This window comes from Pantoea sp. X-Soil-TKNS-1207 (assembly GCF_059730485.1).
In genome coordinates, this window is the sequence record NZ_AP035958.1 from 3,152,584 (window position 1) to 3,383,269 (window position 230,686).

214 protein-coding genes, 7 tRNA genes, 3 rRNA genes, 1 other RNA gene, 1 pseudogene and 1 other annotated feature (2 of these 227 running past the window's edge) are annotated in these 230,686 nt (G+C 55.9%); of the genes and pseudogenes, 81 read left to right on the forward strand and 145 right to left on the reverse strand.

Translation table 11 applies throughout. The annotated features are described in order from the left end of the window. The 3 genes from narQ to acrD all read left to right on the forward strand — a co-directional run. Window positions 1-230 carry the final stretch of a nitrate/nitrite two-component system sensor histidine kinase NarQ gene (narQ, locus tag AC6I8V_RS14700; RefSeq protein WP_497842989.1) on the forward strand. It extends 1,459 nt beyond the left edge of the window, so the window shows 230 of its 1,689 coding nt (coding positions 1,460-1,689); its start codon lies beyond the left edge, outside the window; the stop codon is at window positions 228-230. 39 nt (window positions 231-269) lie between these two features. Further along, window positions 270-902 carry a response regulator gene (locus tag AC6I8V_RS14705; protein ID WP_497842990.1) on the forward strand — a complete coding sequence of 211 codons (633 nt, stop codon included), beginning with the start codon at window positions 270-272 and terminating at the stop codon, window positions 900-902. A gap of 196 nt (window positions 903-1,098) precedes the next feature. Next, window positions 1,099-4,215, forward strand: a complete 3,117-nt coding sequence (gene acrD, locus AC6I8V_RS14710; protein ID WP_497842991.1) for a multidrug efflux RND transporter permease AcrD — start codon at window positions 1,099-1,101, stop codon at window positions 4,213-4,215. Window positions 4,216-4,318: 103 nt separating this feature from the next. Here acrD and ypfM read toward each other — a convergent pair whose 3' ends face one another. Together ypfM and katG are read right to left on the reverse strand one after the other, a co-directional pair. Next, a complete protein-coding gene (gene ypfM / locus AC6I8V_RS14715; protein WP_139810981.1) occupies window positions 4,319-4,378 on the reverse strand; it encodes a protein YpfM in 60 nt (19 codons plus the stop codon). Between the two features lie 338 nt (window positions 4,379-4,716). Next, window positions 4,717-6,876, reverse strand: coding sequence for a catalase/peroxidase HPI (gene katG, locus AC6I8V_RS14720; protein WP_497842992.1), 2,160 nt, complete (start codon window positions 6,874-6,876; stop codon window positions 4,717-4,719). A gap of 250 nt (window positions 6,877-7,126) precedes the next feature. On the opposite strand from katG, the gene AC6I8V_RS14725 reads away from it, so the two are divergent. From AC6I8V_RS14725 to AC6I8V_RS14735, 3 genes are read left to right on the forward strand one after another with little or no spacing between them, the layout of a single operon-like run. Then, entirely contained in the window at window positions 7,127-7,486 is a 360-nt protein-coding gene (locus AC6I8V_RS14725) for an ArsC family reductase (protein WP_497842993.1), read from the forward strand. A 1-nt stretch (window position 7,487) separates the two neighbouring features. Beyond that, window positions 7,488-8,615, forward strand: a complete 1,128-nt coding sequence (gene dapE, locus AC6I8V_RS14730) for a succinyl-diaminopimelate desuccinylase (protein WP_497842994.1) — start codon at window positions 7,488-7,490, stop codon at window positions 8,613-8,615. A gap of 22 nt (window positions 8,616-8,637) precedes the next feature. Beyond that, complete coding sequence (locus AC6I8V_RS14735; RefSeq protein ID WP_497842995.1) at window positions 8,638-8,826, forward strand: YpfN family protein; 189 nt, start codon at window positions 8,638-8,640, stop codon at window positions 8,824-8,826. Window positions 8,827-8,927: 101 nt separating this feature from the next. On the opposite strand, the gene ypfH is transcribed toward AC6I8V_RS14735, so the two are convergent. From ypfH to dapA, 6 genes are all read right to left on the reverse strand, one after another. Next, a complete protein-coding gene (gene ypfH / locus AC6I8V_RS14740; RefSeq protein WP_497842996.1) occupies window positions 8,928-9,626 on the reverse strand; it encodes an esterase in 699 nt (232 codons plus the stop codon). A gap of 73 nt (window positions 9,627-9,699) precedes the next feature. Beyond that, entirely contained in the window at window positions 9,700-11,655 is a 1,956-nt protein-coding gene (locus AC6I8V_RS14745) for a tRNA(Met) cytidine acetyltransferase TmcA (RefSeq protein WP_497842997.1), read from the reverse strand. Continuing rightward, window positions 11,652-12,518 carry a KPN_02809 family neutral zinc metallopeptidase gene (ypfJ, locus tag AC6I8V_RS14750; protein ID WP_497842998.1) on the reverse strand — a complete coding sequence of 289 codons (867 nt, stop codon included), beginning with the start codon at window positions 12,516-12,518 and terminating at the stop codon, window positions 11,652-11,654. Before ypfJ ends, AC6I8V_RS14745 begins: the two co-directional genes overlap by 4 nt. A 247-nt stretch (window positions 12,519-12,765) precedes the next feature. Further along, entirely contained in the window at window positions 12,766-13,479 is a 714-nt protein-coding gene (purC, locus tag AC6I8V_RS14755; RefSeq protein ID WP_013510031.1) for a phosphoribosylaminoimidazolesuccinocarboxamide synthase, read from the reverse strand. A 143-nt stretch (window positions 13,480-13,622) separates the two neighbouring features. After that, window positions 13,623-14,654 carry an outer membrane protein assembly factor BamC gene (bamC, locus tag AC6I8V_RS14760; protein WP_497842999.1) on the reverse strand — a complete coding sequence of 344 codons (1,032 nt, stop codon included), beginning with the start codon at window positions 14,652-14,654 and terminating at the stop codon, window positions 13,623-13,625. 13 nt (window positions 14,655-14,667) lie between these two features. Continuing rightward, the gene (dapA, locus tag AC6I8V_RS14765) at window positions 14,668-15,546 is read right to left on the reverse strand and encodes a 4-hydroxy-tetrahydrodipicolinate synthase (protein ID WP_084876263.1); all 879 of its coding nucleotides are present in this window, start codon (window positions 15,544-15,546) and stop codon (window positions 14,668-14,670) included. A gap of 143 nt (window positions 15,547-15,689) precedes the next feature. Here dapA and AC6I8V_RS14770 point away from each other — a divergent pair, with 143 nt between their 5' ends. Together AC6I8V_RS14770 and bcp are read left to right on the forward strand one after the other, a co-directional pair. After that, entirely contained in the window at window positions 15,690-16,256 is a 567-nt protein-coding gene (locus AC6I8V_RS14770) for a glycine cleavage system transcriptional repressor (protein ID WP_497843000.1), read from the forward strand. A 153-nt stretch (window positions 16,257-16,409) separates the two neighbouring features. Beyond that, window positions 16,410-16,877: a thioredoxin-dependent thiol peroxidase gene (gene bcp / locus AC6I8V_RS14775; RefSeq protein ID WP_497843001.1), complete on the forward strand. Its 468-nt coding sequence runs from the start codon at window positions 16,410-16,412 to the stop codon at window positions 16,875-16,877. Window positions 16,878-16,913: 36 nt separating this feature from the next. Here bcp and AC6I8V_RS14780 read toward each other — a convergent pair whose 3' ends face one another. The 10 genes from AC6I8V_RS14780 to AC6I8V_RS14825 form a co-directional block, all read right to left on the reverse strand. Then, a complete protein-coding gene (locus AC6I8V_RS14780; protein WP_497843002.1) occupies window positions 16,914-17,972 on the reverse strand; it encodes an AI-2E family transporter in 1,059 nt (352 codons plus the stop codon). A gap of 69 nt (window positions 17,973-18,041) precedes the next feature. Beyond that, a complete protein-coding gene (locus tag AC6I8V_RS14785; protein WP_497843003.1) occupies window positions 18,042-19,634 on the reverse strand; it encodes a sensor domain-containing diguanylate cyclase in 1,593 nt (530 codons plus the stop codon). A 169-nt stretch (window positions 19,635-19,803) separates the two neighbouring features. Further along, on the reverse strand, window positions 19,804-20,622 hold the full coding sequence (locus AC6I8V_RS14790; protein ID WP_497845846.1) for a phosphodiesterase: 819 nt from the start codon (window positions 20,620-20,622) through the stop codon (window positions 19,804-19,806). Window positions 20,623-20,644: 22 nt separating this feature from the next. Further along, window positions 20,645-21,634 (reverse strand): ABC transporter ATP-binding protein, encoded by a 990-nt coding sequence (locus AC6I8V_RS14795; RefSeq protein ID WP_497843004.1) that lies wholly within the window; start codon window positions 21,632-21,634, stop codon window positions 20,645-20,647. Beyond that, window positions 21,631-22,443 carry an ABC transporter permease gene (locus tag AC6I8V_RS14800; RefSeq protein ID WP_497843005.1) on the reverse strand — a complete coding sequence of 271 codons (813 nt, stop codon included), beginning with the start codon at window positions 22,441-22,443 and terminating at the stop codon, window positions 21,631-21,633. The genes AC6I8V_RS14795 and AC6I8V_RS14800 overlap by 4 nt, the downstream gene beginning before the upstream one ends. After that, window positions 22,440-23,306: an ABC transporter permease gene (locus AC6I8V_RS14805; RefSeq protein WP_497843006.1), complete on the reverse strand. Its 867-nt coding sequence runs from the start codon at window positions 23,304-23,306 to the stop codon at window positions 22,440-22,442. The genes AC6I8V_RS14800 and AC6I8V_RS14805 overlap by 4 nt, the downstream gene beginning before the upstream one ends. Then, a complete protein-coding gene (locus tag AC6I8V_RS14810) occupies window positions 23,306-24,328 on the reverse strand; it encodes an ABC transporter substrate-binding protein (protein ID WP_497843007.1) in 1,023 nt (340 codons plus the stop codon). The genes AC6I8V_RS14805 and AC6I8V_RS14810 overlap by 1 nt, the downstream gene beginning before the upstream one ends. Next, a complete protein-coding gene (locus AC6I8V_RS14815) occupies window positions 24,325-25,335 on the reverse strand; it encodes a LacI family DNA-binding transcriptional regulator (protein ID WP_497843008.1) in 1,011 nt (336 codons plus the stop codon). The genes AC6I8V_RS14810 and AC6I8V_RS14815 overlap by 4 nt, the downstream gene beginning before the upstream one ends. A gap of 126 nt (window positions 25,336-25,461) precedes the next feature. Further along, window positions 25,462-26,070, reverse strand: coding sequence for a DsrE family protein (locus AC6I8V_RS14820; protein ID WP_497843009.1), 609 nt, complete (start codon window positions 26,068-26,070; stop codon window positions 25,462-25,464). 33 nt (window positions 26,071-26,103) lie between these two features. Continuing rightward, a complete protein-coding gene (locus tag AC6I8V_RS14825; RefSeq protein WP_497843010.1) occupies window positions 26,104-26,709 on the reverse strand; it encodes a DsrE family protein in 606 nt (201 codons plus the stop codon). Between the two features lie 642 nt (window positions 26,710-27,351). Here AC6I8V_RS14825 and bepA point away from each other — a divergent pair. Then, window positions 27,352-28,821: a beta-barrel assembly-enhancing protease gene (gene bepA / locus AC6I8V_RS14830; RefSeq protein WP_497843011.1), complete on the forward strand. Its 1,470-nt coding sequence runs from the start codon at window positions 27,352-27,354 to the stop codon at window positions 28,819-28,821. Window positions 28,822-28,823: 2 nt separating this feature from the next. Then, window positions 28,824-29,171, forward strand: a complete 348-nt coding sequence (arsC, locus tag AC6I8V_RS14835; RefSeq protein WP_497843012.1) for an arsenate reductase (glutaredoxin) — start codon at window positions 28,824-28,826, stop codon at window positions 29,169-29,171. On the opposite strand, the gene hda is transcribed toward arsC, so the two are convergent. The 3 genes from hda to upp form a co-directional block, all read right to left on the reverse strand. Next, window positions 29,168-29,869, reverse strand: coding sequence for a DnaA inactivator Hda (gene hda / locus AC6I8V_RS14840; protein ID WP_497845847.1), 702 nt, complete (start codon window positions 29,867-29,869; stop codon window positions 29,168-29,170). The two genes, arsC and hda, sit on opposite strands and share 4 nt — an antisense overlap. A gap of 93 nt (window positions 29,870-29,962) precedes the next feature. Beyond that, window positions 29,963-31,246 carry a uracil permease gene (uraA, locus tag AC6I8V_RS14845; RefSeq protein ID WP_497845848.1) on the reverse strand — a complete coding sequence of 428 codons (1,284 nt, stop codon included), beginning with the start codon at window positions 31,244-31,246 and terminating at the stop codon, window positions 29,963-29,965. Window positions 31,247-31,316: 70 nt separating this feature from the next. Then, the gene (gene upp / locus AC6I8V_RS14850) at window positions 31,317-31,943 is read right to left on the reverse strand and encodes a uracil phosphoribosyltransferase (protein WP_497843013.1); all 627 of its coding nucleotides are present in this window, start codon (window positions 31,941-31,943) and stop codon (window positions 31,317-31,319) included. Window positions 31,944-32,184: 241 nt separating this feature from the next. Between upp and purM the strand changes: the two genes are divergently transcribed. Then, window positions 32,185-33,225, forward strand: a complete 1,041-nt coding sequence (gene purM / locus AC6I8V_RS14855) for a phosphoribosylformylglycinamidine cyclo-ligase (protein ID WP_497843014.1) — start codon at window positions 32,185-32,187, stop codon at window positions 33,223-33,225. Further along, entirely contained in the window at window positions 33,222-33,860 is a 639-nt protein-coding gene (purN, locus tag AC6I8V_RS14860; protein ID WP_497843015.1) for a phosphoribosylglycinamide formyltransferase, read from the forward strand. Before purM ends, purN begins: the two co-directional genes overlap by 4 nt. 69 nt (window positions 33,861-33,929) lie before the next feature. On the opposite strand, the gene pstB is transcribed toward purN, so the two are convergent. Genes pstB through AC6I8V_RS14875 form a run of 3 tightly spaced genes read right to left on the reverse strand, consistent with a single transcriptional unit; the run spans window position 33,930 to window position 38,398 of the window. Further along, entirely contained in the window at window positions 33,930-34,697 is a 768-nt protein-coding gene (gene pstB, locus AC6I8V_RS14865; RefSeq protein WP_497843016.1) for a phosphate ABC transporter ATP-binding protein PstB, read from the reverse strand. A 12-nt stretch (window positions 34,698-34,709) separates the two neighbouring features. After that, complete coding sequence (gene pstA / locus AC6I8V_RS14870) at window positions 34,710-36,308, reverse strand: phosphate ABC transporter permease PstA (protein ID WP_497843017.1); 1,599 nt, start codon at window positions 36,306-36,308, stop codon at window positions 34,710-34,712. Then, window positions 36,305-38,398: an ABC transporter permease subunit gene (locus tag AC6I8V_RS14875; protein ID WP_497843018.1), complete on the reverse strand. Its 2,094-nt coding sequence runs from the start codon at window positions 38,396-38,398 to the stop codon at window positions 36,305-36,307. Before AC6I8V_RS14875 ends, pstA begins: the two co-directional genes overlap by 4 nt. A 181-nt stretch (window positions 38,399-38,579) precedes the next feature. Between AC6I8V_RS14875 and ppk1 the strand changes: the two genes are divergently transcribed. The 6 genes from ppk1 (at window position 38,580) to AC6I8V_RS14905 (ending at window position 44,910) form a co-directional block, all read left to right on the forward strand. Next, a complete protein-coding gene (gene ppk1 / locus AC6I8V_RS14880) occupies window positions 38,580-40,640 on the forward strand; it encodes a polyphosphate kinase 1 (RefSeq protein WP_497843019.1) in 2,061 nt (686 codons plus the stop codon). Between the two features lie 5 nt (window positions 40,641-40,645). Further along, window positions 40,646-42,169, forward strand: a complete 1,524-nt coding sequence (gene ppx / locus AC6I8V_RS14885) for an exopolyphosphatase (protein ID WP_497843020.1) — start codon at window positions 40,646-40,648, stop codon at window positions 42,167-42,169. A gap of 30 nt (window positions 42,170-42,199) precedes the next feature. Next, complete coding sequence (tehB, locus tag AC6I8V_RS14890; protein WP_497845849.1) at window positions 42,200-42,799, forward strand: tellurite resistance methyltransferase TehB; 600 nt, start codon at window positions 42,200-42,202, stop codon at window positions 42,797-42,799. A 125-nt stretch (window positions 42,800-42,924) separates the two neighbouring features. Beyond that, the gene (locus AC6I8V_RS14895) at window positions 42,925-43,110 is read left to right on the forward strand and encodes a YfgG family protein (RefSeq protein ID WP_497843021.1); all 186 of its coding nucleotides are present in this window, start codon (window positions 42,925-42,927) and stop codon (window positions 43,108-43,110) included. Window positions 43,111-43,230: 120 nt separating this feature from the next. Then, window positions 43,231-44,664, forward strand: a complete 1,434-nt coding sequence (gene mgtE / locus AC6I8V_RS14900; protein WP_497843022.1) for a magnesium transporter — start codon at window positions 43,231-43,233, stop codon at window positions 44,662-44,664. Between the two features lie 66 nt (window positions 44,665-44,730). After that, window positions 44,731-44,910 carry a GDFGVC terminal motif YodC-like protein gene (locus AC6I8V_RS14905; protein ID WP_497843023.1) on the forward strand — a complete coding sequence of 60 codons (180 nt, stop codon included), beginning with the start codon at window positions 44,731-44,733 and terminating at the stop codon, window positions 44,908-44,910. Window positions 44,911-44,926: 16 nt separating this feature from the next. Here the strand turns inward: AC6I8V_RS14905 and AC6I8V_RS14910 are convergent, their stop codons facing one another. The 6 genes from AC6I8V_RS14910 to guaB form a co-directional block, all read right to left on the reverse strand. Next, window positions 44,927-45,709, reverse strand: a complete 783-nt coding sequence (locus tag AC6I8V_RS14910) for a DUF3750 domain-containing protein (protein ID WP_497843024.1) — start codon at window positions 45,707-45,709, stop codon at window positions 44,927-44,929. 114 nt (window positions 45,710-45,823) lie between these two features. After that, window positions 45,824-46,651, reverse strand: a complete 828-nt coding sequence (locus AC6I8V_RS14915) for a hypothetical protein (RefSeq protein WP_497843025.1) — start codon at window positions 46,649-46,651, stop codon at window positions 45,824-45,826. 26 nt (window positions 46,652-46,677) lie between these two features. Beyond that, window positions 46,678-47,607 carry a fatty acid desaturase family protein gene (locus AC6I8V_RS14920; protein ID WP_497843026.1) on the reverse strand — a complete coding sequence of 310 codons (930 nt, stop codon included), beginning with the start codon at window positions 47,605-47,607 and terminating at the stop codon, window positions 46,678-46,680. A gap of 12 nt (window positions 47,608-47,619) precedes the next feature. Further along, on the reverse strand, window positions 47,620-48,324 hold the full coding sequence (locus AC6I8V_RS14925; RefSeq protein ID WP_497843027.1) for a class I SAM-dependent methyltransferase: 705 nt from the start codon (window positions 48,322-48,324) through the stop codon (window positions 47,620-47,622). Between the two features lie 251 nt (window positions 48,325-48,575). Continuing rightward, window positions 48,576-50,156 (reverse strand): glutamine-hydrolyzing GMP synthase, encoded by a 1,581-nt coding sequence (guaA, locus tag AC6I8V_RS14930; RefSeq protein WP_497843028.1) that lies wholly within the window; start codon window positions 50,154-50,156, stop codon window positions 48,576-48,578. A 71-nt stretch (window positions 50,157-50,227) separates the two neighbouring features. Then, window positions 50,228-51,694: an IMP dehydrogenase gene (gene guaB / locus AC6I8V_RS14935; protein ID WP_497843029.1), complete on the reverse strand. Its 1,467-nt coding sequence runs from the start codon at window positions 51,692-51,694 to the stop codon at window positions 50,228-50,230. A gap of 170 nt (window positions 51,695-51,864) precedes the next feature. Here guaB and xseA point away from each other — a divergent pair, with 170 nt between their 5' ends. From xseA to AC6I8V_RS14950, 3 genes are all read left to right on the forward strand, one after another. Further along, window positions 51,865-53,238, forward strand: a complete 1,374-nt coding sequence (gene xseA / locus AC6I8V_RS14940) for an exodeoxyribonuclease VII large subunit (RefSeq protein WP_497843030.1) — start codon at window positions 51,865-51,867, stop codon at window positions 53,236-53,238. Window positions 53,239-53,358: 120 nt separating this feature from the next. Next, a complete protein-coding gene (locus tag AC6I8V_RS14945; protein ID WP_497843031.1) occupies window positions 53,359-54,372 on the forward strand; it encodes a M4 family metallopeptidase in 1,014 nt (337 codons plus the stop codon). Then, window positions 54,369-54,704 carry a protealysin inhibitor emfourin gene (locus AC6I8V_RS14950; RefSeq protein WP_497843032.1) on the forward strand — a complete coding sequence of 112 codons (336 nt, stop codon included), beginning with the start codon at window positions 54,369-54,371 and terminating at the stop codon, window positions 54,702-54,704. The genes AC6I8V_RS14945 and AC6I8V_RS14950 overlap by 4 nt, the downstream gene beginning before the upstream one ends. Window positions 54,705-54,774: 70 nt before the next feature. Here the strand turns inward: AC6I8V_RS14950 and AC6I8V_RS14955 are convergent, their stop codons facing one another. The 11 genes from AC6I8V_RS14955 to ndk form a co-directional block, all read right to left on the reverse strand. Continuing rightward, complete coding sequence (locus AC6I8V_RS14955; protein ID WP_497843033.1) at window positions 54,775-57,204, reverse strand: glucose/quinate/shikimate family membrane-bound PQQ-dependent dehydrogenase; 2,430 nt, start codon at window positions 57,202-57,204, stop codon at window positions 54,775-54,777. Window positions 57,205-57,677: 473 nt separating this feature from the next. After that, window positions 57,678-57,914 carry a zinc ribbon domain-containing protein gene (locus AC6I8V_RS14960; protein WP_497843034.1) on the reverse strand — a complete coding sequence of 79 codons (237 nt, stop codon included), beginning with the start codon at window positions 57,912-57,914 and terminating at the stop codon, window positions 57,678-57,680. A 63-nt stretch (window positions 57,915-57,977) separates the two neighbouring features. Further along, window positions 57,978-59,468: a ribosome biogenesis GTPase Der gene (gene der / locus AC6I8V_RS14965; protein ID WP_497843035.1), complete on the reverse strand. Its 1,491-nt coding sequence runs from the start codon at window positions 59,466-59,468 to the stop codon at window positions 57,978-57,980. Window positions 59,469-59,645: 177 nt separating this feature from the next. Continuing rightward, window positions 59,646-60,827 carry an outer membrane protein assembly factor BamB gene (gene bamB, locus AC6I8V_RS14970; protein WP_497843036.1) on the reverse strand — a complete coding sequence of 394 codons (1,182 nt, stop codon included), beginning with the start codon at window positions 60,825-60,827 and terminating at the stop codon, window positions 59,646-59,648. Between the two features lie 19 nt (window positions 60,828-60,846). Next, a complete protein-coding gene (locus tag AC6I8V_RS14975; protein ID WP_497843037.1) occupies window positions 60,847-61,464 on the reverse strand; it encodes a YfgM family protein in 618 nt (205 codons plus the stop codon). 39 nt (window positions 61,465-61,503) lie between these two features. Beyond that, window positions 61,504-62,778, reverse strand: a complete 1,275-nt coding sequence (hisS, locus tag AC6I8V_RS14980; protein ID WP_497843038.1) for a histidine--tRNA ligase — start codon at window positions 62,776-62,778, stop codon at window positions 61,504-61,506. Window positions 62,779-62,884: 106 nt separating this feature from the next. Next, window positions 62,885-64,006, reverse strand: a complete 1,122-nt coding sequence (gene ispG / locus AC6I8V_RS14985) for a flavodoxin-dependent (E)-4-hydroxy-3-methylbut-2-enyl-diphosphate synthase (RefSeq protein ID WP_497843039.1) — start codon at window positions 64,004-64,006, stop codon at window positions 62,885-62,887. Between the two features lie 38 nt (window positions 64,007-64,044). Beyond that, window positions 64,045-65,085 (reverse strand): cytoskeleton protein RodZ, encoded by a 1,041-nt coding sequence (rodZ, locus tag AC6I8V_RS14990; protein ID WP_497843040.1) that lies wholly within the window; start codon window positions 65,083-65,085, stop codon window positions 64,045-64,047. Then, a complete protein-coding gene (gene pilW / locus AC6I8V_RS14995) occupies window positions 65,075-65,809 on the reverse strand; it encodes a type IV pilus biogenesis/stability protein PilW (RefSeq protein WP_497843041.1) in 735 nt (244 codons plus the stop codon). The genes rodZ and pilW overlap by 11 nt, the downstream gene beginning before the upstream one ends. A 78-nt stretch (window positions 65,810-65,887) precedes the next feature. Further along, window positions 65,888-67,057: a dual-specificity RNA methyltransferase RlmN gene (rlmN, locus tag AC6I8V_RS15000; RefSeq protein WP_497843042.1), complete on the reverse strand. Its 1,170-nt coding sequence runs from the start codon at window positions 67,055-67,057 to the stop codon at window positions 65,888-65,890. A 178-nt stretch (window positions 67,058-67,235) separates the two neighbouring features. Beyond that, entirely contained in the window at window positions 67,236-67,667 is a 432-nt protein-coding gene (gene ndk, locus AC6I8V_RS15005) for a nucleoside-diphosphate kinase (RefSeq protein ID WP_007884899.1), read from the reverse strand. Window positions 67,668-67,921: 254 nt separating this feature from the next. Here ndk and sseA point away from each other — a divergent pair, with 254 nt between their 5' ends. After that, window positions 67,922-68,764, forward strand: a complete 843-nt coding sequence (gene sseA / locus AC6I8V_RS15010; RefSeq protein ID WP_497843043.1) for a 3-mercaptopyruvate sulfurtransferase — start codon at window positions 67,922-67,924, stop codon at window positions 68,762-68,764. Window positions 68,765-68,812: 48 nt separating this feature from the next. Here the strand turns inward: sseA and sseB are convergent, their stop codons facing one another. The 5 genes from sseB to trmJ all read right to left on the reverse strand — a co-directional run bounded on the left by sseB (window position 68,813) and on the right by trmJ (window position 73,626). After that, the gene (sseB, locus tag AC6I8V_RS15015; protein WP_497843044.1) at window positions 68,813-69,580 is read right to left on the reverse strand and encodes an enhanced serine sensitivity protein SseB; all 768 of its coding nucleotides are present in this window, start codon (window positions 69,578-69,580) and stop codon (window positions 68,813-68,815) included. 53 nt (window positions 69,581-69,633) lie between these two features. Next, window positions 69,634-70,920 (reverse strand): aminopeptidase PepB, encoded by a 1,287-nt coding sequence (gene pepB, locus AC6I8V_RS15020; RefSeq protein ID WP_497843045.1) that lies wholly within the window; start codon window positions 70,918-70,920, stop codon window positions 69,634-69,636. Between the two features lie 69 nt (window positions 70,921-70,989). Further along, window positions 70,990-72,162, reverse strand: coding sequence for an IscS subfamily cysteine desulfurase (locus tag AC6I8V_RS15025; RefSeq protein ID WP_497843046.1), 1,173 nt, complete (start codon window positions 72,160-72,162; stop codon window positions 70,990-70,992). Window positions 72,163-72,251: 89 nt separating this feature from the next. Next, window positions 72,252-72,749, reverse strand: coding sequence for a Fe-S cluster assembly transcriptional regulator IscR (gene iscR / locus AC6I8V_RS15030; RefSeq protein ID WP_497843047.1), 498 nt, complete (start codon window positions 72,747-72,749; stop codon window positions 72,252-72,254). Between the two features lie 133 nt (window positions 72,750-72,882). Beyond that, window positions 72,883-73,626, reverse strand: coding sequence for a tRNA (cytosine(32)/uridine(32)-2'-O)-methyltransferase TrmJ (gene trmJ, locus AC6I8V_RS15035; protein ID WP_497843048.1), 744 nt, complete (start codon window positions 73,624-73,626; stop codon window positions 72,883-72,885). A gap of 118 nt (window positions 73,627-73,744) precedes the next feature. Here trmJ and suhB point away from each other — a divergent pair, with 118 nt between their 5' ends. Next, window positions 73,745-74,548 (forward strand): inositol-1-monophosphatase, encoded by an 804-nt coding sequence (gene suhB / locus AC6I8V_RS15040; RefSeq protein ID WP_497843049.1) that lies wholly within the window; start codon window positions 73,745-73,747, stop codon window positions 74,546-74,548. 51 nt (window positions 74,549-74,599) lie between these two features. Here the strand turns inward: suhB and AC6I8V_RS15045 are convergent, their stop codons facing one another. Together AC6I8V_RS15045 and AC6I8V_RS15050 are read right to left on the reverse strand one after the other, a co-directional pair. Then, window positions 74,600-75,580: a nickel/cobalt transporter gene (locus AC6I8V_RS15045; protein WP_497843050.1), complete on the reverse strand. Its 981-nt coding sequence runs from the start codon at window positions 75,578-75,580 to the stop codon at window positions 74,600-74,602. After that, on the reverse strand, window positions 75,571-76,197 hold the full coding sequence (locus tag AC6I8V_RS15050; protein ID WP_497843051.1) for a DUF1007 family protein: 627 nt from the start codon (window positions 76,195-76,197) through the stop codon (window positions 75,571-75,573). Before AC6I8V_RS15050 ends, AC6I8V_RS15045 begins: the two co-directional genes overlap by 10 nt. A gap of 157 nt (window positions 76,198-76,354) precedes the next feature. On the opposite strand from AC6I8V_RS15050, the gene csiE reads away from it, so the two are divergent. Beyond that, a complete protein-coding gene (gene csiE, locus AC6I8V_RS15055; RefSeq protein WP_497843052.1) occupies window positions 76,355-77,623 on the forward strand; it encodes a stationary phase inducible protein CsiE in 1,269 nt (422 codons plus the stop codon). On the opposite strand, the gene AC6I8V_RS15060 is transcribed toward csiE, so the two are convergent. The 4 genes from AC6I8V_RS15060 to AC6I8V_RS15075 form a co-directional block, all read right to left on the reverse strand. Continuing rightward, on the reverse strand, window positions 77,620-78,756 hold the full coding sequence (locus AC6I8V_RS15060; RefSeq protein WP_497843053.1) for a 3-phenylpropionate MFS transporter: 1,137 nt from the start codon (window positions 78,754-78,756) through the stop codon (window positions 77,620-77,622). The two genes, csiE and AC6I8V_RS15060, sit on opposite strands and share 4 nt — an antisense overlap. A gap of 125 nt (window positions 78,757-78,881) precedes the next feature. Continuing rightward, complete coding sequence (locus AC6I8V_RS15065) at window positions 78,882-79,646, reverse strand: SDR family NAD(P)-dependent oxidoreductase (protein WP_497843054.1); 765 nt, start codon at window positions 79,644-79,646, stop codon at window positions 78,882-78,884. A 17-nt stretch (window positions 79,647-79,663) separates the two neighbouring features. After that, window positions 79,664-80,359 carry a creatininase family protein gene (locus tag AC6I8V_RS15070; protein ID WP_497843055.1) on the reverse strand — a complete coding sequence of 232 codons (696 nt, stop codon included), beginning with the start codon at window positions 80,357-80,359 and terminating at the stop codon, window positions 79,664-79,666. Continuing rightward, window positions 80,346-81,341, reverse strand: coding sequence for a GntR family transcriptional regulator (locus AC6I8V_RS15075; RefSeq protein WP_497843056.1), 996 nt, complete (start codon window positions 81,339-81,341; stop codon window positions 80,346-80,348). Before AC6I8V_RS15075 ends, AC6I8V_RS15070 begins: the two co-directional genes overlap by 14 nt. 307 nt (window positions 81,342-81,648) lie before the next feature. Here AC6I8V_RS15075 and AC6I8V_RS15080 point away from each other — a divergent pair, with 307 nt between their 5' ends. The 5 genes from AC6I8V_RS15080 (at window position 81,649) to AC6I8V_RS15100 (ending at window position 87,117) form a co-directional block, all read left to right on the forward strand. Continuing rightward, window positions 81,649-83,232 (forward strand): ABC transporter substrate-binding protein, encoded by a 1,584-nt coding sequence (locus tag AC6I8V_RS15080; RefSeq protein ID WP_497843057.1) that lies wholly within the window; start codon window positions 81,649-81,651, stop codon window positions 83,230-83,232. A gap of 78 nt (window positions 83,233-83,310) precedes the next feature. Next, complete coding sequence (locus AC6I8V_RS15085) at window positions 83,311-84,249, forward strand: ABC transporter permease (RefSeq protein WP_497843058.1); 939 nt, start codon at window positions 83,311-83,313, stop codon at window positions 84,247-84,249. Beyond that, entirely contained in the window at window positions 84,246-85,097 is an 852-nt protein-coding gene (locus AC6I8V_RS15090; protein ID WP_497843059.1) for an ABC transporter permease, read from the forward strand. Before AC6I8V_RS15085 ends, AC6I8V_RS15090 begins: the two co-directional genes overlap by 4 nt. A gap of 19 nt (window positions 85,098-85,116) precedes the next feature. Then, window positions 85,117-86,112 (forward strand): ABC transporter ATP-binding protein, encoded by a 996-nt coding sequence (locus tag AC6I8V_RS15095; RefSeq protein WP_497843060.1) that lies wholly within the window; start codon window positions 85,117-85,119, stop codon window positions 86,110-86,112. Further along, window positions 86,113-87,117, forward strand: a complete 1,005-nt coding sequence (locus tag AC6I8V_RS15100; protein WP_497843061.1) for an ABC transporter ATP-binding protein — start codon at window positions 86,113-86,115, stop codon at window positions 87,115-87,117. Between the two features lie 265 nt (window positions 87,118-87,382). Here AC6I8V_RS15100 and AC6I8V_RS15105 read toward each other — a convergent pair whose 3' ends face one another. The 3 genes from AC6I8V_RS15105 to glyA form a co-directional block, all read right to left on the reverse strand. Beyond that, on the reverse strand, window positions 87,383-87,973 hold the full coding sequence (locus AC6I8V_RS15105) for a hypothetical protein (RefSeq protein ID WP_497843062.1): 591 nt from the start codon (window positions 87,971-87,973) through the stop codon (window positions 87,383-87,385). Window positions 87,974-88,222: 249 nt separating this feature from the next. Further along, window positions 88,223-88,864, reverse strand: a complete 642-nt coding sequence (locus tag AC6I8V_RS15110) for a helix-turn-helix transcriptional regulator (protein ID WP_497843063.1) — start codon at window positions 88,862-88,864, stop codon at window positions 88,223-88,225. Between the two features lie 488 nt (window positions 88,865-89,352). Beyond that, window positions 89,353-90,606, reverse strand: coding sequence for a serine hydroxymethyltransferase (glyA, locus tag AC6I8V_RS15115; RefSeq protein ID WP_497843064.1), 1,254 nt, complete (start codon window positions 90,604-90,606; stop codon window positions 89,353-89,355). Between the two features lie 338 nt (window positions 90,607-90,944). Here glyA and hmpA point away from each other — a divergent pair, with 338 nt between their 5' ends. Then, window positions 90,945-92,129: an NO-inducible flavohemoprotein gene (hmpA, locus tag AC6I8V_RS15120; protein WP_497843065.1), complete on the forward strand. Its 1,185-nt coding sequence runs from the start codon at window positions 90,945-90,947 to the stop codon at window positions 92,127-92,129. 56 nt (window positions 92,130-92,185) lie between these two features. On the opposite strand, the gene glnB is transcribed toward hmpA, so the two are convergent. The 5 genes from glnB to purL form a co-directional block, all read right to left on the reverse strand. Next, a complete protein-coding gene (gene glnB / locus AC6I8V_RS15125) occupies window positions 92,186-92,524 on the reverse strand; it encodes a nitrogen regulatory protein P-II (protein WP_007886217.1) in 339 nt (112 codons plus the stop codon). A 143-nt stretch (window positions 92,525-92,667) separates the two neighbouring features. Next, entirely contained in the window at window positions 92,668-93,999 is a 1,332-nt protein-coding gene (gene glrR / locus AC6I8V_RS15130; RefSeq protein ID WP_497843066.1) for a two-component system response regulator GlrR, read from the reverse strand. Further along, entirely contained in the window at window positions 93,999-94,673 is a 675-nt protein-coding gene (qseG, locus tag AC6I8V_RS15135; protein ID WP_497843067.1) for a two-component system QseEF-associated lipoprotein QseG, read from the reverse strand. Before qseG ends, glrR begins: the two co-directional genes overlap by 1 nt. A 3-nt stretch (window positions 94,674-94,676) precedes the next feature. After that, complete coding sequence (locus AC6I8V_RS15140; RefSeq protein WP_497843068.1) at window positions 94,677-96,104, reverse strand: sensor histidine kinase; 1,428 nt, start codon at window positions 96,102-96,104, stop codon at window positions 94,677-94,679. Window positions 96,105-96,898: 794 nt separating this feature from the next. Beyond that, window positions 96,899-100,789 carry a phosphoribosylformylglycinamidine synthase gene (purL, locus tag AC6I8V_RS15145; protein WP_497843069.1) on the reverse strand — a complete coding sequence of 1,297 codons (3,891 nt, stop codon included), beginning with the start codon at window positions 100,787-100,789 and terminating at the stop codon, window positions 96,899-96,901. A 269-nt stretch (window positions 100,790-101,058) separates the two neighbouring features. Here purL and mltF point away from each other — a divergent pair, with 269 nt between their 5' ends. Then, on the forward strand, window positions 101,059-102,519 hold the full coding sequence (mltF, locus tag AC6I8V_RS15150) for a membrane-bound lytic murein transglycosylase MltF (RefSeq protein WP_497843070.1): 1,461 nt from the start codon (window positions 101,059-101,061) through the stop codon (window positions 102,517-102,519). Here mltF and tadA read toward each other — a convergent pair. Both tadA and yfhb read right to left on the reverse strand, forming a co-directional pair. Continuing rightward, window positions 102,516-103,013 carry a tRNA adenosine(34) deaminase TadA gene (tadA, locus tag AC6I8V_RS15155; protein ID WP_497843071.1) on the reverse strand — a complete coding sequence of 166 codons (498 nt, stop codon included), beginning with the start codon at window positions 103,011-103,013 and terminating at the stop codon, window positions 102,516-102,518. The two genes, mltF and tadA, sit on opposite strands and share 4 nt — an antisense overlap. 52 nt (window positions 103,014-103,065) lie before the next feature. Further along, window positions 103,066-103,704 (reverse strand): phosphatidylglycerophosphatase C, encoded by a 639-nt coding sequence (yfhb, locus tag AC6I8V_RS15160; protein ID WP_497843072.1) that lies wholly within the window; start codon window positions 103,702-103,704, stop codon window positions 103,066-103,068. 206 nt (window positions 103,705-103,910) lie between these two features. Here yfhb and AC6I8V_RS15165 point away from each other — a divergent pair, with 206 nt between their 5' ends. Continuing rightward, window positions 103,911-104,750: a MurR/RpiR family transcriptional regulator gene (locus tag AC6I8V_RS15165; protein ID WP_497843073.1), complete on the forward strand. Its 840-nt coding sequence runs from the start codon at window positions 103,911-103,913 to the stop codon at window positions 104,748-104,750. A 36-nt stretch (window positions 104,751-104,786) separates the two neighbouring features. Here the strand turns inward: AC6I8V_RS15165 and AC6I8V_RS15170 are convergent, their stop codons facing one another. Beyond that, window positions 104,787-104,954 (reverse strand): hypothetical protein, encoded by a 168-nt coding sequence (locus AC6I8V_RS15170; RefSeq protein ID WP_497843074.1) that lies wholly within the window; start codon window positions 104,952-104,954, stop codon window positions 104,787-104,789. Beyond that, window positions 104,951-105,810, reverse strand: a pseudogene (locus AC6I8V_RS15175) (glycosyltransferase family 2 protein). The gene AC6I8V_RS15170 and the pseudogene AC6I8V_RS15175 overlap by 4 nt, the downstream one beginning before the upstream one ends. A 273-nt stretch (window positions 105,811-106,083) precedes the next feature. Here AC6I8V_RS15175 and AC6I8V_RS15180 point away from each other — a divergent pair. Further along, window positions 106,084-106,332, forward strand: a complete 249-nt coding sequence (locus AC6I8V_RS15180; RefSeq protein WP_497843075.1) for a YfhL family 4Fe-4S dicluster ferredoxin — start codon at window positions 106,084-106,086, stop codon at window positions 106,330-106,332. On the opposite strand, the gene acpS is transcribed toward AC6I8V_RS15180, so the two are convergent. From acpS to rpoE, 11 genes are all read right to left on the reverse strand, one after another. After that, window positions 106,329-106,709: a holo-ACP synthase gene (acpS, locus tag AC6I8V_RS15185; RefSeq protein ID WP_497843076.1), complete on the reverse strand. Its 381-nt coding sequence runs from the start codon at window positions 106,707-106,709 to the stop codon at window positions 106,329-106,331. The two genes, AC6I8V_RS15180 and acpS, sit on opposite strands and share 4 nt — an antisense overlap. Continuing rightward, entirely contained in the window at window positions 106,709-107,440 is a 732-nt protein-coding gene (gene pdxJ / locus AC6I8V_RS15190; protein WP_497843077.1) for a pyridoxine 5'-phosphate synthase, read from the reverse strand. Before pdxJ ends, acpS begins: the two co-directional genes overlap by 1 nt. Before the next feature lie 70 nt (window positions 107,441-107,510). Then, the gene (gene recO, locus AC6I8V_RS15195; RefSeq protein WP_497843078.1) at window positions 107,511-108,239 is read right to left on the reverse strand and encodes a DNA repair protein RecO; all 729 of its coding nucleotides are present in this window, start codon (window positions 108,237-108,239) and stop codon (window positions 107,511-107,513) included. A gap of 3 nt (window positions 108,240-108,242) precedes the next feature. Next, window positions 108,243-109,148, reverse strand: a complete 906-nt coding sequence (era, locus tag AC6I8V_RS15200; RefSeq protein WP_497843079.1) for a GTPase Era — start codon at window positions 109,146-109,148, stop codon at window positions 108,243-108,245. 45 nt (window positions 109,149-109,193) lie between these two features. After that, the gene (gene rnc, locus AC6I8V_RS15205) at window positions 109,194-109,874 is read right to left on the reverse strand and encodes a ribonuclease III (RefSeq protein WP_013510124.1); all 681 of its coding nucleotides are present in this window, start codon (window positions 109,872-109,874) and stop codon (window positions 109,194-109,196) included. A gap of 132 nt (window positions 109,875-110,006) precedes the next feature. Then, window positions 110,007-110,978: a signal peptidase I gene (gene lepB, locus AC6I8V_RS15210; RefSeq protein WP_497843080.1), complete on the reverse strand. Its 972-nt coding sequence runs from the start codon at window positions 110,976-110,978 to the stop codon at window positions 110,007-110,009. 9 nt (window positions 110,979-110,987) lie between these two features. After that, window positions 110,988-112,787: a translation elongation factor 4 gene (gene lepA / locus AC6I8V_RS15215; RefSeq protein ID WP_497843081.1), complete on the reverse strand. Its 1,800-nt coding sequence runs from the start codon at window positions 112,785-112,787 to the stop codon at window positions 110,988-110,990. A 218-nt stretch (window positions 112,788-113,005) separates the two neighbouring features. Beyond that, the gene (gene rseC, locus AC6I8V_RS15220) at window positions 113,006-113,470 is read right to left on the reverse strand and encodes a SoxR-reducing system protein RseC (protein WP_497843082.1); all 465 of its coding nucleotides are present in this window, start codon (window positions 113,468-113,470) and stop codon (window positions 113,006-113,008) included. Beyond that, entirely contained in the window at window positions 113,467-114,423 is a 957-nt protein-coding gene (rseB, locus tag AC6I8V_RS15225; RefSeq protein ID WP_497843083.1) for a sigma-E factor regulatory protein RseB, read from the reverse strand. Before rseB ends, rseC begins: the two co-directional genes overlap by 4 nt. Continuing rightward, window positions 114,423-115,079, reverse strand: coding sequence for an anti-sigma-E factor RseA (rseA, locus tag AC6I8V_RS15230; RefSeq protein ID WP_497843084.1), 657 nt, complete (start codon window positions 115,077-115,079; stop codon window positions 114,423-114,425). The genes rseB and rseA overlap by 1 nt, the downstream gene beginning before the upstream one ends. A gap of 27 nt (window positions 115,080-115,106) precedes the next feature. Beyond that, window positions 115,107-115,685, reverse strand: coding sequence for an RNA polymerase sigma factor RpoE (rpoE, locus tag AC6I8V_RS15235; protein ID WP_010617748.1), 579 nt, complete (start codon window positions 115,683-115,685; stop codon window positions 115,107-115,109). A gap of 444 nt (window positions 115,686-116,129) precedes the next feature. Between rpoE and nadB the strand changes: the two genes are divergently transcribed. Continuing rightward, window positions 116,130-117,749, forward strand: a complete 1,620-nt coding sequence (gene nadB, locus AC6I8V_RS15240) for an L-aspartate oxidase (RefSeq protein ID WP_497845850.1) — start codon at window positions 116,130-116,132, stop codon at window positions 117,747-117,749. Here the strand turns inward: nadB and trmN are convergent. Further along, the gene (trmN, locus tag AC6I8V_RS15245; protein WP_497843085.1) at window positions 117,734-118,483 is read right to left on the reverse strand and encodes a tRNA(1)(Val) (adenine(37)-N(6))-methyltransferase TrmN; all 750 of its coding nucleotides are present in this window, start codon (window positions 118,481-118,483) and stop codon (window positions 117,734-117,736) included. The two genes, nadB and trmN, sit on opposite strands and share 16 nt — an antisense overlap. 157 nt (window positions 118,484-118,640) lie before the next feature. On the opposite strand from trmN, the gene srmB reads away from it, so the two are divergent. Further along, complete coding sequence (srmB, locus tag AC6I8V_RS15250; protein ID WP_497843086.1) at window positions 118,641-119,969, forward strand: ATP-dependent RNA helicase SrmB; 1,329 nt, start codon at window positions 118,641-118,643, stop codon at window positions 119,967-119,969. 208 nt (window positions 119,970-120,177) lie between these two features. Here srmB and grcA read toward each other — a convergent pair whose 3' ends face one another. Then, window positions 120,178-120,561, reverse strand: coding sequence for an autonomous glycyl radical cofactor GrcA (gene grcA, locus AC6I8V_RS15255; protein WP_497843087.1), 384 nt, complete (start codon window positions 120,559-120,561; stop codon window positions 120,178-120,180). A gap of 268 nt (window positions 120,562-120,829) precedes the next feature. Here grcA and ung point away from each other — a divergent pair, with 268 nt between their 5' ends. After that, complete coding sequence (ung, locus tag AC6I8V_RS15260) at window positions 120,830-121,507, forward strand: uracil-DNA glycosylase (RefSeq protein WP_497845851.1); 678 nt, start codon at window positions 120,830-120,832, stop codon at window positions 121,505-121,507. Between the two features lie 45 nt (window positions 121,508-121,552). On the opposite strand, the gene grpE is transcribed toward ung, so the two are convergent. Continuing rightward, window positions 121,553-122,131: a nucleotide exchange factor GrpE gene (gene grpE, locus AC6I8V_RS15265; RefSeq protein WP_497843088.1), complete on the reverse strand. Its 579-nt coding sequence runs from the start codon at window positions 122,129-122,131 to the stop codon at window positions 121,553-121,555. Window positions 122,132-122,253: 122 nt separating this feature from the next. Between grpE and nadK the strand changes: the two genes are divergently transcribed. From nadK to bamE, 3 genes are all read left to right on the forward strand, one after another. Beyond that, window positions 122,254-123,132 (forward strand): NAD(+) kinase, encoded by an 879-nt coding sequence (gene nadK, locus AC6I8V_RS15270; protein ID WP_497843089.1) that lies wholly within the window; start codon window positions 122,254-122,256, stop codon window positions 123,130-123,132. Window positions 123,133-123,217: 85 nt separating this feature from the next. After that, window positions 123,218-124,879 carry a DNA repair protein RecN gene (gene recN, locus AC6I8V_RS15275; RefSeq protein WP_497843090.1) on the forward strand — a complete coding sequence of 554 codons (1,662 nt, stop codon included), beginning with the start codon at window positions 123,218-123,220 and terminating at the stop codon, window positions 124,877-124,879. Between the two features lie 189 nt (window positions 124,880-125,068). After that, window positions 125,069-125,416, forward strand: coding sequence for an outer membrane protein assembly factor BamE (gene bamE, locus AC6I8V_RS15280; protein WP_497843091.1), 348 nt, complete (start codon window positions 125,069-125,071; stop codon window positions 125,414-125,416). 53 nt (window positions 125,417-125,469) lie between these two features. Here the strand turns inward: bamE and AC6I8V_RS15285 are convergent, their stop codons facing one another. Then, window positions 125,470-125,760, reverse strand: a complete 291-nt coding sequence (locus AC6I8V_RS15285; RefSeq protein WP_497843092.1) for an RnfH family protein — start codon at window positions 125,758-125,760, stop codon at window positions 125,470-125,472. Further along, window positions 125,753-126,187, reverse strand: coding sequence for a type II toxin-antitoxin system RatA family toxin (locus AC6I8V_RS15290; protein WP_497843093.1), 435 nt, complete (start codon window positions 126,185-126,187; stop codon window positions 125,753-125,755). Before AC6I8V_RS15290 ends, AC6I8V_RS15285 begins: the two co-directional genes overlap by 8 nt. A gap of 159 nt (window positions 126,188-126,346) precedes the next feature. Here AC6I8V_RS15290 and smpB point away from each other — a divergent pair, with 159 nt between their 5' ends. From smpB to AC6I8V_RS15315, 5 genes are all read left to right on the forward strand, one after another. Beyond that, complete coding sequence (gene smpB, locus AC6I8V_RS15295; RefSeq protein WP_497843094.1) at window positions 126,347-126,829, forward strand: SsrA-binding protein SmpB; 483 nt, start codon at window positions 126,347-126,349, stop codon at window positions 126,827-126,829. 43 nt (window positions 126,830-126,872) lie between these two features. Next, window positions 126,873-127,236: a transfer-messenger RNA gene (ssrA, locus tag AC6I8V_RS15300) on the forward strand. A 225-nt stretch (window positions 127,237-127,461) separates the two neighbouring features. Further along, window positions 127,462-127,650 (forward strand): YegP family protein, encoded by a 189-nt coding sequence (locus AC6I8V_RS15305; RefSeq protein ID WP_497843095.1) that lies wholly within the window; start codon window positions 127,462-127,464, stop codon window positions 127,648-127,650. A gap of 177 nt (window positions 127,651-127,827) precedes the next feature. Continuing rightward, entirely contained in the window at window positions 127,828-128,184 is a 357-nt protein-coding gene (locus AC6I8V_RS15310) for a KPN_00521 family repetitive protein (RefSeq protein WP_497843096.1), read from the forward strand. A 125-nt stretch (window positions 128,185-128,309) separates the two neighbouring features. Continuing rightward, window positions 128,310-128,966, forward strand: coding sequence for an epoxyqueuosine reductase QueH (locus tag AC6I8V_RS15315; protein WP_497843097.1), 657 nt, complete (start codon window positions 128,310-128,312; stop codon window positions 128,964-128,966). Between the two features lie 173 nt (window positions 128,967-129,139). Here the strand turns inward: AC6I8V_RS15315 and mgtA are convergent, their stop codons facing one another. Further along, window positions 129,140-131,863, reverse strand: coding sequence for a magnesium-translocating P-type ATPase (mgtA, locus tag AC6I8V_RS15320; protein WP_497843098.1), 2,724 nt, complete (start codon window positions 131,861-131,863; stop codon window positions 129,140-129,142). 338 nt (window positions 131,864-132,201) lie between these two features. After that, a complete protein-coding gene (locus AC6I8V_RS15325; protein ID WP_497843099.1) occupies window positions 132,202-132,570 on the reverse strand; it encodes a hypothetical protein in 369 nt (122 codons plus the stop codon). A 50-nt stretch (window positions 132,571-132,620) separates the two neighbouring features. Between AC6I8V_RS15325 and AC6I8V_RS15330 the strand changes: the two genes are divergently transcribed. From AC6I8V_RS15330 to AC6I8V_RS15350, 5 genes are read left to right on the forward strand one after another with little or no spacing between them, the layout of a single operon-like run. Next, window positions 132,621-134,189, forward strand: coding sequence for an ABC transporter substrate-binding protein (locus tag AC6I8V_RS15330; protein WP_497843100.1), 1,569 nt, complete (start codon window positions 132,621-132,623; stop codon window positions 134,187-134,189). Continuing rightward, window positions 134,189-135,241 carry an ABC transporter permease gene (locus AC6I8V_RS15335; RefSeq protein ID WP_497843101.1) on the forward strand — a complete coding sequence of 351 codons (1,053 nt, stop codon included), beginning with the start codon at window positions 134,189-134,191 and terminating at the stop codon, window positions 135,239-135,241. The genes AC6I8V_RS15330 and AC6I8V_RS15335 overlap by 1 nt, the downstream gene beginning before the upstream one ends. Further along, window positions 135,238-136,095 (forward strand): ABC transporter permease, encoded by an 858-nt coding sequence (locus tag AC6I8V_RS15340; RefSeq protein WP_497843102.1) that lies wholly within the window; start codon window positions 135,238-135,240, stop codon window positions 136,093-136,095. Before AC6I8V_RS15335 ends, AC6I8V_RS15340 begins: the two co-directional genes overlap by 4 nt. Next, entirely contained in the window at window positions 136,085-136,918 is an 834-nt protein-coding gene (locus tag AC6I8V_RS15345) for an ABC transporter ATP-binding protein (protein ID WP_497843103.1), read from the forward strand. Before AC6I8V_RS15340 ends, AC6I8V_RS15345 begins: the two co-directional genes overlap by 11 nt. Continuing rightward, a complete protein-coding gene (locus AC6I8V_RS15350) occupies window positions 136,911-137,582 on the forward strand; it encodes an ABC transporter ATP-binding protein (RefSeq protein ID WP_497843104.1) in 672 nt (223 codons plus the stop codon). The genes AC6I8V_RS15345 and AC6I8V_RS15350 overlap by 8 nt, the downstream gene beginning before the upstream one ends. 57 nt (window positions 137,583-137,639) lie before the next feature. On the opposite strand, the gene AC6I8V_RS15355 is transcribed toward AC6I8V_RS15350, so the two are convergent. The 3 genes from AC6I8V_RS15355 to AC6I8V_RS15365 are packed head-to-tail and all read right to left on the reverse strand — an operon-like array spanning window position 137,640 to window position 140,251. Further along, complete coding sequence (locus tag AC6I8V_RS15355; protein WP_497843105.1) at window positions 137,640-138,425, reverse strand: ABC transporter ATP-binding protein; 786 nt, start codon at window positions 138,423-138,425, stop codon at window positions 137,640-137,642. Continuing rightward, on the reverse strand, window positions 138,422-139,270 hold the full coding sequence (locus tag AC6I8V_RS15360) for an ABC transporter permease (protein WP_497843106.1): 849 nt from the start codon (window positions 139,268-139,270) through the stop codon (window positions 138,422-138,424). The genes AC6I8V_RS15355 and AC6I8V_RS15360 overlap by 4 nt, the downstream gene beginning before the upstream one ends. A gap of 21 nt (window positions 139,271-139,291) precedes the next feature. Further along, complete coding sequence (locus tag AC6I8V_RS15365; RefSeq protein ID WP_497843107.1) at window positions 139,292-140,251, reverse strand: ABC transporter substrate-binding protein; 960 nt, start codon at window positions 140,249-140,251, stop codon at window positions 139,292-139,294. Between the two features lie 239 nt (window positions 140,252-140,490). Here AC6I8V_RS15365 and speG point away from each other — a divergent pair, with 239 nt between their 5' ends. Beyond that, window positions 140,491-141,036, forward strand: coding sequence for a spermidine N1-acetyltransferase (gene speG / locus AC6I8V_RS15370; RefSeq protein ID WP_497843108.1), 546 nt, complete (start codon window positions 140,491-140,493; stop codon window positions 141,034-141,036). 79 nt (window positions 141,037-141,115) lie between these two features. Here the strand turns inward: speG and AC6I8V_RS15375 are convergent, their stop codons facing one another. The 4 genes from AC6I8V_RS15375 to AC6I8V_RS15390 all read right to left on the reverse strand — a co-directional run bounded on the left by AC6I8V_RS15375 (window position 141,116) and on the right by AC6I8V_RS15390 (window position 144,443). Then, the gene (locus tag AC6I8V_RS15375; protein ID WP_497843109.1) at window positions 141,116-141,535 is read right to left on the reverse strand and encodes a peptidase associated/transthyretin-like domain-containing protein; all 420 of its coding nucleotides are present in this window, start codon (window positions 141,533-141,535) and stop codon (window positions 141,116-141,118) included. A 96-nt stretch (window positions 141,536-141,631) separates the two neighbouring features. Continuing rightward, entirely contained in the window at window positions 141,632-142,567 is a 936-nt protein-coding gene (mmuM, locus tag AC6I8V_RS15380; RefSeq protein WP_497843110.1) for a homocysteine S-methyltransferase, read from the reverse strand. Beyond that, window positions 142,557-143,972 (reverse strand): S-methylmethionine permease, encoded by a 1,416-nt coding sequence (gene mmuP, locus AC6I8V_RS15385; RefSeq protein ID WP_497843111.1) that lies wholly within the window; start codon window positions 143,970-143,972, stop codon window positions 142,557-142,559. Before mmuP ends, mmuM begins: the two co-directional genes overlap by 11 nt. 132 nt (window positions 143,973-144,104) lie before the next feature. Beyond that, entirely contained in the window at window positions 144,105-144,443 is a 339-nt protein-coding gene (locus AC6I8V_RS15390) for a DUF2002 family protein (protein WP_497843112.1), read from the reverse strand. Window positions 144,444-144,592: 149 nt separating this feature from the next. On the opposite strand from AC6I8V_RS15390, the gene AC6I8V_RS15395 reads away from it, so the two are divergent. The 12 genes from AC6I8V_RS15395 to emrB all read left to right on the forward strand — a co-directional run bounded on the left by AC6I8V_RS15395 (window position 144,593) and on the right by emrB (window position 157,856). Further along, a complete protein-coding gene (locus AC6I8V_RS15395) occupies window positions 144,593-144,907 on the forward strand; it encodes a DUF883 family protein (protein WP_497843113.1) in 315 nt (104 codons plus the stop codon). 334 nt (window positions 144,908-145,241) lie between these two features. Next, window positions 145,242-145,484: a redoxin NrdH gene (locus tag AC6I8V_RS15400; RefSeq protein WP_497843114.1), complete on the forward strand. Its 243-nt coding sequence runs from the start codon at window positions 145,242-145,244 to the stop codon at window positions 145,482-145,484. Window positions 145,485-145,488: 4 nt separating this feature from the next. Next, complete coding sequence (gene nrdI, locus AC6I8V_RS15405; protein WP_497843115.1) at window positions 145,489-145,923, forward strand: class Ib ribonucleoside-diphosphate reductase assembly flavoprotein NrdI; 435 nt, start codon at window positions 145,489-145,491, stop codon at window positions 145,921-145,923. Next, window positions 145,872-148,010, forward strand: coding sequence for a class 1b ribonucleoside-diphosphate reductase subunit alpha (gene nrdE / locus AC6I8V_RS15410; RefSeq protein WP_497843116.1), 2,139 nt, complete (start codon window positions 145,872-145,874; stop codon window positions 148,008-148,010). The genes nrdI and nrdE overlap by 52 nt, the downstream gene beginning before the upstream one ends. Before the next feature lie 8 nt (window positions 148,011-148,018). Then, window positions 148,019-148,978 carry a class 1b ribonucleoside-diphosphate reductase subunit beta gene (gene nrdF / locus AC6I8V_RS15415; RefSeq protein WP_497843117.1) on the forward strand — a complete coding sequence of 320 codons (960 nt, stop codon included), beginning with the start codon at window positions 148,019-148,021 and terminating at the stop codon, window positions 148,976-148,978. Between the two features lie 393 nt (window positions 148,979-149,371). Continuing rightward, window positions 149,372-150,565, forward strand: coding sequence for a glycine betaine/L-proline ABC transporter ATP-binding protein ProV (gene proV, locus AC6I8V_RS15420; protein ID WP_497843118.1), 1,194 nt, complete (start codon window positions 149,372-149,374; stop codon window positions 150,563-150,565). After that, window positions 150,562-151,680 (forward strand): glycine betaine/L-proline ABC transporter permease ProW, encoded by a 1,119-nt coding sequence (gene proW, locus AC6I8V_RS15425; protein WP_497843119.1) that lies wholly within the window; start codon window positions 150,562-150,564, stop codon window positions 151,678-151,680. The genes proV and proW overlap by 4 nt, the downstream gene beginning before the upstream one ends. A 64-nt stretch (window positions 151,681-151,744) precedes the next feature. Then, entirely contained in the window at window positions 151,745-152,740 is a 996-nt protein-coding gene (gene proX / locus AC6I8V_RS15430) for a glycine betaine/L-proline ABC transporter substrate-binding protein ProX (RefSeq protein WP_497843120.1), read from the forward strand. Between the two features lie 202 nt (window positions 152,741-152,942). Continuing rightward, entirely contained in the window at window positions 152,943-154,121 is a 1,179-nt protein-coding gene (locus AC6I8V_RS15435; RefSeq protein WP_497843121.1) for an MFS transporter, read from the forward strand. Between the two features lie 328 nt (window positions 154,122-154,449). Beyond that, on the forward strand, window positions 154,450-154,980 hold the full coding sequence (gene mprA / locus AC6I8V_RS15440; RefSeq protein ID WP_013510181.1) for a transcriptional repressor MprA: 531 nt from the start codon (window positions 154,450-154,452) through the stop codon (window positions 154,978-154,980). A gap of 150 nt (window positions 154,981-155,130) precedes the next feature. After that, window positions 155,131-156,303, forward strand: a complete 1,173-nt coding sequence (gene emrA / locus AC6I8V_RS15445) for a multidrug efflux MFS transporter periplasmic adaptor subunit EmrA (RefSeq protein ID WP_497843122.1) — start codon at window positions 155,131-155,133, stop codon at window positions 156,301-156,303. Window positions 156,304-156,320: 17 nt separating this feature from the next. Next, the gene (gene emrB, locus AC6I8V_RS15450; RefSeq protein WP_497843123.1) at window positions 156,321-157,856 is read left to right on the forward strand and encodes a multidrug efflux MFS transporter permease subunit EmrB; all 1,536 of its coding nucleotides are present in this window, start codon (window positions 156,321-156,323) and stop codon (window positions 157,854-157,856) included. A gap of 38 nt (window positions 157,857-157,894) precedes the next feature. Here the strand turns inward: emrB and AC6I8V_RS15455 are convergent, their stop codons facing one another. After that, the gene (locus AC6I8V_RS15455) at window positions 157,895-159,100 is read right to left on the reverse strand and encodes a tRNA/rRNA methyltransferase (protein WP_497843124.1); all 1,206 of its coding nucleotides are present in this window, start codon (window positions 159,098-159,100) and stop codon (window positions 157,895-157,897) included. Between the two features lie 155 nt (window positions 159,101-159,255). Here AC6I8V_RS15455 and trxC point away from each other — a divergent pair, with 155 nt between their 5' ends. The 5 genes from trxC to AC6I8V_RS15480 all read left to right on the forward strand — a co-directional run bounded on the left by trxC (window position 159,256) and on the right by AC6I8V_RS15480 (window position 165,004). Next, window positions 159,256-159,675: a thioredoxin TrxC gene (gene trxC, locus AC6I8V_RS15460; RefSeq protein WP_497843125.1), complete on the forward strand. Its 420-nt coding sequence runs from the start codon at window positions 159,256-159,258 to the stop codon at window positions 159,673-159,675. 88 nt (window positions 159,676-159,763) lie between these two features. Beyond that, window positions 159,764-160,456, forward strand: coding sequence for a tRNA-uridine aminocarboxypropyltransferase (locus tag AC6I8V_RS15465; protein WP_497843126.1), 693 nt, complete (start codon window positions 159,764-159,766; stop codon window positions 160,454-160,456). 90 nt (window positions 160,457-160,546) lie between these two features. After that, entirely contained in the window at window positions 160,547-163,204 is a 2,658-nt protein-coding gene (locus AC6I8V_RS15470) for a bifunctional acetate--CoA ligase family protein/GNAT family N-acetyltransferase (RefSeq protein WP_497843127.1), read from the forward strand. A 117-nt stretch (window positions 163,205-163,321) separates the two neighbouring features. Beyond that, on the forward strand, window positions 163,322-164,677 hold the full coding sequence (pssA, locus tag AC6I8V_RS15475) for a CDP-diacylglycerol--serine O-phosphatidyltransferase (RefSeq protein WP_497843128.1): 1,356 nt from the start codon (window positions 163,322-163,324) through the stop codon (window positions 164,675-164,677). A 6-nt stretch (window positions 164,678-164,683) separates the two neighbouring features. After that, window positions 164,684-165,004 carry a YfiM family lipoprotein gene (locus AC6I8V_RS15480; RefSeq protein ID WP_497843129.1) on the forward strand — a complete coding sequence of 107 codons (321 nt, stop codon included), beginning with the start codon at window positions 164,684-164,686 and terminating at the stop codon, window positions 165,002-165,004. On the opposite strand, the gene AC6I8V_RS15485 is transcribed toward AC6I8V_RS15480, so the two are convergent. The 9 genes from AC6I8V_RS15485 to rluD form a co-directional block, all read right to left on the reverse strand. Continuing rightward, window positions 165,005-166,309: an MFS family transporter gene (locus tag AC6I8V_RS15485; protein ID WP_497843130.1), complete on the reverse strand. Its 1,305-nt coding sequence runs from the start codon at window positions 166,307-166,309 to the stop codon at window positions 165,005-165,007. It lies immediately after the preceding gene. A gap of 265 nt (window positions 166,310-166,574) precedes the next feature. After that, window positions 166,575-166,690: ribosomal RNA gene (gene rrf / locus AC6I8V_RS15490) — 5S ribosomal RNA — on the reverse strand. 103 nt (window positions 166,691-166,793) lie between these two features. Continuing rightward, window positions 166,794-169,698: ribosomal RNA gene (locus AC6I8V_RS15495) — 23S ribosomal RNA — on the reverse strand. Between the two features lie 197 nt (window positions 169,699-169,895). Continuing rightward, window positions 169,896-169,971: transfer RNA gene (locus AC6I8V_RS15500), tRNA-Ala, on the reverse strand. Between the two features lie 149 nt (window positions 169,972-170,120). Continuing rightward, window positions 170,121-170,197, reverse strand: a tRNA-Ile gene (locus AC6I8V_RS15505). 73 nt (window positions 170,198-170,270) lie between these two features. Continuing rightward, window positions 170,271-171,812 (reverse strand): 16S ribosomal RNA (locus AC6I8V_RS15510). Together the 16S, 23S and 5S rRNA genes with 2 tRNA genes alongside form the textbook arrangement of a ribosomal RNA operon. Window positions 171,813-172,257: 445 nt before the next feature. Continuing rightward, window positions 172,258-174,831: an ATP-dependent chaperone ClpB gene (gene clpB / locus AC6I8V_RS15515; RefSeq protein ID WP_497843131.1), complete on the reverse strand. Its 2,574-nt coding sequence runs from the start codon at window positions 174,829-174,831 to the stop codon at window positions 172,258-172,260. Between the two features lie 125 nt (window positions 174,832-174,956). Next, window positions 174,957-175,685 (reverse strand): purine nucleoside phosphorylase YfiH, encoded by a 729-nt coding sequence (gene yfiH, locus AC6I8V_RS15520; RefSeq protein WP_497843132.1) that lies wholly within the window; start codon window positions 175,683-175,685, stop codon window positions 174,957-174,959. Further along, complete coding sequence (gene rluD, locus AC6I8V_RS15525; RefSeq protein ID WP_497843133.1) at window positions 175,682-176,662, reverse strand: 23S rRNA pseudouridine(1911/1915/1917) synthase RluD; 981 nt, start codon at window positions 176,660-176,662, stop codon at window positions 175,682-175,684. Before rluD ends, yfiH begins: the two co-directional genes overlap by 4 nt. Before the next feature lie 130 nt (window positions 176,663-176,792). Between rluD and bamD the strand changes: the two genes are divergently transcribed. The 4 genes from bamD (at window position 176,793) to pheA (ending at window position 179,528) form a co-directional block, all read left to right on the forward strand. Next, entirely contained in the window at window positions 176,793-177,524 is a 732-nt protein-coding gene (gene bamD / locus AC6I8V_RS15530; protein ID WP_497843134.1) for an outer membrane protein assembly factor BamD, read from the forward strand. A gap of 268 nt (window positions 177,525-177,792) precedes the next feature. Beyond that, the gene (gene raiA, locus AC6I8V_RS15535; protein WP_497845852.1) at window positions 177,793-178,119 is read left to right on the forward strand and encodes a ribosome-associated translation inhibitor RaiA; all 327 of its coding nucleotides are present in this window, start codon (window positions 177,793-177,795) and stop codon (window positions 178,117-178,119) included. A 98-nt stretch (window positions 178,120-178,217) separates the two neighbouring features. Further along, window positions 178,218-178,342: a sequence feature (Phe leader region), on the forward strand. Then, the gene (gene pheL, locus AC6I8V_RS15540) at window positions 178,219-178,266 is read left to right on the forward strand and encodes a pheA operon leader peptide PheL (protein WP_100703679.1); all 48 of its coding nucleotides are present in this window, start codon (window positions 178,219-178,221) and stop codon (window positions 178,264-178,266) included. It overlaps the preceding feature by 48 nt. 22 nt (window positions 178,343-178,364) lie before the next feature. Continuing rightward, the gene (pheA, locus tag AC6I8V_RS15545) at window positions 178,365-179,528 is read left to right on the forward strand and encodes a bifunctional chorismate mutase/prephenate dehydratase (protein ID WP_497843135.1); all 1,164 of its coding nucleotides are present in this window, start codon (window positions 178,365-178,367) and stop codon (window positions 179,526-179,528) included. A 33-nt stretch (window positions 179,529-179,561) separates the two neighbouring features. On the opposite strand, the gene tyrA is transcribed toward pheA, so the two are convergent. Further along, window positions 179,562-180,683: a bifunctional chorismate mutase/prephenate dehydrogenase gene (gene tyrA / locus AC6I8V_RS15550; RefSeq protein ID WP_497843136.1), complete on the reverse strand. Its 1,122-nt coding sequence runs from the start codon at window positions 180,681-180,683 to the stop codon at window positions 179,562-179,564. A 6-nt stretch (window positions 180,684-180,689) separates the two neighbouring features. Next, window positions 180,690-181,769: a 3-deoxy-7-phosphoheptulonate synthase gene (locus tag AC6I8V_RS15555; protein WP_497843137.1), complete on the reverse strand. Its 1,080-nt coding sequence runs from the start codon at window positions 181,767-181,769 to the stop codon at window positions 180,690-180,692. 300 nt (window positions 181,770-182,069) lie between these two features. Here AC6I8V_RS15555 and AC6I8V_RS15560 point away from each other — a divergent pair, with 300 nt between their 5' ends. Next, window positions 182,070-182,591: a GNAT family N-acetyltransferase gene (locus tag AC6I8V_RS15560; RefSeq protein WP_497843138.1), complete on the forward strand. Its 522-nt coding sequence runs from the start codon at window positions 182,070-182,072 to the stop codon at window positions 182,589-182,591. A gap of 67 nt (window positions 182,592-182,658) precedes the next feature. Here the strand turns inward: AC6I8V_RS15560 and rplS are convergent, their stop codons facing one another. The 5 genes from rplS to ffh form a co-directional block, all read right to left on the reverse strand. Continuing rightward, window positions 182,659-183,006: a 50S ribosomal protein L19 gene (gene rplS / locus AC6I8V_RS15565; protein WP_084876440.1), complete on the reverse strand. Its 348-nt coding sequence runs from the start codon at window positions 183,004-183,006 to the stop codon at window positions 182,659-182,661. Between the two features lie 43 nt (window positions 183,007-183,049). Continuing rightward, window positions 183,050-183,814 carry a tRNA (guanosine(37)-N1)-methyltransferase TrmD gene (gene trmD, locus AC6I8V_RS15570; RefSeq protein ID WP_497843139.1) on the reverse strand — a complete coding sequence of 255 codons (765 nt, stop codon included), beginning with the start codon at window positions 183,812-183,814 and terminating at the stop codon, window positions 183,050-183,052. A 35-nt stretch (window positions 183,815-183,849) separates the two neighbouring features. Next, a complete protein-coding gene (gene rimM / locus AC6I8V_RS15575; RefSeq protein ID WP_497843140.1) occupies window positions 183,850-184,398 on the reverse strand; it encodes a ribosome maturation factor RimM in 549 nt (182 codons plus the stop codon). A gap of 18 nt (window positions 184,399-184,416) precedes the next feature. Further along, entirely contained in the window at window positions 184,417-184,665 is a 249-nt protein-coding gene (gene rpsP, locus AC6I8V_RS15580) for a 30S ribosomal protein S16 (RefSeq protein WP_013510204.1), read from the reverse strand. 143 nt (window positions 184,666-184,808) lie between these two features. Beyond that, window positions 184,809-186,170 carry a signal recognition particle protein gene (gene ffh / locus AC6I8V_RS15585; RefSeq protein ID WP_497843141.1) on the reverse strand — a complete coding sequence of 454 codons (1,362 nt, stop codon included), beginning with the start codon at window positions 186,168-186,170 and terminating at the stop codon, window positions 184,809-184,811. A gap of 166 nt (window positions 186,171-186,336) precedes the next feature. Between ffh and AC6I8V_RS15590 the strand changes: the two genes are divergently transcribed. Together AC6I8V_RS15590 and AC6I8V_RS15595 are read left to right on the forward strand one after the other, a co-directional pair. Further along, window positions 186,337-187,137: a cytochrome C assembly family protein gene (locus AC6I8V_RS15590; RefSeq protein WP_497843142.1), complete on the forward strand. Its 801-nt coding sequence runs from the start codon at window positions 186,337-186,339 to the stop codon at window positions 187,135-187,137. Window positions 187,138-187,150: 13 nt separating this feature from the next. Continuing rightward, a complete protein-coding gene (locus tag AC6I8V_RS15595) occupies window positions 187,151-188,437 on the forward strand; it encodes an HlyC/CorC family transporter (RefSeq protein WP_497843143.1) in 1,287 nt (428 codons plus the stop codon). Window positions 188,438-188,496: 59 nt separating this feature from the next. Here AC6I8V_RS15595 and luxS read toward each other — a convergent pair whose 3' ends face one another. The 15 genes from luxS to tam form a co-directional block, all read right to left on the reverse strand. Further along, complete coding sequence (gene luxS, locus AC6I8V_RS15600) at window positions 188,497-189,012, reverse strand: S-ribosylhomocysteine lyase (RefSeq protein ID WP_497843144.1); 516 nt, start codon at window positions 189,010-189,012, stop codon at window positions 188,497-188,499. Between the two features lie 149 nt (window positions 189,013-189,161). Beyond that, window positions 189,162-190,766, reverse strand: a complete 1,605-nt coding sequence (gene gshA, locus AC6I8V_RS15605) for a glutamate--cysteine ligase (protein WP_497843145.1) — start codon at window positions 190,764-190,766, stop codon at window positions 189,162-189,164. Window positions 190,767-190,797: 31 nt separating this feature from the next. Further along, window positions 190,798-191,226 carry a YqaA family protein gene (locus tag AC6I8V_RS15610; RefSeq protein WP_497843146.1) on the reverse strand — a complete coding sequence of 143 codons (429 nt, stop codon included), beginning with the start codon at window positions 191,224-191,226 and terminating at the stop codon, window positions 190,798-190,800. Beyond that, on the reverse strand, window positions 191,223-191,789 hold the full coding sequence (gene yqaB / locus AC6I8V_RS15615; RefSeq protein ID WP_497843147.1) for a fructose-1-phosphate/6-phosphogluconate phosphatase: 567 nt from the start codon (window positions 191,787-191,789) through the stop codon (window positions 191,223-191,225). The genes AC6I8V_RS15610 and yqaB overlap by 4 nt, the downstream gene beginning before the upstream one ends. Window positions 191,790-191,997: 208 nt before the next feature. Further along, window positions 191,998-192,074: transfer RNA gene (locus AC6I8V_RS15620), tRNA-Arg, on the reverse strand. A gap of 44 nt (window positions 192,075-192,118) precedes the next feature. After that, window positions 192,119-192,195, reverse strand: a tRNA-Arg gene (locus tag AC6I8V_RS15625). Between the two features lie 58 nt (window positions 192,196-192,253). Further along, window positions 192,254-192,330 (reverse strand) — tRNA-Arg (locus AC6I8V_RS15630). Window positions 192,331-192,416: 86 nt separating this feature from the next. Further along, a tRNA-Arg gene (locus AC6I8V_RS15635) sits at window positions 192,417-192,493 on the reverse strand. A 9-nt stretch (window positions 192,494-192,502) separates the two neighbouring features. Beyond that, a tRNA-Ser gene (locus tag AC6I8V_RS15640) sits at window positions 192,503-192,595 on the reverse strand. Between the two features lie 285 nt (window positions 192,596-192,880). Then, window positions 192,881-193,066 (reverse strand): carbon storage regulator CsrA, encoded by a 186-nt coding sequence (gene csrA, locus AC6I8V_RS15645; protein ID WP_013510212.1) that lies wholly within the window; start codon window positions 193,064-193,066, stop codon window positions 192,881-192,883. A 248-nt stretch (window positions 193,067-193,314) separates the two neighbouring features. Continuing rightward, on the reverse strand, window positions 193,315-195,945 hold the full coding sequence (alaS, locus tag AC6I8V_RS15650; protein ID WP_497843148.1) for an alanine--tRNA ligase: 2,631 nt from the start codon (window positions 195,943-195,945) through the stop codon (window positions 193,315-193,317). A 135-nt stretch (window positions 195,946-196,080) separates the two neighbouring features. Then, complete coding sequence (locus AC6I8V_RS15655) at window positions 196,081-196,593, reverse strand: regulatory protein RecX (protein ID WP_497843149.1); 513 nt, start codon at window positions 196,591-196,593, stop codon at window positions 196,081-196,083. Between the two features lie 107 nt (window positions 196,594-196,700). Further along, on the reverse strand, window positions 196,701-197,783 hold the full coding sequence (recA, locus tag AC6I8V_RS15660) for a recombinase RecA (RefSeq protein WP_497843150.1): 1,083 nt from the start codon (window positions 197,781-197,783) through the stop codon (window positions 196,701-196,703). A gap of 96 nt (window positions 197,784-197,879) precedes the next feature. Beyond that, window positions 197,880-198,374 (reverse strand): nicotinamide-nucleotide amidase, encoded by a 495-nt coding sequence (pncC, locus tag AC6I8V_RS15665; RefSeq protein WP_497843151.1) that lies wholly within the window; start codon window positions 198,372-198,374, stop codon window positions 197,880-197,882. Between the two features lie 112 nt (window positions 198,375-198,486). Continuing rightward, window positions 198,487-199,263, reverse strand: a complete 777-nt coding sequence (gene tam / locus AC6I8V_RS15670) for a trans-aconitate 2-methyltransferase (protein ID WP_497843152.1) — start codon at window positions 199,261-199,263, stop codon at window positions 198,487-198,489. Between the two features lie 166 nt (window positions 199,264-199,429). On the opposite strand from tam, the gene AC6I8V_RS15675 reads away from it, so the two are divergent. After that, window positions 199,430-200,317 carry a dihydrodipicolinate synthase family protein gene (locus tag AC6I8V_RS15675; protein ID WP_497843153.1) on the forward strand — a complete coding sequence of 296 codons (888 nt, stop codon included), beginning with the start codon at window positions 199,430-199,432 and terminating at the stop codon, window positions 200,315-200,317. A gap of 35 nt (window positions 200,318-200,352) precedes the next feature. Here the strand turns inward: AC6I8V_RS15675 and AC6I8V_RS15680 are convergent, their stop codons facing one another. Both AC6I8V_RS15680 and mltB read right to left on the reverse strand, forming a co-directional pair. Then, window positions 200,353-200,691 (reverse strand): zinc ribbon domain-containing protein YjdM, encoded by a 339-nt coding sequence (locus tag AC6I8V_RS15680; protein ID WP_497843154.1) that lies wholly within the window; start codon window positions 200,689-200,691, stop codon window positions 200,353-200,355. A gap of 86 nt (window positions 200,692-200,777) precedes the next feature. Beyond that, the gene (gene mltB / locus AC6I8V_RS15685) at window positions 200,778-201,860 is read right to left on the reverse strand and encodes a lytic murein transglycosylase B (protein ID WP_497843155.1); all 1,083 of its coding nucleotides are present in this window, start codon (window positions 201,858-201,860) and stop codon (window positions 200,778-200,780) included. 187 nt (window positions 201,861-202,047) lie between these two features. Here mltB and AC6I8V_RS15690 point away from each other — a divergent pair, with 187 nt between their 5' ends. After that, a complete protein-coding gene (locus AC6I8V_RS15690) occupies window positions 202,048-202,188 on the forward strand; it encodes a hypothetical protein (RefSeq protein ID WP_497843156.1) in 141 nt (46 codons plus the stop codon). Window positions 202,189-202,224: 36 nt separating this feature from the next. Continuing rightward, window positions 202,225-204,768: a DNA mismatch repair protein MutS gene (gene mutS, locus AC6I8V_RS15695; RefSeq protein WP_497845853.1), complete on the forward strand. Its 2,544-nt coding sequence runs from the start codon at window positions 202,225-202,227 to the stop codon at window positions 204,766-204,768. Between the two features lie 70 nt (window positions 204,769-204,838). On the opposite strand, the gene rpoS is transcribed toward mutS, so the two are convergent. The 13 genes from rpoS to cysG all read right to left on the reverse strand — a co-directional run bounded on the left by rpoS (window position 204,839) and on the right by cysG (window position 215,991). Continuing rightward, window positions 204,839-205,831, reverse strand: coding sequence for an RNA polymerase sigma factor RpoS (rpoS, locus tag AC6I8V_RS15700; protein WP_313376082.1), 993 nt, complete (start codon window positions 205,829-205,831; stop codon window positions 204,839-204,841). A gap of 50 nt (window positions 205,832-205,881) precedes the next feature. Then, window positions 205,882-206,982, reverse strand: coding sequence for a murein hydrolase activator NlpD (nlpD, locus tag AC6I8V_RS15705; RefSeq protein ID WP_497843157.1), 1,101 nt, complete (start codon window positions 206,980-206,982; stop codon window positions 205,882-205,884). A gap of 163 nt (window positions 206,983-207,145) precedes the next feature. Next, window positions 207,146-207,772, reverse strand: coding sequence for a protein-L-isoaspartate(D-aspartate) O-methyltransferase (locus AC6I8V_RS15710; protein WP_497843158.1), 627 nt, complete (start codon window positions 207,770-207,772; stop codon window positions 207,146-207,148). Then, window positions 207,766-208,527: a 5'/3'-nucleotidase SurE gene (gene surE, locus AC6I8V_RS15715; RefSeq protein ID WP_497843159.1), complete on the reverse strand. Its 762-nt coding sequence runs from the start codon at window positions 208,525-208,527 to the stop codon at window positions 207,766-207,768. Before surE ends, AC6I8V_RS15710 begins: the two co-directional genes overlap by 7 nt. Next, entirely contained in the window at window positions 208,508-209,551 is a 1,044-nt protein-coding gene (truD, locus tag AC6I8V_RS15720; RefSeq protein ID WP_497843160.1) for a tRNA pseudouridine(13) synthase TruD, read from the reverse strand. The genes surE and truD overlap by 20 nt, the downstream gene beginning before the upstream one ends. After that, on the reverse strand, window positions 209,548-210,030 hold the full coding sequence (gene ispF / locus AC6I8V_RS15725; protein WP_497845854.1) for a 2-C-methyl-D-erythritol 2,4-cyclodiphosphate synthase: 483 nt from the start codon (window positions 210,028-210,030) through the stop codon (window positions 209,548-209,550). Before ispF ends, truD begins: the two co-directional genes overlap by 4 nt. Beyond that, entirely contained in the window at window positions 210,030-210,746 is a 717-nt protein-coding gene (ispD, locus tag AC6I8V_RS15730; protein ID WP_497843161.1) for a 2-C-methyl-D-erythritol 4-phosphate cytidylyltransferase, read from the reverse strand. The genes ispF and ispD overlap by 1 nt, the downstream gene beginning before the upstream one ends. Window positions 210,747-210,749: 3 nt before the next feature. Beyond that, complete coding sequence (ftsB, locus tag AC6I8V_RS15735; protein ID WP_013510229.1) at window positions 210,750-211,067, reverse strand: cell division protein FtsB; 318 nt, start codon at window positions 211,065-211,067, stop codon at window positions 210,750-210,752. Window positions 211,068-211,239: 172 nt separating this feature from the next. Beyond that, entirely contained in the window at window positions 211,240-211,560 is a 321-nt protein-coding gene (locus tag AC6I8V_RS15740; RefSeq protein ID WP_497843162.1) for a DUF3561 family protein, read from the reverse strand. Between the two features lie 54 nt (window positions 211,561-211,614). Next, window positions 211,615-212,220, reverse strand: coding sequence for an adenylyl-sulfate kinase (cysC, locus tag AC6I8V_RS15745; protein WP_497843163.1), 606 nt, complete (start codon window positions 212,218-212,220; stop codon window positions 211,615-211,617). Next, window positions 212,220-213,647 carry a sulfate adenylyltransferase subunit CysN gene (gene cysN / locus AC6I8V_RS15750; protein WP_497843164.1) on the reverse strand — a complete coding sequence of 476 codons (1,428 nt, stop codon included), beginning with the start codon at window positions 213,645-213,647 and terminating at the stop codon, window positions 212,220-212,222. The genes cysC and cysN overlap by 1 nt, the downstream gene beginning before the upstream one ends. Before the next feature lie 10 nt (window positions 213,648-213,657). Then, on the reverse strand, window positions 213,658-214,566 hold the full coding sequence (gene cysD, locus AC6I8V_RS15755; RefSeq protein ID WP_497843165.1) for a sulfate adenylyltransferase subunit CysD: 909 nt from the start codon (window positions 214,564-214,566) through the stop codon (window positions 213,658-213,660). 9 nt (window positions 214,567-214,575) lie between these two features. Then, window positions 214,576-215,991: a siroheme synthase CysG gene (gene cysG, locus AC6I8V_RS15760; RefSeq protein ID WP_497843166.1), complete on the reverse strand. Its 1,416-nt coding sequence runs from the start codon at window positions 215,989-215,991 to the stop codon at window positions 214,576-214,578. Window positions 215,992-216,238: 247 nt separating this feature from the next. Between cysG and AC6I8V_RS15765 the strand changes: the two genes are divergently transcribed. Next, complete coding sequence (locus AC6I8V_RS15765; RefSeq protein ID WP_497843167.1) at window positions 216,239-217,258, forward strand: aminopeptidase; 1,020 nt, start codon at window positions 216,239-216,241, stop codon at window positions 217,256-217,258. A gap of 9 nt (window positions 217,259-217,267) precedes the next feature. Next, on the forward strand, window positions 217,268-217,552 hold the full coding sequence (locus tag AC6I8V_RS15770; RefSeq protein ID WP_497843168.1) for a YciI family protein: 285 nt from the start codon (window positions 217,268-217,270) through the stop codon (window positions 217,550-217,552). Window positions 217,553-217,620: 68 nt separating this feature from the next. Here AC6I8V_RS15770 and AC6I8V_RS15775 read toward each other — a convergent pair whose 3' ends face one another. From AC6I8V_RS15775 to cysJ, 3 genes are read right to left on the reverse strand one after another with little or no spacing between them, the layout of a single operon-like run. After that, window positions 217,621-218,355, reverse strand: a complete 735-nt coding sequence (locus tag AC6I8V_RS15775) for a phosphoadenylyl-sulfate reductase (protein ID WP_497843169.1) — start codon at window positions 218,353-218,355, stop codon at window positions 217,621-217,623. Further along, window positions 218,352-220,076 carry an assimilatory sulfite reductase (NADPH) hemoprotein subunit gene (gene cysI / locus AC6I8V_RS15780; RefSeq protein ID WP_497843170.1) on the reverse strand — a complete coding sequence of 575 codons (1,725 nt, stop codon included), beginning with the start codon at window positions 220,074-220,076 and terminating at the stop codon, window positions 218,352-218,354. The genes AC6I8V_RS15775 and cysI overlap by 4 nt, the downstream gene beginning before the upstream one ends. Next, on the reverse strand, window positions 220,076-221,881 hold the full coding sequence (cysJ, locus tag AC6I8V_RS15785) for an NADPH-dependent assimilatory sulfite reductase flavoprotein subunit (protein ID WP_497843171.1): 1,806 nt from the start codon (window positions 221,879-221,881) through the stop codon (window positions 220,076-220,078). The genes cysI and cysJ overlap by 1 nt, the downstream gene beginning before the upstream one ends. A gap of 296 nt (window positions 221,882-222,177) precedes the next feature. Here cysJ and queD point away from each other — a divergent pair, with 296 nt between their 5' ends. Both queD and AC6I8V_RS15795 read left to right on the forward strand, forming a co-directional pair. Further along, on the forward strand, window positions 222,178-222,537 hold the full coding sequence (gene queD / locus AC6I8V_RS15790) for a 6-carboxytetrahydropterin synthase QueD (RefSeq protein WP_497843172.1): 360 nt from the start codon (window positions 222,178-222,180) through the stop codon (window positions 222,535-222,537). A 132-nt stretch (window positions 222,538-222,669) separates the two neighbouring features. Next, window positions 222,670-223,269 carry an inorganic diphosphatase gene (locus tag AC6I8V_RS15795; RefSeq protein ID WP_497843173.1) on the forward strand — a complete coding sequence of 200 codons (600 nt, stop codon included), beginning with the start codon at window positions 222,670-222,672 and terminating at the stop codon, window positions 223,267-223,269. A gap of 99 nt (window positions 223,270-223,368) precedes the next feature. On the opposite strand, the gene queE is transcribed toward AC6I8V_RS15795, so the two are convergent. From queE to rlmD, 6 genes are all read right to left on the reverse strand, one after another. Continuing rightward, complete coding sequence (queE, locus tag AC6I8V_RS15800; RefSeq protein ID WP_497843174.1) at window positions 223,369-224,040, reverse strand: 7-carboxy-7-deazaguanine synthase QueE; 672 nt, start codon at window positions 224,038-224,040, stop codon at window positions 223,369-223,371. Window positions 224,041-224,187: 147 nt separating this feature from the next. After that, on the reverse strand, window positions 224,188-225,486 hold the full coding sequence (gene eno / locus AC6I8V_RS15805) for a phosphopyruvate hydratase (protein WP_497843175.1): 1,299 nt from the start codon (window positions 225,484-225,486) through the stop codon (window positions 224,188-224,190). A gap of 75 nt (window positions 225,487-225,561) precedes the next feature. Then, on the reverse strand, window positions 225,562-227,199 hold the full coding sequence (pyrG, locus tag AC6I8V_RS15810; RefSeq protein ID WP_497843176.1) for a glutamine hydrolyzing CTP synthase: 1,638 nt from the start codon (window positions 227,197-227,199) through the stop codon (window positions 225,562-225,564). Between the two features lie 253 nt (window positions 227,200-227,452). Beyond that, window positions 227,453-228,244 carry a nucleoside triphosphate pyrophosphohydrolase gene (gene mazG, locus AC6I8V_RS15815; protein ID WP_497843177.1) on the reverse strand — a complete coding sequence of 264 codons (792 nt, stop codon included), beginning with the start codon at window positions 228,242-228,244 and terminating at the stop codon, window positions 227,453-227,455. Window positions 228,245-228,360: 116 nt separating this feature from the next. Further along, on the reverse strand, window positions 228,361-230,595 hold the full coding sequence (relA, locus tag AC6I8V_RS15820) for a GTP diphosphokinase (RefSeq protein WP_497843178.1): 2,235 nt from the start codon (window positions 230,593-230,595) through the stop codon (window positions 228,361-228,363). Between the two features lie 32 nt (window positions 230,596-230,627). Continuing rightward, window positions 230,628-230,686: the end of a 23S rRNA (uracil(1939)-C(5))-methyltransferase RlmD gene (rlmD, locus tag AC6I8V_RS15825; RefSeq protein WP_497843179.1), read on the reverse strand. The gene runs 1,258 nt beyond the window's last position; only the last 59 of its 1,317 coding nucleotides appear in the window; its start codon lies beyond the right edge, outside the window — the gene reads right to left on this strand; it ends in the stop codon at window positions 230,628-230,630.

Consider the following 230,686-nt stretch of genomic DNA (forward strand, 5'->3'; position numbering starts at 1 on the left):
AACAGATTCGCATCTGCTATCAGCGTGTTGCTGATGAAGACCATCTGCTGATCATCGAAGACGATGGCAGCGGCATCCGCAGTGTTGAAGAACCGCCCGGCCACTATGGTCTGACGATCATGGCAGAACGCGCCGCGCGCCTGTCTGGCACGCTGCTGATAACCCCGCAGGAACGTGGCACGCGCGTCACTTTGCGTTTCCCGCCGCGCCCGGCGCACCTGCTGGAATAACGCAATATCCTAATCAATGGACTGTTTACTGGAGAGAATATGGACCAGCCAACCCTGACAATCATGATAGTGGATGACCACCCACTGATGCGCCGCGGCATCCGCCAGCTGCTGGCGCTTGAGCCGCAGCTGCATGTGGTCGCCGAAGCCAATAATGGTACTGAAGCGCTGGCCGAGGCCCGCCGCCTGGCGCCGGATGTCATCCTGCTCGATCTCAATATGAAAGGGATGTCCGGGCTGGATACGCTGAAGGCCTTGCGCAATGAGGGGATCGCCGCGCGCATTCTGGTGCTGACGGTGTCGGACGCGCGCAACGATGTCTATGCGATGATCGATGCCGGTGCCGACGGCTATTTACTCAAGGACAGCGAGCCGGAGCTGCTGCTGCAACAGATTTTGCTGTGCGCCAAAGGTGAAAACGTTTTCAGCGCAACGGTAGCCGACTACCTTGCCTTTCGCCCGCAGAGCGCCAATCCATTCCGCCAGCTCACCGAACGTGAACTGGATGTGTTGCAGGAAGTGGCGCGTGGGTTGTCGAATAAAGAGATTGCTGCCACCCTGCATATCTCGGAAGAAACCGTGAAAGTTCATATCCGTAATCTGCTGCGTAAGCTTGAGGTACGTTCACGCGTGGCCGCCACCGTGCTGTGGCTGGAACACCGTAACGTCTAGCACATCACATCATACCGTCGGGACATTTACACTTTCTCCATAATTTCTCCACGATTCTCTAATTTGCGCCGCGTAGAGTAAGCTACGGCAGGAGATGTCCCGAGATAGCGTTTCCACTCCGCCAGCGTGAAACCGCGATGGGTTCACGCTTCTGATAATAAAAGTAAAAAATACGCAGCTGAGGAGTGTCGGTTCCATGTCGAATTTTTTTATCGACCGCCCCATTTTTGCCTGGGTTCTGGCGATTCTACTTTGCTTATGCGGCACACTGGCGATCATCTCGCTGCCGATTGAGCAATATCCCGACCTCGCGCCGCCTAACGTGCGCATCACCGCCAACTACCCCGGTGCCTCAGCGGAAACGCTGGAAAACACCGTCACCCAGGTTATCGAACAGAATATGACGGGCCTCGATAACCTGATGTATATGTCCTCCAACAGCAGCAACACCGGTCAGGCACAAATCACCCTCACCTTCACCGCTGGCACCGACCCGGACGAAGCACGCCAGCAGGTGCAGAATCAGCTACAAACTGCCCTGCGGCAATTGCCCGCAGCGGTACAGTCACAGGGCGTAACGGTTAATAAAACCGGTGACAGCAACATTTTGATGATTGCGTTTGTCTCTACCGACGGAAGTATGGACAAACAGGATATTTCAGATTATGTCGCCAGTAACATTGAGGATCCGCTCAGCCGTATCGATGGTGTGGGTGAAGTCGATGCCTACGGTTCGCAATATTCCATGCGTATCTGGCTCGATCCGAACAAACTGAACGCTTACGCGCTGACCACCGATGATGTGGTGACCGCCATTGAATCGCAGAACGCGCAGGTGGCTGTCGGCCAGTTGGGCGGATTACCTTCGGTGGAGAAGCAGTCGCTCAATGCCACGGTCAACGCCCAGTCGATGCTGCAAACCCCGGAACAGTTCAAAGCCATTACGCTGAAAACGAATCCCGATGGTTCCGTGGTGACGGTGGGTGATGTCGCGGATGTGACGATGGGTGCCGAGAAATACGACTATCTCAGCCGCTACAATGGCCAGGCCGCGTCGGGCCTTGGTATCAAGCTGGCCTCCGGCGCCAACGAAATGAACACCGACAAACTGGTGCGCGCCCGCGTTGCCGAGTTGTCGCAATACTTCCCGCACGGTCTGGAAGCGAAAATCGCCTACGAAACCACCCCCTTCGTCAAAGCGTCTATCACCGATGTGGTGAAAACGCTGCTCGAAGCGATCCTGCTGGTGTTCCTGGTGATGTATCTGTTTATGCAGAACTTCCGGGCGACGCTGATCCCGACCATCGCGGTGCCGGTGGTGCTGCTCGGTACTTTTGCGGTGTTGTATGCCTGCGGCTACAGCATCAATACCCTCACCATGTTTGCTACCGTGCTGGCGATTGGTCTGCTGGTGGATGACGCCATCGTGGTGGTGGAAAACGTCGAACGTCTGATGAGTGAGGAGGGACTCTCGCCGCGCGCCGCCACACGTAAATCGATGGGACAGATTCAGGGTGCGCTGGTCGGCATCGCGCTGGTACTTTCGGCGGTATTTGTGCCCATGGCCTTTTTCGGCGGTACCGTCGGCGCGATTTACCGCCAGTTCTCCATTACCATCGTCTCCGCAATGATACTGTCGGTGCTGGTGGCGTTGATCCTCACGCCTGCGCTCTGCGCCACGCTGCTTAAGCCGCTGGAGCAAGGCCAGCATCATGGCCGTCGCGGCTTTTTTGGCTGGTTTAACCGCCATTTCAACGCCAACGCGGAGCGCTATGAACGTGGCGTCGCGCGTATTCTGGTCAATAGCGGCCGCTGGATGCTGCTCTATCTGGCGATTATTGGCGTGATGGCGTTTATGTTTATCCACCTGCCAACCTCGTTCCTGCCGCAGGAGGATCGCGGCGTCTTCCTGACGCAGGTGCAGCTCCCGGCCGGTTCCACATTGCAGCAAACCTCGAATGTGGTGGCTAAGGTGGAAAAATATTATATGACGGCCGAGAAAGATAATGTGCTGTCGGTGTTTTCCACCATCGGTGCTGGTCCTGGCGGTAACGGTCAGAACGTGGCGCGTATGTTTATCCGCCTGAAGGCCTGGGAGGATCGTCCGGGAGCCGATCGTACCTCCTTTGCCATCATCGACCGCGCCACTAAGGCCTTCCGTAAAATCAGAGAAGCCAACGTTATCGCCAGCAGCCCGCCTGCGATTACCGGTCTTGGCAGCTCCTCCGGTTTTGACCTCGAATTGCAGGACCATGGCGGGATTGGTCATACGTCATTGATGGCAATGCGCGATAAATTACTGGACGAAGCGGCGCACGATCCGGCGTTATCACGCGTCCGTCATAACGGTCTGGACGATAGCCCGCAGTTGCAGATTGACGTTGACCAGCGCAAAGCGCAGGCGCTGGGGGTTTCGATGGATACCATCAATGACACCCTGACCACGGCCTGGGGTTCAACCTATGTGAATGACTTTATCGACCGGGGGCGCATCAAGAAAGTTTATGTGCAGGCCGCGCCGGAATTCCGCATGTTGCCAGGCGACATCAACAAATGGTTTGTGCGCAACAGCAGCGGCACCATGGTGCCTTTCTCGGCCTTCGCCACCAGCCGCTGGGAAGTGGGTTCGCCACGACTGGAGCGTTATAACGGCTACTCTTCGCTGGAGATCGTTGGTGAAGCGGCGAACGGCGTCAGTAGCGGTACGGCTATGGATGCGATGGAAAAACTGGTCAGCCAGCTGCCTTTGGGCATCGGCTTCCAGTGGACCGGTGCCTCGTATCAGGAACGTCTCTCCGGCTCGCAGGCGCCAGCGTTATATGCCATCTCGCTGCTGGTGGTGTTCCTGAGTCTGGCGGCATTGTATGAGAGCTGGTCGATTCCGTTCTCGGTGATGCTGGTGGTACCGCTCGGCGTGGTGGGTGCGCTGCTCGCCACCTGGCTGCGCGGGCTGGAAAACGATGTTTATTTCCAGGTGGGCTTACTGACGGTCATTGGCCTGTCGGCCAAGAACGCCATCCTGATCGTGGAGTTCGCTAACGAGATCAACAGCAAAGGCCGTGAGCTGATCGATGCCACGCTGGAAGCTTCCCGCCAGCGTCTGCGCCCGATCCTGATGACGTCGCTGGCGTTTATCTTCGGCGTGTTGCCGATGGCCATCAGCGCGGGTGCCGGTTCCGGCAGCCAGCACGCCGTCGGTACTGGCGTGATGGGGGGAATGATCTCCGCCACCGTGCTGGCCATCTTCTTTGTTCCGCTGTTCTTTGTGCTGGTGCGTCGTCGCTTCCCGCTGAAAGAGAAGCCACACGATTAACCGTTAAGGTAAAAAAAGGCAGCCGGGTTAGTGGCTGCCTTTTTTATTTGCTTTGGTAAGAATCACAGCAAGTTGGGGATTGCCCTGCTTTTCCTTCTGCGTGCTACTTGCGTAACATCGCGTCAATGAATTCTTTCCAATTCCCCAGTTCGGTGTCGACCATAATACCCTCTCTTATTGTGCTGGCGATTTTACGCCGTTTTTTTCTGCAGGTGAATACGCTTCCACCTGTTATCACTATCGGCAAAAGAGGGAAAAAGCATCAATTTGTTTAAATTGCGTACTGACGCACACTTCAGCAACCCGTTAACGAAACAAGGAAAAAGTGCCAAAGGTGACGCGTAGCACATTTTACCGCTTAGGATAAATCTGATCATGCTTATGATGCGGCGGGCAATTATTCCGAACGTTAATGAAACCGTTTACTGGTACTAAAGGCGGAGAGGAAGAGGCAGGAAAAGCAACTTCCGGGGAGGCTCCCCCGGAAGTCAGGTGGGACAATCAGAAACGGTCGAGATTCATCACTTTGGTCCAGGCGGCCACAAAGTCATGCACGAACTTCGCCTGGCCGTCGCTGCTGGCGTAGACTTCCGCCAGCGCGCGCAGGATGGCGTTTGAACCGAACACCAGGTCAGCACGGGTGGCGCTGAACTTAACCTCGCCGCTGCTGCGGTCGCGTCCTTCGTACAGCCCTTGCGCCTGATCGACGGCTTTCCATTCGTGGCGCATATCGAGCAGATTGACGAAGAAGTCATTGCTCAGTACGCCCACCCGGTCGGTAAACACGCCGTGTTCGCTGCCATCAAAGTTGGCACCCAGCACGCGCAGTCCTCCCACCAGCACGGTCATTTCCGGGGCGGTTAAGGTCAGCTGTTGCGCTTTGTCGATCAGCTGCGTCTCTGCCGTCTGCGTGGTGCCCGGACGCTGATAGTTGCGGAAACCGTCATAACCCGGCTCCAGCAAGGCAAACGCCTCGGCATCGGTCTGCTCCTGAATGGCATCCACGCGTCCCGCCCTGAACGGCACATTAACCGCTACATTGGCAGCCCGCGCAGCCTGTTCAACGCCCACCACGCCTGCCAGCACAATCACATCGGCCAGCGAGGCTTTGCCCGACGCCTGTTGAATCGCCTGCAACTTCGCCAGTGGCGACAGCACGCTGGCATTCACATCCCAGCCATTCTGCGGCACGAGCGCCAGACGGGCGCCGTTGGCACCGCCACGTTTGTCACCGCCACGGAAGGTTGATGCCGAAGCCCAGGCCACCGAAACCAGCTCGCCTGGCGTCAGGCCAGCATCGGCAATCGCCGCTTTCAGGTTTTCGATATCGGCGGCGGTCGGGTTGTGCGACGGTGCTGGCAACGGGTCCTGCCAGATCAGGGCTTCTTTCGGCACTTCCGGCCCTAAGTAGCGGGCAATCGGCCCCATATCGCGGTGGGTCAGCTTGAACCACGCGCGGGCAAAGGCTTCATTAAACGCCTGCGGATTGTTGAGGAAACGACGCGAGATTTTCTCGAATTCCGGGTCAAAACGCAGCGTCAGGTCAGTCACCAGCATGGTGGGTTTGCGTTTTTTCGCCGGGTCGAACGGGTCAGGAATGATTTCCGCGGCATCAACCGCTTCGTACTGGATCGCGCCTGCCGGGCTATGGGTTTTCACCCACTCATATTTGAACAGGTTCTCGAAGAAGTAGTTGCTCCACTGGGTTGGCGTTTGCGACCACACCACTTCCAGTCCGGAGGTGATGGCATCTGCGCCGACGCCGCTGTTGTAGCTGCTTTGCCAGCCGAAGCCCTGCGCCTCCAGCCCCGCGGCTTCCGGTTCTGCGCCCACATGGCTGGCAGCACCGGCACCGTGGGTTTTACCCAGCGTATGACCACCGGCAATCAGCGCGACGGTTTCTTCATCGTCCATACCCATATTGCCAAAGGTGGCACGGATGGCCGGTGCGGCAGAAGCCGGATCGCCGCTGGCGTTCGGACCTTCCGGGTTGACGTAAATCAGCCCCATTTCGGTCGCGGAGAGCGGATTTTTCGCCAGCGCTTCAGGATGGCGATGCGCCAGCCAGGTTTTCTCGTCGCCCCAGTTCACATCCTGATCCGGTTCCCAGACATCTTCACGTCCGGCGCCAAAACCAAAGGTGCGGAAACCGGCATTTTCCAGCGCGACGTTACCGGCGAGGATATAGAGATCCGCCCAGGAAATTTTCTGACCATATTTCTGTTTGACTGGCCACAGCAGGCGGCGGGCCTTATCCAGGCTGACGTTGTCCGGCCAGGAGTTAAGCGGAGAAAAACGCTGCTGACCGCGACCGGAACCACCACGACCATCGGTCATACGGTAGGTTCCCGCGCTGTGCCAGGCCATACGAATGAACAGGCCAGCATAGCTGCCCCAGTCGGCTGGCCACCAGGGTTGCGAGTCGGTAAGCAGCGCTTTCAGATCGGTTTTCAGGGCATAGTAGTCGAGCTGGCTGAACGCTTCGCGATAGTTGAAGTTTTCACCGAGGGGATTCGAACGATTGGAGTGCTGATTCAGTAAATCCACGCGCAGGTGGTTAGGCCACCAGTCGCGGTTATTGGTACCGCCACCCGCCGCCGGTAATACCGCTTCCTGATGAAAAGGGCATTTGGCTGGGGTTGTTTCGTTTGAATTGCTCATGTTGCTCTCCGCTTTTTTAATTTGCGACTAGATTAAAACACCTCAATTGATAGGTAATACTCGTTTAGATCAAACGATTTGATAGTTATTATCTTTTCATCGGGTCAGGCAACGCGGGATCGCCCTAAATGCTGCTATTAACCCCGCTGGCAACCTTGTTACAATTCCCGCCCGGCCTGGTATCTGTGCTCTGACCGGGCAGCGGCTGACCACGCAATCCATCTTTACGCTAAAAGAGTAGCCAAATACTATGTTCCAGCTCTACGGCATTAAAAATTGTGACACCATTAAAAAAGCCCGCCGATATTTAGAGGATTCCGGCATTGCTTATCGCTTCCATGATTACCGCGTAGATGGCGTGGATGACGCGTTGTTGCAATCGTTTATCGATCGACTGGGTTACGAGCCGCTGCTCAATACGCGCGGTACCACCTGGCGCAAGTTGCCGGAAGCGGAACGCGCAGCGGTGCAGGATGCCGACAGCGCCAAAGCCATCATGCTGGCTCAGCCTGCGGTGATTAAGCGTCCGGTATTAGCGGCAGCGAATGGTGACCTGCTGGTCGGCTTTAATGAATCCCTTTATCACGCGTTTATCCAGGAGAAGTCATAACATGTTCTGTCCGGTTATTGAGCTGGCTCAGCAGCTGATTCGCCGCCCTTCCCTCAGCCCGGATGATGCGGGTTGTCAGGCGCTGCTGATTGCCCGACTGGAGGCCATTGGCTTCAGCGTAGAGCCGATGAACATTGGCGACACGCAGAACTTCTGGGCAACGCGCGGCCAGGGCGAAACCCTGGCGTTTGCTGGTCACACCGACGTGGTGCCGCCGGGCGATGCCAACCGCTGGATCAACCCGCCGTTCGAACCCACGATTCGCGATGGCATGTTGTTTGGTCGTGGCGCCGCGGATATGAAAGGCTCGCTGGCGGCGATGGTAGTGGCGGCGGAACGCTTTGTTGCAGCGCATCCCAGCCATAAGGGTCGCCTGGCGTTTCTCATCACCTCCGACGAAGAAGCCAGCGCCGCCAACGGGACGGTAAAAGTGGTGGAGCGCCTGATGGCGCGGAATGAACGTCTGGATTACTGCCTGGTTGGCGAACCGTCCAGCACCGAAGTGGTGGGAGATGTGGTGAAAAATGGTCGTCGCGGTTCAATCACCGCGAACCTGACCATTCACGGCGTGCAGGGCCATGTCGCCTATCCGCACCTCGCCGATAACCCGGTGCACCGCGCAATGCCAGCCTTAAATGAGCTGGTGGCGACCGAGTGGGATCAGGGCAATGAATACTTCCCCCCGACCAGTATGCAGATTGCCAACGTGCAGGCGGGTACCGGCAGCAACAACGTTATTCCCGGCGAATTTTTCGTGCAGTTCAATTTCCGCTTTAGCACCGAGCTGACCGACCAGATGATTCGCGAGCGCGTCGCTGCGCTGCTGGATCGCCATCAGTTGCGCTACACCCTGGAGTGGAAACTTTCCGGCCAGCCGTTCCTCACCTCACGCGGTAAACTGGTGGATGCCGTGGTAAATGCTGTGGCGCACTATAATGAAATCAAGCCGCAACTGCTGACCACGGGCGGCACCTCCGACGGACGCTTTATTGCCCGCATGGGGGCGCAGGTGGTGGAACTGGGTCCGGTGAATGCCACCATTCATAAAATCAATGAATGCGTGAAGGCGTCAGATTTGCAGATGCTGAGTCGCATGTATCAGCGCATTATGGAACAGCTGATCGCCTGACAGCACGCATAAGGAGCAGGCAATGGAATGGTTGAAAGAGTATTGGTGGGTCCTTGTGATCGTTCTGATGGTGGGAGTTCTGATGAACGTCTACAAAGATCTGAAGCGTATCGATCACAAAAAATTTATGGCCAACAAGCCGGATTTGCCGCCGCATCGCGACTTTAATGATAAGTGGGATGATGACGACAACTGGCCGAAGAAAAAATAATTTCTGCGGCCGTCTGCCTCTGCCCGGTGCGCATAAATGCGCACCCTACACGTAGGGTCGCCATTTATGGCGACCGTTTTGCTACGCGCACCCTGCAATGTTTACACCATCATCACCACATCATCATCGCCCGGTTTGGCACCGCTGAGCGCTTCGTCGAAATAGCGGCGCGGCACGGTATAACGCAGATGATTGAGCGCCAGCTGCATACCGCGATCGTCAATCGCATGAGGCAGATCCTCAACGATATCCAGCGTCACATCCCCACCCAGCGCGGTTAAACGTTGCGCCGCTTCTTCGGCGTGATGCATCGGGATCTGATCGTCATACTCGCCGTGAATCAGATGGATGGTGGTGCGGGTGCTGGCGCGCTCCGGCAGCGTCACGTAGCGCCCGCTAAATGCCACCACTCGCCCGGCCAGATCCGGCTGCGCTTTCACCCCTTCCAGCACCATGGTGCTGCCCTGCGAGAACCCCACCAGCGCCGTGGCATCCGGTCGTACCCCGCTTTGCTGCTGCCAGTGACGCACTGATTCAACAAACTCCGGCAGCGCCGCATTAACGCCCTGCTGTTCGGAGCGATCGTGCGCCGGAATTTCGGCGAACCATTTACGGCCCTGAGGAACGTTGCCCGGCAACGGGGCGCCAACCGCCACCACCTGCGCTTCCGGGAAGGCTTTCGCGAACCAGCTGCCAATTTGCGCCATTGAGTCTGGATTATCGTTCACCCCGTGGTACAGCAGAAACAGCTGAGCGGGATCGGTGTCTGGTTGTTGAACAATCACATAATGTAGTGCCATAAGATCCTCCTGCCATCACTATACGCCGCTGCTGACGCAGTGATATTGGGAAAATTTGAACGAGATAATGGATTTATTGCAACGAAGCAGGCTGTTCATCGAATTGACTTAGCGCCTCAGCAACCTCGCTGCGCAGCTGCGCAATCAGCGCTTTACGCCCGCTGATCCCGGCCTGTTGCGCCACCTGGTTCAGCGGTTGTTTTTGTCTAAGTATGGCGTACAGCAGCGGCAGCGACAGTTCCGGCTGTCGCACCAGCCGTTGCAGGGCAGGCAGACTCGCCTCATACGGGCGCTGCGCCCAGGCGAAACCGGCCAGCAGCGCCAGGTCATCGAGGTTGAGGTGTTGAGCGTCCTCATTCGCCAGCGGCATATCCAGATCGATGATCTGTTGCAGCCACGGCCAGTCACGAGCCAGCCGCTGCGCCGCCCGCTGCTGCAACGCTTCTGCCGCAGGCGTCAACGCCAGCATCGCCATTGCCGCGTAACAACCGCTGCTGGCTTCCCGCTGCGAACCGATGCGTACCAGGGTGAAGCCGCAACGCTGCCAGAAACGCCACAGCGTCCCGGTATAGCCAAAACTGACCGAGAGATAATCGCAGCCCTCCGACTGCTGGCGCGCGGCGGCCACCAGCGCCGAGCCTGTGCCGCGCTGACGCTGTGCCGCCATCACCGCGATGCGGCTGATGCGTCGCGAACGCAGCGTCGCGGCTTGCGGGAAGCCCGCATGGGCCGCCAGCGATTGCGCCACCAGATTGCCGCGTGGACGGCGTTCGCCCGCCCACACCGACCACGCCAGATCCTCATCCAGCCCGCCCTCATCCACCAGCCACAATGCGCCCTGCACCCGGTCCGGCGTACCGGCCAGCCAGAAATGCATACCCGGCGCATCCATCATGCGCCGTAAATCGAGCGGCGAAGTTCGATAGTGGGCGCTGGCTAACAGGCGATAACCTGCCGCCAGCGCCTCTGGATGCTGCGCGGGCGAGGCGGCAAATAAGCTGATCTCCGACGCTGCCGCCGTCTCCTGCGCATCCTCAAACAGCAAGGCGTGGCTCAGCCAGCTTTCCAGCGGGTCCTGCGGCGACCAGCGCAGCGGTTCATCCAGTGCGAAGTGATGCACTTCAGGCAGGCTGGCGCAGAAGCGCAGCATAAAACCGCGTCCGGTGCCTTCATAACCCTGCACCGTGGTGGTCAGCAACACGCGCGGAAAACGCGCCACCAGCTGTGACAACAGCGGCGCGGGAATGGCCGCTGCCTCATCAATAATCAGCCATTGCGCATCAGGAGGCGTAGCGAGCGCCAGCAGCGCGTCCGGGGCGATAAACCGAAAATGTTCTCCGGCAAAGTTTGCCAGCACTGCTGTGGAAACTTTGGCCGGTGCGGTCACCAGGCAGTGACGATTTTGCTGTGCCAGCATCCCGGCCAGCGCCGACTTACCGCGCCCGCGCGCCGCAGTGATCACCGCCACCCCGGCGGGCATGGTCAGCAGCTGTTGCAGGATCGCCTGTTGCTGCTGAGGCGCCTGGCAGTGCCAGTCGGGCAGCGTGAGGGTTGCCGGTTCACGGGCCGGATGGTGTTCACGCAGCAGCAGGATGCTGGCATCGTTCAGCATCAGCTGTTGCAGTCGGCGGGTAAACCAGGGCGTGGCGATCGGTTGCGCGACATCCGCCCAGCGCAGGCTATCGACATCTGGCCGGGCGGCCCAGTCATGCCAGGGTGGCGTGAGTAATAACAGCCAGCTGCCCGCTTTGAGCGTGCCCGCCAGCGCGGCAAAGGCTTCGGCATGAAAGCCGGCGCGCGCATCGAAAATCGCATGATGGAATTCGCGTCCCAGCAGGGTACGCAGCGCCGCTGGGGCACAGGAGTGAGGGGACAGATCGGTCGCATCGCTGAGGGTCAGCCAGTCTCCCGGCAAGGTTGCGCGCCATGCAGTCGCCTGCTGACGCGCCCAGTCACTGCCGCCGCTGATCACCGCCAGACGGCGGATGCCTGCCCGCTGCATCGCCGCGCTGATATCAGGCAGATTCATCCGTTAGCGGCGAAGGTGTTGCATTGCCCTGGGTTACCGCTGTCGAAACCGCGTTTGAACCAGGTGTAACGCTGCTGTGAGGTGCCGTGGGTAAAGCTATCCGGCACCACCCGTCCCTGGCTTTTCTGTTGCAGGCGGTCATCGCCAATCGCTTGCGCGGCATTCAGCGCCTGCTGCAAATCCCCCACTTCGAGGATGTTTTGCTGCTGCATATAGTAGCCCCAGACACCGGCAAAGCAGTCTGCCTGCAACTCCATCTTCACCGAAAGCTGATTGATCTGCGTCTGGCTGGCGCCCTGCTGCATCTGGCGCACCTTAGGTTCAATACCCAGCAGTTTCTGCACATGATGGCCCACTTCATGGGCGATGACATAGCCCTGGGCAAAATCACCGCCCGCGCCAAGTTTGGTTTTCATCTCATCGTAAAACGACAGATCGATATACACGGTTTGATCCGTTGGGCAGTAGAACGGTCCCATCACCGACTGACCGGTACCGCAACGGGTTTGGGTAACCCCGCGATACATCACCAGCTTCGGCGGCACATATTGTTTGCCCATCTGCTGGAATAGCTTGTCCCAGGTATCTTCGGTGGTGGCAAGGATCACTTTAGTGAATTTCGCCGCTTCATCCTGGGCAGGCGTCACATGGCGCTGCTGCTGCGTGGTCGACGTCAGGCTGCTGTTGCCTTCCAGCAAGGCTGTCAGGTCATATCCGTAATAACCGGCGACGGCCACGATGATCAACAGAATGATGCCGCCTTTACCGCGCGGCAGGCGAATTTGCCGTCCGCCGCCATAGCCTGGCGATTGATCGCGTCGATCTTCCACATTGTCGCTTTCGCGACGCCCTTGCCAGCGCATGGCCTGCTCCTGTTTTCTTCATTATCGGCTTTGCATGATTTTAGTTGGCGGCAGGGGGAAGTACCAGCGTTGCGGTGCAGGGGTGAGAGAGCAGGTCGCCATAAATGGCGGCGGGGGCATGTATCAAAACGGTCGCCATAAATGGCGACCCTACAGCAGTTGTAGGGTCGGGATTCATCCCGACCGTGCCAATAATTGCACGAAACAAGATGACGGGATTCATCCCGACCATGCTAATTACGGCAAATTAGTCGAGTTTCACACCCAGACGGTGCGCCACTTCTTCGTACGCTTCGATCAGGCCACCCAGGCTCTGACGGAAACGGTCTTTGTCCATTTTGTCCATGGTCTCTTTGTCCCACAGACGTGCGCCGTCTGGCGAAAACTCATCGCCCAGCACCACTTCACCTTTGAACAGGCCAAACTCCAGCTTGAAGTCCACCAGGATCAGACCGGCGTCATCAAACATTTTGCTCAGCACGTCGTTGGCTTTGTAGGTCAGCTCGCGCATACGCGCCAGATTCTCTTTACTCACCCAGCCAAAGGTTTCGCAGTAAGATTCGTTGACCATTGGGTCGTGTTTGGCGTCATCTTTCAGGAAGAGATCAAACAGCGGTGGATTGAGCAGCATACCCTCTTCCACGCCCAGACGTTTTACCAGTGATCCTGCCGCACGGTTGCGCACCACGCACTCCACCGGCACCATCTCCAGCTTTTTCACCAGCGCTTCGTTATCCGACAGCAGCGCTTCCATCTGGGTCGGAATGCCCGCTTCCTGCAATTTGGTCATGATGAAATGGTTGAACTTGTTGTTCACCATCCCTTTGCGATCAAACTGCTCGATTCGTGCACCGTCTCCTGCTGACGTATCGTTGCGGAATTCAAGTACCAGCAGATCCGGATTGTCGGTGCTGTATACGGTTTTCGCTTTACCGCGATACAACTCAGCTCGCTTTTGCATCTTGTTAACTCCAAACATGAAAGAACCCGTATTCGCAGCGGTTGTCCGCTGCGGCGCTGGTAATACGCAATCGTTTACCTCGCCGGGCGCTATTATGCCAAAAACTCAAAAAAAAGGCCGGATATTCTCCGGCCTGAGGCAATTTATTTGTTCAGTGCGCCCTGCATCACCGCCACCAGCGCATCATTCTGCGACTGGGTCAGCACATGACCTTTAGGATCAATGAACTGCAGACTGCTGCGGTTGTCGAGATCGCCGACCTGCAATTTGTAATCGCCGTTCGGTAAGCCCGGATCTTTCGCACCGATATCATCCCACGCGCCGCTGCCCGGCTGCTTGTAGGTGACGTTCAGGCTACCCTGCGAGCGGTTGCTGTCGGTCACTTCCATGCCTGCGCGTTTCAGCGCAGCTGGCAGACGCTGCCAGGTCAGGTTAAACGGCGAGCGCAGAATCAACAGCGGCAGACCGGTATCATCGGCACCACTCTGCACCGCAATCTGGCCTACGCCACGACCAGCGGCCGCATCCTGCGCAGCGCTATCGATCTTATCCAGACCGGTACTGATGTCGTTCAGCATCTGCGCGGTATAACGCTGGATTTGCACCGGCGCGGTTACGGTTTTGCCCTGCTGTTGCAGTTCCAGCAGACGTACCGTCAGCACCTGTTGGTAGCTCTGGTTCTGCACGCTGATCTGGTAACGACCACGGTACTGGTTGTCTTCATCCGCACGGTTCCACTGCACCCAATCCGTGGTCAGCTGCTGGGCAGCATCGTCACGCTGGGCAATCGGGAATTTGTACGACTGCGCCACGTTAACCACCTGAGACCAGATGGAACCACGGCTGCTTTCGATCGCCAGCACGCCGGTATTACCGGTGAACTGCGCGCGCGTACCGTTCATCAGTGCCAGCGGCTGGGCTGGCGGACGGATATCCAGCTCTTTGCCGACTGCGCCTTTAGCGACTGTGTGCGGTACATCATAATCACCATTCTGCAAAGGCAGAATCATGCCCGCCGGGGCTTTTAAATCATGCAGTTCAGGCGCCTGCAGGTAAGATTCATCACCGCTGACCTGGCGCTTATAACGCTGATCGCTGGAACAAGCTGACAGCAGCACCAGGGTGGAAAGGCCCACCACCGTTGCCAGCGTCGAGCGCTTAACTGAATAACTCATTGATTCTCCCTAATTATCGCAGACCCGCTTTGATCAGTGCCTGCGCCGTTTTAGCCTGACCAGCTTCGGTCAGCGGCGTCATTGGCAAACGCAGCGTGTCATCCGCGATTAATCCTAGCTGTTTCGCGGCCCATTTCACCGGGATAGGATTCGGTTCACAGAAAAGCGTCTGGTGCAGGTGCATCAGACGCTGATTCAGGCGACGCGCTTCGGCGAAGTTGCCCTGCTGCGCCAGTGCGCATAGTTCAACCATTTCACGTGCCGCAATGTTGGCCGTGACCGAAATAACGCCTTTGCCGCCCAGTTGCATGAAGTCAAGCGCAGTGCCGTCATCGCCACTCACCAGGATGAATTCATCATCAACCAGCTCTTGGATCTGACTAACACGAGATAAGTTCCCGGTTGCCTCTTTGATTCCGATAATATTTTTGATTTCGGCCAGACGGGCAACGGTTTCCGGCAGCATGTCGCAACCAGTACGTGAAGGTACGTTGTAGAGCATCTGCGGCAGATCGGTGCTTTCCGCAATCGCTTTAAAGTGCTGGAACAGTCCTTCCTGAGTCGGACGGTTGTAGTAAGGCGTCACCGTCAGGCAGCCGACTACGCCGGTGCCGGTAAAGCGTTTAGTGAGAGAAATCCCCTCAGCGGTGGCGTTAGCGCCGGTTCCGGCAATCACCGGAATGCGGCCATCGGCCAGTTCGAGGGTCATCATCACCACTTCGCCATGTTCTTCATGGCTAAGGGTGGCAGATTCGCCGGTGGTGCCAACAGAAACAATCGCCGCGGTGCCGCTGGCGACATGATAATCAATCAGTTTTTTCAAACTCGCGCGGCAGACATTGCCTTTGTCATTCATTGGCGTAACGAGCGCAACAATACTTCCGGTGAACATGGGCGATCCCCTCGACAAACAAGTGCTTCATGGTACGTTTTACGTTGAGGGAAAAGCAAGCGAGCCAAGCCATTCCGGCGCTTGTCAGCAGTTTTTTTTATGTTTACCTTATGGTTATTAGCGAACACACAGGAAATGCCATTTTGTCGCAGCCACAGCCTCACCATCTGGTGATCACCGCATTGGGCGTTGATCGTCCGGGTATCGTGAATACCATCACCCGCCATGTCAGCAGCTGCGGCTGCAATATTGAAGACAGCCGTCTGGCGATGCTCGGTGACGAATTCACCTTTATTATGCTGCTCTCCGGAAGCTGGAATGCCATTACCCTGATTGAATCCACCCTGCCGATGAAAGGCGCAGAGCTGGAATTGCTGATTGTGATGAAGCGCACCAACGCGCGCGCCACACCGCCGATGCCCGCCACCGTCTGGGTACAGGTTGAAGTGCCGGACTCACCGCATATCATTGAACGCTTTACAGATTTATTCGATAAACATCAGATGAATATCGCCGAGCTGGTGTCCCGCATTCAACCGGCGCAGGCTGGCGTACCGCCCACGCTGTATATTCAGATGACCGCGCACAGCCCGGCCAGTGCGGAAGGTGCCAGCATCGAACCGGCGTTTAATCAGCTGTGCCGGGAACTGCATGCGCAGGGTACCATTCGTTTGTATAGCGTCCCGGATGATGTCACCAGCGTCTCCTGAGGGCACTGATCCGACTTCCGGGTTATTTCGCCACACACTCTGCCTTTTTGGGTAAACAGTGTGCTGAAATAACCCTGAAGGTAAACTCCACCTGGCACTTTTGGCCCTGATGGTGTATTACCCACAGCATGAAGAAAAAAATGGAGAGTTGTGATGAATCCACTGAAAGCCGGTGACACCGCACCGAAATTTAGCTTGCCCGATCAGGATGGCGAACAAGTAAATTTGGCCGACTTCCAGGGACAGCGCGTTCTGGTCTATTTCTATCCGAAAGCCATGACGCCGGGCTGCACCGTACAGGCCTGCGGCCTGCGCGACAACATGGATGAATTGAAAAAAGTGGGCGTGGAAGTGCTGGGCATCAGCACTGACAAGTCTGAAAAGCTATCGCGCTTTGCTGAAAAAGAGCTGCTGAACTTTACGCTGCTGTCTGATGAAGATCATCAGGTCTGCGAACAGTTTGGCGTCTGGGGTGAAAAATCCTTTATGGGTAAAACCTATGACGGCATTCACCGCATCAGCTTCCTGATTGATGGTAACGGCAAGGTGGAGAAGGTGTTCGACGACTTCAAAACGTCTAACCACCACGACATCGTGCTGGATTATCTGCAATCTGCCTGATAGTGACGGGTGCGCACTGCGCGCCCGTTATTCGCGTTAACCAATCAGCGTCTCTTCCGGCCAGGCGTGCACCACCGCTTTGATCAGGGTCGCCAGCGGAATCGCGAAGAATACGCCCCAGAAGCCCCACAACCCGCCGAAAATCACCACCGATAAGATAATCACCAGCGGATGCAGATTGACCGCTTCCGAGAACAGAATCGGCACCAGCACGTTGCCATCCAGCCCCTGAACCACCAGATAAACGATAAACATGGTCCAGAAATCGCTGCCCAGTCCCCACTGGAACATTCCCACGCCAATCACCGGGATAGTCACCAGCATCGCGCCGATGTAGGGGATCAGCACCGAGATACCCACCAGCACCGCCAGCAGCAATGCGTAGTTAAGGCCGAGCAGCAGAAACGCCAGCCAGCTCACCACGCCCACCGCCACCATCTCCAGCACTTTGCCGCGAATGTAGTTGGTGATTTGCTGATTCATCTCCTGCCACACCACGCCCGCCAGCCCGCGATTGCGCGGCAGCACGCGACGCACGGCATTAAGCATCTGCTCTTTGTCCTTCAGCAGGAAGAACACCATCAGCGGCACCAGCACCAGATAGATCATCAGCGTCATCAGGCCGACCAGCGACGCCAGCGAATACTTCACCAGCGACTCACCCAATCCGGTCAGACGGCTGCGCAGGTTCTCAACGATGATATCGATGATACCGGCATCCACCAGCGCCGGATAACGACGCGGCAGCCCGGCGGCATACAGATAAAGTTTGTTGAGCATATTGGGCAGGTCGCGGGTGAGGTTGATGCCCTGCTGCCACGCCACCGGCGCGACAATCAGCACCATCACCAGCAGGATACCGGCGAACAGCACCAGCACGATGCTGGTTGCCCAGGTGCGGCCGCACCCGGCGCGTTGCAGACGCACCGTCGGCCACTCCAGCAGGTAAGCCAGCACCACCGCAACCAGCAGCGGGGCCAGCAGGCCGCTAAAGAAGAAGAGGATGCAGAACGCCGCCAGCAGGATAGCCACCAGGCCAATTGCCTGCGGATCGCTAAAGCGACGTCTGTACCATTGAATGAGTAAAGCCAGCATACCTTTCCTTCCCTGAGGTCAAACGGGATGACGATTGTACTGAATTTCCCGCTGATGAACAGGGCAGGTTTAGCGTGTGATGCTGCTGACCAGGGCATCCTGCCCGACAATCATCACGCAGTTGCGCCCGGCATTTTTTGCCTGATACAGCGCAGCATCCGCCTGCTTCAGCGCCAGTTCCTGCGCACCGTTGTCCGGCAGCCAGCAGGCGATACCCACCGAGATGGTGATATTCCCCACCGTCTCAATCCTGCCTTCGGCAATGCTTATGCGGACCCGCTCGGCAATGACGCGCGCTTCTTCAGCAGAGGTGGCCGGCAGCAGCATCAGAAACTCTTCGCCGCCGTTACGGCACACCACGTCAGTCTGCCGCGCGCTGCTGCTCAGGGTTTTCGCCACCTGTTTGATCACCTCGTCACCAATGTCGTGACCGAAGTTATCGTTGACCCGTTTAAAGTGATCGATATCCAGCGCCAGCACCGCAAACGGCTGCCGCATGGCGAGGAAATAATCCAGCACCGCGCTGAGGCCGCGCCGGTTAAGCAGATTGGTCATCGGATCGGTCTGCACTTCAGATTTCAGTCGACCGATTTTGTCCTGCACCAGGCCGATGCCGGTCAGCATCGCGCGTTTGACCTGCGCCGCTTCAAAGTACCAGGCACGGATGCCGCCAATCTCGCCGGACACGCTTTGGGTATCCATCTGGCTGGCTTTACGCGCCAGCTGCCACAGCGGCAGGGCAATCAGGCGAGACAGAATCACCGCCACCAGCAAGGTTAACAGCGCAAACGGCACCGAGTTTTTCAGCACTTTCAACAGCAGCCCGGAGAGCGGCGCCAGAGTGACGTCGGTGGGTTTTAGCGCCACCACCATCCAGCCGGTGGTCGGCACAATGGCGTAACCGGCCAGTTTGTCGGTGCCCTCTTCCGTTACCTGCAACGAACCGTTTTTCCGATCCTCACGCTGGCGATCGCTGATAATGCCCGGCACGCTTTTACCAATCAGCTGGCTATTCTGGTGATACAGCACCTGATTGTTGCGATCCAGCACGTAGACATGGGTGCCATCACGATAAAATTGCTCGCCCAGCAGCGCATTCAGAATGCTTTTCTTTTTCAGATAGATGGTGCCGCCGACATAGCCAAGGTAGCGTCCCTGACTGCTCCAGATCGGCCAGGAGACAAACACAATCAGGTTATTGGCGGCGGAAATGGTGGGTTTACTCACCATCGGCTGACGTTGCGCCAGCGCTTCGCGTGAGGCCTGGCTGGTAAGCTGCATCCCTTTCAGCATCAGCGATTCCGGCGAAATGGCTTTGACGATGCCTTCGCTGTCTACCACGGCCACCGAGTTAAAGCTGCTGGTCTGCTCGCGCAGGCGATTCACTTCCTGCTGCGCCAGATCGTTGTTGTCAAAATCTTTGCCCAGCTGAGTTGCGCTGTAGTGCAGCTGCGATTGAGCCAGCTGAAAAAAGACTTCGGTGGTGGCCGCCAGTTTAGTGGCGTAGGCGCGATTGGCTTCGAGCGTGCTCTCGATCAGGACCATACGTTGTACGCGCCATGTGGCGTACAGGGCGTTGGCAAGCGTGATAACAATACTGGTGATCGCCAGCAGCGTGATCAGCGTGCGCAGATCGGTTTTTGGCCGCATACGCATTAACATAGCGTGGCCGCCATGAAGGTTCTGTTCATAATTCGTGTGCCTGACAATATTGTTATAGTTGGACGTACTTACCCTGGTGAGGTAACAGCAGATTGTACACCCACAACCCAATTTGAGCACGAAGCAACCTGTCGGCACACGTAAAGTTTTGCGTTTATCTGGCGCTAATTTAATCAATCAACCCATTAGCATCATAAAAAGGAAACGGACCTGGATAATCGCCAATCGCGCACAGATGGGTGGTCATCCCCTGCTGCGGATGCCAGCGGTGCAGCAGAAAACCGGGCGGCTCCAGCACAAAATTGGCTGGTCCATTTTCAGACAAATCAAAGGCGACCTGATGCGATACGCCCGGCGCGGTGCAGGCCAGGGTACCGGCGAATCGCGTCTGAATGGTACGATGCAGATGGCCGCTGAGTACGCGTTCCACCTGCGGATGCTGGCGAATCACCGCCGCCAGCGCGTGCGGATTGCGCAGCGGCTGCTTATCCATATGGCCGATGCCGGTGATAAACGGCGGATGGTGCAGCAGCACCAGCGTCGGCAGGTGCGGCGCGTGATGCAGCTGTTCATCCAGCCACGCCAGCTGCGCTTCATCGACATATCCCCACGGCTGATGCGGCACGCTGGAATCGAGCGCCAGCAGCTGCAAGCCCCTGATGTGGGTCTGCCAGTGCAGGGTTTCACCGCGTTGCAGATAGGCGTGATCCGGGAACGCAGCGCGCAGCGCCTGGCGATCGTCATGGTTGCCCGGCATCAGCAGATACGGCAGCTGCAAATGCGTCAACGCCTGGCGCAGGGTTTGATACTCCTCCGCCAGACCAAAATCGACCAGATCGCCGGTGATCACCACCACATCGGGCCGTGGTTGCAGCCGGTTCAGCGTCGCAATCACCCGCAGCAACGCCGCCTGGGTATCCACTTTTTTATATGACAGGCGACCCTGCGCCTTGATATGTAAATCGCTGATTTGCGCAATCAGCGTCATTGCTTCAGACAATCTTTATTCCTCAGGAAGCAGAAAATTGTAGGGCGGCGTCCTGCGCCAGCGACCAGCTCACCGGTTGTCCGGCGTGCCAGGCTTCACGCGCATGGCGATCCACCTGAATTGGAGCCGCAAGGCCGATATCAATCATCAGCCGCTGCGACGCGCCGAGAAAGGTGCTGGCGACGATAAAACCCTGACGCGAATAGCGGCTGTCGCTGGCGAGCAGCACATCTTCCGGGCGGCAAAAACGGTGCGGATTTCCGCGCTCATCGACATCAACACAGTTAATCGCCCCGACAAAATCGGCGACAAACTTTGACGCCGGATGCTGGTAAATACGCTGTGGCGTATCGATTTGCACCAGACGCCCCTGTTCCATCACCGCGATACGATCGCCAAGCGCCATCGCTTCCTGCTGATCGTGGGTGACGTAGACTGCGGTGATCGCCAGCTGCTTAAGCAGCGCGCCAATCTCCAGCCGCAGGCGATCACGCAGGCGCGCATCGAGCGCCGCCAGCGGTTCGTCGAACAGCAGCACTTTAGGACGCGCCGCCAGCGCACGGGCCAGTGCCACTCGCTGCTTTTGCCCACCGGAAAGTTTGTCGATGCTGCGCTGCGCCAGCGCGGTGAGGTCCACCAGCGCCAGCATCTCGCGCACCCGCGCTTCTCGCTCGGCACGCGGTACGCCCTGCACTTTCAGGCCGTAGGCGACGTTGTCCGCCACGTTAAGATTGGGGAACAGCGCGTAGTTCTGGAACACCATCCCGACGTTACGTTTCTCAATCGGCAGATCGGTGACGTTGCGTCCGTCGAACCACACTTCGCCCCCGGCATCACAGCGTTCGAGGCCGCTGATAATGCGCAGCGTGGTGGTTTTCCCGCAGCCGGAGGGACCCAGCAGCACCAGGGTCTCTCCGGCATTCACCGTCAGTTCCAGCGGATGCAACGCCAGATGGTGATGAAAGCGACGCGAGCAGTTGTGAAGCTGAACGGTTACGGCAGCGTTGTTCATGCCGGCTCCTTGTTTTGGCGCGCAACCGCGCGGTTGAGCCACTGATTGACGGCGTTAAGCAGCAGCAACAGCGGCAAAATCATCAGGATAAAAATCAGGGTGTAGGCCGATCCCACTTCCAGCCGCATCGAGGCATAGCTATCGGCCAACCCCACCGGCAGGGTTTTGGTCAGCGGCGTGTGCAGCATCCAGGTGATATTGAATTCACCCACCGACAGGGTGATGACCATAAAGGCACCGGCCAGAATGCCGTTGCGGCAGTTGGGCACCACCACGGTAAAGAAACGCTGCCAGAAGCCAGCACCGAGGCTGGCGGAGGCCTCTTCCAGGCGTGGCATATCCACCGCCTGCATCACCGCCAGCACCGGCCGCATCATAAACGGCAGGGTAAACAGTACGTGACCGATCAGGATAAACAGCCAGCTGTCGCGCAGGGCGGAGAACTGGCCATATAACAGAATGATGCCAAGCGCCGTCGCCAGGCCGGGCAGCGCCACCGGCAGCATCAGACACTCTTCAATCCGCGCCGCCCAACGTCCCGGCGCTTTCAGCAAGCCCCAGGCAGCCGGTACGCCAATCACCAGCGTCACCAGCAGGCAGCACAGCGCAATCAGCAGCGACAGCCAGAAGGTAGCGGCGTACATCTGCCACACCTGCTCTACCCACTTCAGCGTCAGACCGCTGCGCAGGCCGATAAAATAGTTGTTGGTCACGCCCGCCAGCATCGACAGCACCACCGGCACGATCATAAACAGCGCGGTTAACGTGGTGACCAACAGTTGCAGGGTAAAGAGTCCACGACGTGTCATGCCGCCTCCTGATTCGCACGCTGCGCCAGACGGCGTGTCAGCGCCAGCGCCAGCCAGGCCACGCCGCCCATCACCACTGACAGCGCAGCGGCGGTCGCGAAGTTGGCGTAGTTGGTAAACTCGCCATAAATAGTCAGCGGCAGCACCGCCAAATCAGTGCCGAGGGTAAACGCGGTGCCAAACGCCCCCATGCTGGTGGCAAAACATAAAGCGCCGGTGGAGAGCAGCGCCGGTTGCAGACCGGGGACAATCACATCCCAGATGATGCGCCACTGGCTGGCCCCGAGCGAACGGGCCGCTTCTTCCAGCGAACGGTCGAGCTTTTCACTCGCCGCCACCAGCGTGACGATGGCGCGTGGCAGCGAAAAATAGAGATAGCCGATAAACAGCCCGATAAGCGAATAGGCCAGCGTCCAGCGCTGATGCACCAGGCTCATACTGATCTGCGCCAGTAAGCCCTGCCGCCCCGCCAGCATCACCACCAGGAAACCCACCACCACGCCAGGAAAGGCCAGCGGAAAGGTCAGCAACGCCAGCAAAGTGCCGCGACCGGCAAAACGCTGACGCGCAAGAAAACAACCGACAATGGCGGCGATCACCAGCGTTGCCAGCGTCACCGCCAGCGACAGCAGCACGGTATTGCCCAGGCTCAGCAGATATTGCGGCTGACTGATCACCGTCCAGTAACCGCTGTGCTGCGTGGTGCGGTCCGCCTGCATACCGATTTGCAGCAACCGGGCAAACGGCAGCAACCAGAAAGCACAAAAGAACAGCAGCGCGGGCAGCGTCAGCCACAGCCAGCGGCTGCCGGGCCGCTTACGCGTCTGGCGGCGCGTGGCCGCCAGGGTGTCAGACATCGACATTAATGGATCTCACTCAGATAACGGGCGGAGAAACCTTTCTGCGCATCCGCCATCTGTTGGTAATCAACGGTGCGCGCACGGGCGTAATCGCTGTCCGGCAGGAAGTATTTTTTCGCCTCCGGCGACATAGCGGCGGTACGCACCGGACGCAGGAAGGCGTTGGCCCAGATCGCCTGCCCTTTGTCCGACAGCACGTAATCAATCACTTTTTTGCCGTTGGCTTCATGCGGCGCGTTCTTCACCAGGCTGATGACATACGGCACCGTCACCGTGCCCTCCTGCGGGATAACAAAGGCGACGTTGGCATGGTCTTTATATTTGGCGCGATAGGCGTTGAAGTCGTAGTCGAGCAGAATCGGGATCTCGCCGGAAATCAGACGCGCGTAAGCAGTCTGCTTCGGCACAATCGGCTGATTCGCCTGCAATTTTTTGAACCAGTTCAGGCCCGGCGTGAAGTCGTGCAGATTGCCGCCCATCGCCTGGTTGACTGCCACCGCCGCCACGTAGCCGACAAAAGCGCTGGCCGGGTCGAGATAGCCGATCATGCCTTTATATTCCGGCTTCAGCAGGTCATTCCAGGAGTGCGGAATCGGCGCGCCGCCCAGTGCATCAACGTTCACCATAAAGCCCATGGTGCCGGAGTGCAGCGCCACCCATTTACCGTTCGGGTCTTTCATTCCGGCCGGGATCTCATCCCAGTGCTGCGGTTTATAGCTGGCGATGACCCCGGCGCTGTCCGCCTGGATGCCAAAACTGACGCCGTAATAAACCACATCTGCCACCGGATTGCCCTGCTCCGCCACCAGCTGCGCCAGCGCCTGACCGGAGTTTTTGTTGTCCTGCGGCACCTGAATGCCGGTGTCTTTGGCGATGGCCTTAAGCTGGGTGCCCCAGTCGGCCCACTCCGGCGGACAGTTGTAACAGATGGCGTTATCCGCCGCCTGTGTCAGTCCGCTAATCAGCGAACCCACAGTCAGGGCTATCGCCCCGGCAATAATTTTTACTTTTTTATGGAGTTTCATGATGGTTCCCTGGTGGTGGCTTGAAACGAAGAATGCGGTGCAGCCACGCTTTCGCCCGGCCGCAGTCGATGCGCCAGCACACGGGTACCGCGGCTGGCCTGTTGTAAAAGCATATCGATGGCGCAGGCACCCAGCAGATCGCCAGGCTGAGCCACGCTCGCCAGTGACGGGGCGATTTGTTCACCGATATCGGTGCCATCAAAGCCCATCACCGAAAGCTGCTGCGGGATACGCACCCCGGCACGATGCGCCGCGCCAATCAGGCTGATCGCCAGCAAATCGTTGGTGCAAATCACCGCAGTCAGCGCCGATGCGCCCTGCAACTGTGGTCGCAGCAAGGCAAAGTCAGAATGGGTATGGCTGGGCATTTCAATAACCGGCAGCGCGGCCTGCTGCATGGCGTCGCAGTAGCCTTGATAACGCAGGCGGGCGCGATCGGATTGCAGCATCGGCCCGGCAATCATGCCGATGTGTCGATGCCCGAGTTGCAGCAGATAATCAGTGGCTTCACGCATGGCCTGGCGGTTATCCACGCACACCGCAGGCCAGTCGCTGTGCTGCGGCACGTTATGCGCCAGCACAAAGGGCATCTGCGCTGCGGCCAGGGTATTAAGTACTGCGCTGTTATCCGCATCGGCCACCGTCAGCACCAGACCGGCGACGCGCTGGCGCAGCATATGTTCGACAATCGCCGCTTCGCGCTCCGGCTGGTAATCGCTGGTGGCGACCAGCAGGCCAAAACCGGCGTGGCGCGCCTGACGCTCCATCGCCTGAAGCTGACGTGAGAAAATCGGGTTGAGTAAGGAAGGCAGCAGCACGCCCAGGGTCGTCGAGCTTTGCGTACGCAGCTGGCGCGCAATATGGTTTGGGCGAAAACCGAGTTGCTCCGAGGCCGCCAGCACCTTCGTTAAGGTATCCGGCCGCAGCAGATGGGGATCAGAGAAGGCACGGGCCGCCGTCGCGCGCGAGACGCCAGCCAGCTTTGCCACACTCAGTAAATCGGACATGTTCGCCTCGTTGGTTGCTAATGAGATCGATCTCATTGGCGCTTAACTTAACGGCGAACTGTGACAGCCACATCGCGGCCAGATGACAACAGGATGACAGCAGCGCGAACTGCTGTCGGCAGGGAATTACAGCATCAGGAAGGCATAGCCTTCGTTTTGCAGGGTGGCGACGGTGGTGCCGCTGGAGAGCGTATGGGTGACCATCGGATCGATCCATTCACGTTCCAGCTGATGAAACGCCACCGACTGATCGCAGATGGAGACCTTCACCCCGGCCTTTTCCAGTTCTCCGATCAGCTTCAGATTAGGGTTATCCACGCCGTAGGCCTTGCGGAACTGCTCATTATTCAGCGCGGCAGGCACCGCATCGCTATTAATCGAGACGACGAATTTCAGCTGATCGAGCGGCACACCCGCGGCGTAATAGAGGTTAGTCACGCGCGCCACGCGCTCCAGCCCGAGGTTCGGTTGCCGGATATCGCCTTCGCTGCGGTTAATCTGAAACACGATTTTATTGCTCAGGCCCGGCGTGCTGGCCGGGTTGTAAGCCGGGGTGTTCACAAAATGGATCTTGCCGTAGCCGTCGATAGCCGGGGTGCTCCAGAAATCGGCCGGTTCAGTTTTCTTATCCGCAAACCTGTCGCTGACTTTATCGACAAGATCGGGAAGCTGGAGCACGTTGCCGCCAACAAAACCGGCCAGTGCCGCAACAACAATATATGTAGCTGGACGCATCTCACCTCTCCTCAACTATCACCAGAATGCCTGTTACATTTGCAGCCACGCATAGCCCTGATTTTCCAGCGTCGACACCGTGGTCGGGCTGGAAAGCGCATGGATGACCGATTTGTCGATCCAGTCATTGGGATAGTGATGGAACGCCACTGACTGATCGCACACCGAGACCTTCACCCCCTGCTGATTCAGCTCAGCAATCAACGGCAGATTGGGGTTGTCTGTGCCGTAAAATTTTTTGAAATGCGCGTTATCCAGCATCGCCGGGGTCGCATCCCCGGTGACGGAGACCACAAAGTGCAGCTGGTCAGCCGGGATGCCTGAGGCGATATACAGATTAACCACCCGCGCGACGCGCTCCAGCCCAAGGTTAGGCCGGGCAATATCCCCTTCATTTTTCGTCAGCTGAAACACAATCTTGTTGCTCAGCCCGGCGACCGGCTTGAACGCGGCATCCGCTTCGTAGTGAATTTTGCCGTAGCCCTCAATGCCTGGCGTGCTCCAGAAGCCTTCAGGGTCACTCGGCGGTGAAGAAAAATGGCTGGCAACGCGCTGATAAAGGTCGTCGCTTTTGCTGACCACCGCACCGACAAAACCACCCAAAATCGCAATCAGGGCATACGAGACAACAGAACGCATAGGAACTCTCCGGGGATGCACTGCGCTTAAATTCACAGTCCGTTTGAATAAAGTCCTTTATCTATACCACAGCGGAAGGAGGGCAAAAGCCGTGGGATTTCAGGGTGCATGGCGTTTTAATTGCAGAAAAAATAATTAGGCAGGCTAATTGAATAACAGCGTTGATGGAGGCCAGCGCGGGAGTTGAAAAATGGCTGGACAGAAGTTTACCGCCGCAGCGAAGTTGTCATGACAATTTTCAGCGTTAAAATATGACCATCCTATTTTGCAGTGCGCTGCTTAACGTTGTGAGTCACGATAAAATGCGTCAATGGATAAAACGGGCCAGTTCCGCTTCTGCGGCGTTATTTTTCAGAGTAAACCTGGAAAAGTTCATGCCAACATCAATTATTTTGAGTAACTTTACCTATCTTTAATTTCAGCCCGGCAAAAATCGTCGATGCAGGAGACCTTTGCCTTATTCAAAATTTTGCTGTTTTGCCCACCGGCGTCCGGCAACATTTTGCATTTATCCCCAGTGCCTGCCCGCTTGCTTGTCCTGTCAGTGTGGTTAAGATAAAGAGCCTGCATTGATGGAAAATATGCAGAACATTTGCACCACCTACCTGTCCAATTTCAGGTCACTTTCTACAGGATCATGGCATGTTTAACCGGTTGAAGAAATCAGTGCTGGCGGCCCTCATTCCTGCGCTGCTTCTCACGCCTGCGCTAAGCGTCAGGGCTGACGTGAGCGATGATTCCCTGCCCGATATGGGCACCACGGCGGGTGCGACGCTTTCCATTAATCAGGAACTGCAAATTGGCGATTTTTATGTGCGCCAGCTGCGTGCCAGCGCTCCGCTGATTAACGATCCCTTGCTGAATCAATACATCAACCAGCTCGGGCAGCGTCTGGTGGCTCATGCCAATTCCGTGCGCACCCCGTTTCATTTCTACCTGATTCAGAATGACGAGCTAAACGCCTTTGCCTTCTTCGGCGGCAACGTGGTGTTGCACTCCTCGCTGTTTCGCTTTACCGATAATGAAAGCCAGCTGGCGTCGGTGATGGCGCACGAAATCTCCCACGTCACTCAGCGCCATCTGGCGCGCGCGATGGAAGAACAGAAACGCAATGCTCCGCTTACCTGGGTGGGTGCGCTGGGTTCGATTCTGCTGGCGATTGCCAATCCACAGGCCGGTATGGCCGGACTGATGGGCACCCTCGCCGGGACGCAGCAGGGGATGATCAGTTTTACCCAAAGCAATGAACAGGAAGCCGACCGCATCGGCATTCAGGTGTTGCAGCGCGCCGGGTTTGATCCGCAGGCGATGCCCAATTTCCTGCAAAAGCTGGCGGATCAGAGCCGCTTCTCATCCAAGCCGCCGGAAATTCTGCTGACCCACCCGTTGCCCGATAGCCGTCTGGCCGATGCGCGCAACCGCGCTAACCAGATGCGTCCGGTGGTGGTGCAGTCATCCCAGGATTACTACATGGCGAAGGTTCGCTCGCTCGGCATGTATGCCACCGGCCAGAATCAACTGACCGATGATCTGCTGGATCAATTCGCCAAAGGCAACACCCGCGAGCAGCAGGCATCGCAGTACGGTAAAGCGGTGCAGTTTTTACAGGCGAAAAGTTTTGCTAACGCGAAAAAAATCATCGCGCCCCTGCTGGCGAAACAGCCGGATAACGTCTGGTTTCTCGATATCATGACCGACATCGATATTGGCCTGAATCAGCCGCAACAGGCCATCACGCTGCTGAGCAGCGCCAAAGGCAGTAGCAGCAACCCGGTGATTCAGCTCAACCTGGCGAACGCCTACGTGGAAGCCAAACAACCCGCCAATGCCAGCCGGGTTCTCTATCGTTATACCTTCTCGCATCCGGATGATCCGAACGGCTGGGATTTGCTGGCGCAGGCATCGGCGGCGCAGGGGCTGCGTGATGAGGAGCTGTCGGCACGCGCGGAAGGCCTGGCGCTGAACGGCCAGATGGATCAGGCGATCACCACGCTGAGCAGCGCCAGCGCCCAGGTGCCGCTCGGCAGCCTGAAACAGGCGCGTTATGATGCGCGCATCGATCAATTCCGTGAACTGCAAAAACGCTTCCGTCAGTATCAAAAAGGATCTTAATCATGGTGACCATTTATCATAATCCCCGTTGCAGCAAGAGTCGCGCAACCCTGGCGCTGCTGCAACAGCAGGGAGTGCAGCCGGACGTGGTGCTGTATCTGGAGACACCGCCTGACGTGGCGACGCTGAAAACGCTACTGAAACAGCTCGGCATGAGCAGCGCGCGTGAACTGATGCGGCGGAAAGAGGAGCTGTATAAAACGCTGGATTTAGCCAACCCGGCGCTGACCGAGGCCGCGTTATTACAGGCGATGGTCGACAATCCCAAACTGATCGAACGTCCGATTGTGATTAATGGGCAACAGGCGCGGCTGGGCCGCCCGCCGGAAGCGGTGCTGGAGATTGTTTAAAGCCCCAGCGCTTCCTTGACGAACGGAATGGTGAGTTTGCGTTGCGCGCTGATCGAGGCGCGATCGAGCCGATCCAGCGTATCAAACAGGGTCCGCATCTCACGGTCGAGGCGTTTCAGCAGGAAGCGCCCGACATCTTCCGGCAGCTCAAAACCGCGCAGGCCGGCACGCAGCTGCATCGCCTGCAATTTGTCTTCATCCGACAGCGGTTGTAAGCGGTAGATCTGGCCCCAGTCGAGGCGCGACGCCAGATCCGGCAGTCCCAGATTCAGTTGCCGCGGCGGACGATCGCCGGTGATCAGCAGGCGGGTTTTGCCGATTTCCAGAATGCGGTTGTAGAGATCAAAGATCGCCATCTCCCACTCCGCCTCTCCGGCAATGCATTCAATATTATCGATGCACACCAGCGCCAGATGCTCCATGCCTTCCAGCACTTCCGGCACGAACCAGGTACGTTTATCCAGCGGCACATAGCCCACGGCTTCACCGCGCGCCGACATCTCGGCGCAGGCCGCGTGCAGCAGATGGCTGCGGCCGCCGCCTTCGCGTGACCAGAAATAAAGATAGCTGCCGTGTTGCTGGACCAGCGCGCCCTGTAGCGCGGCTAAAAGGGACGGATTTTCCCCCGGCCAGAAACTGGCGAAGGTTTCGTCATCAGGTAAGTAAAGTGGCAATGAAAGCTGTGCCGGCGTGTTCAGAAGCACCTCAGCGTATGAACGGGCAGAAAACCGGGCAAGTCTATCACGATCCTTGCCGGAGATGAACCGGGCTTCCCTGCCCGGCTAACGCGCTTAGGATTCGCGTTGCTCTTCGGCATCCAGCACCACTTCTTCCGGCCGTAACAGGCTGATTACGCGGAAGATCAGGCTGAGCGCCACACCGACGATGGTCGCCAGCGCCATGCCTTTCAGCTCGGCGGCGCCGATATGCACTTTGGCGCCGCTGACGCCGATGATCAGGATCACCGAGGTGAGGATCAGATTCTGCGCTTTGTTGTAATCCACTTTAGATTCAATCAGTACGCGGATACCCGAGGCGCCAATCACGCCGTACAGCAGCAGCGACACGCCGCCCATCACCGGCACCGGGATCGCCTGAATGGCCGCGGCCAGCTTGCCGACGCAGGAGAGCAGGATCGCCAGAATCGCCGCACCGCCAATCACCCAGGTGCTGTAGACGCGGGTAATCGCCATCACGCCGATGTTCTCGCCGTAGGTGGTGTTCGGCGTGGAGCCGAAGAATCCGGAGATCATGGTCGAGAGGCCGTTAGCGAACATCGAGCGATGCAGGCCCGGATCGCGGATCAGATCTTTCTTGACGATATTCGCCGTCACCACCAGGTGACCAACGTGCTCGGCGATCACCACCAGCGCCGCTGGCAGGATGGTCAGCATCGCCGCCCATTCGAAGCGCGGGGTGTAGAAAGTCGGCAGCGCGAACCACGGGGCATTGACCACCGAGCTCCAGTTGACGATACCCATAAAGGAAGAGAGCGCGTAGCCCACCAGTACGCCGATCAGAATCGGGATAATGGCGAAGAAACCGCGGAACAGTACCGAACCGAACACGGTAACGCCCAGCGTGACCATAGAAATAAAGATGGTGGTGCTATCCGGTGAGGTGCCGTCAGCCGGCAGCAGACCCGCCATATTGGCTGCCACACCCGCCAGCTCCAGACCGATCACCGCCACAATCGCGCCCATCGCCGCAGGCGGGAACATCACGTCCAGCCAGCCGGTACCGGCTTTTTTCACAATCAGCGCCACAACGCAGAACAGAAAACCGCAGAGGATAAAGCCACCCAGCGCCACTTCATAACCGAGCGGCAGCAGCAATAACACCGGCGAAATAAAAGCAAAGCTCGAGCCGAGATAGGCCGGGATTTTGCCTTTACAGATAAACAGATACAGCAGGGTGCCGACGCCGTTAAACAGCAGCACCGTGGCCGGGTTGATATGGAACAGAATCGGTACCAGTACGGTGGCACCAAACATCGCGAACAGATGCTGCAAGCTGAGTGGAATGGTTTTGAGCAGCGGCGGTCGTTCGTTAACGCCGATGGCGCGACGAGTCATCATTTATCCCCTTGAGTTGTGTTGTGCTTTTTTGCCAAAAAAAAGCCGACTCTCTGGCCGGCTGCTTTATTTATTTTGTTCCGAAAATCTTATCGCCGGCATCGCCGAGGCCAGGAATAATGTATCCCTTCTCGTTCAGCCCTTTGTCGATGGATGCGGTGTACAGCTCAACGTCCGGATGCGCTTTCTCCAGGGCGGCAATGCCTTCCGGCGCTGCCACCAGCACCAGCACCTTGATACTGGTGCAACCGGCTTTTTTCAGCAGGTCGATGGTGGCGATCATGGAACCGCCGGTCGCCAGCATCGGATCAACCACCAGCGCCATGCGTTCTTCAATGTTCGAGACCAGCTTCTGGAAGTACGGTACCGGCTCCAGCGTCTCTTCATCACGATAGACGCCCACCACGCTGATGCGCGCGCTCGGGACGTGCTCCAGCACCCCTTCCATCATGCCGAGACCGGCACGCAGAATCGGCACCACGGTAATTTTTTTACCTTTGATTTGTTCGATTTCTACCGGGCCATTCCAGCCTTCGATAGTGACGCGTTCGGTTGCCAGGTCGGCCGTGGCTTCATAAGTCAGCAGACTTCCCACTTCCGAGGCCAGCTCGCGGAACCGCTTGGTGCTGACATCATGCTCACGCATCAGACCCAGTTTATGTTTGACCAGCGGGTGTTTGACTTCCACGATCTTCATGAGTGTTCTCCCGGAATTGAGTTGAGCGAAAAAAAAATCGCGGGATTATACCGCCTTTTTTCCGCTGCGCCATATGTCATTGGTCAATACAACGCGCTGCTGGCGCTGAGATTAAGGATTGGCTAAAAACCGGTACTGTGCAAAGGCGGCGTGAGATGGGACTCGCAAACGTTTGCCTGCGCTGGTAGAATTGCGGCGCTTTATTTTAACCACCAACCGCAACTCGCGTGGGGATTCCGCAGTGACCGACAAGACCTCTCTCAGCTACAAAGACGCCGGTGTTGATATTGATGCTGGTAACGCTCTGGTTGACCGCATTAAAGGCGTAGTGAAAAAGACCCGCCGCCCGGAAGTTATGGGTGGACTGGGCGGCTTTGGCGCGCTTTGTGCGCTGCCGCAGAAATACCGCGAGCCAGTGCTGGTCTCCGGCACCGACGGCGTCGGCACCAAGCTGCGTCTGGCGATGGATCTTAAGCGCCACGACAGCATCGGCATCGACCTGGTAGCGATGTGCGTGAACGATCTGGTGGTACAAGGCGCGGAGCCGCTGTTCTTCCTCGATTACTACGCCACCGGCAAACTGGATGTGGAAACCGCTTCTGCGGTGATCACCGGTATCGCCGAAGGTTGTCTGCAATCCGGTTGTGCGCTGGTGGGCGGTGAAACCGCTGAGATGCCAGGCATGTACCACGGCGAAGATTACGACGTGGCCGGTTTCTGCGTTGGCGTGGTGGAAAAATCAGAGATCATTGACGGTTCGAAAGTGCAGGATGGCGACGTGCTGATCGCGCTGGGTTCCAGCGGCCCGCACTCGAACGGTTACTCACTGGTGCGTAAGATCCTCGAAGTGAGCCAGACCAACCCGGAAAGCAAACAGCTGGAAGGCAAATCGCTCGCCGATCATCTGCTGGCGCCGACCCGTATCTACGTGAAAAACATCCTCAGCCTGATTGAACAGGTTGATGTACACGCCATTGCTCACCTCACCGGTGGCGGTTTCTGGGAAAACATTCCGCGCGTACTGCCGGATAACACTCAGGCCGTTCTGGAAGAGAGCAGCTGGCAGTGGCCAGCGGTGTTCAACTGGCTGCAACAGGCCGGTAACGTCAGCCGTCACGAAATGTACCGCACCTTCAACTGTGGCGTGGGCATGGTGATTGCGCTGAGCGCAGCGGAAGCAGACAAAGCGGTACAGCTGATGACTGACGCAGGCGAGCAGGCGTGGAAAATCGGTGTGATTAAAGCGTCTGACTCTGATGAGCGTGTGGTCATCAATCCATGAAAAAACTGGTTGTACTGATCTCCGGCAACGGCAGCAATCTTCAGTCCATCCTTGACGCCTGCGCAAGCGGGCGTATTAACGGCAGCGTCGCTGCCGTTTTCAGTAATAAGGCGGCTGCGCTGGGCTTAGCCCGTGCGCAGGAAGCCGGTGTGCCAGCCCATGCGCTGGCCGCCAGCGAATTTGCCGACCGTGAAGCCTTTGATCGCCAGCTGATGCAGGAGATTGATGCTTACGCGCCGGATCTGGTGGTGCTGGCGGGTTATATGCGCATTCTCAGCAGTGCGTTTGTCGCCCATTATCACGATCGCCTGGTCAACATCCACCCTTCCCTGCTGCCGAAATATCCCGGCCTGCATACCCATCGTCAGGCGCTGCAAAACGGCGACCAGGAGCACGGCACCTCGGTGCATTTTGTGACCGACGAGCTGGATGGCGGTCCGATTGTGTTGCAGGCGCGCGTCCCGGTGTTTTCTGACGACACCGAAGAGGACGTCACCGCCCGCGTGCAACATCAGGAACATGCGATTTATCCGCTGGTGATTAGCTGGTTTGTTGAAGGTCGTTTGCAGATGCGTGCAGGCGCTGCCTGGCTGGATGGTCAGCCGCTGCCGCCGCAGGGCTATGCGCACGATTGATTGAATTCTGGCAGGATTCGTAGCAGCGCGGTTTTTAAAACGGTGCGCATTTATGCGCACCGGACCAATTTAGCCAAATCTCCCGGTAATATACTCTTCCGTCCGCCGCGCCTTCGGCGAGGTAAAGATGCGATCCGTCTCATCAAATTCTACCAGCTGCCCGTTATGCATAAACGCGGTGTAATCTGACACGCGCGCCGCCTGCTGCATGTTGTGGGTCACCAGCACCAGCGTAAAATGCTGCTTTAGCGTGGTCATCAACTCTTCAATCACCAGCGTCGAGATCGGGTCCAGCGCCGAGGTCGGCTCATCCAGCAGCAACACTTCCGGCTCAATGGCGATGGCGCGCGCAATCACCAGCCGCTGCTGCTGGCCGGTGGAGAGCGTCAGGGCATTTTGTCCCAGCTGATCTTTCACCTCGCTCCACAAAGCGGCAGCGCGCAAAGCGCGTTCGCAGGCTTCATTCAACACCCGACGATCGCGTACGCCCTGCAAGCGCAGGCCGTAGACCACGTTTTCATAGATCGATTTGGGAAACGGGTTCGGGCGCTGAAATACCATGCCAATGCGGCGACGTAGCGCCGCCAGATCCTGCCCCGGATGCATAATCGCGTGATCGCCCAACAGGATCTCGCCTTCCACCCGGCAGCGATCGATCACATCGTTCATGCGATTAAAGCAGCGCAGCAGCGTCGATTTGCCGCAGCCGGACGGGCCGATCAGCGCCGTGATGCGATTTTTCGGCACCTGAAAAACAATGTTGTTCAGCGCCTGGCGTTCGCCATACCACAGCGAAAGCTGATTAACCTGGAGGGCGATGTCGTAATCGGGCGTCATGTGTAAAACCTTTTAGTGCGTCATTAGCCGGTAACGCTCGCGCAGGCGATGGCGCAGGGCCATCGCCAGCAGGTTGAGCGACAGGATGATCACCACCAGCAACAAGGCGGTGGCGTAAACCAGCGGTCGATCAGCGTCGATATTCGGGCTTTGAAACGCCAGATCGTAAATCTGAAAACCGAGGTGCATAAATTTGCGGTCAAGATGCAGGTAAGGGAACACCGCATCAACGGGCAGCTCCGGCACCATTTTCACCACCCCGACCAGCATCAGCGGCGCGGTTTCGCCGGCGGCACGCGCCACCGCCAGAATCAGGCCAGTGAGCATTGCCGGTACCGCCAGCGGCAGCACCACGCGCCACAGGGTTTCCGCCTGAGTCGCCCCCAGCGCCAGCGACCCCTGGCGCAGACTGTCCGGGATGCGTGACAACCCTTCCTCGGTGGCGACAATCACCACCGGCAGCGTCAACAGCGCCAGCGTCAGCGCCGCCCACAGCAAGCCCGGCGTGCCGAACGTGGGATTGGGCAAGGCGCGGGCGTAAAATAGCTGGTCGATGGTGCCGCCAATCAGCCAGACAAAAAAGCCGAGGCCAAAAACGCCATAGACAATCGATGGCACGCCAGCCAGATTCACCACCGCGATGCGTACCAGTCGGGTCAGCGCGTTGCGTCCGGCATATTCATGCAGCCACAGCGCGGCGATCACGCCCAGCGGCATCACGATCACCGACATCAGCAACACCATCAACACCGTGCCAAAAATCGCCGGGAATGCGCCGCTTTCGCTCTGCCCCGCCGCCGGAGAATCGCTGACAAACTGCCAGACCTGGCTGAAGAAATGATGCAGTTTCTGGCCGAGGCTCATGTTATTTGGATACCAGGCGGCGACAATCTGCGCCAGCGGAATCAGATGATCCTGCCCCTCCACATCGCGCAGCACCAGCGTATCGCGGCGGCTTTCACTTTGCAGCTGCGCCAGCTGCGTCCCCAGCGCGCTAAAGCGGCGTTGCAGGGCGGCGCTGTTGGCATCAAATTCCGACTGGCGCCGCAGACTGAACTGCCCGTTACGCTGCTGTTCTTCCGCCTGCTGCTCCAGGCTTTCCAGCTGCGCATTCAGCCGCGCCATCTCGATACGGCGGATCTGGCTGGCCTGGCGCAGCTGGTCATGCACCTGCGCCAGCCGCTGATGCAGCAGCGCATCGCGATCGCGCGCCGTCAGCACCTCATTGTCTTCACGCAGCTCGATAAACCAGCCATAGGCGTTGCCGCCGCTGCGACGTTGCAGCACCATCACATCCTTTGGCTGACGGGTTTTTGCCTGCGTCAGGCTATCGATAACGCGAAAATCAGGCGGCGCAAAGTCGCGGTTGCCGGTTTTCACTACATAACGCCAGCCGCTGCCATGCGGTTCACGGCGCAGGGTTTCGCCCAGCACCATCACCGGCTGGCCGTCGGGCGGCTGAAACTGATATTGATCGACCGCCTGCGGCCAGAAAGCGCGTATCCCCTGCCATGCCAGCAGGCCAATCAGCAGGGTAAATGCCAGCAAACAGACGGCAACGGCACCGGCGGTCAGCCAGCGCCAGCGATCATTTTGGCGCATTGCGTTCATCCCTGTCCCTCATGCTGGCTGTAACGCTGGCGCAGGCGCTGACGGATAACCTCCGCCACCGTGTTAATTACCAGGGTAAAAATCAGCAGGATCAGCGCGCTCAGGAACAAAATACGATAGTGGGCGCTGCCCGCCGCGGCTTCCGGCATCTCAATAGCGATATTGGCTGACAGCGCACGCAATCCGGCGAACAACCCGCCTTCGCTTACCGGCGTGTTGCCGGTTGCCATCAGTACGATCATGGTTTCGCCCAACGCACGACCAAAGCCAATCATCAGGGCGGCGAAGATACCCGCCGAGGCGCCGGGCAGCACCACGCGCGTCAGGGTTTGCCACGGCGTGGCCCCTAGCGCCAGCGAACCCTGGCCGAGGGATACCGGCACGCTGAACAACGCGTCTTCGGATAAGGTAAAAATCAGCGGCACCAGCGCGAAACCCATCGCCAGCGCGGCCACCAGCAGGTTGCGCTGTTCGTAATGGGCGAGGCGTTCGCCCATATCCGGCCAGCAATGGGTTGGCAGCCACAGCGTCAGCAGCGTGACCACCAGCAGAATCGGCAACAGCAGCAGCACCTCATAGCCCGGCTGACGCCAGCGCACCGGCAGACGCGGGCTGAGCAGCCCGCACAGCAGCAGCGTGGCCGCCAGCACCAGCGGCAGCAGCAATACGCCAATCAACGCGTTGCTGATATGCGGCGCCAGCCATACCCCGGCAATCAACCCGATGACCACGCTCGGCAGCGCCCCCATCATCTCAATCCCCGGTTTCACCCAGCGACGCAGGCCTGGCGTCATAAACCAGGCGGTGTACATCGCCGCCGCCAGCGCCAGCGGCGTGGCGAACAGCAGCGCCAGGCTGGCAGCTTTCAGCGTGCCGATCACCATCGGCATCAGGCTGAACTTGGCCTGATAGCTGTCGCCCGCGGCAGTGGATTGCCAGACCCAGTCCGGCCGCGGATAGTTTTCATACCAGATTTTCTGCCACAGATTGCGCCAGCTGACATCCGGCCAGGGCGCGTCGAGGTGCAGGCGCTGCCACTCTCCGGCGCGCTCAACCACCAGCGTGTCGCCACCCGGGGAGAATGCCGCCGCCTGAATGCCGGGAGCGAGTTTACGCGTGGCGATCGGTCCCGGCTGCTTACTGGCGAACAGGCTGATCTCGCCCTGCGCATTGGCGGTGGCGAACACCCGGCGATTGGGTTCGGTCACCAGCAGCGTCGCTGCCGCACTGGCGGTAAAGGTGTGGATCTCCTGCAAACGCGGCCCCTGCGCACCGGTGATGGCAAACCACTGGCTGACGCCGCGCGCATCCTGAATCAGCAGCGTGCGTCCTCCCGCCAGCAAATGCAGGCTGTGCGGACGCTGAGTCAGGGTTTGTGTTTCCCGCAACTGCGCGCCGTCGGCGCTGATTTGCCAGACGCGCAGCAGACGACCTTCGCTGGTATACAGCAGGCCGCCGTCGGGGGAGAGTAACAAGTGATCGGCGTGCTGCTGCGATAACGCTATCTGGCGGACAGTGCGGGACTTATCCAGCGTCAGCAGGATAATACCGGCTGCGGTTTGCGCGGCAATGCGCCATTGATTGTCGCCAGCGGTCGCCAGCGCCATCTGCGACACCGCGCCCTGGGGAAGATGCAGCGGGCGATCGCCGAGCGGAAAACGCCATTCGCCGCTGCCGTTGCTGATGATCGGCTGCATCAGCAGCAGATCCCCCTGCATATTCAGCAGCAGGCTGGTGTGGTCGGCGCTCTGCACCACCGCATCCGGTTTGCCGTTGAGCGCCAGCGCGGGTTCCGCGGGCTGCCCATCCAGCGGAATAAAGCGGGCTTCGTTCCGGCTGACGCGCCAGCCGAGATTGCCATCGCTACCCAGCGCCAGCACCGGTGCCTTGTCCCACAGCTGCTGACTGGCAACCACCTGCATACCTGGCGTGCTGAAAAGCGGCAGCACCACCCAGATCAACCAGAAAAATAGCAGTAACATCAGCACCAGAATCCCCACGCCGCAGGCGGTGACAACGCGCTTTACCCACCGGTCAATGGCGCGGCGGCGGCGATCGCTAAAATGGACGGGAATTCTTGTTATGCTCATGCAGATAAGGGCTACTTGCGAAAATAAAGCGCTATGTTGCCCGTAGCTGGTTGATAAGACAACCGTTGGCGTTGGACAAGCCTGCCATACTCTCGCCATAATGGTGACGGACACTGAGCGAAACAGCGCAAAAGCGCCTTTCGCCGGACACCTCGTCCAGCAACAGCATCACGGAGTCAGAATGGGTCAGGATAAGCTGTATATAGAAAAAGAATTAAGCTGGTTATCGTTCAACGAACGCGTGTTACAGGAAGCAGCGGACAAAAGTAATCCGCTCATTGAGCGTATGCGCTTCCTCGGCATCTATTCGAACAACCTTGATGAGTTCTATAAAGTTCGCTTTGCCGATTTAAAACGCCGCATTCTGATTGGTGAAGAACAGGGTTCTGCCAGCTTACCGCGCCATTTGCTGAAGAAAATCCAGCTGCGGGTACTGAAATCCGATCAGGAATTTGATGCCCTGTATAACGATTTGCTGCTGGAGATGGCGCGTAATCAGATCTTCCTGATCAACGAACGTCAGTTGTCGCCCAATCAGCAGGTATGGCTGCGCTACTACTTTAAGCATCAGCTGCGCCAGCACATCACCCCAATCCTGCTCAATCACGACACCGATTTAATTGAATTTCTGAAAGACGATTACACCTATCTGGCGGTGGAGATTATCCGCGGGGATGACAAGCGTTATGCGCTGCTGGAGATCCCGTCGGATAAAGTGCCGCGTTTTGTCAATCTGCCGGCAGAATCCCCGCGCCGTCGCAAGCCGATGATTCTGCTGGACAATATTCTGCGTTATTGCCTCGACGACATCTTTAAAGGCTTCTTTGATTACGATGCGCTGAATGCCTACTCGATGAAGATGACGCGCGATGCCGAGTACGATCTGGTTACCGAGATGGAATCGAGCCTGCTGGAACTGATGTCCTCCAGCCTGAAACAGCGTCTCAATGCCGAGCCAGTGCGCTTTGTTTACCAGCGTGATATGCCCGATACCATGGTGGAGCTGCTGCGCCATAAACTCTCCATCTCCAACTACGATTCGGTGGTGCCGGGCGGCCGTTATCACAACTTCAAAGATTTCATCGGTTTCCCGAACGTCGGCAAAAGCAACCTGGTTAATCGCCCGCTGCCGCAGATCCGCCACGGCGGCTTTGAGGGCTTCCGTAACGGCTTTGATGCGATTCGTAATCGGGACGTGCTGCTTTATTACCCGTACCACACCTTTGAACACGTACTGGAGCTGCTGCGTCAGGCGTCGTTTGACCCGAACGTGCTGGCGATCAAAATCAACATTTACCGCGTGGCGAAGAACTCCCGCATCATTGATGCGATGATTCACGCCGCCTATAACGGTAAGAAAGTGACGGTGGTGGTAGAGTTGCAGGCGCGCTTCGATGAAGAAGCCAACATCCACTGGGCGAAACGTCTGACCGAAGCGGGCGTGCACGTTATCTTCTCTGCGCCAGGTCTGAAAATTCACGCCAAACTGTTCCTGATTTCCCGCCGTGAAGGTTCGGAGATTGTGCGCTACGCGCATATCGGTACCGGAAACTTTAACGAGAAGACCGCGCGCATTTATACTGACTATTCATTGCTGACCGCAGATGCGCGAATCACCAACGAAGTGCGTCGGGTGTTTAACTTTATTGAGAACCCCTATCGCCCGGTGAGTTTCGACCATCTTATGGTGTCGCCGCAAAACTCGCGCAGTATGCTTTATCAGTTGATTGATAAAGAGATTGCCAACGCACAGCAGGGAATTCCAGCGGGCATTACGCTGAAAATCAACAACCTGGTGGATAACGGTCTGGTCGATCGGTTGTACACTGCGTCATCGGCGGGGGTAAAAGTGAATCTGCTGGTGCGCGGCATGTGCTCGCTGATCCCGGATTTACCTGGCATCAGCGAAAATATTCGCGTGATTAGCATCGTTGACCGCTACCTTGAACATGACCGCGTCTATATTTTCGAAAACGGCGGCGATCATAAAGTGTTCCTCTCCTCTGCGGACTGGATGACACGCAATATCGATTACCGTATTGAAGTGGCAGTGTCGATTCTGGATCCGCGGCTGAAACAGCGCATCCTGGATATCATCGCCATCCTGTTTAGCGATACGGTGAAAGCCCGCATCGTAGACAAAGAGCTGAGTAACCGTTATGTGCCGCGCGGCAACCGCAAGAAAGTGCGTTCGCAGCTGGCGATCTACGATTACATCAAGAAACTGGAACAACCTGAATAATTCCTATGCCAATTTCCCATAAGAGTACGCCTAAGCCTCAGGAGTTTGCGGCCATCGACCTTGGCTCCAACAGTTTCCACATGGTCATTGCCCGTGTGGTAGATGGCGCGATGCAGGTGCTGGGGCGACTCAAGCAGCGTGTGCATCTGGCCGATGGGCTGGATGCCAGAAATTGCCTGAGCGAAGAGGCAATCCAGCGCGGGCTGAGCTGCCTGGCGCTGTTTGCCGAGCGCTTACAGGGGTTCAGCCCGGCGAATGTCACTATCGTCGGGACCCATACGCTGCGTCAGGCGATCAACGCGGAAGAGTTTTTGCAACGCGCGGCGGATGTCATCCCCTACCCGATTGAAGTGATATCCGGGAATGAGGAAGCGCGTCTGATCTTTATGGGCGTGGAACATACTCAGCCAGAGAAAGGCCGCAAGCTGGTGATCGACATTGGCGGCGGTTCGACGGAACTGGTGATCGGCGAGGATTTCGAACCACAACTGGTGGAAAGCCGCCGGATGGGTTGCGTCAGCTTCGCCCAGCTCTATTTCCCGAAAGGCGAAATCTCGCCGGAGAACTTCCGTCGTGCGCGTCTGGCGGCGGCACAAAAGCTGGAAACCCTGGCATGGCAGTATCGTCTGCACGGCTGGCAATATGCGCTGGGGGCGTCCGGCACCATCAAAGCCGCCTGTGAAGTGCTGCTGGCGATGGGTGAGAAAGAGAAGCTGATTACCCCGGAGCGACTGGACCAGCTTTACAGCGAAGTGATTAAGCATAAATCTTTCGCCGCATTAAGCCTGCCGGGTCTGTCTGAGGAGCGCAAGGCGGTGTTTGTGCCTGGCCTGGCGATTCTTTGCGGCGTATTTGATGCGCTGGCGATTCGCGAGCTGCGCCTGTCTGACGGCGCGCTGCGTGAAGGCGTGCTGTACGAAATGGAAGGCCGTTTCCGCCATCAGGATATCCGCAGTCGCACGGCGCAAAGCCTGGCGAATCACTACGCCATCGACAACGATCAGGCACGCCGCGTGCTGGAAACCACCGAGCAGCTGTATCTGCAATGGCGCGATCAGAATCCGAAGCTGGCAAATCCGCAGCTGGCGGCGCTGCTGAAATGGGCGGCGACGCTGCACGAAGTCGGGTTGACCATCAACCACAGCGGGATGCAGCGCCACTCCGCCTATATCCTGCAAAACACCAACATGCCGGGTTTTAATCAGGATCAACAGATGCTGCTGGCGATGCTGGTACGCTTCCACCGTAAGGCGGTGAAGGTGGATGAGATGCCACGCTTTACCTTGTTTAAGAAGAAGCAATTCCTGCCGCTGGTCTTCCTGCTGCGTCTCGGCACCCTGCTGAATAATCAACGCCAGGCCACCACGCGCCCGGATGCGCTGAAGCTGAGCACCGATGACGGCCACTGGACGCTGACCTTCCCGACTGGCTACTTCAGCCAGAATACGCTGGTGCAGCTGGATCTGGAGCGCGAGCAAAGCTACTGGAACGAAGTGACCGGCTGGAATCTGATTTTGCAAGAGGAGTAAACGCGGGCTGAGCGCCCGTGCAAATCAATGATGACCGATCGTCCTGATAATTATTTCGCGGAAAAATATGGCCTGACGCCACCGCATTCGGAAGTGCTGGAAGCGCTGCCCAAACTCACGCCCGGTAAGGCGCTGGATTTGGGCTGTGGGCAGGGCCGCAACAGCCTGTTCCTCAATCAGCACGGGTTTGATGTCACCGGCTGGGACAGCAACCCGCAGAGTCTGGCGCGTCTTCAGCAGATTATCGCTGAGGAGCAGTTGCAAAATATTCGCGCGGAAGCCTGCGACCTGAACCAGGTGCGTTTTAACGGCGATTACCAGCTGGTGCTCTCGACGGTGGTGATGATGTTTCTGCAACCGCAGACCATCCCACAGTTGATAGCCGATATGCAGGCCAGCACGCTGAAATATGGCTATAACCTGATCGTCGCGGCAATGCATACCGACGATTATCCTAACCCGCTCAATTTCCCGTTCACCTTCCAGTCCGGCGAGTTAAGCAACTACTATCGCAACTGGCATATCGTGAAATATAACGAGCATGTCGGTGAGCTGCATCGCCGCGATGAGCATGGCCAGCGCATTCGCTGCCGCTTCGCCACGCTGCTGGCACAAAAAGCCAGTTACTAAGCCAGGCCGCTACGGCGGCCGCTTTAACCTTTTCTGCTCATTTTTCACACAGCGATTGATTTAACGATCTAAGTATGACTAAATGTTGCAACCGCCCGACAGGGTATCAACAGGAACCACCCCGCGTGAATAACGCTTTCCCCGCACGAAGACGTCCCAAAACCGGCAGTATGACGCGCATTGTTTTGCTGATCAGTTTCTTTATTTTGGTTGGTCGTCTGATTTTCACCATTCCTGGTGCCATTGAGCATCATCAGCAAAAGAAAACCGTCCCTGAGCCGGTGACACAAAGCACTGACGATACGCGTTAAGGAATTTGCGGATCGCGGCTTCTTCAACATTATCCGTTGCGATAATGCTACTTGTTACGGCCTGTTTACCCGTAACCCGCTACACTTCGACCTGACATTTACAGACACAAGGGACGCGTTATGTCTGCTTTGCATGCGCAACAACTGACTGAAACCCGCCATCGCATTCTCAACCTGCTGCTCTCTCAACACGATCTGGTGGATGTTCTGCTGGATAAATCGGTTGATCTGTCAGCCAGTGAGCTGAAGGAGATTAACGGCTGGCGTCAGCAGCTGGAGAGCGATCTGCAAATGCTCCATGCGGCGGATTTGGCCGATATCCTCGAAGCGCTTCCGCAGGAGGAGCGCCAGGCGCTGTGGCGTTTAGTCCCCTGTGAACAACGCGGCCGGGTGCTGGTTGAAGCCTCGGAAACCGTCTGGGCCAGCCTTACCGAAGGGATGAGCGATCGCGAGATTCTGCGCGCCATCCAGCCACTGGATGTTGACGACCAGGCCTATCTGGCACGCTATCTGCCACGCGATCTCACCGGCCGACTGTTAACCACGCTGGATCCCAGCCAGCGCGCGCATGTGCTCAGCGTGGTGGATTTCGACCGCGATCGCGTGGGCCGCATCATGGATTTCAATATCCTGACGGTCCGCGCCGATGTCACGCTGGCGACGGTACAACGCTTTCTGCGTCAGCGTAAAACCATGCCGGACGGCACCGACAAGTTGTTTATCACCGATAAAAGCAATCAATTGCTGGGCGAGCTGCCGCTCACCACTATTCTGCTCAATCCCCCCGAGGCGCGGGTAGAGGCAGTAATGAATGCCAGGCCCACCACTTTCCAGCTCAACGATAAAGCCGAAGACGCCGCAGGCGCCTTTGAGCGTTATAACCTGATTTCTGCCGCCGTTACCGACGCCAAAGGTAAGCTGATTGGCCGCGTGATCGTTGAAGACGTGATTGACCTCGTCAACGAAGAGAATGAGAGCAACATCCGTAAAATGGGCGGCATCAGCCAGGAAGAGGATGTGTTCGCGCCGGTTCGCAAAGCGGTGAGCAAGCGCTGGACATGGCTGGCGATCAACCTGTGCACCGCGTTTGTCGCCTCGCGCGTTATCGGCCTGTTTGAAGAGACCATTTCGCAGCTGGTGGCGCTCGCCACCCTGATGCCGATTGTCGCCGGGATCGGCGGCAATACCGGCAATCAAACCATTACCATGATTGTGCGCGCGCTGGCCCTGCATCAGGTTGAACCGGGCAACTTTTCGTTTCTGATCCTGCGTGAACTCGGCGTCGCCCTGCTCAATGGCGTGTTCTGGGGCGGCATTATGGGCGGTGTGACCTGGATGATGTACGACAACCTGGCGCTCGGCGGCGTGATGATGCTGGCGATGGTGCTAAATCTGTTGCTGGCCGCGCTGATGGGCGTGCTGATCCCGCTGGTCATGACCAAACTGAAGCGCGATCCCGCCGTCGGCTCCAGCGTGCTGATTACCGCCATTACCGATACCGGCGGTTTTTTTATCTTTCTCGGACTCGCCACGCTGTTTTTGCTGCATCATTAACTTTCGCATAACCTGAGTCTGGCCGCTAAAATCAGCCGATACCATTAATCGAACGGGAGCAGTGGAATGTTTAACGTGGATGATTTCGTGCAGTCGAAAACCGGTGGTCCAAAGATGTTAGTGCTGCGGGTAGAAGGCGATACCCTGTGGTGCGCGCGCGTGGATGATGCTGCAAAGAAAGAGATTCAGGTAAAGGCTGACAGCGTCAATCTTTACCACGAAGACGGTGACTTCGGCGTGTGCTGATAGCCTCGCCGGGTGCTTAACCCGGCGGATTATCCTGTTGCAGATTGTCGCTGCCCAGGCCGCCAATAAACGGCAGCCGCAGCCGCAGCGGCGAAAAACTCAGCCCCATACTCAGGCCCAGCACGTTCAGTTCAAATCCCTCTTCCGCCCCCAGGGTGACACCCGCCACGCCGAGGATCGACACCTGAATCCCCCGCCCTGACGGTGGCAAGCCGATCGGACGCCACAACGGACGATAATCTTTGCCCAGCGCGTTCGCCGGTAAATCCAGTTTCAGCGCTGGCACTTCACGACCAATATGAGCGAGGAAGGTGTTGCTGTTTGGCCCAGGCCAGGCGTGATAGGTCTCAGGCCACGGGTAGGATTTAATTGCCGCTTCAATCTGCGGAATCATCGCCTGCGCTTCCGCTCCGCGATGATCGACCAGCAACCTTGGCCGTGCGCCGTACCAGTAACCATCCGGCAGATTCGCGTTGTGCCGCACCTTGTCGCCGCTGCCCCAGCTGATCACCTCGTAGCGGTGATAATGCGTTTCGCCAGCGCGTTTAAAGATGATCCACGGATGCACCGCCACCGCGCCCTTCCAGCCGTAAGTCGGTGCGGCATACACCTGCACAATGGCTTCGGCGGCATAGCGCTGCGGATCCGGTGCAATACCCGCGGAATCACGTCGTGCCGACCACCAGCCGCCGCTTTCGTTGCTTAGCTCGCCGTTGCGTGTGGCCTGCGCCAGACTGGCACACAGCGACAGCAGGATGATGGCAACCACAAACAGGGAAAATGCCTTAAAGGTGAGCATAGCGATATCCGAAGAGAGCGTGGCAGGATGCTGAATTCTTGTTCAGAAATTGCATCCTCTGGCATTCGCGGTCTGAAGTCAATGCATCGCGCGTGCCACGCCTGCCAGACAGCGCTACGTTTTCGGGGTCAGCTTTAAGAAACGCATCATGCAGGGCCGCCGCTCGGAGGTAAAAAGCAGACGATTGTCATCAGTCATATCGCGCAGTTCTGGCAGATGGCTGGTTGCACGGTCGATACGTTCAACCCTTTCGATGCTAAAGAGCGGGTCCGCATTGCGCAGCAACGCGCTATATTTGGTCAGAAAATCATCCACCCAGTTATGAACTTCGATAATGATGGTGCAGTGTTTAAGTTTTTCTAAGAAAGCGGCGCTCAGCAATTCAAATTCAAATCCTTCGATATCGATTAATACCAGCGCACGCTGCAACTCTGCCGCTGATAATGACGCCAGGCTTTGTTCATTCGCTTCACCCAGGATTTGCACACTGCCCGGCGCGTGATTGCGTTGCCAGTTCGCCAGAATCGTTTCCCGGCCTTTTTCTGACTGCTCAAAACAGATGCAGCGTTTAATTTTTTTCGATACCAGCATCCCGATGGCGTAATAACCATCCGCAGCGCCAATATCGATAAAATGAGAAAAGTGATCTTCGGGCAGCGCGTCAATGTAGTCCAGCAACTCCTTTTCATACAGCCCAAGACACTGAGAACCTAAATCGAGTTTGCCCCACCAGGTTTCCCGATTTAAACGCATCCCGTTAAACGGACCATATTTCACCCGGCCATCGACCGAATCAAACACCTCCAGAGAGATTCTCTCCTGCCTTTCACGCACCGTCTCTTGTTGCCACAAGGCACGCTGTTCGGCGGTGGCCTGTTCCGCTCTGGCGATCATCGGTGCGAAATAGTGTTTTTCCGCCGCGATAAGTTCTTCAATATTCATTTCACTCTCCAGATAAGCCGGGGCCGTTATTCACACGCCAGTTTCTGCTGTTCACGCGCAACTTCATCCCAGAAGGTGCTAAACAGATAACCCACCCCAACCTCTTCAAATTTCACACCCGACGCTTTTAATAATCGATTCAGTTCAGGCAAATGATAATAAGGAATGCCGGGCATAATGTGATGTTCACAATGGTAATTCATATTGGAATATAAAAACGCCAGCCACATCGGCAGCTTTATGGTGCGGGAATGCCCTAATGGCCCGATATCTTTTTGTTCTTCAAGACCAAGATGTTGCGCCTGCGCCAGCATACGATTAGGCAGCTGACAGGAAAACTGCGCGATAAACCAGGCCAGCACCACCACCGCGCTTTGCGTAGCGAGATAAATCGCCAGATAAATAATCATATTCAGCGCAATCACTTCGATGGCGGCCCGCTGAATATTCGCTCTGATCGTAGCAAACGACGCCGGAATAATACCCACGGCATTTTTAATGGTATAAGTCACCTTACGCCACATAAAGGTGTAATCGAAAAGGGCATAGCGAATAATATTTGCCCGGCTCCAGTTCTGAAAACTGTGCCCTTCCTCATCATCATCACTGAAGGTTTTACTGTGATGGCGCATATGGCTGGCTTCGAAAAATGCCCGATTATTGAATGTCACCGCCGCGGAAAAGCGAAACAATAACTGGTTGGCGCGCTTTGAGGAAAATACGCGTTTGTGAAACAGCTCATGGGCATAACCGGCATAACCCCAGAAGCTATGGACAAAACCGAGCAGCAAAATAGTCAAAACCAGCAACAGAAAATGCTGCTGCGTTTTGAATAACAAAAATATCAGGAACAACTCAATTGCAAGGCGCAGGGCGACATGAGCAGTGGCGATCCAGTTATTGGTCGCTGACAACGCCCGCAGAGTGCTTTTATCAATCACGTCGGTAATGCGCATGGTTTTCTCCGCTTAAAATCCCACAAAGGAAAATGCGCACAACGAGTTTTTCACATGGAATATTTTAAGATCATCGCGGGTATGCAGATAGTCTGTGACATCACTGTGAATACCGGACGCATAATCATGCCAGATCACCACGCCTTTGCTGACGGCCTGCAAAGCGTTTTCCGTGTCGCTTTTAATAATATCGAAGGCGTGTCCGCCATCGACAAACACATAATCCAGTTCGCCGAATGTCTGGAGGAAATTAACCTGGGTGGAGTCTTTTTTGATCAGGTGAACTCTGGCGCGCTGCTCGGTGGTTAAATTTTCCAGATACACGGCGCCTTCAATCGATTGCGTGTGACGCAGGAAATCATCGTTCACATCGCCATCGGTTAAGATCTTGTCGCTGTCGAACTGGGTTTCCAGGCAGGCATCATCGGGCAAATCGAGCGAATAGAGAGTGGCCGTGCTGTTCATCGCCAGCACCGTGGTGGAATAGCCGAGGTAAGTACCCACTTCGAGCAGCTTTTTCGGCAGGGTGATTTTCAGCAGGCTCAGCAGGACAATCTGATCCACCAGCGTAATGCTGCCAATTTCTACCGGCGGGAAAAGCGTGGAGATTTTCTCATCATCGGAACAGGCGTTTTTCAGGTTTAGCAGATCTTTTAACTTTATCTCGTTGATACCGCTGCTGTAACCGGACAAAAAATCAATAACTGAACTGTTCACACCCCTCTCCTTTCACCTTAGGTCATCATCCTGCGCACCAGGATTCAGCCGCGTCTGGCTGGCATCGAGGGACAGAAGCACATTTTCGCTATATTAACGTTGCGACGGGAGAGACCGTGGGGTAAATAGCCGCCTGTTTTGGGGACAATTCAGGTGATTGGCGAGGATCAGAAAAAGTGGCAGGGAAAGGCGCGGAGCATCTGAAGCGAGAGCAGCAAGCCACACCGGGTGGCTTGCTGAAGGGGACTGACTTATTCCCACTCAATCGTCGCTGGCGGCTTACCAGAGATATCGTAAACCACGCGGGAAATGCCGTTCACTTCGTTGATGATGCGGTTGGACACGCGGCCGAGGAAATCGTACGGCAGGTGCGCCCAATGCGCGGTCATAAAGTCGATGGTTTCCACCGCACGCAGCGAAACTACCCAGTCATATTTACGGCCATCGCCCATCACGCCCACTGAACGCACTGGCAGGAATACGGTGAACGCCTGGCTGACTTTGTTGTAGAGATCCGCTTTATGCAGTTCTTCGATGAAGATGGCATCCGCACGACGCAGCAGGTCGCAGTACTCTTTCTTCACTTCGCCCAGCACGCGAACACCCAGGCCCGGACCCGGGAACGGGTGACGGTAGAGCATAGCGTACGGCAGACCGAGTTCCAGACCGATTTTGCGCACTTCGTCTTTGAACAGCTCTTTCAGCGGTTCCACCAGACCCAGCTTCATCTCTTTCGGCAGACCGCCCACGTTGTGGTGCGACTTGATCACATGCGCTTTGCCGGTGGCAGAGGCCGCTGATTCGATCACGTCCGGGTAGATGGTGCCCTGTGCCAGCCATTTAACGTCGGTCAGCTTGCTTGCTTCTTCGTCGAACACTTCAACGAATACGCGGCCGATGATTTTACGTTTCGCTTCCGGATCGTTTTCACCAGCCAGCGCGTCAAGGAAGCGCCCTTCTGCCGCCACATGGACGATGTTCAGACCGAAGTGGTCACCAAACATCTCCAGCACCTGATCCGCTTCGTTAAGACGCAGCAGGCCGTTATCGACGAATACGCAGGTCAGACTGTCGCCAATCGCACGGTGCAGCAGCATTGCGGTCACGGAGGAGTCCACGCCGCCCGACAGGCCGAGGATCACTTTGTCGTTGCCAACCTGCACGCGGATACGCTCAATCGCGTCTTCGATGATTTTCGCCGGGGTCCACAGCGCTTCACAGCCGCAGATATCACGCACAAAGCGCTCCAGCATACGCAGACCCTGACGGGTGTGAGTCACTTCCGGGTGGAACTGCACGCCGTAGAAACGCTTCTCTTCGTTCGCCATGATGGCAAACGGACAGGTTTCGGTGCTGGCAACGGTAACGAAGTCAGACGGGATCGCCGTCACTTTGTCGCCGTGGCTCATCCACACGTCCAGCAGCGGTTTGCCCGCGTCGCTGATGGCATCTTCGATGTCACGAACCAGCGCGCTCGGGGTTTTCACTTCAACCTGCGCGTAACCAAACTCACGCTCAGTCGAACCTTCAACCTTACCACCCAGCTGCATAGCCATGGTCTGCATACCGTAGCACACGCCCAGCACCGGCACGCCAGCGTTGAAGACGTATTCCGGCGCACGCGGGCTGTTCAGCTCAGTGGTGCTTTCCGGACCGCCAGAAAGGATGATGCCGTTCGGGTTGAACTGACGAATTTGCTCTTCGGTGACATCCCACGCCCAGAGTTCGCAGTAGACGCCCAGCTCACGCACGCGGCGCGCGACCAGTTGCGTATACTGAGAACCAAAATCGAGGATCAAAATGCGATGTTTATGAATATTTTCAGTCGTCATTGCGGCGTTTCCATGGGATGGACTTAATAATAAAAGCGCCCGGCTTAAGCCGGGCGGTAAATCTTACGGGATTATGAACCCATGCGGTAGTTCGGCGACTCTTTCGTGATGGTCACGTCATGCACATGGCTTTCAGAGATACCCGCGCCGCTGATGCGCACAAACTCCGCTTTGGTACGCAGTTCGTCGATGGTGCCGCAACCGGTCAGACCCATACAGGAGCGCAGGCCGCCCATCTGCTGGTGTACGATCTCTTTCAGACGGCCTTTGTAGGCAACGCGACCTTCGATACCTTCCGGTACCAGTTTGTCAGCGGCGTTATCGCTCTGGAAGTAACGGTCTGAGGAGCCTTTAGACATCGCGCCCAGTGAACCCATACCACGGTAGGATTTGAACGAACGGCCCTGATACAGCTCGATTTCGCCCGGAGATTCTTCCGTACCCGCCAGCATCGAACCCACCATCACCGCCGCCGCACCGGCTGCGATCGCTTTCGCGATGTCGCCAGAGAAACGGATACCGCCATCAGCGATAACCGGAATGCCGGTGCCTTCCAGCGCTTCAACCGCGTCGGACACGGCGGTGATCTGCGGAACGCCCACGCCAGTGACGATACGGGTCGTACAGATGGAGCCAGGGCCGATACCCACTTTAACCGCGCTCACACCCGCCTCTGCCAGCGCCAGGGCGCCAGCACCGGTAGCAACGTTGCCGCCGATGATTTCGAGGTCAGGGTATTTAGCACGGGTTTCACGGATACGCTGCAACACGCCTTCAGAGTGACCGTGAGAGGAGTCGATCAGCAGAACGTCAACGCCAGCGGCCACCAGCGCATCTACGCGCTCTTCGTTGCCCGCACCGGCACCTACCGCAGCACCGACGCGCAGACGACCCTGTGCATCTTTACAGGCGTTAGGTTTACGTTCCGCTTTCTGGAAATCTTTAACGGTGATCATGCCGAGCAGATGGAAGCTGTCGTCCACCACCAGCGCTTTCTCAACGCGTTTTTCGTGCATTTTCTGCAGAACCACGTCGCGCGCTTCGCCTTCTTTCACCGTAACCAGACGCTCTTTCGGCGTCATCACCGCAGAGACCGGCTGGCTCAGATCGGTAACGAAACGCACGTCACGACCGGTGATGATGCCCACCAGCTCGTTATCCGCGTTGACTACCGGGTAACCGGCAAAGCCGTTACGCTCGGTCAGGGCTTTGACATCTGCCAGCGGCGAGGTTGGCAGCACGGTTTGCGGATCGGTAACGACGCCACTTTCATGTTTCTTCACCTTGCGAACTTCTTCCGCCTGGCGCTCGATCGACATGTTTTTGTGGATAAAGCCCAGACCGCCTTCCTGTGCCAGGGCAATCGCCAGACCAGCTTCGGTCACGGTGTCCATAGCAGCGGAGAGCATAGGGATGTTCAGACGAATGTTTTTCGTCAGTTGAGTGCTGAGATCGGCCGTGTTAGGCAGAACGGTAGAATGAGCAGGAACGAGCAGAACGTCGTCGAATGTGAGTGCTTCTTTAGCGATTCTTAGCATGGCAATATCTCAACCTGGGGGTGAATGAGAACAGATAAAATATTGCCGCGGCATTATACAGGCCGAAATCGGTTGCCTCCAGTGTTTTTTCAGAAAAAGTCTTGATCCTCTGGTTCAGCCATGTAGTATCGGTTGATTAACCCTCTGATTTAATATTTGATCTCCATCACATGTCGCTGCCACCAACCGCCAATATTTTTACCGTTAGCCGCCTGAATACCACGGTGCGCCAACTGCTGGAAAATGAAATGGGCCTGGTCTGGCTCAGCGCGGAGATCTCCAACTTCACGCAACCGGCTTCCGGCCACTGGTACTTCACGCTGAAGGATGATGGCGCGCAGGTACGCTGTGCCATGTTCCGCAACAGCAACCGTCGCGTCGCGTTTCGTCCGCAGCATGGTCAGCAGGTTTTGGTGCGTGCCAGCATCACCCTGTACGAACCGCGCGGCGACTATCAGCTGATTATCGAAAGTATGCATCCGGCGGGCGAAGGCCTGCTGCAACAGCAGTTTGAGCAGCTGAAAACACGGCTGGCGGCGGAAGGCCTGTTTGACGCGCAATTCAAGCAGCCGTTGCCGGACCCGGCGCGTCAGGTTGGTGTAATCACCTCAGCCACCGGTGCCGCGCTGCACGACGTGCTGCGCGTGCTCCATCGTCGCGACCCTTCGCTGCCGGTGGTGATCTATCCCACGGCGGTACAGGGCGTGGATGCCCCGGCGGCGATTGTGCGCGCCATCGAGCTGGCAAACCAGCGTGACGAATGCGACGTGCTGATTGTCGGCCGTGGCGGCGGTTCGTTAGAGGATTTGTGGAGCTTCAACGATGAGCGCGTGGCGCGCGCCATTTTTGCCAGCCGCCTGCCGATTGTCAGCGCCGTGGGGCATGAAACCGATGTCACCATCGCCGATTTTGTTGCCGACCTGCGTGCGCCCACCCCCTCCGCCGCCGCTGAACTGGTCAGCCGGAATCAGCTGGAGCTGCTGCGGCGTTTGCAGTCTCAGCAGCAACGGCTGGAAATGGCGATGGATTACTATCTGGCGCAGCAGCAACGCGTTTTCACCCGTATTCAGCACCGCCTGCAACAGCAGCACCCACAGCTGCGTCTGGCGCGTCAGCAGACCGCTCTGCTGCAATTACAGCGTCGGCTGGGTGATGCACTGGATCAGCGGATGCGCGCCGCCAGTCGCCAGCAGGAGCGTCTGGTGCAGCGTTTAAACGCACAGCAGCCACAGCAACGCATTCTGCGTGCGCAGCAGCAGCTGGAACGCTGGAACTATCGCCTGCAACAAGGCATGGAAAAGCAGCTCAATCAGCATCGTCAACGTTTTGGCACCCTGGCGGCCCAGCTGGAGGGCGTCAGCCCGCTGGCGACCCTGGCACGCGGCTTTAGCGTGACTACCGATACCACCGGCCATGTGGTGAAGAAAATGGCGCAGCTGAGCAAAGGCGATGTGCTGCGTACCCGGCTGGATGATGGCTGGGTGGAGAGTGAGGTCACGGCGCTCAAGCCGCAAAAAACCGCCGCCCGCAAGACGCGCACATAATCACCCCGGCCTGGCCGGCATCAATGCCGACCCTATGTTTATCGGGTCGGGTGCGAATTCATTCTCAACGCAATCGAACTATACTTTTTGGCACAGTCATTATTCGCCAGGGAGTCTGGTATGTCTTTTAACGTGATCCCTCCTTACATCCTGCGCAATATCATCGCCAACGGTTCTGGCCCGCAGCAGGACTATGCCCGTCGTACCCTCACCCACGTTCAGCACCTGATGGCTGAACATAACCACAGCGCGCCACCCGCGACCACCTCAACCCCAGGCCAGGTGGTGCGCGCCATTTACGATGCCGAACATACGCAAAATCTGCCGGGAACGCTGATCCGCACGGAAGGCCAGCCCGACAATGGTGACGTGGCCGCCGAAGAAGCCTGGAACTACCTCGGCATCACCTACGATTTTTACTGGCAGGTCTACAAACGCAATTCGCTGGATAACAAAGGACTGAAGCTGGACGGCAGCGTGCACTATGGCCAGGAGTACCAGAACGCCTTCTGGAACGGTCAGCAGATGGTGTTTGGCGACGGCGATGGCGAGATTTTCAATCGCTTTACTATCGCCATTGATGTCGTGGCGCATGAGCTAACCCACGGCGTGACGGAGAGCGAAGCCGGGCTGGTTTACTTCGCCCAATCCGGGGCGCTGAATGAGTCGATATCCGATGTATTTGGTTCGCTGGTGAAGCAATTTAACCGCCAGCAGACCGCAGATCAGGCTGACTGGATTATCGGCGAAGGCTTGCTGGCTGCCGGGATCAAGGGCAAAGGATTGCGATCGATGTCCGCCCCTGGCACCGCCTACGACGATCCGATGCTCGGCAAAGATCCACAGCCTGCCGATATGGCACATTACATCGATACCCGCGACGATAACGGCGGCGTGCATCTCAACTCCGGCATTCCCAACCGGGCGTTTTACCTCGCTGCCAAAGCGCTGGGCGGCTTTGCCTGGGAGCTGGCGGGTCAGGCATGGTATGACACGCTGTGTGACAAGACGCTGCCGCAGGATGCCGATTTCAGCACCTTTGCCCGCTTTACCGTGCAGCACGCCAGCAAACGCTTTAACCGTTCGGTGGCGGATGCGATCGCGTCCGCGTGGCAGCAGGTAGGTGTGACGTGAACATCCCCGAACTGACCGATGACGCGATTATCGAACTGGCGCGCGAAGGCGGTCTGGCATTTATTCCCCGGCTGCAAACGCAACGGCGTTTCACGCTGGCGCAGTTGCCTGCACCGCAGAAGCAGCGGGTGTGTGAAGTGCTGGAACAGGCGATGCCGTTGGGGGAACCGGAAGATCAGGCGCCGAATATCGGTCGAGGCGATCAACGCTATTTTCGCATTCAAATCAGCTATGCCACCCACCATGAGGCCGGGACGATCGTCATCCTGATCCCCGAGCAGGTGGCCCCACCCGCGCTGGAAGCCCTGTGGCGTGACGGCGAACAGGCATAAAAAAAGGACCGGCGATGTCGGTCCTTTTTTCGTTTAACCGGCCAGCAGGCACTGGCCGTTGTTGTGATCGTTACGGCAGCGCGTACGCAATCACATAATCACCACGATCCGGAGACTGACGCGCACCGCCTGCGGAGATCAGGATGTACTGTTTGCCAGTTTTCGGAGAAACGTAGCTGATTGGGCCACCCTGGCTACCCACTGGCAGACGGGCTTTCCATACTTCTTTACCGCTTGAGCTGTCGAACGCACGCAGGTAGTAATCCTGAGTACCGGCGAAGAACACCAGGCCGCCCTGCGTCGCCAAAGAACCACCCAGCGTCGGCATACCAATTGGCATCTGCGCGTGCATCTTAATACCGAACGGACCGGTATCCTGCACTGTACCTACCGGCACCTGCCAGACAATCTTACGGGTCTTCATATCAATCGCGGACATGGTACCGAACGGCGGAGCCTGGCACGGAATACCCAGCGGTGACATAAAGCGGTTTTTGTTTACTGCGTACGGCGTGCCTTTCAGCGGTACCGCACCCATACCGGTGTTGACCGATTCGCCACCGTTGCTGGCTGCCGCTTTGGTGGTGTCCTGCGGAACCATCTGCACCCACAGGCCCAGACGCATATCGTTGACGAACATGTACTGGTTGTTCGGGTCAAACGAGATGCTGCCCCAGTTCATACCACCCAGTGAACCTGGGAAGCTGAGGGAGACATCGGTATCCGGCACGGTGAACAGGCCGTTGTAACGCATTGATTTGAAGCTGATACGACATACCAGCTGGTCAAACGGCGTCGCGCCCCACATGTCAGACTCTTTCAGGGTCTGGTTGCCGATATTCGGCATTTCAACCGAGTGCGGCTGGGTCAGGGTGTACTGCTCGTTCGGGATGTGGCCCTGCGGCATCGGCTGCTCTTCAACCTTAGTCAAAGGCTTGCCGGTCAGGCGATCCAGCACCCAAATCATGCCGGTTTTAGCACCGATGACGACCGCCGGTTTGGTGGTGCCATCCTTCATCGGGAAGTCTACCAGGCTCGGCTGCATCGGCAGGTCGAAGTCCCACAGATCGTTATGCACGGTCTGATAAACCCACTTCTCTTTACCGGTGGTGGCATCCAGCGCCAGTACGGCTGCGCCGTATTTGTGATCCAGACGGGTACGGTTCGCACCCCACAGGTCAACAGACGGGCTACCCATCGGCAGGAACACGGTGTTCATTGCCGGATCGTAGGACATCGGCGCCCAGGAGTTCGGGGTACTACGGGTGTAGTCTTTGCCCGGCATCAGTACCGCATTCGGGTCCACGCTGCCTGGGTCAAACGCCCAGCGCATCTGGCCAGTGATAACGTCGAAACCACGCAGCACGCCGCCAGGCATGTCGGTCTGTACGTTATCCGCAACACGACCACCCACCACGACGGTGGTGCCCGCCATCGCCGGTGCCGACGTCAGCTGATACTGCGGGTCCGGCGCTTTGCCGAGGCCTGCTTTCAGATCAACTTCGCCGTGGTTGCCGAAGTTGTCGCAAAGTTCACCGTTGTCGGCGTTGATAGCAATCAGACGCGCATCGATGGTGTTCATCAGGAGACGACGCTGACAGGTGTCACCAGCGGCCAGCGTTACCGGTGTTACCGGCGTGGAGCCAGGCTGAGACGGCTGAGTCAGCGGTTTGGTTGCGTCAAAATACGCCAGACCACGGCAGCGGTTCCACACCTGAGACTGGGCGTTGATTTCACGTTTCCAGATCTGCTTGCCGGTATCCGCCGCAACGGCGATCACGTTGTTATGCGGTGTACACAGGTAGAGAGTGTTGCCAACCTGCAGCGGGGTTTCCTGATCTTCCGCACCGTTGCCGCCAGGGCTGATCGGAATGTCGCCGGTGTGGAACGTCCAGGCCACTTTCAGGTCTTTAACGTTATCACGGGTGATCTGATCCAGTGCTACGAAGCGGTTACCGCCTGGGGTGTTGCCGTAGTTGTCCCAGTCTTTCTGCTGCTTCGCTTTATCCACCGGAATCAGCGGCAGCTCTTTACCTTCAAAGGCCACGGTCGGGTGCGGCTGGAACATCTGAACAAACGCCGCCACCATACCCACGGCAATCACCGCAGAGAGCGCATAAGAGACTTTAGCCAGTGAGCTTTTGCCTTCTGCCTTACGCAGTGCTGGCCAGGTCAGGAAGGCCAGCAGCATCAGACCGGCAGGCACCATCAGACGCGAAATCAGGGGCCAGAAATCCCAGCCTGCATCAGCCAGCGCCCAAATCAGCGTACCGACGAATACCAGGATAAACAGCGTGACGGCTGAGGATTTACGACGGAAGAATTGGATCGCTGACAGCAACATCACGATACCGGCGATGAGGAAGTACCAGCTGCCGCCAAGGGAGACCAGCTTACCGCCGCCGATCGCGAAGAACAGGCCAACGGCCAACAGGACCAGTCCGAACAATACAGACCAGATGCTCAACCCTTTGCAGGGGCGAGCGGAATTTTCTGCCATAACACAAACTCTCCTGAAAAAATAAAGCGTTGGTGCCGGGCATTGGGTGTCGCCCAGTCACAGATATCCTGCTGCGCCTGTAGCAGGAATCGTTTCGTTTACGTCTTTATTTTAGAACTATTGGTACGGGTGCAATGCCCGTGTTGCAGTGCCTGTGAGGAAGGACACAGCGAAACGCTGCCAGACTCACCACAAGGCGGCAGAATTGTACCACCTGGTACGTTAAGAAGTGAATATGCATAACGCAGGAGTTACTGGCTAATAGCATTTTTGCTACAAATCCAGTCGTAACTTATTAAAAATTATGAAAGCGGAAATGGGTTTTTTGGGGTGACTGGCGTAGCGGCCGTGTGGAACCGCCGCAGCGCGGGTGCTGTGGTTCGCCTATGACGGGAAGATGCAGGGCTATGACTGCACGTTTTTATCGCGCAAGGTCAGCGAAGGAGATCAAAACCGCGCGATAAATCGCGTCGCTACAAGGGGGACGCGTTTGCCACATCCGGTATAAACTCCACACGCTTTTTCGAAATCAGGCCATCGCCCTGCTGACAGAAATAATCCACCACACCGCAGGCTTTCAGCACCTGTAACGGCTGGTGACAGGTCGGGCATAAGGCAATTTGCGCGTAATGGCTGCCGCAGTTTGGGCAGTCGAAGCCGTCAGCGTTGTGAGTGAGTGGTTGCTGACAGGACGGACATTCGGCGTTCATGATTTCTCCTGCGCCACCGGGTCGATGGCAAAAAAAATGAGGGCCGCAATGGCCCTCATCCTGTTAACGCTTGTTCTTTTTCAGATGCGAAATCAGACGTTTACGTTTACGCTGCTGCGTCGGTGTCAGCAGGTTACGTTTACCCGCAAACGGGTTATCGCCTTCTTTAAACTGAATACGAATCGGCGTACCCATCACGTTCAGCGAACGGCGGAAGTAGTTCATCAGATAACGTTTGTATGAATCCGGCAGATCCTTCACCTGATTACCGTGGATCACCACAATCGGCGGGTTGTAACCACCGGCGTGCGCATATTTCAGCTTCACGCGACGACCACGTACCAACGGTGGCTGATGATCTTCGGCCGCCATATTCATGATGCGCGTCAGCATCGAGGTGTTCACACGTTTGGTGGAACAGTCGTAGGCTTCCGTCACCGATTCAAACAGGTTGCCTACACCGCTGCCGTGCAGCGCGGAGATGAAGTGCACACGCGCGAAGTCGATAAAGCCGAGACGGAAATCCAGCGTCTCTTTCACTTCATCTTTGATCTCCTGCGTCAGTCCATCCCACTTGTTGACCACGATCACCAGCGAACGACCGCTATTGAGGATAAAGCCTAACAGCGACAGATCCTGGTCGGAGATACCGGCACGGGCATCAATCACCAGCATCACCACGTTAGCGTCTTCAATCGCCTGCAACGTTTTGATCACCGAGAATTTCTCCACGGTGTCGGTGATTTTGCCACGCTTACGTACCCCGGCGGTGTCGATCAGAATATATTCACGATCGTCGCGCTCCATCGGGATGTAGATGCTGTCACGCGTGGTGCCAGGCATGTCGTACACCACCACGCGGTCTTCACCGAGGATACGGTTAGTGAGCGTTGACTTACCAACGTTAGGACGTCCAACAATCGCCAGTTTGATCGGCAGGCCGGTTGGATCGAACTCCTCTTCTTCCTCGCCTTCCAGCGCTTCGCCGTTTTCTTCAGCCGCTAACGCCGCCCAGTAGGCTTCGTTTTCGTCTTCCTCGGTGACTTCCTGCGGGTCGATCTCTTCCATCCACGGCAGCAGCGCGGTTTCCAGCAGGGTCGTTACCCCACGGCCGTGCGACGCAGCAATGGCATGGATCTCACCCAGACCGAGCGAGTAGAAGTCCAGCACCGCCGCTTCCGGATCGAGACCGTCGGTTTTATTCGCCACCAGGAAAGTCGCTTTTTGACGCGAACGCAGGTGATTGGCGATCTGCTGATCGGCTGGCATCACGCCCGCACGGGCATCCACCATGAACAGCACCACATCCGCTTCTTCAATCGCCAGCAGCGACTGCTCCGCCATGCGGTTTTCCACACCTTCTTCGGTGCCATCAATACCGCCGGTATCGATAACAATAAATTCGCGCCCTTCCACTTCGGCGCGACCATATTTGCGATCGCGAGTCAGTCCAGGAAAATCCGCTACCAGCGCATCACGAGTGCGCGTTAAACGGTTAAACAGCGTAGATTTTCCCACATTGGGACGCCCAACCAGCGCGACCACAGGTACCATAACACTTGCCTCAGTTTTTAAAATTGAATCGCCCGAATGGCGTGATTATAACGACATTTGCCGGAAGGCGTCAGGCTGAAGGCGCTAAGGATACCATGCCTGACTAAAAACGAAACGGCCCCTGACGAATCAGGAGCCGTTGCAGCAACGGGCTTCGCAGCCCGTAAAGCTGAACCATTAACGCGTAATGGCGTAAACCTCACCGCCTTTCGCCTGGATCAGCAGCTTGTCGCCCGCGACGACCGGTTCGGTCTGGAAGCCGGAGCTGTCAAGTTTCTGCTGTGCCACAAAGCGGCCATCCAGCGTGTTGATCCAGTGAACATAGCCTTCGCTATCGCCGACGACCAGGTAGCCATCGAACAGCACCGGCGAAGTCAGGTTGCGATGCAGCAACTCGCTTTGACGCCAGATAGCAACACCGCCGTCAGCATTCAGCGCATCAACGCGGTCATCCTGATCGACCAGATAAATACGACCGCCATCGACGATCAGATTTTTCACGCCGCCAATTTCGCGTTTCCACAGAATCTGACCAGAACGCAGTTCCAGAGCGGTCAGGTTGCCGTTGTAGGCCAGCGCGTAAACCACACCATTCACCACCACCGGCGTGGTATCGACGTCATTCAGACGATCGATCTCCGTTGCACCGCTCGGCTGCGAAATACGCTGCTGCCAGATGATCTGGCCCTGGTTCATGATCACCGCGCTGACGCGACCATTGTCGCCGCCGACGATCGCGCCGCCAAAGGCAACGGTCGGGGCCGATTCACCGCGCAGGGACAGCGCCGGCATATCGAGGTTGACGCTCCATTTAGACGCGCCGCTGTTCTGATCCAGACCCTGCAACATGCCGTTGCTGGTGTGAATCAGTACCAGGCCATCGCTCACCACCGGACGCGACAACGCTTCACCGGCCACTTTGGTCTGCCAGGCGATGCTGCCATCGCTGGTGTTCAGCGCATAAACCTGACCACGCTCGCTGCCGATAAAGATGCGGTCGCCGTTAACGGTGACGCCGCCAGACAGCAGTGCGGAGATGTTTTTCGAGAAGAAGCCGGTCTTCTCAGAGAGGTCCACTTTCCATTTTTCTTTACCGTTGCTGGCATCCAGGGCTTTTACCACGCCAAAACGGTCAGCCGCATAGACGACGCCGTCCTGCCAGGCCGGATGCAGATTCGAGTAGAAGTCACCTACGCCATCACCCACGGATGTGCTCCACGCGGTCTGCGGCGTAAACTGGTTTTCTACCTTCGGCAGCGGGGCCATTTTCACTACATCTTCTTCGCCGCTGAACAGCGAGCAACCGCTGAGCAGAGTGACTGAAATCAGCCCTGGCAGCAGGTATTTACGTAATTCCATGTGCGCTCTCTTGACTGGCTTAACTTAAGTTATTCATCTTCATCTGCAGCATTTGCTTCAGTGCCGGGGAGGCTTGCGACTCCGCACCTTTGCTCCAGGCATCACGCGCGCCCTGCTTGTCGCCTTTGCTCAGCAGTGCTTCACCACGAATGTCCGCTACGATAGCTGTCCAGCCATCACCCTTAACATTGTTGAGGGTAGAAAGTGCGGCATCGGCCTGATTTTGTTGCAGTTGAATGCGTGCCAGACGCAGGTTAATCACCGCCTGCAGGTTGGCATCTTTGGTGTCTTTCAGCCCGCTTTGCAGCAGAGCGATAGCTTTATCCAGCTGATTGGTATCAACGTACTGTTTCGCCAGATCCAGTGACGCCAGCGCACCATAGGTGTTGTTGTTTTCACCGGCAAAACTGGCCACGGCTTCCAGCGTCTGCGGCTTATCGGCCTGCATCGCACTGGTCAGCTGCTGATACTGCGCTGAGGCAGCTTTGTCAGCACCGGTTTCATGGCTGGCCCACCAGCGCCAACCGCCCAGTGCCGCGATACCGATGACAACGCCTACCGCCAGTGCTTTGCCATTGTTGGCAATAAAGCGGCGCAGCGCATCAACCTGTTCGTTTTCGTTGCTGTAAACTTCCACGCAATCCCTCTCTTTAAAATGGCTGTTGCGATGTCACGCTTACTGCAACAGCGTGCGCAACGTCGCGGCGGCTTCACTCTGGGCCAGCGTCTGCTGATCACCGGTACGCAGGTCTTTAATCACCACCTGACCGGTTTTCACTTCATCTTCGCCCAGCACCAGCGCAATGCGCGCGCCCCACTTGTCTGCACGGGCAAACTGCTTCTTGAAGTTGCCGCCGCCGAAGTTGGTCATCAGCTTCAGTTGCGGTTCAGCATCACGCAGTTTTTCCGCCAGCTGCATCGCGGCGGACTGAACGCCCTGCCCCGAAGCGATAACATAGACATCAACAATGCGCGTCGGTTCAAATTCCGGATTGACGGCCTGCACCAGCAGCACCAGACGCTCCATACCCATCGCAAAACCGACCGCCGGGGTTGCACGTCCACCCAGCTGTTCAACCAGACCATCGTAACGACCACCGCCGCAGACGGTGCCCTGTGAGCCGAGTGCGCTGGTCACCCACTCAAACACGGTACGGTTGTAGTAATCGAGGCCACGCACCAGACGCTGATTGATGCGGTACTTAATGCCCGCGTCGTCCAGCAGGGCACACAAGCCGCTGAAGTGCGCACGCGAGTCTTCATCGAGGAAGTCGCCGAGGGTGGGGGCATCATTCAGCAGCTGCTGCACATCGGCATTTTTGCTATCCAGCACGCGCAACGGATTGGTGTACATGCGGCGTTTACAATCTTCGTCCAGCACCTCTTTATGCTGTTCAAGGAAGGCAACCAGCGCATCGCGGTAGTTCGCACGCGCTTCCAGCGAACCGATAGAGTTGAGTTCCAGCTGGACGTGATCGGCGATGCCCAGCGCTTTCCACCAGCGCGCGGTCATCATGATCAGCTCAGCGTCAACGTCCGGTCCCTGCAAGCCAAAGACTTCGGCGCCCATCTGGTGGAACTGGCGATAACGACCTTTCTGCGGACGCTCGTAACGGAACATCGGTCCCATGTACCACAGACGCTGCTCCTGGTTGTAGAGCAGACCATGTTCGATACCGGCGCGCACGCAGCCCGCAGTGCCTTCCGGACGCAGCGTCAGGCTTTCGCCATTGCGATCCTCGAAGGTGTACATCTCTTTTTCAACCACGTCGGTGACTTCACCAATCGCGCGGCTGAACAGCGGGGTCTGCTCAACGATCGGCAGGCGGATTTCACTGTAACCATAGCTGGCCAGCACCTGCTTGAGCGTGCCTTCGATACGTTGCCAGATCGCGGTATCCGCAGGCAGGTAATCGTTCATCCCGCGAATCGCTTGAATATTCTTCGCCACGTTAGAATCTCTTAAGACAAAAAAACCTGTCCGGCATCATACCTTATGAGGATGAAACCGCACAGGTTCAATCACAAACTGGCGCGCATCGACGGCGCGCCTTCCCTTATTTTTCCAGCTGCTGCACGTTGATGCGGCGGCTTTCATCCAGCATTGAGGCTTTGGCGCGAATACGCGCTTCCAGCTGGTCGATCATGTCATGGTTATCGAGACGATCGCGCTGACGCACGCCATCTTCGTAGAAACCGCTTTTCTTGTTGCCGCCGGTGACGCCCAGCGTCGAGACCGTGGCTTCGCCCGGTCCGTTCACCACACAACCAATGATGGAGATATCCATCGGCGTGATGATGTCTTCCAGACGTTCTTCCAGCGCGTTCACCGTGCCGATTACGTCAAACTCCTGACGTGAGCAGGTCGGGCAGGCGATAAAGTTGATGCCGCGCGAACGAATGCGCAGGGATTTGAGGATGTCGTAACCGACTTTAACCTCTTCAACCGGGTCAGCCGCCAGCGAAATACGCAGCGTATCGCCGATCCCTTCTGACAGCAGCAAACCCAAACCAATGGCGGATTTCACTGCGCCCGCGCGAGCGCCGCCCGCTTCGGTGATACCGAGATGCAGCGGCTGATCGATGGCTTTCGCCAGCAGACGATAGGATTCAACGGCAAGGAACACGTCAGAGGCTTTGACGCTGACTTTGAACTGATCAAAGTTGAGACGATCGAGGTGATCCACATGGCGCATGGCCGATTCCAGCAGCGCCTGCGGCGTTGGCTCGCCATACTTTTCCTGCAGATCTTTTTCCAGCGAACCGGCGTTAACGCCGATGCGGATCGGGATATTGTATTCGCGCGCGCAATCCACCACCTGGCGGATACGTTCGTTATTGCCGATGTTGCCGGGGTTAATACGCAGGCAATCAACGCCATACTCAGCGACTTTCAGCGCAATACGGTAGTCAAAGTGAATATCCGCGACCAGCGGCACATTGACGCGTTGCTTAATCAGTTTAAAGGCTTCTGCCGCATCCATGGTCGGCACCGACACGCGGACGATATCGACACCCACGCGCTCCAGCGCTTTGATCTGATTGACCGTAGCTTCAACATCCGTGGTGCGGGTGTTGGTCATAGACTGAACGGCAATAGGCGCACCGTCGCCGACTGGCACCTTGCCGACGTAAATCCGCGTTGATTTGCGACGGATAATGGGTGCTTCGTTATGCATATTCTCTCTCCACAATTACCCGAAAAGCGAGACGCGCGTTATTGCGCGCCCACCGTCAGACGAGCAACCTGGTTATTACGGATAAAACGACTTAAATCAACGGGCTGATTCTGATATTGCACCTCTACAGCGGATGGCGCACCAATTTTCAGATGATACGGAGCCTTACCAGACAGGCTGAGCTTACCACCGCTACGTTGCAATCCGCTGAACAGCTTTTTGCCGGAAGCATCGGTCACTTCCAGCCAGCAGTCGGCTTTAAAGTTCATCACCAGCGCATTAGCATCGCTGGCCGCCTGGCTCACGCCTGCGCTACCGGTAGGCAGCTGGCCAGCAACGCTGTTGGCCGGCGCTGGCGAGGTCGGCGCCGGCGGCGCGGTATCAACCGGAGCCTGGCTCGGAGCGACCACGGCGTTGTTGTCGCTGCTCTGCGCCGCTGGTGCGCTGCCGTTTGCCGCAGGGGCATTGCTGGCAGCGGCCGGGGCGCTGGTATCATTGTTCGGCGTGGCTACCGCACCGGCGCCGTTATCAATCGGCGTACCGGCGGCGCTGTCGGCAGCAGCGGAATTATCGCTGCCGCTGTTGTCGCCCAGCGGAATTGACTGGCTGTTGTCACCATTATTGCTGCCGTTCTGGTCAGCCATGGAGACCAGGTCTTCCTGAGAGGCTTTATGGTTCTGCCACCACCAGGCACCGGTCAGACCGATCACGACAAAAATCACCAGCCAGGTGAAGATCATCAACCAGCCATCGCGTTTCTTGCGGCGTTTACCCAACGAGAAGCTCTGCATCGGCTCGATTTTAGCCGCGCGTACCGGTGCCTGCTTCGCCATCATCGGCAGCAGATCGTCTTCCGGCACATGCACCAGTCGTGCATAGGATCGAATGTAACCGCGCAGGAAAGTTGAGGCTAAATCAGCAGGCGACTTGTCCTCTTCAATATCGCGTACGGTCGAAAGTTTCAGGCACAGGCGTTCAGCGACGTTTTGCTGGGTCAGCCCCATCTGCTCACGGGCCAGACGCAGGCGTTCACCTGTGGAATGTACTGCAGATTTCTCTTGAGTGGCTTCAGTATTCATTAGCTAAATAACGCTGGTACTGTATCGATTGTGGAAAACTTCGCGCCAACCGGTCGCCATAACGTGTAACGTCAGCAGCGTTTCCCTGTTGCGCGGCGAAACGTATCTGTAACCATAAACTGTCTGCGCTGGCAGGCAGCCGGTGGTAATAAACCGCTAAGAGCAACGAAACCTTGCTCCAGGCTTGCTGGTCAAATTGCCTTTCCGCTTCCTCAAGCAGTTGCTTACCCTGCTCCGGGGCGTTATCGAGCGCGTTGATCAATTGCGTGCGCGCGGCGGCATAATCTTCAGCTTGCAGGTAACAATAGCCCGAAAACAGCAATGCATCCTGACGGGCATCGGGTTCCTGCGCATCAACCGCCAGCTTAAACTGTTGATGCGCTTCGCCATACTGCCTTAAACCGCAAAGAAACGCACCGTAATTGTTAGCGACGTAACCGTTGGCCGGAGCCAGTTGCTGCGCGCGCTGGTAGTACCAACGCGTTTGCGCAATATTCTGTTGCGCCTGGGCCACGCGTGCAAGCGCCAGCGGGACACGATAATCCTTCGGTGCAGCCTGTTGTGCCCGCAGCAAATTACGCTGCGCGGACGGAAAATCTTTCGCCGCCAGATAGTGTAATCCCAGTTGCAGACGAATATCTGCCGCCCCCTGGCGCGCTGGCTGACTGACACAACCGGTTACAACAAAGCCAGCCAGCACTACTCCGGGTAATCCTTTACGCATCGTCTCTTCTCCCTGAATCCTTCAGGCGGCAGAGACTGACACGAGTCACGCCCGGTGAACATCACCAGGCGCTGGCTTTCAGAGCGCCTTCACAGAGATCGGCTCACCCGCCATTTTTTTACGCATGGTACGTTTGGTACGATCAATAACATCACCGGCCAGCTGACCACAGGCGGCGTCGATATCATCACCACGCGTTTTACGTACGATGGTGGTAAAACCATACTCCATCAGCACTTTAGAGAAGCGATCGACACGGCTGTTGGAGCTGCGGCCATAAGGCGCGCCCGGGAAGGGGTTCCACGGAATCAGGTTGATTTTGCACGGCGTGTCTTTAAGCAACTCGGCCAGCTGATGCGCGTCATCGGTGCTGTCATTGACGTGGTCCAGCAGCACGTACTCAATGGTAACGCGCCCCTGGTTCGCGTTCGACTTCGACAGGTAGCGTTTCACCGCCCCGAGGAAGGTTTCGATATTGTATTTCTTGTTGATCGGCACGATGTCATCGCGCAGCTTGTCATTCGGCGCATGAAGCGAGATCGCCAATGCGACGTCAATCATATCGCCCAGCTTGTCGAGCGCCGGAACGACGCCCGACGTTGACAGCGTGACGCGACGTTTTGACAGACCAAAGCCGAAGTCATCCAGCATGATCTCCATCGCCGGGACGACGTTGTTCAGGTTAAGCAGCGGCTCGCCCATGCCCATCATCACCACGTTGGTGATCGGACGCTGGCCGGTGACTTTAGCAGCGCCGATGATTTTGGCGGCGCGCCATACCTGGCCGATAATTTCAGAGACGCGCAGGTTGCGGTTAAAGCCCTGCTGCGCCGTCGAACAGAATTTGCATTCCAGTGCACACCCCACCTGGGACGAGACGCACAGCGTGGCGCGGTCATCTTCCGGGATATACACGGTCTCCACCAGTTGATCGCCAACGCGAATCGCCCACTTGATGGTGCCATCGCTGGAGCGTTTCTCTTCCGCCACTTCCGGCGCGCGAATTTCAGCTAACTGCATCAGCTTGCCGCGCAGCACTTTGTTGATATCGGTCATCTGCTCGAAATCATCGCAGCAGTAGTGATACATCCACTTCATCACCTGATCGGCGCGAAACGGCTTTTCACCAAGCGAAAGAAAGAATTCACGCATCTGCTGACGGTTCAGATCCAGCAGGTTAATTTTTTCGTTTTTCGGGGAGACAACCACGGGGGAAGCGGACGACGGCGTCACAATCTGTTCGGACATAATGTTCTCTGGCCTCGTTGTTACACGTTATGGCTCTGGTTAAGAATAGGAAAAAAACAGCGCCCTCGCTGAGCGAGGCTCAACAAGGGCGCATAATTGTACTACATCTGCGGCATGATGCCAGGGGGAACCCTTTTACACCCGGTGAAAAGGTGTAAATGTTCCGCCAACGTTCACCTTAGCGGGTGCGCGGGCAGACTTCGTTCTCAGCGAAGAAGTACGCGATTTCACGGGCAGCAGATTCGGCAGAGTCTGAACCGTGAGTGGCGTTTTCGGTGAAGCTGTCAGCGTAGTCAGCACGCAGAGTACCAGCCAGTGCGTTATCCGGGTTGGTTGCACCCATCAGGTCACGGTGACGCTGAACGGCGTTTTCGCCTTCCAGCACAGAAACCACAACCGGACCAGAGGTCATGAATTCAACCAGACCATCGAAGAACGGACGACCTTTGTGCTCCGCGTAAAAGCCTTCAGCCTGCTCTTTGGTCAGGTGCAGCATTTTTGCGCCAACGATTTTGAAGCCCGCGCTTTCAAAACGGTTGTAGATAGCACCAATCACGTTCTTAGCGACGGCGTTTGGTTTAACGATTGAGAAAGTACGTTCGATTGCCATGTTGACCTCTATTTAGCATCCTGAAGAAACCGGGAACCGGCCCGGTAAGAAAACGCGCCGATTATAGGGACATCGTCGGGCGTTGCCTATTGGCGATCGTAGGAATTATTGAAAATAATTGATTTCTGTCGGGGCAGACACGCAAAAAATATGCAATAGCCCACGCAACACCGTAACTTTCTCCTTAGTTGCCCTTGAGATGGCTTGCACATTCCCGGACACTGAGTTTTTCCCGATGATGAGAAGAGGTTGCTATGACAGCTCCCCTGTTTGTGTCCGCTGACTGGTTAAAAGAACATTGCACCGAGGAAACCTTGCAGGTGCTGGATGCCCGTATGCTCCCCCCCGGCCAGGAAGCCGTGCGTGATATCCAGGCGGAGTATCTGGCGGGCCATCTGCCCGACGCCCCTTTCTTTAATATCGAAGCGCTGTCCGATCACACCAGCCCTTACCCGCATATGATGCCGCGCGCCGAAGCCTTTGCCGTGGCGATGCGTGAGTTGGGCGTCAGCAAAGATAAACATCTGGTGGTGTATGACGAAGGCAACCTGTTCTCCGCGCCGCGCGCCTGGTGGATGCTGCGTGCCTTTGGTTGTACCCGTGTTTCGATTCTGGCGGATGGCCTGGCGGGCTGGAAAGCCGCCGGTTATGCGCTGGCGACCGGGCCGGTCAGTCTGCCGGAAGGGGAGTTCGAAGCGGAGTATGACAGCGCGCAGGTCAGACGCCTGACCGATGTGCTGCTGATCAGCCATGAAGGCGGCGAGCAGATTGTCGATGCCCGCGCGGCCAACCGTTTTAATGCCGAGGTGGATGAACCCCGTCCAGGCTTGCTGCGTGGGCATATCCCCAACAGCCTCAACGTGCCGTGGAACAATCTGGTGGTGAATGGTGCCCTGAAACCCGAGGCGGAACTGCGTGCGGAGTTTGATAAAGCGGGCCTGAAACTGGACCAGCCGATCATTGCCAGCTGTGGGTCCGGTGTAACGGCGGTGGTGGTGATTCTGGCACTGACCGCGCTCGGGGTGCGCAATGTCACGCTGTACGATGGCTCCTGGGGCGAATGGGGCAGCCGCGACGATTTGCCGATCGAAAAATAAGGGTATCGACCAGGTCGCCATAAATGGCGACCCTACAGTTTTTCAGGGTCAGATAATGCGCTGGCTGCCTTTGAAGTCACGCAGGAAACTGCCCCAGCGACGTTCGTAAAACGGCGTGATGTGGGCGGTGAAGAAATGGCTGACGCCATGCTCGCCGCTCACCACTTCACAAAGATCAATCGGCGCATCCTCGGTGAGCGTATCGGTCGCCACGCTACCCGCCGCCTGAATAATCTCTTCAATATCGCTATCCGCCTCGATGCCAATCAGCAGATTCGGCTCTTCGTCAGCCTGCTCGCGAATGCTGGCAACATAGGCGCGACGCACCTGTTTGTATTTAGCAAACAGCTGGGTCAGTGAATCGATCATCTGCGCGGGCGGTTCAGCCACTTTAGACAGCAGCAACGCATGGCCGCCCTCCAGCACCGTTTGCTGGCTGAGCGCACTGCCCTCTTCTCCCAGCAGATGCGCAATCTCACCGGGTGAAAACTCTTTCCCAGCCGGTAATTTCGGGTTGAGAAACAGCGTTTCCCCCAGCGTCATTTCAAACAGCGTACGCACCGGCAAACGCAGGTAAGGCTGTTCATCCTTGATCGCTTCGCTCATCGCCTGTTCAGAGGTGAAAAACGGGATGACGCTGCCGCCCTCCTCCTTTTCCCAATGCAGCAGATCGACAGGCGTGGTGGCATCAAACTGTTGCGCGCTGCTCTCGCCCGGTACCCAGACATCCGCTTCCAGCAACAGTTGAAAAAACTCCGGACGGTGCGCAGGCTCAGTGGCGGCCAGCTTCAGCACCTCTTCAAGACGGTTACTCATGATTGGTTTTTCCAAAAAAAAAGACGGCAGGTTTGCGCCTGCCGTCTGCGGGATTATTTCAGTAACAGATTTGCGATGGTGCGCACACCAAGGCCGGTTGCGCCTGCGGACCACTGATCCACCGCGCTTTTACGGTAGGTTGCCGAGCAGTCGATATGCAGCCAGCCCTGCTGGTACTTGCTGACGAAATGCGACAGGAACGCTGCTGCGCTGCTGGCGCCCGCTGCGTGTGCCGGGCTGGCGATGTTATTCAGATCGGCAAAATTCGACGGCAGATGGCTGCGGTGGAACTCCGCCAGCGGCAAACGCCAGAAGGCTTCGTTTTCACCGGCCGCGCTGCCCAGCAGCGATTGCGCCAGCACGTCGTCAAAGGTAAACAGCGCATGGTAATCGTTGCCGAGTGCGGTTTTTGCCGCGCCGGTCAGCGTTGCCGCATCAATCAGCAGCTCAGGATTCTGCTCGCTGGCATCGATCAGGCCATCCGCCAGCACCAGACGCCCTTCCGCATCGGTGTTCATCACTTCAACGGTTTTACCGTTGCGGTAGCGAATGATATCGCCGAGACGGAATGCATTGCCGCTGACCATGTTGTCGGCACAGCACAGATACAGCTTCACGCGCTTATTCAGACCGCGGGAAATCGCCAGCGCCAGCGCGCCGGTCAGCGTGGCCGCGCCACCCATATCGGACTTCATGGAATCCATAAAGCTGCTCTGCTTCAGGCTGTAACCGCCGGTATCAAAGGTGATGCCTTTGCCGACCAGACAGGCATAAACCGGGGTGGTATCCGTGCCGCCAGGATTGTAATCCAGCGCCAGCAGCACCGGGGCGCGGCTCGAACCACGGCCCACGGTATGAATGCCGAGGTAGCCCTGCTCGCGCAGATCGTCACCTTTGGTGATGCGATAGCTCACCGCATCGCCGCCAACGTCAGCGATCAAATCGATCGCGCTGTGCGCCAGCTGTTCCGGGCTAAGATCTTCCGCCGGTAAGTTGATGGTATCGCGCACCCAGTCAACGATCTTCAGACGGCGATCGAACTCGTTTTGCTCGCTGTCGCTGAGGGCGGGCCAGTCAACCTGACGCTGCCCTTTCGGGCCGCGATAGCCCTGCCAGAATGCCCAGCATTTCTCCAGATCCCAGCCTTCGCCGCTTAAGGCAACGTGGCGAATGCCCTGACCATCAAGTTTGCGCGCGGCGCGCTGAATGCTCATCAGCGTATCCGCGCCGGTGAGGTGAACGGTCATGCCACTGTCATTGCTGCTCAGCAACGCTTTTTCACCCCAGCGCGCATCGGCGGCCTGAGAGCTGAGCGTAATTGTCATCGGTTGTGTTGTCATCGCGTGGCTCCGTATGCATGAGTTATCACATTCCGCCACACCGGCGGAATGGTACTGTTTAACAAAGATTTAGCGTGGATTTGCCGCAGGCATCAGCGCCCGCAAACGGGTTACCGCTTTGTTGACCAGCTCGATGGCGAAATCAATTTCCTCGTCGGTGGTGAAGCGTCCGAGCGAAAAACGCAGCGAGCTGTGTGCCAGCTCCGGTTCAACGCCCATGGCGCGCAGCACATACGAGGGTTCGATACTGGCCGAGGTACAGGCTGAACCGGACGACAGCGCCAGATCTTTCAGCGCCATAATCAGCGATTCACCTTCAACGTGGGCAAAACTGATATTGAGGATATTCGGCGCGCCCTGGGTCAGCGAGCCGTTGAGCTTCACATCGCTCAGCGCGCTGATGCCCTGCCACAGACGCTGACGCAGCGCGGCAAGGCGCGCCATTTCGCTGCTCATCTCTTCACGCGCGATGCGATAGGCTTCGCCCATGCCGACAATCTGGTGCACGGGCAAGGTCCCGGAACGCATACCGCGTTCGTGGCCGCCGCCGTGCATTTGCGCGTCAATCTGCAAACGCGGTTTGCGCCGCACCCACAAAGCGCCAATGCCTTTCGGGCCGTAGATTTTGTGCGCCGAGAAGGACATCAGATCCACCGGTAAGGTGCTGACATCCAGCGGCAATTTGCCGACGCTCTGCGTGGCATCAACGTGGAACAGAATGTCGCGTGCACGGCACAAGGCACCGAGAGCGGCAATATCCTGCACCACGCCGGTTTCATTGTTGACGTGCATCAGCGAGACCAGCACGGTGTCATCGCGCAATGCCGCCTGCAACATCTCCGGCGTGACGATGCCATCATGACCGGGTTGCAAATAAGTGACGTCAAAGCCTTCGCGCTCCAGCTGCTGGCAGCTATCGAGCACCGCTTTGTGTTCGGTCTGGCTGGTGATGATGTGTTTGCCGCGCGCCTGATGTGACTGGGCCGCGCCTTTGATGGCTAAGTTATCGGCTTCGGTTGCGCCAGAGGTAAAGACGATTTCACGCGGATCGGCGTTGACCAGTTCGGCAACCTGATTACGTGCCACGTCAACGGCTTCTTCAGCCTGCCAGCCAAAACGGTGAGAACGGGAAGCGGGGTTACCGAAAGTGCCATCCAGGGTGAGAAACTGCATCATTCTGGCGGCGACACGCGGATCCGCTGGCGTGGTGGCCGCGTAATCCAGGTAGATCGGTAATTTCATTGCGCTAAAGCTCCGTATAAAAAATCATACGTCTTTATAGCATGATTCGGCCTCGCCTGCGTTAACAGGAAAGGCCGAAGGAGAGCGGATCAGGCACGCAGGTTAACGTTGATGGTTTCCTGCACGCGGTGGTTCTGGAAGCGACGATTATCGATGGCATTTTGACGGTCGGCCACATCAAGAATCTCCTGATTGTTGACCAGTTCCGCCAGGGTGATGTTGTTGAGGAATTCGCTGATGCGTTCGCTCAGATCACGCCACAGGACGTGAGTCAGGCAACGCTCGCCGCCCTGGCAGCCTTCTTTGCCCTGGCATTTGGTGGCATCAACGGATTCGTCAACCGCGGTGATAACCGCGCCCACAGCAATCGCGCCAGAGTCTTTACCTAACAGATAACCGCCGCCCGGACCACGAACGCTGGCAACCAGACCGTGCTTACGCAGACGCGAGAATAACTGCTCCAGATAGGAGAGCGAAATGCCCTGACGCTCAGAAATGTCAGCCAGCGGTACCGGCCCCTCATGCGAATGCAGGGCAACGTCCAGCATAGCGGTAACGGCATAACGTCCTTTGGATGTCAGTCTCATAGCATACAACCTCGTAAGCGTCCGTCGGGTATCGGCGGGTATCTGATTAATGAGCGCTAGTCTGACATTCCTGAGTAAATCGGTCAACTATTTAACCGACTAATTTACTCAACTATTTAACTGAGTGTTTTACTCAACTATCACCCTCACTACCTTTGCGCTTTTCGAACGACGCCAGCATTCCGCGCAGGATATTCAGCTCATCGCGTTCCGGGCGCGCACGGGTATAGAGGCGGCGCAGCTTGCTCATCACCTGCCCCGGATTGCCTTCACGGATAAAGCCGCTGTTAAGCATCATCTGTTCCATATGCAGATAGAAACGCTCCAGATCGTCCACCAGCGGATAGGGAGACTCTTCGAACTGCGGCTGCGGTGTGGCTTTTTGCTGGGCATCCAGCCACGCCATACGCACTTCATAAGCGATGATCTGAACTGCCATCGCCAGGTTGAGCGAGCTGTATTCCGGGTTCGCCTGGATCGCGACGTGATAGTGGCACTTTTGCAGTTCTTCGTTGGTCAGGCCAACGCGCTCGCGACCAAATACCAGCGCCACCGGCGCCTGCTGGCCCTCTTCCACGCTTTTGATGCCGCATTCGCGCGAATCCAGCATCGGCCACGGCAGCGAGCGTGAACGCGCACTGGTACCGACCACCAGACTGCACCCGGCAATCGCCTCATCCATCGTGTCGACAATCTGCGCGTTGCCAATGACATCGCTGGCACCCGCTGCCAGCGAAATCGCCTGGGAATCCGGCTTCACCAGCGGATTGACCAGATAAAGGTTGCTTAAACCCATGGTTTTCATAGCACGGGCCACGGAGCCCATGTTGCCGGTGTGGGAGGTTTCCACCAGTACAATTCGGATATTTTGCAGCATAATAGAAGAAGGTAAGAAAATGATGGTGCGATCCTAACATAAAACAGGACATTTACCGAATGCGCTGCTATACTCCGCGCCGTTTTCCCTGTTCTTTAACATCCAGCGAGAGATACCGATGCATCCGATGCTCAACATCGCCGTGCGCGCTGCGCGCAAGGCCGGAAATTTAATTGCAAAAAATTATGAAACCCCGGACGCTGTCGAAGCCAGCCAGAAAGGCAGCAACGATTTCGTCACCAATGTTGACCGCGACGCAGAACGTCTGATTGTCGAAGTGATTCGCAAGTCCTACCCGCAACACACCATCATCACCGAAGAAAGCGGTGAACTGGCGGGTGACGATCAGGACATTCAATGGGTAATCGATCCGCTGGATGGCACCACCAACTTTATCAAACGTCTTCCCCACTTCTCCGTATCTATCGCTGTGCGCATTAAAGGCCGCACCGAAGTTGCTGTGGTTTACGATCCAATGCGCAACGAACTGTTCACCGCTGTCCGCGGCCAGGGCACGCAGCTGAACGGCTACCGCCTGCGCGGCAGCACGGCTCGCGATCTGGATGGCACCATTCTGGCGACCGGCTTCCCGTTCAAACTGAAACAGCACGCCCAGACCTACATCAACGTGGTTGGCAAGCTGTTCACCCAATGCGCCGACTTCCGTCGCACCGGTTCTGCTGCGCTCGACCTGGCTTATGTGGCTGCGGGTCGCGTTGATGGCTACTTCGAAATCGGCCTGAAGCCGTGGGATTTCGCCGCCGGTGAACTGCTGGTGCGCGAAGCGGGCGGTCTGGTCACCGACTTTACTGGCGGCCATGGTTACATGACCTCCGGCAATATCGTCGCCGGTAACCCGCGCGTAGTTAAAGCGCTGCTGTCTAACATGCGCGACGAACTGAGCGAAGCGCTGAAGCGTTAATCGCATGGGGTGCGCATTCCTGCGCACCCTACCGCTGCCAGTTATGGCGACCTAAAACGGTCGTAATCCGCTGCTCATCATCGGCTGAGCGCTCTGCCACAGCACCACGCCCGCCACCACTAAAATCACGCTGCCCAGCAACGCCAGCAATGGCATCATGACTTTCGCGCCCTGCGCGGCCGGACTGGCACTGCCAAGTTTCTCCGCCAGTTTGCGTGAACGCTGCACCAGCAGGCCCATCGCCGACACCGTCACCGCCGTGCCCATCGCCATCGCCACCGCCGAGGCCACTCCCCAGAGATAAACGTCAATCACCCTGGCAAACAACAACATCATAATGGCGCCGGAACAGGGTCGCAGTCCCATCGAGAACACCACCAGCGCCTGCGTTTTACCACTGACCGCCCGCTCCATCTGCGCTGCACTCGGCAGATGCGCATGGCCGCAACCGCAGTTTTCATCATGCTGATGATGCGGCCGGATGGCGTGAATCTGCATAGCGCGCGCAGGTTGCAGCGCAGCCAGCAACGACCGCAGCGCTCGCCAGCCAACCCAGACACCCAGCGCCATCACCAGCAGATAACTGCCCTTCTCCAGCCAGTAACTGCCCAGATGCATCTGGCGTGATGAGGTTTGCAACACCACCAGCATCAGGGTGACCAGCCCGATCGCCACGCCCCCCTGCAACAGCGCCGCCAGCAGCGTCAGCTTCATACTGGTTTTCAGACGCGCCGGATGGGTGGCAAGAAAGGTGCTGATCACCACTTTGCCGTGCCCTGGGCCGAGCGCATGCAGCACGCCATAAGCGAGGCTGAACAACATCAGCGTCACCCCAGCCTGATGCGGCTGCTCAGCCACCTGTTGCAGCAACTGCGTCATCTCGCGATTCAGCACCTTTTGCCAGAGCACGCTTTGCAGCAAAATCTGCGGCCAGTACATCCACAGCAAACCGCCAGCCAGCAACAGCAGCAGCGCCAGCAGCCACAGCGGCCACAAACCACGGGAACGGGAGGGGAACGAAATCAATGACATGTCAGGGTTACCGTCTGAGCAAACTGCTGCCCGAGGTCCATATCCTCCGGCGGCGCATCGGCTTTATCGAGTGACAGCGCATATTGTTTCAGCGAGTCGTCCGGCTTCGGCGTATGTAAATCCAGCTGACAGCGCGTTTTCAGCGCGTCCGGCATGGTGAGCGCCTGGGGATTATCGTAATACATATCAACGAAATAGCTTGGGTCGAAGGTAAGAATGCGGTACTGGCTGGCGCTCAGGGACTGCGGCTCACCGAAGGGAAGAATAAATTCCAGCACCGCCTTGTTGCCATTGCGCGACAGCTGGTATTCCTTCGGCAGATTAAGGAATTTGACCCGATTTTTCCCCTGCCACACCTCGGTAAAATAGTGTTGCCCCAGCACATTCGCCATCACCTGCGCCGCGAGCTTTTTCCATACCACGCTGCCCGGCTCCGCTTTACCCGCGTCATACAACAGGTCGGCGGAGGTAATTTCATCCATGGTCCATACCATTTTTAATCCGGTCAGCTGGTCGTTATCGGTGATCAACTGCGTTTTCATATCAATAAAGCTATGCGGGTGTGACCAGGCCACCGCGCTGAATAGCAGCGTCAGGGTAAAAAGCGTGATTTTCATAATGTTATAAAGTAACAATTAAAAGGTGCAGATTCCAGTGGTCCAGAAAAACTGTGACCCGCTTTAAAGCTCTGAGTAAAAGTCACGACAAAGTGCAGGGTTAACGCGCGGAGTTGACTATTCTTAGCTCAAAAATGACCTGCTGGAATAAACATTGATGAGTTCTGCAACCTCCTCTGCACCACTCTTCAGCCGTTCCCAACGTCGTTGCCATCTGCTACTGCTGCTATTTCTGCCCGCTCCCGCGCTGACGCTTGAAAAGCTCTGCCAGTTAAATGGCGTGGACCCTGTTGTCGCCCGACAGGATATCGCGGATGTCAGTGATGAGATACAGCGTTATCATCAACTGGAACTACACCAGATGGTAGATGGCAGTTTTCGCGTACATGGAACGGAACTGGACAGGCGTTTATGCCTGCTCCACTGGCTGCGACGCGCTTTGCGTTTGTCGCAGGATTTTGTCTGCGAACATTTTGCCCCGGTGCTGCGCCAGCGCCTGAAGGTGCTGAAAATCGAGAAGGCGTTGTGGGATGAAACCAATTTACAGGCGCTGATCCAGCATTGCAGTCTGCGACTGAACCGCAGCTTCACTCCGCGCGATCGGTTGTTTTTGCAGATCTTTATGAAATACGCGCTGTGCCAGCGCCAGACAGCGCTATTTAACGAGGCTCAGCGCGCCTGGCTGGCGAATAAGGCGGAACGCGAAGCCGCCGACGATGTGATCCATCACTGGCAGAAACGCTGTCACCTGACGCCAGACCCCAGTGAAACTGATTTCTGGACGCTGCTGTTTAGTCTGATCCACGCCCCGGACGGCAACCAGCTGCATCATCCGCAGGCACGCATCCTGATGCAGGCGGTTGAAGACCTGATCATCCGCTTTGAAAAGCTGGCGCTGATGCGCATCAGCAACCAGCATGAACTGAAGCAGCAGCTGTTCACCCATCTGGCGCAGGCGCTGGACCGCAGCCATTTTGCCATTGGTATAGATAACAGCGTCGCGCTGGACGTAGCCCGGCTCTATCCGCGTCTGCTGCGCACCACTGCCGCCGCGCTGGATGATTTTGCCGCAAAGTTTTCCACCCGGTTTACGGCCGAAGAGATCAGCCTGGTAGCGGTGTTATTTGGCGCCTGGCTGATGCAGGAAGGCGCGTTGCAGGAGAAGCAGGTGCTGTTGCTGACGGGCGAAGATGCAGAACTGGAACAACAGCTGGAGCAGCATATCCGCGAAATGACGCTGCTGCCGATTAATATCACCTATCAGGATATGCTGCATTTTCAGCAGGATGGCGCACCGCGGGATATTGCGCTGGTGATCTCCCCTTACGCCACCTCGCTGCCGCTGTTTTCACCGCCATTAATTCATGCGGAGCTGCCGTTGAGCGAATATCAGCAGCTCCGTATTCGTCAGTTACTGGAGTCTTAAGCGGCGCGCGGGCGTAAGAACAGCGCCGGTAACGCCACCAGCGCCATCACCCAGAACAGATGTCCCTGCAAATGGGTGAACAGTACGCCGCAAATCATGGTCATCACCGCAATGCCGCCGCCCATCGCCAATGCCGAATAAAGCGATTGCAGGCGAATCACCTCTGCGCCTTTGCGTGCGGCAATAAAGCGCATCGCCGCCAGATGGCAGACGGTAAAGCTACCGCAGTGCAGGATCTGCGCCACGATCAGCAGCGGCAACGCGGTGCTGGCGCCGAGCAAGGTCCAGCGCACCAGCGCACAGACGCAGGAGAGCAGCAGCAGGTCGCGCGCGGTCCAGCGACGAAACAGGCGATTACTTAAGGCGAACACCACGATTTCCGCCACCACGCCCAGCGACCAGAGATAACCGACAATGGTGGCGGAGTAACCCGCTTCCTGCCACCAGATCGCACTAAAGCTGTAATACGCGGCATGGGCGCCCTGCATCAGGGTCACGCATAACATAAAGCGCCAGACCGCATTTTCGCGCAGCAGGTCACGCCAGGCAGACCAGCCGCCCCCCGCCCCCTGACGGGTATCGCCCTGCGGATGGGTGCCCGGCGGCAGCATCATGCCGGAGAGCATCGACACTAAACCGATGGATAGCAGCAGCAGGATCGCCTGCGATGAGAAGGCGCTGACCAGCATTCCCGTCAGTGCGGAGCTGATCACAAATGCCAGCGACCCCCATAAACGCACCGGGCCATAAACCAGGCCAATTTGTTGCGTCCAGGTGGCGGCCAGCGCATCGCTTAGCGGCACCAGGGGTGAGAAAAACAGGTTGAAGCCGATCATCACTAACAGCAGCCACAGCCACTGACCGCCAAGCCAGAAACCCAGCGCGAACAGGCAGGTCATCAGCGCCAGCAGGCGTAGCGCGCGAATTAACTGGGAGGGATTTTTCACCTGCGAGGCAATCAGCAGGCTGCCGACAAAGCGCGCTACCATGCCGCACCCGAGCATCAAACCAATTTTTTCTGCATCCAGCCCAAGACCTTTGAGCCACACGCTCCAGAATGGCAAATAAATGCCGTAGCAGAAGAAGTAAGTGAAGTAGCTGAGTCCCAGCCACTTTGCCGATCCGATGGTCATACAAACTCCGCGGGGTAATCGTTAGCTTATTATTAATTTTGCGCGGTACTTTGTCAGAGCCTGCGGGAAAAGGGAATCATGGATGTGGGGAATTGTGTTATTGAACCACAAGTACAGGTTGCCGGTTAGCGGCCCCCATCGACACTGAGGACTTGCCCCGTGACCCAGTTGGCCCAGTCCGATGCAAAATAGAGCACCGCGTGAGCAATATCCCCGGCAACGCCAAGGCGTTTGAGTGCGATATTGTCGATCAGTCGTTGCTGCCCTGCACTGCCCATCGCATCCCACTGTTTCTCGGTCGAAGGATTGCTGCGAATAAAGCCCGGAGCAACGTTATTGACGGTAATATTCCATGCCCCCAGCTCGTGCGCCAGCTGACGGGTGAGACCAATTTGTCCCGCCTTGGCGCTGGCATAAGCCTGAATACCCGTCAGGCTGACATCCAGTCCCGCCCGGCTGGAGATATTCACGATGCGGCCAAAATGTCGCGCTTTCATTCCCGCGACGGCCGCCTGCGACATCAAAAACGCGCCGTTCAGGTTAACATCGACAATCGCCTGCCACTGAGCGAAGGTCACGGTTTCGAGTGGCTGCCCATACTGCCCAACCACGCCACCCGCGTTATTAACCAGCGTATCCACGCTGAGCTGACGTGCTGCGAGATCGCTAAACAGCACGTTAACCGCTTCGGGTGAGCTGATATCCAGCGTATACGCCAAAGCGCCCGCGCCGCACAGCACCGCGGTCTCTTCAACCGGTTGCTGCTGAATGTCACAGGCGATGACGCGCGCCCCGCGTTCGGCGAACGCCAGGCAAATAGCGCGACCAAATCCCTGCGCCGCCCCGGTGACCAGTACCGTACGTTGCGAAAAATCAAAAGAGTTGGGCATGATGGGTTTCCATCTGGTTATAACGCGTCGATAACGTCGCGAATCTCCGCCAGCGCCGTGTGCCAGATGGCCAGCATTTCTTCGTCGGCACGCTGATAGTAGCCGCCGTAATTGCCATCCCCGAGATAAGCCCGGGCGCGCGTCGGGTCCATTTTGCGCAATGCCACCAGATCAACCATCGCCTTCTGCTGTTCCGGCTGGGCCACACCGGGCAAACGCGTCCACGGGAAGTTTTCCATCCACGAGGCGTGTGACGCGACGGGATCAATGGACATGACCTTTTCCCAGGTTTTCGGCGCATTCCACCAGTTGTGCAGCTGTACCGTTACCCCCGGATTGTTCACCATCCATTCGCTGATGATGTTCTGAGCTGGTGCGTTACCCCCGTGGCCGTTGATAAACAGCATCCGCCGAAATCCCTGCCGTTTCAGGTTATTAAGGATATCGTTGAGCAAACCGATATAGGTTTGCATACTCAGACTGATCGTGCCGGGATAATCACTAAAGGCAGGCGTCATGCCAAAAGGCATGACGGGAAAGACAGGAATTCCATAAGGCTCAGCGGCCTCTGATGCCACCTTCTCCGCCAGAATCGAGTCCACTGACAGGCTGAGCAGCGCATGCTGCTCAGTGCTGCCAAGCGGGACAATGACCCGGTCGTCAGTGGTCAAATAGTGTTCTAACTGTTGCCAGTTCATCTCACTGATTTTCATTGCGTTCCCCGGTGTTGGACGCATCCAGGATGCCCTGTTGCAGCTGCGGTACCACTACCCGCTGAATCTCACCTGCATCAGGAACATGCCTGTATTCAAAAGAAATTTGTTTCTCACCCAGCTGAGCGACGAGCTCCTGAGCGCCAGTGGCATAAACCAGCGCATCGGTCTCTGTTAATAATTCACTCAACCGGGGGTCATCACTGTGCACCACGGTGACCTGGGTAACATGCGGCGCAAAACGCGCGACGCCATGCGTCATCAATGCCGTGAACTCTGGAAAAATTGACACCACCAGCGTGCGGGTCAGCGGCTCCAGCGAGGCCAATGCACGGCGGGTGGCTTCGGATGGAATAAAGCTGATATTCACCAAGGGTAGCCCCGGAAAAAGCTGGCTCACTTCACGCCGACGATGAGCAAAAGTCAGCAGCATATCGGCACTGGCAACCCGCTGGCGCAGCAACTCATCATGTTTCAGATCGGTCAGCGTCGTCGCCTCAACGTCGGCGATTTCGCCCAGCGTTTCCGCGATGCAATGGGCATAATCCCGTGCGGCATCAGTGAAATTGCCAATAAAAACAACGTTTTTCTTCTTTAGCTGACGCTGCCTTTCACTGAAGCGGCTGCTAACCAGCGCGCCCAGTTCCAGCGCATTTAACCCCATCAGCATCCCGCAGTTGATCAGAGCATCAAGGTGCTGATGCAACTGATGGAGAGCGTTGTCTGGCGCGTTCAATAGCATCGATGCATCAGCAATAAAAGTGCCAGCACCAGGCTTGCTGAACACCAGCTCCGCCGCTTTTAACTCGCGATAAACCTGTGCCACCGTCATTGGCGCAACACCGATCATCTCAGCCATTTCTCTCACTGAGGGAAGCTGCTCACCAGGCTTAAGCGCGCCGAAGGTGATCGCGTATTCAATAATCCCGCGCAACTGCGCCCCCAGTGGGATTGAAGATTCTCGGTCGAGGTGGAATTCCATAACTGCCCTGGTCACTGTACTAGCTTATTAATACAATTATGCTGTTTTTTCCGCCAGTGCAAGTCATTAAGCAAAAAATAGTGATTAAATAACCAATTGTTATAACCCTGCTTTCTTTTTTTGCATTTTTTTTGCACTGATTATTGACAGTTTGTGAGCAATACATCAATTATCGTACCAGCCAACTAGAACACAATCATCACCGCCATTTTTGCAGGCTCCGCTTCCTCACGTTTTCGGGTGGCATCCAGGACCCTGACAAACACTTTTTCTGACTTACAAACAGAGGGGCAAGGTAATGAAAGTTATGCCAAAATTAACGTTAGTCGCCTTACTGGCTGCGGGTGCATTTCATGCCCTCACAGCACAGGCAGCAGAGGTAGTACAGCGCGGCGGAACCCTGATTTATGGCCGCTACGCCGACAGTAATTTCCTCGAACCGATCCTGAACGAAAGCAATAACGATATCTGGATACTTTCCAACCTCTACGACACCCTGCTGTTGCCAACCAACGATGGCAAAGGGATCAAACCCGGCCTGGCAACCGCCTGGAAGCTGGCAGACGATGGAAAAAGCGTTACCCTGACGCTGCGCCCTGACACCAAATTCTCTGATGGTTCGCCGATCACTGCCGAAGATGTGAAATGGTCGCTTGAGCGTGCTGCGAAACCGGGCAATGGCGTCTGGCAATTCCTGGTCAGCGCCATCGAAAACGTCACCATCAGCGATCCTCATACCGTCGTGGTCCACCTTTCGCATACCGATCCTGCCATCCTCACCGCCCTGACCGTCTTCAATACCGCGATCATGCCGGAGAAGTTGTTTGAAGCCGAACCGGGAGCCACCGACCACGACAAGGCGGCGGCCTTTGCCGAGCATCCTGTGGGTTCCGGTCCCTTTATCCTCAAGTCGTGGCAACATAACTCCACCATGACGCTGGTACGCAACCCGTACTATTGGGCCAAAGGGACGGATGGCAAAGCGCTGCCCTACCTCGACAGCATCAAGTTTGAAATCATCCCTGACGATGCCACGCGCATTCTGAAACTACAGTCTGGTGAGCTGGATGGCGCAGAGTTTATCCCTTATTCACGCGTCAAAGAGTTGCAGGGCAACGCGGCCCTGAATATGAAGCTGTTCCCCTCCACCCGTGTCGAAGTGGCCAGTGTCAACGCCCGTCCGGAGATTGACGGCAAACCGAACCCGCTGGCCAATGCAAAAGTTCGCGCCGCGCTTAACTACGCCACCGACAAAGACGGCATTATCCAGTTAGTGACCTTTGGTCTCGGTAAGCCGATGACCTCATTTATGTCGACCTCTACGCCGCTCAACTCCGGCACCAAACCACTGTGGCCGGTGGATGTTGAAAAAGCGCAGACGCTGATGAAGGAAGCGGGCTATCCCGATGGCTTCAGCACCAGCATGAATATCCTCGCGGGTAACGAAGACAGCCTGAGCATCGCCACCAGCCTGCAACAAATGTGGTCGCAGATTGGCGTGAAGTTGACCATCAACCAGATGGATAACGCCACACTCAACGCCAACTACCGCAAAGGTAATTTCAGCACCCGCCTCGGCCCCTGGACCGATGATATCGCCGATCCAAACGAGATAACGTCGTACTACGCCTACTCGAAAAACATCCAGGCGCTACACTCAGGCTGGAAAAGTGATGAGCTGGACAAGCTGTTCGAGACGTCGCAACAGGAAACCAATCCGGCAAAACGCGCCGACCAGTACCGGCAAATCCAGGATATTTACAACAGCACCGGCCCGACCATCCCGCTGTATGAAAGCTCTTACCCGGTAGCGTTGAAGAAAAGTGTCGAAGGATTTGTGCAGATTCCGCTGGGTAATAACATCTTCACCGAAACCTGGCTGAAAAAGTAATTCGTCATTCATATCCAGATTAATGCTGCTGTCGTCACCTGAACGACAGTAGCATTACGCTCGATTCGGGAGTCCGCGTTGACTGAATTAAGTTATATCTGCAAGCGCATCCTGCTCATCATCCCGACGCTGGTAGTGATTCTGGTGGTGACTTTCACCATCGTGCGTCTGCTGCCCGGCGATCCGGCCAGCGCGATGATTGGCGACCGCGCCACCGACGCCGACGTGACGCGCATCAATAAGGAGCTGGGACTGAGCCAGCCGCTGCCGATACAGTTTGTCTATTTTGTGCGCCAGGTGGTCAGTGGCAACCTCGGCAACTCCTATGCGATGCACGCGCCTGTGACCGCGGTGATCGCCGAGCGTTTGCCAGTCACCCTGCTGCTGACCGGCATGGCAGCGCTGTTTTCGGTGATCATGGCGATCCCGCTGGCCTTTATCTCCGCACTCAAACGTAACAGCGCCACCGATATCACCATTCGCGGCGCATCACAGGTCACGCTGTCGATGCCCTCCTTTTACATCGGTCTGGTGCTGCTGACCATTTTTGCCGCTCAGCTGCATTGGTTCCCGGTTGGCGGATATGGCGACAGTTGGGGGCAACGCATTTATCACCTGTTTCTTCCGGCGATGACGCTGGCAGTCAGTATCACTTCGGTGCTGATCGGCAGTCTGCGCAACTCGATTATCGCGGTGCTCGATGCGGAATACGTCACTTTCGCCCGCGCCAAAGGACTGAGTAGCCGTGTCGTGTTGCTGCGCCACGTACTACGTAACTCACTGATTCCCATGTTAAGTCTGTTTGCGCTGAATATCGGCACCACTATCGGCAGCGCGGTGATCACCGAAACCGTGTTTGCCGTGCCTGGCATCGCCCGGCTGATGGTCGACAGCATCTTCAGCCGCGACTACCCGATGATTCAGGGTCTGGTGATTGTGCTGTCGGTGCTGGTCTCGCTAATTTTCCTGCTCACCGACATCGTACAGGTGATGATTGATCCGAGGAGAGCGCGATGAGCGAACTGATTGCCCAGCGATCCCTCACGCGGAGATGGCGCAGACATCTGCCGTGGCCATCGCTACTGGGGTGCAGCATCCTGCTACTCAGCCTGCTGATGGCCTTTTTTCCGCACCTGATTGCCACCGCTGATCCGCTGAAATTTGACTATCGCGCAATCCTCAAAGGGCCGAGCCTGCAACACGTTTTTGGCACCGATAATTTTGGCCGCGATATCTTCTCACGCGTGGTATTCGCCTACCGTATCGACCTGCAAATCGCCTTCTTCACCACCTTATTTCCGATGGTGTTCGGTACGCTGGTCGGGTTGCTGGTCGGCTATTTCGGCGGTGTGGCGGAGATGCTGTTCCAGCGGGTGGTTGATGCCGTGGTGACCTTTCCACTGCTGGTGCTGGTGATCGCCATCGTTGCCATTCTTGGCCCTGGCCTCAGCAGCATGTATATCGCCGTCGGTATTATTTACTGGGTGTTCTACGCCAAACTGATTGCCGGTGAAGTGAGTATTCAAAAGCGGCTGGAGTATGTTGCTGCGGGTAAGGTCATGGGTTACAGCACCGCGCGCATCATCTTTCGCCACGTACTGCCGAACGTGATCACCACCACGCTGGTGTACTGGATGACGGATATGGCGCTGGCGATCCTGCTCGGATCCAGTCTCGGCTATCTCGGCCTCGGCGCCCAGCCCCCGACCGCCGAATGGGGCGTACTTATCGCCTCCGGTAAAAACTTTATGGACACCGCATGGTGGATAACCATTTTTCCTGGCATTGCCATCGTGGTTACCGGGCTGGGATTCAGTCTGTCCGGCGACCTGCTGGCCGACTGGCTGCGCCCTGGCAGCCGTTAGCAACAGATGAGAGCGAATTATGCCCAGTGAGACATCCCCTTTGCTGGAGGTGAGTCAGCTTAATACCCTGATTCACACTTCACGCGGCAGCCTGCGCGCGATTCAGGAAGTGAGCTTTAGCCTGCAATCCGGCGAAATCCTCGGGTTAGTCGGTGAATCCGGCTCCGGAAAAAGCGTCACGCTACGCTCGCTACTACGCCTGATGCCGCCAAATGCCGAGGTTTCCGGCTCAGTCAGATGGCGGGGACGTGAGACGTCAACCCTGAAACCGGCCGAGCTGCGCACCATTCGCGGCGGCGAAATCGCCATGATTTTTCAGGAACCGATGATTGCCCTCAATCCGGTGTTAACCGTCTGGCGACAGATAGAGGAAAGCCTGTCCGCGCATACCGATTTGAACCGCCGGCAGCGCCGTCAGCGAGCCATTGAACTGTTAACTCAGGTGGGTATCCCCGCGCCGGAGCTGCGCCTCGACGATTATCCGCACCAGTTCTCTGGCGGTATGCGTCAGCGCGTGATGATTGCCATCGCGCTGGCGGGCAGCCCACGTCTGCTGCTGGCTGACGAACCCACCACCGCGCTGGACGTCACTATTCAGGAGCAGATCCTCAAGTTGCTGTTCAGCCTGCGTGACCAGCTCGACATGGGGATTATCTTTGTCACTCACGATCTCGGCGTAGTTGCCCAGCTGTGTGATCGTGTGGCGGTGATGTATGCGGGACGCATCGTCGAAACGGCCCCCGTTGAAGAGATTTTCAGCCAGCCCCGCCATCCTTACACCCAGGGGCTGATCGCCTCAGTGCCGCAAAGTGGCGGCGAACGCAAACCGCTGCTGTCGATTGAGGGCACACCGCCTTCGCTGCTCGATCTGCCGCAGGGGTGCAGTTTTAACCCACGCTGCCGCTATAAAACCGACCTTTGTCTCAGTCAGGTGCCCGCGCTGGAGACCCTGAATGCGGCGCATCAGGTTGCCTGCCATCATCACGCCAGCCTTAAACTGTCGGAGGGCGTTTAAATGAGTGAAATGACGCTCCCGATTGTCAGCGTTGAAGAAGCCATTGTGCACTTCCCGGTCACGCAATCGATCCTCGACAAAATCCAGGGCAAGCCACGTCAGTTTGTTCAGGCGCTGAATGGCGTCCGACTGGAGCTAATGCCGGGAGAAACGCTGGGCGTGGTGGGTGAATCTGGCTGCGGCAAGTCGACGCTGGCCCGCGCGATGGTCGGCCTGCTGCCAACTAACGAAGGCAAAATCTATTTCAATGGCCGGGATATCGCCACCCTGCGCGGCAAAGAGCGACGCAGCTTTAACCGCCAGGTGCAGATGATTTTTCAGGATCCGTACAGTTCACTGAACCCGCGGATGACCGTCGGACAAATGCTGACCGAGGCGCTGTCGGTACACAAGATGTGCCTGAAAGAGGCGATTCCGGCACGTATCCGTGAGTTGATGGCGCTGGTGCGACTGCCGCTCGATGCCATCGACAAACTTCCCCATGAGTTTTCCGGCGGCCAGCGTCAGCGGATTGGTATCAGCCGTGCTCTGGCGGTGGAGCCAACGGTGCTGATTGCTGATGAACTGGTTTCAGCGCTGGATGTTTCTGTGCAGGCGCAGGTGGTTAACCTGCTGCTGGATTTACAGCAGAAGCTCAACCTGACGGTGCTGTTCGTCGCTCATGACCTGCGGCTGGTCAGGCATATTTCGCACCGTGTGGCAGTGATGTATCTCGGTGAGGTGGTGGAAATTACCGACACTGAAACGCTGTTTAACCGGCCGCTGCATCCTTATACCCAGGCTTTGCTGCGCGCGGCACCGAGCATGGACCCAGCCGATCGTGGCAGAAACGTCAGCCTGACTGGCGAATTACCCAGCCCGCTGTCTCCCCCTGCCGGTTGTCGGTTCCATACCCGCTGCCCCTATGTGACCGATCGCTGCCGCACCGAGCGGCCTGTTCTTGCGGTGAAATCGCATGGCCAGCGCGTAGCCTGCCATCTGGTGCCAGTTGAATCACGGCAATAAAAAAGGATGGCTTTGGGGCAATCATAGTGCGTCCTGCATTCGCATCTGGAGTTACGCCTAAGCGGTAGCTAATGTGACCAGCGTACTTATTCCAGATAACGATAATGAGCCCCTGACCGGAAAGAATATAGATTCAAGCGATTGGGTCAGGCAGCAGGGACAGATCGCTATGAGGAAGCTGGGTATCTCCTGATTGGCAGGACGGGAGACACCCAAACTGATTTATCTCCTTACCACCACGGAATTGTATCAATCAACAAACCATTTATTGAGGTTCGCGCCATAGTGGAAAGAGTTCAGGAAAACCCTCAATACATAATGGAGGGCCGGCATCATGATACCCCCATCGCCTGAAATGGGAACGAGTGCTAAACCTTGTACACTCCAGATAACAAGGGAATTTATCATTATCGGCCATAGCGTGTAATGTGTTGAATAAATCAGTCAGTACACCTCCTCCACGAAACAAACGCTTTATGGCAATAAGAGGGATGTAGTAATGAGGAGGTGTTTGGGGATGGTAATGCTCCAGGCCCTGTGTATATACAGCTGCTATTGAATAGTAAGAACCACATACTTCTCGTATGTGATTATCAATTATGGAAAAATCCTCCTCACTCTTACCCAAAGCTTCGGGCCTAAAATAGACCAAAACCCCCACATTGTTTTCAGCAAGCAGAACACCGCCACGTTTTATGGCTAGTTCAAGGTAAATGCGAAAGTAATTACGCAACATATCGATACGTTCTTCCGGCTCACTAAACAAAGCTTCATGTACAGGATCGTTATAAAACTCCTCAGCCAGAAGATCACATACCTCATCCAGCTCTGATTCCTTAGCGTGCCTACAGTTCATTGTTAAATCCTTTTATTTCCACCCAAAAAAAATAATGAGTAAACTTAAACAATTCCATTCAAAACACAAACACCAAGCGACATCTGCTAAATTATCCCCTGAGGTGATATCACAAGCAACACCACTATTTTTGATCTTATGCAGCACATTGTTTTTATTATTTTTTATTTCAATAAATTACGCATAAAAGGCATGGGATACATTTGTTAAAAAATCAGAAAAATATCATATCAATATAATAGATTACATTTATTTCATTGATGGAGAGGAAACAACATTGAGTTCAATTCCTAAGCTAATGGCATGTTTTGCATTTTTTACGCCCATTTTTTTGACAATATGTCCCATGTGGAACTTGATTGTACTAACGGAAAGACTCAGGATACTGGCCACTTCAGAATAAGTTTTCCCCTTACTACACCAGTAAAGTATTTCAGCCTCACGGGAAGAGAGCACATTCTCATCAGTTTTATTTTCTTCCCTGTAGACATCGAGTAACATTTCGTGGATGTAAATCAATACTCCCTGAAGCTCATCTGTATGTTTATTGATAATATCATCAACTTCAGCCGTCAAAAATTTATCTATGTAAAACAGAAGCATTGCCAGGTTGTTATTATGGTCATGAAGAACAAAAGCGTGACCGCGTGTAATATTGTGGCTTTTTATCTTTTCAAAAATTCGCTTCACTGTCCACATGGAGTTAATCTTCAGGTTTTCATCCCAGGAGAAAGAGGAAAATCTATTTAACGCATTAATAATAACGGGATCGACGTTTTGATATTTATTACTAAGATAGTTATCAGCTATCTCATCAGGAAAATCGCTGATAAATATCATCTCATCCATGTTCTTTTTATTCATCACCAAATATATATAGTTCACCTTCACATACTTTTCCAGGCGCTTTTCCAGGCACTCTTTTATATATTTGTTTTTTCCGCATTTGAAAAGAAACCTTTTCTCATTTTTTAATTTCCTCGTCCGCTAATGCGAAGAAAGCTACTGACGTTTTAAGGGTAATTTCAGACTTTGTAATATCAAACATATAGCATCAAACTTCCGACTAAAAAGTCAACACCAAATATAGGATATATTACATGAGGATGGATGGTCGGGTTATGAGGAAATTTTCGAACTGGTACGAAAACTCTGACCAGAAACCAAAGCTTACACGTAACGAAAATTTAGGTTTGCTCAGATTTGCAGATAAAGATGAGTATAAAAAAAACTTGATAAGCTGAGGAGAAAGTCAGCTGCCAATGTTCTTAAGTTAAGCTCCGAGACAAATTGATAATATCGCAGCTGGCTGAGTAAGTTCCATAAAAAAGGGCTCATGATGAACATGAGCCCTTCTACTTTAGTGTACTTAAACGCTATCAGGCATAAACCGGCAGACGTGCGCAGATATCCAGCACTTTCTGTTTGGTGCGCTCGATGGTCGCTTCGTCGTTGATGTTGTCCAGCACATCCGCAATCCAGCCAGCCAGTTCACGAACGTCGGCTTCTTTGAAACCACGACGGGTGACAGCCGGAGTACCGATACGGATACCGGAGGTCACGAACGGGCTTTTCGGATCGTTCGGTACGCTGTTTTTGTTGACGGTGATGTTGGCACGGCCCAGCGCGGCATCCGCTTCTTTACCGGTCAGGTTTTTGCTCACCAGGTCAATCAGGAACAGGTGGTTGTAAGTACCGCCAGAAACGATGTTGTAGCCGCGCTCAAGCAGCACTTCCACCATCGCTTTCGCGTTTTTAGCAACCTGCTGCTGGTACGATTTGAACTCTGGCTCCATCGCTTCTTTGAACGCTACCGCTTTACCGGCAATCACATGCATCAGCGGGCCGCCCTGACCGCCAGGGAATACCGCGGAGTTCAGTTTTTTGTACAGCTCTTCGTCACCGTTTTTCGCCAGGATCAGGCCGCCACGCGGACCCGCCAGGGTTTTGTGGGTGGTCGAGGTCACGATATGCGCATGAGGAACCGGGTTCGGATAGACGTCAGCGGCGATCAGGCCGGCAACGTGTGCCATATCAACGAACAGCCACGCGCCAACGCTGTCAGCGATTTCGCGCATTTTGGCCCAGTCACACACACCTGAGTAAGCGGAGAAACCACCAACGATCATTTTCGGCTTGTGGGTTTTCGCCAGCTCAGCCAGTTCGTTGTAGTCAATTTTACCGGTTTCATCGATGCCGTACGGCACCACGTTATACAGCTTACCGGACAGGTTAACCGGTGAACCGTGGGTCAGGTGACCACCGTGCGCCAGGTTCATGCCCAGAATGGTGTCGCCCGGCTGCAGCAGCGCGGTGTAAACAGCGAAGTTCGCCTGAGAACCGGAGTGCGGCTGCACGTTGGCGTAATCTGCGCCGAACAGGGCTTTAGCGCGATCGATCGCCAGCTGTTCAACGATATCAACGTATTCACATCCGCCGTAGTAGCGTTTGCCCGGATACCCTTCCGCGTATTTGTTGGTGAGCTGTGAACCTTGCGCCTGCATAACGCGTGGGCTGGTGTAGTTTTCAGAAGCAATCAGTTCAATGTGCTCTTCCTGACGCACTTTCTCTTGCTCCATCGCCTGCCACAACTCGGCATCATAATCGGCAATGTTCATATCACGCTTTAACATCCGCATCTCCTGACTCAGCAACTTTTTTAACGGCAGTTTAAGCCCCGCTAAGGGGCGAAGGCCCACAGTGTAAACCGTTTTGTCAGGTGACGGTAGCAGCAATCCCCTCTTTTTACGCAAACGATTGGCATGGCGCTGGAACGGGTTTTTTACGCATTTTTGCAACGCAGAGAATCACGATATTTCCTCAGGATGATGCGGAAAAAATTTCAGGTTTGCGAGCCAGGCTCCATCTGAAATCCGATATCCCTGAGCATTCAGGGTGATTTACAACCGTTGCGCTTCGATAATAAGATGCATTTAAAATACATTTTTTAAAATGCAATGAGGGTCTCACCATGCTCGATGCGCAAACCATCGCCACCATCAAATCTACCCTGCCCGCTATCGCCCAACTTGGCCCGCAGCTCACCGGTCATTTTTATCAGCGTATGCTGACGCGGCACCCGGAACTGAAAGATGTGTTCAACATGAACAATCAGCGCAGTGGCGGCCAGCGTGAAGCCTTGTTCAACGCCATCTGCGCCTATGGCAGCAACCTGGAGAACCTTGACGTGCTGCTGCCAGCGGTGGAAAAAATCGCCCAGAAGCATGTCAGCCTGAATATTCAGCCGGAGCAATACGCCATTGTGGGTGAAAACCTGCTGGCGAGCATCGAGGAGCTGCTGAATCCGGGCGACGCGGTGTTGCAGGCCTGGGGTAAGGCCTATGGCGTGCTGGCGGAGGTGTTTATTCAGCGTGAAGAGACGATTTATCGCCAGTCTGAGGCAAAAACCGGCGGCTGGCGCGGCGCGCGTGATTTCCGCATTCGCGCCATTGATGCACAAAGTTGCGTGATTAAAAGTTTCGAGCTGGAACCGGTGGATGGTGAAGCGGTAGCCGATTTTCTGCCCGGCCAGTACCTGGCGATCAGCCTGCGGCCGGATAGCGCGGGACATCTGCAACATCGTCAGTATTCCCTGACCCATCAACCCAATGGCCAGCGCTATCGCATTGCGGTGAAACGAGAAGATAAAGGCGCCGTATCCGGCTGGTTGCATGACGAGGCTCAGGTGGGCGATGTGGTGCAGTGCGCAGTACCGGCGGGTGATTTCTATTTGCAGGTGGCGCCACAGACCCCCGTGACGCTGATTTCTGCCGGTGTTGGCCAGACGCCAATGCTGGCGATGCTGGCCGCGCTGGCCGCAGACCCGCATCCGGCGGCGGTGAACTGGCTACATGCAGCTGAGAGTGGCAGCCAGCACGCCTTCGCCGATGAAGTCAAAACGCTGGGCGCGCGCCTGCCGGACTTCAGCAGCCATATCTGGTATCGCCAGCCCTCCGCTGACGACAACGGGCGTTACGATAGCCAGGGCTTGATGGATTTAGCCAGCGTCTCCGCCGCCCTGAGTCATCCCGATCGCCAGTTCTGGATCTGTGGTCCGCTGCCGTTTATGCAGTTTGTCGCGCGTCAGTTACTGGATGCCGGCGTTGACGCCGCGCGCATCCACTACGAAGTCTTCGGCCCGCATAAGGTGCTGTAAAAGAAAAAGCCCGCAGCGCGGAGCGTTGCGGGCCTTTTATCAATCTCAAAGCGCGATTAAATCGCCTCTTCGTCCTCTTCGCCGGTACGGATACGTACCACGCGCGCTACGTCGAATACGAAGATCTTACCGTCGCCAATTTTACCGGTCTGCGCGGTTTTCATGATGGTCTCAACGCAGGTATCAACGATATCGTCGCCCACCACCATTTCGATTTTCACTTTCGGCAGAAAGTCGACCATGTACTCGGCACCGCGATACAGTTCGGTATGACCTTTCTGGCGACCAAACCCTTTCACTTCGCTAACCGTCATCCCGGTGATGCCAACTTCCGCTAACGCTTCACGTACGTCATCGAGCTTAAATGGTTTGATAATTGCATCGATCTTTTTCATGTCAGATCCTTTTTTCACTCCCTCCGTGGCCGGACGGGTAACAGATAGTATAAGTGTTCCTGCCGCTGCCGCTGGCTCAGAGCCATCGGTGGCGGCAAAACAGGACGATCTCCTGCTTTCCGGGCGTACGCTGCGGCAGAAAGCTACTCTTTAAAATCGCTGGCGTCCAGTTCATGGCGCGACAGCAGCTTATAAAACTCAGTACGGTTGCGTCCAGCCAGACGCGCGGCATTGGTGACATTTCCTTTCGTCATCTGCAACAGTTTGCGCAGATAATTCAGCTCGAACTGGTTGCGCGCTTCCACAAAGGTCGGCAGCGCGGTGTTTTCACCTGCCAGCGCCTGTTCCACCAGCGCGTCGCCGATCACCGGCGAGGTGCTTAACGCCACGCACTGTTCAATCACGTTCACCAACTGGCGCACATTACCTGGCCAGCTGGCACCCACCAACCGCTTCATCGCATCGACCGAGAAACTGCGCACAAAAGGTTTATGGCGATCCGCCGACTGACGCAACAGATGGTTCGCCAGCAGCGGAATATCTTCGGCACGTTCGTGCAGCGCTGGGATCTTCAGGTTCACCACGTTGAGGCGATAGTAGAGATCTTCACGGAAACTCTTTTTCTCCATCGCTTTCGGCAAGTCGCGATGGGTGGCCGAAATGATGCGCACATTGATGCTGACATCATGGTTGCTGCCAAGCGGGCGCACTTTGCGCTCCTGCAACACGCGCAGCAGCTTCACCTGCAACGCCTGCGGCATATCGCCAATTTCGTCGAGGAACAGCGTGCCGTCTTCTGCCGCCTGGAACAGCCCTTCGCGTGAACTCACCGCGCCGGTAAACGCCCCTTTGGCGTGGCCGAACAGCTCCGATTCCAGCAACTGTTCCGGCAGCGCGCCGCAGTTGATGGCGATAAAAGGCTTGCTGGCGCGCGGGCTGGCGGCATGGATCGCCTGCGCCAGCACCTCTTTACCGGTACCGCTCTGGCCATTAATCAAAATGCTGACGTCAGATTGCGCCACCATATGCGCCTGCTCCAGCAGCCGCAGCATCAGCGGGTTACGCGTGACGATAGATTCACGCCAGCCGTCATCGCTGGCGGGCGCACGCTGGGCCAGCGCTTCATCAATGGCTTTGTACAGCGCATCGCGATCCACCGGTTTGGTGAGAAAACTGAACACGCCCTGCTGGGTGGCGGAGACCGCTTCCGGGATCGATCCATGCGCGGTGAGGATGATCACCGGCAGGCCGGCATGGCGCTTCTGTACTTCGCTAAACAGCGCCAGGCCGTCCATCTCATCCATACGCAGGTCGCTGATCACCAGATCGACCTTCTCTTTTTGCAGATGGCGTAACGCCTCCGGCCCGCTGGCCGCGGTCGCCACCTGATAGCCTTCGCTGCTGAGGCGCATACCGAGCAGCTTAAGCAAACCTGGGTCGTCATCCACCAGTAATAATCGTGCGGCCTGTTTCATCAGGGCTGTTCCTCATTCGCGGTCCCGCTGGCGCTGTGCGAGTTATCGCTGCTGTCCGGCGCTTTGCGCGTGGAGAGCTGGCGTTCGATATCGGTCAGACGCTCCAGCTTGTGTTGGGTATCATCCAGCGAATTGCGCAGGGTACGTTGCTGCTGACGCAGGCTATCCAGCTCGGTATCGCTGCTTTGCTGGAGTCGCGCATAACGCCCGCGCGCATCGCTCAGTTCCAGCTGCGCAGCCTGATTGCTACGCCACAGTTGAATCAGCGGACGCACCCCGGCCGGGAACACCGTGCCGTAGCTATCCAGCACGTCGATATACTGGCGACGCTCCTGGGGGGTGACATTGCCGTTCGCCAGCAAAATGGCCTGCTTGTAGGCGCGCGTCCAGCCCTGTACCGGCCAGCGACGTGCTTCCGCTCTGGCTTCCGCCGGCGAGAGACGCTCAGCGCAATCAATGGCGCGCAGCCAGTACAATGGATTGCTCATCGCAGCCGGGTATTCGATTTGCCAGACATTGCCGCAGTCGGTCGCCAGATAGTCCGGCAGGCGTACCTGTGGCTCCGGCAACGTCGCGTCATCGTGCAGCGCGTCGTCCGGGGCGGGGGCATGACACCCCGTCAGCCCGAATGCCAGCAGACCGCAGACGAAAAATGTGTTGAGGGATAATTTCATTGATCAGGCATTCCCGGCGGTGGTAGTCAAAATGATACGAAAACAGACATCCGCATCCTTGCGTGTCACCAACTGCAAATCACCCTGCATCCTGCGCAGGCAATCTTTGGCGATGCTCAACCCCAGCCCGCTGCCTTTAACCGGCCCTTTGCGTTGCTGGCTGCCCTGATAAAAAGGCTCAAAAATCATCGCCTGTTCTTCAGCCGGAATCGGTGTGCCGGTGTTTGCCACCTCGATCCATACCTCGTTGCCTTTCTGCTGGCTCTGCAACCAGATGTTACCGGATTCGCTGCCGTAGTTCACGGCGTTCGAATACAGGTTATCGATCACCCGTTGCAGTAAGGTCGCTTCCGCCAGGCATTGATTTACCTGAAGATCGACATGGGTGTTCATTTGCCGCGCATGGGCAGGCAGCGAGTGCGACTTCACCACCGTCTCCACGATGCTATCCAGAGCCACTGGCGCCAGCGCCAGTGGGCCATCAGCCAGTTTGCGGTTGTAATCCAGCAGCTGTTCAATCAGGCGTTGCAGATGGCGGCTGCTGGTATCAAGAATCGCCACCACTTCCTGCTGCTCGCTATTGAGCGGCCCGGCAACCTGGTCGGCCAGCAGTTCGGTGCCTTCGCGCAGGCTGGCGAGTGGCGTTTTCAGTTCATGGGAAAGATGACGTAAAAACTCGTGGCGCTGCGCTTCCAGCCAGCTCAGACGCTCGCTCAGCCAGACAATGCGCTGCCCGAGCGAACGGATCTCACGCGGACCGCGAAAGCTGACGCTATTGCCCAGCGCTTTGCCCTCGCCCAGCCGGTTGATCATACGTTCAACACGCTTGACCGGTCCGATAATCATGCCGGTGAACAGCAGCACCAGCGCCAGACTGATCAGGAACAATATCAGCGCCTGCCAGCCAAAAAACTGGCCGCGATCGGCAATTTCACGCTGCAACTGTAAACCGCGCGAAAACACCACTTCACGCGTCGCCTGCACCATCTGCGCATTGGAATCCGAAAAACGTTCCAGCGCGTCAGCCGCCTGCGCCACCGGATTCCCGTTGGCGCATTGCAGGGTTTCCAGCTGCGGCAGCGTCGCGGCTAAGATTTTGAATGAGGGTAATTCCGGCAGGCTGGCCGCGTGGGTGCTAAGCATCTGACCGTAGCGCACCCGTTGCGTCTGATACAGATTTGCCAGCGTGACATCGCCCAGCACGCAATACTGGCGATAGCTGCGCTCCAGCTCGAGGGCGGTACGCGCCATCGCTTCGCTGCGGCGCACATCGGTAAAGGTGTTGCGATTGGTATCCGCCGCCTGATTGCTCAGCGCCGACAGGCTTTCCCACGCCTGCCACGCCAGTACCAGCAGCGGCAACAGCACCAGCAGGAACGCCATCAGCACCAGCTGACGCAGCGATCGGGGAAATAAACGCCATCTCTTCACAACCGGATTTCCTTAAAATTTTATTGCAGGAATGCTAGCGGAGTCTGAAAGCGGAAGAAAGTGCAGAAAAGAAAACGGCAGGCGCTTTGCCTGCCGTTTAACGCGACGCTGATGGCATCGCGCGGGAATAAGGTGGTGCCTAACTCAACGTTACGTCCGATGCTTGATAACGTTGCAAAGCAAGCGATTATCGGTTGGGTGGACGGCAGGCACCGTTTGGTGCGTCATTCAGTTTTTATGAGCTCAACCGCAATGCGGGGCAATCATAAGCAGGAGAATGAGCAACGTAATTAGTATAGCAAGTATCGTGCCAAAAATAAAATAGTGTGATTTATCAGATAAATGCCAGATGAGGAAGGTTGCCGCGGCGAAAATTTACCGTCCGGTCTGGAAAAAGTGTCGCTGATTAGCAACGCGATCAGGCAGCAAAAAATCCCTTCAGCAATTTCAATGGGTTAAATGTCACCTTTTGACGACAGAGGGGATAGCCCTATGTCGCTGTTTTCCGACAGTTGGGTAAATTGCGTACATTAAAAAGGTCGGCATAAATGCCGACCCTACTTAAAAGCAGATCTACCTTTGTGGGCATTAAAAAGGTCGGTATAAATGCCGACCCTACTTAAAAGCAGATCTACCTTTGCGGGCATTAAAAAGGTCGGCATAAATGCCGACCCTACATAAAAACAGATCTACCTTTGCGGGCATTAAAAAGGTCGGCATAAATGCCGACCCTACATAAAGGCAGCTTTATCAATAACCTAGGGTGCGTATTGATACGCACCCGCCGATAATGATTAACCCAGCTGTTTGCGCGCGTTACGGAAGATACGCATCCACGGGCTATCCTCGCCCCACTCTGCCGGGTGCCAGGAGTTGCTGACGGTGCGGAATACACGCTCCGGGTGCGGCATCATAATGGTGACGCGACCGCTTTCGTTCGTTACCGCGGTGATGCCGTTCGGTGAACCATTCGGGTTCGCCGGGTAGTTCTCGGTCACCTTGCCGAAGTTATCGACAAAGCGCAGCGCCACCAGACCTTTGCTTTCCAGCGCGGCCAGATGCGCGCCATCGCGCACTTCAACGAAACCTTCACCGTGCGATACCGCGATTGGCATCCGCGAACCGGCCATACCGTCCAGCAGCAGCGACGGGCTGGCAGCCACTTCGACCAGGCTGAAACGCGCTTCAAAACGTTCTGACTGGTTACGTACGAAGCGTGGCCACAGCTCGCTGCCCGGCACCAGCTCACGCAGGTTGGACATCATCTGGCAGCCGTTGCACACGCCCAGCGCCAGGGTCTGCGGACGATGGAAGAAGTTTTCGAACTCATCGCGCACGCGGCCATTGAACAGAATCGATTTCGCCCAGCCTTCGCCGGCGCCCAGCACGTCACCGTAGGAGAAGCCGCCACAGGCAACCAGCGCGTGGAACTCTTCCAGACCGCGACGACCGGCCAGCAGGTCGCTCATATGTACGTCAACAGCGGTAAAGCCAGCGCGATGGAACGCCGCCGCCATTTCAACGTGGGAGTTGACGCCCTGCTCACGCAGCACGGCCACGCGTGGACGCGCACCGGTCGCAATCATCGGCGCAGCCACGTCTTCTTGCGGTTTGAAGGTCAGATGCACGTTGAGACCAGGATCGTTGTCGTCTTTCTTCGCTTCATGTTCCTGATCGGCGCAGGCCGGGTTGTCACGCAGACGCTGCATCTGCCAGGTGGTCTCTGCCCACCAGGTACGCAGCGTGGTGCGGCTTTCGCTATATACCGCGTGCTCGCCGGAATGAATCACAAAGCGATCGCCCGGCAGCGCCTGGCCAATCACATGTACGTTGCCAGTCAGGCCGTGATCGGCAAAGGTCTTCAGCACCGCGTCACGATCGGCGGCATTGATCTGAATCACCGCGCCCAGTTCTTCGGTAAACAGCGCAGCCAGCGTATCGCTGCCCAGCGCCGCGATATCCACGTCGATGCCGCAGTGGCCGGTGAACGCCATCTCTGCCAGCGTAACCAGCAGGCCGCCGTCGGAGCGGTCGTGGTAGGCCAGCAGTTTCTGCTCAGCCACCAGCGCCTGGATGGCGTTGAAGAAGCCTGCCAGCTGGGCGGCGTCGCGTACGTCGGCCGGTTTGTCGCCGAGCTGACGATAAACCTGCGACAGCGCGGTCGCGCCGAGGGTATTCGCGCCGTTGCCGAGATCCACCAGCAGCAGCAGGTTATCCTGATCGGCCTGCAACTGCGGCGTCACGGTGCGACGCACATCTTCTACGCGGGCAAACGCGGTGATGACCAGCGACAGCGGTGCCGTCATCTCGCGTTGCTCGTTGCCATGCTGCCAGCGGGTTTTCATCGACATCGAGTCTTTACCCACCGGAATGGTGATGCCCAGCGCCGGACAAAGTTCTTCGCCCACCGCTTTCACCGCTTCATACAGACCGGCATCTTCACCAGGGTGACCCGCCGCAGCCATCCAGTTCGCCGACAGCTTCACGCGCTTCAGCGAACCAATCGCCGTCGCCGCGAGGTTAGTCAATGCTTCACCCACCGCCAGACGACCGGAGGCCGCGAAGTCGAGCAGCGCGACCGGGGCGCGTTCGCCGAGGGCGAAGGCTTCACCGTAGTAGCTGTCGAGGCTGGCGGTGGTCACCGCGCAGTTGGCTACCGGGATCTGCCACGGTCCCACCATCTGGTCACGGGCGACCATGCCAGTCACCGAACGGTCGCCGATGGTCACGAGGAAAGTTTTCTCAGCCACGGTCGGCAGATGCAGCACGCGATTGACCGCGTCGACCAGGGTAATGCCGTCGCGCTGCAATGCTTCGCCTTTCGCCTGCTGACGGACAACGTCGCGCGTCATCTTCGGCGTTTTGCCCAGCAGCACGTCGAGCGGCATATCGATCGGTTTGTTGTCGAAATGCGTGTCGTCGAGGCTCAGGTGGAGTTCTTCGGTGGCTTCACCGATCACCGCATAAGGTGCGCGCTCGCGCTTACACAGCTCGTCAAACAGCGCCAGTTTCTCCGGGGCCACCGCCAGTACGTAACGTTCCTGAGATTCGTTACACCACACTTCCAGCGGGCTCATGCCTGGCTCATCGCTCAGCACATCGCGCAGATTGAAACGGCCACCACGGTCGCCGTCGCTCACCAGCTCCGGCATCGCGTTGGACAGACCGCCCGCGCCGACGTCATGAATAAACAGAATCGGGTTGGCCGTACCCAGCTGCCAGCAGCGGTCGATCACTTCCTGGCAACGACGTTCCATTTCCGGGTTGTCGCGCTGCACCGAAGCGAAGTCGAGGTCGGCATCAGACTGGCCAGACGCCATCGACGAAGCAGCACCGCCGCCCAGACCGATATTCATCGCCGGGCCACCCAGCACGATCAGCTTAGCGCCAACTACAATTTCGCCTTTCTGCACATGATCGGCACGGATGTTACCGATGCCGCCAGCCAGCATGATCGGCTTGTGATAGCCGCGCAGTTCTTCGCCGTTGTGGCTGTTAACGCGTTCTTCATAGGTACGGAAGTAGCCGTTCAGAGCCGGACGACCAAATTCGTTGTTAAACGCTGCGCCGCCCAGTGGGCCTTCGGTCATGATGTCCAGCGCGGTGACGATGCGGTCAGGCTTGCCGAAGTTCTCTTCCCACGGCTGTTCAAAACCAGGAATACGCAGGTTGGAGACCGAAAAGCCGACCAGGCCAGCTTTCGGCTTCGCGCCACGGCCGGTTGCGCCTTCGTCACGGATTTCGCCACCGGAACCGGTCGCAGCACCCGGCCACGGTGAAATCGCCGTCGGGTGGTTGTGGGTTTCCACCTTCATCAGGATATGGGCTTCTTCCTGATGGAAATCGTATTCGCCTTTTTCCGCATCGGCGTAGTAACGGCCGACTTCAGAACCTTCCATCACCGCCGCGTTGTCTTTATAGGCAGACAGCACGTAATCCGGCGTTTGTTCGAAGGTGTTTTTGATCATTTTAAACAGCGACTTCGGCTGTTTTTCGCCGTCGATAATCCAGTCGGCGTTGAAAATTTTGTGACGGCAGTGCTCAGAGTTCGCCTGCGCGAACATATAGAGTTCAATGTCGTTCGGGTTGCGGCCCAGTTTGCTGAAGGCGTCCAGCAGGTAGTCGATTTCGTCATCGGCCAGCGCCAGGCCCAGCGTGGTGTTGGCCTGCTCCAGCGCCTGACGGCCACCGCCCAGCACATCAATGCTTTTGAGCGGCTGCGGTTCATGGTGAGCGAACAGCTGCTGCGCATCGTTGAGATCGACAAACACCGTTTCCATCATGCGGTCGTGCAGCAGGCTGGCGAGAGTTTGCCACTGCGCTTCGGTCAGCTGCGGTGCCTGCACGTAGAACGCCATACCGCGTTCCAGACGACGTACCTGCGGCAGATCGCAGTTGTGAGCGATGTCGGTCGCTTTGGAAGACCAGGGCGAAATGGTGCCGGGGCGCGGCGTCACCAGCAACAGACGCCCTTGTGGCGCATGTTCGGCGAGAGACGGACCGTATTTCAGCAGACGTTGCAGGCGGGCTTTTTCGTCCGCGCTCAGCGGCGCGCTGACATCGGCAAAATGGACGTACTCGGCGTAAATATCACTCACCGGCAGATGAGCGTCCTGAAAGCGGGTCAGCAGTTTGTTTACACGAAATGCCGACAGGGCGGGCGAACCACGCAGAATTTCCATCATTAAAGATCTCTCGTCTTCGAAGCGCCGGGCGACGCTTCATTGGGCGCAACAGGGAAAACGGGGCGTATTATAGAGAAACAGCACCGGTTACGAAACCGTTTGCGCAGAATTTATGACTCACCGGATTTGCCTGAAATTTGCGCAAATCTTGCTATAAAAGTTGCTCCGACTCGCTTTGTTGCGCAAAATGCCCTTCGCTCTGGGAGTTCAAAGAAGATCAATACTGCCTTTTAAAGACAGAGGCCTTAGAGCCAGCGAGAGACAACTATTTGAAACGCCTGAAAATAAACTATCTGTTTATCGGTCTGATCACCGTGCTACTTGCGCTGGCACTGTGGCCGTCGATCCCCTGGTACGGGGGTGGCAAAGACGCGATATCGCAGATCAAATCACGGGGAGTGCTGCGCATCAGTACCGTTAGCTCCCCGCTGACTTACTACACCATCAATAATGCACCAGTCGGTATGGATTACGAGCTGGCAAAGCGCTTCGCCGATTATCTTGGCGTCAAACTTCAGGTGACGGTACGCCCGAACCTGAGCGACCTGTTTGACGATCTCGATGATGGTAAAGCAGATTTGCTGGCTGCGGGCCTGATTTACAATAACGATCGCATCGCCCGTTACCAGACCGGACCGAGCTACTACTCGGTGTCGCAACAGCTGGTGTACCGCATTGATAAGCCTCGGCCGAAAAACCTTGGCGATCTGAAAGGCCGCCTGATTGTGCAGTCCGGATCGGCGTACCTGTCAACTTTACGTTCCGCTAAAGCTGACCGCTATCCCGATCTCGACTGGTCCATTGCTACCGATCTGGGGCAAAAAGCGCTGCTGGAAGCGGTAGCGGATGGCAAACTGGATTACACCGTCGGTGATTCTGTCACTATTGGTTTGTTACAGCGTATCCATCCCCAGCTGGCGGTCGCCTTTGATATTACCGACGAAGAACCGGTCACCTGGTATCTGCCGCGTAATGAAGAAGATGACAGCCTGAATGCGGCTATGCTCGACTTCTACAGCCAGATGGGTGAAGAAGGCGCGATGGCGCGGCTGGAGGAGAAGTATCTCGGCCACGTCGGCACCTTCGATTATGTCGATACCCGTACTTTCCTGCGCGCCATCGACAGCACGCTGCCGGATATCAAGCCGCTGTTTGAAAAGTATGCCAGCAGCATCGACTGGCGTTTGCTGGCGGCGATCTCCTATCAGGAGTCACACTGGAATCCGCAGGCGACGTCGCCAACCGGCGTGCGCGGCATGATGATGCTGACGCGTAATACCGCCGATAGCCTCGACGTGAATGACCGTCTCGACCCTGAGCAGAGCATCCGTGGCGGTAGCGAGTATCTGCAACGCATGATGGAAAAAGTCCCCGCCACTATCCCGGACGATGAACGGATCTGGTTTGCGCTGGCGGCTTACAACATGGGGTACGCCCATATGCTGGATGCGCGCAAGCTCACCGCCAAACAGGGCGGCAATCCGGATAGCTGGGCCGATGTGAAACTGCGACTGCCGATGCTGAGTCAGAAGCGTTATTACGCCCAGACCACTTACGGCTTTGCCCGCGGGCATGAGGCATATAACTACGTCGAGAATATCCGTAAGTATCAGATAAGCCTGGTGGGTTATTTGCAGGAGCAGGAGAAGCGGCTGGCACAGCAGTCAGCGCTGGAAGCCGAACTGGGCGCCGGTTACCCGGCAGTCGAACCGAAAATTGCGATGAATTAACCTTCGCCGCGCTGCGCCTGACGCAGCGCTTTCTTTTGTTCGCGGCGCATACGGAAAAAATCGCTCAGCATCGCCGCGCACTCCCCGGCCAGCACGCCAGATTCAATCTGGATTTGATGGTTCATGCCCGGATGACCAATCACATCCAGCAACGATCCGGCCGCGCCGGTCTTTTCATCCTTCGCGCCATATACCAGACGGGTAATCCGGCTGTGTACCATCGCACCGGAACACATCACACAGGGTTCCAGCGTGACATACAGGGTGGTATCGAGCAGGCGATAGTTCTCCAACACTTTACCGCCCTGGCGCAGCGCCATGATTTCGGCATGAGCCGTGGGATCATGCTGACCAATCGGCCGGTTCCAGCCTTCGCCAATCACCGTATCGCCCTGCACCAGCACTGCGCCGACCGGCACTTCACCCTGCTCCCACGCGATACGCGCAAGACGCAATGCGTGACGCATCCAGTATTCATCAGTTTGTGGGTTCACCGGGCAACTCCTGCGGGCAACAAAGGCGGCGCATTATAGCGAAATCGAGATGTTATTCCAGCTGCTGTAGGTCGCCACGCGGCGTGACGCGCCAGCGATGCTGACAAAAGAACAATAATGGATTGTCCTGCTTGCTGTCGCTGTAGCCGCTGTAGAGCTGGAGCGGCGTGCCGATTTTCTCCTCCAGCTGCGCCACTTTCTCATGACCGAGACAGCGCATCGCCAGCACGCGCCCGCCGCGACCGGGTTTCATCTGGCTGGCGATCAGCTGCACGCGCGGCAGAAAAGCTGAATCGAAATAGACCTGTTCCACCAGTGACTGCGGTGAACCGGTTATCAGCCAGACATCCGCATCATCGCTGCTGAGATAATCCGTCAGCCGCTGCTGTACCACCGGAAACGCGGTGACGCGCTGGCGGAACCAGCGGGCAAAATCGGCTTCGCGTTGCCGCAGACGTTCTTCGCTGTGACCAAAGGTGATGGCCCACAGCAGCAGGCTCATTGGCCAGCGCGCAGCACGGCCCTTAATCAGCATTCCCACGCCAATCACCGGCAGCAACGGCACCACCAGCAGCAGGTTCAGCGGCTGGCGCTTCAGCAAATAACGCATAAAGGTGCCAAACATATCCTGTTGATGCAGTGTGCCGTCGAGATCGAAAAACACCACGCGTCGTTGTGTACCCTTAGTCAAACCACCCTCCTTTATGTTGCCTGCTCTACAGTGTAGCCAGCATCAGCATCCTGGGCGAAAGCCGTCATTTTTAATTCCAATGACTACAATGCCAGCTGAATAGTTTATTCTTATTGTCGGCAGGCTGTCATGCGAGATCCCCTGCCATTGAGATCGGGTTAATCATGCATTTCGTACTACTCAGAAAGATGGATTAAGGATCGGACATGAGTTCATTGCTGCGAATTCGTCAGCTCTATCCGCGCCTGGCGCTTAATGAGCGTCGGCTGGCGGATTTTTTGTTGTCGCAGCCGGACCGGGCGCGGCATCTGAGTTCGCAAAAACTGGCGGAAGAATCAGGTGTCAGCCAGTCCAGCGTGGTCAAATTTGCCCAGAAGCTGGGCTACAAGGGATTTCCGGCATTAAAACTGGCGCTCAGCGAGTCGCTGGCAGACAGGGATGCGATTACCGTGCATAACCATATCCTTAGCGATGATCCGCTGAAAGTCGTGGGAGAAAAGCTGCTGGCGGAGAAAATCTCGGCGATTCGCGCCACGCTGGATATCAATAGCGAAGAGATGCTGCTGGAGACGTTGCAGTTGCTGAAAAATGCTAACCGCATTCTGCTGGTCGGCATTGGTGCATCGGGTCTGGTAGCGAAAGATTTTTCGTGGAAGCTGATGAAGATCGGTATCAACGCGGTTGCCGAGCAGGATATGCATGCGCTGCTGGCCAGCGTTCAGGCGATGGCGCCGGGCGACGTGCTGCTGGCCATCTCCTATACCGGCGAGCGCCGCGAGATCAATCTGGCCGCGCAGGAAGCGGCGCAGACCGGTGCGGATGTGCTGGCGTTTACCGGGTTCACCCCCAACACCCTGCAACAGTGCGCGACCCATTGCCTGTACACCGTCGCCGAGGAGCAAAGCACGCGCAGTGCCGCGATCTCCTCCACCAGCGCACAGCTGGCGCTCACCGACCTGCTCTTTATGGCGTTGGTACAGAACGATCCGGAACGCGCTTCCAGCCATATCCGCCACAGTGAAGCGTTGGTGAAAAAGCTGACCTGAATCAGCCAGAACGAAAAAGGCCGCTAAGCGGCCTTTCTATTTATTTCGATCGGGTTTGGCAGCACGGCACGCTTCGCGGCTATCACGCTGTAAATCCACCAGACAGGATTCACACAGCGTCGGATCGCTGGCCCAGAGTCGCTGCCACCAGTATTGATGCTTGCCACAACTTTCGCAGCATCGGCTACCGCGGAAAAGTTTCATTTTGCTGCTCGTGGATTTAACCAACGCCACCACCATAACGGACGCCAATATTTTCTGATTTTCGGTGCAGTTGTTGGACGGCGATTAAAACTTTTCACTTTAACCCAGCCAAAGTTTAGAAACATACGACTGTGACCAAACTCTTTACCAAAAAAAATACACGCATTCTTTTTACGCTGATCGATCGGTGTGTTAACAATAAGATCGCGCACTAAACTATGGTAACTTTTTTTGCGGTCGAGGTCACGTTCATAACACCATACGCTCGCTGGTATATAACCTTGCCACAAACCCTGATACTTCTGGTATTTAACGAATCGATAATCTTTAGCACCATAATTGCCACAATATTCCTCGCCATAACCGTAACAACGCAGGAAACGGGCGCGCCTCATAAAAAAAGATTAGCGTGACCTTTATATAACCTGCCATCCGCCCGCTTAGGACGCAGTTTGAAGAGATGTCGCCCCGGATTAGCGCAATCAGCCAGATGCTGTAACGTGGCGGCGGGGAAGCTGCGGTCAGGGTCCGACATCAGAATCTTGTCCGATTTGGCAAAAGTTACCCCAAGGTTACGCGCGCCATCCTGATTCCACATAATATCTGTGGCAATACGCAACCCGGTTAAATTTAAATGCAACGCGGGTATGTCCCAGGCAATCAGTGAACAGTCATCCACAATAATAAACGCGCTCCACTCTAATCATTGCGTCAGATAAGTTTCATACTGCTTTAGTCACGATACGACGGAATCAATGGATTCCTGATTGCAGTAAAAGTGCGTGATATAACTCAAATCAATATACGATTTGTCGTCAGAGTAGCGGTTATTAATGAGCTTATCTATTTTATTCATTGCAGACGGAATCAGCGTTCATCGATGTGAAGCAAAGGCTAACGCAGAATATCGGCCGTCCTAATATTGGATAGCCTGAAAAATTGTTGCTATTGCCGACTGGCATTTAATTAAAGGACTTCACAAATTACTTATGAAGTTTAAATGAAAAGATTGCCGCAGCGCACCTTGCGCTAGCGCAAACGTCATGCAGAAAAAGCGGCGGCTCGCGACTGAATTATGATAAGGTGCGCGCCATTGTTGACCGCCCCTTACCCAGATACTGAACGGACCATGGCTTTACTGATCACCCAGCGCTGCATCAATTGTGACATGTGCGAACCTGAATGCCCCAATCAGGCCATCAGCTTAGGCGATGCGATCTATGAAATTGATGCTGAACGCTGCACCGAATGTGTCGGCCATTATGATGTGCCAACCTGTCTGAGCGTGTGCCCGATCGACAACACCATTATTCCTGATCCACAGCACCCCGAAACTCGCGAAGCGCTGTGGGAGAAATTTGTGGTGCTGCACCACTAACTTTCGATAATCACCGTCGCGCAGGCGTAGTGGCGCTCATCGGCCAGCGTGACATGCACATGCTGCACGCCAAGCTGACTGGCGATGTCCGCCGCATTCAGAAAGAAACGTAACCCCGGTTTACCCAGCGCATCGTTGTAGACTTCAAACTGATTGAACGCCAGCCCACCGCGAATGCCGGTGCCAAAGGCTTTTGCCGCCGCTTCTTTCACGGCAAAACGCTTCGCCAGAAAACGCACCGGCTGCTGGTGCGTCTGATATTGCTGCCACTCGGCTTCGCTCAGTACACGACGCGCCAGACGATCGCCGGATCGCTCAATCACACCCGCGATACGTTCAATCTCAACGATATCGGTGCCCAGCCCGAGAATCGCCATTAGCGACGCGCTTCCCGCATCAGCTGCTTCATCTCTTTAACCGCATCAGCCAACCCGCTCATCACCGCGCGACCAATAATTGCGTGACCGATATTCAGCTCGTGCATTTCCGGCAGGGCCGCGATCGGCAACACGTTGTGGTAAGTCAGACCGTGGCCCGCATTCACTTTCAGACCCAGGCTGGCGGCAAAGGTCGCGGCGGTACGAATACGCGCCAGCTCAGCATCACGTTCCAGGCCTTCAGGTGCTTCCGCGTAAGCGCCGGTGTGAATTTCAATGTAAGGCGCACCGCTGGCAACAGCGGCTTCAATCTGACGGTGGTCAGCATCGATAAACAGCGAGACCAGAATACCCGCTTCGCTCAGCTGCCTTACCGCCGCATTGATTTTGTCCTGCTGACCGGCAACATCGAGGCCACCTTCGGTAGTCACTTCCTGACGTTTTTCCGGCACCAGGCAACAGAAATGCGGTTTGATATCGCAGGCGATGCCAACCATCTCATCGGTGACCGCCATTTCCAGGTTCATACGCGTCTGGATGGTGTCACGCAGGATGCGTACGTCGCGGTCGGTAATATGGCGACGATCTTCGCGCAGGTGGACGGTGATACCGTCCGCGCCGGCCTGCTCAGAAATAAACGCGGCCTGCACCGGATCGGGATAATGGGTGCCACGCGCGTTACGTACGGTGGCGATGTGGTCAATATTGACCCCTAACAGCAACTCAGCCATGACAATCCTTAACTATGTTTAGTGTGTTAGCAGTGTACCGCGCTGAAACGCACTGGCGGTACAACCGGCATCATTCATTGGCCGCATCCGGCTTCTTTTTAGGGACAAACTGGCGAAACAGCTCCTGACTCTTAAGCGGTTTCCCCCCCAGATAGGGCTTCAGCGCCATACGGGTAAAGCGCTTGGCGGCGCGCAAACTGTCGGCATCCGGGAAATCGCGTTCCCACAATGCGCGCAGCTGACGGCCCGTAAAGCTGCGCTGGTTCACCACCAGGCTGGCAATAAAGCCTTTCTCTTCGCGATAACTGTAGGTCATGCCGTCAGCCACTTCTTCGCCGCTGCCTGCGCAATGCAGGAAATCGACACCGTAACCGAGATGGCCGAGCAGCGCCAGTTCAAAACGGCGCAGCGCCGGTTCAGGCGTCCCGCTGGCGGCGGCCAGTGACTGGATACAATTCAGGTAATCGAAGAAGAGATCGGAGAAAGGAATTTCCTGCTCCAGCACGCGTGACAGCAGTTCATTAACGTACAGGCCGCAGTACAGCGTGGTGCCACTGAGGGGCAGCGCCAGCGATACCGCTTCGGCATTGCGCAGCGTTTTGACTTCGCCGCGCCCGCCCCAGCGCACCAGCAGGGGCGTGAAAGGTTGCAGAGCGCCTTTGAGTTGCGATCGGCGCGAACGCGCACCTTTGGCAAGGACGCGGACGCGTCCTTCGCTTTCGCTAAAGAGGTCGAGCAGCAGGCTGGTTTCGCTGTAGGGGCGACTATGCAGCACAAAGGCGCGTTGCCAGCCTTCCATCGATTAGAGGTCGTCTACATAACCCAGACTGCGCAGCGCACGTTCGTCGTCCGCCCAGCCAGATTTCACCTTAACCCACAGTTCGAGGTGTACTTTGGCCTCAAACATCTCTTCCATATCTTTACGCGCTTCAATCCCGATGGTTTTGATTTTGGCACCCTTGTTGCCAATCACCATCTTCTTCTGTCCATCGCGCTCGACCAGAATCAGGCCGCTGATGTCGTAACCGCCGCGTTCGTTGGTCTCGAACTTCTCGATCTCAACGGTGACGGAATACGGCAGCTCGGCACCGAGGAAACGCATCAGTTTTTCACGGATGATTTCCGACGCCATAAAACGCTGCGAGCGGTCAGTGATGTACTCTTCCGGGAAGTGGTGCTCCGCCTGCGGCAGACGTTTACGCACGATCGCTGCAATGGTATCGACGTTTTTGCCGAATTCCGCCGAGATCGGTACGATTTCAACGAAGTTCATCTGCTGGCTGAGGAATTGCAGATGCGGCAGCAGGATGCTTTTATCCTGGATGTTGTCGATTTTGTTAATCGCCAGCACCACCGGCACTTTGCCGTCGCGCAGCTTGTTCAGCACCATTTCGTCATCAGGCGTCCAGCGCGTGCCATCAACCACGAAAATGACCAATTCAACATCACCGATAGAACTGCTGGCGGCACGGTTCATCAGGCGGTTAATCGCCCGCTTCTCTTCCATGTGCAGACCGGGGGTATCCACGTAGATGGCCTGATAAGCGCCTTCAGTGTGGATGCCCATGATGCGGTGACGCGTGGTTTGCGGCTTGCGCGAGGTGATCGACACCTTCTGCCCCAGCAACTGGTTCAGTAAGGTGGATTTGCCGACGTTAGGTCGGCCGACAATCGCGACAAAGCCGCAATAAGTTTCGTGTTCGCTCATTCGAGTCCTGAGTTAATCGGCATCGGTCAGGATGCCGGGATATTGCTATTCGAGGCCGAGTTTAATCAGCGCTTGTTCGGCGGCGGCCTGTTCTGCTTTACGGCGGCTGGAGCCAACGCCCACCACCGGTTCAGCCATGCCACTCACCTGACAGTGAATGGTAAATTCCTGATCGTGGGCTTCGCCACGCACCTGCACCACCAGATATGACGGCAGCGGCAGATGACGTCCCTGCAAAAATTCCTGCAGGCGCGTTTTCGGATCTTTTTGTTTATCGCCCGGACTGATTTGTTCCAGTCGCGTTTGATACCAGTCGAGTATCAGCTTTTCGACGTTCTGAATATTGCTGTCGAGGAAGATGCCGCCAATCAGCGCTTCCACGGTATCAGCAAGAATCGATTCGCGACGGAAACCGCCGCTTTTCAGTTCACCCGGCCCGAGGCGTAAACACTCGCCGAGGTCGAATTCACGCGCCATTTCTGCCAGCGTGTTACCGCGCACCAGCGTGGCACGCATACGACTCATATCGCCTTCATCCACACGCGGAAAGCGGTGATAAAGCGCGTTGGCAATGACATAGCTGAGAATTGAATCGCCGAGAAATTCAAGACGCTCGTTATGTTTACTGCTGGCGCTGCGGTGAGTCAGAGCCTGTTGCAGTAGTTCCGGATGAGTAAAAGTGTAGCCCAGTTTGCGCTGAAGCTTGTTAATGAGGATGGGGTTCATGCGATTCCAGTTCTTCTGTGCGTCTGTCACTCTGCATACGAAACAGGGCTGAGCTTCCAACACGTTCCGTTTCGTGTGCAGTGGCCCCCCGCAGGGAGCCAACCGTTTTGCCCGCTATGCGCGGGCCTGTAATTAGTGGATACCGCCAATGCGACTTAAGCGCACGCCGGTTGGCCACTGTCCTTCCTGTTTCTCAAAGCTCATCCAGATAGCGACCGCTTTACCAACCAGATTCTTCTCCGGGACAAAGCCCCAGTAGCGACTGTCGGCGCTGTTATCACGGTTATCACCCATCATGAAATACTGTCCCTGAGGCACAATCCAGCTCGACTGCGGCTGGCCCGGCTGCTGATAGTACATGCTTGCCTGGCTTTGCGCTTCATTTACCAGCAGGATGTCATGGGTTACGTTGCCGAGAGTCTCTTTACGCGCCCCGAGACGCAGGCCACCGCGCATGGTTTCACCCTGCGGCACCTGGAAGAAACCGTTGCCGGTTTCATTGCCATCAAAACCACTGAAGGTCTGGATAAAGCTGCTTGGCTCAATACTGGTATAGGTGATCGGCAGCGCGGTGTCGCATTTACCGCTCGCGCAACCCGGATTTACCGTCAGGGTTTTGCTGTACGGATCGTAAACCACTTTATCGCCCGGCAGACCAATGACGCGCTTGATGTAATCCATGCTTGGATCTTTCGGGTATTTGAATACCGCGATATCACCGCGCTGCGGATGGCCGGTCGGAATCAGCGTGGTTTGCGTGATCGGATCTTTAATGCCGTAGGCAAACTTCTCCACGAGGATAAAGTCGCCAATCAGCAACGTCGGCATCATCGAGCCAGACGGGATCTGGAACGGCTCGTAGACGAAAGAACGTACGATAAATACCACCGCCAGTACCGGGAACACCGACGCAGCGGTTTCCACCCAGCCCGGTTGTGCCGATACTTTCGCCAGCGTTTTACTGTCCAGCGTATTGCCTGCCTGCGCCTGTGCCGCAACCTGCTTCGCACGACGCGCCGGAGCCCATTTGAAACGATCGATACACCAGATAACACCCGTTACCAGAGTCGCGATCGCCAGAATCAGGGCGAACATATTAGCCATTAAGGTTCCTTATTTGCTGTCTTTGCCGACATGCAGAATGGCAAGGAATGCTTCCTGCGGCAGCTCAACGTTGCCGACCTGCTTCATTCGCTTCTTACCGTCTTTCTGCTTCTGCAACAGTTTCTTCTTACGGCTGACGTCACCGCCATAGCATTTCGCCAGGACGTTTTTACGCAGCTGCTTCACTGTTGAGCGAGCGATAATGTGGTTGCCAATTGCCGCCTGAATCGCGATATCGAACTGCTGGCGAGGGATGAGCTCTTTCATCTTCTCAACCAGATCACGGCCACGATACTGCGAGTTCTCACGGTGAGTAATCAGCGCCAGCGCATCGACACGTTCTGAGTTAATCAGTACGTCGACACGCACCATGTCAGAGGCCTGGAAACGTTTGAAGTTGTAATCCAGCGAAGCATAGCCGCGCGACGTCGATTTCAGACGGTCGAAGAAGTCGAGAACCACTTCTGCCATCGGGATTTCGTAAGTCAGCGCAACCTGATTGCCGTGGTAAACCATATTTGTCTGAACACCACGCTTCTCGATACACAGCGTAATGACGTTGCCGAGATACTCCTGCGGCAGCAGCATATGACACTCAGCGATCGGTTCACGCAGTTCTTCAATATTATTCAGAGGCGGCAGCTTAGACGGGCTGTCGACATACACCACTTCGCCATCTGTGGTTTCCACTTCGTACACCACGGTTGGTGCAGTGGTGATCAGATCGAGATCGTATTCACGCTCCAGACGTTCCTGGATGATCTCCATATGCAGCAGGCCGAGGAAGCCACAGCGGAAGCCGAAGCCCAGCGCGGTGGAGCTTTCCGGCTCGTAGAACAGCGATGCATCGTTCAGGCTCAATTTGCCGAGCGCATCACGGAAGGCTTCGTAATCATCAGAGCTGACCGGGAACAGACCGGCATAAACCTGTGGCTTCACTTTTTTGAAGCCTGGCAGCGCTTTGTCAGCCGGGTTGCGTTGCAGCGTCAGGGTATCGCCCACTGGCGCACCGAGGATGTCTTTGATCGCACACACCAGCCAGCCTACTTCGCCGCAGTTCAGCTCGGTACGGTCTACCTGTTTCGGGGTGAAAATGCCCAGACGGTCAGCGTTGTAGGTCTGACCGGTACTGATCACTTTAACTTTGTCGCCTTTGCGCAGCGTACCGTTCTTGATACGAATCAGTGACACTACGCCGAGATAGTTATCGAACCATGAGTCGATGATCAGCGCCTGCAATGGGGCTTCCGGATCGCCTTCCGGCGGCGGAATGTCACGCACCAGACGCTCCAGTACATCCGGCACACCAACGCCGGTTTTCGCTGAACAGCGCACGGCATCAGCCGCGTCGATACCCACGATATCTTCAATCTCTTCCGCTACGCGCTCCGGATCAGCCGCAGGCAGGTCGATCTTGTTCAGTACCGGTACCACTTCCAGATCCATTTCCATTGCTGTGTAGCAGTTCGCCAGCGTCTGTGCTTCTACGCCCTGCCCTGCATCGACCACCAGCAACGCCCCTTCACAGGCCGCCAGAGAGCGGGACACTTCATAGGAGAAATCTACGTGTCCGGGGGTATCGATAAAATTGAGCTGGTAAGTTTCACCGTTCAGCGCTTTGTAATCGAGCGTTACACTCTGCGCTTTAATGGTAATGCCGCGTTCACGTTCCAGATCCATCGAATCCAGAACCTGTGCCGCCATCTCACGATCGCTCAGGCCACCACAAATTTGGATCAAACGGTCAGAGAGCGTCGATTTGCCGTGGTCAATGTGAGCGATGATGGAGAAATTTCGTATGTGCTTCATTTATATGAATATCTTCACGTAGAATATCAGTTGAATACTTGAGCACAGACACATTCAGGAAATCGAGCTTTACCTGGAACCCTGTCGGCCTCATTAATGACGACGCATATTACACTGTTAACGCCGCGCGTTAAAGAATGGAACTGTGGGGAATCGCAACTGATTTCAGCAGTTAAGGGCGGATAAAAAGGCCGCGATAGACGCGGCCCTGGCGAGAATCAAACTTCGCTTTCAACCCGTATGGCATCTGGCGGCAATGCAACATTGAGGATCACCGGCTGAAACGCCTCGCGTTCGCCGAACAGGCTTGAAACCCCTTTCGCCACGATAAAGCCGCCTACGCCGCCCAACAGCGCACCGCAGGCAGAGGCGAGATCGCTGTGAAACAGCATCTGAAACAAGCCAGCCACCAGGAACAGGCCAAACAGCGGCGTCATATAAACCAGCAGCGCAGAACCGAGCAAACTGCTTTCACGGATACCGAGTTCGATGCGCTGACCTGGCTGTAACGGCTCTTTGCTGGCGATTTGCATCACATGGGCATCTTTCGGCCCCAGCTTATTCAGCATATGACTGCCGCAGCCTTTACGCGCCGAGCAACTGTTACAGGAGGTTTTCGCTTCGGTGTGAAGCGTTGCGACACCTTCTTTCCATGCCACCACGGTGGCCCATTCTCTCATCATTTTGCTGGTCCCGAATCAACGCTGTCCGCAATACGTTTTGCTGTGGCCGGTGGAACTTCACCCACCACGGTAATTTCGTAATTATTGCGCACTTCGGTCTGCACCGTACGACGCCCAGTGCGCAATGTCTGCGTCACGCTGCTTTTATCGGCGGGCGTCACGTTAATTGCGAAACTGAACAACCCGTCGCTATACAGACGCGATTCGACGGTTTTGTTCATCGCCGGGATATCACGACGGCTTTGCGAAATCAGCGTCATCCCCTCCGGTACCCAGGCTGGCTGCCAGCTGAGCTGCACTTTATCGCCCGCCGGCAGTGACAATGTCGGCGGCAGATTGGCTTTCTCCAGCCCCTGCATCAGGTTACGTACACCTTCATCCACGGCAAAACTGATGACGCGGAACTGCTCCAGCGTTTCTCCGTCGCGATCCAGCAGATCGATACGTAACGGGAGTTTGGTATCCACGTCCAGCCACACCACATAGCCGTAGCGCGTGCCATCCCGCGAGACGATACGCACCACTTCGCACATTTGGTCGGCAATACGTGAACGCCCTACCGGAATAAAATCATAGGCGCTGTTCAGACGGGAGAAATCGGCAAACATCAGCGGTGGCAGTGCATCGACAATATGGTTGCCAGGCAGAGAGAAGGGATCAAGACCAGGTTCGAAGTAGCTGATATCGTTGCCGCGCTGAATCACCTCGCGACGCGGGCCGTCCATCTGCAACAGCTGAGCGAAGATACGGTTGTCGATCACCGCATGGCGATAACGCAGGGATTCAATGCCAAGACGCGAGACATTGATATAAGCAAATTCGTAATTGAGGGACTGACTTGCCTGCTCCATCTGCTGTAACAACGCCCCGGACGCAGAGGTCTGCGCCGGGGCGGTAGATGTATAAAGCAGGCTGCCTGCCAGCAGGCTAACGGCACACCAAAGCTGCTTCATTACTGCTGCTGAATTCCTAACGACTGATTTCCGGGAACATTAGCCTGCGCCTGTTGCGGATCGTTCTTCTCAAACTGAACCTGATCGGCATGCAGACGACGTTGCAGTTCATAATCCTGCAGCATGGCGTTAATGCGGCGACGCTGCTCCTGCACCTGCTGATTCGAACTATTGGTATCGAACGCATCAGAAGGCACACCCAGACTGACCGGTGAAGCTTTGCCCATCATCGGCAGCGTATTGAACACTGGCGAATCGGACGATTCAGTCGCGCTGCTGCCCGCAGGCTGATTGTAGTGTTGCACACCGACAATCACCGCCAGCGAGACACAAGCCGCGACGCCGACCTGCGCCAGTTGCGCAGTCCAGCTGCCTGACTTGCGCCAGAACGGCATTTTCTTCCAGCGCACCGGTTCAGGCTGTGCTTCCGGAATCAGCGAAGTCACGTTACGCACCGGCTCGTTTTCGATGGCCGCAGCCACGCGCGCGGAGATATCAAAATGCAGCACTTCACCCACATCGCCCCGCAGGGTGTCGCGGATCAGATGGTAGCTTTCCCAGCTTTTTTGCAGATTTGCATCCCTGGATAACGACGACAGCAACTCGTTATCTAAAGTTTCACCATCCATTAAAGCGGAAAGTTTTTCTTTCTGCATGCTTTGGTACCCTTCCAGTAGCCGTTATCACTGACGTTGGATAAGCGGTTGAACTTTATTATCAATAGCCTCTCGTGCTCGGAAGATACGCGAACGTACCGTACCGACCGGGCAGTCCATGATGGCGGCAATCTCTTCGTAACTTAATCCATCCAGTTCTCTGAGGGTAATTGCCATACGTAAATCCTCAGGGAGTGCCTCAATGGTACGAAAGACAATTTGTTTCAGTTCGTCAGACAACATTAAGTTCTCAGGGTTCGAAATTTCTTTCAATGCGCCCGCACTTTCGAAGTTTTCCGCATCAATTGCATCAACATCGCTGGATGGCGGGCGGCGTCCCTGAGCCACCAGATAATTTTTTGCTGTATTAACCGCGATGCGGTACAGCCATGTGTAAAAGGCGCTGTCGCCACGGAACGATTCCAGTGCGCGATACGCTTTAATAAACGACTCCTGTACCACATCCGGCACATCGCCCGATGGGACATAGCGTGAAACCAGGCTCGCCACTTTATGCTGGTATCGAATCACCAGTAAATTGAATGACTTTTGATCTCCCTTCTGAACCCGTTCAACGAGAACCTGATCCGTTAACTGCTCGCTCATCCGAGGTAATGTCTCCCCAAACTCTTTTTTAACGCGTAAATGAACTGCCAGCACATCTCATAGTTCTGAGCAAGCATGCGCTTAGAGTCATATCCTGGCCTGAAGTTCATTACGACCTGATAAAATTACGTATCGGAACCACGACACTTTTGTTGTTGATTGTCTTTCAGTGTAGCGACTTGCCGCGCTGGCGGCGTCATATCCGGCACCGATAATCGCTGGCAGAGTAACCTATGACGCCATGATTTTCATCTTTATTACCTTAAATTTCAGTATGTTTTGTATAAAAAACGCGTTAATCCTATTTTCGGACATAACTTACTGAAATCACGTTGTTATCACTCTTTAGCGCATAATTTTGCGCCGATACCTGTTCAAAATACTTCACAGCACCGGCATCCGGGCTTATGCTCAGGGGACCTTTTGTTTAGTAAATTAAACACCATGACCCCTTTATCCGATTATCAGTGTGATGTACTTATCGTCGGCAGTGGCGCGGCGGGCTTATCGCTGGCGCTGCGTCTGGCGCCGCATTATCAGGTGACGGTCCTGAGTAAAGCGCAGGTAAATGAAGGCTCTACCCTGTATGCGCAGGGTGGCATTGCCGCGGTGTTTGATGAAACCGACAGCATTGAGTCGCACGTAGAAGATACGTTAATTGCCGGGGCCGGCTTGTGCGATCGTGCCACGGTCAGTTTTATCGCCAGCAACGCACGCGATTGCGTGCAGTGGCTGATTGATAACGGGGTCGCTTTCGACAAAGAGCCGCAGAGCGGTGGCGAAGCGCGCTACCATTTAACCCGCGAAGGCGGCCATAGCCACCGACGTATTCTGCACAGCGCCGACGCCACCGGCCGCGCGGTTGAAACCACGCTGGTCAGTCAGGCGCTGAGCCATCCCAACATCCGCATTCTCGAACGCACCAATGCCGTTGACCTGATTCTTTCCGATAAAATTGGCCTGTCCGGCCCGCGTCGCGTCGTTGGCGCGTGGATCTGGAACCGTAATCGCGAGCAGGTCGAAACCTGTCGGGCGCGGGCGGTGATTCTGGCCACTGGCGGTGCCGCCAAGGTGTATCAATACACCACCAACCCGGATGTCGCGTCAGGAGATGGCATCGCCATGGCATGGCGTGCTGGCTGCCGCGTGGCAAATCTGGAGTTCAATCAATTCCACCCGACCTGCCTGTTTCATCCGCAGGCACAAAATTTCCTGCTGACCGAAGCGCTGCGCGGCGAAGGCGCCTGGCTGCTGCGCCCGGACGGCACGCGCTTTATGCCGGACTTTGATGAACGTGCCGAACTGGCGCCGCGCGATATCGTAGCCCGCGCCATCGACCATGAGATGAAACGCCTCGGCGTTGATTGCATGTACCTTGATATCAGTCATCAGCCGGAAAGTTTTATTCGCGCCCACTTCCCGATGATCTATGAAAAGCTGCTGACCTTTGGCCTGGATCTGACCAAAGAACCGATTCCGATTGTTCCCGCCGCGCATTACACCTGCGGCGGTGTGATGGTCAATCAGCAGGGGCGTACCGATGTTGAAGGTCTGTATGCCATTGGTGAAGTGAGCTATACCGGGCTGCACGGCGCCAACCGCATGGCCTCAAACTCGCTGCTTGAGTGTCTGGTTTACGGCTGGTCAGCCGCAGAGGATATCATTCGCCGCCTGCCCGCTATCGAACAGGTCGAGCATCTGCCCGCCTGGGACGAAAGCCGTGTTGATGATGCCGATGAGCGGGTGGTGATTCAGCATAACTGGCATGAACTGCGGTTATTTATGTGGGATTACATGGGCATTGTGCGCACCACCAAGCGACTGGAACGCGCGTTGCGCCGTATCAACCTGCTACAGCAGGAGATTGATGAATATTACGCGCATTTCCGCCTGTCCAACAATTTGCTGGAGCTGCGTAACCTGGTTCAGGTGGCGGAACTGATGGTGCGCTGCGCGCTGGAACGTAAAGAGAGCCGCGGGCTGCATTACACGACGGATTATCCCGATCTGTTGCCGGAAGCGGTGCCAACGGTGCTGGCACCCTCGCACTACATGAACAGATAGAAATCACGCGTCAGGCTGCACCAGTCTTCCGAATATTGGGTGCTTTCATCGCGTATCGCCAGACGCTCCATCAGTTGCTCACCCGGCGAGGGCGAGAAGCCGAGCAGCACCCGGTGGGGCGGCCGATGCGCGTATTCGGCAACATCATAGCGAAAGCGCAGATGCCAGCCATCCTGCTGTGCCAGATCGATCAGGCTTTGACCGAGTGTTTCGGGCAGCACCACGCAAAAAAATCCCTCTTCTTCTATTAGCTGGGCTGCACAACGCAGCAGCGTTTGATGGTCGAGCGTGTCGGTGTAACGTGCGGTCGCGCGTTGCGGTGTCGCGCAATCCACGCCGGGAGCAAAATAAGGCGGATTACTGACGATCAGGGAATAACGTTGCTCGCAGGCGTCAGCCCATGTGGAAATATCGGCCTGATGGACCCTGACCCGTGACGGCCAGGGCGAAGCCTGCACATTCTCCGTGGCCTGCTGCGCGGCGTCGGCATCAAGCTCAACGGCATCAATCTGCACCTCATCCGGGGTGCGCTGGGCCATCATTAAAGCAATCAGTCCACTGCCGGTGCCAATATCCAGCACGCGTCGTACGCCAGCCACCGGAGCCCATGCGCCCAGTAAAATACCGTCGGTGCCGACTTTCATCGCACAGCGATCGTGGGCAACAAAAAAGCGCTTAAAGGTGAAACCATTCTTTTGTAACTGAGGCCGCTGATGCGGCGTCGTTTCTGTCATTCTCTGCAATCACTCAACAAATCCTGCCCAATGGCAGTGCTTCAGTGTAACGTGGCACGACAGGGAAAACATCCCTCGGCCTGGCAACATCGGCACACAAACAGATGAAGATTATGTTTGTTCTGTCTATAATCAGCGCCCCAAACTGAGGTAGACCATGACCGTAACCACATTCTCCGAACTCGAACTCGACGAAAGCCTGCTGGATGCCCTGCAGGAAAAAGGCTTCACGCGCCCAACCGCCATCCAGGCTGAGGCCATTCCTCCCGCGCTGGAGGGCCGTGACGTACTGGGTTCGGCACCAACCGGAACGGGGAAAACCGCAGCTTATTTGCTGCCGGCTTTGCAGCACCTGATCGATTTTCCGCGTAAAAAATCAGGCCCGCCGCGCATTTTAATTTTAACGCCTACGCGTGAACTGGCGATGCAGGTTGCCGACCACGCGCGTGAACTGGCGAAACATACCCATCTGGATATCGCCACCATTACCGGCGGTGTCGCGTACATGAACCACGCCGAAGTGTTCAGCGAAAATCAGGACGTCGTGGTCGCCACCACCGGTCGTCTGTTGCAGTACATCAAAGAAGAAAACTTTGATTGCCGCGCGGTTGAAACGCTGATCCTCGATGAAGCTGACCGTATGCTGGACATGGGGTTTGCGCAGGATATCGAAACTATCGCGGGCGAAACTCGCTGGCGTAAACAGACGATGCTGTTCTCTGCCACGCTGGAAGGCGACAGCATTAAAGATTTTGCCGAGCGTCTGCTGAACGATCCGGTGTCTGTCGATTCCGATCCGAGCCAGCGCGAGCGTAAGAAAATTCAGCAGTGGTACTACCGTGCCGACAACCTCGAACACAAAACCAGGCTGCTGGTCCATCTGCTGAAGCAGCCGGAAATGACGCGTTCAATTGTGTTTGTGCGCAAACGTGAGCGTCTGCATGAGCTGGTCAGCTGGCTGCATGAAGCGGGTATTCATTGCAGCTATCTCGAAGGCGAAATGGTGCAGGCCAAACGTACTGAAGCGCTGAAGCGTCTGAATGAAGGCCGCGTCAATGTGCTGGTAGCGACAGACGTCGCGGCGCGTGGTATCGATATCGACGATGTCAGCCATGTGATCAACTTCGACATGCCGCGCACCGCCGATACCTATTTGCACCGTATTGGCCGTACCGCCCGTGCCGGTCGTAAAGGCACCGCGCTGTCATTAGTTGAAGCTCATGACCACGTATTGCTGGGCAAAATCAGCCGTTACGTTAATGAGCCGCTGAAATCTCGCGTCATCGATGAACTTCGTCCGGAAACCCGTGCTCCAAGCGCGAAGGTGACCGGAAAACCGTCGAAAAAAGTGCTTGCGAAGCGTAAAGAGGACAAAGAGAAAGAAGCCGAGAAACCGCGCGTGAAAAAACGTCATCGCGATACTAAAAACATCGGTAAACGCCGCAAACCAAGCAGCTCCGGTACACCGGATCAAAGTGCGGAATAAATCAGCACGCTGAAGAAGAAATCGCCTCAAATGAGGCGATTTTTTTATGTCTGGCTGCCGGAAATACGCCTTTCAACCCCTTTTTTGTGCAAAGCGAACAAAGCCCTGATCAGCACTCACCGATTAAACGTAAAAAGGCCGCGCCAATAAACACCGGCGCGGCCTGAGCAACTGCGTATCTTTTCGTCAGCGCAGCAGAAAACCCGGCTTACAGGCTTTCGGTAAAAGTACGGGTGATCACATCACGCTGCTGTTCCGGGGTCAGCGAGTTAAAGCGCACCGCATAACCGGAAACGCGAATAGTCAGCTGCGGGTAGTTTTCCGGATGCTTTACCGCATCTTCCAGCGTTTCGCGACGCAGCACGTTAACGTTCAGGTGCTGACCACCTTCGATACGGACCAGCGGTTTTTCCTCCAGCGGAATTTCGCGATAAGCAATGTCGCCCAGATCGCGGGTAGCAACCACCTGATCTTCTGCGAAACCACCTTTGGCGCACAGGCAGCGCGCTTCATTTTTTTCTGTGTCCAGCAGCCAGAAAGAGTTCAGCAGCTGCGGATTATTGGTTTTAGTAATTTGAATACCGGTAATCATACAAGGCCTCCAGGGCTTGGCGCTGCCGCAGGCGAACAGCGCGGTTCATCGAAACTTTTTTGATGCTCTGGTATATCACCCCAGCAAACCAGTCGTTTTGACCTGTATCAATTTCACCCAATGAGGCACAACCACATAAAAACTAATAACTTGATTTATAACAAGTTTTAATTTTAAATTTTTCTGCAATTTCTCAAATTATTTTGACCTTCTGCTGCCCGCCAGGACGCGTTAAGCTAGGCGCACTTTTTTTGGCAGGGAGTCAATGATGGCTGAGAAGCTGACCTGGCACGATGTGCTGGCTGAAGAGAAAGAGAAACCTTACTTCGTGGAGACCTTGAAAGCGGTCGCCAGCGAACGCGCGGCGGGAATGACGGTTTATCCGCCGCAGAAAGATGTATTTAACGCATTTCGTCTGACCGAGTTAGGCGATATCAAGGTGGTGATATTAGGTCAGGATCCTTACCACGGTCCGAATCAGGCTCATGGGCTGGCCTTCTCGGTGCTGCCTGGCGTCGCCATTCCGCCCTCCCTGCTGAATATGTACAAAGAGCTGGAGCAGGATATCCCCGGTTTCGTGCGGCCGCAGCATGGTTTTCTGGAGAGCTGGGCAACTCAGGGGGTGATGTTGCTGAACACCGTTCTGACGGTTGAAGCGGGCAAAGCGCATTCACATGCGCGTTTTGGCTGGGAAACCTTCACCGACAACGTGATCAGCGCCATTAACCAGCATCGTGAAGGGGTGATTTTTCTGCTGTGGGGTTCTCACGCGCAGAAAAAAGGCAGCATTATCGATCCTCAGCGCCATCATGTATTGAAGGCACCGCACCCTTCCCCGCTCTCTGCCCATCGTGGCTTCTTTGGCAGCAAGCATTTTTCGCAGGCCAATGCCTTACTGAGCCAGGCGGGCAAGACGCCAATCGACTGGACGCCAGTGCTTCCCTGAAACACAAACGGCCGCATCAGCGGCCGTCTGTTGGGGCAGGCTTAATCAGCCTTTGGCTTTAGCCACCGCCACCATCGCCGGACGCAGTAAGCGACCGTTGAGGGTATAACCACGCTGCATCACCATCAGTACGTGATTAGGCGCAACATCTTCTGATTCCATCATCGACATCGCCTGATGCACATCCGGGTTGAACGGCACGTTGGTCTCACCCACCACTTCCACGCCGAATTTACGCACCGCACCCAGCAACGACTTCAGCGTCAGCTCGATGCCTTCAATCATCGAGGCCAGTTCAGCGTTCTCTTTATCCGCCACTTCCAGCGCACGTTCCAGGCTATCGATCACCGGCAGCAGTTCGTTGGCGAATTTTTCCAGCGCAAATTTGTGCGCCTTTTCCACATCCATCTCAGTACGGCGACGGATGTTTTCGATTTCCGCCTGCGCACGCAGCTGCGCTTCACGCACACCAGATTGCGACTGGGCTAATTCGGCCTCCAGTTGCGCGATGCGTTCATCACGCGGATCCACCTCAGTTGCCGTCTCTGCGTCCACGTGCTGTTGATCCTGTTGAATTTCGTCTGAGACTTGCTCGTTAGGGGTGTTCTGTTCTTTACTACTCATGAATTTCTCCGCGTTTTGCACATTCATCTCGCTGGTTCGCATATTATGGGGATCAGTTTGACGGTTTCAAGGGAACCCATCACATTGCCTGGCCGTTTTGGCTTATGAGGAACACCCGCTAAATGAACAAACACTTTAACTGCATTGGGATTGTCGGTCATCCACGCCATCCTACTGCGTTAACCACCCATGAAATGCTCTGGCGCTGGCTGACGGCAAAAGGCTATGAAGTGATTGTCGAGCAGCAGATTGCGCGCGAACTTTCACTGAAAGATGTGCAGACCGGCACCCTGGCGGAGATTGGCCAGCGCGCTGATTTGGCGGTGGTGGTCGGCGGCGACGGGAATATGCTGGGTGCCGCGCGCGTACTGTCGCGTTATGACATCAAGGTGATTGGCATCAACCGCGGCAATCTGGGATTTCTGACCGATCTCGACCCGGATAATGCCCAACAGCAGCTGGACGACGTACTGCGGGGCGATTATTTCATCGAAAGCCGTTTTTTACTGGAAGCGCAGGTGTGCAAAGAAGATTGCTCGCCGCGTATTGGCAGCGCCATCAATGAAGTGGTTCTGCATCCAGGGAAAGTGGCGCATATGATTGAATTTGAAGTCTATATTGATGAGGTTTTTGCTTTTTCCCAGCGCTCAGATGGCCTGATTATTTCGACCCCCACCGGTTCCACGGCCTATTCGCTTTCCGCTGGCGGCCCGATACTGACTCCATCGCTGGAAGCCATTGCGCTGGTGCCGATGTTTCCGCACACCCTGTCTGCGCGGCCGCTGGTGATCAACAGCAGCAGCACCATTCGTCTGCGCTTTTCCTCACTGCGTAGCGACCTGGAGATCAGCTGCGATAGCCAGATCGCCCTGCCGATTCAGGAAGGGGAAGATGTGTTGATTCGCCGTAGCGCCAATCATCTCAATCTGATTCATCCAAAAAATTATAATTATTTTAATACGTTAAGCTCAAAACTCGGCTGGTCAAAAAAATTGTTCTGAAAATCACCGCTCACCACTTTACTGGATAAAAAACCAGTTTATACTGTATGAAAAACCATATCTGTTTTTCTATACAGGTGAATGTATGCTGGCACAACTGACCATCAGTAATTTTGCTATCGTTCGTGAACTGGAGATCGACTTTCATCGCGGCATGACAGCGATCACGGGTGAAACCGGCGCAGGTAAATCCATTGCCATCGACGCACTTGGCTTATGCCTCGGTGGCCGTGCTGAAGCAGATATGGTGCGTCAGGGCGCCAGCCGCGCGGATATCTGCGCTCGTTTCCAGTTAAAAGCCTCGCCTTCTGCTCAGCGCTGGCTGCTGGAAAATCAGCTGGACGATGGCAATGAATGTTTGCTGCGCCGCGTCATCAGCGCCGATGGCCGTTCCCGCGGTTTTATTAACGGCACGTCCGTTCCCCTTTCTCAGCTACGTGAGCTGGGCCAGCTGCTGATCCAGATTCACGGCCAGCACGCCCATCAGTTATTGCTCAAGCCTGACCATCAAAAACATCTGCTGGATGCTTACGCCGCGCATGATGATTTGCTGATTCAGATGCGCAGTCATTACCAGCGCTGGCACCAAAGCTGCCGCGCGCTAGCCCAGCATCAGCAGCTGTCACAGGAGCGAGAAGCGCGCCGTGAGCTGCTGCAATACCAGTTGAAAGAACTGAATGAATTCACGCCTCAGCCTGGTGAATTCGAGCAGATCGATGAAGAATATAAGCGCCTGGCCAACAGCGGCCAACTGCTCTCTACCAGCCAGCAGGCATTGCAGATTCTGGCGGATAGTGAAGACACAAACATGCAAAGTCTGTTGTATAGCGCTCGCCAGATGCTGAGCGAACTGGTGGAGCTGGACGATAAAGTTGGCGGCGTATTCAATCTGCTGGAAGAAGCGGCGATTCAGTTGAGTGAAGCCAGTGACGAGCTACGTCACTATTGCGATCGTCTCGATCTCGACCCCAACCGTCTGCATGAACTGGAGCAACGTCTGTCCCGCCAGATTGCGCTGGCACGTAAACACCACGTTGCGCCAGAAGCCCTGCCGGTGCTGTATCAGCAGCTCCTGGATGAGGCAGAACAACTCTCACAGCAGGAAAGCGATCAGGAGACGTTACAGGCTGCGGTGGGTATTCATCATCAGGAAGCCCTGGCAAGCGCTGAGCTGTTGCATCAGCAACGTGAACAGGCTGCCGCTGAGCTGACCCGCTTAATCACCCAAAGTATGCGTACGCTGGCGATGCCGCATGGGGAATTTGCCATTGCGATGGAGCTCAACCCGGATCAACTGACTGCCGACGGCGCCAGCCGCATTGATTTCCGCGTCACCACAAACCCCGGCCAGCCGCTGCAACCGCTGGGGAAAGTGGCCTCTGGTGGTGAGCTGTCACGTATCGCTCTGGCGATCCAGGTGATCACCGCGCAGAAAATGGAAACCCCGGCGATGATCTTCGATGAAGTGGATGTCGGTATCAGTGGCCCGACGGCCGCCGTGGTTGGCCAGATGCTACGTCAGTTGGGTGAATCGACGCAGGTGATGTGCGTAACGCATCTGCCACAGGTTGCCGGTTGTGGCCATCAGCATTTCTTCGTCAGCAAAGAGACCGATGGCGCAATGACAGAAACCCACATGCAGCCGCTGGACAAGCGCGCGCGTCTGCAGGAACTGGCGCGTTTGCTGGGGGGCAGCGAAGTCACACGCAACACGCTGGCAAACGCCAAAGAACTTTTAGCAGCCTGATACCGCACTTTTTTCTGGCTCAGTGGTCATATGCTTGCTCTGTAAAGGTTCCCAATAGCGAAAAGGTCTATTATCATCGGCAGCTTATGTCGCCAGAGTAATAAAGCCTGCCGCAGGCAGAGTTCAGAATTTGATGGCAAAAAAACAGCCTGATGAAAAGGCGTTTGGCCCCAGAAAAGGAATGTATAGATGCGCTGTAAAATGCTGACTGCCGCGGCAGTGGTAATGTTGATGATGACCGCCGGATGTTCCACCCTTGAGCGTGTTGTGTACCGTCCTGATATCAATCAGGGGAACTATCTGGTCGCCAACGATGTGGCTAAAATTCACACTGGCATGACACAGCAGCAGGTTGCTTACACTCTCGGCACCCCGATGATGCATGATCCCTTTGGCAGCAATGTCTGGTATTACATCTTCCGCGAAGAACCAGGCCATGAAGGCGTAAGACAGCAGACCCTGACACTGACTTTCGACAGCAACGGCGTACTGACCAACATCGACAACAAACCGCGTCTCTCTGGCAACGAAGGCTAAGTGACACGCAACAAAAAAGGCGCCTGAGCGCCTTTTTTGGTTTCTGCGGTTTGCTATTTCTTCTCAGCAGAGCGTTCTGCACGCTGACGTCGCAACTCTTTGGGATCGGCAATCAGCGGACGATAAATCTCCACGCGATCGCCATCCTGCAACGTATCGTCCAGTTTTACCGGGCGACTATACACACCGACTTTATTGCTTTTCAGATCGATATCTTTGCGCAGCGACAGCAGTCCTGACGCCTTAATCGCCTCTTCTACCGTCGCGCCTTCTTCCAGCGTTACCGTCCGCAGATACTGTTTTTCCGGCAGAGCGTAGACCACTTCAACCGTCATATCAGGCACGATAAACCTCTTTGGCGCGCTGGGTAAACGCCTGCACCATATTATTGGCGAGCTCTTTAAAGATGCGACCAAACGCCATTTCGACCAGCATATTGGTGAACTCGAAATCCAGACTCAGTTCAACTTTGCAGGCATCCTCACCCAGAGAGGTAAAGTGCCAGCCGCCAGTCAGCTTGCGAAACGGACCATCAACCAGCTGCATCAGGATGCTTTGGTTACTGGTCAAGGTATTACGCGTGGTGAAGGTCTTGCTGATACCTGCCTTCGAGACATCAACGGCAGCCGTCATCTGATTTCCGCTGTTTTCCAGCACCCGACTGCCGGTGCAGCCAGGAAGAAACTGAGGATAGGCATCAACATCATTCACAAGCTGGTACATCTGCTCAGCGCTGTAGGGGACCAGCGCTGAACGACTTATCTGGGCCATAATGGTTCCTGTTCATCACAAAACCGTTAAATAATATCATTTTCGTCCCCCAAACAAAAATTCACCGGTTTGCCAGCTGTGCTAAAATAACGTGTTTTTTATCGCCCCGCAGGACAGGGGATGCGTCCACAGACTGAGTGATGTAGACTACGCCGCACTATGACAAAGAAAAAAGCTAACAAACCCGGTTCAGCCACTATTGCCCTCAACAAACGCGCTCGCCATGAATACTTCATTGAAGAAGAGTTCGAAGCGGGTCTGTCGTTACAGGGATGGGAAGTCAAATCTCTTCGCGCCGGTAAAGCCAACATCAGCGATAGCTACATTTTGCTGCGCGATGGCGAAGCCTACCTTTTTGGTTCAACCTTTCAGCCGCTGGCTGTGGCGTCTTCTCACGTGGTCTGCGATCCAACCCGCAACCGCAAGCTGCTGCTGAAACAGCGTGAGCTGGATTCGCTGTTCGGCCGGGTTAACCGCGAAGGTTATACCGTGGTGGCGTTGTCGATGTACTGGAAAAACGCCTGGGCCAAACTGAAAATTGGCGTCGCACGCGGTAAGAGAGAGCACGACAAGCGCGATGATATTAAAGAACGCGAATGGAAGCTGGATAAAGCGCGCATCATGAAAAATTCCAACCGCTAAGGGCTGGAATTTACAGTTTTTTTTGTTATAATAGAAAGTTCCTGGGGCTGATTCTGGATTCGACGGGATTGTGAACCCTTAGGTGCATGCCGAGGTGCGGTAGGCCTCGATAAAAAACCGCAAAAAAATAGTTGCAAATGACAACGACTACGCTTTAGCAGCTTAATAACCTGCTTCGAGCCCTCTCTCCCTAGCCTCCGCTCTTAGGACGGGGATCAAGAGAGGTCAAACCCAAAAGAGATCGCGTGGACGCCCTGCCTGGGGTTGAAGCGTTAAATCCAATCAGGCTAGTTTGTTAGTGGCGTGTCCATCCGCAGCTGACAGGCGAATGTAAAGATTGGACTAAGCATGTAGTGCCGACGGTGTAGTAATTTCGGACGCGGGTTCAACTCCCGCCAGCTCCACCAAAATTCTTTCGCGGCGATACCAGAATCGTCCGCTGAAGTCCTGAAAGCCCGCATGGCGTAAGCCCTGCGGGCTTTTTTGTGCCTGCCATTTTTCCAGCGCTTTGGCTGGGACAGTGATCGACCTCTGATTTCCCCCATCGCTAAGAAAAACGCATTGATCAACCGCTGGTCCTGATGAATATTTAAGCGGCCGGTGCAGGGTGCGCCGGGATAAGGAGATACTCAATGGGCTATTACCTCTTGAAAAAAAGCACAAAAACCGTGCAGAGTCAGAAATATTATTTCGTCTTAAAGGCGAGCAATGGTGAAACCATTGCCACCAGCGAAATGTATTCATCAAAGCAGGCCGCGCAGACAGGGATTAGATCGGTTCAACAGAATGGCAGTACTACGGATATCCGTGATCAGACTTAACACTGCAACATCACTGAAGGGCTGTTTCAGCCCTTTTTTAACATTGTGCCGCCACATCAAGACGATACCCCACCTAACCTGATTGATTAAATTGCAGTTTATTCCTAAGGCAGGATTGTGCTGACCGTGCCATGCTTAATCAGACTGATAACTTAAATGACATTCAAAGAGGGAATTATGAAAAAAACAATCATGGCACTGTCTGCCCTTCTGCTGGCTTCGCCGGTATTTGCCGCGACCACTCACGCAACTGACGATACCGTAGCCAATGCACAGGCTGGCGCGAATACCGCCAAAGAGAAACTGCATCAGGCGCAGGATCAGGGTGCAGAGCTGAAGCTCAAATCCCAGCACGCCGCGGAAGGTAAAAGTGGCAGCCTGAGCAGCAAAGCGAGCGAAGGCACGCAAAAGGCCTGGCACAAAACCAAAGAAGGCACTGAGAAAGGTGTAGATGCCACCAAAGAAGGCGCCCAGAAAGGCTGGAATAAAACCAAAGAAGGTGCCAGCGATCTGAAGAAGAAAGTCACTGAATAAGTAGCGTCTTAGATAAACTCCGGGGCCGCTAATGCGGCCTTTTCTCTGCATTGCCCCCAATTTTTGCTTCCTGGCTACATAGCATTTACACTTCCCTTTTCCGCCATCAACGATAAATCGCGCTTATGTCTGACACCTTTATCCGCCAACCTCTCCCCCTGCCGAATGGCCACAATAAAGTGCTGCTGCACTCCTGCTGCGCGCCCTGTTCGGGTGAGGTGATGGAAGCGATGTTGGCCTCCGGTATCGACTACACCATTTTCTTCTACAATCCGAACATCCACCCGCTGAAAGAGTACGAACTGCGTAAAGAGGAAAATATCCGCTTTGCCGAACAGTTCGGTGTGCCTTTTGTTGATGCCGATTATGACAAAGATAACTGGTTCGAACGCGCGCGGGGCATGGAGTGGGAACCGGAACGCGGTGTCCGTTGCACCATGTGTTTCGATATGCGTTTCGAGCGCACGGCGCTGTATGCCCACGAACACGGGTTCCCGGTGATCACCAGTTCGCTGGGGATTTCGCGCTGGAAGGATATGAAGCAAATCAACGATTGCGGCGTCCGTGCCGCAGCGCATTATCCCGACATGCTGTACTGGGAATTTAACTGGCGCAAAGGCGGCGGTTCAGCACGCATGATTGAAATCAGCAAACGCGAGCGTTTCTATCAGCAGGAATATTGCGGCTGCATCTATTCGCTACGCGATTCCAACCGCCATCGCGTTGCCAGTGGTCGTGAACGCATTGAAATTGGCGTGCAGTATTACCAGCCAGACGAATAACCCGCCAGGCTAACCAAAAAAAAAGCAGCGTTTCACGCAGAAACGCTGCTTTTAAGTACATGGTCATCACCCACGCATTAGCGCACCAGCACGGTTAACAGTATCAACGCCACCATGATGATCAGCATGTGCCACACCACTTTATCCAGTTTGCGCATTTCGCCTCCCTGGCTTTAGAACCACTGACCAAAACGTTTGATGTAGAGGGTTTTCATGCCCTGCGCCACCAGGCAGTAGCCGAGCAGCGTTGCCACCAGCCACGGGAAATACGCCCACGGCAACGGCACCAGACCCACCATAGTACCGAGTGGTGAGAACGGCAGCAGAATCCCCGCCACCATTACGCAACCCGTCGCCAGCAGTACCGGCAGCGCAGCGCGACTCTGAATAAACGGAATCTTTTGCGTACGCAGCATATGCACCACCAGCGTCTGCGACAACAATCCTTCCACAAACCAGCCGGACTGAAACAGCGACTGCATCGCCGGTGAGTTGGCGGCAAACACGTACCACATCAGCGCAAAGGTAGTGATGTCGAACAGGGAGGATGTCGGCCCGATCCACAGCATAAAACGCTTGATATTACGCGCATCCCATTTGCGGGGTTTGCGCAGGAATTCGCGATCCATTTTGTCCCACGGCAGCGCCAGCTGTGAGACGTCATACATCAGATTCTGAATCAACAGATGAATCGCCAGCATCGGCAGGAACGGAATAAAAGCGCTCGCCACCAGCACGGAGAACACGTTGCCAAAGTTAGAGCTGGCGGTCATGTTCAGGTATTTAATGATATTGCCGAAGGTCTCACGGCCTTTCATCACCCCCGCTTCCAGCACCATCAGATCTTTTTCCAGCAGGATGATGTCAGATGACTCTTTAGCGATATCTGCCGCGCTATCGACCGAAATGCCGACATCCGCATCGCGCAGGGCCGGGGCATCGTTGATGCCATCACCAAGGAAACCCACCGTATGTCCCTGCTGTTGCAGCGCGCGCAGGATGCGTGATTTCTGCAACGGCGTCAGTTTGGCGAACACCGCGTTTTCAGCCGCAACCACCGACAGATGATCATCGCTCATCGCCGCAATATCATCGCCCGTAATGATAGCGCCGCAATCGATGCCAACCTGCTGGCAGATGCGGGCCGTCACCACCGGATTATCACCGGTCAGCACTTTGACGCTGACGCCGTTGTCACGCAGCGCAGTGATGGCTTTTGCGGCACTCTCCTTCGGCGGATCGAGGAAGGTCAGCAGGCCTTCCACCGTCAGCCCCTGCTCATCCGCCACGCTCAGCGCATGCTGTAAACCCGGTTCAGGCAGCACGCGGCTGGCCACCAGCAACACGCGGAAGCCCTGTTGGTTATACTCATGCGCCAGCGCCAGCAGTTCTGCGCGACGGGTTTCATTCAGCGGCTGGATCAGCTTGCCTTCACGCTCCGCCGTGGCAATGCTCAGCATCTCCTCCACCGCACCTTTGCAGATCAACAGCTGCTGACCGAGGCGACGATCCCCCACTACCACTGACACGCGACGACGGACAAAATCAAATGGCAGCTCATCCACTTTGCTGTAGTAATCCGCCACTGCGCTGCTGACGCGGTTTTCACCGTAGCGCAAAATGGCGCGATCCATCAGGTTGGGGGTGCTGCTTTGATAGTGGCTGTTGAGCCAGCTCAGCATCAGTACGCGTGAGTTTTCCACGCCAGCACAATCAAGATGATGCTCCAGGATGATGTTGTCCTGAGTCAGGGTGCCGGTTTTGTCGGTGCACAGGATATCCATCGCGCCGAGGTTCTGGATCGCGTTCAGGCGTTTGACGATCACTTTGCGGCGCGACATGGCGATCGCCCCTTTCGCCAGGTTAGAACTGACGATCATCGGCAGCATTTCCGGCGTCAGGCCCACCGCCACCGCCAGCGCGAACAGGCTGGCATCCAGCCAGTCGCCTTTCGTCAGGCCGTTAATCAGCAGCACCACCGGCACCATCACCAGCATAAAGCGGATCAGCAGCCAGCTGACGCTATTCACGCCACGGTCAAAGGCGGTTTGCGTACGGTTGCCGACAATGGATTTCGCCAGGCTGCCGAAATAGGTCTCTTCGCCTGTCGCCACCACCACCGCTTTGGCGCTGCCGCTGGAGACGTTCGTGCCCATCAGGCAGACGCTGCCCAGCTCCAGCAGAGACGCGCCCTGCTCGCTGGCGCCGCTGCTTTTGCTCGCCACATTGCCGGTGACATCATATTTCTCCACCGGCAGAGATTCGCCGGTGAGGATCGCCTGGCTGATAAACAGATCGCGCGAGTCGAGCAGGCGTACATCGGCTGGCACCAGATCGCCCGCCGAGAGGAAGATGATGTCACCGGGAACCAGCGTGGCGATGTCCACTTCCTGTTTGCGTGCAGGATGCTGAGGTGATTCGCGACGCAGCACCGTCGCGGTGGTACGTACCATCGATTTCAGCGCCTGCGCGGCTTTATTGGTCCGGAACTCCTGCCAGAAGCGCAGCAAACCGCTGAGCGTTACCATCGTCACAATGATGATGACACCGGTCAGGTCGGTCTCGTCGCCGCGGCGGAACGGCATCCAGTAATCGGTGAAGAAACTGACCAGCGCCAGCACCATCAGGACATAGATAAACGGATTGTTGAACGCCTGAAACAGCTGCACCAGCGCCGGTGGCGCTTTATCGTGTTGCACCTGATTACGGCCATACACCGCCAGACGCGCTTCGGCTTCATCGACGTTCAGGCCCTGACCATCGCTGTGCACGCGCGCCAGGGTTTCACTGGCGGTGAAAGCGGCTTCTTCTTCAATCAGATAGCGTGGCGTTTTCTGGCGCTGCGGACGCACGATGTTCAGCACGCTTTTTTCTTTATTGAGTTTCATGTCAGTCATCGTGACACTCCTCTTTTTTACGGCAATAAATATCCCTGCATGTCGGACATGCATTATTGGGGGAATAGAATTAACGGCTAGGCGTTATTTAAATAAAAACAACCTGTCGGGAATATCCATATCACCTCCCGGAAATAAAGAATAATTAGCCCGCTCGCCGAATTAGCAAGTGTGAATAAAAAAACTGTCGATACACGCGTGTCAGCTCAGCAAAAAGCCGCCATGCGCGCAGGGGATATCAGCACACTGAAGATCAGTGTGCGCACCGAGGTGGAGGGAAAAGTGCGTGTAAAATCATGTGCATGACATTAGTCCCCGAGCGTCAGCCCGTACAAAATTCAAAACCTGGGAACAATCGTCAGAAAAGAGAGAGGATTGCTGCCCGCCGAGTCCGGCAAGCAGCGACAAAAGAATTCGTGCGTCAGCTTGCCTTGTGTTGCATTAAATAAGGGTGACTGTCCAACTGAATTCTCCTGTGTGAAGTTGCCGTCATTATATTCCTGGCCGTTAGGTTGTAAAGTTAATTGTTCCCCTATCGATTTCCGTTTAAATTCCGTTGCGGATTGCCTGTCTGAACGCGCCTGCGAGCTGCTACCAGGGGCGGAAATAGTGTTAAGTTTTTGCAAATCCATTAACTGACTTATAACCATACGGTTATGGTTAGAACTTAAAAGCATATAGATAGCCGATAATTGACTATTCTTCATTACAACGCTTTCGTAAACTCGCGTTACTTTTTTTAAGGCAAGGAAATAACATGAAAAAAATCATCCCGTCCCTGCTGGCGTTGTCGATGGTAGCCGCATTCTCCGTTCAGGCTGCCACACCGAAAGACACGCTGGTTATTGCGCAATCCACGGACGATGCCGATAGCTTCGATCCCGCTCAGGGCTTTGAACTGACGACGGTACAGGCATTCACCAATATCTATCAGCGTCTGGTCCAATCCGATCCACAAAATCCGACCGACCTGAAGCCAACGCTGGCCACCTCCTGGCAGCCGGGCAGTGACAACCGCAGCCTGACCTTTGAACTGCGTAAAGATGCCAAATTCGCCAGCGGCAATGCGCTGCGCCCGGAAGATGTGATCTTCTCGCTGGGCCGCGTCGTGAAACTGAACCTCGATCCCTCCTTTATCCTGACCCAGCTGGGCTGGAACAAAGACAACGTTGATAGCTTCCTGAAGAAAGTCGACGATAACCACGTACAAATCAGCTGGAGCGCCAACGTCAGCCCGGCCTACGTACTGAGCCTGCTCTCCGCGCCGGTCTCCTCCATCGTTGATGAGAAAACCGCGCAGGCCAACGCCAAAGGCGGCGATTTTGGTCACGCATGGCTGGCAACCAACTCCGCAGGCAGCGGCCCGTATCAGATCCGCAAAGTGGTGCTGCATGAAGTGGTGCTGCTGACCGCCAACCCGACGTCACCGGCTGGCGCGCCCAAGCTGAAAAACATCCTGATCAAAAACGTCCCGGAACCGGCTGCCCGTCGTCTGCTGCTGGAACAGGGCGATGTGGATATCGCACGTAACCTCGGGGCCGACCAGATTGCCGCGCTGAAAGGCAAGGCCGGGGTGAAAACCGAAGCGATTCCGATGGCCTCACTTTATTACATCCAGTTCAACGTCGGCGCCAACCCGGTGCTGAAGAACCCGGCGCTGTGGGAAGCGGCACGCTACCTGTTCGACTATAAAGGGATCGCCAACGACCTGCTGAAAGGCCAGTTCGAAGTGCATCAGACCTTCCTGCCGAAAGGCTTCCTCGGCGCGCTGAACGATACCCCGTACAGCTACGATCCGGAAAAAGCCAAAGCAATCCTGAAGAAAGCCGGTCTGACCAACGTCACCTTCACCCTCTCCACCAGCAACCAGCCGCCGTATCTCGACATCGCCCAGGCGTTGCAGGGCAGCTTCGCCAAAGGCGGCGTGAAAGTTGAAGTGCAGCCGGGCCTCAGCTCTGAAGTGTCCACCAAAGTCAAAGCGCATCAGTATCAGGCCACGCTGAATGCCTGGGGCGCTGACTATTTCGACCCTAACACCAACGCCGCGTCCTTTGCCTACAACCCGGAAGATGGCAGCAAAACCATCGCTTACCGTTCCGACTGGCATATCCCGGAGCTGAGCAAGCAGACACTGGCCGCCACCGCCGAAAGCGACAGCAACAAGCGCGTTGCGTTGTATCAGGCGATGCAGCGCGAAGTGCTGAAAAACTCGCCATACGTCATCGGCTTGCAGGCGCGTAACCTGATTGCGCTGCGCGACAACCTGAAAGGCTATGTGCAGGGCATTAACCCGGACATGGTGTATTACTCACAGGTCAGCAAGTAATGGCGGCGTCAGCCCCACAGGCCGGGTTCGCCCGGCCACTCTGGCAACGCACCAGCCGACTGCTCACCAGCCTGTTATCGCTGCTGGTGACGCTGGTCGGCCTGCTGGCTTTCACCTTTATGCTTTCCCATCTGTCGCCGGTCGATCCGGTGCAGCAGATCGCTGGCGATCACGCCAGTGAAGCCACCTATGCGCAGGTCCGTCACGATCTCGGCCTTGATCAACCGGTGCTGGTACAGTTCTGGCGTTATATCAGCCACCTGGCGCACGGCGACCTCGGGCTGTCTCATCTGACCAATCAGCCGGTCAGCGCCGATCTGATGCGCACCTTCCCGGCCACCATTGAGCTGGCGACCTGTGCGATGATCTTTGCTGCGGTGTTCGGCGTGGCGCTGGCGCTGCTGGCGGCGTGGAAGCCGGGCGGCATCATCGATAACGTGGCGCGTTTTATTTCGCTGCTCGGCTATTCGGTGCCGGTATTCTGGCTCGGCCTGCTGGGTCTGCTGCTGTTTTATGCCGTGCTGCACTGGTCCGCCGGGCCGGGCCAGCTGGACGATATCTGGATCTATACCCTGGAGCCGAAAACCGGCTTTGTACTGATTGATAGCTGGCTGTCGGGCGATCCTGAAATGTTCCGCAATGCCATCGCCCATATCTGGCTGCCCATGGTGATTCTCGGCATGTTGGCCATGGCAGGCATCACCCGTCTGCTGCGCGCCGCCCTGCTGGAGGAGAGCAGTAAAGAGTATGTGATTCTGGCGCGCGCCAAAGGCGCAGGCCGCACGCGCATTCTGCTCCGCCATATCTTCCCCAACGTGCTGGGCACGCTGATTACCGTTATCGCCCTCTCCTATGCCACGCTGCTGGAAGGCTCAGTGCTGACGGAAACCGTTTTTGCCTGGCCGGGTGTCGGTCGATACATGACCAACGCCCTGTTCTCCGCCGATGTCCCGGCTATTCTCGGCGCCACCCTGCTGATTGGCAGCTGCTTTATCCTGCTCAACGCCGTGGCCGACGCCCTAACCTGGTTAACCGATCCGAGAACCCGATGACCCAACAACTTTCTGAACTGGAAACGCTGCGCCCACGCCGCAGCCGTCGCCGTGTCACTTCACTCAGCATTGGCCTGACGCTGGTGGTGATCCTGGTAGCGCTGGCGCTGTTCGCGCCGCTACTGGCCCCTTTCGATCCTAATGCGCAAACCATCGGGCAGCGTCTGCTGCCGCCATCGGCGCTGCACTGGTTTGGCACCGATGGCTTTGGCCGTGACCTGCTGTCACGCGTGATTTATGGCACCCGTCCGACGCTGATGCTGGTGGGACTGATTCTGGTGCTGACCATCCCGGTTGGCCTGCTGGTGGGGATCACCGCCGGTTACGTCGGTGGCTGGACCGAACGCGTGCTGATGCGTATTACCGATATCTTTCTCTCGCTGCCGAATCTGGTGATCGCGCTGGCGTTTGTCGCCATGCTTGGCCCCGGCCTGATGAACGGCGCGCTGGCGCTGGCGCTGACCAGCTGGCCACCGTTTGCCCGCCAGGCACGCGCCGAGACCCTGGCGCTGCGCCGCAGTGATTATCTCGCCGCTGCACGTATGCAGGGCATTACCGGCCTGCGTCTGATGTTTGGCCATATTCTGCCGCTGTGCCTGCCAACCGCCGTGGTGCGCGCGGCGCTAAGCCTGGGCGGCATCATTCTTTCCGCTGCCGGTCTCGGCTTCCTCGGCATGGGGGTACAGCCCCCCACTGCGGAATGGGGTTCGATGGTGGCGGAAGGCAGCAAAGTGATTTTCGACCAATGGTGGGTTGCCGCCGCGCCTGGCGCCGCGATTCTGTTCGCCAGCCTGGCGTTTAATCTGGCAGGCGATGGCCTGCGTGACCAACTGGATACCCGCCATGCAAAATGATCTGTTAATTGATGCGCAGGGTCTGAGGATCCACAGCGACAACGCCGTGCTGGTGGATGACATCCATTTTCAGCTGGGACGCGAACGCGTGGCGCTGGTGGGTGAATCCGGCTCCGGTAAGTCCCTTACCGCCCGCACGCTGATGGGCCTGCTGTCGCCGTCACTGCATTTGCAGGCCGATCGTTTGCAGGTGGTCGGTCAGGATGCGTTGCAGATGCATGAGCGCGACTGGAGCCGGTTACGCGGCAGCAAAGTGGCGATGGTGATGCAGGACCCGAAATACGCCCTCAACCCGTCGCGCACCATTGGCTGGCAGGTGGAGGAGCCGCTGGTGCTGCACCATCGCCTGAGCCGTGCCGAGCGCAAAGAAAAAGTGTGTGAGATGCTGGATGCGGTGGGCCTGCCGGACCCGCGTCAGCTTATGAAACGCTATCCGCACCAACTCTCCGGCGGCATGGGACAGCGCGTGATGCTGGCGATTGCGCTGATCACCGATCCTGAGCTGCTGATCGCGGATGAGCCGACCTCGGCGCTGGATCATGCGATGCGCGATCAGGTGCTGGCGCTGATCCGTCGTCTGGTGGAGCAGCGCAACATGGGTCTGCTGCTGATCAGCCACGATCTGCAACAGGTGTCCGAGCACTGCGAACGGGTGATGGTGATGTATAAAGGTCGTCTGCTGGATACGCTACCCGCTGCGGAACTGTCCAGCGCCCGCCATCCCTATACCCGCACGCTGTGGGCCTGCCGCCCGAGTAAAGCCACGCACGGTGAAGTTCTGCCGGTGCTGGATCGTGCCGCACTGGAGCAGGCCAATGATTGAGTTATCTAACCTGAGCGTGTCGCACAAGCTGGGCTACGAACTACGCACCGTGGTGCATGACGTGAACCTGAACGTGACGGCAGGCGAATGTTTTGGCCTGGTGGGGCCGTCTGGCTGCGGGAAATCGTCGCTATTATGGGTAATGGCAGGACTCAATCCGCACTGGTCCGGCGCCATGACGCTGGCCGATACCGTCGTACAGCCCGGCAAGCCGTTTACCGGCCAGCTGCGCCGTGATGTGCAGATGGTATTTCAGGATCCGTACGCCTCGCTGCATCCCCGTCATCGCCTGCGCCGTACCCTCGCCGAGCCGCTGAAGATGCTGAAGCGCGATAACATCGACGATCGCATCAACGAGGGTTTCCGCCATGTGGGCCTCGATGTGGCACTGGCGGATCGCTACCCGCATCAGCTGTCTGGCGGGCAACGTCAGCGCGTCGCCATCGTGCGCGCCCTGCTGCTGCAACCGAAGATCCTGCTGCTGGATGAGCCAACCTCGGCGCTGGATATGTCAGTGCAGGCAGAGATCCTCAACCTGCTGAATGAACTGAAGCGCAATGACGGATTGACGATGGTGCTGGTGAGCCACGATCCCGACGTCATCGATCATATGTGCGATCGCGCGGTGCGTATGGCGCAGGGAAGGATTGTGGAACAGTGGTAGGTAGGTGCGCATTTATGCGCACCGGGTTAAAAATCGCCAGGTCGGCGCATCAGGTTGTTAATGCGCCATCGTCTGCAAGGTTTCGCTGCGAATCGACTCGGTAATCTCCGCCTTCAGCGCCATAAACTCCGGTGACGTTTTGATGGTGTAGTCACGACCGCTGTTGAAATCCACCGCCACTTCCTGCTTGATGCGCCCTGGTCGGGCGCTAAAGATCGCCACTTTATTCGCCATAAAGATCGCTTCATCGATATCATGGGTCACGAACAGCACCGTCTTGCGCGACTGTTCCCACACCGACAGCAGCAGCTCCTGCATCATCACGCGTGTCTGGTTATCCAGCGCGCCGAAGGGTTCATCCATCAGCAGCACTTTGGGATCGTTAGCCAGCGCCCGCGCGATTGCGGTGCGCTGCTGCATCCCCCCTGACAGCTGGCGCGGATAGTGCCCGGCAAAGCCGCGCAACCCCACCTGCTGGATATAATAATCGCTGCGCTCTTTCTGCTGCGCCGCGCTTAAGCCCCGCTCACGCAGGCCAAAGCGGATATTCTCTTCCACCGTCAGCCACGGAAACAGCGTGTAGCTCTGGAACACCATGCCGCGATCGGCACCCGGTCCATCGACCGGTTGCCCATCCAGCCAGATTTCACCGCGGGTTGGGCTATCCAGCCCGGCGATAATGCGCAGCAGCGTCGATTTGCCGCAGCCTGATGGCCCGAGAATGGTGATGAAATCATTCTCCTCCACCTGATAATGAATCGGCTGCAATGCCTGAGTTTGTTCGCCTTTCGGCCCGGTAAAGATGCGCTCTACGCCACGCACGTTCAGCTTGCTGTGCTTCATCCCAGGTTACTCCATGCAAACAAGCGCCGGTTGGCGACTTTGAACAGATAATCGGACACCAGCCCGATACAGCCAATCACGATGATGCCAAAGATGATTTGCCCGGTGTTCAGCAGCGCCTGGCTATCAACGATCATATGGCCGATACCGCTTTCCGAGCCAATCAGCTCGGCAACAATGACGTAGGTCCATGCCCAGCCCAGCACCAGCCGCAGCAGCTCCGCAATGCCCGGCGCCGCACCGGGGATCAGCACCCGGCGCACAATCGAACGGTTGCTACAGCCGAGCGTATACGCCGCTTCCACCAGATCGCGGCGCGCGCTGCTGACGGTGACCGCCACCATCAGCACGATTTGAAAGAAGGAGCCGATAAAGATGACGAGGATCTTCTGCATCTCACCAATACCGGCCCACAGGATCAGCAGCGGCACAAAGGCCGAAGCGGGCAGATAGCGGCAGAAGGAGACGAAGGGTTCGAGAAAGGCTTCCCACATTTTGTACGCGCCCATCATGATGCCGAGCGGCACGCCAATCACCGCCGCCAGCAGGAATCCGGCCAGCACGCGCATCACCGTCATGCCGATATCCAGCGAAAAGTTATATTCGGTGAACAGCGACACTCCCTGCTGCAACATGGTGATCGGATCGGCGAGGAAAGTCGGCGATACCATGCCGCTGAAGGTCACCAGCGTCCACACCGCGACGAACAGCACGAAGAACGCGATGCCGAGGGCGATACGCAGCCGGGTTGAGATCGCTTTTAACGGCACCATCAGCGGATTGTGCCAGCGACGCTGGGCATCAGGCAGCGCCGCGGGCGGCGTTACGGGTTGGCTTTTACTCATCTCCATCTCCTGTCTCCCCGCTTACTGCACGAAGCTGGCGTCGTAGAGGCTTTTCACATCCGGCATTTTCTTGATCACGCCTGCGCGCAACAACAGTTTGCCTGCTTCATCGCTGAAGGTTTCGATCTCACCGCCAAAGAATTTTTTGTTCTCTTCCGGGCCAGCCCAGCGCAGATAGCTGGCGGATTCGGCAAACTCTTTGCCGGTAGATTTCACCGCTGCGCCCATGATTTCGTTCGACTTATCCGGCTGCTGTTTGATCATCTCCAGCGCATCGTAGTAACTCGCCACCAGCGCTTTTGCCGCCTGCGGATGCTCTTTCAGGAAGGTCGGGGTGCAGCCGAGGGTGTCCATCACCATCGGGTAATCCAGCGTGGTGGCGATGATTTTGCCGGCTTTCGGCTGGTTACGGATCACGGACAGATAAGGTTCATAGGTCACGGCGGCATCGTTTTGTCCGGCAGCGAATGACTGTGCCGCCGCCTGCGGCGCCATGGTCGCCAGGTGGACGTCTTTCATCGTCAGGCCGTTTTTATCCAGCATCCACGCCAGCAGGAAGTAAGGTGAGGTGCCAGGCGCATCGACGGCGACGGTTTTGCCTTTCAGATCCTTGATGCTGGTGATATCGCTGCGCGTTGCCAGGCCATCAGCCCCGTAAGATTTATCCAGCTGGACGATCTGTTTGATCGGCACACCGGCGGCATTCCACGAGATATAGGTTTCCACCGTGGTCGCGGCGCACTGGATGGTGCCAGAGGCAACCGCCAGGTGGCGGCTGCTTTGCGGGATCATTTTTACATCGACATCAAGACCGTGCTTTTTGAAGATACCGGCTTTATCAGCCAGCGTCAGCGGAGCAAATCCGGTCCAGCCGGAGATACCGATCGCCACTTTGGTGTCCGCGGCCTGCGCGCCGAGCGCGGCACCCAATACGACGGCTACGGTTAACGCACGAACTGCATATTGCACTGGCTTACCCATCTTCCACTCCTGTCAAAAGTAATGAAAAACAACAGTTGTATAGGCTTATCTATACAAGCAAAGCAATGGCTGTGCCAGGAAGCAAATTGAGTCTGTGCGGCGGCGCACAATGATGATCCGAAAATGCGTTGCACCGCCAGCGCGCATAAACCGCGTCTGAATCGCCATGCTGGTGCAAAGACAGCCCCATTGCACTGGCGCTATACTCCCCCGCATCTTAGTTGAAGAAGGAATGCCGTATGACGGTGAAATTACGTCCGCTGGAGCGGGAAGATCTGCACTTTGTTCATCAGTTAGACAATAACGCCAGCGTGATGCGTTACTGGTTCGAGGAGCCGTATGAGGCGTTTGTCGAACTTTCTGACCTGTACAACAAACATATCCACGATCAAACCGAACGCCGCTTTGTGGTCGAGCATGACGGGCAGAAAGCCGGGCTGGTGGAGCTGGTCGAGATTAATCACGTACATCGCCGCGCTGAGTTCCAGATCATTATCGATCCCGCGCATCAGGGCAAAGGACTGGCCAGCCAGGCGGTAAAGTTAGCCATGGATTACGGCTTTTCGGTGCTGAATCTCTACAAGCTCTATCTGATTGTCGATCAGGAGAATGAAAAGGCGATCCACATCTACAAAAAGCTGGGCTTTGAGGTGGAGGGGGTGCTGAAGCATGAATTCTTTATTAATGGCGAGTACCGCAACACCATCCGCATGTGCATTTTCCAGCAGCAATATCTGGCGCAGCATAGAACGCCAGGGACGATGGTGAAACCGACCGCGCAGTGATGCGTATTTTTGATCCGGTCGGGATAAATCCCGACCCTACGTAGGGTCGCCATTAATGGCGACCGTGGCGACCAAAAACTTAACCGCGCGCGCCCACCGGGTCGAGGAAAGGTTTAGGATTCGCGGGCTTCAGGTCATACATGCCGCCATAGAAGGGATCGACCAGCAGCCAGCCGGGGAAACCCAGCAGCGGAATATTGCCCAGCAGATACCACAGATTAGCACTGGCCTCGACAGGCATCGTCACCGGCACATAGCCCGGCTTCTCCAGCATCACCTGATAATGTTTCTTGCCGAAATAGCGGCCGGTGGATTTGGCCAGTTCAACCGTTTTTGGCGTAAAGCCCTGCGCCACTGCGTGACCGGTCTCATCCTGCACGGTAAAACGCGCGCCCTGCGGCACGGAGTCAATTCTTACCGGTTGCGTTTCGGTGCCAACAATAGTCGCACAGCCGCTCAGCAGCAGCGCGCAGGCGGGAAGGAGATGTCGCAGGTTCATAACAGGTCCGCTTCAGGGTCAGAAGGAACAGTTTAAACTGCCCTTCTTCCCTTTTCACTCGCCTCAATCGCGCTATCACTGGCGCTTTTCAGCGCTTTATTGCGGTTGACAACAGGCGGCAATCGCCGCGATATCCTGCGGCGTGGTGCGACAGCAGCCGCCAATCAGGCGCGCGCCCGCGTTTTGCCACTCGGGAAATTTGTCATGCAGGGTGCAACCCGACGGAGCTGAATGCCAGGTTTTGCTGGTGGCATCGTACTGCTCGCCCGAGTTGGGATAGACCAGCAGCGGTTTATCGCACAACGCCTGCAAGGCACGCAGCGCCGGGGTTACGCTCTCCAGCGCCACACAGTTGATGCCGACCGCCACCACCTGCGGTGCCGCATTGACCAGCGCGGCCACCGCGCTCAGCGGCGTGCCATCGCTGATATGCTCCGCATCACGCAGCGTGAAGGAGAACCAGGCGCTGCTGTCCGGGAATTCCGCCAGCAGGCTGACCAGCGCCTGCGCTTCGGCAAACGACGGCAGCGTTTCACACGCCAGCAGATCGACACCCGCTTCCAGCAACGCTGCCACGCGCGGACGATGGAATGCCTTCATCTCCGCTTCCGGCAAGGCGTAGTCACCACGGTATTCCGCACCATTGGCAAGAAACGCGCCGTACGGGCCGACGGAACCGGCCACCAGCAGCGGTGCGTTGCCAGAGGATGCCGCGCGGTAATCATCGCGAGCACGCTGCGCCAGCACGACGCTTTGTTTAATCAGCGCACAGGCCGCCGCCTCATCCAGCCCGCGCTGGGCAAAGCCCTGCGGCGTGGCCTGGTAGCTGGCGGTAATGGCGCAATGGGCGCCGGCGGCAAAATAGTCGTAGTGCACCTGATAGATCAGCTCGGGGTTTTCCATCAGCACTTTCGCCGACCAGAGCGCATCCGCAAGATTGCAGCCACGCGCTTCCAGTTCGGTTGCCAGCGCGCCGTCCAGAATCAGGGTATCGGTTTGAGATAGCGCCTGCGCTACCTGGTTACGCCACATCGTTGGCCTCCTCAGCCTGTAAAGATGTCTTACGTCGTTGCGTGACATGGTATGCGGCATAGCAGAAGAGAACAAACGGAATCCCGCACCACAGCGCAATCCGCTGTGAAGGATCGAAGGCCAGTCCAACGCAGGCCAGCAGGCACAGCAGGAAGCCGAGGATCGGCGTCAGCGGATAGAGCGGCGCACGGTAAATCAGATCCTTCAGCGCCCCGCCCTGCTGCAAATGGCGACGGCGGAACATAAAGTGTGACGCGCAGATACTCAGCCACACCGCCACCACCGCAAAACCAGAGATCGCCGACAGCGCAACGAACACCGTATCCGGCGCCACCACGCTGGAGAACAGCGCCAGCAGGCCGCCAGCCATGCTGATGGTGATCGCCAGCCACGGAATGCCGCGACGATTCACCCGGGCAAAGCAGCGCGGCAGGGTGTTTTCATTGGCCAGCGACCACAGCATACGTCCCGAGGCGTAAAGCCCGGAATTGGCCGCCGACAGAATCGCGGTGAGGATCACGAAGTTAAATATATCCGCCGCCCAGGGAATGCCGATCTTCTCGAACACCAGCACAAACGGACTTTTGACGATGCCAGCCTGATCCATCGGGATCAGCGCCGCCAGCACCAGTACGGTGCCGATAAAGAAAATGATCAGGCGGGCCACCGTGGTCCGGATCGCCAGCGGCAGCGCTTTTTGCGGCTGTTCGGTTTCACCGGCGGCGATGCCGATCAGTTCAGTGCCCGAGAAGGCAAAATTGACCGCCACCATGGTCATCAGGATCGGCAGGGTGCCATGCGGCAGCCAGCCCGAGGCGGTAAGGTTATGGAAACCGGGCGCCGCGCTGCCGTCTTTCATCGGGATAAAACCAAACATCGCCGCGGCACCGAGAAGGATAAAGGCCACAATGGTGATCACTTTAATGATCGAGAACCAGAACTCCCCTTCGGCAAAGAAGCGCGTCGAGACGATATTCAGCAGATAGATGGCGATACAGAACACCAGGCACCAGATCCACACCGGAATGGTCGGGAACCAGTACTGCATGCAAAACCCGGCGGCGGTGAGGCTGGAGCCAAGAGCCACGGTCCAGGTGAGCCAGTACAGCCAGGCGACGGTGTAGCCGGTGGCGGGACTGAGGTAGCGCGCGGCATAGACGTGAAACGCACCGGTTTCCGGCATCGCCACCGCCAGTTCACCCAGACAGACCATCACCAGCCAGACCACCAGCGCACCGATCAGGTAAGCCAGCAGCGTCCCCGCTGCGCCAGTGGTGGAGATGATGTAGCCGGTGTTAAAGAACAGGCCGGTGCCGATGACGCCACCCAGCGACAACATCACCAGATGCCGCACTTTCATGGTGCGCTTAAAATTTTCCTGCGGAGGGTTTTGCTCGGTTTGCATTCTTTTTATCCATATGGACGTCTAAACATCTACATGGACAAAGGGTTATACGCGCCAGCCGCACGAAATGCAACGTGGTAAAAGGTAAGGATTTTGTCTGGGAGGGTGGCCCCGTGCAGACGGGGCGCCGTATCAGCCGCCAAACACGCCTTGTAAATAGCGTTCCAGCGCAATGCGCGAGCTAAAGCCGTGCGGGATGCCGTAATGCTGCTGCGTATCGCCCGCCAGATAGAGAGGAAATTGCGTGTAGTGATCGCAGGTTTTCATTTCTGATGCGGGTTCAGCAAAGCTCAGGCTTTTCTCTTTCAGCGTGGGGTGAATAATCAGTGCCGTGCGCCCCATACGCGCTTCACGGTTGACGTAGACATAGTTGTCGCCACGGCGATAACCATAGATTTTGGGCGTGAGGGTATCCATTTCGAACCCTGCTTTTTCCAGTACGCGCGCTACCTCATCCGGTCGTAAATACATGCTTGCTCCTCTCTTCTCTAGCCTCGCAACCTTACAACAGCCGAGCCTGGCAAGGCATTCGGAATTTTCCATAAAGCCAGGGGAAAACCTGCGTTTGATGACGACTCGTCTACACTAAGTATTACTTTTTAATGCAAAGGGAGCGAAAAATGTTTAATCGAACCAGCAAAAACGATGACATTGATATTAATCAGGACGTGAACGAACTCGCCGATTCGCTGGAGGCGTTACTGAAATCTTATGGTAGCGAAGCTAAAGATGAAGTGGACAGCGCGCGCAGCAAAGCGCAGTCGCTGCTGAAACAGACCCGCGCCAAACTGAACGGCAACAACCGGGTTAGCCAGGCTGCGCGCGACGCCAGCTATCAGGTGGATGCCTATGTGCATGATAAACCCTGGTACGGTGTCGGCATTGGTGCCGCCGTTGGCCTGGTGCTGGGAGCGCTGCTGACTTCACGCCGCTAACCGCCATGCTGTTGCACAGAGCCTCGCACAATGCGGGGCTTTTTTGTGCCTGTCGGTGTATGAATTTCAACCACAATTTGCCTTATGTTCCCCACCCTCGCCTTTACAAAAAAAATTTTCCGGCCGCAAAGGCGCATGATCTCTGGCCTTAGGCATTATCTGAAGATTAAAATCAGAAAACCCTATATCTGGTGGGCTTGACCATCACAACCACTACATCTAGTATTCACAGCATCAACTCGCTACCAGATGTCAGCAAGGATGAGGCTCGCGGCAAAAGGATTTTTTGCTTCGTATCTCGCATCCTGAATGAAACAAGAGGGAAATACGAATCATGCGCATTATTATTTACACCAAAAACAACTGTGTCCAGTGCAACGCAACAAAAAATGCCATGGACCGTAATGGCATCGATTACCAGCTGATTAACCTCGATTCACAGCCTGAAGCTATCGACAACCTGAAATCGCTCGGCTATCGCCAGGTCCCTGTGGTGATGGCAAACGACGATCACTGGAGTGGCTTCCGTCCCGATAAAATCGCCAGCCTGCGCCAGCTCGCTGCTATCGGGGGATAAGGCCATGTTTCCACTGGTATATTTTTCCAGCCAGTCGGAAAACACGCACCGATTCATCACACGTCTGGGCCTGCCTGCACGACGGATACCCGTCGATGAAACGCAGCGCCTGCATATCGACCAGCCCTACATTCTGGTGGTGCCAAGCTACGGCGGCGGCAGTGCCAGGGGGGCGGTGCCCAGACAGGTGATCCAATTCCTCAATGATGAAGCTAACCGACGCGGTATCCGCGGGGTGATTGCTGCCGGTAACCGCAACTTTGGTGCAGGGTTTTGCCTGGCAGGCGACATCATTGCGCAGAAATGTCAGGTTCCCTATCTCTACCGCTTTGAGTTGATGGGAACCCCCGACGATATCGCTAATGTAAAAGCGGGAGTGACCCAATTTTGGCAACGACAGACACCCTCAACGGCGCAGGACTTGATTACCACGCGTTAAACGCGATGCTCAACCTGTATGACGCCGACGGCCATATCCAGTTCGACAAAGATCACGAAGCCACGCGCCAGTTCTTCCTGCAACACGTACAACCCAATACCGTTGCTTTCGCCACTGCGGCGGAGCGTCTGCGCTATCTGGTGGCCGAAGGTTACTATGAGGCCGACGTACTGAATCAGTACGACTTTGCCTTCCTGTGCCAGCTGCATGATGAAGCCGACGCCTGGGGTTTTCGTTTTCATACCTTCCTCGGCGCGTGGAAGTTCTACACCAGTTACACGCTGAAAACCTTCGACGGCAAACGCTACCTGGAAACCTTCGAGCAGCGCGCCTGCATGGTGGCGCTGACGCTGGCTCGCGGCAATGAAGCGCTGGCACGCGAGCTGCTGGCCGAAATGCTGAGCGGCCGCTTCCAGCCGGCAACGCCCACCTTCCTTAACTGCGGTAAGCAGCAGCGCGGCGAGCTGGTCTCCTGCTTCCTGCTGCGTATCGAAGACAATATGGAATCAATTGGTCGCGCAGTGAACTCGGCGTTGCAGCTCTCCAAACGCGGCGGCGGCGTGGCCTTCCTGCTGTCGAACCTGCGTGAATCCGGCGCACCGATTAAGCGTATCGAAAACCAGTCCTCCGGCGTGATCCCGGTGATGAAGATGCTGGAAGATGCGTTTTCCTACGCGAACCAGCTGGGCGCGCGTCAGGGCGCGGGTGCGGTGTGGCTGAATGCTCACCATCCGGATATCCTGCGTTTCCTCGATACCAAACGTGAGAACGCCGACGAGAAAATTCGTATCAAAACGCTGTCGCTTGGCGTGGTGATCCCGGACGTGACCTTCCGCCTGGCGAAAGAGAATCGCGAGATGGCGCTGTTCTCGCCTTACGATGTGGAACGCATCTACGGCAAGGCTTTTGGTGATATCAGCATCAGCGAGCATTACGAAGAGATGCTGGCCGACGATCGTATCCGTAAAACCTTTATTCAGCCACGCGACTTCTTCCAGACGCTGGCGGAGATCCAGTTCGAATCCGGCTATCCCTACATCATGTATGAGGACAGCGTTAACCGCAGCAACCCGATTGCCGGTCGCATCAATATGAGCAACCTGTGTTCGGAGATTTTGCAGGTCAACAGCGCCAGCGAGTTCCATGACGATCTCAGCTATCGCCGCGTTGGCAAAGATATCTCCTGTAACCTCGGCTCGCTCAACATCGCTCACGCCATGGATTCGCGCAATCTGGCGCAAACCGTGGAAGTGGCGGTCCGCGCGCTGACCGCCGTATCGGATATGAGCGAAATCAATTCGGTGCCGTCCGTGGCGGAAGGAAACCGCCGTTCACATGCGGTCGGCCTCGGTCAGATGAACCTGCACGGCTATCTGGCGCGTGAAGGCATGGCGTATGGATCAGAAGAAGCGCTGGATTTCACCAATATCTATTTCTACTGCGTGACTTATCACGCGGTGCGCACCTCCAGCCTGCTGGCGCAGGAACGGCAGCAGAGCTTTGATGGCTTTGCCCAGTCAACTTATGCCAGCGGCCACTATTTCGACAAGTACACCGAACGTGCCTGGCTGCCGCGAACCGCGCGCGTGGCGCAACTGTTTGCCGATGCCGGCATTGCACTGCCGACCCAGGCCGACTGGCAGGCGCTGCGTGCTGCGGTGATGGCGCATGGTCTGTATAACCAGAACCTGCAAGCCATTCCGCCGACCGGTTCGATCTCATACATCAACCACGCTACCTCGAGTATCCACCCGATCGTGTCGCGGATTGAGATCCGTAAAGAGGGCAAAACCGGCCGCGTCTACTACCCGGCACCGTTTATGACCAACGACAATCTGGACTTCTACCAGGATGCTTACCAGATTGGCCCGGAAGCGATTATTGATACCTACGCCGAAGCGACCCAGCACGTCGATCAGGGTTTGTCGCTGACGCTGTTCTTCCGCGATGACGTCACCACGCGTGATATCAACAAAGCCCAGATTTACGCGTGGAAAAAAGGCATCAAGACGCTTTATTACATTCGACTGCGCCAGATGGCGCTTCAAGGCACTGAGGTGCAGGGCTGCGTTTCCTGCGCCCTGTGATGAGAACTATGCGACTAAATCAAATACAAGCGATTAACTGGAACCGCATTCAGGACGAGAAAGATCTTGAAGTGTGGAACCGCCTGACCAGCAACTTCTGGCTGCCGGAAAAAGTGCCGCTGTCCAATGACCTGCCCGCATGGCAGACGCTGGATAAGCAGCAGCAACAGCTGACCATTCGCGTGTTTACCGGTCTGACGCTGCTCGACACCATTCAGAACGTGATCGGTGCGCCGGGGCTGATGGAAGATGCTCTCACGCCGCATGAAGAAGCGGTGCTGTCGAACATCAGCTTTATGGAAGCGGTGCACGCCCGCTCCTACAGCTCAATTTTCTCCACCCTGTGCAACACGGCGGACGTCGATGCCGCCTACCGCTGGAGTGAAGAGAATGACGCGCTGCAAAACAAAGCCAAAATCGTACTGGAACATTACCGTGCTGAGGACCCGCTGAAGAAGAAAATTGCCAGCGTGTTCCTCGAATCGTTCCTGTTCTATTCCGGCTTCTGGCTGCCGATGTACTGGTCGAGCCGTGGCAAGCTGACCAACACCGCCGACCTGATTCGTTTGATTATTCGCGATGAAGCGGTACACGGCTATTACATTGGTTATAAGTATCAGAAAGCACTGGAAAATGTTGACGATGCGCGCCGCGAAGAGTTGCAGCAATTTGCCATCGAACTGCTGCTGGCGCTGTATGAAAACGAGGTGGTTTACACCGAAGCCTTATATGCCGATGTTGGCTGGGCTGAAGAGGTGAAAACCTTCCTGCACTACAACGCCAACAAAGCGCTGATGAACCTCGGTTACGAAGCCCTGTTCCCGGCCGAACTGACCACGGTGAATCCGGCCATTCTGTCGGCGCTGTCGCCGAATGCGGACGAAAACCACGATTTCTTCTCCGGTTCTGGCTCCTCCTATGTGATGGGCAAAGCCGTCGAAACCGAAGACGAAGACTGGAACTTTTAATCCCTTCATATCGGGCTGGTCTCAGCCCGATATTTCCCTCTGCTGCTGATGCTTATTTCCCCGTTATTTGCCGTCTGAGGCATCATCCTGTTGTCATTTTATCGTCATCATAATGACCCTTATATGGCAAATTAAAGCGTGAATTATCGCCTTTCAGCCAAATATTCCTGCCGAAACGGCATAAATTCAGCAGGAAATTAAGAAAAAATTGATCCACGCTCATCCCTTGTGAGCACTGGAATTTCGCGTCATTTCGTTCCGCATCGCCCGCCAAATATCGCCCGCAAGGGTTGTCAGATATTCTCATTATGTTACGGTATAGGCCGCTTAATTTTAATCAGGGCCACAACAAGAAATAGCGAAACATCAATTAACCAGGAATTTAATTACTGCATGGCAATTAAACTCGAAGTAAAGAATTTATATAAGATATTTGGCGATCACCCGGAAAGGGCATTTAAACATATTGAAAACGGCGAGAATAAAGAGGCAATTCTGGCAAAGACCGGTCTCTCTCTCGGCGTAAAAGATGCCAGTCTGGCCATTGAAGAAGGCGAGATATTCGTCATCATGGGGCTTTCAGGTTCAGGTAAGTCCACCATGGTTCGCCTTCTCAATCGTCTGATAGAGCCGACGCGCGGCCAGGTGATTATTGATGGTGTCGATATTGCCAAAATATCGGATGCCGAACTGCGTGAAGTTCGCAGAAATAAGATCAGCATGGTATTCCAGTCATTTGCTCTGATGCCCCATATGACGGTATTAAATAATACCGCCTTCGGCATGGAATTAGCTGGCGTGGCGTTGCAGGAGCGACAGGAAAAAGCGCTGGAAGCTTTGCGCCAGGTGGGACTGGAAAATTATGCGCACGCTTACCCGGATGAGTTGTCGGGCGGGATGCGTCAGCGCGTCGGATTAGCACGCGCTCTGGCGATCAATCCGGATATTTTGCTGATGGATGAGGCCTTCTCGGCACTCGATCCGCTTATTCGTACCGAAATGCAGGATGAGCTGGTGAAATTACAGGCCAGACATCAGCGTACCATCGTATTTATTTCCCACGATCTCGATGAAGCGATGCGTATTGGCGATCGCATTGCCATTATGCAGGGCGGTGAAGTGGTTCAGGTCGGCACCCCGGATGAAATTCTGAATAATCCGGCCAACGATTATGTCCGTACCTTCTTCCGCGGCGTCGATATCAGCCACGTCTTTAGTGCCAAAGATATTGCGCGGCGCAGCGCCGGTGCGCTGATTCGTAAAGCCGCCGGTCTGGGTCCGCGCTCAGCCATTAAGCTGTTGCAGGAGGAAGATCGCGATTTTGGCTACGTGCTGGAAAAACAGAAATTTATTGGCGTGGTTTCAACCGATTCGCTGAAAGCAGCGCTGGCCGCAGGTGAAGGGCTGGACAGCGCGCTGCTCGAGATACCGGCGGTTCCTGCGGATACCTCACTGAATGATCTGCTGTCTCATGTGGCACAAGCGCCCTGCGCGGTGCCGGTGGTCGGCGAGGAGAATCAGTATGTCGGTATCATTTCGAAAAGCACGCTGCTGCGCGCTTTAGATCGTGAAGGAGCACAGTCATGAGTGAACAAAACAGCAATCCGTGGGATAGCGCCAGCCAGGCGGCCACGCCCGATACCAGCGCAGCGGCCAGCAGCAGCGATCCCTGGTCAACCGGCAGCAGCGCGCCGGCCAGCAGCGGCGGCCACGAGGCGGCCAGCAGCGCGGCCGGAAACAGTGACTGGCTGAGCAGCGCCCCCGCGCCGCAGCCGGAACATTTCAACATCATGGACCCGTTCCATAAAACCATGATCCCGCTGGACAGCTGGGTGACGGAAGGCATCGATTGGGTAGTAAACCACTTCCGTCCGGTGTTCCAGGGCATTCGCGTGCCGGTGGATTATATCCTCAGCGCCTTCCAGCAACTGCTGCTGGGTATGCCTGCGCCGATCGCGATCCTGGTGTTCGCCCTGATTGCCTGGCAGATCGCCAGCCCGGCGATGGGCATCGCCACGCTGATTTCGCTGGTGCTGATTGGCGCGATTGGTGCCTGGTCGCAGGCGATGGTGACGCTGGCGCTGGTGCTCACTGCCCTGCTGTTCTGCATCATTATTGGTTTGCCACTTGGCATCTGGCTGGCGCGCAGTGAACGTGCGGCACGCGTGGTGCGACCGCTGCTGGATGCAATGCAAACCACGCCGGCCTTCGTCTATCTGGTGCCGATTGTGATGTTGTTCGGTATCGGTAACGTACCCGGCGTGGTGGTGACCATTATCTTTGCCCTGCCACCGATTGTGCGTCTGACCATTCTGGGCATTAAGCAGGTCCCCGCGGATTTGATCGAAGCCAGCGAATCCTTTGGCGCCAGCCCGCGCCAGATGCTGTTCAAAGTGCAGCTGCCGCTGGCGATGCCGACCATTATGGCCGGGGTTAACCAGACGCTGATGCTGGCACTGTCGATGGTGGTGATCGCCTCGATGATCGCTGTCGGCGGTCTGGGCCAGATGGTACTGCGCGGTATCGGTCGCCTCGATATGGGCCTCGCCACCGTGGGCGGCGTCGGTATCGTGATTCTCGCCATCATTCTGGATCGTCTGACGCAGTCTGTCGGTCGTGACAGCCGCAGCCGTGGCAATCGCCACTGGTACAGCACCGGCCCTATCGGCCTGCTGATGCGCCCTTTCAGTAAAAAGCCATAATTCATTTGGGCGGCTCCTCTGTGGCCGCCCGTCTCCGACGCAACACGTAAAATAAGGAATGACTATGCGCAAGACAGCTCTATTCGCCGCCGTCCTGACGACGTTCGCCGTGACGCACGTGTCCGCCGCCGACCTGCCAGGTAAAGGCATTACCGTTAAGCCGGTGCAAAGCACCATCTCCGAAGAGACGTTTCAGACGCTGCTGGTGAGCCGCGCGCTGGAGAAACTCGGTTATACCGTCGATAAGCCCAGCGAAGTGGACTACAACGTCGGCTACACCTCGATTGCCGCAGGCGATGCGACCTTCACCGCCGTGAACTGGCAGCCGCTGCACGATGACATGTATAAAGCCGCCGGTGGCGACCAGAAGTTCTACCGTGAAGGCACCTATGTTAACGGCGCTGCCCAGGGTTATCTGATCGACAAAAAGACCGCCGACAAATATCACATCACCAATATTGAACAGCTGAAAGACCCGAAGCTGGCGAAGCTGTTTGATACCAACGGCGACGGCAAAGCCGATCTGACCGGTTGTACGCCGGGCTGGGGCTGTGAAGCGGTGATTAACCACCAGATTGAGGCGTATGGCCTGAGTAAGAGTGTGGAACATAACCAGGGTAACTACTCCGCGATGATCGCCGATACCATCACCCGCTTTAAGCAGGGCAAACCGGTTCTGTACTACACCTGGACACCGTACTGGGTGAGTGATGTGCTGAAGCCGGGTAAAGATGTGGTCTGGTTGCAGGTGCCGTTCTCGTCACTGCCGGGCGAGCAGAAGAATGTGGATACCAAACTGGCCAATGGCGCCAACTATGGCTTCCCGGTGAACACCATGCATATCGTGGCCAATAAAGCCTGGGCCGAGAAAAACCCGGCGGCGGCGAAGCTGTTCTCAGAGATGAAGCTGCCGATTGGCGACATCAATGCGCAGAACGCAGCGATGCACAGCGGCCAGTCTTCGGAAGATGATATCAACCGCCACGTCGACGGCTGGATCAAAGGCCATCAGGCCGAGTTCGATAAGTGGGTGCAGGACGCACAGGCGGCGGCGAAGTAATCCTTCACCCTTTGCCAGGAGCGCATCAATGCGCTCCCTACACCTTAAGGTCGGCATTGATGCCGACCTGGTCACTTTCAGACCCGGCCTTATCGATTCGGACGTTATAACGCACTGGTACGTCCTGTTAATTAACACAACAATGAAATAGTTTTTTGGGTTACTATTACCCAATTATGATTATATACCTGCTCGCCTCGTTATGAATGCTCCCCACCGGGGTCTCAGTTCTGCCCTGGTTGCACTGATGTCAGTCGCGACCGGTCTTGCTGTCGCCAGCAACTACTATGTTCAGCCGCTGCTGGATACCATCGCCCATCAGTTTTCTCTCTCCGTCAGCCTTGCCGGTTTTATCGTTACCACCGCTCAGCTCGGGTATGCCTGCGGCCTGCTGCTGCTGGTGCCGCTGGGCGATATGCTCGAACGCCGCGGCCTGATTGTGTCGATGAGCCTGCTGGCGGCCGGTGGCATGATGATCACCGCCCTCTCCTCTTCCCTGTCGCTGATGCTGCTGGGTACGGTGGTCACCGGGCTGTTTTCTGTGGTGGCGCAGATTCTGGTGCCGCTCGCGGCGACTCTGGCTGCACCGGAGAAGCGCGGCAAAGTGGTTGGCACGGTGATGAGCGGTTTGTTACTGGGCATTCTGCTTGCGCGTACCGCCGCCGGATTGCTGGCGCAACTCGGTGGCTGGCGCTGCGTGTACTGGACTGCCAGCGTGCTAATGATTCTGATGGCGCTGGCGCTGTGGCGCTTTCTACCGCGCTATAAACAAAACGTCCCGCTTAACTACCCGCAGCTGCTGCGCTCCATTTTCAGCCTGTATGCCGGCAATCGGGTGATCCGCACCCGCGCCATTACCGGCTGCCTCAGCTTCGCCAACTTCAGCATGTTGTGGACGTCGATGGCCTTTCTGCTCTCCTCGCCACCCTATGGCTTTAGTGAAGGGGAGATTGGCCTGCTCGGTTTGGTGGGGGCCGCGGGTGCGCTGGCGGCTCGTCAGGCTGGCGGGCTGGCAGATAAAGGTAAGGCCAAACTGACCACCAGCGTCGGGCTACTGCTGATGCTGCTCGCCTGGGCGATCACGGCGCTGGGCGCACATTATCTGCTGGCGCTCGTCATCGGTATTTTGCTGCTCGATTTAGCCGTCCAGGCGGTGCATATCACCAACCAAAGTGTGATCTATCGCCACAAACCGGAGGCACGCAATCGCCTCAATGCCGGTTATATGACCAGCTATTTTATCGGCGGCGCGCTGGGTTCGATCATCTCAGCGAACGCATTTCATCATGCGGGCTGGTACGGCGTTTGTGGGGCCGGCGTGCTGTTCACCGCGATTAACCTGTTGATTTGGTGGCGTAATGCGCGTTTTGAAAGTGTTTAGAAAACGTAAAGACCAGGCCAAAACCGTGAGCAATACTGTTCATCAATGATTAGGTTTGTTATGGTTAGTCGGAGAGTTATTCACCAAGGTTATTTTTTCTCGCGAAATTATTCAACTGTAAAAAGATTTCGCGAGGCGAATTGATAGCTTCCGCTGCCAGCGTAAAAAGGCAGCCGGAACGGGCAACCTGCCCAGGGTCAGGGATTGACCTGGAATCGCCAGATGCTGACAGTGTGATCGTGCGAACAATCACTGGCGGAAAAGATGACTACGCTTTATCTGTCACCATCATTACTATACCAGTTGCAACTAGTGAGGTTTTTTTAGAATGGAAAGTTCGTTTACTCCCATTGAGCAGATGCTAAACATCCGTGCTACTCGCCACAAAGATTTTCCATTGCAGGAGATTATCCTGACGCGTCTGTGCATGCACATGCAGGGAAAACTGCTGGATAATCGCAACAAAATGTTGAAGGCGCAGGGAATTAACGAAACCTTATTCATGGCGCTGATCACCCTCGACGCGCAGGAAAACCAGAGTATCCAGCCGTCAGAACTGAGTTCCGCGCTGGGTTCTTCCCGCACTAACGCCACGCGTATTGCCGATGAACTGGAAAAACGTGGCTGGATTGAACGTCGCGAGAGCGATAACGATCGCCGCTGCCTGCATCTGCATCTGACCGAGAAAGGCAACGAGTTCCTGCGCCAGCTGCTGCCGCCGCAGCACCAGAGCCTGCAATATCTGTGGTCATCCCTCTCCTCTGACGAGCAGGGGCAGCTGGAAGCCATCACGCGTAAGTTGCTTAACCGCCTCGACAAAATGGACGAAGAACAACTCATCGCCTCTCTGTCACGCTAATAGCAAGAAGTGCGACACAATCACCTGTCGAAACCGATATTTTAGTCCCCTTTTATCCGGCCAGCGTCTCAAGCGCTGGCTTTTTTCGACTCGGGAATCCGTGTTGATGGATGAACACACCCCGAAAAAATGGAAAACGTGGAGAACGACATGAGTGCGACAGCGGAAGCTCAAAGCCCGCAACAGCCAGCGAATAACAAGAAGAAGCGCAAAGGTGCGCTGATCCTGCTGGCGATCGTGTTTGTAATAATTGGCATTGCATATCTGGCTTACTGGTTCCTGGTGCTGCGTCACTTCCAGGAAACCGATGATGCTTATGTCTCCGGTAACCAGGTGCAGGTGATGGCCCAGGTTTCCGGCAGCGTAAACAAAGTCTGGTTCGATGATACTGACTTCGTGAAAAAAGGGGATGTACTGGTCTCGCTCGATAAGACCGATGCTGAGCAGGCATTCGAGAAAGCGCAAACCGCCCTGGCCACCAGCGTACGCCAGACGCATCAGTTGATGATCAATGGCAAGCAGTACCAGGCCAGCATCAAATTGCAGCAAACCGCGCTGGATCAGGCCGAAGAGGACCTGAAACGCCGCGAGCCGCTGGGCGCCTCTAACCTGATCGGCCGTGAAGAGTTGCAGCACGCGCGTGATGCGGTGGCCACGGCCAAAGCACAGCTTGATGTAGCGATGCAGCAGTACAACGCCAATCAGGCCATGATCCTCAATACGTCGCTGGAAAATCAGCCCGCCGTAAAACAGGCCGCCGCAGAACTGCGTGATGCCTGGCTGGCGCTGCAACGTACTGACATTCGCAGCCCGATGGATGGTTATATTTCACGCCGTAGCGTGCAGGTGGGTTCACAAATCTCCACCAGCACCCCGCTGCTGGCGGTCGTCCCTGCGACTAACCTGTGGGTCGATGCGAACTTCAAAGAAACGCAGTTGGCGGAAGTACGCATTGGTCAGCCTGCCACGGTAGTGAGCGATATCTACGGCGATGATGTGGAGTATCACGGCAAAGTGGTCGGTCTGGATATGGGTACCGGCAGTGCCTTCTCGCTGCTGCCTGCCCAGAACGCCACCGGTAACTGGATCAAAGTGGTTCAGCGCCTGCCGGTGCGTGTCGAACTGGATGCGAAAGAAGTCGCGCAACACCCGCTGCGTATCGGTCTCTCGACGCTGGTAAAAGTGGATACCACCAATAAAGATGGCGCGTCACTGGCCAGCAGCGTACGTGCACAGGCCGCTTATGAAAGCAACGCGCTGGCAATCGACCTCGCGCCGGTTAACCAGATGATCACTGACATCGTTCGTGCCAACGCCGGTTAATAACGCGGGAGGCTGTTATGGCACAAAAACCGCTTGAAGGCGCGCCGTTAGTTCTGATGACCATCGCCCTGTCGCTGGCGACGTTCATGCAGGTACTCGACTCGACGATTGCTAACGTGGCGATCCCTACCATCGCCGGTAACCTCGGTGCCTCGAACTCGCAGGGCACCTGGGTGATTACCTCATTCGGGGTGGCAAACGCCATCTCGATCCCGATCACCGGCTGGCTGGCGAAGCGCGTCGGTGAGGTGAAACTCTTTACCTGGGCGACCATTCTGTTCGCCATCGCCTCCTGGGCGTGTGGTATGTCAGAAAGTCTGTCGATGCTGATTTTCTTCCGTATCATCCAGGGCGTAGTGGCCGGGCCGCTGATTCCGCTGTCGCAGAGTCTGCTGCTGAACAACTATCCCCCGGCGAAGCGCAGCGTTGCGCTGTCGTTATGGGCGATGACGGTGATCGTGGCGCCAATCTGCGGGCCGATTCTCGGCGGCTGGATCAGCGACAACTATCACTGGGGCTGGATCTTCTTCATCAACGTGCCGATTGGCGTGGTGGTGGTGATGCTGACGCTGCAAACCCTGCGTGGCCGTGAAACGCCCACCGCCATTCGTCCGATTGATATGGTCGGTCTGGTGCTGCTGGTGGTCGGTATTGGCTGCCTGCAGGTGATGCTGGACCGGGGCAAAGAGCTGGACTGGTTCAGCTCCACTGAAATCATTGTGCTGACCGTGGTCGCCGTCGTAGCCCTGGCGGTGCTACTGGTGTGGGAACTGACGGATGAGCATCCGATCGTCGATCTTTCGCTGTTTAAATCGCGAAACTTCACCATCGGGTGCCTGTCGATCAGTCTCGCCTATATGCTCTACTTCGGCTCGATTGTGTTGTTGCCGCAGCTGTTGCAGGAAGTGTACGGCTACACCGCAACCTGGGCCGGGCTGGCGTCCGCGCCGGTGGGGATCATTCCGGTGATTCTGTCGCCGATTATTGGTCGTTTCGCCCATAAGCTGGATATGCGCCGTCTGGTGACCTTCAGCTTTATTATGTATGCGGTGTGTTTCTACTGGCGTGCGTATACCTTTGAGCCGGGGATGAACTTTGGTGCTTCGGCATGGCCGCAGTTTATTCAGGGCTTCGCGGTGGCGTGCTTCTTTATGCCGCTGACCACCATTACGCTGTCGGGATTACCGCCGGAGCGCATGGCGGCCGCGTCCAGTTTGTCGAACTTTGTGCGAACGCTGGCGGGGTCTATCGGTACGTCGATCACCACGACCATGTGGACCGATCGTGAATCGATGCACCACAGCTATTTGTCGGAGTCGGTAAACCCGTTCAACGTCAATTCGCAGCAGACCTACGATCAGCTGGAAAGCATCGGCATGACGCATCAACAGGCATCCGCGTACATCGCGCAGCAGATTACCAATCAGGGTCTGATTATCTCAGCCAATGAGATTTTCTGGGCGTCAGCCGGGGTGTTTATCATTCTGCTGGTATTGATTTGGTTCGCACGTCCGCCGTTTGGTGCGGGCGGTGGCGGCGGTGGTGCACACTAAGCCAGAAAGCAAAACGGGCCATTATGGCCCGTTTTTTTTTATGCGTTCTGTCGCCACCATTCGGCAAGCAGGATGCCGGTTGCGACCGACACGTTAAGACTTTCTACGTTGCCGGTGCCGCCAATCGACAGGCTCATATCCCCCTGCTGGAAGGCGCTATCGGACAGACCTTCGCGCTCCTGACCCAGCACCAGCACCATTTTGGCCGGCAGCTCAGCTTTCGCCAGCGGCGTGCCTTCATGGCTTGAGGTGGTCACGATGGTGTAACCCGCTTTGCGGAACGCTTCCAGACCGGCAGCAAAACTTTCGCCGCTGATCGCCTGGACGTGCTCGGCCCCGCCTTCTGCGGTACGTACCGCCGCGCCTGACTCCAGCAGCGACGCATCATTGACCAGCAGACCTTTCACGCCAAAATGCGCACAGCTACGCATAATGCCGCCAAGGTTATGCGGGTTGCTGACATCTTCCAGCGCCAGCACGCAATCTTTCGCTTCGGCCTGGCTTAACCATTCAGAAACCGCCATACCCATGCGCTTTTTGATAATGAAGCAGACGCCGCCGTGATGTTCGGTACCGGAGGCTTTAGCCAGCTCGGCATCGTCGACGACGTGATAGGCTTTTCGGTTAGCGGCCAGCCAGCGCAATGTTTCGCGGAAGCGCGGCGTGACGCTCTGCACAAACCAGGCGCGTACGATGCTTTCCGGGCGGCTGAGGAACAACGCCTGACAGGCATTTTCCCCGTAAACGCGCGTCTCTTCCTGACGCTGACGGCGGATCTGCTCCGGGTCGATCACGGGCTTACTGATACCCGCCTCATCGGCCGGGGCATCTTCAACCACTGGCGGGCGGGAAACGGTACGCCACGGTGAGTCTTCATAGCCGCGCGATTGGCGATTGTCGTTTTCACGATCGTTGCGACGACCCGCGTTGCGGCCGCCTTCTTCATTATTACGTCCGGTACGCGGACCTGAACGACGATTATCGTCCTGATTACGTTCAGTGCGCGGACCCGAGCGACGATTATCGTCCTGACTGCGTTCAGTACGTGGGCCTGAACGACGATTATCTTCCTGATTACGCTCAGTGCGTGGGCCTGAACGACGATTATCTTCCTGGCGCGCAGCAGGACGGCCGCCTTTGCCGGTACGGGGATTCGGAGCACGCGAGCCATTTTGGCCCTCATCCTCGCCACGTACATACATCACTTTTACCTTGCCGCTTTTGCCTTTAAATTCGTCGTTCATCTGTTCCTCCAGCATTGAGAGCGCGAAGATTACCTGATGTGTCGGCGCTTAGCTATCAACTATTGAACCTATTGGGTAATCCAGATTGAGCATAGCATTCAACCCTTTCATAATGCTTAGCAATCGTAAATTTACAGGTCCGGTCTGAGGTAACTATGAATACGGTATGTGCCTCCTGTCAGGCAACCAATCGCGTGCCCGAAGCACGCATTGCCGACGGAGCCAAATGTGGCCGCTGCGGCGGCGAACTGTTCAGCGGTGAAGTGGTGAACGCAACTACCGCGACGCTGGATAAATTGTTGCAGGACGATCTGCCCGTAGTGGTGGATTTCTGGGCGCCGTGGTGCGGCCCCTGCGTGAACTTCGCGCCAGTGTTCAAAGATGTCGCCGATGAACGCCGGGGTAAAGTGCGCTTTATAAAGGTCAACACCGAAGCCGAACCGGCACTCAGTTCGCGCTTCCGCATTCGCAGCATTCCCACCATCATGCTGTTTAAGGATGGCAAAATGGTCGATATGCTAAGCGGTGCGATGCCCAAAGCGCCATTTAACGAATGGCTCGACGAATCGCTCTGATGCTCCCGCAGGCCAGCCCCGTGCTGGCCTTATTACCTTTCTGCGCCATTTCCATTACAATTGCATTTTTTCTGCCCGCCTGAGTGTTATGTCTGAAAATGCCGTTCTGCGTTTGCGTGCGCAACGTCTTGCCCGCGCCACGCGCCCGTTCCTTGCTCGCGGTAATCGCGTCATGCGCTGTCAGGGCTGCCTGCTGCCGCATCGGCACTGCGTCTGCGCCTCGTTACAGCCACAGACCGCCCGCAGCCGCTTCTGCCTGGTGATGTTTGATACCGAGCCGATGAAGCCCAGCAACACCGGACGGCTAATCGCCGATATTCTGCCGGATACGCTGGCGTTTGGCTGGTCACGCACCGAGCCGGATGACGCGCTATTGCAGGCGGTGCAGATGAGTGATTATCAGCCGCTGGTGGTGTTTCCGGCCTCCTATGCCGATCCCGGTCGTACCGTCCTGACCGAGCCGCCGCAAACCGGCAAGCCGCCACTATTTATTATGCTCGATGGCACCTGGACCGAAGCGCGCAAGATGTTCCGCAAAAGCCCGTGGCTGGACGCTTTTCCGGTGATGTCGCTAAATGTCACCACCCCCTCGCGCTATACGCTGCGCGAAGCCCACGGTGAAGGCCAGCACTGCACCGCCGAAGTGGCCGCCGCGCTGCTGGAACAGGCCGGGGATAGCGCCGCGGCCACCGCTCTGCAACAGCATTTCACGCAGTTCCGTCAGGCTTATCTGGCCGGAAAACCGCATCATCCTGCCCACGCGATCAATGAAGACCTTTAAATAACGAGATCCTCAGCCTGCGATCGGCGAATCGGCAAGTGACGCAAAAAGCGTTTACAATCACCGCAATCACGATGTCAGGAGTGCACGATGAGCCAACGCGGACTGGAAGCGCTGTTACGACCTAAATCAATTGCGGTGATTGGTGCCTCGGTGAAACCGGGGCGTGCCGGTTACTTTATGATGCGTAACCTGCTGGCAGGCGGTTTTAGCGGTCCGGTTTTGCCGGTGACGCCGAAATACAAAGCGGTAAGCGGCGTGCTCGCCTGGCCGGATATCGCCAGCCTGCCCTTCGCCCCCGATCTCGCGGTGATCTGTACCCACGCGAAACGCAACCTTGAGCTGCTGCAACAGCTGGGGGAGAAAGGCTGCAAAGCCTGCATTATCCTCTCCGCGCCCGCCAGCCAGCTGGAGGAACTCAAAGCCTGCGCCAGTCAGTGGCAAATTCGCCTGCTCGGCCCCAACAGCCTGGGATTGCTTGCGCCCTGGCAGGGATTGAATGCCAGCTTTTCTCCGGTGCCCATCGCTAAAGGGCGCATTGCCTTTATTTCACAATCGGCGGCGGTATCGAACACCATTCTCGACTGGGCGCAGCAGCGCAATCTGGGATTTTCCTGGTTTATCGCGCTGGGCGATAGCCTTGATATTGACGTTGACGATCTGCTCGATTTTCTCGCGCGCGACGGCAAAACCAGCGCCATCCTGCTGTATCTGGAACATCTCAGCGACGCGCGTCGTTTTGTCTCCGCATCGCGCAGCGCCTCGCGCAATAAACCGATTCTGGTGATCAAAAGCGGGCGCAGCCATCAGGCGCAGGCGATGATTGGCACCCATAGCGGGCTGGATGCCGCCTGGGATGCGGCTATTCAGCGTGCCGGTCTGCTGCGCGTGCAGGATACTCATGAACTGTTTTCCGCGGTCGAATCGCTCAGCCATATGCGCCCGCTGCGCGGCGATCGGCTGATGATCATCAGCAACGGCGCAGCCCCGGCGGCGCTGGCGCTGGATGAGCTGTATGCCCGCAACGGCAAGCTGGCGACGCTGAGTGACGAAACCTTGCAGGCGCTGGCGGCGTTGCTGCCGGAAGGGGTCGGACGCGGCAATCCGCTCGACCTGAAAGATGACGCGACGCCCGAGCGTTACGTGGCCTGCATCGGGAAGCTGCTGGATAGCCATGAGCTGGATGCGTTGATGATCATTCACGCCCCGAGCGCCGTATCGCCCGCCAGTGATACCGCCGAGCAGATTATTGCGGCGGTGGCGCGCCATCCGCGTGGTAAGCAGGTGACCCTGCTGACCAACTGGTGTGGCGAATTCTCCTCGCAGGCGGCGCGGCGCGCCTTCACCCAGGCTGGCATTCCTACCTGGCGCACGCCGGAAGGTACGGTGACGGCGTTTATGCATCAGGTGGAATATCGCCGTAACCAGAAGCAGCTGCGTGAAACCCCGGCGCTGCCGCTGTGGCTGACGCAGAATAGCGCCCAGGCGCATCGGCTGATTCAACAGGCGCTGGATCAGGGCATCACCACACTGGATACCCACGAAGTACAACCGGTGTTGCAGGCTTACGGACTGGCAACGCTGCCCACCTGGATTGCCGCCGATAGCGGCGAAGCGGCCAGTATTGCCGGGCAGATTGGTTTTCCGGTGGCGCTTAAGCTGCGTTCGCCGGATATTCCCCATAAGTCGGAAGTTCAGGGCGTGATGCTTTACCTGCGCAGCGCTGCCGAAGTCGAACAGGCTGCCGAGGCGATTTTCGATCGTGTACGACAAACCCATCCGCAGGCGCGTATTGATGGTCTGCTGGTACAGAGTATGGCCAACCGCGCTGGCGCGCAGGAGCTGCGGGTGGTGGTTGAGCAGGACCCGCTGTTTGGACCGATTATTTTGCTCGGTGAAGGCGGTGTGGAGTGGCAGCCGGATAAACAGGCCGCCGTCGCGCTGCCGCCACTGAATATGACGCTGGCGCGTTATCTGGTGATCCAGGCGATGAAGAGTGGCAAAGTGCGCAGCCGCAGTGCGCTACGGCCGCTGAATATCCCTGCCCTCAGCCAGTTGCTGGTGCAGGTATCGAACCTGGTGGTGGATTGCCCGGAGATCCAGCGCCTCGATATTCATCCGCTGCTGGCTGCGGGCGAAGAGTTCACCCTGCTGGATGTCACGCTCCAGCTGGCCCCTTTCCAGGGCGATAACGAAGCCCGGCTGGCAATCCGCCCCTATCCTCATCATCTGGAGGAGCAGGTCGAGCTGAAAGATGGCCAGCACTGTCTGTTCCGGCCAATCCTGCCAGAAGATGAGCCGCTGCTGCGTGATTTCATCGCCCAGGTCACCAAAGAAGATCTCTACTATCGTTACTTCAGTGAGATCAATGAGTTCACCCATGAAGATTTGGCGAATATGACGCAGATTGATTATGACCGCGAAATGGCGATTGTCGCGGTGCGTCGGCAGGCCGATCGCGATGAGATCATCGGCGTAACCCGCGCCATTTCTGATGCCGACAACATCGATGCCGAGTTTTCGGTGCTGGTGCGTTCGGACCTGAAGGGGCTGGGCATGGGCAGGCGTTTGCTGGAGAAGATGATTCGCTATACCCGCGATCATGGTCTGCAACAATTGAACGGTATCACCATGCCGCACAATACCGGCATGATTACCCTCGCGCGGAAGCTTAACTTTCGCGTTAATATTCAACTGGATGACGGAATTGTCAGCCTCAATTTACCGTTAAATGATCTCATCGACTAACCTTGTAGAGAAAGGTAAAAATCCCCCCTGGTGGGCCGGTTGATGTTATCATTTAGCGTTAGGATCATGATTTGATGGCAAAAGGCCATGCGATGAACAGAGAAGAAGTGCACCGTGATGTTGTCTAAATTTAAACGCAATAAACACCAACAACACCTCGCACAGCTGCCTAAACTGTCACAATCCGTGTCGGATGTGACCACGCTCTACTCGCCCGCTGAGTTCCGTGAAACCCTGCTGACGAAAATTGCTGCTGCAGAAAAACGTATCTGCATCGCTGCCCTGTATCTGGAAAACGATGATGGCGGGCGCGGCGTGATGCAGGCGTTGTATGCTGCGCGTCAGGCTCGGCCTGAACTGGATATCAGCATCCTGGTGGACTGGCATCGTGCCCAGCGTGGTCGTATCGGCGCTGCACGCGGCGTCACCAATGCCGACTGGTATTGCGAGATGGCGACACAGCATCCTGATATCGCGATTCCGGTCTATGGCATCCCGGTGAATACCCGTGAAGCGCTGGGCGTACTGCATCTGAAAGGCTTCATCATTGATGACACGCTGCTGTACAGCGGTGCCAGCCTCAATGATGTCTATCTGCATCAGCATGATAAATACCGTTATGACCGCTACCAGCTGATTCGCAACCCGCAGCTGGCCGATACCATGTATCAGTGGATCTGCGAAAACCTAAAGCAATCTGATGCGGTGAACCGTCTTGATCAGTCCGAGCGCCCTTCCAGCCCGGAAATCAAAAATGAAACCCGTCAGTTCCGCCAGGATCTGCGTGGCTTCAACTATCAGTTCACCGGCAACGCGGGCAATGAAACGCTGACCGTCACGCCGCTGGTCGGGCTGGGCAAACGCAGCCTGCTGAACAAAACCATCTTCCATTTGATGCCCTGTGCTGAGCGCAAGCTCACCCTGTGCACGCCTTATTTCAACCTACCCGCGATCCTGGTACGCAATCTGATCCATTTGCTGCGTCAGGGCAAAGAGGTGGAGATCATCATCGGCGATAAGACCGCCAACGATTTCTATATCCCACCGGAACAGCCGTTTAAGATCATCGGAGCCTTGCCTTATCTCTATGAGATCAACCTGCGCCGTTTCCTCAGCCGTCTGCAATATTACGTCAATAACGGCCAGCTGACGGTGCGCCTGTGGAAAGATGGCGAGAACAGCTATCACCTTAAAGGCATCTGGGTGGATGACGAATGGATGATGATCACCGGCAACAACCTCAATCCGCGCGCCTGGCGACTCGATCTGGAGAATGCCGTGCTGATCCACGATCCGCTGAATCAGCTGGCCGATCAACGCGACAAGGAACTGGCGCTGATCCGGACCCATACCACCGTGGTGCAGCATTTCCGCGAGCTGGAGAGCATTGCCGATTATCCGGCAAAAGTGCGTAAACTGATTCGTCGTCTGCGCCGTATCCGTATCGATCGCTTAATCAGCCGCCTGTTGTGATGCCTGATGCGTGTGCTTATCCTCTGCCTGGCTGTGCTTTGTAGTGGATGTGCACACGTCGCGCAGGACAACTGGACCGGAAAAGATAAAGCCGAGCATTTCTTTGGCTCCGCAGCACTGGCCGCCGCAGGCAGCGAATTTGCGCAGCGTCAGCATTATGGCCGCGCGCAAAGCACCCAATTCGGTTTGATGTTCTCACTCAGCTTTGGCGTCGGCAAAGAGTGGTTTGACAGCCGCCCCGCGGGGAGCGGCTGGAGCTGGAAAGATCTCAGCTGGGATGTGGCGGGTGCCGCCGCCGGGGCAACGCTGTGGAACCTGAGCCAGTAATCACAGCGCGATCCCTTTCCCTTTGCGGTGCAGCACCAGCGAAACCAGAAACGCCAGGGCGCCCATCGCCGACACATACCAGAAGAAACTGGTCTCAATGCCCTCTTTTTTCAGCAGCAGCGCCACATATTCGGCTGAACCACCAAAAATCGCATTCGCTAGCGCATAAGAAAGCCCCACGCCTAGCGCACGCACCTCGGGCGGGAACATCTCTGCCTTCAGAATGCCGCTGATGGCGGTATAGAAGCTGGTAATCAATAACGCCAGCATCACCAACAGAAACGCCAGCCAGCCGCTTTGCACGTTCTGTAGCAGCATCAGAATCGGCACGGTACAGATGGCCGCCCCCGCGCCGAAAATCATCATCGAAGCGCGACGACCAATTTTATCGGATAACGCTCCGATAACGGGCTGAATCAACATAAACACCAGCAGCGCTCCCGTCATCAGGCCACTTGCCGTGCGGGCATCCATCCCGGCGGTATTCACCAGGTATTTTTGCATATAGGTGGTGAAGGTATAAAAGCTTAGCGAGCCACCCGCAGTGAATCCCAGCACCATCAGAAAGGCGCGCGAGTGATTGCGTAGCAAACCCAGGATGCTGCCTGCATCACGATGTTCACGGTGTTTTTTCTCTGACGTCTCATTAAGTGAGCGACGTAACCAGAGCGCGACTACCGCCAGTACGGCTCCGAGGAAGAATGGGATGCGCCAGCCCCAGCTGTGCAGCTGCTCATCGCTGAGGATCTGTTGCAAAACCACCACGGTAAGTACCGCCAGCAGCTGACCGCCGATCAGGGTCACGTACTGAAATGAGGCATAGAAGCCTTTACGTCCTTCCAGTGCCACTTCACTCATATAGGTGGCGCTGGTACCGTATTCTCCCCCCACCGAAAGCCCCTGAAACATACGGGCCAGCAGCAGAATCGTCGGTGCCGCAATGCCAATTTCACCGTATCCTGGCAGGCAGGCAATCACCAGCGAGCCGAGGCACATCATACATACGGAGATCAGCATGGAGCTTTTGCGTCCGTGACGGTCAGCAATATAGCCGAATAACCAGCCGCCAATCGGGCGCATCAAAAAACCAGCCGCAAATACCCCGGCGGTTTGCAGTAATTGTGTCGTGGTGTCGCCCGCGGGGAAAAAGACGTGGGCAAAATAGAGTGAGAAGAAGGAGTAAACGTAGAAGTCGAACCATTCAACCAGATTGCCGGAGGATGCGCCAACAATCGCCCAGATGCGTTGTTTACTGACGGATGCCGTTTCCGACTGTACTACTTTTTGTTGTAGAGAGTCTGTCATGCTTACCTCTTTTCCATGCGAATAATAAACGCCAAAAGATTCAGTAAAGCATGTGTGGGTCCGTTAGATGGGCTGGACTACATTTTGTGTGAGGAAATGTGACAAAGAAGGAGTTTTACAATGAAATCCGGAGTCGGTTGCTACGCGATTTACCCGATCTTTTCAGGTATTTCACGCTAAATCTACGCGAGAAATCATGCCGCGCAGTTTTTACCGACGTAAAAAAGCCCTGAACTTGCGTTCAGGGCTTTTCCACTTAATTGATGCCTGGCAGTTCCCTACTCTCGCATGGGGAGACCCCACACTACCATCGGCGCTACGGCGTTTCACTTCTGAGTTCGGCATGGGGTCAGGTGGGACCACCGCGCTACAGCCGCCAGGCAAATTCTGTTATCCGCACCGCCCTCTCAGGCCATGCGAACCAATCCGTTTGAACTAAGCTGAAAATTCTCTGGTCTCTCAACCAAAACGCCTCTGGCGTTGTAAGGTTAAGCCTCACGGGTCATTAGTACCGGTTAGCTCAATGCATCGCTGCACTTACACATCCGGCCTATCAACGTCGTCGTCTTCAACGTCCCTTCAGGACTCTCAAGGAGTCAGGGAGAACTCATCTCGGGGCAAGTTTCGTGCTTAGATGCTTTCAGCACTTATCTCTTCCGCACTTAGCTACCGGGCAATGCCATTGGCATGACAACCCGAACACCAGTGGTGCGTTCACTCCGGTCCTCTCGTACTAGGAGCAACCCCCCTCAATTCTCCAGCGCCCACGGCAGATAGGGACCGAACTGTCTCACGACGTTCTAAACCCAGCTCGCGTACCACTTTAAACGGCGAACAGCCGTACCCTTGGGACCTACTTCAGCCCCAGGATGTGATGAGCCGACATCGAGGTGCCAAACACCGCCGTCGATATGAACTCTTGGGCGGTATCAGCCTGTTATCCCCGGAGTACCTTTTATCCGTTGAGCGATGGCCCTTCCATTCAGAACCACCGGATCACTATGACCTGCTTTCGCACCTGCTCGAGCCGTCACTCTCGCAGTCAAGCTGGCTTATGCCATTGCACTAACCTCCTGATGTCCGACCAGGATTAGCCAACCTTCGTGCTCCTCCGTTACGCTTTGGGAGGAGACCGCCCCAGTCAAACTACCCACCAGACACTGTCCGCAGCCCGGATTACGGGCCTACGTTAGAACATCAAACATTAAAGGGTGGTATTTCAAGGTTGGCTCCACGCAGACTGGCGTCCACGCTTCAAAGCCTCCCACCTATCCTACACATCAAGGCTCAATGTTCAGTGTCAAGCTATAGTAAAGGTTCACGGGGTCTTTCCGTCTTGCCGCGGGTACACTGCATCTTCACAGCGATTTCAATTTCACTGAGTCTCGGGTGGAGACAGCCTGGCCATCATTACGCCATTCGTGCAGGTCGGAACTTACCCGACAAGGAATTTCGCTACCTTAGGACCGTTATAGTTACGGCCGCCGTTTACCGGGGCTTCGATCAAGAGCTTCTCCTTGCGGATAACCCCATCAATTAACCTTCCGGCACCGGGCAGGCGTCACACCGTATACGTCCACTTTCGTGTTTGCACAGTGCTGTGTTTTTAATAAACAGTTGCAGCCAGCTGGTATCTTCGACTGGCTTCAGCTCCGGGAGCAAGTCCCTTCACCTACGCGCCAGCGTGCCTTCTCCCGAAGTTACGGCACCATTTTGCCTAGTTCCTTCACCCGAGTTCTCTCAAGCGCCTTGGTATTCTCTACCTGACCACCTGTGTCGGTTTGGGGTACGATTTCGTGTTACCTGGAGCTTAGAGGCTTTTCCTGGAAGCAGGGCATCAGTTACTTCACCACCGTAGTGGCTCGTCATCACGCCTCAGCGTTAAAGTGCACCGGATTTGCCTGGAGCACACGCCTACACGCTTAAACCGGGACAACCGTCGCCCGGATAACCTAGCCTTCTCCGTCCCCCCTTCGCAGTAACACCAAGTGCAGGAATATTAACCTGCTTCCCATCGACTACGCTTTTCAGCCTCGCCTTAGGGGTCGACTCACCCTGCCCCGATTAACGTTGGACAGGAACCCTTGGTCTTCCGGCGAGCGGGCTTTTCACCCGCTTTATCGTTACTTATGTCAGCATTCGCACTTCTGATACCTCCAGCAGACCTCACAGTCCACCTTCGACGGCTTACAGAACGCTCCCCTACCCAACAACACATAGTGTCGCTGCCGCAGCTTCGGTGCATGGTTTAGCCCCGTTACATCTTCCGCGCAGGCCGACTCGACCAGTGAGCTATTACGCTTTCTTTAAATGATGGCTGCTTCTAAGCCAACATCCTGGCTGTCTGTGCCTTCCCACATCGTTTCCCACTTAACCATGACTTTGGGACCTTAGCTGGCGGTCTGGGTTGTTTCCCTCTTCACGACGGACGTTAGCACCCGCCGTGTGTCTCCCGTGATAACATTCTCCGGTATTCGCAGTTTGCATCGGGTTGGTAAGCCGGGATGGCCCCCTAGCCGAAACAGTGCTCTACCCCCGGAGATGAGTTCACGAGGCGCTACCTAAATAGCTTTCGGGGAGAACCAGCTATCTCCCGGTTTGATTGGCCTTTCACCCCCAGCCACAAGTCATCCGCTAATTTTTCAACATTAGTCGGTTCGGTCCTCCAGTTAGTGTTACCCAACCTTCAACCTGCCCATGGCTAGATCACCGGGTTTCGGGTCTATACCCTGCAACTTAACGCCCAATTAAGACTCGGTTTCCCTGCGGCTCCCCTATACGGTTAACCTTGCTACAGAATATAAGTCGCTGACCCATTATACAAAAGGTACGCAGTCACCTAACAAGTAGGCTCCCACTGCTTGTACGTACACGGTTTCAGGTTCTGTTTCACTCCCCTCGCCGGGGTTCTTTTCGCCTTTCCCTCACGGTACTGGTTCACTATCGGTCAGTCAGGAGTATTTAGCCTTGGAGGATGGTCCCCCCATATTCAGACAGGATACCACGTGTCCCGCCCTACTCATCGAACTCACAGTAAGTGCATTTTTGTGTACGGGAGTATCACCCTGTACCCTGCGACTTTCCAGACGCTTCCACTAATGCACAAACTGATTCAGGTTCTGGGCTGTTCCCCGTTCGCTCGCCGCTACTGGGGGAATCTCGGTTGATTTCTTTTCCTCGGGGTACTTAGATGTTTCAGTTCCCCCGGTTCGCCTCGTTAACCTATGTATTCAGTTAACGATGATGCACTGAGTGCACCGGGTTTCCCCATTCGGACATCGCCGGCTATAGCGGTTCATATCACCTTACCGGCGCTTTACGCAGATTAGCACGTCCTTCATCGCCTCTGACTGCCAGGGCATCCACCGTGTACGCTTAGTCGCTTAACCTCACAACCCACAGACGTTTTGCAACGCATGCAGACTGCAAGCATTTGAGAGACTCGAACGCGCCGTGCTGTATTCCTTATTACGGAGGAATACGACTGCGCGTCGTTTCAAATTTTCAGCTTGTTCCGGATTGTTAAAGAGCAAATACTTCGCAGCACACCGTTTCCGGTACGCTCTGAAGTATTGAAGAACTGTAATGGTGGAGCTAAGCGGGATCGAACCGCTGACCTCCTGCGTGCAAGGCAGGCGCTCTCCCAGCTGAGCTATAGCCCCATACAGTTACTGCAGAGACCACTGCTACCACTCAACCGAGTTGCTATTCTTCAGACAAATAAAGAATGCAATCTCTTCCCAGCCGGCACATGCGGACAGGACGTTTACATCGGTAAACGACCGCGCATAACGCAGCGTGAGGAGAAATTTGGTAGGCCTGAGTGGACTTGAACCACCGACCTCACCCTTATCAGGGGTGCGCTCTAACCACCTGAGCTACAAGCCTGCAGAGGTTCTTCTGCTCGTTACTTTTCTATCAGACAATCTGTGTGAGCACTTCGGAGGAAGGTATCTTCAGGTAAGGAGGTGATCCAACCGCAGGTTCCCCTACGGTTACCTTGTTACGACTTCACCCCAGTCATGAATCACAAAGTGGTAAGCGCCCTCCCGAAGGTTAAGCTACCTACTTCTTTTGCAACCCACTCCCATGGTGTGACGGGCGGTGTGTACAAGGCCCGGGAACGTATTCACCGTAGCATTCTGATCTACGATTACTAGCGATTCCGACTTCACGGAGTCGAGTTGCAGACTCCGATCCGGACTACGACGCACTTTATGAGGTCCGCTTGCTCTCGCGAGGTCGCTTCTCTTTGTATGCGCCATTGTAGCACGTGTGTAGCCCTGGCCGTAAGGGCCATGATGACTTGACGTCATCCCCACCTTCCTCCGGTTTATCACCGGCAGTCTCCTTTGAGTTCCCGACCGAATCGCTGGCAACAAAGGATAAGGGTTGCGCTCGTTGCGGGACTTAACCCAACATTTCACAACACGAGCTGACGACAGCCATGCAGCACCTGTCTCACGGTTCCCGAAGGCACTAAGGCATCTCTGCCGAATTCCGTGGATGTCAAGGCCAGGTAAGGTTCTTCGCGTTGCATCGAATTAAACCACATGCTCCACCGCTTGTGCGGGCCCCCGTCAATTCATTTGAGTTTTAACCTTGCGGCCGTACTCCCCAGGCGGTCGACTTAACGCGTTAGCTCCGGAAGCCACTCCTCAAGGGAACAACCTCCAAGTCGACATCGTTTACGGCGTGGACTACCAGGGTATCTAATCCTGTTTGCTCCCCACGCTTTCGCACCTGAGCGTCAGTCTTTGTCCAGGGGGCCGCCTTCGCCACCGGTATTCCTCCAGATCTCTACGCATTTCACCGCTACACCTGGAATTCTACCCCCCTCTACAAGACTCTAGCCTGCCAGTTTCGAATGCAGTTCCCAGGTTAAGCCCGGGGATTTCACATCCGACTTGACAGACCGCCTGCGTGCGCTTTACGCCCAGTAATTCCGATTAACGCTTGCACCCTCCGTATTACCGCGGCTGCTGGCACGGAGTTAGCCGGTGCTTCTTCTGCGGGTAACGTCAATTGCGACGGTTATTAACCGTCACACCTTCCTCCCCGCTGAAAGTACTTTACAACCCGAAGGCCTTCTTCATACACGCGGCATGGCTGCATCAGGCTTGCGCCCATTGTGCAATATTCCCCACTGCTGCCTCCCGTAGGAGTCTGGACCGTGTCTCAGTTCCAGTGTGGCTGGTCATCCTCTCAGACCAGCTAGGGATCGTCGCCTAGGTGAGCCGTTACCCCACCTACTAGCTAATCCCATCTGGGTTCATCCGATGGTGTGAGGCCCGAAGGTCCCCCACTTTGGTCTTGCGACGTTATGCGGTATTAGCTACCGTTTCCAGTAGTTATCCCCCTCCATCGGGCAGATCCCCAGACATTACTCACCCGTCCGCCACTCGTCACCCAAGGAGCAAGCTCCTCTGTGCTACCGTTCGACTTGCATGTGTTAGGCCTGCCGCCAGCGTTCAATCTGAGCCATGATCAAACTCTTCAATTTAAGTTTGATGCTCAAAGAATTAAACTTCGTAATGAATTACGTGTTCACTCTTGAGACTTGATATTTTTTAAGTCCGTAGACTTTTGATATCAATCCTGCGAGTGCCCACACAGATTGTCTGATAAATTGTTAAAGAGCAGTGCGACCAGTGCTTTACGCTGCTGTCGCGAGGTGGCGTATATTACGCTTTCCTCCTTCAGAGTCAATCACTTTTTTCAGCGATTTTCTCTGGCGGGATGAATCACTTCGTCCCTCGCTGACCGTCTGCGTTGCCGCTTTCCCGTGTCAGTGGAGGCGCATTATAGGGCGTGAATTCTCGCTGACAAGCGCTAATTTAAACTTTTTGCGCGACCGCTCACTTTCCAGGCAAAGCGTTGCAAATAGCAGCAAATCTCTGTGCAACAGGCATAAAAAACGGGCCAGAAGGCCCGTAATGATCAGAAAATTACTGATGAGCAGCAATCACGCCGTCGTTCACATCCATCTCAATCGTTTTACCCGGGACTAACGCACCCGACAGAATCTGCTGCGCCAGCGGGTTTTCAATTTGCTGCTGGATGGCGCGTTTCAATGGCCGCGCACCATAAACCGGGTCGTAACCATTTTCGCCCAGCAACCTGATTGCCGCATCCGAGATGTGCAGCTGGTAGCCACGCTCCTCAAGACGCTGATACAACCGCTGCAACTGAATCTGCGCAATAGAAGCAATGTGTTTTTCACCCAGCGGATGGAAGACCACCACTTCATCGATACGGTTGATAAACTCCGGACGGAAATGATGTCCAACAACCGACATCACCAGATCCTTCATCTCAGGGTAATCCAGCGCACCAAAGCGCTCCTGAATCAGATCTGAGCCGAGGTTGGAGGTCATGATCACCACGGTATTGCGGAAATCGACCGTACGCCCCTGGCCATCGGTTAAACGACCATCATCCAGTACCTGCAACAGAATGTTGAACACATCCGGGTGTGCTTTCTCCACCTCATCCAGCAAAATCACCGAATAAGGACGGCGACGTACCGCTTCGGTCAGATAGCCACCTTCTTCATAGCCGACATATCCCGGAGGCGCACCCACCAGACGCGATACCGAATGTTTCTCCATAAACTCGGACATATCGATACGCACCATGGCATCGTCACTGTCGAACAGGAAATTCGCCAGCGCTTTACACAACTCGGTTTTACCGACACCGGTTGGCCCCAGGAACAGGAAGGAACCAATCGGCCGGTTAGGATCGGACAATCCGGCACGGCTACGGCGAATCGCGTTCGATACCGCTTCCACTGCCTCATCCTGGCCAATCACGCGCGCATGCAGTTCCTGCTCCATACGCAGTAACTTATCGCGCTCCCCTTCCATCATGCGCGCCACCGGAATACCGGTCCAGCGAGCCAGAACATCGGCAATCTCAACATCCGTTACGCGGTTGCGTAACAGTTTCATCGTCTTGCCTTCAGACTGCGTGGCCGCCGCGAGTTGTTTTTCCAGCGCCGGGATTTTGCCGTACTGCAACTCCGACATCTGTCCCAGGTCGCCAACACGACGCGCCTGCTCCAGAGACAATCGCGCCTGCTCCAGTTCAGCCTTGATGTTCTGCGTCCCGGTTAATGACGCTTTTTCTGCTTTCCACTCTTCATCCAGCTCGGCGTATTCACGCTCTTTCTGGTCGAGTTCGCTTTCCAGCATCTCCAGACGTTTGATACTGGCATCATCAGACTCTTTCTTCAGCGCCTGCTGTTCCAGCTTGAGCTGAATGATACGGCGGTCCAGACGATCTAACGGTTCCGGCTTGGAGTCGATCTGCAGACGAATGCTGGATGCCGCCTCATCAATCAGGTCGATGGCTTTATCCGGCAACTGGCGGTCCGCAATATAACGATGCGACAACGTTGCTGCTGCCACAATGGCCGGATCGGTGATCTGCACATGATGGTGCAGTTCATAACGTTCTTTCAGGCCACGCAAAATGGCGATGGTGTCTTCAACGCTCGGTTCAGCCACGAAAACTTTCTGGAAGCGACGTTCCAGCGCGGCATCTTTTTCAATGTACTGGCGATATTCGTCAAGCGTAGTGGCACCAACGCAGTGAAGTTCACCGCGCGCCAGCGCCGGTTTCAGCATATTGCCGGCGTCCATTGCGCCTTCCGCTTTACCGGCACCGACCATGGTGTGAAGCTCATCAATAAACAGAATGACATTGCCTTCCTGCTTCGCCAGATCGTTCAGCACCCCTTTCAGGCGCTCCTCGAACTCACCGCGATATTTCGCCCCCGCCACCAGCGCGCCCATATCCAGCGCCAGCACCCGACGGCCTTTCAGCCCTTCCGGAACTTCGCCATTAATGATGCGCTGCGCCAGGCCTTCAACAATCGCCGTTTTACCGACGCCCGGTTCACCAATCAGTACCGGGTTGTTTTTGGTACGACGTTGCAGCACCTGGATGGTACGACGAATCTCTTCGTCACGGCCGATCACCGGATCGAGTTTGCCGAGTTCGGCACGCTCCGTCAGATCGATGGTGTATTTTTTTAATGCCTGACGCTGATCTTCAGCACCCTGGTCGTTCACGTTCTCCCCTCCCCGCAATTGCTCGATGGCCTTAGCGAGTTTTTCCGAAGTTGCGCCAGCCGATTTAAGTAAATCAGCCAGCGAGCCGCGTGAATCGAGGGCCGCCAGAACAAATAATTCAGATGAAATAAAATTGTCGCCGCGCTTTTGCGCCAGCTTGTCGCACAGGTTGAGCGCACGCACCAAATCGGCGGACGGTTGCACGTCGCCATCGGTGCCTTCAACTTGTGGTAGTCGGTTGATAGCCTGTTCAATGCTGGTACGCAGCCCAGCTACATCGGCGCCCGCCGCACTGAGCAACGGACGCACCGATCCGCCTTCCTGATTGAGCAGCGCGCTCATCACATGAAGAGGTTCAATGAATTGATTATCGTGTCCCAGAGCAAGGGACTGTGCATCGGCCAGGGCCAGCTGGAATTTATTGGTAAGACGATCCAGACGCATGTTTCCTCCCATTACAGGTCAAAATGCTACTGGAGATTAAATGAGGTCATCCCTCAAATTTTCAAGGTTAATGACCTGAGTCGTGAGCAAAAAATACGCTAACTGGATCGTCTTGTGGCGTAAGGTTATCTCAGCCAAATCAAAGTTGCCATACGCCCGGTGATTCGTTCGCGTCGGAAGGAGAAAAAATCGTCGCTTTCATGCCAGGTGCAACGCAGCTCACCGCTGATGGATTGGACGCCTGCCGCCTGCAAACGCTGACGTGCCAGCAGCCAGATATCGGCAAAATATTTATCCGCGGCGGGGCGAAATGCGTCATCAGCACGGGGATCATGCGCCATAAACGCCGAACGCACTTCTGCGCCGACTTCAAAGGCTTGCGGGCCAATGGCCGGTCCCAGCCAGGCGTGGATCTGCTGCGGCGGACAGTGAAACTTTGCCAGCGTCTGCTCCAGCACGCCGTTGCACAAGCCGCGCCAGCCAGCATGGGCCGCCGCCACTTCGCTGCCATCATTGGCGCAGAACAGCACCGGCAAACAATCTGCCGTCATCACGGCGCAAACCACGCCAGCCTCGCTGGTGATCGCAGCATCCGCATCAGGAAGTGTTTGGCTGCCGGGCAGGCGCACCACCTCCTGACCGTGAATCTGATTGAGCCATTGCGGCATCGCCGGCAGTTGCGCCTGTTCGACCAACTGCTGACGATTGCGGCTCACATGTTCTGCACTGTCGCCAACATGGCTGCCCAGATTGAGTGAGTTCCAGGGCGCCAGACTGACGCCCCCGTGACGCGTGGTTGAACATGCCCGAACGCGAGCCGGTGCTGGCCAGTTCGGGATGATCAGATCACTCATAGCCAATCCAGCTGATCGCGGAACAGATGCGTATCAGCTTTCAGCGCGTCAATCAGATCGACCATGTCCTGCGGCAGCGGCGCGTGCCACTCCATTTCAATCCCGGTGATCGGATGATAGAGACGCAGCATGGTGGCATGTAGCGCCTGGCGATCAAAACCACGCAGGGTGGCAATGAATTCGTCAGATGCCCCTTTCGGCGGACGCGGACGGCCACCGTAAAGCGGATCGCCCACCAGCGGATGGTTAATGTGGGACATGTGAACACGGATCTGATGCGTACGCCCGGTTTCGAGACGCAGACGCAGACGGGTGTGCGCACGGAAATGTTCCATGATGCGATAGTGCGTCACCGCCGGTTTACCCATCGGGTGCACCGCCATGTGCGTACGTTTGGTGGAGTGACGCGCCATCGGCTCGTCAACCGTACCGCCCGCCGTCATGGTCCCAATCGCGACCGCTTCATACTCACGGGTGATTTCACGCATTTGCAGCGTCTCCACCAGATGTGTTTGCGCCGGAACGGTTTTCGCGACCACCATCAGACCGGTGGTGTCTTTGTCCAGACGATGGACAATCCCCGCGCGCGGCACATCGGCAATCGCCGGATAGTGATAAAGCAGCGCGTTAAGCACGGTACCATCCGGATTGCCTGCTCCCGGATGCACCACAAAGTCACGCGGTTTGTTAATGACAAGAATATCATCGTCTTCGTAAACGATATTCAGGGGGATGTTTTGCGCTTCCCAGCGTTGTTCTTCTTCGATTTCAGCGCTGATCGACACCTGCTCGCCGCCCAGAACCTTCTCTTTCGGTTTGTCGATGACGGTGCCATTGACGCTGACGCGACGCTCAAGGATCCATTCTTTTATGCGAGAACGTGAATAATCAGGGAACAATTCTGCCAAAGTCTGATCTAAGCGTTGTCCAAGCTGTGCTTCGGACACCGTTGCGGTGAGTTGAACTTGTTGTGCCATATACAGCTTCTTCGTTAACGTTGGGTTTTCACGGCGATGCCGTTTAATATAATGTGCTATCGTACCTGGTCATTACCGGGAGCTAAACGGACAGCTTCCGCCATAACACTTTGAGGATAATCATTTCGTCATGACGCGTATGAAACATTTGGTGGCTGCTGCCACACTGAGCCTGGCACTGGTGGGATGTTCCGGCTCAAAGGACACCGTACCAGACAGCCCGCCATCTGAGATTTACGCCACAGCTCAGCAAAAGCTGCAGGACGGTAACTTTAAAGCGGCGATTAAGCAACTGGAAGCGCTGGATAACCGTTATCCGTTCGGACCTTATTCTCAGCAGGTACAGCTGGATTTGATCTACGCGTATTACAAAAATGCCGATCTGCCGCTGGCGCAAGCCGCTATCGCACGCTTTATGCGTCTGAATCCGACCCATCCGAACATCGACTATGTCATTTACATGAAAGGCCTGACGGATATGGCGCTGGATGATTCTGCACTGCAGGGCTTCTTCGGTATCGATCGTTCCGATCGCGATCCGACTCATGCCCGTGATGCGTTTCGTGACTTTTCACAGTTGCTGCGCAGCTATCCGAACAGCCAGTATGCCGCTGATGCGCAGAAACGTCTGGTCTTCCTGAAAGAGCGCCTGGCGAAGTATGAACTTTCAGTGGCGCAATTCTATACCAAGCGCGGTGCTTATGTCGCTGTCGTTAACCGTGTAGAAGGCATGATGAAGGATTATCCGGATGCAGAAGCCACGCATGAAGCTCTGCCGCTGATGGAAAATGCCTATCGCCAACTGCAGCTGACCGCAGAAGCCGACAAAGTGGCAAAAATCATCGCTGCTAATAACGCCTGATTTCCACGCAATAAAAAAGCAGCCTTCACTGGCTGCTTTTTTTTGGCGAAAAATCAGGCTAAAAAAAGATTTTCCACCTCAGTTATCTCGTCAATCTTGCCCCGTTCGCCCCGCCGCTTCAAGCTTTTTCCGCCACTTTCCCGGCCTTTCTCACAATTCGCTGGCATTGACAAAAAGTGACATTTTTACGTGATCTTGATCACACATTTTCCCGCTTTCCGCGGTATGCTGGACCTACCCAGACGGAAATGACAGAGAGGTTTGAATGATGATTCTGAACATTACCAGTAAACAAATGGAAATCACTGCGGCTATCCGCAACCATGTCGAAGACCGTCTCGCCAAGCTGGAAAAATGGCAAGCCCATCTGATAAATCCACACATTGTGTTATCGAAAGAGCCGAAAGAATTTGTGGCTGATGCCACGATTAACACGCCGAACGGCACGCTGGTTGCCAGCGCGAAACACGATGATATGTACACTGCAATCAATGATTTGATTGCCAAGCTCGAGCGACAGCTAAATAAAGCACAGCACAAACCTGAAGCACGTCGCGCGACCAGTAGTGTGAAGGATTTTACCCCGGCAGGATAAACCTCCATTTTCTCAGCAACGCGCCTGCGGGCGCGTTTTTTATTGACAGCCTTAAATCAGTGCGGTTAATCTCGGGTCACTTTAATTTCGGAAACGACCATGAAACATCTGCCGTTCTTCTTCGCATTCTTTTTTACCTTCCCCTGATTGGGAGGCGATTCGTCATGTGAAAATGAATGCGAAGACGAACAACAAAGCCTCCCAACCGGGAGGCTTTTTTATTGGACAGCTTACAGGTGAGACCTATGAATTCCGAGAATCCACTGCTGGCATTACGCGATAAGATCAGCGCCGTTGATGAGAAGCTGCTGATGTTGCTGGCCGAGCGCCGCACGCTGGCGGTTGAAGTTGCCCAGGCGAAACTGGCGACCCATCGCCCGATCCGCGATGTCGAACGCGAACGCGCCCTGCTGGAAAACCTGATTTCGCTGGGGAAAAAACACCAGCTTGATGCTCATTACATCACACGCCTGTTCCAGCTGGTGATTGAAGATTCCGTCCTGACACAGCAGGCATTGCTGCAAAAGAACCTTAACCATCCTCACGCCCATGCGCCGCGCATTGCGTTTCTCGGTCCGAAAGGCTCCTATTCCCACCTTGCTGCCCGCAAATACGCCACGCGCCATTTTGATTCAATGGTGGAAATAGGTTGCCTGAAATTCCAGGACATCATTCAGCAGGTGGAAGGCGGCCAGGCCGACTATGCGGTGATGCCGATTGAGAACACCTCATCTGGCTCGATCAATGACGTTTACGACCTGCTGCAACAAACCACGCTGTCGATTGTGGGTGAACTGGTTATCCCGATCGAACATTGCGTGTTAGTCAACGGTAAAACGGATTTACAGCAGATTGAAACCGTCTACAGCCATCCACAGCCGTTCCAGCAGTGCAGCCAGTTCATCAATCGATTCCCGCAATGGAAAATTGAATACACCGAAAGCACCGCGGCGGCGATGGAAAAAGTTGCCGCGATGAATTCCCCCAAAGTGGCGGCGCTGGGTAGCGAAGCGGGTGGTGAGTTGTATCAGTTGCAGGTGCTGGAGCGTGACCTGGCGAACCAGCAGCAAAACCATACGCGTTTTATCGTCCTGGCACGCAAAGCGATCGATGTCTCCGACCAGGTACCGGCAAAAACCACCCTGATTATGGCGACCGGACAACAGGCGGGTGCGCTGGTCGAAGCGCTGCTGGTATTGCGTCAGCACAACCTGATCATGAGCAAGCTGGAATCACGTCCGATTAACGGCAATCCGTGGGAAGAGATGTTTTATATTGATGTGCAAGGCAATCTGCAATCGGAAAGTATGCAACGAGCGCTGGAAGAGTTGCGCGCCCTGACCCGCTCACTCAAGGTGCTGGGATGTTATCCCGGTGAAAATGTGGTGCCGGTGGAGCCGCGCATCTAAGCAAAAAGGCATCCTCACGGATGCCTTTTTCTTTTATTGTCGGCTGTCATTCGCCGAGCGCAACATGCTGCGGCTTTCCACCAGGAAGCGTTTTGCGTAGTCGCCGAACCAATGTTCAACGCGCTCAAAGCTCTGAATAAATGCCTGCTTGTCACCATGTTCCAGCAGCTTAATCGCCTCACCAAAGCGCTGATAATAACGTTTGATCAGCGCGATGTTGCTTTCGGAAGACATAATGATGTCAGCGTACAGCTGCGGATCCTGCGCAAACAGCCTGCCGACCATGGCCAGTTCCAGCCGGTAAATCGGTGATGACAACGCCAGCAGCTGATCCAGATTGACGTTCTCTTCAGCCAGGTGCAGACCATAGGCAAAGGTCGCAAAGTGACGCAACGCCTGGATAAACGCCATGTTCTGGTCGTGCTCGACGGCGCTGATACGATGCAGACGCGCGCCCCAGACCTGAATCTGTTCAAGGAACCATTGGTAGGCTTCCGGCTGACGCCCGTCGCACCACACCACCACCTGTTTTGCCAGGCTGCCGCTGTCCGGACCAAACATCGGATGCAGACCAAGTACCGGGCCGCTATGCGCCGCCAGCATTGCCTGCAACGGACGGTTTTTCACTGATGCCAGATCGACCAGAATGCAATCTTCCGGCAGCGTTGGCAGCTGCGCGATAATCTGTTCCGTAAGATGAATCGGCACGCTGATGATAACCATACCGGCATCTTGCAGCAGCTCAGCAGATTGCTCCCAGTCACCTTTGTCCAGAATGCGAACCTGATAACCTGACAGGGTGAGCATCTTTTCAAACAGACGTCCCATCTGACCCCGTCCGCCGACAATCACCACCGGTCGCAGTGTCGGGCATAAGGTTTTAAAACCTTTGTCGTTTTCACTGGTGTAGGATTCACGCATCAGACGGCGCAGTACGTCTTCAATTAAATCGGGTGGTACGCCAAGCGCCTCAGCTTCCTGGCGGCGCGAAGCCAGCATACTCGCTTCGCGCTCAGGCACATAAATCGGCAAGCCATAACGGCTTTTTACTTCACCCACTTCAGCTACCAGCTCAAGCCGCTTAGCCAGCAGCCCGAGCAGAGCTTTATCTACTTCATCGATTTGATCGCGTAGCGCGGTCAGTTCAGCCACCATGACTCATTACACCTCGTGTGACAGACGCGCCGACAGCACTCCCTGCAGATCCTGATGGATTTCGCGCAGCAAGGTTTCGGTGGTGTCCCAGTTGATGCAGGCATCCGTTACGGACACACCGTATTTCATCTCACTACGCGGCTGTTCAGAAGACTGGTTGCCTTCATGAATGTGGCTTTCCAGCATCAGGCCAATAATGGAACGGTTTCCATCTTTAATCTGGGCAATAGCCGATTCGGCTACACCGGGCTGACGGCGATAGTCTTTGTTAGAATTGCCATGGCTGCAATCTATCATTAAGGCTGGGCGCAGTCCCGCTTTCAGCATCTCTTTTTCACACTGCGCGACATCTTCCGGGCCGTAGTTTGGCGCTTTACCGCCACGCAGAATGACATGGCCATCCGGGTTACCCTGGGTTTGCAGCAGGCAAACCTGTCCGGCCTGATTGATACCCACAAAACGATGCGGCATAGCAGCGGCACGCATGGCGTTGATCGCCGTGCCCAGGCTGCCGTCGGTGCCGTTTTTAAAGCCAACCGGCATGGAGAGGCCTGACGCCATTTCACGGTGGGTCTGCGATTCAGTGGTTCGCGCGCCAATGGCCGACCAGCTGAACAGGTCACCAAGGTATTGCGGGCTATTCGGATCGAGCGCCTCAGTAGCCAGCGGCAGTCCCATTTCCACCAGGTTCACCAGCAGCTGACGCGCAATGTGCAGCCCGGCTTCCATATCAAACGAGTTATCCATATAGGGATCGTTGATCAACCCTTTCCAGCCAACGGTGGTACGGGGTTTCTCAAAATAGACACGCATAACGATGTACAGCTGATCCTTCAACTGTTCAGAAAGGGTTTTCAAATGACGGGCGTATTCAAGTGCAGCTTCGGTATCGTGGATTGAACAGGGACCGCACACCACCAGCAGGCGCGGATCGCGGCCAGCAATGATGTCGGAGATTGTCTGTCGGGAAGCCGCGATTTGCGCCTCCTGAGCAGCGCTGAGCGGAAACTTCGCTTTCAGCTCTCCGGGGGTAATCAAAATTTGTTCATCGGCGATGTGCACATTGTTCAGCGCGTCTTTTTGCATGATTGCGATCCTTTTTACTCGTTTATGCGTATTGGGATCCTCACTGAGGATGACGCTCACTTTATCATAAGTCGTAAATGATGCAATCCATTGATGTACACTTTTATTACCACCATGAAAAACACGGTTAGGAAATAAATAATAATTTATTAAAATACAAAACATTAAGTTAAAATATGACAAACTGGACCCCAGGGTGGTTGTAAATATATATTTACATCAGCCAGGGAAACTTTGCCGGGACTTTTTACCATTCAGTCGCTAACATTCTGATATAAGTGACTTTTCAGGATCATTATTATGCCTGTTTCCTCTATAAAGCTGCGCCCCTACCATTTGCAGGATGCTGCCGCCTTTACGCAAGCCGTGAACGAATCCCTTGCCAGTCTGCAACCCTGGATGGCGTGGGCGCATGATGACTATCGCGTCGATGAAGCTGTCAGCTGGATTAATTTTACCCACATCCAGCGCAGCATGGGTGAAGCGGAAGAATTCGCCATCGTGGATGAAAACGATCGGTTACTTGGCGGAGCGGGAATTCGCTTTAGCCAACAGCCGGGCGAGTTCAGCGCGTTAGGCTATTGGGTTCGCAGCGATGCACAGCGTCAGGGCGTGGCGTCGCGGGCGGTGGCACAACTGACTGAACTGGGCTTTCAATCACCCGGGGTGAAGGTACTGGAGATTCTGGCGGCGGCCGATAATGTTGCCAGCCGCGCGGTGGCAGAACGCAGCGGGTTTAGCTTTGTCGATTATCGCTACGGATTGATCGTTCTGGAAAGCGGCCCGGTGAATACCGCCATCTACCATTTAAAGCGCGGATAAAAAAAGGGGCTGGCAGATGCCAACCCCTTGTTTGCTATTAACTTTGAGATGTCGCTTACGCGAGCTCTTAGTTAAGACGCTCTTTGATACGAGCAGACTTACCAGTACGCTCACGCAGGTAGTACAGTTTGGCTTGACGCACAGCACCACGACGTTTAACAGCGATGCTGTCAATTACCGGAGAGTGAGTCTGGAAGACACGCTCAACGCCTTCGCCGTTAGAAATCTTGCGAACAGTGAATGCAGAGTGCAGACCGCGGTTACGAATAGCGATAACCACGCCCTCGAATGCCTGCAGACGTTTTTTAGAACCTTCAACGACCCATACTTTCACTTCCACGGTATCACCCGGACGGAAGGAAGGTACGTCCTGTTTCATCTGCTCTTGTTCAATTTGCTTGATAATGTTGCTCATAATTAAATCTCTTATCCTGGGTAAACTGATAGTCAGGGAAGAATTACTCTTCCGCCTCATCGTTTTGTTGCTGCTGATGTTCACGCTGGAACTCAGTAAGCAACCTTGCTTGCTCTTCAGTCAGAGCCAGGTTTTCCAGAAGTTCAGGTCTTCTCAGCCAGGTACGGCCTAGCGACTGTTTCAGGCGCCAGCGGCGAATATCGGCATGGTTACCAGACAGTAATACTGCCGGAACATCCATCCCTTCTAACACTTCAGGTCGGGTATAGTGCGGGCAATCCAGCAAACCATCCGAGAAAGAATCCTCATCGGCTGACGCCTGTTTCCCCAGAACGCCAGGTATAAACCGGGCGACAGAGTCAATCAACGTCATGGCTGGCAGCTCACCGCCACTGAGTACGTAATCCCCGATTGACCATTCTTCATCAATTTCGGTATGGATGACGCGCTCATCTATCCCTTCGTAGCGACCACAAACCAGAATCAACTTCTGATGTGTCGCCAGTTCGCAAACGCCCTGTTGGTCAAGTTTGCGTCCCTGAGGTGAAAGATAAATCACCTTAGCACCTTCTCCCGCCGCTGCTTTCGCTGCGTGGATGGCGTCCCGTAAGGGTTGCACCATCATCAGCATTCCCGGTCCGCCGCCGTAAGGACGATCGTCCACGGTACGGTGCCGGTCGTGCGTGAAGTCACGAGGACTCCAGCTCTCAATGCTGAGCAGGCCATTTTTTACTGCCCGGCCAGTTACCCCGTAATCGGTAATAGCGCGAAACATCTCTGGAAACAGGCTAATAACACCAATCCACATCGCGTTCGCCGTTGCGTTACCGGTTTGTCCGGAGATCAAAAACCAGGATCCCAATCTACTTCAATAGTGCCAGTAGTGAGATCGACTTTCTTGATAACCTGTTCATCAAGAAACGGTATTAACCGCTCCTGTGCACCGAATGCATCTTTCAGGTTTGCCTTTACGACGAGAACGTCGTTCGAACCGGTTTCCATCAAATCAATGACTTTGCCCATTTCGTAGCCTTCGAGGTTTACTACTTTGCAACCCATCAGGTCTTTCCAGTAGTAATCGCCCTCTTCCAGCGCCGGCAGTTGCGCGGAGTCAACCGTAATTTCGCAATTGGTTAACTGTGCCGCAGCATCCCGATCGTCAATGCCTTTGACTTTGATGATCAGGTCCTGATTGTGGTGCTTCCAGCCTTCCAGTTCGACCAGCTGCCATTGACCGGCATGCTGAATAAACCACGGCTGATAGTCGAAGATACTTTCGGCTTCTTCGGTGGAAGAAAACACTTTGAGCCAGCCCCGAATGCCGTAAGCGGCACCCATTTTCCCCAGTACCACTGAGTTAACGGGAGGCTGTGCGGCAGGTTTTCTGCTCATGCTCACCACCGTGACAGATTAAGCTGCTTTTTTTGCTTCTTTGATCAGCGCGTTAACGCGATCAGAAAGCGTTGCGCCCTGGCCAACCCAGTGCTCAATACGGTCCAGATCCAGACGCAGACCTTCAGCCTGACCTGCAGCGATCGGGTTGAAGAAACCTACGCGCTCGATGAAACGACCGTTACGAGCATTGCGGCTGTCAGTAACGACGACCTGATAGAACGGACGCTTTTTAGCGCCGTGACGTGCCAAACGAATGGTTACCATAACATCCTCATTAGTTAATAAAACAACCGGGCCCCATCGAGGAACGGGGCCCGGGTGCAATATAAAAAGCCCGAAAATTTTACTCATTTTGGCGCAAAAAGCAACCTGAGTGTCTCACCTTTCCGGCTTTTTTGCGGGTCGCCTTAGCGGCCCGGGAATCCAGGCGGCATCATGCCTTTCATACTACGCATCATTTTCGCCATGCCGCCCTTCTTCATTTTCTTCATCATGCGCTGCATATCATCGAACTGCTTCAGCAGTCGGTTAACATCCTGCACCTGCATACCAGAACCCACAGCGATACGACGCTTACGGGATCCTTTAATTATTTCCGGCTTCTCGCGCTCTTTACGCGTCATCGAGTTGATGATGGCTTCCATGCGCACCAGCAATTTATCGTCCATCTGCGATTTCACGTTATCCGGCAGCTGGCCCATGCCCGGCAGTTTGCCCATCAGGCTCGCCATGCCGCCCATGTTGCGCATCTGCTTCAGCTGCTCAAGGAAGTCGTTGAGATCAAAGCCATCGCCGGTTTTCAGCTTCTTCGCCAGCTTTTCCGCCTGCTCGCGGTCAACCTTGCTTTCGATATCTTCGATCAGCGACAGCACATCGCCCATACCAAGGATGCGCGATGCGATACGGTCCGGATAGAACGGTTCCAGCGCTTCGGTCTTTTCGCCGACACCCATGAACTTGATAGGTTTGCCGGTAATATGACGAATCGACAGCGCCGCACCGCCGCGCGCATCACCGTCGACCTTGGTCAGAATCACACCGGTCAGCGGCAGCGCTTCGTTAAACGCTTTCGCGGTGTTGGCGGCATCCTGACCGGTCATGGCATCGACCACAAACAGGGTTTCTACCGGATTAATCGCGGCGTGAACCTGTTTGATTTCGTCCATCATCGCTTCATCAACGTGCAGACGACCGGCGGTATCCACCAGCAGCACGTCATAGAATTGCAGACGGGCTTCTTTCAGCGCGTTGTTAACGATATCGACCGGTTTCTGGCTCAGGTCAGACGGACAGAAATCAACGCCAACCTGCTGCGCCAGCGTTTCCAGCTGTTTAATCGCCGCCGGGCGATAAACGTCCGCAGAAACCACCAGCACTTTTTTCTTGTGCTTCTCACGCAGGAACTTACCCAGCTTAGCGACGCTGGTGGTTTTACCAGCACCTTGCAGGCCCGCCATCAGCACCACGGCCGGTGGCTGCGCCGCGAGGTTGAGTGCATTGTTTTCTGCACCCATCGCTTCAACCAGTTCATTACGAACGATTTTGATAAATTCCTGACCTGGGGTCAGGCTTTTGTTCACATCGTGACCAACCGCGCGCTCTTTTACCCGGTTGATAAATTCACGAACAACTGGCAGCGCGACATCCGCTTCCAGCAGCGCCATGCGCACTTCGCGCAGCGTGTCTTTGATGTTGTCTTCGGTCAGCCTTCCGCGGCCGCTGATGTTGCGCAGGGTTTGCGACAAACGATCGGTTAAATTATCAAACATGCTCTCTCACTTAGAAACATAGCGAGGCCGCCAGGGCGACACAATGCGGCGGATTATAACACGAAGCCAGGCCGATCTCTGCAATTGCCCTTCAGATCGTTTGGAGCCTGATGCGGCAAACGCTATACTGCTTTTTTCCTTATCTGACCGACACCTGACAGGATCTATGTTCGTTTTCGCGATCGTGGCGCTGTTCGCCTACTCAATCAGCCTTGCATTGATCATTCCCAGCCTGCTGAAACGCAATGGTGGCTGGCGACGTCTTGCCGTGCTTTCCGCCTGTGTGGCGCTGATCGCCCACGCGGTTGCATTGCAACAGCGTATTTTTGCCGTCGATAACGGTCAAAATCTCAGCCTGCTGAACATCGGCTCGCTGGTTAGCCTGCTTATTTGCGCGATTATGACTATCGTCGCGTCGCGCAATCGTGGCTGGCTGCTGCTGCCTATCGTTTACAGCTTTGCGCTGATTAACCTGGCATTTGCCACTTTTGTTCCCAATGCCTTTATTACGCATCTGGAAACCACACCGGGCATGATGATTCACATCGGCCTGTCGCTGTTCGCTTATGCCACCCTGATTATTGCCGCCTTGTATGCGCTGCAACTGGCGTGGATTGACTATCAGCTGAAAAATAAAAAACTGGCGTTTACCCAGGATATGCCGCCACTGCTCAGCATTGAGCGCAAAATGTTTCACATTACTCAGGTTGGCGTCGTGCTGCTGACGCTGGTGCTGTGCACCGGTCTGTTCTATATGCACAATCTGTTCAGCGCCGAGAATGTGGACAAAGCGGTGCTCTCCATCATTGCCTGGTTCGTCTATATCGTGCTGCTCTGGGGACACTACCACGAGGGCTGGCGCGGTCGTCGCGTAGTCTGGTTCAACTGTAGCGGTGCTTTGCTGCTTACCATGGCCTACTTCGGTAGCCGTGTGTTACAGCACCTGCTCACTCAATCGTCTCACTAAAGGAATTCCTGCGTTGGAACATGTTTCAACCACCACGCTGATCGTCACTCTGGTCATCATGGTACTGGTCTCGGCTTATTTCTCCGGCTCAGAGACCGGCATGATGACACTCAATCGCTACAAACTGCGTCATCAGGCTAAAAACGGGCACCGCAGTGCGCGCCGCGTCGAAAAATTGCTGCGTCGCCCGGATCGTCTCATCAGCCTGGTGCTCATCGGTAATAACCTGGTGAATATCCTGGCATCCGCGCTGGGCACCATTGTCGGTATGCGTTTATACGGCGACGCCGGCGTGGCAATCGCCACCGGTATCCTGACCTTTGTGGTGCTGGTATTTGCCGAAGTCCTGCCCAAAACCATCGCCGCGCTGTACCCGGAAAAAGTCGCCTATCCCAGCAGCTTTCTGCTCACGCCGCTGCAATATGTGATGCTGCCGCTGGTATGGTTTCTGAATACCATCACGCGCATTCTGATGCGTATGATTGGCATCAAAACCGATGGCTCCATTAACTCAGCCCTGAGCAAAGAAGAGCTGCGCACCATCGTGTATGAGTCACGCAGCCTGATGTCACGCCGTAATCAGGACATGCTGCTGTCTGTGCTGGATCTGGAAAAGGTCGGCGTTGATGACATCATGGTGCCGCGTAACGAAATTGTCGGCATCAATATCAATGACGACTGGAAATCGGTGGTTCGTCAGCTTAGCCACTCGCCGCATGGCCGCATTGTGCTGTTCCGTGATTCGCTGGATGACAGCGTCGGGATGCTGCGCGTACGCGAAGCCTGGCGCATGATGACCGAGAAAAAAGAGTTCAACAAAGAGACGCTATTGCGTGCCGCCGATGAGATCTACTACGTACCGGAAGGCACCCCGCTGAACGTGCAGCTGGTGAAATTTCAGCGCAATAAGAAAAAAGTGGGGCTGGTGGTCGATGAGTATGGCGATATTAAAGGGCTGGTGACGATCGAAGACATCCTTGAGGAGATCGTTGGTGATTTCACTACCTCAATGTCACCAACCCTGGCTGAAGAAGTGATGCCGCAGAATGACGGGTCGGTGCTGATTGAAGGCGGCGCAAATGTGCGCGAAATCAACAAGGCCTTCAACTGGTCATTGCCGGAAGAGGAAGCCCGCACCATCAACGGTATGCTGCTGGAAGTGCTGGAAGAGATTCCGCAGGTCGATACCCGGGTACGCGTCGGTAAATACGATATCGATATCCTCGATGTGCAGGACAACATGGTGAAGCAGGTGCGCATAACCCCGCATACGCCGCTGAAATCCTCCATCGGATCCTGAACGACAGCATAAAAAAATGCCGCGATAATCGCGGCATTTTTCTTTCAGCATCACAGCAACTAGATATGCAGTTCCTGCAGCTTTTCTTTCGGCAGTTTCAGATCGTCGTTGTAGTTAACACCGATCTCGTGCGCCAGCACGTTGCGCGCGATCTGCTGCGCTTCATCCAGCGAGTGCAGCTTGTAGCTACCACATTGATACTCGTTCAGTTCCGGGATCTGGTTCTGATCTTTAACTTTCAGAACGTCTTCCATCGCCCCTTTCCACGCTTGCGCCACACGTTGTTCGTCCGGGGTGCCAATCAGGCTCATGTAAAAACCGGTACGGCAGCCCATCGGCGAAATATCAACGATTTCCACGCCTGAGCCATTAAGGTGATTACGCATAAATCCGGCGAAAAGGTGCTCCAGCGTGTGAATGCCACGCTCGGTCAGGATTTCCTTGTTCGGCCGACAGAAGCGCAGGTCAAACACGGTGATGGTATCGCCATGAGGAGTTTTCATGGTTTTAGCTACGCGCACTGCGGGCGCCGCCATGATGGTATGATCTACAGTAAAACTATCCAGCAGTGGCATATTGTCACCTCCTGTTTGAGAATTTTTTTTAAAACGATGAAACTTTTCTGTTCGCCCAACGTCTTAATATATGAAAGACGCGCATTTGTTATCATCATCCCTGACAACAGAGATGTTAATTCGGCCACAGTGATGTGGCCTTTTCTTTTTTATCCTTCCCGGCTGGCGAGATAGCTTTCGAAATCCAGCGTATCGCCTTGTTCCAGCTTCTCTTGCGCCATGACCGACTCCTGCGCCTGACGGGTAAAATCATCCTCGCTCAAAACCTCAAGCGGTTCTTCGCACAGCAGATGACGATACTGTTCAGCCAGCGCCACACCAGTTCCGGTTAAGCCATTTTCCTTCATAGCATGAAGGATGCGCGCCGAATAGGTTAGCTCAGGATCATCAAACGATGCCACCAGTTGATCGCAAACCTGTTGATATTGCGTGCTGCCATGGTTGCTGTCGAGCACTTCAGCCACGCGATGCAGGTCGGCAAACAATGCCTTACCAACCTCAACCAGCGTATGCTGCGTTTCACTGCATCCCACGGCAATCATCTGACCCGGCTTACGTCCTTCCAGCACCACGCGATTCCAGTTTTTACGGCTGCACAGCAACTCATCGGCGCTCATCTCAGGCGCATCTGCCAGCGTACACCAGATCAGGAACAAGTCGAGGAAACGGACCTGGTTGGCATCTACGCCAATCGCTGAGAACGGGTTGATGTCCAGCGAGCGAACTTCAATATATTCAATGCCACCGCGCTGCAACGCATCAGAAGGCGCTTCTCCCGAACGCGTCACACGCTTCGGACGAATCGGCGCATACAGCTCGTTCTCAATTTGCAGCACGTTGGTATTCAGTTGCAGCCAGTTGCCATCGGCATCTTTGGTGCCCATCGCCGCATACTCTTCAGACGGCGTTTTAATCGCGGCTTTCAGCGCGGCCACGTAACCTTCCAGCGAGTTGAAGGTAATTCCCAGCCCGCTTTGCGATTTGTTGGTATAGCCGAGATCGCTCAGACGCAGCGACGTGGCATACGGCAGCCACAATGTTCCCTGTTCGTTGCTTTCAAACGGCAGCGCGCTCTCACGTCCCTTCAGGAACGACGAACAGATTGCCGGCGAGGCACCAAACAGATAAGGGATCACCCAGCCAAAGCGATAGTAGTTGCGAATCAGGCGCAGATAACCCGCAGAAATGGTCTCTTTACCGCTTTCCGCGTCTTTAACATCCGCCCACTCCTGCCAGAACGTCAACGGCAGGGAGAAGTTGTAATGAATGCCCGAGATGGTCTGCATCAGCGCGCCGTAGCGATTTTTCAGCCCTTCGCGATACAGGGTTTTCATTTTGCCGATGTTGGAGCTGCCGTATTGCGCCAGCTCGATATTATCCGCATCGTCAATAATGCACGGCATACTAAACGGCCACATGCGCTCCTGACCCAGCTCACGCGCTACGTGACGATGGATATCGCGCAGGAAACTGAGCATGTGATCGATATTCTGATCAACAGGCGTGATGAACTCCAGCAGCGTTTCGGCGAAATCGGTAGTAATCCAATCATGCTTCAGCGCTGAACCCAGAGACTCAGGATGCCCGGTCGTTGCCAGGTGACCATCCGGCTTGACGCGCAATGTTTCGCGTTCAATGCCACGGCCGATACCCTTCAACGCGTCGGGATGCGCTTCCAGCCAGGAAAGCGCTTTTGATACGTCCGGGATCACATTAACCTCCCGCTGTGCGAATAATTTATTTTTGTTCAGCATAATGTTAACCGTAGCCTCGAATCTGTGCGAATCAATGCCACCATTGCAAACCTTGTAAGGTGGCCGTCGCGATAACGATGTAACGTAGTGTTTTACCGATGGCGAGAAACAGCAGCGCCGGAAGCCAGGCAACGCGCAACCAGCCTGCGACGACGCAAAGCAGATCGCCCACTACCGGCAGCCAGCTAAACAACAGAGCTGCGGGTCCCAATCGGTGTAACCACGTCATTGCTGTGTTATGCCATCGCCCCTGCCCTTTTGGCGGCATCAGGCGACCAAGAAGAATGTTCGTCAGGCCACCCAGCGTGTTTCCCACTGATGCAGCCAATAGCAACCCATAGACCGACCCCTTTTGGGCGATCAACAAGGCAACCAGCACCGCTTCTGAGCTTCCCGGAAGGAGGGTGGCACTCAGAAAGCTACTGCTGAATAACGAGCCATAAGTCAGAAATTCACTCACAGTAAACGGACATCAACCACATCCATGCCCGCTGCTTTAGCCGCCTGCACGCCAAAGTCAGCATCCTCGAATACCACACAACGAGCAGGCGCTACGCCCATCAATTCGGCGCAACGCAGAAAGGTATCGGGTTGCGGTTTATGGCGCTGCACATCATCGGCGCCAACGACTGCGGTAAAGAGATGATAAACACCCAGCTGCTTCAACAGGGCCTCCGCCAGACTGTGTTGGCTGCCGGTGCCCACTGCCATTGGACGGCGTCCGTGGTAAGCCTTTACCACCTCCATCAGCGGCAAGGGACGCACGCCATCCAGCAACATCGCTTTGAAGGCTTCGGTCTTTTCCGCCGCCAGCAGATGAGGATCGTGCGTCGCGTTGTTCTCTTTGATTATGAATTGCGCCAGTTGCCAGGTCGGCGCACCGTTGAAGCTCACCATTTTTTCGTCATCCATGGTGAATCCATAGCGGCTGAGTATCTGATGCCAGGCTTTTCGATGTGTCGGCTCAGAATCGAGGATAGTGCCGTCCATATCGAAAATCAGGGCGTCATATTGGTCGTACATTGTCACTCCGGACGTCCAGCAAATGTGCCATTACTTTAGCGTAATGCGCTCAGGTTGTCGCCAGGTGTGCTTAACAGCAAATGCTTTGAAAGCATTAGCAATTTTGGTTTTAGGAAAAAGGTCAGAGCGCGGTGCCGTGCATAAATGGCGGTTAATTCAGTGCTTTTTTTACAACGGAGACGTTATCAGGAAGAAGAGAGCGAAGTGATGGTGCATCCAGGAGGATTCGAACCTCCGACCGCTCGGTTCGTAGCCGAGTACTCTATCCAGCTGAGCTATGGATGCATTGGGGTACAGCGAGTCAAACAATTCGGGGATGTGATAAAGAATGGTGCATCCAGGAGGATTCGAACCTCCGACCGCTCGGTTCGTAGCCGAGTACTCTATCCAGCTGAGCTATGGATGCATTGAGAGATTTTCTTGCAATGGACTAACTGAAACCAACCTGGGAATGTTACGAAGAATGGTGCATCCAGGAGGATTCGAACCTCCGACCGCTCGGTTCGTAGCCGAGTACTCTATCCAGCTGAGCTATGGATGCATTTTGAAAATTCTTGTACAACGCAGGGTGCTAACAACTCACCATGAAAGGAACTGCTCGTTCACTCTTTACTTCGTCATTTCCGATGGTGCATCCAGGAGGATTCGAACCTCCGACCGCTCGGTTCGTAGCCGAGTACTCTATCCAGCTGAGCTATGGATGCATCGGAAAATGGCGGTGAGGCGGGGATTCGAACCCCGGATGCAGCTTTTGACCGCATACTCCCTTAGCAGGGGAGCGCCTTCAGCCTCTCGGCCACCTCACCTTACGCGTTCTTACGAACCGTGCTTCTGAACTTTGTTTCCGCTCATCGGCACTGCGTGGCGCACATATTACTTTCCCGCACTTATAAGTCAAACAATTTTTCCCACTACAGGTTCGTTTGCACAAATGACAGACAATCCGCGCAATATGCCGACAAAAAGAGTGATTAATCAACAGCGAAAGCTGGATACAGATAACAAAATGGGAAATAAAAAAATGCAGGGGGAAGGTAAATCTGGAGGGAGAAAGCGGTAGCGCCTCGCATCATAGCGAGGCGCTGAATCCGTTAGTAACTCGTAGGCTGAGCTTTTTCGGCCTGAATGCGCTGATAGATCTCTTCGCGATGCACCGAAACTTCTTTAGGCGCATTGACGCCAATACGGACCTGGTTACCTTTAACTCCCAGCACCGTTACAGTCACCTCATCGCCAATCATGAGGGTTTCACCAACTCGACGAGTTAGAATAAGCATTCTTTGCTCCTTGAAAGATTAAAAGAGTCGGGCCTGTTCGGGTTCCCGGCCATATCCATCATATAACGCTGAACAATGTCTATGACAAATACACCATTGTGGTTTGCCACGCCAATACATTCTGCTGATAGTTAGTTTAGCCGAAATACACTGCCTCAACCTGACTTTGTCATTACCGGGTGCACATCGCGTTAAAAAGCGCCGGAACAACTGTCTCGGCGCTCTCCACGATGCTTAGTTTTATTTCGTTACAGTCGATTGCTAACCCAGCCGTGCACACTCGCCAGTGCACCTGCCAGAGCCTGCGGATTAGTACCACCGGCTTGTGCCATATCCGGGCGACCACCGCCTTTGCCACCCACCTGCGCAGCCAGTTCGCCGACCAGTTCACCCGCTTTTACGCGGTCGGTCAGATCTTTGGTCACGCCGGCAATCAGCGAAACTTTGCCTTCCGCTACCGTTGCCAGCACGATAATGGCAGACCCAAGCTGATTTTTCAGGTCATCCATCATGGTACGCAGCATCTTCGGCTCGACGTTGCTCAGTTCGCTTACCAGCAGTTTGGTGCCTTTCACCTCAACAGCTTTGCTGCTGAGTGAAGCACTTTCCTGTGCTGCCTGCTGGTCGCGCAGTTGCTGTAATTCTTTTTCCAGCGCGCGTACGTGGTCCACCAGTCCGCGAACTTTTTCGTTCAGGTTGCTGCTGTTGGCTTTCACCAGCTGCGCGAGATCATGCAGCTGATGGCTCTGCGCGTTAACCTGCGCCAGCGCACCTTCACCCGTAACGGCTTCGATACGACGGACGCCCGCCGCAGTCCCTGACTCAGACAGAATACGGAACAGGCCGATATCACCGGTGCGCGCGGCATGTGTGCCACCACAAAGCTCGGTAGAGAAATCACCCATGCTCAGTACGCGAACACGTTGATCGTATTTCTCGCCAAACAGCGCCATTGCGCCCTTCGCTTTGGCCGCTTCGAGATCCATGACATTGGTCTCAACCGCCAGGTTACGACGAATCTGCGCGTTGACGATATCCTCAACCTGACGGATTTCCTGCGGCTTCATGGCTTCAAAATGGGAGAAGTCGAAACGCAGGTACTTGTCGTTTACCAGCGAGCCTTTCTGCGCCACATGCTCACCGAGCACCTGACGCAACGCTGCATGCAGCAGGTGTGTCGCTGAGTGGTTCAGACGGATACGCGCGCGGCGTTCTTCATCAACCTGCGCACTCAGGCGATCGCCAACACGCAGCTGGCCGTTAGTCAGCTTACCGATATGACCAATCGCCTGGCCATACTTCTGTGTGTCCTGCACGCTAAATTCAGCATTGTTCCCAGCCAGTACGCCGGTATCGCCGACCTGACCACCCGATTCACCGTAGAACGGGGTTTCATCCAGCACCACCACCGCGTCCTGACCGGCACTCACCTGCTCAACCTGCTGGCCGTCGACAAACAGCGCCTGTACGGTAGAGGTCAGCGCCAGCTGGTCGTAACCTTTAAACGCAGAAGCAGAATCAATGCGGATAACGTTGTTGTAATCGGCACCAAATCCACTGGCTTCACGCGCACGCTGGCGTTGCTGCTCCATCGCCACTTCAAATCCAGCTTCATCAATCTTCAGATTACGCTCACGGCATACGTCAGCGGTCAGATCCACCGGGAAGCCGAAAGTATCGTAAAGACGGAAAACGGTTTCACCATCGAGCGTATCGCCCTGCAGTTTCGCCAGTTCTTCATCCAGCAGCGCCAGACCACGCTCCAGCGTTTTGGCAAACTGTTCTTCTTCGGCTTTCAGGACGTTCTCGACCTGAACCTGCTGACGTTGCAGATCTTCGCCTGCCGGTCCCATCACGGCAATCAGCGGGGCGACCAGCTTATAGAAGAATGCGTCTTTCGCGCCCAGCATATTGCCGTGACGTACCGCGCGACGAATGATGCGGCGCAACACATAACCACGGTTTTCGTTCGAGGGGATCACGCCATCAGCAATCAGGAAGGCGCAGGAGCGGATGTGGTCAGCGATAACGCGCAGCGATTTGTTGCTGAGGTCATCAGTTGCGCCGGTCACTTCGGCAACAGACTTAATCAGTTTGGCGAACAGATCGATTTCATAGTTGGAGTTAACGTGTTGCAGCACCGCGGCGATACGCTCCAGTCCCATACCGGTATCCACTGAAGGCTTCGGCAGCGGCTGCATAGTCCCGTCGGCCTGACGGTTGAACTGCATGAAAACGATGTTCCAGATTTCAATGTAACGGTCACCATCTTCTTCCGGGCTGCCCGGCGGGCCCCCCCAGATGTGATCGCCATGATCGAAGAAGATTTCGCTGCACGGGCCGCACGGACCGGTATCACCCATCTGCCAGAAGTTATCTGATGCGTAGGCACTACCTTTGTTGTCGCCGATACGAATAATACGCTCGCGCGGCACGCCAATATCGTTGGCCCAGATATCGTAGGCTTCATCGTCAGTTTCATAGACGGTAACCCAGAGACGTTCTTTCGGCAGCTTAAACCACTGCTCACCCGTCAGCAGTTCCCAGGCATAGGCAATCGCGTCTTTTTTGAAGTAGTCGCCAAAGCTGAAGTTGCCCAGCATTTCAAAGAAGGTGTGGTGACGCGCGGTGTAGCCCACGTTTTCGAGGTCGTTGTGCTTGCCACCGGCACGTACGCAACGCTGCGCCGTGGTCGCACGCGAGTAATCGCGCTTATCCTGACCGAGGAAAACGTCTTTAAACTGGTTCATCCCGGCGTTGGTAAACAGCAGCGTCGGGTCGTTGTTCGGTACGAGGGAGCTGCTGGTTACAACCTGATGTCCCTTGCTATGGAAAAAGTCGAGAAACGCTTGACGGATCTCAGCAGTGCTCTTGCTCATAAATTTCCTGGAATCACGCTAACGAACGTTCCCTTTCGTCTGGCACGCCGCATCCGCCCGGCCGCCCCTGACTGAGGAACAAAAAGTGGGAATAAGATAAATTTTCTTCAGTGGGAAGTAAAATCCCATCGCCTTTCAGTCATCAAAATTTCTGAAAATGGCCTGAATATCTTCCATCAGAAAGCCTTTTGTCATCAGAAAACGCAGGACTTTGCTCTTTCCGGCCCAGTCCTGCGGCAGCGGGTCGCCAAATTTGCGTCCCGCCAGTTCGGCCGCGCAATGGACCCAGTTGACCTCGGTATCAAACAACGCCTGATCGATTTCATCGCGGCCGATCCCTTTTTGTTGCAGCTCCATCCGGATACGTTGCGGGCCATAGCCTTTACGGCTGCGGCTAACTATAAAGCGTTCCGTGAAGCGTTGATCGTCCAGCCAGCCACTCTGCTGACACCAGTCAGCCACTTGATCCAGCAGTTCTTCCGGGATCGGTTCTGCCTTTTCCTGCTGCTGCATCCAGGCTGCCCGCTGGGAGGAAAGTTGCAATTTGCGTTTGAGTTCTTCGCGGCTGTGATCGCGCTGTGACAGGATACGCATGGCACGATCCAGTAAGCGTGAAAATGTTGGCGCGGGTGTCGGAGATGATGACATATGACCTACCTTGTTCAGACAGTGGCGCAGGGTAAAGCAAGAAAACAAAGAGGGAAAGTGCTGGCGGGGGGAAAACAAAACGGGAGCAGAGCGCTCCCGTTGAGGTATCAGAAATCTTCGTTAGTTTCGCTGGCTTCTTCGTAGTCGCCTGCGGAAACCTCCGCAGCACCGGCACTCGCACCCGCACCGGCCGTTGCGCCGGTCAGCAGCATGTCACGCAGCTTCTGATCGATTTCGTTGGCAATGGCCGGATTCTCTTTCAGGAAGTTGGTCGAGTTGGCTTTACCCTGACCAATCTTGTCGCCGTTGTAGCTGTACCAGGCACCCGCCTTCTCAACCAGCTTGTGTTTCACGCCCAGGTCAACCAGTTCACCGAAGGTGTTGATGCCTTCGCCGTACATGATCTGGAACTCAGCCTGCTTGAAAGGCGCCGCAATTTTGTTCTTCACCACTTTGACGCGGGTTTCGCTGCCCACCACTTCGTCGCCCTCTTTGATAGCGCCGATGCGGCGAATATCGAGACGTACGGAAGCGTAGAATTTCAGCGCGTTACCACCGGTGGTGGTTTCCGGGTTACCGAACATCACACCAATCTTCATACGAATCTGGTTGATGAAAATCAGCAGCGTATTGGACTGCTTCAGGTTACCCGCCAGCTTACGCATCGCCTGGCTCATCATACGTGCTGCCAGACCCATGTGAGAGTCGCCGATCTCGCCTTCAATTTCTGCTTTCGGCGTCAGTGCTGCCACGGAGTCAACGATGATGACGTCAACCGCACCAGAACGCGCCAGAGCATCACAGATTTCCAGCGCCTGCTCACCGGTATCCGGCTGCGAACACAGCAGGTTATCAATGTCGACGCCCAGTTTTTTGGCGTATACCGGGTCCAGCGCGTGCTCGGCATCGATAAAGGCACAGGTTTTGCCTTTGCGCTGTGCAGCGGCAATCACCTGCAGGGTCAGCGTGGTTTTACCCGAGGATTCCGGGCCATAAATCTCAACGATACGGCCCATTGGCAGGCCGCCAGCGCCCAGCGCGATATCCAGGGAAAGTGAGCCGGTGGAGATGGTTTCAACATCCATCGAGCGGTCTTCACCCAGGCGCATGATGGAGCCTTTACCAAATTGTTTCTCAATCTGGCCCAGCGCGGCAGCTAAAGCCTTCTGTTTGTTTTCGTCAATCGCCATTTCCACTCCTAATCATGCCGGGTAAGCGGACATCTCAGTATGCCTGCTCGCGTTCTGTTGCCGGTAATTATACTGTACAGTCATACAGTATCAAGTTTAATTTGTCAGAAATTCATCATGCAGCGTCTGGAGCGCCCAGGCCACGGACTGACGCCGCACTGCATCGCGGTCGCCATCAAAACGCTGGCGGTATGCCACGACGCGCCCTTGCGGTCCGGCAAAGCCAAACCAGACGGTGCCCACCGGTTTCTCCGGGGTTCCGCCATCCGGGCCGGCAATGCCGCTGACTGCAATCGCATACTGTGCTGCTGCGGCCTGGCAGGCACCTGCCGCCATCTCACGTACGGTTTGTTCACTAACCGCTCCAAACTGCGCCAGCGTGCTGTCCTGCACGCCCACCATCTGCTGCTTGGCCTCGTTGCTGTATGTCACGAAGCTGCGTTCAAACCAGACGGAACTGCCGCTGATATCGGTAAACACTTTCGCAATCCAGCCGCCGGTGCAGGACTCCGCAGCGGTAATGGTAGCCTTGCGCTGTTTTAGCTGCTCGCCAATACGACGACTCAACTGTTGTAACTGTTCATCGTTCATCGCCTTCTCCTTGTATGGCGCTCACGTTAACAGGAAATGGTGCGGTGGAGGACCCTTTTCAACCCCACTCCCCCGCCTTCTGTCGCGTTTTGCGTGCGGGATTCCACCGGCTTTAGCGGGTTTTCATCGCCACCATAAAAAGACGCGGGAAGGCTAGCAAAACCTGGCCATCCGCCCGGGCTGGATACGCCGGGATCAACGCCTGATGATATTGCTGTAAAAAAGCCTGCTGCTGGCTTTCATCCAATCCGGCGAGGAAAGGACGCAGCCCTGTGGCGCGCAGCCAGGTAATGATTGCCTGCGCATCGGCCATGCGGTGGTAATAGGTGGTGCGCCAGATATCAACCTCGCAACCCGCCTCGCTCAGCAGGTCATAATATTGCCCGGCGGTGAGTAAGCGCTTACGATCGGCAGCCTGAGGGGAGATATGCGCCTGCCAGCGCTCGTCGGCTGCCACCTCGCGCATCAGGCGATGTGAAGGCTCATCAAGGTTATCGGGCATCTGCATCGCCAGCGAGCCACCGATAGCAAGCTGGCTCACCAGATGTGGCAACAGCTGGTGGTGGTCACTCAGCCATTGCAGTGAGGCATTGGCGTAAATCACCTGCTGCGGCTGTTCGGCCTGCCAGTGGCGGATATCTGCCTGCTCAAAGCGGCAATCCGGCAAACGTTCACGCGCCTGAACCAGCATCGCTTCTGAACTGTCGATACCGCAGACTGTCGCCTCAGGCCAGGCCTCGGCCAGCAGTTCGGTGCTGTTGCCCGGCCCGCAGCCTAAATCGGTGGCGTAACGCACTTCCGGGGTCGCAATCCGCGCCAGCAGCTCACGCGCCGGGCGGGTCCTTTCCGATTCAAACTGCCGATATAGCTGTGGATTCCAGTCTTGCATTGACACACTCCTGTCTGATCCGAAGAACCACACACTACCCGCTTTTACTGTTTTCAGGGGAGGAAAAGTGCGGTACTTCACCTTTTTGATACCCGATGGCTGGTCAGTTTGCGTATTGGTCATTAAGTTAAAACGACGTTTCATTTTTTATGCTAAGGAGTTTGTTATGGCTGCACAACCCGCACTTTCTGGCGTCTGGTGTCCATCAGTAACCCCTTTTGATAACCGCGGCGAGGTCGATATTGACGCGCTGGGTCGTCATTTTGACCGGCTCAATCATTCTGGCATTGATACGCTGCTATTGATGGGTAGCATCGGTGAGTTCGCGTCGCTCACCCAACAGGAACGGCTGCGGTTAATGCGCGAAGCACGCCAGCTCTCCCCTCTGACGATGGTTGCCAACGTTTCCAGTACCTGCGTGCCTGATATGCTGCAACTGGCTGAAGCCGCATGGCAGCACGGTTTTGACGCGGTGATGGTGCTGCCGCCTTACTATTATGGCCAGACGCAGCAACAGTTGCTGAGCTACTTCAAAGCGCTGGATAAGCAGCTGGGGGGTAAGTGGTTTGCCTACAATTTCCCGGCGCGTACCGGCTGCGATTTAACCCCCGCGCTGGTGGCGGAGCTGGCGGCAGAATTACCGAATTTTATCGGCATCAAAGACACTGTTGATTGCCTGTCGCACAACCGCGCGCTGATCGAAGAAACACGTAAAGTGCGCACTGATTTTGCGGTGCTGTCCGGCTATGACGAATATCTGTTGCCGAATTTACTGGCAGGCGGTGCGGGAGTGATTTCCGGACTAAACAACATTGTGCCGGAATTATTTGCCCAGGCGATGCAGGCATGGCGCGCGGGCGATTTACCGCAGTTAACAGCGATTCAGCAACGTATCGGCAAGCTGATGGCGATCTATACGCTGGGTGACGACTTTGTCACCACCATCAAAACCGCCGTCGCCCGCCGTTATGAATCGATGAACAGCCGTTCGCGTAATTACGGCGGTGAATTAACTGCCGCGCAGTGTGAAGCGATTGACCAGCTGCTGGGATAAATAAGCAACGCGGACGGCGCAATGCCGTCCGGTAATCAGTTCTTTTTCACAAATTCAGATTTGAGTTTCATCGGGCCAAAACCATCAATTTTACAATCGATGTTGTGATCGCCTTCGACCAGGCGAATGCTTTTAACTTTGGTGCCGATTTTCAGGGTTGAGGAGCTGCCTTTTACCTTCAGATCTTTGATAACGGTGACGCTATCGCCATCTGCCAGCTGGTTGCCGTTCGCATCACGGACCTGTAGGCCGTCAGAGGACAAATCATCAGCCGCAGGCGACCAGATATGCCCGCAGGATGGGCAGTTCAGCTTCTCGCCATCCTGCCAGGTGTAATCAGCATGGCATTCAGGACAGGCAGGTAAGGTATTCATAAACACTCCTCAGAGATCGGCTCACGGCGAAGATGGCGCCGCAAAAGGGGCGCTATCTTATCTCCTTACACTTAGTAAGGACAGCGTTAAAACATCGCGCCCTGACGCGCTTTGCTGACCGCCTCGCCCAGCTGCCACACCGCCATCGCGTAATGGGTACTGTGATTGTAGCGAGTGATGACGTAGAAATTGGGCAGTCCGTACCAGTATTGATAACTGGTGCCAAGATCGAGACGCAGCAGGCTGGCCTGATTGTTGCCGTCCAGCGAACCTTGTGGCGTCAGGCCACTGGCCATCAACGTGCTTACCGGATAAAGGGTTTTGAAACCATTTTCCAGCGCCGGAGCTTGTCCGCTGGCCGGTACCGCGACCGACTCGCCGGAACGCCAGCCGTGTGCTTTGAAGTAATTGGCTACGCTGCCGATAGCATCGACCGGATCCCACAGGTTGATGTGTCCGTCACCATTGAAATCGACCGCATACTGCTTATAGGAAGAGGGCATAAACTGACCGTAGCCCATTGCCCCGGCAAAGGAACCGCGCAGATCGAGCGGATCATCCTGCTCGGTGCGCGCCATCAGCAGGAAGGTTTCCAGCTCGCTACTGAAGTAGGCCGCACGACGCGGATAGCTGAACGACAGCGTCGCCAGCGCATCCAGCAACCGGGTTTTCCCCATCACCCTGCCCCAGCGAGTCTCAACGCCAATGATGCCAACAATAATTTCCGGCGGCACACCGTACACCTGTTGGGCGCGTTGCAGCGCATCCTGGTATTGATTCCAGAAAGCCACACCGTTTTGCACGTTATCCGGGGTGATAAATTTATTGCGATAGCGAATCCAGGCGCCGTTCGGTCCGGTCGGTGGAGTGTAGCTTGGTGCCTGTTGATCCATCAGACGCAACACATAATCGAGCCGCTTCGCCTGTCCAATCACGTTATGCAGCTGCTGGCGATCAAAACCGTGCTTCGCCACCATCTGGTCAATAAACTGTTCAGCCGCGGGATTATCCGCAAAATCGCCAAACATCGGCTGCATCGCGTGCGATGAGTCCAGTAAAAAACCACCCTGAGGTGCCTGAACGACGGCGGGTTGCTGGGATGTTTCAGGCTTACTGCTGCAGGCAGCAAGCAGAGTAATAAGCGGGAGAAGGGCAACCTTAAAACGCATTGGATTTCCATAAGCCAGGTGAAACCAGAGCCAACATGTTAATCGTTCAGCTAAATGACTTACAGGGCAATATCTTAAATTTACGTCAGTTATCACCGTCGCGACGCTTTCTGACAAAATTTGCGACCCGCTTCCACAGTTTATCATTTGTCTGTTTTTTCTTTTTTTCCCGGCGCGGCGATTTGCTATGGTCGGCAACCAGAAAGAATGGCTGGCGGATGAAGGAGAGGCAGCAAAAATGGTAACATCCCTCCTTTCGTTATCGCCCCATCTGAATAACGACATTTTCCCCTGCGGCGATACCGCATGGCAGGCAATCAAAGAGTAAATGCAAAGTGAGAAAGAGATGAAAGGAGCAGAGCAAATGGACTTCAGCGCCCATACGCCAATGATGCAGCAATACCTGCGCCTCAAGGCCGATCATCCTGACATTCTGCTGTTTTATCGCATGGGTGATTTTTATGAGCTGTTTTACGACGATGCAAAACGTGCTTCGCAGCTGCTGGAAATCTCACTGACCAAACGGGGCGCCTCCGCCGGTGAACCCATTCCGATGGCGGGTGTGCCTTACCATGCGGTGGAAGGTTATCTGGCAAAACTGGTTCAGTTAGGCGAGTCGGTGGCGATTTGCGAGCAAATTGGCGACCCGGCGCTCAGCAAAGGCCCGGTTGAACGTAAAGTGGTGCGTATTGTTACGCCAGGCACCATCAGCGATGAAGCGCTGTTGCAGGAGCGCCAGGATAACCTGCTGGCCGCGATTTTCCAGAGCCAGCGCGGCTTTGGCTATGCCACTCTCGATATCAGTTCCGGTCGTTTTCGTCTGAGCGAACCCGGCGACCAGGAAACCATGGCCGCCGAGTTGCAACGTACTAACCCGGCGGAATTGCTCTACCCGGAAGATTTTCAGGCCATGGCGCTCATTGACCAGCGCCGTGGGCTGCGTCGCCGCCCGCTGTGGGAATATGAAATCGATACCGCCCGCCAGCAGCTGAACCTGCAATTCGGCACGCGCGATCTTAACGGTTTTGGCGTCGAGCAGGCGCATCTGGCGCTGCGTGCGGCGGGTTGTCTGCTGCAATACGTCAAAGATACCCAGCGCACGTCCCTGCCCCATATTCGTTCACTCAGCATGGAGCGCCAGCAGGATAGCGTGATTATGGATGCCGCCACGCGCCGCAATCTGGAAATCACGCAAAACCTGGCCGGCGGCATTGAAAACACCCTCGCCGCGGTGCTGGATAAAACCGTTACGCCGATGGGCAGCCGTATGCTGAAACGCTGGCTGCATATGCCGCTGCGTGATGTCACGACCATCGCACGCCGCCAGCAATCCATCGCGGAGTTGCAGGCGCACAGCGAAGAGCTGCAACCGGTTCTGCGCCAGATTGGCGATCTGGAACGTATCCTCGCCCGCCTGGCGTTGCGTACCGCCCGCCCGCGCGACCTCGCGCGGATGCGACACGCTTTCCAGCAATTGCCAGAACTGCATACCTTGCTGGCACAAGCGGAAGCACCGCAGCTGGTTCAGCTGCGCACCCAGATGGGCGATTTCAGCGACCTGCGTGAATTGCTGGAAAACGCCATCATCGAATCGCCCCCGGTGCTGGTACGCGACGGCGGCGTGATCGCGCCCGGTTATAACGCCGAACTGGATGAGTGGCGCGCCCTGGCCGATGGCGCCAGCGATTATCTCGATCGTCTGGAAATCCGCGAACGGGAAAAACTGGGGCTGGACACGCTAAAAGTCGGCTTCAATGCGGTACATGGTTACTACATTCAGGTTAGCCGTGGTCAGAGCCATCTGGTGCCGATCAACTATGTACGCCGCCAGACGCTGAAGAATGCCGAACGCTATATCATTCCAGAGCTGAAAGAGTACGAAGACAAGGTGCTGACCTCGAAAGGGAAAGCGCTGGCGCTGGAAAAGGGGCTGTATGACGAGTTGTTCGATCGCCTTTTGCCGCACCTCGAAGCCCTGCAATTAAGCGCTGCGGCGCTGGCCGAACTGGATGTGCTGAGCAACCTGGCGGAGCGCGCCTGGACGCTCAACTACTGTCGTCCGGTGCTACAGGATAAAGCGGGTATCCGCATTATCGGCGGCCGCCATCCGGTGGTGGAGCAGGTACTGAAAGAACCCTTTATCGCCAACCCGCTGACCCTGTCACCCCAGCGACGTATGTTGATCATTACTGGTCCCAACATGGGCGGTAAAAGTACCTATATGCGTCAAACGGCGTTGATCGCGTTGATGGCATGGATCGGCAGTTTTGTTCCCGCTGAGGAAACGGTTATTGGTCCTATCGACCGCATCTTTACCCGCGTTGGGGCCGCAGACGACCTGGCATCAGGACGCTCAACCTTTATGGTAGAGATGACGGAGACCGCCAATATTCTGCATAACGCCACCGAGAACAGCCTGGTGTTGATGGATGAAATTGGACGTGGCACCTCAACCTACGATGGTCTGTCGCTGGCCTGGGCCTGTGCCGAGAGTCTCGCCAATCGCATCAAAGCAATGACGCTGTTCGCTACCCACTATTTCGAGCTGACTACCCTGCCGGAAAAAATGGAAGGCGTCGTCAACGTTCATCTCGATGCCGTGGAACATGGCGACACCATCGCGTTTATGCACAGCGTGCAGGATGGCGCGGCCAGCAAAAGTTACGGACTTGCCGTAGCGGCGCTGGCGGGCGTACCGAAAGAGGTGATCAAGCGCGCGCGGCATAAGCTGAAGGAGCTGGAAACCCTGTCTGGCAGTACCGCAGGTTCGACGGTGGAAGGATCGCAGCTGCCGCTGCTGGTGGCAGAAACGTCGCCTGCGGTTGAAGCGCTGGAAGCGCTGGACCCGGATAGCCTGACACCCCGCCAGGCGCTGGAGTGGATCTATCGTCTCAAGACGCTGGTGTAGCCATCATCCTGAATAGCAGGCATAAAAAAACGGTGACCAGATGGTCACCGTTTTTGTTGGCAATTGCGCGTTATTCACGAAAAAGTGCTTCGATATTCAGGCCCTGAGTCTGCAAAATTTCACGCAGACGACGCAGACCTTCTACCTGAATCTGACGAACACGCTCACGGGTCAAACCGATTTCGCGGCCCACATCTTCAAGGGTTGCCGCTTCATAGCCCAACAGGCCGAAACGACGCGCCAGCACTTCACGCTGCTTGGCATTCAGTTCAAACAACCACTTAACGATGCTTTGTTTCATATCATCGTCCTGCGTGGTGTCTTCCGGGCCGTTATCTTTTTCATCGGCCAGGATATCCAGCAGCGCTTTTTCGGAATCACCACCGAGTGGTGTGTCAACCGAGGTAATGCGCTCGTTGAGACGCAGCATACGGCTTACATCATCAACCGGCTTGTCCAGCTGCTCGGCAATCTCTTCAGCACTCGGCTCATGATCGAGCTTGTGTGAGAGTTCACGCGCGGTACGCAGATAGACATTTAACTCTTTAACAATATGGATTGGCAGACGAATGGTACGGGTTTGGTTCATGATCGCCCGTTCAATGGTCTGTCGAATCCACCAGGTGGCGTATGTTGAAAAGCGGAACCCGCGTTCCGGGTCAAACTTCTCAACGGCGCGAATCAGGCCAAGATTACCCTCTTCAATCAGATCCAGCAGTGCCAGACCACGATTGCTGTAACGACGGGCAATTTTCACCACCAGGCGTAAGTTACTTTCTATCATTCGGCGGCGAGATGGAATGTCGCCTCGTAATGCACGACGGGCAAAGAACACCTCTTCTTCCGCCGTTAACAATGGAGAATAACCAATCTCTCCGAGGTAGAGCTGCGTCGCGTCCAAAACGCGTTGCGTCGCACCCTGTGACAACAACTCTTCTTCAGCTACTTCGTTATCACCAGGTTCGTTCTCAACGAGAGCCTTCTCATCAAAAACCTCAGCTCCGTTCTCCTCGAATTCCGCGTCTTCGTGTAACTCGTTAACTTTCAGCGTATTCTGGCTCATAAGCGGCTCCTACCCGTGATCCAAGGGCAGAACACCAGGGTTCTGCCGGATTATCGCTGCGGCAAATAACGCAACGGATTTACGGATTTCCCCTTGTAACGAATTTCAAAATGCAATCTTACTGAACTGGTTCCGGTGCTACCCATAGTAGCGATCTTCTGCCCCGCCTTAACTTCCTGTTGTTCCCGGACCAGCATTGTATCGTTATGGGCGTAGGCACTCAGGTAGTCATCATTGTGTTTGATGATGATTAAATTACCGTACCCGCGGAGCGCGTTGCCTGCGTATACCACTCGTCCCGAAGCAGTGGCGACAACAGGTTGTCCACGCGAACCGGCGATATCGATCCCTTTGTTTCCGCCTTCCGCAGCGGAGAAGTTATCGATGATCTTCCCATCGGTCGGCCAACGCCAGCTTCCAACTGGTGTTGTGCTGTTCGTAGTGCTGCTGACCGTGGGCGGTACAGTAACCGGAGCTGTGGTCATTGCCACATTATTTGCCCCTTTCGACGGCAACAATTTGCTGCCTGAAGAATTACCCGAATCATCAGAATACGTAATAACAGGTTGCTGTGCAACCGGGGTCGATTTAATTTGCGAAGAACCCGGTGTGACAGGCACGCCGCCCTGGGTTGCATCGGCTGCCGTGATGGCATTGCCGCCAGTAATTGACTGGCCTGAACCGTTACCCACCTGCAGCGTCTGACCGGCGCTCAGGCCATAGGGCGCCGCGATGTTGTTACGTTGCGCGAGGTCGCGATAATCGTTGCCGGTAATCCACGCAATATAGAACAGGGTGTCGCCGCGTTTGACGGTGTAGGTCTCCCCGCCGTAGCTTCCTTTCGGAATATTCCCATAATTGCGGTTGTACACGATGCGACCATTTTCAGTCGTCACATTATTATTGCCACTTAACATTCCACCGGAGGGCGGTGCTGAAGGTGTTCCGCCGCTTAACATTCCGCCGTGAGGCATTGCTGGTACGCCGCCGCCTGAAGTGTCGTTCATGCCGCTGTTGCCACCATTACCGCCAATCTGGCTAATGGGGGCCTGTGAATTGTCGCTGGAGCTACTACAGCCCGCCAGCCCAAAACCAACCAGTGTCAGTGCCGCCAAACGGCGTAATTGAAATACTGTGCTTCCCATGCTCATTGATCCCCCGAGATGGCAATCCTGAATATAACTGTGTGACTGCGATAACCGCGTTATACACTGCGTGGTGCGTCGAAAACGGCCTTTCGCATTGATTAACAAGGATAGTAACAATATCAACTGTGCCGTGCTATGTAACAGTTGTGAAGAATTGCGAAGCGCCTCAGGCCAGATCGCCCTGCACCAAAGGTACAAAGCGGACCGGCTCGATGATCTCTTCAATCATCTCATTCCCCTGACGGCGCAGACGTTTCAACACCTGTTGATCTTCGCCCACCGGCAGCACCATTCTGCCGCCGTCGCGCAATTGTGCTATCAGCGCAGTCGGAATTTCCGGAGGCGCCGCCGTGACGATAATGGCGTCGAAAGGACCGCGTGCGGCCCAGCCCTGCCAGCCATCGCCGTGACGCGTGGAGACATTATGCAGGTCGAGCTGCTTCAGCCGGCGTTTCGCCTGCCACTGCAACCCTTTGATACGTTCTACGGAATAAACGTGATCAACCAGATGCGCCAGAATGGCGGTCTGATAGCCGGAACCGGTGCCAATTTCCAGCACGCTCGCGTCGGCATTGAGTTCCAGCAACGCGGTCATGCGCGCCACCATATAGGGCTGTGAAATGGTCTGCCCGCTGCCAATCGGCAACGCAACATTGTCCCAGGCCTTATGTTCGAAGGCTTCGTCGATAAAACGCTCACGCGGCACATCGGCGATGGCTTTCAGCAGATGTTCATCATGGATGCCCTGCGCGCGCAGCTGCGCCAGCAAGGTTTCGACACGCCGGTTCACCATGCCAAATCAACCTCCGCTTGGGTCAGCCATTCACTCAGCACCGTTTGCGCCGCCGGAGCGGTCAGGTCGACATGTAACGCGGTAATGGAGACGTAGCCCGCATCCACCGCAGCAAAATCCGTATCCGGGCCAGCATCCAGCTTTTCGCCTGGCGGTCCGATCCAGTACAGGGTGTTGCCGCGTGGATCCTGCTGGCAGATCACCTGATCGGCCGGATGACGGCTGCCACAGCGCGTCACGCGGAAACCTTTAATGTCCGACAGGGGCAAATCAGGCACGTTGATATTGAGGATGCGACCGGTGCGCAGCGGTTCACGGGTCAGCGCCCGCAGCAGCGCGCAGGTGACGGCAGCGGCCGTGTCGTAGTGCTGATGACCATTGAGGGATACCGCCAGCGCCGGTAATCCGAGATGACGTCCCTCCATCGCGGCCGCGACGGTGCCGGAGTAGATCACATCGTCGCCGAGATTTGGCCCGGCATTGATGCCGGACACCACGATATCCGGACGCGGCTGCATCAGCGCATTCACCCCGAGGAACACGCAGTCGGTCGGAGTGCCCATCTGCACGGCAATGTCGCCATTGTCATGGGTAAAGGTACGAAGCGGGGTTTCCAGCGTCAGCGAGTTTGACGCACCGCTGCGATTGCGATCCGGTGCCACCACCTGCACATCAGCAAACTGGCGCAGCGCGCGCGCCAGCGTCTGAATGCCGGGAGCATGAATTCCGTCGTCATTACTCAGCAATATCCGCATCGTTACCTTCTTGTTGGAGAAGCTCACGCACGACGCTGGTAGCAAAACTGCCTGCGGGCAGCCAGAACGCCATCTCCAGCGTCACATCATCCCACCAGCTCCAGCGCAGATCTTTGGGCACCACGCGCATGGCGCGGCGTGCCGCATCAACGCGCTCACGCTCAAGCAGTGTAATCAATTCTGTCGCGCCTGCCAGGCTCTGCTGTTCAAATTCAAGCGCTTCCGCCTGGGTGCCCCAGCCACCACGCCCGGCCAGCGGCGCGGTAATCCGCAGCGCATCCTGATCCACGCGTTGTTGCAGCTCAGCCAGTTCTTCCGGCTGCGCCACGAACCAGCTGCCGCGGCCGGTCAGTTGCAGCGCATCGCCATTGATCACCGCATCCAGGCTGCCGTCACGCTGTAAACGGGCGCTGGTCACCTGATTAAACAGATGGCTGCGGGTGGCCGACAGCAGTAACCCTTTTTTGTTACGATCGCGGGGACGGAATTTATCCTGCGCCCACTGCTGGGCCTGCGTCAGATTATTACCATCGCGGCCAAAACGCTGCTCGCCAAAATAGTTCGGCACACCGCTTTTCTGAATTTTCTGTAACCGCTGTTCCACTTCTGCCTTGTCTGAGATCTGGCGGACCACCAGACGAAAGGCATTGCCCGCCAGCGCCCCGGTGCGCAATTTACGCTTGTGGCGCACAGCTTCGAGAATTTCCACCCCTTCCAGCTGAAAGCCGGAAAGGTCCGGCATGGCGTTGCCCGGCAGGCGGAAACAGAGCGTTTGCTCGGTCACCGCATGGCGATCTTTCATCCCGGCATAGCTCAGATCACGCTGATGCACGCCGAGAAATTTCGCCAGCGCTTCCGCCACAAAGCGTGTGTTGCAGCCGATTTTACGGATGCGCACCAGCAGCTGCTCGCCTTCGCCGTCATAGGGATAACCGAGATCCTCAATCACGACAAAATCTTCCGGGTTGGCTTTGATGACGCCGGTCGCGCGCGGCGCTCCGTACAGATACAGCAAATCACTCATGCCGGGTCTGCCTTAATCAGCAACGCCACTGCTTCACAGGCGATGCCTTCGCCACGCCCGGTAAAACCGAGTTTTTCGGTAGTGGTGGCTTTCACGTTGACCTCGTCCATATGGCAGCCGAGATCCTCAGCGATATTCACCCGCATCTGCGGGACGTGCGGCAGCATTTTCGGCGCCTGAGCGATGATGGTGACATCCACGTTGCCAATCCGGTAACCCTTCTGCTGAATGCGGCGCCAGGCTTCACGCAGCAGGCCACGGCTGTCGGCGCCTTTATAGGCCGGATCGGTATCGGGAAACAGTTTGCCGATATCGCCCATCGCCACCGCGCCGAGCAGCGCGTCAGTCAGCGCATGTAGCGCCACATCACCGTCGGAATGGGCAATAAAACCGTGTTCGAAGGGAATACGCACCCCGCCAATCACCAGAGGACCTTCGCCCCCGAAGGCGTGAACGTCGAAACCGTGACCGATACGCATCATGCGCTCTCCTTTAACTGTATCTGGGTAAGATAGAAGGCCGCCAGTGCCAGGTCTTCTGGCCGCGTCACCTTAATGTTATCACTGCGGCCGCTCACCAGTTCGGGATGATAGCCGCAGTATTCCAGCGCCGAGGCTTCATCGGTAATGGTGGCACCCTCGTTGAGGGCGCGTGTCAGGCAGGCGGTCAGCAGTGCGTGCGGGAAAAATTGTGGCGTCAGCGCGTGCCATAAATCCTCGCGCTCCACGGTGTGGGCAATGGCGGCTTTGCCCGGTTCAGCGCGCTTCATGGTGTCGCGCACCGGCGCCGCCAGAATCGCGCCAACCTTGCTATGCTCGCGCACCGCCAGCAGACGCGATAAATCATCAGGATGCAGACACGGCCGCGCCGCATCGTGCACCAGTACCCATTCCCCCTGCTTCACCGCCTGGAGTCCCGCCAGCACCGATTCGGCGCGGGTATCACCGCCCGTCACGCGCACCACGCGGGGATCCTGCGCCAGCGGCAGCGTATCGAACCAGCCGTCGTCCGGGCCAATAGCGACAATCACCTGTTTTACGGCAGGATGCGCCAGCAGGCGTGCGACGCTGTGTTCAAGAAGGGTGAATTGACCGATGGTCAGATACTGTTTCGGACAGGCAGCCTGCATACGGCTGCCAATACCGGCAGCGGGCACTACGGCGATCACATCCGCAGGGAAAGAGAGGTTGTTCATGGTTTATCGTTGTTGATTTTGCGCAGCTTGTTGCGCGTTACGTTTGTTCTGGTCCGGCACCAGACGATAGAAGGTTTCACCGGGCTTGATCATGCCCAGTTCATTGCGCGCGCGTTCCTCGATAGCTTCAGAACCGCCGTTGAGATCGTCAATTTCGGCGAACAGCTGATCGTTACGCGCTTTGAGTTTGGCGTTATTCGCCTGTTGTGACGCGACGTCATCATTAACGCGCGTATAATCATGAATCCCGTTCTTACCCAGCCACAACGAATATTGAAGCCAGCCGAGCAGCACGAGAAGCAGTAACGTCAGTTTTCCCATCCCCGCCCCCTGAAAAACGGCTCAATCATCCCATAACTTCGCGCCGGACTCCACTCCAGCAGAGAAAATGCCGCGCGCTGACGATTGTCTGTACAAATAATGACGAGGCTTGCGAAAAAATCAGCAGGTAAACTTTTGTAACCTGCCGACGCGTTTGCACATCAGGCACGGCTTACCAGCCGGAGAGAAATGAGAAGAGTAACCAGAAAAGGCATACCACCATAATCGCCGTGACAATCCCGCTCCAGAACAGATGACCACGCAGCATCAGGCTGAGGACAATGCCAATCAGCACCGACACCGGCAGCAGCGCGAGGAAAAACGGCCAGGTGTAGAGGAAGAAAAACAACGTATTGGAGCCGTAGAGCAGAAACGGAATTGCCAGCGCGCACCAGTACGAGAGAAAACCAATCACACCACCCGGTAGCGACGAGCGTGGCTCATCCTGGGGGCGTTCATCTTTGCGTGCCAGCATAGGGGTTACGTTCTGCATAGAGTTCCTGTTGACGCTAAGCGCGGCAAACCATGATGATTTGCCGCTGTCTATTCAGGATCTGATGATATCGCGGTGGCGCAGCAGGTCTAACAATTGGGCGGTCAGTTTTGTAACCAATTGTTCACCATTAAGGTGGATTTCCGGGGCTTCTGGCGCCTCATAAACGCTGTCGATACCGGTGAAATTACGCAGCTCTCCGGCACGGGCTTTTTTGTACAATCCTTTCGGATCGCGCGCTTCACACACCGCCAGCGGCGTGTCGACGAAGACCTCAACAAACTGCCCTTCCGCCAGCAGGTCGCGCACCATCTGACGTTCGGCACGATGCGGCGAAATGAACGCGGTGAGCACCACCAGACCGGCATCCACCATCAGCTTCGCCACTTCCCCGACGCGGCGAATATTTTCCTTACGATCGTCATCGCTGAAGCCGAGGTCACGGCACAGGCCGTGACGCACATTGTCACCATCCAGCAGATAGGTACTGACGCCGAGCCGATGCAGCGCCTGCTCCAGCGCGCCGGCCACCGTTGATTTGCCCGAGCCGGACAGCCCGGTAAACCACAGCACCACGCCCTGATGGCCGTGCTGCTGCTCACGTTCTGCGCGCGTTACCGGATGATCGTGCCACACCACGTTTTCATCGTGTTGCGCCATTACTGACCACCCAGCAGGTCGCGTGCATTCCAGTGCGGGAAGTGGCGGCGAACCAGCGCATTCAGCTCCAGCTCGAATTGGCTGAACTGACCCGCCTGAGCTGGGTTTGCGCTTTGCGGTTCTTCAATCATGCCCGCGCCAACGGTCACGTTGCTCAGACGATCGATAAAGATCAAACCGCCGGTAACCGGGTTCTGGCGATACTTGTCCAGCACCATCGGCTCATCGAAGGTCACTTCAACCAGGCCGATACCGTTGAGCGGCAGGCTGTCAGCGCTGCGTTTCTCCAGCGTGTTGATCTCTACCTGATGGATAACTTTTTCAATGCGACCACGCGCCTTCTTGCCCGCAATCTTCACATCGTAGCTCTGGCCGGGTTGCAGCGGCTGCTCAGCCATCCACACCACGTTAACGGTGGCGGATTGTACCGATTTCAGCTCCGCTGCCGCGTCCACCAGCAAATCACCACGGCTGATGTCGATTTCGTCTTTCAGCACCAGGGTGATCGCTTCACCGGCAGCAGCTTGTTGCAAATCGCCATCAAAAGTAACGATGCGCGCGATGGTCGATTCCACGCCTGACGGCAGCACTTTGACGCGCTGCCCCACCTGCACCACGCCGGATGCCAGCGTACCGGCATAGCCGCGGAAATCGAGGTTCGGACGGTTGACATACTGCACCGGGAAACGCATCGGCTGATGGTCAACTACGCGGTTTAGCTCCACGGTTTCCAGCACGTCCAGCAGCGTCGGGCCGCTGTACCACGGCATGGTCACGCTCGGTGTCGCTACGTTATCCCCTTCCAGCGCCGACATCGGCACAAAGCGAATATCGAGGTCTTCCGGCAGCTGTCCGGCAAAATCGAGGTAATCCTGTTTGATCTGCTCAAACACGTCCTGTTTGTACTCCACCAGGTCCATCTTGTTGATGGCAACCACCAGATGCTTGATGCCCAGCAGCGTCGCGATAAAGCTGTGGCGACGGGTCTGATCCAGCACGCCTTTGCGCGCGTCAATCAGCAGGATCGCCAGGTCGCAGGTTGAGGCGCCGGTCGCCATATTGCGCGTGTACTGCTCGTGTCCTGGGGTATCCGCGATAATGAATTTGCGCTTCTCGGTGGAGAAGTAGCGATACGCCACGTCAATGGTGATGCCCTGCTCACGCTCCGCCTGCAAGCCATCCACCAGCAACGCCAGATCGAGTTTCTCGCCCTGGGTGCCGTGACGTTTGCTGTCGTTGTGCAGCGATGACAGCTGGTCTTCATAAATCTGACGGGTATCGTGCAGCAGACGGCCAATCAGCGTGCTTTTGCCATCATCGACGCTGCCGCAGGTGAGGAAACGCAGCAGGCTTTTATGCTGTTGCGCGGTCAGCCAGGCTTCCACGCCGCCCTGATCGGCAATCTGTTGTGCAATAACGGTATTCATCTGCGTCTCCTTAGAAATAACCCTGACGTTTCTTCAGTTCCATCGAACCGGCCTGGTCGCGGTCAATCACACGGCCCTGGCGTTCGCTGGTAGTGGAGACCAGCATCTCTTCAATAATTTCCGGCAGCGTTTGCGCTTCCGATTCCACCGCGCCGGTCAGCGGCCAGCAGCCGAGGGTACGGAAACGCACCATGCGCTGTTTGATCACTTCGCCCGGTTGCAGGTTGATACGGTCATCATCCACCATCATCAACATGCCATCACGCTCCAGCACCGGACGCGGTGCAGCCAGATACAGCGGCACAATCTCGATGTTTTCCAGGAAGATGTACTGCCAGATATCCAGCTCGGTCCAGTTCGACAACGGGAACACACGAATGCTTTCGCCTTTGTTGATCTGGCCGTTGTAGTTGTGCCACAGCTCCGGGCGCTGATTTTTCGGGTCCCAGCGGTGGAAACGATCGCGGAACGAGTAGATACGTTCTTTCGCGCGCGACTTCTCTTCATCACGACGTGCGCCACCGAACGCGGCATCAAAGCCGTATTTGTTCAGCGCCTGCTTCAACCCTTCGGTTTTCATGATGTCGGTATGTTTGGCGCTGCCGTGGACAAACGGGTTGATGCCCATCGCCACGCCTTCCGGGTTACGGTGCACCAGCAGCTCGGCACCCATCGCTTTGACGGTGCGATCGCGGAACTCATACATTTCGCGGAACTTCCAGCCGGTATCAACGTGCAGCAGCGGAAATGGCAGCGTGCCCGGATAGAAGGCTTTGCGCGCCAGATGCAGCATCACCGAGGAGTCTTTACCGATGGAGTACATCATCACCGGATTACTAAACTCGGCCGCCACCTCGCGGATGATATGGATACTCTCTGCCTCCAGCTGGCGCAGATGAGTGAGTCGGTTTTGGTCCATAATTTTTCCTCAAGCCAAATTGACAACGGCGGACTCGCGAGTCCCCTGCTGTGCCGAATGTTGAAACCAGGCCAGTTGCCCGTGCAAATTCACTACCTCGCCAATCACCAGCAGGGCTGGCGTTGGCGCGGCGGCGGCCAGCGTCTCCAGTTGATCTAAGGTGCCGGTCAGCACCTGTTGATCCTGACGCGTGCCGCGTCCAATCACCGCAACCGGCGTGGCCGGATCGCGCCCATGTTCGATCAGTCCGGCAGCGATTTCCGCCGCCTTCACCGTGCCCATGTAAATCGCCAGCGTCTGACGCGCACGCGCCAGCGACGGCCAGTCGATACCGTTGCTATCCGCCCGGCACTGGCCGGTGATAAACAGTACGCTCTGCGCATGGTCACGGTGGGTTAATGGGATGCCCGCATACGCGGTTGCGCCTGCGGCGGCGGTGATGCCTGGCACCACCTGAAACGGAATACCGGCCGCTTTCGCCGCCTGTAACTCTTCGCCGCCACGGCCAAAAATAAAGGGGTCGCCGCCTTTCAGACGCACGACGCGTTTTCCTTCCAGCGCCAGTTTCACCAGCAGCTGATTGGTCTCTTCCTGCGGCACCGAATGGGCGCCCGCGCGTTTACCGACGCAGATGCGGTCGGCATCGCGACGCACCAGTTCCAGCACCTCATCGCTCACCAGATGGTCATACAGCACCACATCGGCCAGCTGCATCACCTGCAAGCCACGCAGCGTCAGTAAGCCGCTGTCGCCGGGACCCGCGCCCACCAGGGTAATTTCGCCCTGATTGTCGCTGTCGTTCTCCAGCTCGCGATCGAGGGTACGGCGCGCTTCGTTGACATTCCCCGCCGCCATCTGGCTGGCGAACAGGCCATTAAAGGCGCGCTCCCAGAAACGGCGACGTTCAGACATCTGCTGGTAACGCTGCTTCACCTTATCGCGCCACTGTCCGGCGACTTCGGCCATCTGACCGAGGTTAGCTGGCAGCAGCGCTTCAATTTTTTCCCGCAGCAGACGCGCCAGTACCGGCGCGGTGCCACTGGAGGAGATCGCCACCACCAGCGGGGAGCGATCAACAATCGACGGGAAGATAAAACTGCATTTCGGCTGGTCGTCCACCACGTTCACCAGCTTGTGGCGCGCGTTAGCGGCCGCAAAGACCTGGCTGTTGAGCGTGTTATCATCCGTGGCGGCAATGACCAGGAACACGCCATCCAGCTGTGTCGGATCGAAGGTCCGTGCAATCCACTCAATCGCCGCGATCTCATGCAGCGCCTGCAACTCATGGCCAAGCTCGCGCGCCGCCACCAACACGCGCGCACCGGCGCGCCGCAGCAGTTCAATCTTGCGCGCAGCGATGTCGCCACCGCCGACAACCAGCACCGGACGGTTTTTGAGATCGGCAAAAAGAGGCAGATAATCCACGTTAACCTTGTCAGTTTTACAATAAGTTAACGCGACTATACGTCCCTGCCTTCTGGCAGATGAAATTACGAATTGGAATGAGTAGTTACCGAATGGAATAACGCGCCAGGATTGCTGATAACATTTTGTGCTTAGCAAATGATATTGCTGGCGTTTCGGAGCAAATCAAATTGTGTAATGCCGGTCACAGTTTCATACTGAAGCGTATTTTTTTTAGCACGATGGGATGTCAGAAAAGGACCACGTTATGTTTGCCACCCTCCGCCGCACCCTGCTGGCAGCACTGATTGCGGGCGGCTTTCCTCTTTTCGCTCAGGCCGCGGACAGCGTACCCGGGCAGTTTGCTGAACAGCAATTGCGTCATATCGCCACCTATTTTCCTGGCCGCATGAGCGGCAGCCCGGCCGAGCTGATGACGGCGGATTATCTGCGTCAGCAGTTCAGCCAACTCGGTTATCAGAGCAATACCCGTCAGTTTAATACCGGCTATAACTGGCGCGAGAAACAGGGCCAGATGCGCTGGCATAAAGTGACCGCCACCTCGGTGATTGCGGCGCGCGCAGGCAGCGTGCCGCAGGAGATCCTGATTGTGGCGCATCTGGATACCTGGACGCCGCTCAGCAGCCGTGAAACCGACAACAACCTTGGCGGCCTGCGTTTGCAGGGCGCGGATGACAATGCCTCCGGCCTCGGCGTAATGCTGGAGCTGGCCCAGCAGCTGAGCCAGACGCCGCTGCATTATGGTATGCGCTTTGTCGCGCTGAGCGCCGGTGAGACCGGGCTGCACGGCATGGACGATTATCTGAAGCGCATGAGCGCCAAAGAGAAGAAAAACACCCTGCTGGTGATCGACCTCAACAGCCTGATCGTCGGCGATCATCTTTACTTCAACAGCGGCATCAATACGCCGTCGGCGGTGCGTAAGCAGACCAGTGCACGCGCGTTGCAGCTGGCGCACCATTACGGCATTGCGGCCCTCAGCCATGCGCTGACCACGCACGATTATCCCGGCGTGAATCCGTTCGATCAGGCGGGCATTCCGCTGCTGGACGTCACCGCTGGCAACTGGACGCTGGGCAATAAAGATGGTCAGCAGCAGCGCGTCCGCAGTCGCCACTTCCCGGACGGCAGCGTGCGTCATCAAACCGCCCGCGATAATCTGGGCTATCTCGATCACTGGCTGCCTGGACGCATCACCCAACGTACGCACGAAAGCGTGAAAATTCTGTTGCCGTTGCTCACTGAGCTGGCGAATCCGACAACATAAGGACCTGATATGTACGTGGTATATCTGAATTATTTCCGCCCGGTGGAAGAAGTCGAAGCGCTGCTCAAGCCCCATATCGAATGGCTGGATCGCTATTTCGCCAGCGGCGCGTTTATTGCGGCAGGACGTAAGGACCCGCGCACCGGCGGCATGGTGCTGGCAAAAGAGATGGACCGGGCGGCGCTGGATGCCATTCTGGCGGAAGACCCGTTTGTCGCGGTGGCGAATTATGAGGTGACGAAGGTGAATGTGACGCGTGCCAGTGAGGATTTTGCAGCGCTGGTCGGGATGTGATGAGAGGAGCGCATCAATGCGCTCCCCCACGGTGCAGGGTCGGCATTTATGCCGACCTGATGAATATCTTAACCTTCGTGCAGACCGCACTCGCGCTTCAGGCCAAAGAAGCGCGTCTCTTCTTCCGCCATCCCCGGTTCCCACTTTTTGGTGGTATGGGTATCACCCACCGACAGATAACCTTCATCCCATAACGGATGATATTTCAGGCCATGCTGTTTCAGGTACTGATGCACCTGGCGGTTGTCCCAGTCAATGATCGGCAGCACCTTAAACACGCCACGCTGAACCGCCAGCACCGGCAAATGCGCACGGCTACCGGACTGATCGCGGCGCAGACCGGCAAACCAGGTTTGCGCGCCCAGGGTTTCCAGCGCGCGGTTCATCGGTTCCACTTTATTGATCTGGTTATACTGCTCAATCCCTTCCACGCCCTGCTCCCACAGCTTGCCGTAGCGCGCTTCCTGCCAGGCTGGCGAGGTCTCCGCACGGAACACCTGCAGGTTGAGACTGAGCTGATCCGTCAGCTCATCAATAAAGCGGTAGGTTTCCGGGAACAGATAACCGGTGTCAGTCAGGATCACCGGAATATCCGGTTTTTGCTGCGTGACCATATGCAGCAACACCGCCGCCTGAATGCCAAAACTGGATGAGAGCACAAAGGCCCCCGGCAATTGTTCCAGCGCCCAGCCGAGGCGATCTTCTGCCGATTGCTTTTCCAGCTGCGCGTTGGCTTCTGCCAGCGCCATGACACGATCAATTTTCGGTAAATCATTCAGTGCTGCGAGATCGAGTACCGTCATACTGCCTCCGGGTCCCAAAAATCACGGGCGGGATCAACCACTGGCTTCACGATGCCCGCGCGAATCACGAAGTCGCCAAAACCTTCTTCACCCTGACGTTCTTTCGCCCAGCGTCCCACCAGCTCATCGATGCTGGCCAGGATTTCCCCTTCCGTGATGTTTTCACGATACATGCGCGGAATACGGGTGCCGATGCGGTTGCCGCCAATATGCAGGTTGTAACGGCCTGGCGCTTTACCCACCAGACCGATTTCGGCCAGCATGGCACGGCCGCAGCCATTGGGACAACCGGTAACGCGTAGCACTATGTGCTCCTGACCGACATCATGCGCGTGCATGATCTCTTCCACTTTGGTGACGAACGACGGCAGGAAGCGCTCGGCTTCGGCCATCGCCAGCGGACAGGTCGGGAACGACACACAGGCCATTGAGTTTTCACGCTGCGCCGTCACCTGCTCCATCAAACCGTGTTCACGGGCGATGGCTTCGATTTGCGCTTTTTGTTTCTCCGGCACGCCCGCCACAATCAGGTTCTGGTTGGCGGTGAGGCGGAAATCGCCCTGATGCACTTTGGCGATTTCGGCGATGCCGCGCTTCAGCGGACGGCCTGGATAATCCAGCAGACGGCCGTTTTCGATAAACAGCGTCAGGTGCCATTTCTTATCAATGCCTTTGATCCAGCCAATGCGGTCGCCACGGGTGGTGAACTCGTAGGGGCGCGTCGGGCCAAAGGTGATACCGGCACGTTTTTCCACTTCAGCCTTGAAGGTTTCCACGCCAACACGCTCCAGCGTGTATTTGGTTTTGGCGTTTTTGCGATCGGTACGGTTGCCCCAGTCACGCTGGGTGGTGACCACAGCCGCCGCCACATCGAGGATCTTCTCTACCGGCAGGAAGCCAAACTCACTGGCGGTGCGCGCGTAGGTGGCTTTGTTGCCGTGATCGATCGACAGTCCGCCGCCCACCAGCAGGTTAAAGCCGATCAGCTTGCCTTTCTCGGCAATCGCGATGAAGTTGAGATCGTTCGCGTGCAGATCCACATCGTTATGCGGCGGGATCACTACCGTGGTTTTAAACTTACGCGGCAGGTAGGTCTCGCCGAGGATCGGCTCCTCGTCAGTAGTGGCAACTTTTTCCTGATCCCACCAGATCTCGGCGTAGGCACGGGTCTTCGGCAGCAGGTGCTCCGACAGCTTTTTCGCCCACTCGTAGGCTTCCTGATGCAGCGCCGATTCCACCGGGTTTGAGGTGCACAGCACGTTACGGTTAACGTCGTTGGCGGTAGCCAACGCGTCGAGACCGACTTCGTGCAGCATCTGGTGCGTCGGTTTGACGTTCTTCTTCAGAATGCCGTGAAACTGGAACGTCTGACGGTTAGTAATACGAATGCTGCCGTAAATGGTTTTATCCGTGGCGAACTTATCAATCGCCAGCCACTGGGTTGGCGTGATGATGCCGCCCGGCAGACGGCAGCGCAGCATCATGGCATGGCGCGGTTCGAGTTTCTGCGCCGCACGCTCAGCGCGGATATCGCGGTCATCCTGCTGGTACATGCCGTGGAAACGGATCAGCAGGAAGTTATCGCCGTTAAAGCCGCCGGTCAGTCCATCGTCGAGATCCTCAAGGATGGTGCCGCGCAGATAGTTGCTCTGCTTTTTCAGACGCTCAGCGTCAACAAGTTTGCCTTCAACGACCAGCGGTCCAGGGTGTTTTTCACTCATTAGTAAACGTCTCGCTGATAACGGCGCTCAATGCGCAGCTCACTTAAAAACTCGTCAGCCGTTTCACGATCCATTCCACCGTGCTCGGCCACCACATCCAGTAATGCCTGCTCAACGTCTTTCGCCATACGATTGGCGTCGCCGCAGACGTAAAGGTGGGCGCCTTCGGCAATCCAGCGCCACACTTCCGCGCCTTTGGCACGGATTTTATCTTGTACGTAAATCTTCTCAGCCTGATCGCGTGACCACGCCAGATCGATGTTGGTCAGCAGGCCGTCTTTGACATATTTCTGCCACTCAACCTGATAAAGGAAATCATCGGTGAAGTGCGGATTACCGAAGAATAGCCAGTTTTTGCCGGAGGCACCGTCGTTATCACGCTGCTGCATAAAGGCACGGAACGGCGCAATGCCGGTGCCCGGACCGATCATGATGACCGGCGTTTCCGGGTTGGCCGGCAGACGGAAGTTGTCGTTATGTTCGATAAACACGCGAATATCGTCATCTTCAGCCAGACGATCCGCCAGCCAGGTGGAGGCGCCGCCGCCACGCACACGCCCTTCGATGTCGTAACGCACGGCACCGACGGTGATATGCACCTCGGTTTCGTTCTCGGCCTGAGATGAGGCGATGGAGTAGAGACGCGGCGTCAGCGGACGCAGCAGGCTGGTCAGCTGTTCTGCATTCAGTTCAGTCGGAGCCTGGCGCACCATGTCGACAATCGGCAGGCTCTGCGCGTAGTGTTGCAACTTCGGCTTATCACCCACCAGCGCCAGCAGCGCATCATTGCGCGCCAGAGCGGCATATTGCTCGACGATCTGCGGCGTGTTTACCGTCAGCTCGAAATAGCGTTGCAGCGCATCGGAGAGCGCCAGGGTTTCACCGTGGACAACCACCGTCTCATCGCCCTTCAGCCACAGCAGCTCCAGCAGCTCCTGCACCAGCGCCGGGTCGTTCTCAAACCACACGCCCAGCGCATCGCCCGGCTGGTAACGCAACCCGGAATCGCCCAGATCGATTTCGATATGGCGCACATCTTTATCCGAGTCGCGCCCGGTGATCTTCTGATTAACGGCAAAGCTGGCAGTCAGCGGCGCTTCTTTGCTGTAGGGGCTGCTGTGCACTTCGTTGACGCTGCCCGCAGCGGTGACCGCGGCTAAGGCAGGCGTTTCACTCGGCACGCGCGCTTTCAGAATGTCAGTTATCTGCTTACGCCAGGCGCTGGCCTGCTCTGCGTATTCAACGTCAGCATCGACGCGATCCAGCAGACGCTCTGCGCCCAGCTCCGCCAGACGACCATCGAAGTCCTTACCGGCTTTGCTGAAGAATTCATAAGACGTATCGCCGAGGCCAAATACGGCAAAGGCCGCGCCTTTCAGCTCAGGGGCTTTTTTCGACATCAGGAATTTATGCAGCGCCACCGCTTCTTCAGGCGGCTCGCCTTCGCCCTGGGTGGAGGTCACCACCACCAGCAGCTTTTCCTGACCAATTTGCTTGAATTTGTAGTCACCGGCGTTAACCAGGTTCACGCTCAGTTTGGCGGCCAGCAGGTCATCGCGCAGCTGTTCCGCGAGACGGCGCGCATTGCCGGTTTGCGATGCCGAGATCAGCAGGATGGTCGGCACATCGGCCTGCACCGGTGCAGGGGCAGCCACGGCGCCCGGCGTCTGGTTGACCATGCCCCAGAAATAACCCGAAAGCCATGCCATTTGGGTGGTAGAGAAATCGGTAGTCGCCGCCTGTAAGCGCGCGAGTTGCTCCGGGTTTAGCGGAAGCAGTGAACCTGGGGGTGCCTGAGTCGTCATCGCGTTAAAAATTCCAGTATCAGAAGTCCGGACCGTAAAGTGGCGGAAGAGTGAGTAGGTTACCGGCCCGTATATTAACGATTAAATAAACCTTCGACATAATAAATAACCAAAATGACTAAGTGGTTTTTCGGGTAATCCTAACCAGCAAAAGTGGTAAATAAAGCGATGGTTATTCAACAGGTTAATTTATCGCCGACAGCGGCTGAGTGCGGAAAATGCCCTGTTCATCCGTAACGGGTGCTAAAAATCTGCATTTCAGGTAGACTTCAGCGGTTTTTATGTTGAGAGCTATTATGTCTACCACGCTGTTTAAAGAATTCCAGTTTGAAGCGGCTCACCGCTTACCTCATGTGCCTGAAGGGCATAAATGCGGTCGTCTGCACGGCCATTCCTTTCTGGTGCGACTGGAAATTACCGGTGAAGTGGATGCTTATACCGGATGGGTGATGGATTTCGCCGAACTGAAAGCGGCATTCAAGCCGATCTACGATCGCCTCGATCATTACTATCTGAATGACATTCCCGGTCTGGAGAATCCGACCAGCGAAGTGCTGGCAAAATGGATTTGGGATGAAATGAAGCCGGTTCTGCCGGAGCTGAGTGCGGTGATGATCAAAGAAACCTGCACCGCAGGCTGCGTCTACCGCGGCTAATGACTGCTTTCCCGGGCTGCCGCTGTGCAGCCTGAGTTTCCTGCCATACGCTTCTTTACATTGATTTCATCTCGCTGTCATCTGCGCCCACCAGGCTGTTGTCTCCTTCATTAAAGATCAAGAGAATCAACAATGAACCTGGTAAAACGCCTTTCCCTGATTGCTGTTTTTATTTCCGCCTCTGCCGCCGTTCAGGCGCAAAACGTGCTCGATTTTCCGCAACCGAAAAACGTACCGGATGAGTTCTATGCCGTGACGGAGATTCCGGCGGGCGGCATCATCAAGTATGAAACCGACGCGAAAACCGGCTTTATCGTCGCCGACCGTTTTCAGTCGATGCCGGTCGCGTATCCGGCCAACTACGGTTCACTGACCCAATCGCTGGGCGGCGATGGCGATCCGCTGGACGTCATTTTCTACAGCCGCGCACCGTTGCAGCCGGGCACCTTAATTAAGCTGCGTCCGATTGGCGTGCTGAAGATGATTGATGGCGGCGAAGTCGACGATAAGATCGTCGCGGTGCCCGCCAGTAAGATCGATCCCACCTATGATGGCATCAATACAATGAGCGACCTGCCGAAGATGGAGCAGGAGCGTTTGCAGGCGTTTTTCCGCGTCTACAAACAATTGCCGGATGGTCGTAAGAGTGTGGAGCTGAAGGGTTTCCAGGATGCCGCTGCGGCGAAAACGGAAATCAAACAGGCGTTTGAGGCATACCAGGCGAAGCAGTAATCCCGGTGCGCATAAATGCGCACCCGACAAAACCATGGCTGCCATGTGTAGGGTCGTCATTTATGGCGACCGATTCGCGCCTCAGAAACAGCTCCCGCATCAGGCGATATTGAGATACTTATGCGTCTGCATCGACAGCCGCCAGTTGCGGGCAATGCAGGTTTCGATGCAGAGTTTGGTCGCCGCATCACCACGGCTGATCGGCTGCAACGCCACAATACGTTTTTTCTCGTCGTGCAGCCCCGCCAGCAAGGCATCCAGCGCTTCAACATCACGCATACGCGCCACCGGGTGTTTGATCTCATCCGCGCGCTGCAACGCCTGTGGCAGCACATCATAGCCGCCACGCATATTCACTTTGGGCGACACCGTGACCCAGGTGGCCTCAGAGCAGCGAATTTCATGGGTGCCGCTGGTCTCAATCTGGCAGGCAAACCCTGCCGCTTCCAGTGCGTCCGTCAGCGGACGGAGATCGTAAATGGCCGGTTCACCGCCTGTGATCACCACATGACGCGCAGTCCAGCCCTGACGATGGATACTGTCAATCAGCATCGCAGCATCGGCGTTGCCCCAGGCATCGCTTTCGACCGTTTTAACCAGAATGTCGCCGAGTGAGGTTTCCCGATCTGCCAGCTTTTCCCAGGTATGTTTGGTATCACACCAGCTACAGCCGACCGGACATCCCTGCAAGCGGATGAACAGCGCCGGAACGCCTGTGTAAAAACCTTCGCCCTGCAGCGTCTGGAACATTTCGTTAATCGGGTAGTACATTTTTTGCTCACTTTACTCATTCAAGGCGCAGATTATGGCAGATCTGCTACCCGTAACAACAGCGGCTTTACGCCAAAAATGCGAAAGCCCCGCACGAAGCGGGGCTTTAATCAGGCGATGCCACCAGACAGTGGCATCAGCAGGCGATTACGCCTGGCCTTTAACTTCTTTCAGACCATTGAACGGCGCTTTGGCACCCAGCGCTTCTTCGATACGAATCAGCTGATTGTATTTAGCAACGCGGTCAGAACGGCTCATTGAACCGGTTTTGATCTGGCCAGCTGCAGTACCTACCGCCAGGTCAGCGATGGTTGCATCTTCGGTTTCACCTGAACGGTGAGAGATCACCGCGGTGTAGCCTGCGTCTTTCGCCATCTTGATCGCTGCCAGAGTTTCGGTCAGAGAACCGATCTGGTTGAATTTGATCAGGATGGAGTTAGCGATACCTTTATCGATACCTTCTTTCAGGATCTTGGTGTTGGTCACGAACAGGTCGTCGCCCACCAGCTGAATTTTGTCGCCCAGTACTTTGGTCTGGTAAGCGAAGCCCGCCCAGTCAGACTCGTCCAGACCGTCTTCGATAGAGACGATCGGGTACTGTTTGGTCAGGTCTTCCAGGAAGTGCGTGAACTCTTCTGAGGTGAATGCTTTGTTGCCTTCACCCGCCAGCACGTATTTGCCGTCTTTGTAGAATTCAGAAGCCGCACAGTCCATCGCCAGGGTGATGTCTTTGCCCAGCTCGTAGCCTGCCGCTTTTACCGCTTCAGCGATAACAGCCAGCGCTTCGGCGTTAGAACCCAGGTTAGGCGCGTAGCCACCTTCGTCACCCACCGCAGTGTTCATGCCTTTGGCTTTCAGCACTTTTGCCAGGTGATGGAAAACTTCAGAACCCATACGAATGGCTTCTTTTACTGTTTTCGCGCCAACCGGCTGAATCATGAATTCCTGGATGTCGACGTTGTTGTCAGCGTGCTCACCACCGTTGATGATGTTCATCATTGGCAGCGGCATGGAGAATTTGCCTGGGGTGCCGTTCAGTTCAGCGATGTGCTCATACAGCGGCTGACCTTTAGAAGCAGCAGCAGCTTTAGCCGCAGCCAGGGAAACGGCCAGAATGGCGTTTGCACCGAAGTTGGATTTGTTCTCAGTACCGTCCAGCTCGATCATGATCTTATCGATGTTCGCCTGGTCTTTGGCATCTTTGCCTTTTACCGCGTCAGCGATCGGACCGTTAACCGCCGCAACCGCTTTGGTCACGCCTTTGCCCAGGAAACGAGATTTGTCACCGTCACGCAGCTCCAGCGCTTCGCGAGAACCGGTTGATGCACCTGATGGCGCAGCAGCCAGACCAACGAAACCACCTTCCAGATGCACTTCTGCTTCTACAGTCGGGTTGCCACGGGAGTCGATAATTTCGCGACCGATGACTTTTACGATTTTGGACATTCGATTTTCCTCAGTACAAGTTAGTCAATCCTAAGACAAACAACGCGCGAAAAGTTCGCGCGCTGCTCGTGAAACTTACTTCGCTAACCGCTTCTGGTACTCCTGCGCGGCTTTTACAAAGCCAGCGAACAACGGATGACCATCACGCGGGGTCGACGTGAATTCCGGGTGGAACTGACAGGCCACAAACCACGGATGGTTTGGAATCTCAATGATTTCGACCAGTTGATCGTCACCGGAACGGCCCGCAATAAGCAGACCCGCCGCTTCAATCTGCTTCAACAGCATATTGTTTACTTCATAACGGTGGCGGTGACGTTCAGTGATCACGTCTGAGCCGTACAGCTGGCGTACTTTGCTTTCCGGCGTAAGCTGGCACTGCTGGCTACCCAGGCGCATGGTGCCGCCCAAATCGCTCTGCTCGCTACGCACTTCGACGTTGCCTTCTTCATCACGCCATTCGGTGATCAGCGCAACCACCGGGTACTTACAGTCTGGCACAAATTCAGTTGAGTTGGCGCCAGCCATTCCCGCCACGTTGCGGGCAAATTCCATCAGCGCAACCTGCATTCCCAGGCAAATGCCGAGGTAAGGCACGTTGTTTTCACGCGCATATTGCGCGGTCATCAGTTTGCCTTCCACGCCACGGTAGCCAAAGCCACCAGGAATCAGGATAGCATCCAGATCTTTCAGTAATTCGACACCACGGGTTTCAACATCCTGCGAGTCGATCAGCTTGATGTTCACCGTCACGCGGTTTTTCAGGCCGCCGTGTTTCAGCGCTTCAATCACGGATTTGTAAGCATCCGGCAGTTCGACATATTTGCCGACCATACCGATGGTCACTTCGCCGCCTGGATTCGCTTCTTCGTAAATCACCTGCTCCCACTCGGCCAGATTGGCTTCCGGGGCGTTCAGGTTGAAACGTTTGCAGATGTAGTCATCCAGACCCTGCGATTTCAGCAGGCCAGGGATCTTGTAAATGGAGTCCACATCTTTCAGTGAAATCACCGCTTTTTCCGGTACGTTACAGAACAGCGCGATTTTGGCGCGTTCGTTGGCCGGGACGGCGCGGTCTGAACGGCAGATCAACACATCAGGCTGAATGCCGATGGAAAGCAGTTCTTTAACCGAGTGCTGCGTCGGCTTGGTTTTCACTTCGCCTGCGGCAGCCATGTAAGGCACCAGCGTCAGGTGCATGTACATGGTATGTTCACGACCCACATCGACCGCCATCTGACGGATCGCTTCGAGGAACGGCAGTGATTCGATATCACCCACGGTTCCGCCGATCTCCACCAGAACAACGTCGTGGCCTTCGCCACCTTCGATGATGCGTTCTTTAATGGCATTGGTGATGTGCGGGATAACCTGAATCGTCGCACCCAGATAGTCACCGCGACGCTCTTTGCGCAGTACTTCTGAGTAGATACGACCGGTAGTAAAGTTGTTGCGGCGCGACATTTTGGTGCGGATGAAGCGCTCGTAGTGACCTAAATCCAGATCGGTTTCGGCCCCGTCGTCGGTGACGAAAACTTCACCGTGCTGAGTTGGGCTCATGGTACCTGGGTCCACGTTGATATACGGGTCCAGTTTCATGATGGTCACATTCAGACCACGTGCTTCAAGGATGGCTGCGAGGGAGGCTGCGGCAATGCCTTTCCCCAGAGAGGATACGACCCCGCCGGTCACAAAAATATAGTTCGTTGTCATGCTGAACCTGAGAGTTTAGGTTTAAAGACGATGGAATAACCAGGACGGGAAAACAGTATACCTGAAGTCGTTACCTGCCACAATTGATGAATCACCACCATCTCCCTCACGCAGTGCTGCCGGTAACATAGCGGATAGCCCGTGAGGAAATGTTGACGTACGTCACAAAGTTGCCGCAAGGCTGAATCGAGTAAGCTCAAGCGGCTATTTTATGCGCAGCGATGGAATAATCGCCAGATGACGGGCCAGCACCTTAGTCTTTGTTCTCGCTGACTTTCACCTGCTGCCAGGCCTCTTCCATCTGATCCAGCGTGGCATCGGTCATCGCCAGCCCCTGCGCGGCGATCAATCCTTCCACCTGACGAAAACGGCGTTCGAATTTGTCGTTGGCCTTTTGCAGCGCCACTTCCGCCTTGCTGCCCAGATGGCGAGATAAATTGACGGTGGCGAACAACAAATCACCGATTTCCTCTTCCAGCTTGTCGCTGTCGATTACCGCCTGCTGCGCTTCGTGCATCACTTCGTCAATCTCTTCATGCACTTTGTCCAGCACCGGGCCAAGACTATTCCAGTCAAACCCGACATGGCTGCAACGTTTCTGGATTTTATGCGCGCGCATCAGCGCAGGCAGCGCTTTGGGAATATCATCCAGCGCCGAATGCTGGGCTTTTTCCGCCCGTTCGTGATGTTTGATCGCTTCCCAGTTCTTCACCACCTGCTCAGCATCCCCGGCCTGCACATCTCCGAAGATATGCGGGTGACGGCGTTCGAGTTTGTCGCTGATGGCGTTGCAGATGTCATCAAAGTTGAAGCGTTGCTGCTCGCTGGCCATCTGGGCATAAAACACCACCTGGAACAGCAGATCGCCCAGCTCGCCACGCAGATCGTCGAAATCTTCACGCTGAATGGCGTCGATCACTTCATAGGTTTCTTCCAGCGTGTAAGGCGCGATAGACGCGAACGTTTGCTGACGATCCCACGGGCATCCTCGCTGCGGATCGCGCAGGGTTTGCATAATGGAGAGCAGACGTTGGATAGATGTCATTGGCAGGTCCTTTGGGGAATAACGATTTGAAGCGGCGCGGTTAATCGCGCGGGGTTACCGGCGACGTACACGGAATTGCGCGATAAATCGCGCCGCTAAGGTTGGTGCATACTACATCAATGCAAACGGCGCGCGTCGATAATATCCGGCACCTGATTCAGTCTGGCCAGCACGCGGCCCAGCACCTGCTGGTTATAAATCTCGATATCCATATCGATGGTCGCCAGCTGCTTTCTGGTATCGCTGCGGCTGGAGACGCCGAGCACGTTGACCTTCTCATTCGCCAGAATGGTGGTGATGTCACGCAGCAATCCGCTGCGGTCGTTGGCGGTGACGCGCACGACCAGCGAATAACCGCTGGAATAACTTTCGCCCCATACCGCATCGACAATACGTTCCGGTGCGTGGGAAATCAGTTCCGCCAGTTGGTCACAATCGGCGCGGTGAATCGAGATGCCCCGCCCCTGGGTGATAAAGCCGACGATATCGTCGCCAGGAATCGGCTGGCAGCAGCGCGCAATGTGGTGCAGCAGATTGCCGACCCCCTCCACCACCACGCGTCCGCTCTCTTTACGCGCCGACGCTGGGGTATGGGATTTCTGCGTCAGCTGACGCAGCGCCTCGCGATCTTCTTCTTCTGCGCTCGGTTTATTCAGTTTGCCTTGTAGGAAGTTGACCATCTGATTGAGACGAATATCGCCGCCGCCAATCGCCGCCAGCAGTTCTTCCAGCGAGGTAACGTTATAGCGAGGCAGCAACAGCTTCTCGGCTTCGCGCAGGCTAATATCCAGCTGGCCTAATTCGTTATCCAGAATCTGGCGACCGGCAATGATGTTCTTATCGCGGTCCTGCTTGCGGAACCAGTTGTGAATCTTCGAACGTCCGCGGCTGGTGGTGATATAGCCGAGGTTAGGGTTCAGCCAGTCGCGGCTCGGGTTCGGCTGCTTCTGGGTGATCACCTCAACCTGGTCGCCCATCTGCAACTGGTAGGTGAACGGCACGATGCGCCCGCCAATCTTGGCGCCGATGCAGCGGTGACCAATATCGCTGTGGATGTGATAGGCGAAGTCGAGCGGCGTTGAACCGGCAGGCAGATCAACCACATCCCCTTTCGGCGTAAACACATAGACGCGATCGTCGAACACCTGGCTGCGCACTTCTTCCAGCATTTCGCCGGAGTCGGCCATCTCTTCCTGCCAGGTAATCAGCTTACGCAGCCAGGCAATGCGTTCTTCATGACCCGCCGCGCCGCGTGCGCTGCTGCTGGTCGGGCCTTCTTTGTATTTCCAGTGCGCCGCCACGCCCAGCTCTGCATCTTCATGCATCTGGCGGGTACGGATCTGAATTTCTACCGTCTTGCCCTGTGGCCCGAGCACCACGGTGTGAATCGACTGATAACCGTTGGGTTTTGGGTTGGCGACATAATCGTCAAACTCGCTCGGCAGGTGGCGATACAGCGTGTGCACCGTACCCAGCGCGCCGTAGCAGTCCTGCAAACGCTCCGCCACGATGCGCACCGCGCGCACATCGAACAGCTCATCGAACGCCAGCGACTTCTTCTGCATCTTGCGCCAGATGCTGTAGATGTGTTTCGGACGGCCATAGACTTCGGCACGCACGCCCTCTTTCTGCATCTCTTTGCGCAGGTTATCAACGAAGTTATCGATATATTGTTCGCGATCAATACGGCGTTCGTGCAGCAGTTTGGCGATACGCTTGTATTCATCGGGATGGAGGTAGCGGAAGCAGTAATCTTCCAGCTCCCATTTGAGCTGGCCGATACCGAGGCGGTTCGCCAGCGGTGCGTAGATATTGGTGCTTTCTTTGGCGGCCAGTACGCGCTCATCTTCCGGCGCGTCCTTCATTTCACGCAGGTGAGCGATACGCTCCGCCAGCTTGATGACTACGCAGCGGAAATCTTCCACCATCGCCAGCAGCATCCGGCGGACGTTATCCACCTGCTCTGAGGCCATCGAATCATTGTGGATCGCTTTCAGCTGACGGATCGCATCCATATCGCGCACGCCATGCACCAGCGACACGATACCTTTACCGACAGTTTGCTCCAGCTCCTCTTCGCTGACTACATCCGCATTCGCCAGCGGGAAGATCAGCGCCGCGCGCAGGCTGTCGATATCCATACTGAGCATGGAGAGGATCTCCACCATCTCAATACCGCGCCACAGCAGCAGAGCCTGATCAGGATGGTCGTGCGTTTCGGCTTCACAGTAGCGCCAGGTGTCAGCCAGACGCTGACAGGATTGCGGATTGGCAATGCCTAAACTGGCGATCCACTGGTCGAGGGCAAATTCCCCAGCCGTATTTAAATGCGCACTTCTAACCGCAACCATATCCTCTCCTGCCACAGCGACTTGCGCGTCGCTTATGTTTTGCTGAACAGCACCATGGATTCGAGATGACTGGTATGTGGGAACATATCCA

Coding starts and splice junctions, on each gene's coding strand:
- purN (WP_497843015.1), top strand. CDS start 33,222: ATGAAAAAACTGGTTGTACTGATCTCCGGCAACGGCAGCAATCTTCAG.
- AC6I8V_RS14795 (WP_497843004.1), bottom strand. CDS start 21,634: ATGAACAACGCTGCCGTAACCGTTCAGCTTCACAACTGCTCGCGTCGC.
- relA (WP_497843178.1), bottom strand. CDS start 230,595: ATGGTTGCGGTTAGAAGTGCGCATTTAAATACGGCTGGGGAATTTGCC.
- ftsB (WP_013510229.1), bottom strand. CDS start 211,067: ATGGGAAAACTGACGTTACTGCTTCTCGTGCTGCTCGGCTGGCTTCAA.
- lepA (WP_497843081.1), bottom strand. CDS start 112,787: ATGAAGCACATACGAAATTTCTCCATCATCGCTCACATTGACCACGGC.
- clpB (WP_497843131.1), bottom strand. CDS start 174,831: ATGCGTCTGGATCGTCTTACCAATAAATTCCAGCTGGCCCTGGCCGAT.
- AC6I8V_RS15355 (WP_497843105.1), bottom strand. CDS start 138,425: ATGAAGCACAGCAAGCTGAACGTGCGTGGCGTAGAGCGCATCTTTACC.
- bcp (WP_497843001.1), top strand. CDS start 16,410: ATGAATCCACTGAAAGCCGGTGACACCGCACCGAAATTTAGCTTGCCC.
- recN (WP_497843090.1), top strand. CDS start 123,218: ATGCTGGCACAACTGACCATCAGTAATTTTGCTATCGTTCGTGAACTG.
- AC6I8V_RS14705 (WP_497842990.1), top strand. CDS start 270: ATGGACCAGCCAACCCTGACAATCATGATAGTGGATGACCACCCACTG.
- bamC (WP_497842999.1), bottom strand. CDS start 14,654: ATGAGTTATTCAGTTAAGCGCTCGACGCTGGCAACGGTGGTGGGCCTT.
- AC6I8V_RS15105 (WP_497843062.1), bottom strand. CDS start 87,973: ATGAACTGTAGGCACGCTAAGGAATCAGAGCTGGATGAGGTATGTGAT.
- ppk1 (WP_497843019.1), top strand. CDS start 38,580: ATGGGTCAGGATAAGCTGTATATAGAAAAAGAATTAAGCTGGTTATCG.
- luxS (WP_497843144.1), bottom strand. CDS start 189,012: ATGCCACTGCTGGATAGTTTTACTGTAGATCATACCATCATGGCGGCG.
- emrB (WP_497843123.1), top strand. CDS start 156,321: ATGGCACAAAAACCGCTTGAAGGCGCGCCGTTAGTTCTGATGACCATC.
- AC6I8V_RS15710 (WP_497843158.1), bottom strand. CDS start 207,772: ATGGTGAACCGGCGTGTCGAAACCTTGCTGGCGCAGCTGCGCGCGCAG.
- rluD (WP_497843133.1), bottom strand. CDS start 176,662: ATGGCACAACAAGTTCAACTCACCGCAACGGTGTCCGAAGCACAGCTT.
- uraA (WP_497845848.1), bottom strand. CDS start 31,246: ATGACTCGTCGCGCCATCGGCGTTAACGAACGACCGCCGCTGCTCAAA.
- tam (WP_497843152.1), bottom strand. CDS start 199,263: ATGCAAGACTGGAATCCACAGCTATATCGGCAGTTTGAATCGGAAAGG.
- AC6I8V_RS15365 (WP_497843107.1), bottom strand. CDS start 140,251: ATGGGTAAGCCAGTGCAATATGCAGTTCGTGCGTTAACCGTAGCCGTC.
- AC6I8V_RS14745 (WP_497842997.1), bottom strand. CDS start 11,655: ATGAATCTGCCTGATATCAGCGCGGCGATGCAGCGGGCAGGCATCCGC.
- pstB (WP_497843016.1), bottom strand. CDS start 34,697: ATGACGCCCGATTACGACATCGCCCTCCAGGTTAATCAGCTTTCGCTG.
- AC6I8V_RS15080 (WP_497843057.1), top strand. CDS start 81,649: ATGCCAAAATTAACGTTAGTCGCCTTACTGGCTGCGGGTGCATTTCAT.
- glyA (WP_497843064.1), bottom strand. CDS start 90,606: ATGTTAAAGCGTGATATGAACATTGCCGATTATGATGCCGAGTTGTGG.
- ypfH (WP_497842996.1), bottom strand. CDS start 9,626: ATGGCACTACATTATGTGATTGTTCAACAACCAGACACCGATCCCGCT.
- mutS (WP_497845853.1), top strand. CDS start 202,225: ATGGACTTCAGCGCCCATACGCCAATGATGCAGCAATACCTGCGCCTC.
- cysI (WP_497843170.1), bottom strand. CDS start 220,076: ATGAGTGAAAAACACCCTGGACCGCTGGTCGTTGAAGGCAAACTTGTT.
- AC6I8V_RS15395 (WP_497843113.1), top strand. CDS start 144,593: ATGTTTAATCGAACCAGCAAAAACGATGACATTGATATTAATCAGGAC.
- pilW (WP_497843041.1), bottom strand. CDS start 65,809: ATGCGTAAAGGATTACCCGGAGTAGTGCTGGCTGGCTTTGTTGTAACC.
- mazG (WP_497843177.1), bottom strand. CDS start 228,244: ATGACATCTATCCAACGTCTGCTCTCCATTATGCAAACCCTGCGCGAT.
- guaA (WP_497843028.1), bottom strand. CDS start 50,156: ATGACGACTGAAAATATTCATAAACATCGCATTTTGATCCTCGATTTT.
- yqaB (WP_497843147.1), bottom strand. CDS start 191,789: ATGTACGACCAATATGACGCCCTGATTTTCGATATGGACGGCACTATC.
- der (WP_497843035.1), bottom strand. CDS start 59,468: ATGGTACCTGTGGTCGCGCTGGTTGGGCGTCCCAATGTGGGAAAATCT.
- nrdF (WP_497843117.1), top strand. CDS start 148,019: ATGCGACTAAATCAAATACAAGCGATTAACTGGAACCGCATTCAGGAC.
- bamE (WP_497843091.1), top strand. CDS start 125,069: ATGCGCTGTAAAATGCTGACTGCCGCGGCAGTGGTAATGTTGATGATG.
- nrdI (WP_497843115.1), top strand. CDS start 145,489: ATGTTTCCACTGGTATATTTTTCCAGCCAGTCGGAAAACACGCACCGA.
- AC6I8V_RS15680 (WP_497843154.1), bottom strand. CDS start 200,691: ATGAATACCTTACCTGCCTGTCCTGAATGCCATGCTGATTACACCTGG.
- rpsP (WP_013510204.1), bottom strand. CDS start 184,665: ATGGTAACCATTCGTTTGGCACGTCACGGCGCTAAAAAGCGTCCGTTC.
- AC6I8V_RS14945 (WP_497843031.1), top strand. CDS start 53,359: ATGTCTTTTAACGTGATCCCTCCTTACATCCTGCGCAATATCATCGCC.
- rodZ (WP_497843040.1), bottom strand. CDS start 65,085: ATGAATACTGAAGCCACTCAAGAGAAATCTGCAGTACATTCCACAGGT.
- AC6I8V_RS15795 (WP_497843173.1), top strand. CDS start 222,670: ATGAACCTGGTAAAACGCCTTTCCCTGATTGCTGTTTTTATTTCCGCC.
- AC6I8V_RS14800 (WP_497843005.1), bottom strand. CDS start 22,443: ATGACACGTCGTGGACTCTTTACCCTGCAACTGTTGGTCACCACGTTA.
- ispG (WP_497843039.1), bottom strand. CDS start 64,006: ATGCATAACGAAGCACCCATTATCCGTCGCAAATCAACGCGGATTTAC.
- AC6I8V_RS15180 (WP_497843075.1), top strand. CDS start 106,084: ATGGCTTTACTGATCACCCAGCGCTGCATCAATTGTGACATGTGCGAA.
- AC6I8V_RS15590 (WP_497843142.1), top strand. CDS start 186,337: ATGTTCGTTTTCGCGATCGTGGCGCTGTTCGCCTACTCAATCAGCCTT.
- AC6I8V_RS15485 (WP_497843130.1), bottom strand. CDS start 166,309: ATGACAGACTCTCTACAACAAAAAGTAGTACAGTCGGAAACGGCATCC.
- AC6I8V_RS15325 (WP_497843099.1), bottom strand. CDS start 132,570: ATGAAGAATAGTCAATTATCGGCTATCTATATGCTTTTAAGTTCTAAC.
- grpE (WP_497843088.1), bottom strand. CDS start 122,131: ATGAGTAGTAAAGAACAGAACACCCCTAACGAGCAAGTCTCAGACGAA.
- AC6I8V_RS15375 (WP_497843109.1), bottom strand. CDS start 141,535: ATGAACCTGCGACATCTCCTTCCCGCCTGCGCGCTGCTGCTGAGCGGC.
- mgtA (WP_497843098.1), bottom strand. CDS start 131,863: ATGACTGACATGAAACTCAATAAAGAAAAAAGCGTGCTGAACATCGTG.
- AC6I8V_RS15050 (WP_497843051.1), bottom strand. CDS start 76,197: ATGAAAATCACGCTTTTTACCCTGACGCTGCTATTCAGCGCGGTGGCC.
- AC6I8V_RS14960 (WP_497843034.1), bottom strand. CDS start 57,914: ATGAACGCCGAATGTCCGTCCTGTCAGCAACCACTCACTCACAACGCT.
- ung (WP_497845851.1), top strand. CDS start 120,830: ATGGCTGAGAAGCTGACCTGGCACGATGTGCTGGCTGAAGAGAAAGAG.
- AC6I8V_RS15775 (WP_497843169.1), bottom strand. CDS start 218,355: ATGACGGTACTCGATCTCGCAGCACTGAATGATTTACCGAAAATTGAT.
- truD (WP_497843160.1), bottom strand. CDS start 209,551: ATGAGTGATTTGCTGTATCTGTACGGAGCGCCGCGCGCGACCGGCGTC.
- AC6I8V_RS15435 (WP_497843121.1), top strand. CDS start 152,943: ATGAATGCTCCCCACCGGGGTCTCAGTTCTGCCCTGGTTGCACTGATG.
- trxC (WP_497843125.1), top strand. CDS start 159,256: ATGAATACGGTATGTGCCTCCTGTCAGGCAACCAATCGCGTGCCCGAA.
- ppx (WP_497843020.1), top strand. CDS start 40,646: ATGCCAATTTCCCATAAGAGTACGCCTAAGCCTCAGGAGTTTGCGGCC.
- AC6I8V_RS15360 (WP_497843106.1), bottom strand. CDS start 139,270: ATGAGTAAAAGCCAACCCGTAACGCCGCCCGCGGCGCTGCCTGATGCC.
- speG (WP_497843108.1), top strand. CDS start 140,491: ATGACGGTGAAATTACGTCCGCTGGAGCGGGAAGATCTGCACTTTGTT.
- rpoS (WP_313376082.1), bottom strand. CDS start 205,831: ATGAGCCAGAATACGCTGAAAGTTAACGAGTTACACGAAGACGCGGAA.
- AC6I8V_RS15480 (WP_497843129.1), top strand. CDS start 164,684: ATGCGTGTGCTTATCCTCTGCCTGGCTGTGCTTTGTAGTGGATGTGCA.
- AC6I8V_RS15090 (WP_497843059.1), top strand. CDS start 84,246: ATGAGCGAACTGATTGCCCAGCGATCCCTCACGCGGAGATGGCGCAGA.
- lepB (WP_497843080.1), bottom strand. CDS start 110,978: ATGGCTAATATGTTCGCCCTGATTCTGGCGATCGCGACTCTGGTAACG.
- AC6I8V_RS15315 (WP_497843097.1), top strand. CDS start 128,310: ATGTCTGACACCTTTATCCGCCAACCTCTCCCCCTGCCGAATGGCCAC.
- AC6I8V_RS14815 (WP_497843008.1), bottom strand. CDS start 25,335: ATGTCCGATTTACTGAGTGTGGCAAAGCTGGCTGGCGTCTCGCGCGCG.
- acpS (WP_497843076.1), bottom strand. CDS start 106,709: ATGGCGATTCTCGGGCTGGGCACCGATATCGTTGAGATTGAACGTATC.
- pssA (WP_497843128.1), top strand. CDS start 163,322: ATGTTGTCTAAATTTAAACGCAATAAACACCAACAACACCTCGCACAG.
- trmD (WP_497843139.1), bottom strand. CDS start 183,814: ATGTGGATTGGTGTTATTAGCCTGTTTCCAGAGATGTTTCGCGCTATT.
- katG (WP_497842992.1), bottom strand. CDS start 6,876: ATGAGCAATTCAAACGAAACAACCCCAGCCAAATGCCCTTTTCATCAG.
- queD (WP_497843172.1), top strand. CDS start 222,178: ATGTCTACCACGCTGTTTAAAGAATTCCAGTTTGAAGCGGCTCACCGC.
- AC6I8V_RS15470 (WP_497843127.1), top strand. CDS start 160,547: ATGAGCCAACGCGGACTGGAAGCGCTGTTACGACCTAAATCAATTGCG.
- proX (WP_497843120.1), top strand. CDS start 151,745: ATGCGCAAGACAGCTCTATTCGCCGCCGTCCTGACGACGTTCGCCGTG.
- AC6I8V_RS15330 (WP_497843100.1), top strand. CDS start 132,621: ATGAAAAAAATCATCCCGTCCCTGCTGGCGTTGTCGATGGTAGCCGCA.
- AC6I8V_RS14725 (WP_497842993.1), top strand. CDS start 7,127: ATGTTCCAGCTCTACGGCATTAAAAATTGTGACACCATTAAAAAAGCC.
- AC6I8V_RS15350 (WP_497843104.1), top strand. CDS start 136,911: ATGATTGAGTTATCTAACCTGAGCGTGTCGCACAAGCTGGGCTACGAA.
- pheA (WP_497843135.1), top strand. CDS start 178,365: ATGAATTCCGAGAATCCACTGCTGGCATTACGCGATAAGATCAGCGCC.
- recA (WP_497843150.1), bottom strand. CDS start 197,783: ATGGCGATTGACGAAAACAAACAGAAGGCTTTAGCTGCCGCGCTGGGC.
- era (WP_497843079.1), bottom strand. CDS start 109,148: ATGAGCGAACACGAAACTTATTGCGGCTTTGTCGCGATTGTCGGCCGA.
- AC6I8V_RS15060 (WP_497843053.1), bottom strand. CDS start 78,756: ATGACCATCGGATCGGCAAAGTGGCTGGGACTCAGCTACTTCACTTAC.
- glrR (WP_497843066.1), bottom strand. CDS start 93,999: ATGAAACAGGCCGCACGATTATTACTGGTGGATGACGACCCAGGTTTG.
- eno (WP_497843175.1), bottom strand. CDS start 225,486: ATGTCCAAAATCGTAAAAGTCATCGGTCGCGAAATTATCGACTCCCGT.
- AC6I8V_RS15655 (WP_497843149.1), bottom strand. CDS start 196,593: ATGTCATCATCTCCGACACCCGCGCCAACATTTTCACGCTTACTGGAT.
- AC6I8V_RS15025 (WP_497843046.1), bottom strand. CDS start 72,162: ATGAAATTACCGATCTACCTGGATTACGCGGCCACCACGCCAGCGGAT.
- rseA (WP_497843084.1), bottom strand. CDS start 115,079: ATGCAGAAAGAAAAACTTTCCGCTTTAATGGATGGTGAAACTTTAGAT.
- AC6I8V_RS15340 (WP_497843102.1), top strand. CDS start 135,238: ATGACCCAACAACTTTCTGAACTGGAAACGCTGCGCCCACGCCGCAGC.
- cysN (WP_497843164.1), bottom strand. CDS start 213,647: ATGAATACCGTTATTGCACAACAGATTGCCGATCAGGGCGGCGTGGAA.
- trmN (WP_497843085.1), bottom strand. CDS start 118,483: ATGACAGAAACGACGCCGCATCAGCGGCCTCAGTTACAAAAGAATGGT.
- AC6I8V_RS14920 (WP_497843026.1), bottom strand. CDS start 47,607: ATGCGCATTACCGACGTGATTGATAAAAGCACTCTGCGGGCGTTGTCA.
- ypfJ (WP_497842998.1), bottom strand. CDS start 12,518: ATGCGCTGGCAAGGGCGTCGCGAAAGCGACAATGTGGAAGATCGACGC.
- mgtE (WP_497843022.1), top strand. CDS start 43,231: ATGTCTGCTTTGCATGCGCAACAACTGACTGAAACCCGCCATCGCATT.
- rseC (WP_497843082.1), bottom strand. CDS start 113,470: ATGATGAGAGAATGGGCCACCGTGGTGGCATGGAAAGAAGGTGTCGCA.
- rpoE (WP_010617748.1), bottom strand. CDS start 115,685: ATGAGCGAGCAGTTAACGGATCAGGTTCTCGTTGAACGGGTTCAGAAG.
- AC6I8V_RS15690 (WP_497843156.1), top strand. CDS start 202,048: ATGGTCGGCAACCAGAAAGAATGGCTGGCGGATGAAGGAGAGGCAGCA.
- alaS (WP_497843148.1), bottom strand. CDS start 195,945: ATGAGCAAGAGCACTGCTGAGATCCGTCAAGCGTTTCTCGACTTTTTC.
- csrA (WP_013510212.1), bottom strand. CDS start 193,066: ATGCTTATTCTAACTCGTCGAGTTGGTGAAACCCTCATGATTGGCGAT.
- pyrG (WP_497843176.1), bottom strand. CDS start 227,199: ATGACAACGAACTATATTTTTGTGACCGGCGGGGTCGTATCCTCTCTG.
- AC6I8V_RS15100 (WP_497843061.1), top strand. CDS start 86,113: ATGAGTGAAATGACGCTCCCGATTGTCAGCGTTGAAGAAGCCATTGTG.
- AC6I8V_RS14825 (WP_497843010.1), bottom strand. CDS start 26,709: ATGCGTTCTGTTGTCTCGTATGCCCTGATTGCGATTTTGGGTGGTTTT.
- AC6I8V_RS15335 (WP_497843101.1), top strand. CDS start 134,189: ATGGCGGCGTCAGCCCCACAGGCCGGGTTCGCCCGGCCACTCTGGCAA.
- cysC (WP_497843163.1), bottom strand. CDS start 212,220: ATGGCGCAACACGATGAAAACGTGGTGTGGCACGATCATCCGGTAACG.
- xseA (WP_497843030.1), top strand. CDS start 51,865: ATGTCGCTGCCACCAACCGCCAATATTTTTACCGTTAGCCGCCTGAAT.
- smpB (WP_497843094.1), top strand. CDS start 126,347: ATGACAAAGAAAAAAGCTAACAAACCCGGTTCAGCCACTATTGCCCTC.
- queE (WP_497843174.1), bottom strand. CDS start 224,040: ATGTACTACCCGATTAACGAAATGTTCCAGACGCTGCAGGGCGAAGGT.
- yfiH (WP_497843132.1), bottom strand. CDS start 175,685: ATGAGTGATCTGATCATCCCGAACTGGCCAGCACCGGCTCGCGTTCGG.
- pncC (WP_497843151.1), bottom strand. CDS start 198,374: ATGAACGATGAACAGTTACAACAGTTGAGTCGTCGTATTGGCGAGCAG.
- grcA (WP_497843087.1), bottom strand. CDS start 120,561: ATGATTACCGGTATTCAAATTACTAAAACCAATAATCCGCAGCTGCTG.
- AC6I8V_RS15345 (WP_497843103.1), top strand. CDS start 136,085: ATGCAAAATGATCTGTTAATTGATGCGCAGGGTCTGAGGATCCACAGC.
- raiA (WP_497845852.1), top strand. CDS start 177,793: ATGATTCTGAACATTACCAGTAAACAAATGGAAATCACTGCGGCTATC.
- glnB (WP_007886217.1), bottom strand. CDS start 92,524: ATGAAAAAGATCGATGCAATTATCAAACCATTTAAGCTCGATGACGTA.
- AC6I8V_RS15165 (WP_497843073.1), top strand. CDS start 103,911: ATGAGTTCATTGCTGCGAATTCGTCAGCTCTATCCGCGCCTGGCGCTT.
- sseB (WP_497843044.1), bottom strand. CDS start 69,580: ATGAGTAACCGTCTTGAAGAGGTGCTGAAGCTGGCCGCCACTGAGCCT.
- sseA (WP_497843043.1), top strand. CDS start 67,922: ATGACAGCTCCCCTGTTTGTGTCCGCTGACTGGTTAAAAGAACATTGC.
- emrA (WP_497843122.1), top strand. CDS start 155,131: ATGAGTGCGACAGCGGAAGCTCAAAGCCCGCAACAGCCAGCGAATAAC.
- AC6I8V_RS15065 (WP_497843054.1), bottom strand. CDS start 79,646: ATGCCCAACTCTTTTGATTTTTCGCAACGTACGGTACTGGTCACCGGG.
- AC6I8V_RS15070 (WP_497843055.1), bottom strand. CDS start 80,359: ATGAAAATCAGTGAGATGAACTGGCAACAGTTAGAACACTATTTGACC.
- rplS (WP_084876440.1), bottom strand. CDS start 183,006: ATGAGCAACATTATCAAGCAAATTGAACAAGAGCAGATGAAACAGGAC.
- upp (WP_497843013.1), bottom strand. CDS start 31,943: ATGAAGATCGTGGAAGTCAAACACCCGCTGGTCAAACATAAACTGGGT.
- AC6I8V_RS15675 (WP_497843153.1), top strand. CDS start 199,430: ATGGCTGCACAACCCGCACTTTCTGGCGTCTGGTGTCCATCAGTAACC.
- AC6I8V_RS15770 (WP_497843168.1), top strand. CDS start 217,268: ATGTACGTGGTATATCTGAATTATTTCCGCCCGGTGGAAGAAGTCGAA.
- AC6I8V_RS14805 (WP_497843006.1), bottom strand. CDS start 23,306: ATGTCGATGTCTGACACCCTGGCGGCCACGCGCCGCCAGACGCGTAAG.
- suhB (WP_497843049.1), top strand. CDS start 73,745: ATGCATCCGATGCTCAACATCGCCGTGCGCGCTGCGCGCAAGGCCGGA.
- proW (WP_497843119.1), top strand. CDS start 150,562: ATGAGTGAACAAAACAGCAATCCGTGGGATAGCGCCAGCCAGGCGGCC.
- gshA (WP_497843145.1), bottom strand. CDS start 190,766: ATGCTGAACAAAAATAAATTATTCGCACAGCGGGAGGTTAATGTGATC.
- AC6I8V_RS14910 (WP_497843024.1), bottom strand. CDS start 45,709: ATGCTCACCTTTAAGGCATTTTCCCTGTTTGTGGTTGCCATCATCCTG.
- ffh (WP_497843141.1), bottom strand. CDS start 186,170: ATGTTTGATAATTTAACCGATCGTTTGTCGCAAACCCTGCGCAACATC.
- cysJ (WP_497843171.1), bottom strand. CDS start 221,881: ATGACGACTCAGGCACCCCCAGGTTCACTGCTTCCGCTAAACCCGGAG.
- AC6I8V_RS15555 (WP_497843137.1), bottom strand. CDS start 181,769: ATGCAAAAAGACGCGCTGAACAATGTGCACATCGCCGATGAACAAATT.
- purC (WP_013510031.1), bottom strand. CDS start 13,479: ATGCAAAAGCGAGCTGAGTTGTATCGCGGTAAAGCGAAAACCGTATAC.
- AC6I8V_RS14790 (WP_497845846.1), bottom strand. CDS start 20,622: ATGACGCTGATTGCGCAAATCAGCGATTTACATATCAAGGCGCAGGGT.
- bepA (WP_497843011.1), top strand. CDS start 27,352: ATGTTTAACCGGTTGAAGAAATCAGTGCTGGCGGCCCTCATTCCTGCG.
- pstA (WP_497843017.1), bottom strand. CDS start 36,308: ATGAACGCAATGCGCCAAAATGATCGCTGGCGCTGGCTGACCGCCGGT.
- AC6I8V_RS14735 (WP_497842995.1), top strand. CDS start 8,638: ATGGAATGGTTGAAAGAGTATTGGTGGGTCCTTGTGATCGTTCTGATG.
- AC6I8V_RS14905 (WP_497843023.1), top strand. CDS start 44,731: ATGTTTAACGTGGATGATTTCGTGCAGTCGAAAACCGGTGGTCCAAAG.
- guaB (WP_497843029.1), bottom strand. CDS start 51,694: ATGCTAAGAATCGCTAAAGAAGCACTCACATTCGACGACGTTCTGCTC.
- ispF (WP_497845854.1), bottom strand. CDS start 210,030: ATGCGTATCGGTCACGGTTTCGACGTTCACGCCTTCGGGGGCGAAGGT.
- AC6I8V_RS15170 (WP_497843074.1), bottom strand. CDS start 104,954: ATGAAACTTTTCCGCGGTAGCCGATGCTGCGAAAGTTGTGGCAAGCAT.
- trmJ (WP_497843048.1), bottom strand. CDS start 73,626: ATGCTGCAAAATATCCGAATTGTACTGGTGGAAACCTCCCACACCGGC.
- tyrA (WP_497843136.1), bottom strand. CDS start 180,683: ATGGTGGCTGAACTGACCGCGCTACGCGATCAAATCGATGAAGTAGAT.
- rseB (WP_497843083.1), bottom strand. CDS start 114,423: ATGAAGCAGCTTTGGTGTGCCGTTAGCCTGCTGGCAGGCAGCCTGCTT.
- nadK (WP_497843089.1), top strand. CDS start 122,254: ATGAACAAACACTTTAACTGCATTGGGATTGTCGGTCATCCACGCCAT.
- AC6I8V_RS15075 (WP_497843056.1), bottom strand. CDS start 81,341: ATGGAATTCCACCTCGACCGAGAATCTTCAATCCCACTGGGGGCGCAG.
- AC6I8V_RS14915 (WP_497843025.1), bottom strand. CDS start 46,651: ATGAATATTGAAGAACTTATCGCGGCGGAAAAACACTATTTCGCACCG.
- AC6I8V_RS15765 (WP_497843167.1), top strand. CDS start 216,239: ATGTTTGCCACCCTCCGCCGCACCCTGCTGGCAGCACTGATTGCGGGC.
- bamB (WP_497843036.1), bottom strand. CDS start 60,827: ATGGAATTACGTAAATACCTGCTGCCAGGGCTGATTTCAGTCACTCTG.
- AC6I8V_RS14780 (WP_497843002.1), bottom strand. CDS start 17,972: ATGCTGGCTTTACTCATTCAATGGTACAGACGTCGCTTTAGCGATCCG.
- srmB (WP_497843086.1), top strand. CDS start 118,641: ATGACCGTAACCACATTCTCCGAACTCGAACTCGACGAAAGCCTGCTG.
- rlmN (WP_497843042.1), bottom strand. CDS start 67,057: ATGTCCGAACAGATTGTGACGCCGTCGTCCGCTTCCCCCGTGGTTGTC.
- purL (WP_497843069.1), bottom strand. CDS start 100,789: ATGATGGAAATTCTGCGTGGTTCGCCCGCCCTGTCGGCATTTCGTGTA.
- AC6I8V_RS15455 (WP_497843124.1), bottom strand. CDS start 159,100: ATGAACGACGAATTTAAAGGCAAAAGCGGCAAGGTAAAAGTGATGTAT.
- AC6I8V_RS14955 (WP_497843033.1), bottom strand. CDS start 57,204: ATGGCAGAAAATTCCGCTCGCCCCTGCAAAGGGTTGAGCATCTGGTCT.
- rnc (WP_013510124.1), bottom strand. CDS start 109,874: ATGAACCCCATCCTCATTAACAAGCTTCAGCGCAAACTGGGCTACACT.
- AC6I8V_RS15290 (WP_497843093.1), bottom strand. CDS start 126,187: ATGGCCCAGATAAGTCGTTCAGCGCTGGTCCCCTACAGCGCTGAGCAG.
- mmuP (WP_497843111.1), bottom strand. CDS start 143,972: ATGCAAACCGAGCAAAACCCTCCGCAGGAAAATTTTAAGCGCACCATG.
- mmuM (WP_497843110.1), bottom strand. CDS start 142,567: ATGTGGCGTAACCAGGTAGCGCAGGCGCTATCTCAAACCGATACCCTG.
- ndk (WP_007884899.1), bottom strand. CDS start 67,667: ATGGCAATCGAACGTACTTTCTCAATCGTTAAACCAAACGCCGTCGCT.
- iscR (WP_497843047.1), bottom strand. CDS start 72,749: ATGAGACTGACATCCAAAGGACGTTATGCCGTTACCGCTATGCTGGAC.
- AC6I8V_RS15465 (WP_497843126.1), top strand. CDS start 159,764: ATGTCTGAAAATGCCGTTCTGCGTTTGCGTGCGCAACGTCTTGCCCGC.
- mprA (WP_013510181.1), top strand. CDS start 154,450: ATGGAAAGTTCGTTTACTCCCATTGAGCAGATGCTAAACATCCGTGCT.
- acrD (WP_497842991.1), top strand. CDS start 1,099: ATGTCGAATTTTTTTATCGACCGCCCCATTTTTGCCTGGGTTCTGGCG.
- AC6I8V_RS14785 (WP_497843003.1), bottom strand. CDS start 19,634: ATGTTAATGCGTATGCGGCCAAAAACCGATCTGCGCACGCTGATCACG.
- dapE (WP_497842994.1), top strand. CDS start 7,488: ATGTTCTGTCCGGTTATTGAGCTGGCTCAGCAGCTGATTCGCCGCCCT.
- nadB (WP_497845850.1), top strand. CDS start 116,130: ATGACCCCTTTATCCGATTATCAGTGTGATGTACTTATCGTCGGCAGT.
- pepB (WP_497843045.1), bottom strand. CDS start 70,920: ATGACAACACAACCGATGACAATTACGCTCAGCTCTCAGGCCGCCGAT.
- AC6I8V_RS14810 (WP_497843007.1), bottom strand. CDS start 24,328: ATGAAACTCCATAAAAAAGTAAAAATTATTGCCGGGGCGATAGCCCTG.
- AC6I8V_RS15045 (WP_497843050.1), bottom strand. CDS start 75,580: ATGTCATTGATTTCGTTCCCCTCCCGTTCCCGTGGTTTGTGGCCGCTG.
- AC6I8V_RS14820 (WP_497843009.1), bottom strand. CDS start 26,070: ATGCGTCCAGCTACATATATTGTTGTTGCGGCACTGGCCGGTTTTGTT.
- arsC (WP_497843012.1), top strand. CDS start 28,824: ATGGTGACCATTTATCATAATCCCCGTTGCAGCAAGAGTCGCGCAACC.
- surE (WP_497843159.1), bottom strand. CDS start 208,527: ATGCGGATATTGCTGAGTAATGACGACGGAATTCATGCTCCCGGCATT.
- AC6I8V_RS15400 (WP_497843114.1), top strand. CDS start 145,242: ATGCGCATTATTATTTACACCAAAAACAACTGTGTCCAGTGCAACGCA.
- AC6I8V_RS15095 (WP_497843060.1), top strand. CDS start 85,117: ATGCCCAGTGAGACATCCCCTTTGCTGGAGGTGAGTCAGCTTAATACC.
- ispD (WP_497843161.1), bottom strand. CDS start 210,746: ATGAACAACCTCTCTTTCCCTGCGGATGTGATCGCCGTAGTGCCCGCT.
- AC6I8V_RS15310 (WP_497843096.1), top strand. CDS start 127,828: ATGAAAAAAACAATCATGGCACTGTCTGCCCTTCTGCTGGCTTCGCCG.
- bamD (WP_497843134.1), top strand. CDS start 176,793: ATGACGCGTATGAAACATTTGGTGGCTGCTGCCACACTGAGCCTGGCA.
- proV (WP_497843118.1), top strand. CDS start 149,372: ATGGCAATTAAACTCGAAGTAAAGAATTTATATAAGATATTTGGCGAT.
- dapA (WP_084876263.1), bottom strand. CDS start 15,546: ATGTTCACCGGAAGTATTGTTGCGCTCGTTACGCCAATGAATGACAAA.
- rimM (WP_497843140.1), bottom strand. CDS start 184,398: ATGAGCAGAAAACCTGCCGCACAGCCTCCCGTTAACTCAGTGGTACTG.
- AC6I8V_RS15390 (WP_497843112.1), bottom strand. CDS start 144,443: ATGTATTTACGACCGGATGAGGTAGCGCGCGTACTGGAAAAAGCAGGG.
- pdxJ (WP_497843077.1), bottom strand. CDS start 107,440: ATGGCTGAGTTGCTGTTAGGGGTCAATATTGACCACATCGCCACCGTA.
- AC6I8V_RS14875 (WP_497843018.1), bottom strand. CDS start 38,398: ATGAGCATAACAAGAATTCCCGTCCATTTTAGCGATCGCCGCCGCCGC.
- nlpD (WP_497843157.1), bottom strand. CDS start 206,982: ATGAGCATGGGAAGCACAGTATTTCAATTACGCCGTTTGGCGGCACTG.
- AC6I8V_RS15740 (WP_497843162.1), bottom strand. CDS start 211,560: ATGCAGAACGTAACCCCTATGCTGGCACGCAAAGATGAACGCCCCCAG.
- recO (WP_497843078.1), bottom strand. CDS start 108,239: ATGGAAGGCTGGCAACGCGCCTTTGTGCTGCATAGTCGCCCCTACAGC.
- csiE (WP_497843052.1), top strand. CDS start 76,355: ATGAGTTCTGCAACCTCCTCTGCACCACTCTTCAGCCGTTCCCAACGT.
- AC6I8V_RS15305 (WP_497843095.1), top strand. CDS start 127,462: ATGGGCTATTACCTCTTGAAAAAAAGCACAAAAACCGTGCAGAGTCAG.
- cysD (WP_497843165.1), bottom strand. CDS start 214,566: ATGGACCAAAACCGACTCACTCATCTGCGCCAGCTGGAGGCAGAGAGT.
- qseG (WP_497843067.1), bottom strand. CDS start 94,673: ATGAAATTATCCCTCAACACATTTTTCGTCTGCGGTCTGCTGGCATTC.
- mltB (WP_497843155.1), bottom strand. CDS start 201,860: ATGCGTTTTAAGGTTGCCCTTCTCCCGCTTATTACTCTGCTTGCTGCC.
- AC6I8V_RS15560 (WP_497843138.1), top strand. CDS start 182,070: ATGCCTGTTTCCTCTATAAAGCTGCGCCCCTACCATTTGCAGGATGCT.
- tehB (WP_497845849.1), top strand. CDS start 42,200: ATGACCGATCGTCCTGATAATTATTTCGCGGAAAAATATGGCCTGACG.
- hmpA (WP_497843065.1), top strand. CDS start 90,945: ATGCTCGATGCGCAAACCATCGCCACCATCAAATCTACCCTGCCCGCT.